We start from the raw sequence: 230686 nt of genomic DNA on the forward strand, positions 1-230686 counted from the left end.
TGGTTTGCTCCCGAACCGGAAGAAGACGGCATGACGATAGGCAGCTTCAAGCATACCACCCGGCTCGACGGCGTGACCATACAAGGCGGTAATGCCCCGCAAATCTACGCCACCGGAGGCTACCGGATCGGCCACGGAGCCGGTGTCTACCTTGCCGTAAACGCAGAGCTGCACAACAGCATCGTGCGCAGCAACGTGGCGAAAGGCAACGGCGGCGGTGTCTACATTGCCGGCGGCCGCGTCCACACCTCGCTGATTTACAACAACAGCGCCGATGCCAACGGCGGAGGCGTGTATATGGAAAACGCAGGGATCGTGTTACGCTCGGCCATCGTCAACAACGCTTCCCTCAATGGCGGGGGCGTGTACCTCGACCATACGGGCAACTACCTCGACGGGGAGCCGCATCCGGAATACCTTATCCTCACGACCTCCGTGGTGAGCAACAACACCGCCACCGGCAACGGGGCGGTCTATTGCAACAAGGNGGGAACAGCGCTTGCAGGTTGGCATACACCATTCCCATCATGGGAACGCCACTTGCACGAGTGCAAACACCATTCCGCAACGCGGAAACCATATAAACAATTAACTCATCAACATCATGGGAACATTTTTGCAAATATCAAGCTTTTCAAGACATAATCTCAACAACGCCGAGTACACCAACTTCCTGATGCGCTTCATCAAACTGCTTCCCCTGGTAGCCGAAGAAGAAGATGACCGCCCCGTCATCGAAAGCCTGCAAAACGATGACGAAAAAGAGTTAGGCGCACCGGCACTCTCCGTTCCCGCTGAGATGATTACACGGCTGAAAGAACTCATCGAAAAACTCGTCGACCTCAGCCGCGAAACACGCTCGCACGTCGAAACCGACGAACTCGCCGAAATAGACAAGCAGCGCGACAACCTGGCGGCATACATCGTCAACCGCATCGCCAAATCTGCCACCCTGCCCCTCGAAACGGAGCGCAAGGCAGGCAAGCTGCTCTACAACACCGCCAAGGTCTACCGTAATGTGGGCCGTCTGCCTGTCGCACAGGAAACGGTCACTATCAAAGGAATGCTAGCCGACCTCTCTAAACCTGAATTTGCCGAAGCTATCGCCACGCTGGGACTGCAACCCTACATGGACGAACTGAAAACACAAAATGATATGTACGAACAACTCGTCGCCCAGCGCGATGCCGCACGCTCGACGGCACGCACGCTGGAGTACAGCAAGGAGCTGCGCAAGCAGGCCGACCTGCTCTATGACGACATCACCGACCTGGCCTTCGCCAGCAACGTGCTCAAACCCAGTATCGAAAGCACAACTTTCATCAACGACCTTAACTCGCTGACCGCCACCGTGCAGGCGGCACGCAACCAACGCTCTTCCGCCCCGGTCAGCAAGACGGAGCCGGACGAGGGCAACGACAAGCCGGACAAGGACGACGACCGTCCTATCCTCTAACAAGACACACGCCACGGGCAGCGACATACATGAACATGCCACGGGCGGCAGGCTTTGACCGGCCTGCCGCTCACAAGTAAAAAGATGACAAACAACAAGATGAAGAAGAAGACAACAACATATTTGCTATTCGGATGCCTGACGCTGTCGGTATGTTCTTCCTGCATATATGATGACCTGTCGCATTGCGGGAACCTTCATACGCTCTCATACTCCATAATAGACAATACAACGACCGCACGCGACGTCATCAGGGAAGAGCTGACAGCGCCCGGTACCGAACCCATGGCACAGGAACTGGAGCGAGTGCTCCTCCCCATGTTCAGCGACCAGGCCCACCGCCTCTCGCTGGGTTTCTACCTCACCGAAGGCAGCCTCCACGCAAAAACGGGCCTCAACCCCGAGGGCAACCACCATACGCTGCAAATGCAGCTGCCGCCCGTGGCGCACGAGCATATCGCACTGGCGCACAATGCCGAGGCGTATCCCGTCGAACTGCGGGGTATTGAAGATGCCGACGANCGTTATCCTGCAATCGACCATCACCAACAACCACAACCCTTCGCCCATCGACGCCGCCAACCCGGACTCGCCGCAGACGGGCGGTCTCTACCTCAACGGATACGGCCAGACCATCAACTCGATTGTCTGGAACAACCGCTTCGGGACCGGGAACACTTCGCGCCACATCCCGATGTTTGCCAAAGACCCGACAACCTCCACAGTGCGCTTCTACAACACTGCCGTGGCAGGCATAAACAACGCGGTGTGGAACAACACGCTGCAACAGGATCTCCTTGCGCTGGCGGACGAAAACAATTCCTCCGAGGAAGGGGAAATATATCCGCAGTTTGAACCCGATGGCAAAACATTTACCAGCGACGGGCTATTGCTTACGACCTTCGGCGTGCAACCTGACTGGCGAGAAATCGATTACTTCTGGAAGCCGGCACGAGGCTCGAACCTGCGTGCGCGAGGCATGGTATTGGGCAACTTCCCCGAAGAAATCGTCGTCTCTCCCGAGCTGGATTTATGGGGCGACCCGTTCTTCCAAAAGCCTGCACTGGGGGTTTCGGAGATTCAGGCGACAAACATAACGCACACAGTGATAGGTGGCGATATCTGGCGCATCTATGTCGACGTGGAATGTACAAACCCGGAACATAACGGCATCAGTTGGGCAAACGGCTACCGTTCCATCAATGAGGCGATCGAGTATTTCGTCTCACAATCAAACAATTCCGAAGCCAAGGACAAAACCTTCGAAATCTACGTACTGGAAGGCACCATCGAACCGCGATTCAGCTTCAGCGACCTCGACCCGAAGACAGCGACCATCAATATCCTGAAGATGCCGGGCGGACAGACGCTCCATCTGAAGGGAGGTTTTATGCGCGAATCCGATGCTGAGGGCGATGCACGTCCCTACAACCCGACACTCTACCGCTCCTTCATCGACGGCAACGTGAAGGCGAACGAGCTGGCAGACGGCCTCTACCACAACATCGTAGTGGCAGACGGTGCGAATGCCGTCATCGAAGGCTTCCACGTCATCAACGGTTATGCGGAAGGCAACGCCAAAGTGAAACGCGGCGCTGGCTTGCTGATCGGTGTCGATGCAACCGTCGAAGTAAAAGACTGTATCTTCGAAAACAATACCGCCGCAGAAAATGCAGCCATCGGCCTGGTAGACAATGCCAACGGTTCTACGTTGAAGCTCACCAACTGCGTCATCAACAACAATACGAATACCGACGAAACTGCTCCTATCCTCCCGACCGAAAATGTCACCCTGCTGCATTGCACGGTCGTGAACAACATAGGAACTTCCGCCACTACCGGCACCAACTCCTTCAGTGCCGGCAACACGGGCGGCAATAGCCTGAACTTAGAAATCACCTCAGCCAACTTCGCCAACCCGACCAATGCCCCGGGTGCCACGCTCGGCTTCGATACTTATCTGGGCGGTTATTCCAACTTCCGCCCGCTGACAAGCTCGGTAGAGGCAGCCGGCGCAATCATCAATAAAGGAACCAACTTAAACAACAACCCTGCACTGGATATTGCCCAAAACGCCCGTGACTTGGGAGGTACTCCGGACTTGGGGGCGTATGAGGCGGAGTTGCCTAAGAGTGGGAATATTATATATGTACGTATGTATGATGATACCAGCCAAAAGCATCCCGACGGAACCTCCCGTGACGGTTCATCCTGGGAAAATGCTATCAACGGTAATGCGAACTACGGTACAGACGATGGGATAGACCACGATCATATAGGAACAAATGTGTACAGTAATCGTAATACATACTATATTACCGGTCTTCAGTATGCCGTCAACCAGGCTTATTTGAAGATGGTGAGAAAAGAAGGAAACGGAGATATTAACTATGAAAGAAAAACCAATGGTATATGGACATGGAGAGGTGGCCAGTATCAACAAATAAATAGTTATAATCCTTTATCATACCCTGTCCTGGATGCGAAATACACCCAAACCAGCGAACGCCCGCAAGTATGGGTAGCCGCAGGAGAATACACCAGCGCCGCAGGCTTCTTCATGCGTGACGGTGTCGATGTACTGGGAGGTTTCCCGGCAGAAGGTGCTCCCGGCAGTGAAGATAGACAGCCGCGTCTGTATGAAACGATCATCCAAACAAATGAAAACATTGATGAGAGTACTCCATTTGCAGATAAAGTGTATGATGAGAGAGAAAATACATATACCTCTTCTATATATAATTTGAACAGGAACTATGATGTAGCACACAAAACACGCCGCGTATTAACACAGCCTATGCCGTATTTTAGTGGTACAGGACATAGTAATATGGAAAACACAAATCAAGAATTAACCGGCTTTACCTTAGAAACCAAATGGGATGGTTTCATTATCCAAAACGGACGTGTACAAATCGATCATCAACGTGATGGTGGTGCAGGTGTCGCGTTACGTCAAAAAGGCGTACTCGAAAACTGTATCATCCGAAATAACATAAACAGAGCCGGTACCGGTCGTGGCGGTGGTGTCTTCTGTAATGGCGGGACATTAATCAATTGCAGAATAGAAGAAAATTCTATCCAAACCGAAGCAGGATTTATCTACGGTGGTGGACTTTATCTTCGTGGCGGTACTACATACAACTGCATCTATGCAAATAACTTGCTAGCTCACGAGAATAATAATCCATGGACTGAAAATAGTTATAATAAATGGGGATCCGGAGTATACATCGAAGTCGGAAACTTTTATAACAACACTGTTACCCAAAACAAAGGAGGGTCAGCAATCCATGTCGGAAATTACTTCAATGATGGTAACTTGTCTATCTACAATTCCATTATTTATGGGAACACTACTATCAAAGACAACTATCAAATCAGTATCGAAGCTAAGCTACGTATGTTTAACTGCTGTATTCCGGACAAAGCCATTTGTAACGGATCTTTTAATAATCATTCAACAGCAAACGATATGTATGGCACAGGAACTAATAAACCCACGAATCCTAATTCCATACAAAATTTGATGTTCTACAATATAATCACAGATGATCCAAAGTTGGAAGACAACTACAGTTTAAGAGATGGCTCTCCCTGTATCAACACAGGTAACGGCACACCGCGAGAAATTCTTGCAACAGATCGGTGGGGAGACTATATAACCCTCCCTGAATACGACATGGACTACACCGACCGTATCAAAGACTGTACGATAGACATCGGTGCTTACGAGAAAAACAATTTGGCAAACATAAAGCCTGAAGTAACGACAAGTGGAACTATTACCACTTATACCTACTACGTCACCATCCCCGGCAATGGTCTTGCCGACGGCTCGTCTCCGGAGAACGCAGCCTGCCGCATGAAGCTGCAGGAGATTCTGTATGCAGCTGGAGCGCGTGCTGCCCTAGGAGAAACAGCCATCGTCAAACTGGCAGGCTACGAAAACGCCACCAGCGGTGACACGAATACCGACAATATCTATTGGGCAAACACCCTTTACGACCCGAACGACCCGCAAAGCTATACCTTCGTTATCCCCTACGGCGTAACGGTAATGGGTGGCTATACGGAAAATTTCAAAGAAGGTGACAACCGCGATGCCGCCCGGTACATGACCGTCCTCTCACCTATCGCCATCAAAGGCGGGCAAACAGTAAACGGCTACCACGCCGTCACCTTCGGCGACTCCCCAAAGGGTACAACCGCCGAGACCGGCGCTACCATCATCGACGGCCTCTACCTGGAAGGCGGACGTGCCACTTCGCAAGCCGGTGTCGGCAACTCCAAGACCCGCGGCGGAGGAGCCATCGTGCCTGCCTACGCCCACGTGCGCAACTGCGTGGTCCGCAACAACGAAGCTATTCAGGGAGGCGGTCTTTATGTATTGCCCGGAGGCCTGGTGACGGGATGCGGCGTGATGGAAAACAAAGCCGATGAAGGTGCAGGTATCTATCTGGATAATGAGAATGCCATAGATGGGAACGGTTCGCTCATAGTTTCCTCTACCTTGGCTGCAAACACTGCCAGCCAAATAGGCGGCGGTATCTACCTGGAAGATCAGGCTGGCTGCGTAATCAACACCGTCGTTTGGGGAAACACTGCCCCGTCAGGCAAGAACGTCAGCGGCGACTTGTCTACTGCGTTTGGCAACGAGCTTCTGAGAAAGATCGTAAACGAAGCCGGTGGTCCTAATGGAGGTACAGAAATCGCCGGCGGTCTATTTTACCCCTTCAACAACTGTTACGTAGAGACCTACGAAATGCCGGGTAACTTCTTGAACTATTCGATGGAAAGCGACGAGGCCCTCTATTTCGCCAACTATTATCGCCCGAAAGCCTACTCGGTCTTAATCAATGGTGGTCCTATCACAGCCTTCCAAACAGCAGGCGAAGAGATAATTCAAGTGGCAAAATACGACATGCAGGGAATCCCACGCGCCGATGAAAGTGAAACACGCGTCGATGCCGGAGCTTATGCGTATCTGGGCGGTAATATGAAAATGCCGAATAGTGCAGACGATATTGTCCGCCGTATCTTCGTCTCTACCGGTACACGGGTTTCGTTGACAGCAGGAAGCGATGAAAGCTACTATTTAGGCCGTTCTTTCCATACCTCCCTTACGCATCTGGACGATGCACTGGCGTATATCAAGCAGGTAAGGGAGCTTGAGAGTGGAAAATACTCCGACATTCCTTTCGAAATCTGGATAAGCCAAGGTACCTACAAACCGACCTACCGCCGTACGGATGCCAACACTGAAACAATTGACCAGCGGCAGAACTCATTCGTTATCCCCGATAACGTCAAGCTGTTCGGCGGATTTACGGGAGATGAGAATTATGCGTATGGTATTGAAACAATTCCGGCAACAGGAGGTGACATTGGCGTCACACCCATCGGTAATGAGGACGTCACAGCCAAGCTTAACGCACGTGATCTCGGTGACCAGAACAGCAACAACCTGCTTGAACCCTGGGAGCTTGCCAACCAGACAATCCTCTCCGGAAAGGTGAACGTTTCTTCCACTGTAAAGAACGTGTACCATGTGCTCTACAGTTCGGCAACGGCAACAACAGCGACTGGCGTAACGCTCGACGGGTTGACCGTACAGGACGGGGAGACTTTGAATGAAATAAAGATTACAACTTCAGAGACAGGCAGCCACACCAGTAACGAAGTCGGCTTCGGAGGCGGTATCTATTCAAACAATGTGCCTTATACACTGGTTCGCTGCCGCCTGCTCAACAACAAGGCTATGCGCGGCGGAGCTATCTACGTGCGCAACGCAACACTGAAGCTATTCGGCACAATCCTCTCGGGCAACGGTACGGTCGATAATCCGATTATTACAGAAGAACTCCGTGGAGGCGCCGTCACCGTTATAGCAACCGGAGGCGGAAATCCCCAAGCCGCCCTCTACGCCGCCAACACCCTTTGGGCAAACAACGAGTCGGAAGGTTACGGTGGTGCCCTGTCTGTCTACGGCAATACAACCGTCAACCTAATCAACAACACGATTGTACGTAACAAGGCAGCAGAATATAGCGCGTTGTATAGAACAGGAACTACCGGAACTACAACCCCCATGACCATCACCAACACGGTTTTCTGGGGGAATGAAGGAGGTAGCTATTTGTTGCCGACAGATGCAGAAGTCACCTATTCGGCTGCTGAAATCTTCACGGATAATTCGGATAACAATATCCAGCTCAACACAGAAAACATGGCAGCCAACGGCCCGCGTTTCCGTGCACCTTCAGACAAGGCAGGACTTGACGGATATAGCGTAACTGCCCTTTGGAATCCGGGTGCTATTTCCGTGCTGACGGATGGTGGAGATGGGTATGAACCTTCTAATGGTAACACCCCAGAAGGTACTTATGATAAGTGGTGGGGAGCGGAAATTGCTAATGCTACAGATTATAAAGAGATCTATATCAGCGGTGTCAACCGCTATATCGGTCCACCTACCGACCATCAAAATCCGTCTCCAAATAAACCTATCGACATCGGCTTCTACGAGTATCAATACCCGCAAAACCTAGAGAACCGCGATTTTGTCTACGTTGCCACCGAAGATGCCGGACTTGGAGACGGTTCCAGCTGGGAAAATGCAACTTCTAATTTCCAAGGAGCACTCTCTGCATTAAGCAACCCGGCAAGTACTAATACAAAGGGGCTGAAAACGATTTACGTCAAAGCCGGTGAGTACACAGCCCCGCGAGTAGGAGATGGTGGAGAAGTATTCAGCTTCTCACTTAACGGAGAATCTACGTTTTTAACATCATTGACCATTCTCGGCTCCTGCACGGGTAGCGGCGATATACAGGATTTCAGCAAACCGTCAGTGATAACCGTCAATCCAAATTCGGCGGGCAAAACTCAAACCTTGTTGAATTGCACCACCAACGGTAAAAACCTGCACATCGAAGGCTTCACCCTTCTGAATGATGGAACGCAAAATGATAACAATGAGATAGGTATTAAAGCCTCCACTTCCGACGGCAGTAACCTGACGCTGAAAAACATCGCCACCCGCAACAACAACGGCACGGGTATCGACATCTCCGATGGTGGAACCGTCTTGATAGCCAACACGCTGTTTGCAGATGGAGGAACAGGGTTGAAAGCCGGTAGTAATACGACTGTGGTTAATGCTACGTTTGCTAATAATGAGACGGACATCAATGGAACTCCGAAGGTTTACAATACGGTTTCTTGGAATACGACTAATACGTTAACTCCGGTCGAAGGTGATGGCAATGTTGCTATCTCCCAAAATATTGCCAACAACGACCCGCAATCCGGTCCAAACTTCGTCGACCCGAAAAATGATGATATAGCGAAAAGGGATTACAGCATCCGCCCGAGTATGTCTTTATTAGATAAAGGTAAAGATGATAAATACACAGAAGCTGGTTTAACTAAGAACGACCGCGACCTCGCCAACAACCCCCGTTTCTCCGGAACGATTGATGTCGGTGCGTATGAGTTTGCTTCCGAACTGAGCGAAATCTTATATGTAAAACAGGGCATTGCAGCCGGTGACGGCAAATCGTGGGATAGTCCGCTGTCAGACTTGCAATCTGCCGTCAACCTGGCCGGTGTCTATAGTAGTGGTCCAGTAGAAGACGATGAGACAAAGAAAGTCGGCTACGTATTTGTCGACAGAGAAGTAAATACAACCGACTTGAAAGTGCCGTTTGCCAATGTCAAAGTGTACGGTGGCATGAATGGTGAAACAGGAAAAACTCCAACCGAGATTTTGTCTAAACGCTTGGGTACGCTGGAAAGTGACAAACGCTCGACCATCGACGGCCTAAGTATAACGGCAGATGCCGTAGTGGACGGCTTCGAAGTGACAGGCACAACAACTGTCGATGCGGGTATATTGTCTACTTCGGTTGTTACGGGAAATGTTACAGGAACCAACGGCACTCTCTACAATTCGTTAGTAATCGGTGATGTGAGCTGCCAGGCTGTCAATGTGACTGCGACCGGAAATATCAATAACACGATGTCCAGTACTAACAACCGTGCTTCTGCCGCAGAAAACAACTATATCAAAGATGAACATTGGAAATATCAGTTGAATGAAAATGATGAAACAAACATTGACAAAGGTAACAATGATAAAACCAATGAATTTATCACTAAAGTCGGTCACTCCCGCGACCTCGCCGGTAACTCACGTATCCGTCATAACGTAGACAACGGCTGCTTCGAAACCTGGCTGGTAACGGCAGACCAAACTGTCACCAACGACGACTACCCTCACGGAAAAACCGCTGTCTATGTCAATGCCGGTGTCGAACTCAAACTTGACAAGGAATATACCGAAATAAATCCCTTCTCCCCCGGCTTCCTGCTGCTCAAACACAGAGCCGGTTTACGTGGGAACGGTCAAAGTATCGACTTGAACAACTTAGCCGTCGAACGAACAGTGGGAAAAAGTCAGGTTGACCTGGCGTATGTGCCGTTCATGGTGACTAAGGTAGAGAAACCTGGCGATTTTACCATACAAGAATATGACGGAAACAAGCGGGCGCAATACGCCTTCAAATTCAAAAAAGAAGAGCACTCCGAAGCCTGGACAACAACAACAACTCCGGCAGAAGGCGTTCTTTTGGACAACACAGCTGGAACTGATCCTGTTTCTGTCCGTTTCTATGGAAACAGCTATGAAGAAGGCAACAATGTTCCCAAGGAGATCATCTTGACACAGCACAACCATACAAACTGGGGAGGTGCATCCGGCGAACGATTCACCCACAAGGAAAACATGGGTTGGAACCTGACAGGTTCCCCCTACCTCTGTGCCATGAACTTCAGTGATATGAAATACGGACGGGTTATCTACACGGTTGCTGATAAAACGTATAAGTCCCTACAAACCTGGAACGAAACCGGAGCTACTGTTTCAGGCTCCCTGCCCGCCGGTGATGCCTTCTTCACACAAACGGCAACATTGAAAACGGAGGAGTCGATTCCCGTAGAAGCACCCTCCGCCCCTGCTGACGAAAACACGCTCCGTAGCGGTAACCTCGCCATCGGCATCTCGTCCGCCCTCACCCGCAGCGCAACGGAAGAAGACGTGATCGAGCTGACTGCCGTGCCGACACCCGAGGCATCGTACGACTTCGACATCGCCACCGACGGCGTGAAGTGGATGAGCTACGCAGAGGAAGTCCCGCAGATTTACATCGCACGCGACGGCGGACGCTATTCGCTCCTCTCGGCTGTCGACGAAAAAGGTATCCTCGACCTGGGCGTACGCATCGGCCGCGAAGGAAGCTATACGATTGCCTTGCCTGATGACTGTCCGGCGGACGCATACGACAGTGTCATCCTGCAAGACCTGCATGCGGGCAAGTCGGTAGACCTGAAGAACGGCGGCTACACCTTCTCCGCCCTCCGCTCCGGCGAGGTGGAAGGTCGTTTCCGTCTGAGCTTCAACGGAACGGTCGGCGAAGTACTGTCGGAAATACAGGCCTACCGGAAGGCTCCGGGCAAAGTCGTCGTCGAAGGTCTGCCGGAAAAGGCAATCGTCAACTGGTATGAGCTGTCCGGACAACGCCTGTTCAGCCATCCGGCCACCAACTACCGCGAAGAGTACGACCTGCCCGGCTACGTAGTCATGCTGGAAGTAATCGACAAAGAGGGTAAACGCCTGGCATCCCGCAAGGTGTCTGTCCGCTAATATGCGCCTATAAGTCAGCCTTAAAGAACGCTGATGACACAGAATACGCTCGCAGATTTATGGATGGAAATCCTATCGTCTGCGAGCGTGTATGTTTTGTATCATCACATTTTGCAGGAAAGACAACCGCCAAGTCCAAAAGTTTCCCTACTTTTACACCTTACTTTTACAAACACGAATAAACAGAAGATCATGAAAATAACTATCATCGGAGCCGGAAATATCGGTGGTGCTATCGCCCGGGGACTGGCAAAAGGAAATATGTTCAAAGCATCGGATATCACCTGTACGGCACAGTCGCAAGCAACGTTGGACAAAATGAAAGCAGCCAATCCTGATTTCGTGTTGTCGCTCAACAACATCGAAGCTGTTAAAGGAGCAGACATCATCGTCATCGCGGTAAAGCCCTGGCGGGTGGAAGAGATCATCGACCAGGTAAAAGGAGTGCTCGATTACGACAAACAGATCATCGTTTCAGTGGCTGCCGGCATCACCTTCGATACACTGAATTCTTATCTCACCAAAAATACCAGTTACGAAGACTGGGTAACCCCGGCCCTTTTCCGTATCATGCCTAACACGGCTATCGAGGTACTGAGCAGTATGACTTTTGTCTCCGCCCATAACGCGACACCGGAACAGAGCGAACTGATTATCAATATATTCAATGAGCTTGGTAATGCCATGTTGGTTGAAGAGCGCCTGATGGGTGCCGGTACGGCTTTGGCTTCCAGCGGTATAGCTTTCGCCCTTCGTTATATCCGTGCCGCCATCGAAGGTGGCGTCGAATTGGGTTTCTATCCGAAGCAGGCACAGGAAATCGTTGTCCACACCGTAAAAGGAGCAACCGACCTGCTATTGGAAAACAAAAGTAACCCGGAAATGGAAATCGACAAAGTCACCACTCCCGGCGGTATAACAATCAAAGGGTTGAATGAAATGGAACTATCCGGTTTCACCTCTTCTGTCATCAGAGGATTGAAAGCCAGTAAATAAAAAGAGAATTATAAATTGATTCAGAATTTGTCAGAAATGAAATATTTCTGAAGTTGACAAGTGACAGTTGACAGTTATTATCAGATGTGAGCTATCTTTCATTACAAGGCAACGCCTTGTGCCGCAGGCTCTCTTTTGCCGTCGGTTTTTAACCGACGGATAGATTAAATGCCCCGGCTTTGCCGGATTCCTCTGTGGGTTTTAACCCCTTTAGGCATATAATGCTAGCCCCTGCTTTAAAGGGGCTTAAGCCCACAAAGGAAGAGGCTTTGCCTCCTGTCTTTTATATCCGTCGGTTAAAAACCGACGGCAAAATAGAGCCTGCGGCATGAGGCGGAGCCTCATAAAAAAGACTCACCTTTTTCTAAAATATAAATGTTTCCTAAAAACTGGGTTCATGGGTTCATAAACGGCAAACTCATTGATATACAATACACGAGCAGATGAATGCATATCTTTTTTTGCATTCACCTGCATTCACTGTATGAACCCAAATTTCGATCAGGGTTCATACTATAACATACATGTTACCAGACATATACCCAAGAAATGAATGATATGAACCTTTATTTCAAAAAACTTTTTTCTAAATAGGTATTTACTGGCAGCTACATCTGGATAAACTAACTCCGGCACCCATTAAAAATGGGTCGGCTGCGATTTTAAATGAGTGCCTATCTATTATGAAACAAGTAACTACCCATTTCGAAATCGCTACCTTACTATTCCGGAAAAGACTTAAGGCTTTTAAAAATAAAACGTATGTATTTTTCCCTGTAGGGTAGCGGCTTATTCTCTATATCCTATCGGATCATACCCTTAAGGGTAACAGGCATTCCCCTATAGTCAGAAAAGGAGGTAGCACTATATACTCAGGTATCCTGACACAATAGTCTTACTACTACTAGCACTATTGTGTTATTGCAGTAATACAGGTGTGCTGTAAATCCAGAAATAGTTATCCGCCAAGAAGAAATAAACATCGGACAAAAAAGTACCGGTGTTTTGAAATGTTAAGACCAGTCTTTTACAAACAAAAGTCCGGTCTTTTGATTTTAAAAGACCGGACTTTTATTTTATGTATCTCCTTCACTGTAATACACTATCAATAAAGCCTTTGAAGACAGTGACAGATGAGACATTCATGCGAATTTACTACAAAGGATTATTTTTTAGCATTCTTACGCCGATTCATTTCCGATTGTAACATCTTCAATTCGCGACTTGTCTGTCCTGCAACCGAAGTGTTTTCCTCTGCCCGACGGATCAGGTAAGGTAATACATCTCTTACCGGGGCGTACGGAACATATTTTGTCACATTAAAACCTTCGTGTGCCAGGTTGAATGAAATATTATCACTCATACCAAGCAACTGGGCAAAGTAAATACGCTGGTCATCACGCTTAATGCCTTTTTCGTCCATCAGTTTGGCCAGTTTATAGTTACTCTCTTCATTATGAGTTCCCATAAACATTTCAAAATGATCCAGATGATCCATAGTGAAGCGAACAGCTTCATTAAAATTCTCGTCCGTAGTCTTTTTATCTTTGCAGATAGGATCAGGATAACCCAATGCGGCAGCACGCGCACGCTCTGCTTCCATATAAGCACCACGTACGAACTTAACACCGGCTATATACCCCTTTTCTTTGGCATCATCCAATATACGCCGCAGATACGGCATACGGTCGTGACGATACATCTGCAAAGTTGCGAATACGATGGCACGCTTTTTATTGTATTTCCGCATCGCCTCGTCGGTCAGTTCGTCCAGGGCATCCTGGAAACAATAATCTTCGGCATCCACGATCAGACGTACATCATTCTCATAAGCACGCTGGCAGAAAGCCATGAAACGTTCCCTGAATTCGCGGAATGCTTTTACCTCTTCTATGGTCAACTCACTTCGTTTTTCAGAAGCTTTGGCAAGTAGCTCATCGGTCGTAATGGTAGAAGGTTTGAAAACAGCATAAGCCAGATTAGAATTACCTTTGGCAAAGTCGATCGAACGTATCGTCTCTTCGAATGTAGCCTGGATACCTTCAGGAGTCTGTTCGCCTTCAGCCGAAAAGTCGAGGGTGGAACGTACATTGAATTGTCGGAGATGGTCGATAGCCTTCGTACAGTCCTGAAGTGTTTCCCCTCCTACAAACTGTTTATATAAAGTAGGCTTCACAGCCCAGGCCAAAGGAAAATGGATCTTTAAGGCAATATTGCTGGCTACACTTGCACACTTTACCAGCCACGGGTATTTGATTGTATTAAACAGTAAATAAGCGTTTTTCAATTCTGATTGCGATTTAGATGAAAAAGCAATCTCGGTATTATCAAAGTCTAACATAGTATTTGATTTTAAGAGTTGGCAGATAACAGTTGACAGTCGACAGTTAGCAGATTAACCTGTCAACTGTCACTTGTCAACTGTCAACTAATATGTTATTTTTCCCCTAAGAACGGATAACCGTAAGAAGTAGGTGGAACCAAAGCCTCTTTGATACAACGAGGATTAGTCCAGCGGATCAGGTTCAACGGGCCACCGGCCTTGTCGTTTGTTCCGGATGCTCTTGAACCGCCGAACGGTTGCTGTGCGATAACGGCACCAGTCGGTTTATCGTTGATATAGAAGTTACCGGCTGCATATCGCAGTTTGTTGAATGCCTTATCGATAGCAAAACGATCACGTGAGAAGATCGAACCGGTCAATCCATAAGGAGATGTCTGATCGCAGATTTCCAATGTTTCTTCAAACTTGCTGTCTTCGTAAACATAGATAGTAATTACCGGGCCGAAGATTTCTTCCACCATCGATTTGAATGACGGATTTGTAGTCTGGATCACGGTCGGTTCGATATAATAACCTACCGACTTATCGCCGTTACCACCAAATATAACCTCTGCATCCGATGCCTGTTTTGCATAATTGATATATCCCATGATATTATCGAACGAAGGTTCGTCGATTACGGCATTGATAAAGTTGGTGAAATCTTGTACATCCCCCATCTTGATATCTTTCAGCATATCGCCTACCATTTCTTTCACTTCTTTCCACATAGAAGCAGGAATATAAGCACGTGAACCGGCCGAACATTTCTGTCCCTGGTATTCGAATGCACCACGAACGATGGCTGTTGCCACATCTGCTACCGGAGCCGAAGGATGAGCGAAGATAAAGTTCTTACCGCCTGTTTCACCTACGATCTTCGGATAAGATTTATAATGACCCAGGTTCTCACCCATCTGACGCCACAATGTATTGAAAGTAGAAGTAGATCCGGTGAAATGGAAACCTGCCAGATCGCGACTGGCTGTAACCACCTTGCCGATTACACTTCCCTGTCCCGGGATGAAATTGACTACACCGTCAGGAAGTCCGGCTTCCTGGAATACCTTCATCAACAGATAATTTGAATGGATAGCAGTTGTAGATGGTTTCCATACGGCCACGTTACCCATCATGGCAGGAGCCATATTCAGGTTACTGGCAATAGAGGTGAAGTTAAACGGAGTCAGAGAGAATACGAAACCTTCCAGTGCACGGTATTCCATCCGGTTCAGGATACCTGTATCCGAATAAGGCTGGTCGGCATATACCTGGCTGGCATAGAATGTACTGAAACGTAGGAAGTCGATCAACTCGCAGGGAGCATCGATCTCTGCCTGATACGGGTTCTTGCTCTGTCCCAGCATCACCGAGGCATTCAATAAATAACGATATTTTGTAGCGAAAAGTTCTGCCACCCGCAGCATGACCGAAGCGCGTTCCACCCAGGGCAATTCCGACCATTCCTTATGCGCTTTCATAGCTGCGTCGATAGCCATCTGTACCTCTTTTTCGCCGGCTTTATGATAAGTTGCCAGTACATGATGATGATCATGCGGCATAACCACCTTACCAGTGTTACCTGTACGAACTTCTTTACCACCGATGATCAATGGAATATCCCATTCTTCATTGGACAATTGTGCTAACGTGCTTTTCAATGCTGCTTTTTCACTCGATCCGGGAGCATACGATTTTACCGGTTCATTAATAGGCTTAGGAAATCTAAAAATAGCGTTATCCATGTTGTTTTTAGTTTATGAATAGTTAATCAAAGATTTTATGTGCTGTAAACGTAGTAAAATAATTTTAATTCATAGCGACTTAAGCGTTAAATTAGTTTTAATCGAGCTTCATTTCGTGTATAAATTACATCAACCATTTCACCCCTTGATTTGTTATGCTTATATAAATCATCTTTAATGTATACAACTATGGCAATTAAAAGTGTTTGGATAGAAGAGGACTGTATCGCTTGTGGTACTTGCGAAGGCATTTGCCCGGAAGTTTTTCACGTAACTGACCGTTCCCACGTAAATGAAGGAGTAAACTTTAACGACTACGAAGAAGGAATAAAAGAAGCTGCTGAAAGCTGTCCGGTCAGCGTTATTAAATATGATTGAGTGAGACGAATGTCTCATCGATTAGCGTTAGCAGAGTAAAAAGTGGAGAGGTTATTCCGGATGGAATAACCTCTTTTCCTGATAATTCGGTGGTTATATCAATAATAAAGTATATATTCACCATAAAAAGAAACCAGTATGAAAAGAGCGGTCTTATTTCCGGTATTTTGTCTCGTTGCCCTCAGTTATTGTACAACGAAGACGGACAAGCCCGTATCCGGTGATTTATCGGTACCGGACTCGACAGTTGTCGATGTTGCGGAAGAAGTGGAGGTGGTTCCCAAAGAAATTATCATTGAAAAGGAGCTACTTTACGACCAGCATACCCTGGCCGACAGCTATCCTTACAAAGATACCACCCGCGAATTCCAATGGGATAAGATACGCGAACGGCTTACCTGGCTTGAGTCGACCCACCGGGAAACGCCCACTTGGTCGATCCTGCAAAACTACAGGAACAAGAACGGCGAAGCTCCGTTAGTCAGAAATTATCACCGCGACTCTTACCGCCGGATAGCCGACTCGCTGGGAGTAGAACGTTTCCAGGGCGTACCGCTTTATTTACCGACCGACACCTCCGTCCCTGAATTATACGGCCGCGACGGTTCGCTGGTGAAACACCTGGAAGACTATACAAACTTTATAAAGGTAGCTTCCGTGCATACGGGAAAAGAATGGATGGTGCCCCGCAAATATATCGAAACTATCGCCGACACGGTTGTATTCAGAAAAGCAATCTTTGTCGATACGAAAAACCAGAATATAGCAACAATGGAACACGTCGGCGACAAATGGCTGGTCAGAAGTATGAACCCGGCAACCACCGGCTTGCACAGGCCACCTTATGCCCAGGAAACCCCTCCCGGCATTTTCGTGATCCAGGAAAAGAAATCACGGATGATCTACCTGGTAGACGGGACGACGGAGACCGGAGGCTTTGCTCCTTATGCCAGCCGCTTTACCAACGGGGGCTATATACATGGCGTACCCGTCAATGCGCCACGAAAGAATTTGATTGAATTCAGCCCGTCGCTGGGTACGACTCCCCGCTCCCACATGTGCGTCAGGAATGCAACCTCACATGCTAAATTTATTTACGATTGGGCACCTATCGAGGGAACTCTTGTTTTTGTTTTTGATTAAAAATTATAACTTTGCAGTCTGATTCACACTGACATGCACAAAATTTTCTTATATCTGTTCCTTCTGTTTATCCCGGTAAACTTCTCTTCGATGAGTCGGCCGATACCACGCACGTCCGCAACTTCAAGCTGCCGGCAGTTATATATGGAAATGGAACTGGAAGGGGTTGTCAATTATACAGCTTTCGAACAGGCCATAGCCGGATATAATAAGATCGAACAAAAAAGTAAAGAGATACTTACACTGGTCGATTTCAGCAAGCCTTCTACAGAAGAACGTTTTTATGTACTCGATATGAGACATAAAAAGTTATTGTTCTCTTCGCTCGTCTCCCATGGAAAAAATAGCGGTGGGAATTATGCCACCTCTTTCTCTAACGAGAACGGGTCTCTCAAAAGCTCATTGGGATTCTTTCTGACAGAAAATACTTATCAGGGGAAAAACGGTTATTCATTAGTACTAAACGGTCTGGAAAAAGGGATTAACGACCGTGCCAAAGAACGGGCGATCGTGATTCATGGGGCGGCTTACTCCAACCCTTCCGTTATCGCCTCATCCGGTCGCTTGGGACGCAGCTTCGGTTGTCCAGCCCTGCCGCAGTCGGTCAGCAAACCGATCATTAATACGATCAAGGGCGGTTCGCTGTTGTTTATTTATGCCAATAACCAGAATTATCTGGCCTATAGTCCTATCCTGTCCAAACAGATCGCCACTATGTAAACGGGATATAAAAAAGAGAAAAGGAAACACCAAAATCGATATTGTACTATTCATTCCCTGAATACTATTAAGGAAATCCACAAAAAAGCTTTATCTTGCAAACGGAAAAGGGAAAAAGATACTATACACTAATATAACAATTTAAATCTAATTGAGAATGAAAAGCAACGTACTGAAAGCTTTATTTCCAATACTGCTAGCCTTTATAGCCTTGCCGATATCGGCACAATCAGAGATTTTCGTTTCCCCGACAGGGAAAGCCAATGGCGACGGAAGTGTTCAAAATCCATTCAACCGTATTCAGGTTGCACTGGAAAAAGCCCGGACAGAAAAAGGAGAGATCGTTATCTACCTGCGCGAAGGTAAGTATATGCTCGACAAACCCATCGTTTTCACTCCCCAGGACGGGAACGACACCCGACAGTTATCTGTAAAAGCCTATCCCGGCGAACAGGTAGTTCTTTCAGGAGGAATACCATTATCCTTGCAATGGACACCTTATAAGAAAGGAATTATGAAAGCCAAAGTAAGTGGTAGTCCGGTCATGGATATATTGGTTGTCGACGGACAACTGCGACACATGGCACGCTATCCTAACTTCGATGAGAAAGCAGTCCGCTTCAACGGGACTTCCGCCCAGGCCACCGCACCTGAACGGGTAAAGAAATGGAAAAATCCGGCCGGAGGTTATCTGCACGCCATGCACAGGCATGACTGGGGTGATTTCCATTACCTCATCACCGGAAAAAACAAGAAAGGAGAACTGACGATGGAAGGTGGCTGGCAAAACAACCGCCAGTCGGGACTTCACCCGGACAATCGGATGGTTGAGAATATATTCGAAGAACTGGATGCTCCCGGCGAATGGTTCTATGCAGCCGACGAGCAGGTTTTATATTATTATCCGCTTGAAGGCGAGAATGTATCCGAAACCCTTTTCGAATCTCCCCAACTCAAACACCTGATCGAATTCCGGGGTACGGAAACCAACCCGGTAAAAAATATCACGGTCGACGGATTGGAACTGACACAAACCCTCCGTACATTTATGGAACCTTACGAACAGCTACTTCGTTCAGACTGGACGATTTACCGGGGAGCAGCCGTTTTCTTCGAAGGGACAGAATATTGTGCCCTGCGTAATTGCTACCTGCACAACCTGGGAGGAAATGCCGTATTCTTCTCTTATTATAACCGCCATTCGGAAATTTCCAGTTCCCACCTTACGCAGATCGGAGCGAGTGCCGTCTGCTTCGTCGGTGATCCCGCTGGTGTCCGTTCACCCAGTTTCGAATATGCTGAATTTGTCCCCTACGAACAAATCGATCATGGGAAAGGCCCCAAAAACAATAATTATCCGGCTCAATGCCTGGTATACGACAATCTGATCCATTCGATCGGACTGTTCGAAAAGCAGATCACAGGGGTCGAATTATCCATGTGCCAGGCCATTACCGTCAGCCACAACAGTATTTACGATACTCCCCGTGCCGGAATCAATGTCAGCGAAGGGACATGGGGCGGCCATATCCTGGAATTCAATGATATTTTCGACACAGTCAAAGAAACCGGCGACCACGGCTCTTTCAACTCCTGGGGACGCGACCGCTATTGGCATCCCAAATATCAGGAAATGGAATCGATCGCCGCCAAAGACCCGGCCCTGATCCTGGCGGACGCCTGCCAGACCACCGTTATGAGAAACAACCGTTTCCGTTGCGACCGGGGGTGGGACATCGACCTGGATGACGGTTCCAGCAATTACCATATATATAATAACCTCTGCCTCAACGGAGGAATCAAGCTAAGAGAAGGTTTCTACCGCATAGTTGAGAACAACATTATGATAAACAACTCCTTCCACCCGCATGTCTGGTTTAATAACAGTGGCGATGTCTTCACACGCAATATCGTCATGACCGAATATAAACCGATCGGCATACGTGAATGGGGATTGCTGGTAGACTACAACATTTTCACAGACAGCTTGTCACATGCCGCTGCACGCAAGAACGATACGGACGAACATTCCATCGTCACTCCCATACAATTCCGCAACCCGGCAAAAGGAGATTTCACCGTTCCCGACGATTCCGAAGCAATCACCAAAGGCAGTTTCCACAATTTTGCCATGGATCAGTTCGGCGTTGTCTCCCCCCGCCTGAAAGCGATCGCTCATACGCCCGAAATGCCGACACCGATCATGATCGCCGGCCACGCCGACAGCGATATTATCGACTGGTGCGGTGTCACGATCAAAAGTTTGCAGACCTTAGGCGAACGTTCGGCCACGGGAATGGACTCGGAAAGGGGTGTATATGTTATTTCCGTCAATGCATTGGGAGGCAAACTGCGGGATTATATACGTCCTAACGACGTTATTATCCAGGTAGGAAACACTCCGGTCAATAACCTGAAGGAGATGCAGGACGCACTTCAGAAGGTCGACAAATCGAAAGATATCGAATTTATAATATTCAGGACACAGAAGGAGAACAAAGTCACAATTCCGGGAAAATTACTGGACTAACCCATTAAATAATCGGATAAAGATGAAAGAGAAAGAAAATACGGACCTGATCCTGCTGAATATCGGATACGCTGTTCACCGTGCCGACTGGAATTACAAAAATGTAAACAGTCCGTTCGCACGTATCTACCTGGTCAAGGAAGGTGTAGCCAAGCTGCATCTGCAGGATCGCGACCATATCCAGCTTCTCACTCCCGAGCATCTTTATCTGATACCGCCTTTCACGTTGCACAGTTATAAGAGATGCAGACAACCCCTGTGCAGTACATCAACCAGAAGAAAATAGAAAGGGCCCAATTATTGATCATTACCGATCATCACTCGATCAAGGATATCGCCTATACGCTTTCGTTCGAAAACGTTTCTTATTTCAACCGGTTGTTCAAAAGATATACAGGAATGACACCGGTTTTATATAAAAAGAAATTATAAACACAACTATTCATCATCATACAAATGAAAGATACGCCCCATCTGTTGCCACTTTTCGGCAGAACTGGCATTCGGATCTGCCTGCTGGAATACGGACATATATTCTTCCCATTCCGCTTGTCGCGGTAAACCGGCGAGACGGTCGAATGCCGTATCCCAATCAAAATCGAGCGGAGTTTCCACGATCATAAATAACCTGTTTCCACATAAATAGATCTCCATTTCAAGGATACCGACACTTTTTATCCCTGCCCCGATCTCCGGCCAATAACATTCCCGCCCATGTCTTTTCTCATATTCTTCGATTAACTCCGGATCGTCTTTCAAATCCAGCATCTGGCAATAGCGCTTAGTTGGGAAATCATAGTGTCTGCTTTTATAACCGCTCTTCTTATTTTCCATAAATAGTATCAATTTACACCGATCATTCAACAAGAATAATCCGTATGCAAATAAAACAATAATTATACCGTCTGAGTAATATTATTTCTGCAAGGGATAAAACGATATCGACGCCCGGGATAGTAAATACGGATCAAAATAACTACCTTTACCCGCCTATAAAAAAAGAAAAAACATGAAGATAACTGCTCCCCGGGTAACAGCTCTTTTAAAAGAGGACGCCCCATTGGACGAGACACTCCTAAATGACGGAGAAGACGTGACGGAATATTCTTTCAAAAACCAACGGGTATTTGAGATCAAGACAAAAAATATAAATATGCAGTCCTGTCTGTTCACGAACTGTATGTTGATCGGTTGTGGCATAAAAAAATCGCAGTTCAGCGATATAATCTTCCGGAACTGCGATCTTTCGAATGTCAATTTCTCCGAATCCGGCTTCCATCGTGTCGAGTTTATCGATTGTAAACTGATCGGCGTGAACTTCTCGGAATCGTCATTAAATCATATTACTTTCAGTAACTGCAAAGCTGAATATATCAACCTGACCATGAGCAAACTGAAATATGTGGGCTTCAACCAATGTGACCTGAAAAGTGGTTCGTTGGAAAGTTGCCAGTTTGCCTATACGGTATTCGATGCGTGTAACCTGAAAGAAGCGGAATTTTACCGTACTTCCTTGAAAGGTACAGATTTAAGCAACTGCGACATATCCGGCATACGGATAAGTCCCATTACAGGTTGTGAGTTACGTGGAGCTGCAGTAACTTCCCTGCAAGCACTTGAACTAGCCCATTTACTGGGTGTTACAATCAAAGGATAATCATCATTTTCAAACTGGTTATCTTGCATATTCCTGATGTCTTTTTAACCATGCAACAGCGTACGAGCAGATTGCCCGTGGCTTTAATTGATTCTCTAATGCGTAGTCGAAAGCCGCTTTCACTAGGGAAGCGGCAATACCTTGCCCCTCCAGAGGTTCCGGAACTATTGTGTGAATAATATCCAGATTATTGCCGACAAGCCTGTATTGTACAAAGGCCGTTAAATCATTTATTTTCACCTCGAAGCGATATTTCTCCGGGTGATGAACTATATCATATTCCATGTATTCGTTTATTATTTATCTACAAAACAACGCTCTTTAGTATAAAACACTTTACCTCCGGATAAGTTCATCCGTTATTTCGTTTTTATCATCTTTCTTTTCCGCCTGCGCTTTAGTTCTTTTGGGATGAAAGAAATTCTTTATTTTAGTTAAAAAACCATTGACTTCTTTGGCGACATCCTGTGTCTTTTTAGAAACGCCCACCGACTCGATCAGGGGCGGACGCAATATTTGCCATAAATAATTAAATGTAGAATGATAAGGGTCGCGTTCAATAGTCAGGTGAGACTGCCTGGGTTTATGACCGCCCTTTTCCGGATGATCCGGGTTATCATGTTTCAACACCAGGTTTGCCAGGCGTGATAAAAACTTGTTATCGATCACCTCTCCATGCTTTTCTTTGAAAAGTTCTGCTTTCAGGTCTCGGTAAAGGAACAGCATATCGACGTTAGCTCCTTTGCTGGAGGCTTCCGTACTAAATGTAAAATCATCCAGTTTACCGCTTTCGATCTTGGCAAATGCCAGCGGGGTTATCAATTCATTCAAGGCTGTCAGGTCGAAATCTTTCATATGGGCATTCAGGATAAAACGATCGTTCAATGAATCGACAGGCAACAACCAGGTAGCTGTAAAATAGCCTGTTCCCATCAGCTTTCCATTTGCGTCGAGGCAGATATACTGATCCGGACGGGTTACGATATTGGTAAATCCGGAAAACTTGCCGTTCATCTCTGTAAAGAATAATTTTCCCGGTTTTATCCCTTTCCGGGCCAGCTCTTCATAAACAACAGAAAAGTTATTGACATCCAGGCTATCGACAGCTAGTTTAACCGGAGCTTTCTGCAGACCGGAGTAAATCATCGGAACAATATGACGGGGGACGATTATTTGTTGGTTCTTAAAATTCTGAAGGACGGCATCATCCACCTGTACTTTTCTTACTTTTATCACTTTCTGTGTAATCCAGGCCGGCAAGTCGATCCCCGCAAGATTCAAACGTCCCACTTTGACATCAAACCAGTCCTTATGTTCGGGTTGGAGATAGGCAAATTCCATCTTGGGATATTTGGAAAGCAGGTGGATATTTGCCAGGTCGAGCTGCGTATTATTCAGACTCACTTCGCCGATACTCAAGGTATAAAAGCCATTATCCAATGGGAAGGACAGGTCTTTCGTATTGAACCGGATTGTTTTCAGCTTAAACAGACGGTCTGCTGCATTGACATGTAATCCTTCCAATAGCAGGCTGGCCGTATCATTATTCAATACGGCATTCGATATATCCAATTTCCCCAGCGAAAGGTCAGGCGTAAAACGTCCGAGCATTTCATACACATCCTCCAACTCGCCTGCGGCAGGTTTCTTTTTCTCCTTATCCGGAGCATTTCCCGACTGATAAGAAAAAACAGGATCAGCCAATAAAATATCACCGACAGCAAAATGCAGGCTGTCCCATGTAATTTTACTGATACCTATATCTTTCAGTCCGGCTTTAAAGAAAGCCCCATCCTTATTGACTACCTCCAGATACGGTGACTTCAGATGAACGGCTCCTGTTTCCAGGCTTTGAGCAAGTTTATCCGGTAAGCGGTTCATTCCGGAAACCGAAACTAAAGGGGCCTCAAACCTTATATGCGACTTCGAAGCCTTTTCCCACAACGAATCCTGCGGGATCAACTTTACATCCTGTAAACGAAGCTGGCCTTTCTGAGTGGAGAAATCGCCTTTACTCACATACAACCGGTATTCTTTTCCCGGCAGGTAATTATCAAAGTCCTTTAGACTGAATCCAAAATTATCGCACTGGAAAAACAATCCGTTGCTCCGGTTCGTACTGTCGTCTATCAGGAAATTGGTTGCATAGAAATTGAAATCTTTCAGTTTATAAACGACAGGATCAGGAACGCTCCTATCGTTCAACGTGACAAAAACATGATTCAGACGAATCTGTTTAATAGATAAATATTGGAGTAACGGATTCAATATACCTTCAATATCCGCCCGGGTATCGACCGGCATTTTCTGTTCTTTATTTTCCTTATTATAAGAGGGTACCTTATTGTACCGGAGATTCGGACGGTCTATCTTAAACAGACCGGCACTGATCCCTTTATCATACAGTAAACCTTTTATAGCGATCGTATCGATACTGCCCGACATATAATCGTTGCGCGATCTAACGGAGATAGGTTTCAACCGGATATTCTCAATACTGAAATCGCCGGTCTCCGTGTTCAGTGCCATACGTTCCACATCCAGGCGATGGTTACGGGCCGTCATCATCCCGCTGATCCCTGTTGCTTCAAAAGCAAAACTGCGCGAATACCATAAACCATGCTTCACTTCGGAAACCGAATCTACCAGGAATTCATTCGCCTGAAAATTAAAATTATCCAATTTATAGACCTCGACAGAATCTTTCACAGTCTGCGAATAGGCCACTTTGGCATCCCGTATACCGATGGACTGAATAGCAACACTATGTAATACCGGTGATATAATATCATAAAGAGACAAGGCCTGTACCAATGAATCGGTATTCATGGGAGCAGGTGTATCGACCGTTTTGTCTTTAGGTGCCGTATTAGCCGCCAGGTTAAACACCTGGATATCCGACGATGAGATATCAAAAGAACGGGCTGTCAGATAATTCAGAGCCTCTTCCCGTGTAAACTGTATGCCGTTTACTTCAATCGTCCGGACCAATGCATCCACATAGCTATCCGGTTTCTGGTTTTTCTCTACCCACAACTTCTCCTGTGGGATCAGGTTGATTTTTTCTATATAAATGATCGAATCCAGCGTACTCAGCTTGATACTGTCTGTTTTCAACACGAAATCGTTATTGACAAGCAGTGTCTGAGGTTGGTTGGTTACAAACTCAAAATTATCGCAATAGAGCAATTTGCCGCTTCGGGAAGAATTTTCATCCAGCCTGAAATCGTATGCACGGAAACTGACATCGGTCAATGCATACAGGATCGGTGTCACCGGATTCTCAACCGTATAAGAGACACTCGCATCTTCCAGGTTCAGCGTCTGCACACTCAACACATTTATATACGGTGAAATGACTTCGTACAATGATTTGGAACTGACATTCCGGGCTTTCTTCTCCGTGCGTCCGGAGTTATACGAATCGAATATTTCTATCTCCGGATCCTTAATCTCAAAGGAGTTAAAGTGTAATTTCTTATAACTCCAACGCCATGTCAGGTTCACCCCTTTAAAATCGATCACGCCAACCTCCGCCTTCACATAAGTCTGCGGAAGACTGTCGATAGCCGCCCATTGCCGGAATACTGTAGTATCGGGCATAAGCCTGACGCCTTTTATCTTCAGTTCCCCTTTTATGAAACCGATAGACAGATCATCAAACGAAAGATTATAAAAGCCATCCGTAGCCTCTGCCGTCCGGCGGCTCAGTTCCTTCTTCAGATACCGTTCAAGCCGCTGGTTCAGATACAGGTTCAGGACAGTAAGCAACACAACCAGCAATCCGATTGCCGGGAAAATATATTTTGCTATTTTCTTTTTCCGCCCCATATCTTATTATAAACGTTATCCGGTAAAGCAAAGACTCTATAAATTAAAACAAGATAACTGTTATTATGTTTAGGGTTCTAAGGCAGCTGAATGTTTTAAATGGCAAAACACTGCCAAGGGAATGAAAGACCCGGTCTTATTTATAGAGAGATACTATATACCAGTACAAAGGCGGGATATACTTCATAGTTCAAAGTATAGGACTTGGCATCCGGCGTCCGGGTTTCGTAGGCACGGATTTGTCCGGAGTCTGCATAAGTGAAAGGTTCGATATGCAAATGTTCGATAAAGTCGACATCCTGCTGCCGGATCATTTTAAATAAGGCTTCTTTAGCACACCAATAGATAAGTAAATGATTGACTTCATTAATAGAAGAGACGGAGGCATCCTCTTCGGGAGACATAAAGCGGCTGCGTATCTTCAATATCCGCTGAGAATAATATTCGATATCTATACCGGCAGCGGGCTGTTGCTGCAATAGAACGGCGGCATAACCATTCGTATGGGAAATACTCAGATGATAAGCAGAGTCGGGCAAATAGGGTGCACCGTCTTCATGATAGCGGATGATAAGTTCCGAACCAGCCAGTTCTTTCAGGAGGACACGGCTAGCTAACCATTCCTGGCGACGTTTCTCTGTTTTTATATGTTGAAGAAAAGGTAAATAATCCGGTTGGAGATCCAACAGGGAGAGTAATTCATCCGAAGTTTCTTCAATCTTCCAGACACCCAGCAAAGGTGATGTATGTTTCAGGATGACAGGCATTATTTCTTCCAACTAAAAGATTGTATCAATTCAATAATATCCTTTCGCAAATAATCTGTCAGGGGAGCCAGAGAGTCAGCGTTCGGCACACAATCGTAATACAAAGCCCCACGAAAGAAGTTTGAAGAACTGTCTGTCAGCATAAACTGCACAGGAGAAGCAGACTCGCCGTCGAGCAAGAACAAGGAACCGTATACTTTTTCGTCCGGATTGCTGTAAGCCTGCTCCTTCACGGCATTGGCTTGTTTGGCCTGCCGGGAAACCAACGAACGGGACTCCATCTCGGCCGTCTGTAATGTTTTTTGTGTAACAGGCAGGTAACTGCAATACACTTTTACACCTAAAGAAGGATAAGACAGGTTGATCCATCCTTCCGGACTTCCCACCGGGGGGAGTTCTACGGTTACCAACTGGGAGACATTAAACCCGTAAGGTAAACTGTCGAGAGGTAAAGACTGATAACGGGCCTGTGGCGGTTCAATCCGAAAATAGCCACGTGGTTTCGGCGTATATTCCGTGCAAGAGATACACAACAGAAAAAACAGAAAAAACAGACCCGACAGAATAGACTTCATCACTCCTCTCCTTTCTCTCCTGTTGGAATACGATTAAATTTCACCTTAAGGATCCGACGGTTATCCATTTCGAGAACCTGGAAACGATACTTGCCATAATCGAGAATCTCCCGGCGACGAGGGAAATCTCCTTTTATCTCCAACAGAAGGCCGGCCAGTGTTTCCACATCTTCCGTCAACTTTCCAAATTCGGACGGGTCGGCATTGATCACACGGAAAAAGTCTGTCAACAGTATCTTGGCTTCGAAGATCAGGCTGCCGTCTGCCAGACGGATGAATTGTTTTTCATCTTCATCATATTCATCGGAAATCTCTCCGACTATTTCTTCCAGAATATCTTCCATCGTAACGATACCGGAAGTACCGCCGAACTCGTCTACCACAATCGCCATATGTATCTTGTTGGTCCGGAATTCTTCCAGCAGGTCGTCGATCTTCTTCGTCTCGGGAACAAAGTAAGCCGGACGGATCAGGCTCTGCCAACGGAATGTATCCGGTTTTTCGATATAGGGTAGCAAGTCTTTGATATAGAGAATACCTTTGATATTATCCTCCGAGTCTGCATACACCGGGATACGCGAATAACCGGACTTAATAATGAAATCGATCACATTACGAAAGTTGGTCTTTATCTCAATATCTTCCATATCCAGACGGGGAGTCATAATCTCATCGGCCGTTTTATTATAGAACTTGATGATCTCGGCCAACATTTCTTTCTCTTCAGGAATTTCAGTAGATGTCAGCTCGAGCGCTTTAGAGAGTTCATCGACAGAAAGGTCGTATTTCTTTTTAACGAGCGCCTTGTTTATAACAGAGGTAGAAGTCACCAACACCTTCGATAGCGGGCGACAGATACGTTCGATCATATTCAAAACAGAAGCCGAACGGCGAACAAAGCGAAGAGAGTTCTTCTGTGCGTAGATCTTGGGCATGATCTCGCCAAAAAGTAAAAGAAGAAAAGTTAGTATGATCGTTTCGAGCACAAAACCTAAAACAGGCACAGCCGAGAAATCGACCAGGGCATTGATACCATAGGTACAAAGCATAACGACAGCTACATTCACAAAGTTATTTGCAATCAGAATAGCTGCAAGCAAATATTCGGAACGATCCAGAAGTTTTCTGATAAGTGGATCTGAAGGAGAATTCTCTTCCCGGATGTCGTTGATGTCACCCGGGGTAAGAGAAAAGAATGCCACTTCTGATGCCGACACGAAGCCGGACACTAACAGCAGTATACAAGCGAGGCTTAATGCTATAACAGGACCTGCTGTAAGCGCCTGCATAGTAACTTGGTCAAATAAGCCCGATAAATAATAGTCTGAGTCCAAGGGGAACCGTATTAGTTAAACAATATCAGAACGGAAGATCATCCGCACTGTTTGAATCCGAAGAAATATCCGGTTGTTGTGAAACCGGTTGTTGATAAGACGTTGCCTGCGGTTGTCCTCCCTGCTGGAAACCTGTTCCGCTATTAGAAGATGTTCCGTCAGCCGGCTTCGAGCCTGTGTTATAAAATTCGATACGGTCTGCATGAATTTCCGTAACATAACGCTTCACACCACTTTGATCGTCATAACTACGGGTACGGATCTTTCCTTCCACATAGACGCCCGAACCTTTCTTCACCCATTTTTCAACAAAGGCTACCTGGTCGCGACGCACCACAATATTGTGCCATTCTGTCCTTTCGGGCACAACCGTACCATTTGCAAGTGTGTAACCTCTTTCCGAAGTTGCCAAAGGGAAGTTTGCAACAGCCGCACCGCTGTCGAAATAACGAACGTCGGGATCTTTGCCCACGTTACCGATCAAAATGACTTTATTCAATGACATAGTAATAATTCTTTTAATATCTTACAAAGAAACATAAATTCGATCATTCTGACAAGTTTCCATTTAATTTCTCCAAATAAATATGTATAAGACGGGGAACGGCATAACGCTCGATATCTTCATACGGAACAGCCAGATACGAATTCAAAGCCTCGCTGATTTTCTCTATTTCTATCCGGTAGAAAGCCGTATGCAGGACCTGATGGGACAGGACGTGTTTTATTTCCGGTATATCTACCGAGACATTCAACCGCCCGGCTCCTTCGAACAACAGTTTAAAGGCTTCCGTTTTTTGTAAACCGGTAAAGTCCACAGGTTGCTCCGTCTCAATGAGGGGAAATTCATAAAGCCCTTCCCATATATCCTTTTTACCCCGGCGCGAAAGCCAGGTCTGACCTTTATATATAATGTATAGATAATGGAAATAGCGGGGACGTGTTTTTGTTTTATTCTGCTTTACCGGAAAACTTTGTACCCGGTCGGAAGCATATGCCATGCAACGTTCTTTTAACGGGCAAACGTCGCAATCCGGATTTTGAGGCACACATTGTAAGGCGCCGAACTCCATGATTGCCTGGTTGTGAAGTCCGGCCTTTTCCGGATTCATCACGATCCCCGCCAACTCGGTAAATTGTTTTTTTCCGCTTGTCGTATCGATAGGCGTATCGACCGCATATAAACGGGATAACACCCGGAAGACATTCCCGTCGACAACCGGATAAGGTTTATTCCACACAAAAGACACAATGGCGGCAGCCGTATATTCCCCGATTCCTTTTAATGACAACACATCTTTATATTCACTCGGAAAAACACCCCCAAAGGTATCCATGATACTTTTGGCTGCCGCGTGCAGATTCCGGGCACGGCTGTAATACCCCAATCCCTGCCAATATTTCAACACCTCATCTTCTTCGGCAGAGGCCAACGAAGCCACATCCGGGAAGCGTTCGGTGAAACGGTAAAAATAATCCATCCCCTGAGCGACACGGGTTTGTTGAAGAATTATTTCTGATATCCAGATTATATAGGGATCGGACGACTCCCTCCATGGTAAAGTCCTTTTATTCATTTTGTACCAGTTTAGCAACATATTGCTAGTTTCCAGTTCATTTTTCAATTGCGACATATTTGTCCTGTTTTCGTACTTTTAAAACTCTCAACTCGTTGATTAATGCAAACATACACAGATATAATGAATTGTAAGGAATCTTTTTTATTAAAAAATGGCGGGCAATTCTTTTTCCACTTAAATAAAAAGCTATATATTTGCATTCCAAAAAATTAATAGGTCCAAATCATTAATTAATTTATAGACATGACTAAAGCAGATATTGTTAGCGAAATTGCTAAAAGTACCGGTATCGATAAGCAAACGGTATTGAGTAGCGTAGAATCTTTTATGGATATTGTAAAAAGTTCATTATCTGAAGGAGAAAACGTTTACCTGAGGGGATTCGGAAGTTTCGTTATTAAGAAGAGAGCTCAGAAAACTGCTCGTAATATTTCAAAGAATACTACGATCATCATTCCGGAGCATAACATCCCTTCATTCAAGCCGGCTAAAACCTTCCTGAACGAAGTTAAGTAATTAGTAATTATAGTTTAATTTAAAATTTAGAAACAATGCCTAGCGGAAAGAAAAGAAAAAGACATAAAATGTCTACGCACAAGCGCAAAAAGAGACTGAAAAAGAATAGACATAAAAAGAAATAAGTCTATCTAACAAGAAAACTCTAAAGAACAAACTTAATAAGTGACCTTTTAAGTTTGTTCTTTGCGTATTTAGAAAGGTCTGAATTAAAACCCACTTTCAAGTGATAAGTGAATTAGTAGTTGATGTACAACCCAAAGAGGTATCTATTGCCGTCCTGGAAGACAAAAACCTTGTGGAGCTACAAAAAGAGGCCCGCAATGTTTCGTTTGCCGTCGGCGATATCTATCTTGGCAAAGTAAAAAAACTGATGCCGGGGTTGAATGCTGCTTTCATTGATGTAGGGTATAAAAAGGACGCATTTCTTCACTATCTGGACTTAGGTCCGAACTTCAACACCCAACAGAAGTTCCTCAAACAGGCACTCAGCGATCAGAAAAAGATCCCTGCCATTTCAAAAATGCAGATACTCCCAGAAATTGAAAAAGACGGAAGTATTAGTAATGTGCTTAAAGTCGGACAAGAGGTGTTGGTACAAATTGCCAAAGAGCCGATCTCAACAAAAGGTCCGCGATTGACTTCCGAACTATCTTTTGCCGGAAGATATATCGTGTTGATACCATTTGCCGATAAGGTCTCAGTCTCCACAAAAATCAAGTCGAGTGAGGAACGTGCCCGTTTGCGGCAGTTAATCCAGAGCATCAAGCCGAAAAACTTCAGTGTTATAGTGCGTACCTCTTCAGAAGGTAAACGTGTTGCTGAACTCGACCATGAATTAAAGACATTAGTGAAACGGTGGGAAGAAAACATCGTCAAGGTTCCAAAGTTAAAAGTACCGTCGATCGTATACGAAGAAACGGCACGTACTGTGGCCTTGCTCCGTGATATATTCAACCCGTCTTTCCAGAATATTTACGTAAACGATGCGGATGTTTACCATAACATACGCGATTATGTCAGCCTGATCGCTCCCGGAAGGGAGGAGATCGTACAACGATATACCGGTGAACTGCCGATCTTCGACAATTTCAGTATCACCAAGCAAATCAAATCGTTGTTCGGACGTACGGTTACGTATAAAAGTGGAGCTTACCTGATCATCGAGCACACCGAAGCCATGCACGTGATAGACGTTAACAGCGGCAATCGTTCCAAAGGAAGCGACGCCCAGGAAAAAACAGCTATCGACGTAAACACAGCTGCCGCCGACGAAATAGCACGCCAGCTTCGTCTTCGCGATATGGGCGGTATTATTGTGGTCGACTTCATCGATATGGCTGAAGCAGCTAACCGACAGAAGCTGTTCGAACACATGTCTAAAGCGATGGTAAACGACCGGGCCAAACACAACATCCTGCCTTTAAGTAAGTTTGGTCTGATGCAGATTACCCGCCAAAGGGTTCGCCCGGCAATGGATGTAGATACAACGGAATCTTGCCCCACCTGTTTCGGCACAGGAACAATCAAACCTTCGATCTTATTCACCGACAATCTGGAGGGAAAGATCGACTGTCTGGTAAACAAACACAATGTGAAGAAATTCGCCCTGCACGTACATCCTTACGTAGCAGCATTCGTAAACAAGGGGCTTTATCCCCTTAGCATGAAATGGAAACTGAAATACTCCATGAGTATGAAAGTCATTCCTAACCAAAGTCTGGGTTTTCTGGAATACAAGTTTATTGATTCCGACAAGAATGAACTCGACATGATGGAGGAAAAGGAAATGAAATAAAAAAGAGGCCCCGAAGCGATAAACTCCGGGGCTTTTTTATTGCTTTCTTACGATCACCCTGGGAGGGTAAACATAATCATTCCAAAGACGATTTGCTTCAGCTACCGTCATTTCTCCATCATAGGTACAGATACGATAACGAAGAGAATAGTCTTTGCCAGGCATTAGCTGCCAGTCTTTATATTTTGTTGGTGCGAAATTCACAAAAACATCCCCTCGGCCATCGTTTGCTTTTTCATCCCAAATCCGAAGGGGTTCCGGCGCATTATAATTATCCGGATGCCCTAAAAGCAGAAAACCAGACTGTTTATCTCCACCACAAGTCCCGGTAACATAAATCCAACGGGCTGTCGTGCCATCTATTTCGGAACGGCTCTTACCTTCAGAAGTAAGCATTATACAGTTATCCTTTGTCCACTCCTGTGTACCACGCCACACAAAACCGCCATATCTGTAAGCTTTTATATTTATAGGTAAAGAAGTTACATCCTGCAATGTTGATTCAAAATCCCATAAAAATCGTTCCGGGATATTCCAGCTCTTTACCGTCCAAGATTCATTCATTACAATTTTCTCACCAGACGCCGAAAATATATAGTGATCCAAATTTGCAGAATAACCGACACAAACACTACCTTGAAAAGTTTTTTCCACATTCCGGGCACGCACCGTTCCTTGCTTATCTCCTAAATTCCACAAATCATATACGTTTCCTTCATATTCAACACGCGTCCAGGGATTCCATACCCCAAAATGATGATAATGATCTTTGGGTTGTATGGTTGTCAGGATATTACCGGATGGAGCATATACCGGATGAATAAAACCGCTACGTTGATAAACCGTATCCACACCCGATGGAGGATTGGTGACAGCATAATTATACTGAAGAATCTCACTCTCATTCTTTTTTAAGACTAAGGCTTTCCCTGTATCTTCTATTTTCATTACCGCAACCTCGCTGTTCCCCGTTATAGGCTCCACGACAAACTCACGCATTGTCCCGGCAGGAGTTTTCCCCGTTAGTACCCAATACAAATAAGGTTTACCGTCTTTTCCCTCCAATAACTGACAGGCAACTTCTCTCCTTTCCTCCCCGACAGTCTCATACAGGGATACTCTCGGTCTCTTATCCAATTGATCGACAGACGAAATATCGGCAGCGACAACACAATCTATCCGGTCGTATAAACCTGCCTCCACCGTAATATGAACTTTATCTGTACCCCACAACGAAGAGAAAGCTCCCAAACAACATAAAATGATAAAGACTGATTGTCTTATATGAACTCCTGGTACACGCATGATATTTAGATGTTTTCTATTTACTTTTACCCTTTGCCATCTCCAACGCATGTGTTGTCACGTAATATTTGGCAATCATGTTCGGCACCTCCCAGTCCGGTAACTTTCCATCCTGCAAATATTGAAGATAATTTTCCGTAACCTGGCCGAAATGAGCCTCATGTCCTACCCGGTATTTTTCAGGGGTCTGAACCTGCCATATATTGTCTGCAATCTTGTTTAAGGCAACACCGGGATATTTATCCGCAACAGCAGGAATAGCCGTTTCCAGTTCTTTTTCATAAGCAGCCAGGTCGATATCGGGCAATGCCTCTATATATAACTCAGGTTTATAGCCCTGCTCTTTCCCCTGACGGATCACCAGATCGGCTTTACTACCTTTCATAACCGAGAAATGGGTGTCGCCACCACCTTTCGGGAAAGTATAATTCCAGATAACAGAGACTTTGGCCGTCACATCCTTTATCTTATATACGATATCACCATTACAATATACTTTCAACGTATCGTTTACGACATCCTTTTTCAAGAAATCAGGATAAGACTCGGTACCAGTCACTTGTTTGAACTCTTCCGGACTGATTGAAGTCGTCCAACGGTTCGCATCGATTAATTCAATATCTTTTTTATAGTCGATAATCTGTCCGGGAAAAACTTCCCACTGAACAAGATCCACAAGATGAGTCGTTACATCAACAATACCTTCCCCCTGCTGAGTCACGTCAAAATACCACACCGGACGGGTCAATGGTTTATTATCCACCAGTTTAAACAAGTGATGTACACTTTCCTTGACAATAGCCGGTTCCTCCGGAGATCCTTTCAATTGTTCTCCATATACAGTCGGGATCATTGAAAGTTCACGTTGCAGTAGGGTGGTGATCTCATTTCTTTCCGTCATAATGTCATATAGCAGAATATTCTTTTGCCTGGCAATATCGAAACACTCTTCCAGCAATTTAAAATTCTGACTATTGATCGCCATAGGCTTGTCTGAAAGCACATTGATACCAGCTTCAAGCGTCTTCTTTATATACTCGGTCTTCTTGCCGTTGTTACCGGCCTGGATCATTACATTCCCTTTCTTTTCAGAGAGCATCTTTTCCAGATAATCAGAACCTGTATAAACAACTTCATTCCATCCGGTCGGGTTCTCTGCACGTGTATTGAATCCTTCAATACGTTTCAGGTGTTCATCCACATCAAAGCCACCGGGTGCGTACACATAAACATCTTTACAAACTTGTGGATAAGATACTTTCTGTACCAAGGCCGCATGAAAATGACCGGGATCGAGTGTTATGAGTTTGACTTCACCCGGAGCACCGGTAAACTCTTCAACCTGTTCTTTTTTATTAGAGGAACAAGAAGTTCCCAATAAAAGTGTAGCCATGGTAAAAACTAGATAGTTTTTCATTTTATAAACGATTTAATTGATAATAGTCTTTTCTTTACATATAAATTATGCCATATTCCTTCTTATACCACAAAGATAAAAATATATCGTTTTAACAACTGCCGTATTGTCATTATTTCTGACAGCAAAAACAATTCAGAACCGTTCATTGTTACTTTGGCATACGTTTTGTATAATAATTGGTGCAACTCGACAAGAGAAAAAGCAAAGACGAAAAATAATAACAATTAAAATATTATCGAATTATGGGAAAAATTATTGGAATCGACTTAGGAACAACCAACTCATGTGTTGCCGTACTGGAAGGTAACGAACCGGTTGTTATTGCTAACAGCGAAGGTAAAAGAACAACTCCTTCAATCGTTGCTTTTGTAGAAGGTGGCGAACGTAAGGTAGGTGATCCCGCAAAACGTCAGGCTATCACCAATCCTGAAAAAACAATATTCTCTATCAAACGTTTCATGGGTGAAACATACGATCAGGTAACAAAAGAAATCAATCGTGTACCTTATAAGGTAGTACGCGGCGACAATAACACTCCGCGTGTGGATATCGAAGGTCGTCTGTACACTCCACAGGAAATTTCAGCCATGGTTCTTCAGAAAATGAAGAAAACAGCTGAAGATTATTTAGGACAGGAAGTAACAGATGCCGTTATCACTGTTCCGGCTTACTTTAGCGATGCCCAGCGTCAGGCAACAAAAGAAGCCGGTGAAATTGCAGGTCTGAATGTTCGCCGTATCGTAAATGAACCGACTGCTGCATCATTAGCTTATGGTCTTGACAAGACAAACAAAGATATGAAGATCGCTGTCTTCGACCTTGGTGGCGGTACATTCGATATCTCAATCCTTGAATTAGGTGACGGTGTATTCGAAGTAAAATCAACAAACGGTGATACTCACCTGGGTGGTGACGACTTCGACCATGTGATCATCGACTGGTTGGCAGAAGAATTCCTGCGTGAAGAAGGTGTCGACCTGCGTAAAGACCCGATGGCATTGCAACGTCTGAAAGAAGCTGCAGAAAAAGCGAAGATTGAATTGTCTAGTACAACAAGTACAGAAATCAATCTGCCATATATTATGCCGGTTAACGGTATTCCAAAGCACCTCGTTAAAACATTGACACGTGCTAAATTCGAACAATTGGCAGACAGCCTGATTCAGGCTTGTATCGAACCTTGCCGTCAGTCATTGAAAGATGCTGGTTTAAGTACTTCCGATATCGACGAAGTGATCCTGGTAGGTGGTTCTACACGTATCCCTGCTGTACAAGCTATCGTTGAGAAATTCTTCGGCAAAGCTCCTTCCAAAGGTGTTAACCCGGACGAAGTAGTAGCTGTAGGTGCTGCTATCCAGGGTGGTGTATTGACAGGTGAAGTAAAAGACGTATTGTTGCTGGATGTTACTCCATTGTCTCTGGGTATCGAAACAATGGGTGGTGTAATGACTAAGCTGATCGAAGCTAATACAACTATCCCTACCAAAAAATCGGAAACATTTACAACAGCTGTCGACAACCAGCCGTCTGTAGAAATCCATATCCTGCAGGGTGAACGTTCTTTGGCAAAAGATAATAAGTCTATCGGCCGTTTCCACCTGGATGGAATACCTGCTGCACAACGTGGTGTGCCTCAGATCGAAGTTACTTTCGATATCGATGCCAACGGTATCCTGAATGTATCTGCAAAAGATAAAGGAACCGGTAAAGTACAAAGTATTCGTATCGAAGCCTCCAGCGGCTTGAGCGATGACGAAGTAAAACGTATGAAAGACGAAGCTGCTGCCAACGCAGAAGCCGATAAGAAAGAAAAAGAACGTATCGACAAGCTGAACCAGGCAGACAGTATGATCTTCCAGACTGAAAAGCAGTTGAAAGATCTGGGAGATAAACTTCCGGCTGACAAGAAAGCTCCTATCGAAGCTGCTTTGAACAAACTGAAAGAAGCTCACAAAGCCCAGGATGTTGCAGGTATCGATGCTGCCATGACTGAACTGAATACCGTATTCCAGGCAGCAAGCCAGGAAATGTATAATGCTCAGAATGCCCAAGGCGGTGCACAACCAGGTCCTGATTTCGGTGGCCAACAGCAAGCTAACGGCAACGCCAGTGGTAGCAAAGACGGTGGCGTAACCGATGTAGACTTCGAAGAAGTGAAGTAAAATATTATCATTAATGATAGTTAAGAATAAGCGAACCGCAGTAAATCAATCTTTACTGCGGTTTTTATGTTTTATACAACATTCAATTATCAACTATAAATCTTCATTTTTTCCAGTCCGGTTCAGGAAATAGCCGGATCGGGCTGTAACGAATATAAGTTTCGAATATCTCTTTATCGGGACCGACCATACGAGGATCACTTGAGCGTTCCATTTCATTTTGCAAAACGATTTTAAGCTCTTTTTCGATTGATCTATAATTAACATTACCAGCTAAGTTGTGTAAACAGAATGGATCGTTACCCACATTATACAATTCAAATTCAGGACGCTTACCATATGCCAAGTCGAAATAGGGACGAATAGCAGGATCCTTATAATTTTCGATCAGAAATGACTTTGATGGCGCATCATCAACATCAGTAAATGCCCATCCGGAATGATGAATGCCTTTTTCATCGATACCATACATCGGATAAACTGCGCCTGTTTCATTATTAATCGCCTGAGGTGCACCAGCAGGCCAGCGTTCCGGTTTTATATTCCAGATAAAAAGATACTCCTTGCTGCGTACGGCGCGCTGAGGATATCCGAGGTTTTCCCAACGAGCAGAAGAATGCCGTTCACGCCCCATAAATACATATTTCTTAGTTTCATCCACAATCCCATCTTTTTCCGACCGAAGAATATTCACGAAGCTTCTCCCTGAAATAGGAAGCATTCCTTCAGGCTTCACACCTGCGAGTTCAAGAATAGTTGGTGCGATATCTACAAAACCTATCGGATCGTCTACCCGACGTTTGCCTGGAAATCCTTTCGGATAACTGATTGCCAAGGGTACATGTACACCGTATTCGAAGCAGTTTGCTTTTGCACGTGGAAAAGGCATACCATTATCGGCTGTTACCATAACAATCGTATTATCTAGTTCCCCAATAGAGTCCAGGTAATTCAACATTTTATAAAGGTGAGAATCTGCCCATTCTATTTCTACGGCATAATCGAGCATATCTCCTCTTATCTCCTCTGTATCGGGGAAAAAGCCTGGTACATCAACCTGAGCCAGTTCTTTTCCATTACGTTTCCATGATCCTTTTTCGTAAGCTCGGTGGGGTTCGGTTGAGCCATACCAAAAATAGAAAGGCTGTTCCAGCTTGCGTTCTTGCATGAAATCACGGAAGTTACTAAAATAGTCGACAAGACCAATCCCCCCCGCCGTTCTTGGGTCTGACGAGTCATCTTTTGTATAGCGGTATTTATTATAAGCACATCCAGCCGCATTCTCTTTTCTCCATAATGAATCTCCTTCATTCTGGGCGTAGCGGAAAGGATCGACTCCTTTTCCAGTAAATCCGGTGTGGTAACCATTCGCTTTGAGAAGATCAACAAAAGGAACAAACTCTTTCATCCAGGATGAAGCATGCTGGCCTGCCTGTTTGTTCTGCCAATGATGCCGCCCTGTTACCAATGTACTCCGAGAAGGCGCACTACCCGGCGATCCGGCATAACAATTAGTGAAATAAATTCCCTCAGTTGCAACTCTGTCAAAACCGGGGGTATGGACAAACTTGCTTCCTGCAATCCCCGTATGTATATATGTCTGATCATCATTAATTACAAACAGTATATTAGGCGGTTTTATCATTTCTTTCTTATGCTGTTTGCAACCGCCTAAAATACCAGAACTAAAAGAGAAAAAAACTATTCCAAATAAATGTCTCATGATATTATTTATATTTCAATTCAAAAGTCAACTTCCAATCCAGATGCTTCCGGTTCAAAATCCGATTTATTAATCGAGCGTATCGGAACATTTTCACCTTTTTTCATGCGGTTCCACACATCCCGTGCAGGACTCATATAAGGATATGAGTCAAATATCTCTCCCCGACCAAACATTCTAGGATCTTGCTGTTCTGTCAATTTTTGCAGGAGTTCACTTCGCATTTGTTTTTTCAAGGTATCGTAATTGGCATCTTTCACCAGATTCTCCATACATTCCCTGTCTTCTAAGATATTATACAGTTCCTCTTCTTGTCGTTTACCGAAAGAAAGCTGCCAATAGATCTCCGTTCCAGGATTCCGCCGTGCTTTTAATACTTCTGTTTTTGTCGGACTGCCATCTACATTCATATATCCTGTTTCTGGATTTCCTGCTGGCCAGCGACTGGTTTCAAAATTTACCAGATAAAGAAAGTCCCCCTTTATAATACCCCTAATCGGATATCCCTGATCGTCTGGGCGTCCCACATCATGTCTCTCTTTCCCAATCAGAACATAATCCTTTTGCGGTTTACTGTTCTCTTTTGTCAATAGATCGAGAAAACTTTTACCCTCTACTGGCTGCATTCCCGATTTTTCTTCCGGTATCCCGGCTACATCAAGAAATGTCGGTGCCAGATCAATAAAACTCAAAAGGTCCTTTATCTCCCGCCCGGCTTTCGTTATCCCCTTTTTCCACATCATGGCAAATGGAACATGATTGGAGTATTCGTATTCCTGTCCCTTGGCGCGGGGGAACGGCATTCCATGGTCGGCAGTAACAATAACGATTGTGTTTTCCAACTCTCCCTCCTCTTCCAATGCCTGAAGAATAGCAACCAGATGTCTATCAAAATGCTCTATTTCTAACGCATAATCCAGCATATCCGTGCGTACTACCTCATTATCCGGCCAGAAAGATGGAACGGAATCAATCTGATTGATATTTTTTCCAGCTTTTAAAGAAGAAGCAAATTCGTATCCTCTATGTGGTTCCAAGGCTCCATACCAGAAACAAAAAGGTTGGCCTCCTGGCTTATTCCTGAGGAATTCTTTAAAATTAGCCGCATAATCGATATTGGATATCCCCTTTGTAGGGGGTATCAATTTGATCTGATTCCACATTTTCCCAACCATATTCCTTGGATTACCCAACGAGTCGTTGGCAAAACCGGGCCCCCACCCTTTTCCCGTTGCTCCTACTTTATAGCCATTCTCAGCCAATACCTCGGGATAAGACTTAAACTTCGCCGGGAAATTGGACCAGTGATTACAAGCTTCTTCCAATTGCCATGAATTACGTCCAGTAATAATACAGGCACGGGAGGGTGCAGATTTAGCATTACAGGTATACATGCGCTGAAACAACAGGCCTTGCTGTGATACCCTGTTGAAACCAGGTGTATTGAGCCAGGTTGTTCCGTATGTCTGCATATGGGGATAAGATACGTCGTCTGCAATACAAAACAAGATGTTAGGCCGTTGTTTTTCTCCTGCCTGCATGGAAAACAGACAACTTGTTTCGGCTGCCAGGAATAAAGAAATAAATATTTTTTTCATTTTATATCATAATTAGTCAAAAGCATCACAGAATATTTTCAAATATAATAGATATGTCCTCACCTTCTTTCGAGCGTAAAGTCACTTCATCTGTACTTTGGGATAATACACTTCCTCCAATAACTCTTATCAGTTTCTTTTCTTCATATTTTACACACACAGTTGAAGCCGACGCAACTTTAATCATCAGCAGGTTATTTTCCAGTTGTATATCGTCCAATCGTCCTGTAGATGAAATGACAGATATTTTTTCACCCTTATTACCAATAAAAAAGGCGCTTACCGTATCATCCGGTTTATTGAAATGGAAGTCCATGCTGACACTTCCATGGTCGCTTGTATAAGGATAATTTAAGATGCCGAGCAATTGTGAACGATTCAAAGCTAATTTATAATGGAATCTTACTTTTGATCCACTGAATCCGACAACTTGCCCGAAAGCATGCATGGAATCCACTTGGGTATATATCTCCGGGGATGCTCCTACATTAGCATTATAATCGATCATTGTACCGTGTATATAGGGTCTTATCCGTTTAGCCTTTGCTAATGTTTTGCCAATACCAATCCTTTCTTCAGGGGTTAGCAGGCTCAAATCTCCCCAAAAGCCATGTCCAGCAATTAACGTGTTATTTATATTATAACATTGTGCACGATATGGCGCCACATCATGCGGGTAAACCGCATAAGTAAATAATTCTTTAGGAAAAAGATATCCGTAATTATTAATAACCGTACGCATAGATTTAGTTCGGAAAGTAGAATAGTCACCATAAGCAGATGCACCGTTATTGACAAAAAAGAATATTCCCTCCTGCAAAGGCATTAATCCAATCATACATCGCTCTGGTTCTGTGAGATCCACTTCTATAACTACATCTTTATTGTATTCCCGTAACTCTTTCATAATACGGGTTACATAAAAAGGAAAAAGGTAATTATATCTTTCTATCCTTTCTTTTTTTGTATGGCTATTATCACCATGCTCGAGACCGGACAAAGAACTATTGAAAGTGTTCATTGCATCCCATTTAAAAAAACGAATACCTTGATCAATCAGTTTTTTACAATCTTCGAGAAATAATTCTGAAAAAGGTCCTACAATATCAAATACCGGCCTTCCCCATTGTGCTACAATAGGAACTCCGTCTGATCGGCGGATAATCCACTCGGGATATTGTCGGTATCTTTCAAAAAGACTGTCTATTGCCATCGGAGATAACCAAATTCCTGGTATCATATTATGATCTTTCATCCGGTTAACAAACGGAGTCAATTTATTAGGAAAGCGTTTTTGATTTGGAGTCCATACTCCAAGCGCTTCTTCCCATCCGTCGTCAAGAACAAAAAGCTCGATATTCATCAAGGCTGCATAATCAATTTCCTGGAGTATCCGTTCCTCAGTAAGGCTCCCTCTTAAATCATGTCCTTTCTTATTCAGCTCTCTTTGCATTGCCCAGGTATTGTAATAAAAATGAGATTCCCGGGATTTAGGATGCTCTGTTATTTGACTGAAAAGATAATTGTGTATCAATGGTTCAATCTTTTCATCCTTTCCGATAAAACTAAAACTATTCCATACGGTTTCATAATAAGAATCATACGGTATTTTTTCATTATCGAAATAACCTCCTCTTATTAGTTCCGTAGCTATTGTCCGGGTATTTCCGATTTGATTATAATGATGAGCTATAAACCAGAAATTTTCATCTTTTATTTCTGTCTCGTCGCCCTCTACTCCCTGACTAGCATCAATATCTCCCTTTTTCATAGAGGTAACTGCCGACAACCGAAAACTTTTTGCTTCATCTTGTGACGCATGTTCGTATGTTGACATTACTTTATGGTTTCCCGTACAAGTAACAGAGAAAGGACCTTTCAGGAAAAGTTCATCATTATCCGTCAGCGTATGATTTCTGACAGAGGGATAAAACGTATGATTCCACTGTTGGAAATTGGCTATTTGTATTTCCTGTATGGATCCTTCCATGTTATTATTGAGAGATAACCTTGGATAAATAAAATGCAATTTCCCTCCCCTTTTATTCAACTGGAAATTAGCTCCTTGGGTCGATTTCAGTTGTATCTTTTCTCTGGTAAGTGTTGAGTTCCGAAAATATTGTCGGTATAATTCTATTTTCAATCCTTTGTAAGAGCCCTTACCTTCAAAATAAAAAACATACTCCAGACCTTGATTAACCATACTTCTTTCTGTGTATTTAATAAATTTCCATACTGGCATAGATGAAGTTACAGTTTTTTCATTAATCTGAAACTCAAAGTAAGGAAGTGCATTTTCAGCAATCAATTCTTTTCGGGTTTTCTTATCGAAAACAGATTGGATGGAGATCGTATTATTTTTAAAAGATAATACCTGTTGCATCTCTGAATTTTCAAAGATAAATTCCTTCCCAACCATGTGTCCGCTGGCCTGCATATTATTATCAAAAAATAAAAATAAAATGACCAATAAAAAGAGGTTCTTAAGTTTCATTTAATTTGTTATGGTATTGGGAGGTGTATCAAAAGTCTATTTGTTTTATCCCAAGGGGAACTTTTGATACACCTCAATGATTTTTTTACTTAGGCGTAATCTGATAATCATTTTGTTTCAATTCCGGATTTACGTCAACCTGTTTCTGAGGAATCGGGGTAGTGAGATTTGTTTCATTGAGTTTAAACCCTTTACTCGTCATCACTTCTATCGCTCGACCGGTACGGATTAAATCAAACCATCTGTGACCTTCGAAAGCAAGTTCCACACGACGTTCGTGCTCTACGGACAGAAAGAATTCATTTTTATCCGAAGTTTTAATATCTACAGGAGAAGTTTCGGTTGTCTGATAACCGAAACCTCTACGGCGTACCTGATTTAAAAAATCGCATGCCTGCATTGTTTTTCCATTTTGATTCAATGCTTCGGCATACATTAAAAGGACATCGGCATAGCGAATCACCGGGAAATTGTTATTACTGTCTCCACCCTGATAAGGAACGTCGAAGTATTTCTTCACATAACGAGATTCTACCCATTTACCGTCTTTACGCGAGTCGTTATAGCCCAGTGCCATGGAAAAGTCTCGTCTCAGATCACCCTCTTCGTAAGCGTTATACATGTCCATTTCCGGAATGTTGTTTCCTCCGGTTCCTCCAACCTGAACGACATTAGTTCCTGAATTGAAAGGAGCAAAGGCGTTCGGAAAATTACTTCCTTCTCCGTATCCACCTTTCTTGAACTGAACTTCAAAAACAGCTTCTTTGCTGTTATGATTATCCGCATGGAATACACTGGCATAACCCGCATTGTTCAACGAGCCTGCTTCATTCTCTAAAAGAGCATATACTTTACTGTTTATCACTTCTGCCAATTTAGCTTCAGCTTCCGGATATTTATTCAGTGTCAGATATACTTTGCCTAATAAAGCTTTGGCAGCTCCTGAAGTAGCCCGCCCAACATTCGCGTCTTCCTTGTAAGAATCAGGTAGTGCTTCCGCTTCTTTCAGGTCAGTAATGATCTGTTCGTATACTTTTTCTTTCGGATCTCTCACATATTTATATGACTCATCGATACTGATCTCATGCAAAACCAATGGGACATCTCCATATACACGAACAAGATTAAAGTAAGTCAATGCCCGGAGAAATTTACATTCCAGTTTGTACCGGTCACTCAGCGTTTTATCTATATCTATATCATCAATACGATCTAAAACCGTATTGACACGATTAATACCGGTATAACTCATATTCCAGAAATCGGCAATATATGGATTCGTGGTACGGATATAAAATTTATCGAATTCGTCCTGGTCGACTACGGAACCGGAAAGTAAATTGTGTGTGTTGTCCGATGGAATCTCCGTAAAAACATACCAGTTGCCATATTGGCTGCCTTCTTGAAGCGTAGCGTACGCGCCATTGACAGCCATCGTAAATTGTTCCGCTGTTTGATAAAATTGTTCCGCTCCTAATTCATTTTTCGGTTTTAAATCCAGAAAATCACTACAGGATGTAAGGCTTAAGCACAAGCCCAATACGGCTATTTTATATTTTGCTTTCATATTTATTATTCTGTTTTAAGTGTTAACAATTAGAAAGTAACATTCACGCCTATCGTAAAAGTACGGTTCAACGGATACATTCCATAGTCGGTACCCGGAGCCAGTGAACTGTCCTGTTTATGGCTTGTTTCCGGGTTGAATCCACTGTAACCAGTGAATGTCGCCAGATTTTGGATAGACATGTATACCCGGGCATTCTGCATGGCACATTTTTGAGCGAGGATATTAGGCAGAGTATAACCCAGTGTCAAGTTATTGATCCGAATAAAAGAAGCATCTTCCACCCAACGGGTTGAAACAGCATTATTTTGTCCTGTAGTCAAAGCATTCGCACGTGGAGTTTTGCCATCTCCCGGATTCTCTTCAGACTGCCATCTGTTGAGCACTTCACGCATCTGGTTCATATTTCCTTCTAACTGTGTAAAAAATCGCTTTCCTAAGAACATCACATCCCGACCATGAACTCCTTGTAACGCTATACTAAGGTCAAAATTCTTATATGTTAACTGATTGGTCATCCCCCAGGAGAATTTAGGTTCGTTGTTACCGATAATGGTACGGTCGTCGGCATCAATTTTTCCATCGTTGTTTATATCTGCATATTTAGCATCACCCACATGCGAGTCAGCCAGACGGGGACTGTTATCTAGATCAGCCTGATTCATATAAACTCCTATTTGTTTGTAGCCATAGAAATTTCCCATCGGTTCACCGATCATTGTGATGTGTGTTGTTCCAGCGCCACCGTCACTTTGTATCGGGTCACCAGCCGGCCCGAGTTCTATCACCTTATTGCGATTCATAGACATATTCAGACTTGTAGTCCAACTGAAGTCTTTTTTCATTACATTGACAGAGTTAATCGTAAGTTCAATTCCCTTATTGTTTACTTTACCGATATTGCGCCAGGCTTTGGAGAAGCCGGTGATTGTTGGAATATCTACATTGAGTAACAGGTCAGTTGTTTTACGTTTATACAAATCCAACATAAACGACAAACGGTTTTCAAATACGGAAAGTTCAAATCCCAAGTCATATTGCAGAGTCTTTTCCCAAGTCAAAGCATGATTGGAAAAACTATTTTGTGCCGATCCTGTGACAACATTCCCCGTACCAGAACCAAATACATAATTTTCATTACTCATCGTTCCGATCGAGCCATAATTGTCCGACATGCTGTTATTTCCAGTTAAACCAACACTCGTCCGTATTTTCATATCGCTAATCCACGGGATATTTTTCATGAAATCTTCCTGCGAAATTCTCCATGCTACCGATCCCGACGGGAAATAACCGTAACGGTTGTCTTTTCCGAAGCGGGAAGAACCATCAGAACGGATCGAAGCCGTCAGATAGTATTTATTGTTATAGCGGTAATTCACACGGGCCAGATAAGAAATCAGTGACCATTCATTCATATCGGAAGAACCACTTTTTACTTTTGCATTATTCAAGGTACGGATAATATCATCCGGAAAATCCGAACCTTCCACTTTGCTCTGATTGTAAGTGTTCTTCTGGAAGGTAATTCCGGCTACAGCATCGATTTCATGGGATCCGAAAGATGTGAAATAGCTCAATGTATTTTCGTTCAACCAGTTAAATACCTCTTTATTTTCAGTATTACCTTTTCTGTCGGTTGAAGGAAGTGGAGCTACCGTTCCACCCTTAGGAACGTTAGATGGACGGAAAAATTTACTTCTATAATCCATCATGTCGGCACCTATCGTTGTTTTAAATTTCAGATTTTTCAAAATAGAAATTTCAGCAAAGATATTTCCGAAAAAACGGAGATTAGCCCGCTTGTTTTCAATATCTTTTGCTAAAGCTACAGCATTGGGAACACCTGTCAGTCCGTCGCCAGCCACAGCATATTCAGCTTGTGAAGACCAACTTCCATCCGGATTGTAAACAGGCATGATGGCAGAGGTTGCCAATGCCGGGATAATTACTCCGTCATTCGTCCAATGTCCTTCGTTTACCCGGTTTTGATTGATATAAGTTGGAGCCAGGTTAATTCCAGCTTTCAACCATTTGTTAAATTTACTTTCTATTTTCGCACGGGCTGAAAAACGTTCGTAATCACTTCCTACGATGATTCCTTCCTGGTTGAAATATCCGGCAGAAAACATATATTTTGTTTTCTCATCTCCACCGCTAACAGAAACCTGATAGTTCTGGATAGGTGCTGTCCTAAAAATTTCATCCTGCCAGTCTGTTCCTTTACCGATGGTTGCCATAAATTCCGGATCATCGTATATGGCCGGATATCGATACCTATTACCAGAAGGACGCATTTCTAACGGATCATTAGGAGATGCACCCGGAACACGATCTACATAATTATTGTTGAAAGCTTCTCTACTAAATGCTACGAACTCCTCAGCATTCAGCATATCCATTTTTTTAGTGACATTCTGAAAACCATAATATACATCCAAGTTTATACTCACTTTTCCTGTTTTACCGGACTTGGTGGTAACCAACACAACCCCGTTTGCCGCACGCGAACCGTAAATAGCAGCTGCAGAGGCATCCTTCAGTACCTCTATAGATTCGATATCATTCGGATTGACAGAGTTCAGGTTTTGTTCGCCTAAAGGGAAACCGTCGACTACATATAACGGGGAACTGGAAGCTGAGATTGAACCCGCTCCACGCACACGGATAGTGGCAGCTTGTCCTGGAGACCCACCTACCTGCTGAACCTGCACACCGGCTAGTTGTCCGGCCATGGCTTGTGTTGGGTGTGACACCTTTAGATCTTTCATCGAACCGGCTGATATTTGGCCTACGGAACCTGTTAAGTCCTTTTTCTTAACAACCCCATAACCAATAACTACTACTTCATCCAGAGTTTCCGAATCTTCTCTCATTATTATATTTAAATGAGTCTGATTAGCGATTTTAATTTCTTGAGTAAGATAACCGATATAGGAAATCTGCAGAACAGCGTTCTCGCGCACACCTGTTATAATGAACTTACCATCTTGATCTGTAATGCATCCGTTAGTAATGCCTTTTTCGACTATGTTCGCTCCGATAATCGGTTCACCTTTTTCATCGGTGACTATACCGGTAATTTTTTTAGCCAATTGCTGACTTATCCCACTTTGTCGGGAAAGGTCATCCCGTTTGGTAAGTGTAATATTCTTACCAACTAATTTGTATTCCACATTGGTTCCTGTAAATATTTTATTAAGGATTTCAAATACAGGCTCATTATCAGCATTCAGGGAGATATGCCGGTTTACACTGACCTCGTTTCTGTCATATACGAACAGATACTCGGTTTGTTTCTCTATTTCATAAATGATTTCCCGGAGGGAAAGGTTGTCGGCATGTATAGACACCTTTACATTTTGTGAATTGGCTTCTGCCGCAAAAAGGGTACAAACACATGCAAACAAGGCAATAATAGTGATTTTCATAATACGAAATATATGTTTAATTTCGGATATAGATTGTTTACACAAAATATAATTCATAATTTTGTATGTAATAACGTTAGTACTTCGATTAATTATTCAAGGTCGGGAGTCTAACCCTTAACCGGTAAGTGTTGGAGCACTTGCCGGTTTTTTATTTACTTTTTATGTCTGTATCATAGGCTATTAGTATTAAAAGGTTTGACAATAAAATCTATATAAGATTCAAGATTTCTAGGAACTAGATTGTTAACTTAATTAATAATGATCAGATTTTCTTCTTCATCTTTCTTATATGTAAAATGATGGGTAAGTTGCAAAACATCCAAAATATGGTATAAACCGTCTCTTGTCCGGAACTTAGCAGTAGAATGTAGTTTGTTTTGCACAATAGATTTATTATTTACCCGAATGTTCACATCAAAATATAATTCCAACTTTTTTAATACCTCCATCAAAGACTCGTCAAAATAGAGAACTCCTTCACGCCAAAGAAAATAGTCGATGTGCTGCATAGGGACAACAGATAGCTTATTATTTGTCAATACCGCCCGACTATCAGGTGTTAAAGAAAGTACCCGATTTGCAGTAAGATCGGTAATCTCGACTTTTCCTGTTAACAAAGCTGTTTCAAAATCTTTTGATTGTTTGTAAGCCCTTACATTAAAAGAAGTTCCTAACGCCTTAATATCATAGTTGGGGGTAGATACAATAAATGGTTTATCTTTATTTGCTTTTACTTCAAAAAAACCTTCCCCATTGAGACTAACTTTCCGTTTCCCATTAGCGAAACGGGTAGGAAAATTCAAAGTACTACCGGCATTCAACCAAACCAGAGAACCATCGGCTAAAATAAGTTGTGCATTTTGTCCAGCCGGAACATGTATGGTTTGCATAACAACATCTTCCTCTTCTGTATCTACGAATGGCGAACTTATCCAATAATGTAAAGCAAATCCTAAAATAAAGATTGCAGCTATTTCTATTGCTTTCTGCCAGATATTCCTTGGTTTTATCTTCTTATGGAAAAGCATTGTAATAACTTCAGGTGCCTCATGCCAGAAACTCATCTCATATAAACGGCATAGCTGCTGATAATGTTTCATATTCGCTTCATCGGCATCCAGCCATTCTGTAATCAAACGAGATTGTTCATCGGTTGTACGCCCTTCGAAATATAATTGTAGTAACTTATCATCCATATTCTCTCTCCTTTATATATAAGACGATAGCCAGGAGAAGTTCACTAGTAGGAAGTTTGCTTTTTTAATATAAAAACAAAAAATAAAATAGAGGCAAGTAATCTTTTAAGGAAACACGTAAGGCTTTCAATGCTTTTGCAATATGATAATCAACACCTTTCACGGTAATACCCAATGATTGGGCTATTTCTTTTCCGGACTTCTGTTCAAAACGACTCATTTTAAAAACGTTCCGTGTTTGTTCGGGAAGTTCTTCTAGAGTACGATTCAGGATCGTTTGTATTTCTACAGAGAAAATATCTTCCGGATTACATCCTTCAAGAGTTGATATACGAATAGCTAACTCTCGCTGTTGCCATTCTGCCATAGCTTCGAGTCCTTCTTTACGGCCAACCTGTGCTCTGAGGTAATCCTGGGATTTATGTTTGACTATTGTCAGCAACAAGACCAAAGGTTTCTCTACGGTCTCCTTCTTCATTGTTTCCCATAACTTAATAAGGGACTCTGTCGCTATATCTTCGGCGACCTGATCGTTTCGTACATACATCAAGGAGAAGCGGTAGACTTTCTTATAGTACTTTACGTATATGTCGTTAAACTGTTCGATCTGTGACATTGGATTACTAAGAGTCTGTTAAAAAATAGCTAAAATATAATTTAAAAAATGTTTCCGATCAACCCAATAGTTACTTTATTAAAAATAGCTATTAGGCTGACCGAAAACAGAGGGGCAATATATACAGAAAGTTTTGAATGTACAAACTAGAAAGCGTAAATATGATCTTCGGATGATTCGAAACAAAACAAACTTACAAAGACTTATTGATATTCAAATTCTCTTTTATATATTTACGCCATTAAACATTTATATGTATCAACCTTTTATTCGACATATTATTAAAGTCACATGGATATTACTAATAATAGCTACCATATCATGTAACAGAAGCCCTCAGGAGACCAAGCACAAAATTTTGGTTATCGAATCTTTTGAGCCTGAGTATTCCGGATATGATAAAAAAGAAGATAAAATTCACAAAGAGTTTAAGAAACACAATGTGCCTGCTGATATCCGCACATTTTACCTGGATTGCGATTCTTACCTGAATGCCGAAGAAAAAGTCAGGATGTATAATTTCCTTGATACAATATCTTTCTGGAATCCCGAACTGATCCTGGTTTACGATGACCAGGCTGCATATTCACTAATGGCATGCAAACATCCTCTAGCCACAAAAGTACCTATTGTTTTCGACGGAGTCAATTTTCCTAACTGGGCATTGTTAAAACAATATCCCAATATTACTGGCTTCTGGTATAAGCCAGAATATATGAAAACGGTTGAATTGGGAGAAACTATATTTGGCCCCATGTACTTCAATATATGGACAGATAATACATTTCTCGGAAAAAAAACAACGAGCGTTTTTTTAGATGAAGTCAAAAAAGCAGGCATTGAAAGAGTGAACAAACAATTATTTTCTATTGACAGAAATGGTGCATATACATTTACCTTGGACAGTATCACAACAATAAAAGATAAAAGCCTAATACTCAAAAAGCCTGATAAAACGATATTCAGACTACTCAATGCCCGTGAATCTACTTCCAGCGGTTTATTATGGTCACTTTCCGGATTATCCCGTTATACTATATTTATACAAAGCAAAAGAGATTTTGCCTCAAAGCGACTGGGGTTATTCGCTAACGGTCCTACTCTATCTGTGATCAATGAAGGGTTTGGATTGAAAGAAGGTATTCTCGGAGGCTATTTAACATTACCGGAAACACAAAATGCCATTTTACGAGCGGTATAAGTTACCGATCATTATTATTTGTATCCTGTCAGGCATCGCAATTCTCTTCCTTATATATTATCTGATATATCTTTACTTACGGGAAAATCGCAATAAGCAGATCGCTCAGGAAAATCTGAAAAAAGGAGAGCGTTTCCTGTCACTGGCATTAACCGGAGGTAAGGTATATGCATTCCAATTCAGAGATGATATATTTTCTTTCGATAAAGAATTCTATACCGATGCCGGAATAGAAGAAGCACCTCTCTCCACTGAAGGATTCAGGAATTGCATCCATCCTAATAACATAAAAAGTTTTAATGACGATGTTATAAACGCACGGGAAGGAAAAAAACAAAAAAACTTTTCACAAATACGCTGTAACTTTGATGGCAAAGGCTACCAATGGTGGGAATTTCGTTATACATACAACAAGCAAGAAGATATCTTTAATGGTCTTTGCCTGAACATACAGCAAAGTAAAGAAGCCGAGCAGGAACTGATCAATGCCCGTCAGAAATTACACATAGACGTCCCGGCAAAACCGATTATTATCGAAACAGATCCTCTCCGGTTGACACAAGTCATTACAAACTTCATCAACAATGCATCCAAATTCACACAAAAAGGATACATCAAAATAGGCTACACCTACGATATGGCAGAAGAGACAGTAGATATTTATGTTGAAGATACAGGTATAGGAATACCCAAAGAAAAACAACAGGCCGTATTTGAATGCTTCAATAAGCTGGATGAATTCGCACAAGGCACAGGGCTGGGGCTAGCTATCTGCCAGGTTATCATAAAGCGTTTCGGAGGAGAAATCAAGCTCCAGTCTGAAAAAGGAAAAGGCAGTCGCTTTACGATAGCGCTGCCTTTATAGATCTAATTATAAAAATCGAACAATTATTCTATCGAAAAAACATCCGCATCCTTCCATGCCGGGAATTTAGTACGTAATTCTTCCAGATCACTTTTTAACAAGGTACAAGTACGGGTTATTTCTTCCCGTTTACCGGCATCCGCCAGCTTCTTCCCTTTGGGAGAAAAGAGCATGGAATCACCCCGGTAAGTAATACCTTTTCCATCGATACCCACGCGGTTTACACCACAGACATAAGCCATATTTTCAATGGCCCGGGCAGGAAGAAGCGACTTCCAGACCTTTTTACGAGGTTCAGGCCAGTTTGCAACATAGATCAACAGGTCATATTCATTGTTTATATTACGGCTCCATACCGGGAAACGAAGGTCGTAGCAAACCTGTAAACAAATATTCCAGTCCTTATACCTTACGATCGTCCGTTTATTTCCTGCTGTGAAATGCTTATCTTCCCCAGCCATACGAAACAGATGCCGCTTGTCGTAATAAAATTCTTCCCCTTCGGGAGTGATAAAAAAAGCACGGTTGAAATAGTTTCCACCTTCCTTTACAATAAAACTACCGACAACTGCCAGGTTATACTTTTTAGCCCAACCTTTTATTGTCGGTATAGTCGGCCCGTCCATCATATCAGCCAATCTTTCCACATCCATGGAAAAACCGGTTGTAAATGTTTCCGGAAGAACGGCAATATCCGTCTTTCCACTCACACGCCGGAGCAACTCCCCATAGTAACCTAGATTCTCGTCTCTATCCTCCCAAATAATATGGGATTGGATCATACTGATACGTAAACTGTCTGCCATAATAGTAAATTAAACTTTTACGAAATTCTCCGGATGACAAGCTGTCACATCCCGATAATATTCGCGAATTGTGTGAATATCCTCTTCTGCATTCCCAGTCGGATAAAACAGTCCCTTAATTCCCGCCTCCTTCTTTGCATAATCGAAATAGGCGATCATAATAGGAACCTGTGCTTTCTCCGCTATATAATAAAAACCTTTTTTCCACTCCTCTGCTTTCTTCCGCGTTCCTTCCGGGGTAACGGCCAATTGGAAGATCTTACGTTTATTAAACACCTCAACCATCTGGTCGGTTACCGAAGTCCGTTGATGCCGGTCGACAGGTACCCCACCCAGCCACGAAAACAGCAAGTTGAATGGAAAAAAGAACCACTCCTTTTTGATAAGAAAACTGGCGTTACGCCCTGCCGCCGTATAAAATAACTTTCCGATAATAAAATCCCAGTTGCTGGTATGCGGGGCAACGCATATCACACACTTCGGCACATCTTCGCCCAGCGGTCCCATTTTCCATCCGGCCATGCGAAGAAGTGCCTTACTGATTGCTTTCTTCATTATTTACTTTTCTTTGCTTAGCGCTCCTATTTCGTCTGCAATGGCGTTTACTTCTGTTTGCAAATCGTTTCTGAGTTTACGATAATATTCTTTTACCAACGTTTTATTATCCTTTGCATCCGGAGTACCGGCACGACGGATAAATTCGTCCTGCATATCAAGTATTCTTGCCATCAGCACATCAGCCTTATCTTCTTCAATACCAGGAATGAAGAGTTTACATACCAATACTTCAGAAAATAATTCACCTACTACGTAGCTGATTTCTTTCTTTAAAATTCTTCTTTTAGCCATAATTTTCATATTAAAATATCTACAAATCTACAAAATCCTTTATTAAATAACTCATACACGGGGAAAAAAGATAAAAATAATGTATCTTTGCAGCTTCGAATTCTCTGATTATAAACAAAATCGTTTATGGATACAAAGATTACAACGCCAGATTATCTCTTTGAAAGCAGTTGGGAAGTCTGTAATAAGGTAGGAGGCATCTACACTGTTCTTTCAACAAAGGCGCATACACTGCAACAGATGTTTAACGATAAGGTGATCTTTATCGGACCTGATGTGTGGGGTAACACAAATGCCCCCGATTTTCTTGAAGATAACACGCTGTTTGCAGATTGGATACAACATGCAAAAACCATTGATAAACTAAGAATGAAGGTCGGCCGTTGGAATGTGCCGGGAACTCCTCCTGTCGTACTGGTCGACTTCAAACCTTTTTTCAGTGAGAGGGATGCGTTCTTTTATTCTATGTGGGAGAACTTCCGCGTAGATTCGATGCATGCTTACGGTGACTACGACGAGTCCTGTATTTTTGCTTATGCTGTAGGTAAAGTAATTGAAAGTTTTTACAACTTCTACAACCTTTCGGACAAGAAGGTCACAGCACTGTTCAACGAATGGATGCTTGGTATGGGAGCGCTTTACATAAAAAAGCAAATCCCTGCTATTGCCACTTTATTCACCACACATGCCACCTCCATAGGCCGTTCCATCGCAGGAAATAACAAAGCGCTGTATGCTTATATGGATGGATACAACGGCGACCAGATGGCGAAGGAGTTGAACATGGAAGCCAAACACTCGCTGGAAAAACAGGCTGCCCATCATGTGGATTGTTTTACTACCGTTAGTGACATCACAGCCTGCGAATGTAAACAATTACTGGATAAAGCTCCGGATATTGTTACCCCGAATGGCTTTGAACCGAATTTTGTTCCTGAAGGAAAAGAATATACAAAAAAACGTACGGAGGCCCGTCAAACATTGATAAATGTAGCTGAAAAGTTACTGGGCTGTTCCATCTCACCGGATGCATTACTGGTATCGACCAGTGGACGTTACGAATACCGGAATAAAGGTATCGACGTTTTTATCGAAGCAATGAACCGTGTCCGTAACTCCGGAGAATTGCAACGTGAAGTCGTGGCATTCATTATGGTTCCGGCCTGGGTTCGCGATGCTCGTGCAGACCTGAAGGAAGTCATTGAAAAGAATATCAAGACTACTTCTCCCCTACAAATGCCCTTTATTACCCATTGGATGAACCTGATGGACCAGGATAAGGTTTTAAATTATATTTCGCACGCCGGATTTACCAATCAGGCTATCGAAAAACTGAAAATAGTATTTGTACCCTGTTACCTGGATGGGCGCGACGGTATCTTCAACAAGCCATACTACGATCTGCTGATCGGTATGGATGCTACCGTTTATCCATCGTACTACGAACCCTGGGGATACACTCCACTGGAAAGTGTTGCTTTTGGCATACCGACAGTGACCACCAACCTGGCCGGATTCGGTCTTTGGGCGGAAAAAAGTGTCTCCGGCAAAAACATCAGCGACGGAGTGGCCGTTATCGACCGGACCGACTTCAATTATTTCGAGGTTGCCGATGCTATCACTGCTTCAATTCTCTCACTCGTGAAGAAAAACGAAAAAGAGGTTGAAGAAATACGTAAACGTTGTTTTGAACTTGCAAAGAAAGCAGAATGGAGCAAATTCATTGTTTATTATCAGATAGCCTTCAACGACGCATTAAAGGCTGCCGCTAAAAGAAACAGTTAAATATTGCTCATTATTAACAAGATAATCCTATCTTTGCAGCGGTTTTTACATCTTATTTAATGAAACATTTTTAAATCTCACAATAATGAAAATCAAAGCGAATAACGCAAACAGTCCGATCTGGAAGGACGTTTATTCACATTCGATGCTCCCAGAAGCACTCCAGCCCTTACACGAAATTGCTACCAATCTTTGGTGGGTATGGAATCATGACGGAGCTAAATTATTTGGAAAAATCGACAAAGACCTATGGGTTTCCACAGAAGGTAATCCGGTTCTTCTACTCCAAAGCTTATCATACAAACGTATTGAGGAGATTCAGGCAGACAAAGTTCTGATGGCTGAAATCCAGGAAGTTTATGCAAGCTTCAGAAAATATGTAGACGCTAAACCCGACGCAACAAAACCTTCTGTAGCCTATTTCAGTATGGAATATGGTCTGAGCAATATCCTGAAGATCTATTCAGGAGGTCTGGGTGTTCTAGCCGGCGACTATCTGAAAGAAGCCAGCGACAGTAATATCGACCTGACAGCTGTTGGTTTCCTGTATCGTTACGGATACTTCACCCAGTCACTGTCAATGGACGGACAGCAGATCGCAAACTACGAACCGCAAAACTTTAACACATTGCCTCTCACCCAGGTTATGCAGTCTAACGGCGAACCGATGGTATTGGAAGTTCCTTACCCAGGCAGAACCGTATATGCTCATATCTGGAAGGTAAGCGTGGGCCGTGTGCCTTTATACCTGATGGATACTGACATTCCTCAGAACAGCGAATGGGACCGCTCTATCACTCACCAGTTATATGGCGGCGACTGGGAAAACCGTATGAAACAGGAATACCTGTTAGGTATCGGTGGTATCATGATGCTCAACAAACTCGGTATCAAAAAGCAAATTTACCATTGTAACGAAGGCCATGCAGCATTGATAAATGCTCAACGTTTGGTAGACTTCATTCAGAACGACGGACTTACCTTTAACCAAGCATTAGAGGTTGTACGTGCATCTGCCCTTTATACAGTACATACGCCGGTTCCTGCCGGACACGACTATTTCGACGAAGGCCTGTTCGGTCGTTACATGGGTGAATTCCCCGGCAAGCTGGGTATCAGCTGGCAGGAATTTATCGATATGGGACGCGAAAACCCGGGTTCAAACGAAAAGTTCTCTATGAGTGTATTCGCTCTGAACACTTGCCAGGAAGCAAACGGCGTAAGCTGGTTGCACGGTAAAGTATCACAGAAGATGTTCGCTCCGGTATGGAAAGGTTATTTCCCTGATGAACTTCACGTTAGCTGGGTTACCAACGGTGTACACATGCCAACATGGGCCTCTACCGAATGGAAACGTTTCTTCCACGAACACTTTGACAAGAAGTTCTTCACCGACCAGTCAAACAAAAAATATTGGGAAGCTATTCAGAATGTCGGCGACGATGATATCTGGGATATCCGTAAGACATTAAAGAAGAAGCTGATCGAATATATCAAAGTTCAGTACAAACAGAACTGGCTGAAAAACCAGGGCGACCCATCAAAGGTAGTATCTGTTCTTGAGAAGATTAACCCGAACGCATTGTTGATCGGTTTCGGACGTCGTTTCGCGACTTACAAACGTGCTCACTTGCTGTTTACTGATCTTGACCGCTTGGCAAAGATCGTAAACAATGAAAAATATCCGATCCAGTTCGTATTTACAGGTAAAGCTCACCCAGCAGACGGTGGGGGCCAGGGATTAATCAAACATATCGTTGAAATCTCACGCCGTCCGGAATTCCTGGGTAAGATCATCTTCCTCGAAAACTATGACATGCGTCTGGCACGTCACCTGATCGCAGGTGTCGATGTTTGGTTGAACACTCCGACACGTCCGTTGGAAGCTTCCGGTACATCCGGCGAAAAAGCAGAAATGAACGGTGTATTGAACTTCTCAGTTCTTGACGGATGGTGGTATGAAGGTTATAAAGAAGGTGCTGGTTGGGCATTGACCGACAAGCGTACTTACGAAAACCAACAGTACCAGGATCAACTGGATGCTGCAACAATCTATCATATCCTGGAAACAGAGATCATCCCGACTTACTATGCTAAAAACAGTAAAGGATACTCTCCGGAATGGATCCAGTATATCAAAAATTCTATGTCACAGATCGCTCCTGACTATACCATGAAACGTATGTTGGACGATTATATTGACCGTTTCTATAATAAACTGGCTACCCGTTCGGCCCATCTGCGCGAAAACAGTTTTGCCGAAGCTAAAGCTATCGCAGCATGGAAAGAAGAAGTTGCCCAGCATTGGGATAGCTTCCAGGTAGATTCATTTACTTGTAGCCAAGACCTGGCTGTCGACAACCCTGTTGTTGGGAAGGAATATTCATTCAACCTGGTGATCGATCGTAAAGATCTTCAGGGAATGTTAGGTGCTGAAGTGGTTGTAACCAAAGAAAATTCAGAAAATCACCAACTTGAATTACTTTACACGAAACAGTTTGAGTTGAAGAAAGAAGAAGGATCTAAACTATTCTTCGAATTGAAAACAACTCCGAGTGAAGCTGGTATTCACAAGATGGGCTTCCGTATTTACCCTGTAAATAAAGAATTGCCTCATCGCATGGACTTCGCATACATTCGCTGGATCCAGTTATAAGAAATAATCCTATAACAGATATAAAAAGGATGTTCCGCTTTTGGAACATCCTTTTTTGTTTAAATCAATATCCCGGATTCTGCGTCAGGTTACCGTTCAATAATAAAATATTTTCAGGTATAGGAAAAACGGTCGTATATCCATTCCCTTCATCCGGCAATTGCGGACGACTACTATACGAACGGGTAAACAGGCCGAAACGGACCAGATCCTGCCGCCTCCAGCCTTCCCAGGCAAACTCAAGCTGGCGTTCTGCCAGTACATTATCCAGAGTAGCCCGCCTGTCAGGCATTCCCACACGTGAACGGACTTGATTCAATTCCGCATCACCGTTCTCTCCGTTACGTACTTTTGCTTCACTTTTCATCAACAAAACATCGGCATAACGAAACAAAACAATATCGTTATCCGACAGCTTACCATCCTTAGTACCCGTTTTATCGATCGCATATTTCTTCATACGGGCACCTGCCACCTTTTCAGAAGCTCTTCCCGACACATCGAGATCCACCTCCCAGGGCAAATAAACTAAGACCTCCCCATTATCCAGCCGGATGGTATCGCCATTCAGGTCAAGCATGATACCGGCAAAATAACATTTATCGAAACGCGCATCTACCGAATCCGTATCATAGCCGAAAGTACGAAGTGCCTCGATAGTTGCGGAGGAACCGTTTTCACCCGATAACCCATACGCCTTGGCATGGTTATAATGGCGGGAACGAAACAGATATTGCATCTGGTTAGTGTAAAAATTCTTATCCATCGGAATGGTAAATATGTTCTCTACCGACGTTTCATTGAACACGGAAAAGTTATTTTCATAATCAGGGGAAAGTTGATAACCTTGCGCAGTAATGGAATCGCAGTATGCCATTACTGTTTGCCAGGCATTCAAGCGTTGACCGCCCACCTCAAAGAACAGGTTCTTTCCATCCGGACGACTACCGCTCGTCCAGTTGTTATTCGTATAAACCTCCGCATTCAACGCCAATTTTGCCAACAGGAAATAAGCCACCGGACGAGTCATACGACCGTAATAGTCGCCCAAGCGATTACTCCGCTCCGTACTTAGAAGCGGTAACGACTCTTGCAATTCCTTCACGACAAATTCAAAGACTTCCGCACGGGTACTCTGCTTCACCTCCTTCATCGGGGTGGAAGAAGACAATACCAGCGGCACACGTCCGAACAGATCGACCAGATAGTAATAATACATTGCCCGGAAAGCCCTGACCTCGGCCATATAAGCCGGAATATATTTGTTGTTTGTCTGCTTGTAGAACTCATCCAAACGTTCCAGCGATTTGTTACTCAATACGATCACCTTATACAAATATTCCCAGGTCGCCTGTATCGCATCACTGTTGACACCCCACTTATGCAGGAACAGCCCTTGCCAGAAACCGCCGTCATACCAGTCGCCACCCCGGGTAGGCAGGATCGCTTCATCGGTAGTAAAAGTATTCAGGTCATAGATTCCCCGGTAAGTACCTTGCAATCCCTGACTGTCACTGAAACCTCCGACATAATTATAAAGAGTAGCTACCGTATTCAGATAAGCCGAGGTGGCATTATCATAAGCATCTTCCTCCGAAATCTGATCTCTCGGGTTCTCTTCCAGGAACTTACTGCATGACAAAAACGTACAGACACCTAATATACCGGATAGTAAAACTAACTTTTTCATCATAATAAACCATTAAAATTGAAAACTCAGACCGACAGTATAAGAACGGTAAACCGGATAATTCCGCTTATCGTCTATTCCCAAGGTATTATTTACAATATAACTGTTAATCATAGGCGTAAGGCCGGAATATCCGGTAATTGTCGCCAGATTGTTGACAGAGCACGACAAGCGCAGGTTCCGCACATATTTCTTCCATTTACCCAGCGGGACATTCCATCCGACAGTCAGGTAATCGAAGTTGATATAATCGCCTTTTTCCAGCCAGTAGTCTGTTGCCGTCTGATCCTGGATATTCTGTTCGGGTGCTCCCTTCATCACGTTGTAATCGGGAAAACTATTCATATTCATATAGGTAAGAGCTGTACCATTATAAATCTTATGGCCGAAAGCTCCATTTATCTGTAAAGAAATATCGAAGTATTTATACCGGAAACTGATATTCGACCCCAACATTGTTTTCGGAGTAGCTTGCCCGGCTATATAACGGTCTTCCCCATCCTCAATATTCACACCACCACCATTCAGGTCGGCTATTTCATATTTATAACCGCCATTTTCCATCTGTGTCAACCCGGTGCAATGAGGGAGATAAAAAACACCCAACGGTTGCCCTACCACCTGATAGACGATATGATTATATCCACCATGGAAACCCGCCCCGTTCAAGTCGGAGATACTGGTATATTGGGGAGCCGACATTTGTTCTCCCTTATAAACTCCACTCAGGGAAAGCAATTTGTTTTGCTGGAAGGTCACATTGACATTCACACTCAGTTCCAGGTCTTTTGTTTGTAAAGGAGTAACCCCGAAACCCAGTTCGACACCACTGTTACGCATAGCTCCCAGGTTTGCCAACAATTTATTATAAGCAAAAGGCGGAACGCTCACATCATACAGGTAGAGCATATCACTCGTCTTCGAATTATAATAATCAACAGTCATCAACAGCCGGTTACGAAAAAAGCCGATATCTATACCTGCATTCACCGTACGCTTCACCTCCCACTTTAAATCAGGATTAGCATTTCGTATTACCCCCATCGTCACGGTCGGAGTTCCTCCGACAGAAACAACTCCGTTAGGTTTAACCAACTGAAGGGAGTTATAAGAGTCGATAGCATCTTGGTTACCGGATAAACCGTAACCGGCACGTATCTTCAGGTTATTCAGAAACGTAAACTGCTTCATAAACGCCTCTTCACTCACCACCCAGGCAGCCGAAACGGAAGGAAAGAATCCCCATTTATTATTTTTCCCAACCTTTGACGAAGCATCCGCACGGGCATTGACCGTTGCCACATAACGCCCGGCATAAACATAATTCACACGTCCCAGGAAAGAACTCAGACGAGGATCTTCATAATACGAATTGGTACCTTCCCACAAACGTACCGCACCTGCCTGCAGATTATTATAACCGAATTTATCCGTCGAGAAATTCGTTACCGTCGTATAAAAGCCGGTCAGGATATTCTTCTGAGCCTCTGCCAGCCCAAGCGCATCCAATTGATGCTTTCCCCAACTGTTGGAGTAACTCAACATGATATTCCCCAATATATCTTCCATCTTCCTCTCCCCTTTATAGGCCTGCCCATGCGCCCATACCGTAGTAGGCAGATATTGTGAATTATCTATTACATTATAAGTATAGGAGCCGAATGCCGAAAACTTAAGATATTTATTCAGGTTGACCGTAAACTTCAAATGCGTATTAAAATGAGCATTCGAATCGTCATCCTTCACCTCCAGCCAGGCTAGCGGATTGGTGATCTGGCTGGCGTTAGTTACCCCGTTCCATCCTCCGGTCTGTTCATCCCGGTGATTGGGGTATGTCGGGTTGAACGCCGCCGCCGAATAAAACGTCTTTTGAATATCATTCAGGTAACTGTTCTTTTGCAGGGAACCGAAAACTCCCATATCGATCTTCAGCCTGTCGCTAAAAGCCTTCTGGGAAATATCCAGCTTAACGGTAAAATTCTGGAAATCGTTTGTCCGAACCACTCCGTCACGATCCATAACACCCAGGGATGCACGGTAATTGGACGTTTCCGAACCACCGCCCAAAGCGATATGGTGATTCTGTACGATCCCTGTACGAGTAATCTCATCCGGGAAGTTCGTATTATATCCCAGATCGAGTATATCGATATTGCGGTCGGCCGCCACTGTGCGGAAATCATCCCCCGACAACATCTTCATATTCTTATAGACAGCCTCAACCCCGAAACTACCGTCATAACCGATACTGAACGCACCGCCTTTTCCTTTCTTCGTCGCCACCTCGATCACCCCCGAAGCGCCACGCGAACCATACTGCGCCGTTTCGGAAGCATCTTTCAGGATAGTAAAACTTTCGATATCCGCCGGATAAATGGCACTAAGCGTATTCAGGTCGGAAGAAACCCCGTCGATAATGACCAGCGGGTCGTTACCACCTGTCAGTGAAGTAGTTCCCCTCACCCGGACGGAACTCAAAGCAGCCGCCCTGTTCGCCCCCGTGGAAATACTGACACCCGCCGCCTGTCCGCTCAGAGCATTCAGGGAACTGGACACAAAACCCTTATTCATACGTTTCTCAGAAACTTTATCGACAGAACCGGAAATAGTCCGCTGACTACCAGTAGCATACCCGACAGCAATCTCGTCATCCATTATCACACTATCGGGAACAGCCGTCCGGAACGTATCCGGCAATAACGGAGCAATCTGCGCCTGAGCCGTAAACCGACAACAAAGAAACAACAGGAAAGTGAAGGTGATTACCCCCCTTAAACAGGTATTAAATGAATTAGTCATATTACAACTGATTTAAGATTAAAAGACCCCTTATGATAAAAACGCCGGAACAGCAATGATTGTTCATTTATATACGCAATTTATGTAATCCTCTTTCTATCGTCTACACAACGTGTCATTTGTAGAAGAAGGAATAGCGATTGGCATTTAGTGATAATTAATAATAGGAGCCGATAAATTATTTACGGAAATATTTCTTTATTCGCCAATACATTGTACCTTTGTCCACGTTAAAAACAGGAAGTATTTTTATAAGTAATAACATATAAAACTTATTATTATGTCTAAAGTAACAGTTGTTGGCGCCGGTAATGTAGGTGCTACTTGCGCAAATGTTCTTGCCTTCAATGAAGTGGCAGACGAAGTTGTAATGCTTGATGTTAAGGAAGGTGTTTCCGAAGGTAAAGCAATGGATATGATGCAGACAGCTCAGCTGCTGGGTTTTGATACAACAGTTGTAGGTTGCACTAACGACTATGCTCAAACTGCAAATTCTGATGTTGTAGTTATCACTTCAGGTATTCCTCGTAAACCGGGTATGACTCGTGAAGAGTTGATCGGTGTTAACGCTGGTATCGTTAAAAGTGTAGCTCAGAACATCCTGAAATATTCTCCGAATGCAATTATCGTAGTTATCTCTAACCCGATGGATACAATGACTTATCTGTCATTGAAATCTCTGGGTCTGCCGAAAAACCGTATCATCGGTATGGGTGGTGCACTGGATAGCTCACGTTTCAAATATTTCTTGTCTCAGGCTCTGGGATGCAATGCTAACGAAGTAGAAGGTATGGTAATCGGTGGTCACGGTGATACTACAATGATTCCGTTGGCTCGTCTGGCTACTTACAAAGGCATCCCTGTCAGCAAACTGTTGAGCGCTGAAAAACTGCAGGAAGTAGTTGCTTCTACTATGGTTGGTGGTGCTACACTGACTAAACTGCTGGGTACTTCTGCATGGTATGCACCGGGTGCAGCAGGAGCTTATGTAGTTGAATCTATCATCCACAACCAGGGTAAGATGATTCCTTGTTCAGTTTACCTGGAAGGAGAATACGGTGAATCAGATCTTTGCATCGGTGTTCCTGTTATCCTTGGTAAGAACGGTATCGAAAAGATCGTTGAACTGGAACTGACTGCTGAAGAAAAAGAATTGTTCGCTAAGAGCGCTGCAGCTGTTAAGAGCACAAACGAAGCATTGAAAGAAGTTGGTGCCTTATAATCAGGTAAACGACTGAAATAAACAAAAAAAGAGAATTCCACCCGGAATCCTCTTTTTTTGTTTATAACAATTTCTATCTTTACACGCCTAAGACAAGCTAGTATTATATTATGCATGAAAAATCCATACATAGCGAAACTATAAATAAGCTTCGTGAAGGTTCTCACGAAGCTTTTGATACATTATATAATGTATACGCAGATTCCTTGTACGGATTTGCCTTATTACATACCAAGTCGGTTGTACAAGCAGAAGATATTGTCCAAGAGACTTTTCTTAAATTGTGGAACATGAGGGCTTCCCTATCTGTGGAAGGATCTTTCAAGTCCATGTTGTTCACCATTGCAAAAAATCATGTGATCGATATTTTCCGCCAACAAATAAACCGTCCTAATTTCGAAGACTACATCGCTTTCTGTGAAGATGAAAACTTGCTCGATAATACCTCCGTCGAGAAAATATATTACGATGATTTTCTGGAAAAGTTGGCGATTGCCAAACAAAAGCTTACTCCTGCCCAACGGAATATCTTCGAACTCAGCCGTGAAGAAGGAATGAGTAACGCCGAAATAGCAGCCGCCTCAGATCTGTCGGAGCAGACAGTAAAGAATCATTTATCTGCCGCACTAAAGATACTGCGCACCGAATTACGCAAATACAACTTCATCTTTGCTCTTTTTATTTAAGTTCAAACAAATATGTTTTACAACACATCAAAATAGCTGGTACTATTTTGATGCTATTACGTGTAACTATAAACGATGACAAAATATGACTGATTTATTCAATAAATTATATTCTCAATTCCTAAATGGAAATACCGATCGGGAAAGATTCAAAGACTTCAAAAAGTCTTTGAATCGACTTCCGGATACAGAACTATCCCAAAAGATGGAAAAGTTCTGGTTGGAAAATGAGAACTATCCGGCTATGGATATACAGCATAAACAGAATATCCGCAAAAAACTTCACGAGCAAATAATACCTCAACAGAAGAAAACGTTTATGTACTGGCGTCATATTGCTGCGGCCGTCGCAGTAATCGCCTTACTATCCGTAACAGCCTGGAACATATCCGTTATGCAAAAAAAGAATTCGGTTGATTCCTTCCTGGCAGAAGTTCCGGCAGGAAACAAAGTACAATTAACATTACCGGATAAAAGCTCCGTCAAATTAAATTCGGAAAGTACCCTGTCGTATACCTATCAAAACGGTAAACGCGTTGTTAAACTGGCAGGAGAAGCCTATTTCCATGTCTCAAAAGATAAGGAACATCCTTTTGTCGTACAAACGGGAGATTTAAACATAGAAGTACTGGGTACCAGCTTCAACGTTTGTCTCGACAACGACAATAATTCGATCGAAACATCCCTGATAGAAGGATCTATCCGTCTTTATGATTCGAAATATCCTTCCGAAACATTCATATTAAAACCCAACCAGAAAGCAATCTATTCCGGCAATCGGAAAATCAGCCTTTACAATACGGATAATGTAAAAGAAACGGCCTGGACACGCGATCACCTGGTTTTCGAATCAGAAAAGCTCAGCTCCGTATTCCACAAAATAGAGCGATGGTACGGTGTAAATATTGAATTGAAATGTCCGGAAATAGCCAACGACCGTATTTCCGGTTCCTTTAAAAATGAACAATTGCCTTATGTAATGGAGGCTTTGAAAATTCAATACGGATTCAATTATGAAATAACAGGAAACAATGTAGTAATCAATAAGTCTAATAAATTAAAAAATAAGTAAGCCTATGAAATGAAGTATTTATCTATCAACAGAGTATGTATTAATATTAAATATCAACTTAAATCTAATTTAAAGTAATCATGAAGCAAGTGTTTTGGAGTATTGTACTCCTATTCTTCTGTTCAACAATGTATGCGCAGGACATTTCGCAAAAAATATCAATGAATCTGCAGAATGTCACGCTAAAAGAGTTCTTTAATAAAATAGAAGCTCAATCTTCTTTATCCGTTGTTTACCGGGACATTATCCTGAGTGAAAATCCGGATATCGTAGTTTCAGTAACAGACCGTCCTTTACAGGAGGTCCTGAATCTAGTACTGGAAAAACACGGTCTTTCTTACAAAATCAGTAACAAGACAATTGTAATCGTTAAAGCTCCGGCTAAAGCTTCCGGCAAACAAGCGGAAAAAACAATTACCGGGGTTGTACTGGACGAAACAGGTATACCTGTGATTGGTGCCAATGTTGTTGTAAAAGGCACGACCAATGGTACAATAACCGATATCGACGGTAACTTCACCCTTAACACAGCCTCCGGAGAATCATTACTGATCTCTTACATCGGTTACCTTCCCGTAGAAGTAAAGGTATCGAACGCCAGCAAAATAGATGTTTTGCTGAAAGAGGATGCGCAGGGACTGGATGAAGTGGTTGTAGTCGGTTATGGTACCGTTAAGAAAAGAGACCTGACCGGAGCTGTCGCCTCTGTCAATGCCGCCAAGATCACGGCTGTTCCGACTACCACTGCTGCCGAAGCGCTGCAAGGACGTATCCCGGGCGTCGTAGTATCCAACTCAAACTGGTCGCCGGGGGCAACTCCTAGTGTAATGATCCGTGGTAAACGTTCTATTAAAGCCAGCAACGACCCATTGTATGTAATCGACGGTGTGCCCGTTACCGGCGGTATGGGAGAGATCAGCCCTTCGGATATCGAGTCGATGGAAGTATTGAAAGATGCCTCCGCAACAGCCATCTATGGTGCCCGTGGTGCTAACGGTGTTATCCTGATCAGTACCAAACAAGGCAAATCCGGCAAAACCCAAATTGACTACAACGGTTATGTGGGCGCACAAACCATCTTAAACCAGTTGGAATTATGGGATGGCGGAGAATATGCAGAATACACTCGTGAAGCTTATCGCAACACAGCAAACTCAGCGATACGATACAATTCGGATGTAGCTTCCAGAGATCAGGACATGGTTTGTCCGGGATTCACACGCGACCCGTCGATCATGGAATCCGTTATGATGGGTTGGGGCGACAATGGCGTTTATGATCCGTCACGGGTACGTACTACGCATTATATGGATAACGTAACCCGTACCGGTATGGTGACCGACCATCAGCTGAGTATCCGCGGTGGCGGCGAACGGACCAACTTCCTGGCTTCCGCTACTTACAATAAGAATAACGGTATTTTCAAAGATGAAGATTATGAACGTTACTCTATTCGTTTGAACCTGAATCATGAGATCAACAAGTATGTGAAGATCGGGGCACAGACACAATATTCACACGCTACTCAACAACGCGGTTCCGGACTTGCCAGTGGTTGGCGTTTAAGCCCCCTGGCCCAGTTGTGGGATGACAAGGGAGAACTTATCCCGTTACCAGGTTCTTACAATGTATATAATACGATGATGGACCTTGTTCCGGGAGCAGTTGACCGCCCGTTGAAAACGACCCGCTACTTGGGTAGCTATTTCCTGGATATCAAATTACCGGTCGACGGTTTGAAATTCCGTTCCAACTTAGGTATCGACTCTCGCACCGTGCAAGATTACGAGTTCAGATCGGCGAAAACAAGTAACCGGGGTATGGGTACTTCCTACGCTAAAAATGCCGTAGACAAGTATACGATGTTTACATTGGAAAATATGCTTTTCTATGATAAGACCTTTAACGATAAACACACATTGGGTGTAACCTTGTTGCAATCGATTCAGGAAGATAAAAAGGAAAATGTCAATGTCGCTATGGAAAACCTGCCGTCGGATAATCTTAAATATTACGATTTAGGATCAGGACTGGTGACCAACACGATCGGTAGCTCGATGGTTAAATGGAATATGGCATCGTTCATGGGACGTATCAATTATAACTATTTAGGACGGTATCTGTTAACTGTATCTGCCCGTTACGACGGTTCTTCCCGTTTGGCAGACGGACACAAATGGGTTCTTTTCCCTTCTGCCGCCCTGGCATGGCGTATTAACGAAGAATCTTTCATGGCCAATACATCCGGTTGGCTGGATAACCTGAAACTGAGACTCGGCTTTGGTAAGACAGGTAACTCGGCTGTAGATCCTTACCAGACAAAAGGCCGTTTGACATTGATCCGGTATCCATTTGACAACGGCGCTTCGGAAACAATCGGTTATGCACCCAATATCATGGCAAACAGTTTGCTGACATGGGAAACGACCGACCAGTGGAACCTCGGTTTGGATTTCGGAATTTTGAAAGGACGTGTCAACGGTACGATCGACCTATATATGCAGAACACACACGATCTGTTATTGGAACGCCAGTTGCCGGTTGTTTCCGGTTTCCCTAACGTGCTGTCAAACGTGGGCAAGACCCGCAATAAAGGTATAGAAGTTTCTATTAATACAATGAATATTAACACGAAAGACTTCCAGTGGAGCACGGATTTGATGCTGTCCTCAAACAAAGAAGAAATCGTCGAATTATACAACGGTAAAAATGATGATATAGGAAGTAAATGGTTCATCGGCCAGCCGGTCAATGTACATTATGATTATAAAAAGGTTGGAATCTGGCAGAACACCGAAGCCGACCTGGCTGAAATGGCAAAATTCGCAGCCAACGGTACCGACTTTGTTCCGGGAGATATCAAAATCGAGGATGTGAACGGTGACCATAAGATTACGGATGCCGATAAGCAGATACTTGGAAATCCGCGTCCGAAACTGATTGCCAGTATGGTAAACACCTTTAATTATAAGAATTTCGACCTGTCGGTCTTTTTGTATGCCAGTATGGGAGCCATGCTGTATAACGATATTTATGCAGTGGAACATTGCGGACGTAACGGTGGCGTAAAAGTAGATTATTGGACACCGAATAATCCGACGAACGCTTATCCTCGTCCCAGCATCGATGAAGAACGTCCGATCTATATTACATCCACGTATTATGAAAAGGCCGATTACCTGCGTGTAAAAACTATGACACTGGGATATACATTACCCAAAGACCTTACCAAGAAGTTCATGGTAGAAAAGCTGCGTGTATACTTTACCGCCCAGAATCCGTTTATCTTTACCAATTACACAGGTATCGATCCGGAAGCAGCCAAGGTAGACGACTCCGGCAATCCTAAAACAGACGGTAGCGGCTTCGGTACTCCGAGTGTAAGTTCCTGGGTATTCGGTATAAACATGACTTTGTAATTTTAACCTTATAAATAAAGAATGAAAATGAAATCTATATATTACTATATGCTGGCAGGCTTGACACTCTCTACGTCAGGTTGCAGCAGCTGGTTAAGCGAAGATGATGCTCCGGTAATGTCGTACGACTATTACGAAACGGAAGCCGGAGTAAATGCAGCCATTACGGCCGCATACGGCTTTCTTCGCTGGGGAGTCGGAGGTGAACGTTTTGATGTCCTGACCGAACATGGTACGGACCTGTTCACAGAAGGGGAAGACGGTAGTCACCGCGAATCATATAACAAGTATGCGACACAACTGAATCCGGATGACGGTATTTTATATGAGATGTGGGAAAACCACTATAAAGGGATCAGTGATGCCAATATCGCCATGCAAAAAATTCTGGATTCACAGGATTTGCTTGAAAATGTGAAATCGCAAAGCTATGCAGAAATGCAGTTCATCCGTGCTTACCTTTATTTCGACCTGGTACAACAGTTCGGACGCATACCGCTGGTAACAGAAGGTAGTTTCGATATCCGTACGAATTTTAAACGTGCTCCGATAGCCGACATATATAATTTAATTATAAGCGATTTACGCAACGCCGCAGAAAACCTGCCGGTAAAAGTTGCGACCAAAGGACGTGCCACCTGCTATTCTGCCGCACATTTATTGTCGAAAGTTTATCTGACCAGGGGCAGTGCTATCAACGACCAGCGCGGCCAACAAACGACAGACATGGACAGTACGTTATATTACGCTGAAAAAGTAATCAATAGCGGAGCCTTTACTCTTCAGGAAAACTTCTCTTCCCTGTGGGATATCAGTAACCAGGGAAATTCGGAAGTCGTATTTGCCGTACAGTTCACGACAGAACCGATGTTTAACGGCGATGGAAACAAACAGCATCTATTCTGGCTGTCATGGTACGAAGACCAGCCGGGCATGTTGCGTGATATTGCTAACGGCCGTCCGTATCGTCGCCATGTAGCAACGAAGAAAACGATGGACGACTTGTTCGACCGTCTGCACGATTCACGTTTTTACAAAAGTTTTAAATGGGTATATTATGCCAATAACGTAAACACGCTGCCCGTATGGGAACCGCTGTCGTATGATGGTACTGTTTATTTCAACCCGGACCCATCCAAAGGACAGATCGCCGGCAAACTGAAGTTCCAGCATGGTGATACGGCTATCTATTACACAATGGAAAAGACCGGATTCGAATCCAACAGCGATAACATGCGTAAATTCCGTGCCAACTATACTTACTCTTACTTCCCCCGTGAAATGCATTCGATCCGTTATTTCCCGTCATTGGTCAAATATTTGGACCCGAACCGTCCTTCTGTTTCGGAAGAAAAAGGTTCACGCGAATGGGTTCGCATGCGTCTGGCTGAAACATATCTATTGGCAGCCGAAGCAGCAGGCCGCAAAGGTGAGTTCGACAAAGCTGCCGAATACATCAATGTGATCCGTAAACGTGCCGCATGGGCTGAAGGAGAACAGAAAGAACAACAAATCTGGCTCTTCGAAGGAGGTGCAAACGATACTAAAAGTACCTATGAGGAACTGAAAGTTACGGCGGCAGACCTGAAAGACGATTTTATCACATTCATCCTCAACGAACGGGGACGCGAATTGCTGGGAGAAACAAATCGTTGGGAAGACCTGGTTCGTTGCGAATTATTATATGACTGGGTGAAAAAATATAACCCGGAAGCTATTCATATAAAACCATATCACAAACTTCGTCCGATCCCGCAGAAACATATCGACCGCCTGAACTCGGTCGGAGAGATCAGCGAAGAGCAAAATGAAGGTTACTATTAATCAGTTGTGGTCTTAATATAGAAGGCGAGGCAAAAAAAATGCCTCGTCTTCCACTAAATAAAAGTCAAAAGTATGATCTCTAAAAAATAAAAGATACTTTTGCATATCATAATACCATACAGTCTATTAATATTAAATCTGTTATGAACAACGAATCAATCAACAGAAGAGATTTCCTGAAAAGAATTGGAGCGATAGAGGGAGGCTTATTACTACTTTCCAGTCCCTGGTTCTCCGCTTTTGCCGATGTAGAACACACGACGGGTAACAAAGCCCGAATAGGATTCATAGGACCGGGATCACGCGGATGCTTCTTATTAGGATTCCTTGCCAAAAATCCGAAAGCGGATATCGTCGCAGTATGCGACATTTATCAACCTTCAATCGATAATGCATTGAAGATAGTACCGAAAGCAAAAGTCTATAAAGACTATAAAGCTTTATTAGAGAATAAAGAAATCGATGCAGTCATCATCGCTGTCCCTTTGTATCTGCATAAAGAGATCGCTATCGCCGCATTCGAAGCCGGCAAACATGTCTTCTGCGAAAAAGCATTGTCCATGACAGTAAAAGATTGCTGGGATATGTATATGAAGCATAAGGAAACAGGCAAGGTCTTTTTCACCGGCCAACAGCGCCTGTTCGATCCCCGCTATATAAAAACGATGGAAATGGTTCATTCCGGCATGTTCGGAGAGATCGAAGGTATCCATACATTCTGGTACAGAAACGGCGACTGGCGCCGCGAAGTTCCCTCCCCGGATATGGAACGGTTTATCAACTGGCGTCTCTATAAAGAATATTCCCGCGGCCTGATGACAGAACTGGGCTGCCACCAATTACAGATAGGAAGCTGGGCCATGCGCTCCATCCCCAACAAGGTGATGGGACACGGTGCTATTACCTACTGGAAAGACGGACGGGAAGTAGACGACAACGTCAGTTGCATTTATGTGTTCGATAACGGCGTAAAATTGACGTTCGATTCCATCATTTCCAACAAATTCTACGGACTGGAAGAACAGATCATGGGGCACTTGGGAACTGTCGAACCCGAAGCAGGAAAATACTACTTCGAGACGCCCGCTCCGGCTCCCGGATTCCTTCAACTCCTCAATCAGATGGAGAACAGTTTGTTCGATTCCGTTGCATTTGCCGGAACCAGTTGGGAACCGGAAACGGCCAAGAGCAACAGTGGCCAATTCATTCTCGGTAAACGTCCCGAAGGCGACGGAACCTCCCTCCTGCTTGATGCGTATGTGGAAGCAGTCATTACAGGTAAACAACCGGAACATATTGCCGAAGAAGGATATTATGCCAGTGCAATGACACTTCTGGGTTATCAGGCGATCGAAGAAGGGCAGATCCTCTCCTTCCCCGACGAATACAAACTGGATTATTTGAACCATAAAAGCCCGAGGTCATGAAAGATACCATCATTACAGCAAGTAGAAAGCGGAGCGAGTTGCTGGCATTCTTAGTTTGTTTTATCATTGCCAATCTCGTAAACATATATTCTATATATACATTCAAAACATCGTGGGCGGAACTCGTCACATCCATCGGATTCGTTACGATCTGCTCCGTCGTACTTTATGTCATTTGGGCCATTATCCGCCTGGTATTCTTCTCTGTCAAACGAATATCGAAACGATAAGTCAACAAAATAACGATTAAACTTACAAGTAAATTATCATGAAAAAAGGATTCATCTATTTAGCTCTGATGAGTTGCACTTTAGCTCCTATCAGTGCTTTTGCACAAGCAGACAACGTATTGACCAGCCAGGAAAAGAATGAAGGCTGGGAACTTCTCTGGGACGGAAAAACAACCAACGGCTGGCGCGGTGCCAAATTGCAGGAATTCCCTAAAAAGGGATGGACGATCATCGGCAACGAACTGGTGGTAGAGAAAGCCAAAGGAGAAGAGTCGGGCAACGGAGGTGATATCGTCACCATCAAAACATACAAAAACTTCGAACTGGTTGCCGACTTCAAGATCACGGAAGGGGCCAACAGCGGTATCAAGTATTTCGTCGACCCGGAACTGAATAAAGGAAAAGGATCGGCTATCGGTTGCGAGTTCCAGATCCTGGACGACGACAAGCACCCGGATGCCAAACTGGGAAGAAAAGGGAACCGGACAGTCGGTTCATTATACGACCTGATCCCGGCCTGCCAGGAGAAACCATTCAAGAAGAATGAGTTCAACACCGCCCGTATCGTAGTGAAAGGCAATCATATCGAACACTGGCTAAACGGCATGCTGGTAGTAGAATACAACCGTAACGACCAAATGTGGAGAGCGCTCGTAGCCGGAAGCAAATATGCCGATTGGCCAAACTTCGGAGAAGCGGAAGAAGGTCATATCCTTTTGCAGGATCATGGCGATGAAGTACACTTCAAGAATGTCAAGATCAAAGAACTGAAATAATCCGTCATTTTCACAGAATGCCTGATATATTCCGACAACTGAATGCCGATAACGGCGTACTATACACATGGTATGAGGCTATGCACACACGCATCGACCTCATACTGTGTGATCGGTCGGAAAACCATTGTCATGAGACCGCCCAACAGATCAAACAGGAAATAGCCCGGCTGGAAAAGATAGCCGACCGCTTCAACCCTGACAGCGAACTATACCTCCTTAACCGGACAGCCTGCCTCCATCCGGTTGTTGTAAGTGAAGAGCTTTTCCATATTCTATCCGATTGTTTTAATTTATACGAACGAACCTGCCAGTGCTTCGACATCACAGTCCAGTCGACAATACAGCAGGAAGACAGGGCCGGTTGCGTCATTATGGATCAGAACCAGCAAACCGTTTACTTCAGCAAGCAGGGTATCACTCTCGACTTATGCGGATATATCAAAGGATATGCATTGGATAAAATCCGGACGATACTGAAAGAACAATCTATACAAGACGCATTAATCAGCCTCGGAACCAGCTCCGTACTTGCTGTCGGTAATCATCCGGCAGGAAAAGGCTGGATGGTAAATGAGGTACTGCTTACCGATGAGGTACTGACCACCTCAGGCAATAACCGTACCGACCGGCAACACATCCGCCACCCCCGCAGCGGAGAATTTATAACAGGACTGAAAGAAATATCCGTCATTACCCCGACTGGAGCAGAAGGCGAAGCGCTATCGACCGCCCTGTTTGCCGCCACTCCGGCAGAGCAATCATGCATACTCACAAACTTTCCCCAAAAATACGTAACTACCTGCAATTGCTGTACGAACAATCATGATAAACACTAATCCCCTTTACAATCTCCATTAGCTCATTATTGACAATAACTAAAGCTCTGATTACAGGAAATATTGGACGAATTGACGGTAGACAATACTTTCCATACATAGTATCAGGATAGAGTGATATACAGATATACATTGACTCTCGGATTGGAGTTATTTATTACATATCAGTCAATTACAGTTTCCTCGTAGTTCTACAACTTGGAAACTCTAGTTTCCTGACAACTCCCCTCTCTGGAAACTCCAGTTCCCTCCGCAGGAAACTGCAATTCCCCGGGCAGGGAACGCTAATTTCCTCGGCAGGAAATTAGAGTTTCCTAACGAGGAAATTAGCGCCACCTCTGCATCGGCATTTCATTACATGCCGAAAATACAATAAGAAAAATGAGTCATTCATTTATTCAGCTGCTTTATCATCTACCATCTGCTTTAAAAGATATTCTACATTACAAACATGACGGGTGTATTCCGCCTGTATCTTTCTTGCAACAGAGCAACTGGATGCCATCTGGGCAAGAAACTGTAAATGTTTTCCCAAAGAAGTATTCATTTCCAACCGCTCCTTCTTTTGTATGTTATCTTGTACGGAATAGACTCCGCAAGCTATTTGTATCTCCAACATACCTTCATCCCAGGCATGTTGCGTATACTTGCAAAGTATTCCGAGGTTTCTCTTCAGATCTTTGCGGAGGATGCTTAATATTTCAAAATCACTGCGATTAGAAGAACATGCATTCGGACTAATCAGATGAGCTAGTTTGAGGTAAAAATCTTTCAGTTCTTCGTCGGAAAGAAAGGAGGGGTTTCCATTTGTCTTTCGCATCTCCTCACCTTGTTGAACAGTTAACAAATCTGTTTCCATAAGTATTAATATTAATAATGGATGTAAAGGCGAAGATTTTCTGAATATAAGAGCGGTTCCGCCTGTCCCGTTGCATTTCATCTCTCAAAAGACAGTAGATGCATTAACATTCTACACGGGGGTACGGAACCGCCATATAGAATGATCGCAGGCGGGCATAAAAATGCCCGCTACGAACTGAGGCGGGATTTCCCGTCTTTTGAGAGAATATGAAATGCACGACAAATATACGATAATAATTAAAGCCTGCAATAAAAAGCCTGCGTTATCCACATTATCCGCATCAAGAAATGAATCAAAAAGATTAAATAGATGTTATACTTCGCGGCTATGCAATATCTAATCAGCAAACATTCAGAAATATAACATTTCAATTATTATCAAATATGAGCTATCTCTCTTTACAAGGCAATGCCTTGTGCCGCAGGCTCTATTTTGCCGTCGGTTTTAACCGACGGATATAAAGACAGGAGGCAAAGCCTTTTCCTCTGTGGGCTTAAGCCCCTTTAAAACAGAGACTACCATTATATGTCTAAAGGGGGTTAAAACCCACAGAGGAATCCGGCAAAGCCGGAACATTTAATCTATCCGTCGGTTAAAAACCGACGGCAAAATAGAGCCTGCGGCATGAGGCGAAGCCTCATAAAAAAGACTCACCTTTTTCTATATTCGAGACTCAATTCTTTCTGTCTATTGATATACACTAACGAAATTAAGGAATATATCCTTCACCTTCTTATCTATCACGAAAGATAATTGTATCCCATATATTTATGCAAGTGATGCCACTATAGCTAATAAAACTTATAACACCGGTAGTTACTTTATAAATGGAAAGAACTTTTCATTAAATAATGTGACAGTGTCCGGTACTACCAATTTACATGTAGAGCCGACCGGAACTTTCGAAGCAACCGGAACTTTGTCCATAAACGAAAATTCAATATTTAGCATCGAATAAAATACAATTGAATATGAAAAAGAAATTATTACTATTTACCGTTGCATTAGTGTTAGCAGCAAATCTTTCGGCACAGGAAACCAGCATAGAAGTTGGCTTTCTCTCAGAAGATATATAATAATTAAGTTTCGCTTATCATTTGTATTTTCTCGAAACTCCGCTCTTATAACTATCGTAATCAAACAGGTCTATAAAAAAACGAGGATACCCGCAATGGGTATCCTCGTTCCTAATTATATAAGCTTGTTATCTTCCGATAATTCCCAGTTTCGACTCATTGATAAAATCAATAATATGCTGGATCTCATCGCTCATCGGAACCTGATCCTTAATCATCAGCAAGGCATCGAAAATACTTGTATTGCCCTGGTAGATGATACGATAAGCATGGCTGATATGCTTAATGATCTTTTCACTTACTCCCTGATGTGACAGGATAACGGAGTTAACGCCATAATAAGTAGTCGGCTCCAAAGCAGCCACGATATAAGGAGGAACATCCTTACGGAAACGACAACCGGTCTGTGTCATCGACCAGGTTCCGATACGGCTTCCCTGGCTTGCCAATACATTACCTCCGAAGATCGAATAATCTTCAAAGAAACAGTTACCGGAAATCTTACTGCCGTAACCGAATACGCAATGGTTGCCGACATGGGTATCATGCGAAACATGTACGCCTTCGTGCAGGAAACAACCATTACCGATAACCGTTTGTCCTTCCGGATTCGTAGCACGGTTGATCACAACATTTTCACGGATCACATTGTCATCGCCGATAACAACCAGCGTAGTGTCACCCTTATATTTGAAATCCTGAGGCTCTGCTGCAATCACTGCCCCGTTGAACACGCGATTGTTCTTACCTAAACGTGCACCACTCATAATGCTGGCATGAGGCATGATCTCGCAACCATCACCGATCTCTACATTCTTATCGATGTAGGCAAAAGGATGAACAGTAACATTCGCTCCCAGTTTGGCGCCGGCATCTACATAAGCTAACGGACTAATCATAATAATCTAAGTTTTAATGGTTATTACTCTCTCCCACCACCAACAGCACTGTACAGGTTGATAACAGCCTGCATACGCTGAACGTTGTCGGATACTTCTGTCAATTGTGCACTCAAAAGGCTCTGCTGAGCCGATAAGATCTCCAGATAAGTGGACTGAGCAGACTGGAACAGGGCTTTTGTATATTCTACCGCTTTTTCCAGTTGTGCGATCTGTTCTTTATCCTGAACCAGCATCTTATTGGTTGCATCATACAAATGCAGTGCATCGCTAACTTCCTTACCGGCTTCCAGAATTTTCTGCTGATAATTCATCTGGGCGATCTTCTCTTCCGCTTTCGATACTTTCAGGTTAGCCATCAGCTTGCCGTTGTTGAAGATAGGCTGTGCAAGAGAAGCCAATGCCTGGAACATGAATTGTCCCGGATTAGATACTGTGATACCCGAACCGTTTGTCCAACCGGCTGTTGCCGTAATGTTCAGTCCCGGATAGAAGGCAGCACGCGCTTTGTTTGTCGTATAATAAGCACTTGCAAGCGACATTTCTGCGATCTTCACGTCCGGACGGTTTTCCAGCAACTGCAAAGGAACACCGGCCATCAGTTCATCCGGAATATATTGATCTTCCAGTCTTCCACGCTCGATCTGCTGAGGTGCTTTTGCCAACAGTACCGACAATGAGTTTTCTACTTCACGAACCTGACGTTTCAGGTTTATCAGTGACGAGGATACCTGATGGTATACAGCTTTCATCTGTACAACAGCTGCTTCAGTGGTCATACCAGCCTCCTTCATAGCCTCCATCGCGCGTACATTTTCTTTATAGATATCGACAGTTTCAGTAGTGATTTCTACCTGACGGTCGAGCATCAGCAAAGTAAAATAAGTATTGGCAATACCGCTGATAAGCTGTGAACGTACTGCCTGCTGCGAATACTGGCTTTGCAGATAGATCGTTTTCTGATCACGGCTTGCATTCAACAGTTTGCCGAACAGATCGACTTCCCAGCTTGCAGCTGCCGGCAAAGTATATGCCTTGGCGTAGCTGGAATTTCCGATTGTCGTAGTAGATCCTTGCGGGGCAAGGTTCAGCGACGGCAGGAACGACAGACGTGCAGAAGTCAGCAATGCTTTCGCTTCTTCCACACGAAGAACGGCAGCCTGCATATCTACATTATTCGCCAGTCCTTCTTCAATCAGAGACTGCAACTTCGGATCACGGAAAATCTCCTTCCAGGATATATTCCCCATATTGGTCGTATCGGCAGCCAAGGTGTCCGCAGCCGAAACCGGATCGCGATAGATACCGTCTGTACTGATCGTATCGGGACGGTCGTATGCCTTATAGATGTGGCAACTGCTCAATAGAGCGGTTGCACACATCATATATATAATTTGTTTCTTCTTCATTGTCTTCTCACTTATTTTTTAGCGTACTGTTCTATTTCCGTATTCAAATCGCTGTTATCCAAATCTTCCCACTCGATCGGCTTAACCTTTTCCTGCAGGTACTGGAACACGACGAACAGAGCCGGAACGATCAGGATCTGGAAGATCATACCGATAAACATACCGCCGATAGCAGCAGTACCCAATGTACGGTTACCGTGAGCACCTACTCCGAAGGCAAACATCATCGGCAACAAACCGACTACCATCGCCAGGGAGGTCATCAGGATAGGACGCAGACGGGCAGCGGCTCCTAATACGGCAGCCCAGGTAATACTCATACCCATACGGCGACGGTCGAGGGCGAACTCTACAATCAAGATAGCATTCTTTGCCAACAGACCCATCAACATGATCAACGCGATCTGCATGTAAATGTTATTTGACATCGTTCCCAGTATCATCTTCAAAGCCGGAATGTTACCCAAAGCAGCCCACCCCTGTACGAACAGGAAGCTACCCATCAAACCGAACGGAATAGAAAGCAATACAGCCAACGGCAATACATAACTTTCATACTGTGCACTCAGCAACAGGTAAACGAACACGAAACAGAGTACGAAAATCAAACCGGTTGTACTACCACTGGTTTCAGCCTCTTCACGCGCCATACCTCCCAATTCGTAACCGAAACCGGCAGGAAGCGTTGTGCTGGCCACTTCTTCAAGAGCTTTCAGTGCCTGGCCGCTGGTAAATCCTTCAGCCGGGGCAACCATCAATTTCATAGAGGTATACATATTGAAACGGCTAATGATATCCGGACCGTATACTTTCTCTATCGTAATGAACTGGGAGATCGGAGCCATTTCATTACCGTTACGTACCTTGATATTCTTCAATGATTCCATGTTAGCTCTCATAGAAGGATCGGCCTGCACCATTACACGGTACATCTTACCGAAACGGTTGAAGTTGGACGCATACAAACCTCCGTAATAACCCTGCAACGTCATAAGGATATCGCTCGGGCTGATACCCACTTTCTTACAAGCTGCCGCATCGATATCGATCATATACTGTGGGAAGTTCGGGTTGAAAGTGGTCTGTGCTGACTTGATCTCCGGACGGGCCGTCAATGCAGCCATATAGTCTTTGGAAACGGAGAAGAATCTTTCCAGGCTACCACCTGTCTTATCCTGCATGTTCAACTCGATATCGCTGGATGCCGAATAACCCGGGATCATAGGCGGAGTAAAGAATAATACCTGTGCATCCTTAACCACTTTCTGGGCACGCATGAACAGACTGGCATAAACCACATCCGAACTTTGTGTCATCGAACGTTCATCCCAGTCCTTCAACTTGATGATGAATGAACCGTAAGAAGGTCCTTGTCCACCGATGAAGCTGAAACCGGTAATAGCTGTGCGTGACTTAACGGCAGGATCGGAAGCGATCAGGCTGTCTACACGCTGCATAATTTCCTGTGTACGTTCCTGTGATGTACCGGGAGGTAATGTAACGGCACCCATGATCGTACCGGTATCTTCATTCGGCACCATACCGGTCGGCGTTACCTGCATAAAGAATATCAACAGGGCAATAGAAGCAATAACAGTTCCGAATGTTAACCATTTTTTCTGGATAAAGAATAAGACACGTTTCTTATAGCTCTTCAACAATGAATCATAAGCGACATTGAAAGAAGTATGGAAACGAGTAACAATAGTCGTTTTCTTTTCACCGTGTTCATCATGAGGTTTCAGGAAGATGGCACACAAGGCCGGACTCAATGTCAACGCATTCAACGCAGACAAACCGATTGCAATAGCCATTGTCACACCAAACTGACGATAGAACACCCCGGCTGTACCACCCATAAAACTTACAGGGATAAACACGGACATCATCACCAGCGTAATAGAAACGATAGCACCACCAAGTTCGCTCATCGCATCGATAGACGCTTGTTTGGCCGACTTATACCCCTGGTCCAACTTGGCATGGACCCCTTCGACGACGACTATCGCATCATCGACCACAATCGCAATGGCAAGTACCATAGCACAAAGTGTCAGCAAGTTGATACTGAATCCGATCAACGACAACAGGAAGAAAGTACCGATCAAGGCTACCGGAATGGCAATAGCCGGAATCAAGGTAGAACGTAAATCCTGCAGGAATATATAAACTACGATAAATACCAGGATAAAAGCCTCGATCAGGGTCTTTAACACCTCATGGATAGAAGCATACAGGAAGTCGTTGGCATTCATGGAAACTTCCACCTTCATGCCCGGTGGCATTGTCAGTTCCGATTTTTCCAACAGGTCCTGAATGTTATTGATTGTTTCTGTCGCATTCGTTCCAGGCATCTGGTAGACGATACAAGCAACGGCATTGTGTCCGTTTACCTTATTAACGAAGTTATAGGTCAGACGGCCCAACTCGATGTCGGCTATATCTTTCAGACGAAGCACTTCACCATCGGCCAATGCCTTTACAACAATATTTTCAAATTCTTCCGCAGTCTGCAAACGACCTTTGTAACGGATCGTGTACTGGAAGGTCTGGTTTCCCTGTTCACCGAAAGAACCTGGAGCTGCTTCCACGTTCTGTTCTGCCAATACATTGGATACATCGTTCGGAACCAGCTTGTACTGTGCCATAACATCCGGCTTCAACCAGATACGCATAGAATAGTCGGTACCCAACACGTTCGCATCACCTACCCCCGGTACACGCTGTACTTCAGGAATCAGGTTGATCTTAGCATAGTTTTCAAGAAACTTCTGGTCGTAACGGTCTTCCGCATCATATACGGCGAAAACAACCAGCATGGAGTTCTGGCGTTTCTGGGTTGTCACACCGACCTTCGTTACTTCGGCCGGCAACAGACCTTGCGCCATGGAGACACGGTTCTGGACATTTACCGCAGCCATATCCGGGTCTGTTCCTTGTTTAAAATATATGGAGATATCGGCAGAACCATTATTAGAGGCATTGGAGGTCATGTACATCATGTTCTCCACCCCGTTGATCTGGTCTTCCAAAGGTGCGATCACACTATTCAATACAGTCTGCGCATTGGCACCTGTATAGGTAGCTCTTACCGACACGGTAGGAGGTGCAATATCCGGATACTGGGTTACAGGCAAGGTGAGCAAGCCCAATATACCCAAGATGACAATTACGATGGAGATCACCGTAGAGAGCACCGGACGGTTAATAAATCTATCTAATTTCATATTCTACTTTTTTATATACGGATGTAATCAGGTACTCCCTGATTCATTCTATACCTTTAATTAATTAAAAGCTGTTTTTAAATTTCCTTCGTTCTGATCTTTCATCGCCTGCTGGAATTTAGCATCTTGTTCAGCTTTAGTGATCGGTGTGATCTCCTGGCCGTCATGCAGACTCTGAACACCTTCGATAACGATCTTATCGCCGGCCTTCAAACCTGCGGTTACCAGGTAAGTCTGTCCGTCACTCAAAGAAGAGATCTGAATTTCCGTATTCTTGATCGTATTATCCGGTTGCAGTACATATACGAATTTTTTGTCCTGGATCTCTATCGTTGCAGACTGAGGGATCATGATGATACCATCCATAGTGTAAGGGAATACAACATTACCTGTACCACCGCTTCTCAGGATATTTTTATTGTTAGGGAATACGGCACGCATACTTACCGAACCGGTTGACTGGTCGATCACACCGCTCACAGCATCGATCTTTCCTTTTTCTTCCAGCATGGTTCCGTCTGCCAGTTGTAACTGAACAGCCGGCATCTTATCTAATTGCTCTTTCAAAGTGCCTCCGGCTTTTGTCAGTTGCAGCAATTCCTTTTCCGTCATTGAGAAATAGACATAAACATCTCCGATCTCAGATACGGTAGTCAACGGCTCCGCAACAGACGGGCTAACCAAACTTCCGATACGATACGGAAAAGTTCCGACAACTCCATTAGACGGACTCGTTACCGTACAAAAAGATAAATTCTGATTAGCGCTCACCAGAGAAGCCTCTGATTGAGCCAGAGTTGCCTCAGCCGATAAAAGCTGATTCACAGCTGTCTGGTATTCGAAAGAACTGATGATAGCTTTATCGAACAATTCTTTCTTGTTCTTCTCCGTTAATTTCAACGTATTAACATTTGCCTTAGCCATAGCAACGGCTGCTTTGGCCTGATTTACAGACGCTTTATACTGCGTCGGATCAATTTCAAACAAGGGCTGCCCTTTACGGACTGTTGCCCCTTCATCTACACACAACTTAACAATAAACCCTGACACCTGAGGACGTACCTCAATATCCTGCGTACCTCTGATAGTTGCCGGATAAGAGGTTGTCTGATTACTGGAAGACGAATTTACAGCTAAAACAGCATATTCGCTGTCGCCTAATTTCATACCACTCTGGCTGTTTCCACAGGCGGTTAATAAAGACATTCCCACTGCAAATAACGCAATTTGCCTAAATTGGGTAATAGTAGTTTTCAACATTTGTCTATTCATATTCATAATTTAATATATTTTCTGCCCACTGTCATTGTATACATCCTATTCGAAGTCTTGTTTTATCAGGCTTGATAATTGAAGGACTCATATCTAAAAAGCGTACAAATTTAAAATCTTTTTGTTGTACTTTCCCCGTTTATACATTCTTTTATACTAAAAAACAGCTTATTTATCTGTAGAGATCAAATAGATAGCTTATTTTTTGACCGTTCGAAAGTAAATTAGTCCAAATTGCTATACAAAGTCAGGACATTATTTGTTTATTCAATAATTTACCTTAAATTTACCGCTATCTTTAAACTTAATAATCTACAATCTGATGGGACCTAAATTTTCAATTTCCGAAGTGTGTAGTACTTCATGGCAACGGACCAAAGCTCAGATCTGGGTTTTAGCCGGACTGATAATAGGTATGAGCATCATTTCCTTTACATTAGGGGCATTTGCTATGCCTATACAAAAATCGGTAACGGGAACGATCATTATCAATCTGATTAGTTGTATTATTTCTTCAATTTTCGCTTTAGGATATATGAAGAACATATTCCAGGCTTTGGACGGAGAAGAGCCGCAATTCTCGGCTTACGGACAGCAGGCTCGTAAAATCATTACTTACCTTGTAGCCAATATATTCATGGGAATTATCGTCCTTCTCGGAATCTGTTTGTTCGTTATCCCGGGAATCTATCTGGCCCTCAGATTGCAATTTTATGCAGCTCTGATCGTTGAAGATGATGCAGGTATAATCGAATCGCTCCAACGCAGCTGGGAAATAACCCGTGGGCAGGGAATGTCGCTCTTTATGTTGATGCTGGCTATGATCGGTATCTGCATTTTAGGGTTTATCCTGTTAGGTATAGGTATTTTTGTGGCCATGCCACTTATATATATGATGTATGCCTATGCATTCCGTAAATTGAATGCACCTTTACAAATAACAGAAGAAATATAACATAATAGTAAAACGAAACGGCCCGCGGTTTTTTATTACTGCGAGTTATTTATTATAATAAAAAGCCCTATGGGGAAGACTTACAGAATAAAAGATATTGCAGAGTTATCCGGAGTTTCTACCGGAACAGTCGATCGTATCCTGCACAATCGTGGCAAAGTTTCTGAGGAAGCTCAGAAAAAGGTCGAAAAAGTACTAAAAGAGATAGACTATCATCCGAACCTGATAGCGCGTTCATTAGCTTTAAAGAAGAAATATCACTTCATTACACTGACTCCCTCTTTTGCTGAAGGAGAATATTGGGCCAAACTATCGGAAGGTATCGATAAAGCCGAGCAGGAGTTGTTTAGTTATAATGTCGAAATCGAACATCTGTGTTTCAACCAGTATGACAAAAGTAGTTTCGATAACCTGATACCGGTGATTGAAAAATCAGATTGCCAGGGAGTAATCATTGCAACCTTGTTTAAGGAAAGTGTCTTGCAGCTTACCCAGCAACTCGATAAACTGGAAATACCTTACGTACTGATAGATGCATTTATCGAAAATACGAATTGTATCGCCTATTATGGTACTAACTCTTATGATTCAGGATATATCGCCGGTCGCCTGTTATTCGAACAAATCCAGCCCGAAGACAATATTGCGATTTTCCGCTTTATCCGGAAAGGCGACATGCATTCAACCCAGGTCATGAAACGTGAAGAAGGTTTCCGCGATTATCTGTATGGGAACGATTTTCTGGGTAAGATATTCCCGGTACATATCCATGCAGACGAATCGAACGAGAACAAGGACATTCTCGATTCATTCTTTGCCACACATGAAGAAATACAAGCCGGCATCATCTTTAATTCGAGAGCACATGTATTAGGAGATTATTTTCAACAGCAGGATACCGACAAACGTTTCAGACTGATAGGTTATGATGTGATCGACTCTAATCTGAACTATCTGAATAGCGGGCACATCACCCACCTGATCGCCCAACGACCGGAAGTGCAGGGATTCAATTGCGTAAAAGCCTTATTCCGTCATCTGGTACTGAAGGAGAAAGTCGAACAAATCAATTACATGCCTATTGATATACTTATAAAAGAGAATATTAAGTATTACAATAATTATATTTAATGACATAAACAGTCATTTTTATCCTCTATTTTTTTTGTTTGACAAATAAATAGTATACATTTGCACCCATGTGTGTTCGCGCACAGATTGTGCATACAAATGAAAATATCACAATAAAAACATATAGAAAATGGCTAATTTATTTTGTATTAAAGACAGAGTTGTCATTATTACCGGAGGAGCCGGTATTTTAGGTAGCGGAATCGCAGGTCACCTGGCTGAAGAAGGGGCTAAAGTTGTCATCCTTGACCGTGCCGCAGAAACCGGTGAAAAAATCGTTGCAGACATCAAAGCAAAAGGCGGAGAAGCTTGCTTTTTTCTGACAGACGTCCTGAATAAAGAGCTCCTTGAACAGAATAAAAAAGATATCCTTGCTAAATATGGCCGTATCGATGCATTATTGAATGCTGCCGGAGGAAACATGGCAGGTGCAACGATCGGACCCGACAGTAATATTTTCGATTTACAGATCGATGCATTCAAAAAAGTTGTCGACCTGAATTTGTTCGGAACAGTTCTCCCCACTATGGTATTTGCGGAAGTTATGGCTCAGCAGAAAGAAGGTGCAATCGTCAACTTCTCTTCCGAATCAGCCCTGCGCCCGTTGACACGTGTGGTGGGATACGGCGCTGCCAAAGCTGCTATATCCAACCTGACAAAATATATGGCCGGTGAATTGGCAATCAAATTCGGTGAAGGTTTGCGTGTAAACGCGATTGCTCCGGGATTTTTCCTGACAGAACAGAACAGAACATTAATGACAAATCCGGACGGTTCTTATACAGACCGTGCCAAATCAGTTATCGCTCATACTCCGTTCAGACGTCTGGGTGCACCGGAGGAATTGTTTGGAACCATTCAATATTTAATAAGCGACGCATCTAAATTCGTTACAGGCACAATTGCTATCGTAGACGGTGGTTTCGATGCTTTCTCAATCTAATAACCCGATAAACACGACACATAATATGTATTTATGCGAACAAACATGGCGTTGGTATGGTCCGAATGACCCTGTCAGCCTTTGGGATATCAAACAAGCCGGCGCAACCGGTATTGTAAATGCTTTACATCATATTCCTAATGGGGAAGTATGGACGGTAGAGGAGATCATGAAACGTAAAAAACTGATCGAAGAGGTCGGATTAACCTGGTCTGTCGTGGAAAGCGTGCCAGTTCATGAGCACATTAAAACGCAAACCGGAGAGTTTCAGAAATATATCGACAACTATAAGGAAAGTCTGCGTAACCTGGGTAAATGCGGTGTGAATGTCGTAACATACAATTTCATGCCAGTGCTCGATTGGACACGTACCGATCTGGCCTATACCATGCCGGATGGCTCAAAGGCTCTTCGCTTCGAACGGGCTGCTTTCGTTGCATTCGACCTTTTCATTCTGAAACGTCCGGGAGCAGAGAACGATTATTCCGCAGAAGAAAAAGCAAAAGCAAAAGCCCGCTTCGACTCGATGAGCGAAGAAGACCGTCATCTGCTTACCCGTAACATGATTGCCGGCCTACCAGGATCGGAAGAAAGTTTTACGATCGAACAATTCCAGGAGGCATTAGACCGCTATAAAAATATCGATGCAGAAAAATTGCGTGCCAACCTGATCTACTTCTTGCAGGAAATTGCTCCGGTTGCCGATGAAGCCGGTGTAAAACTGGTTATCCACCCGGATGACCCTCCTTACTCCATTCTCGGATTGCCGCGTATCCTGAGTACGGAAGAAGATTTCAAGAAGTTAATTGAAGCGGTACCCAATAGGAGTAACGGACTGTGCTTATGCACCGGTTCATTCGGAGTACGCAGTGACAACGATCTGGCAGGAATTATGGAACGTTACGGCGACCGTATCGATTTCGTTCATTTCCGTAGCACACAACGTGATGAAGAAGGAAATTTCTACGAAGCAAACCATCTGGAAGGAGATGTGGATATGTATGGCGTAATGAAAGCCCTATTGGAGTTACAGCAAAGACGCGGCTGTTCCATTGCTATGCGTCCGGACCACGGCCATCAGATGATAGACGATCTGAAAAAGAAAACAAATCCGGGTTATTCCTGTATCGGCCGCCTGAGAGGTTTAGCAGAACTCCGAGGCCTCGAAATGGGTATAGCCAAATCATTATTTAAGAAATAAACAACGTATACATTTCATTTCTTATCGATTTATAGAAGAAAGGCGCTAAACTTCGGTTGGCGCCTTTTTGTATTATTGCCTTCGAAAATCGTCCTACAATTCTCAGAAAAGCATAAAGAAATGAAAAAGAACTATAAAGTATTCCCAATTAAGACTTTAGACTGGATAGTTTTTTCTATTTTTGTTCGTCAAAAATATTTTTTATAATGTCTAATATCCATAGTTATATATTATCATTCATTACAATACTGACACTAAGTACCTGTTCCACAGTACAAACGTTGCCCCCTACTCTTGAACCGGAAGCAGTTATAGTACCTCCATCAACAGATATTCCTCTACCTGCAGTAGAATATATATTTCTTCAACCGACACCGGAATTAGAAAAAACGGAATATGCCCGTAAAGATATAACAGAGAACTTCTCTTCCCGGGAAAAAGCAGATATAGCCGTTCCCGATCCTAAATTACTGGCAAACGAAAACTCATTGATCATAGACCTGGCATTAATATCTAAAGAAGATTACGCATTTCCTCTGCCGGGTGCAAAAGTAATATCTCCTTATGCCGGTCGTAGAAGACATCATTCGGGAGTCGATCTGAAAACATGTGCCAACGATACGATTGTTGCCGCTTTCGATGGAATCGTTCGCATGGCCAAATCGTATGCCGCTTATGGAAACGTCGTTGTTATACGCCATTATAACGGATTAGAAACAGTCTATAGCCATAACTCTAAGAACCTGGTAAAGGTAGGTGATCGTATAAAAGCGGGAGAACCCGTAGGATTGACCGGACGTACGGGAAGAGCCACTACTGAACATTTACACTTTGAAGTTCGTATTAACGGTCAGCATTTCAATCCTGAGAAAGTTTTCGATCTGGAAAACAGAAAGCTACATAACACATGCCTGGTAGCAACTAAGACAGGAAAAAACATAGCTGTAAAATCAGTGAATATACTTCCTCACCAAAGTGCAGGTGATTACCAATACTCCTATACAGGAATTACCCAGCCGGAAAACAACAAACGAATAGGTTTATAATTATATAAATAACAAAAAAGGCTCGCAAATAAAATTGCGAGCCTTTTTTGTTGTGGAGATGGAGAGATTCGAACTCTCGTCCAAACGAGGAACTAATCTGCTTTCTACATGTTTATCTTCGCCTTCGATTGTCGGGATCAAGCAAGACCGAAGCCACCCACTTAATCCTTATCCTCTTAATTTTCGCCTGAGACCCGAGGCTCATTTCAGACTATCTCCGATATTGCTGCACCACCTGATCGGAAAGCTTCGGAGCCACAGCATCCGGGTGATGTCACGTCCCCACAACTTTTGCAGGGATTAAGCTTGAATCTACTATACTTCGATTAAGCAGCGTAAGCGTAATTGTTTTCGCCAGTTAATTGTTCGTTGTCTGAGATTTAAGTGCAAGCCAACCACGCACTACATGCTTACAAACCACTTCTACCCGCTGTCTAAACCGGTCATCCCCATGATTTGTGAGTACAAAGATACAAAGAATCTCTGTATCCCCGTACTCTATTTAGTTTTTTTATTCTATCACGCCTAACTCACGGAACCAGTCTTCTGCTCTGTCCGGCCATTCATTCACTGCAGCTCCCGTATCTCTCAGGCCATAACCATGGCCTCCTTTACTATATAAATGCATCCGTGCAGGAACACCGGCCTCCTTCAATGCATAATAATAAAAGAGACTACTATTGATATACGATTTATCATCCTCTGTCTGAACGAGCATAGTCGGAGGTGTAGCTGCACCCACTTTAAGCTCCGAAGCCAGCTTGAAGTTTTCACCATCCAGGTAAGCCGGATAAACTAAAAGACAAAAATCCGGACGACAGCTGACCTTATCGGCTGCATCCACTGCCGGATAGGTACGTTTATCAAAGTTATTGCTTGCCATTGCCGAAAGATGTCCACCGGCAGAGAATCCCATTACTCCTATACGCTGCGGATCGATATTCATTTCTTCTGCATGAGCCCTGACATAACCGATTGCACGTTGAAGATCCTGTAAAGGGGCTGTATGCTTTTCCAAACCTTCCCGGCGGGGAACACGATATTTTAGCAATACTGCGGTTATACCAAGATTGTTCAACCATTCACAAACTTCATCTCCCTCCAGGTCGTAAGCCAGGATATTATATCCACCACCAGGACAAACAACCATCGCCGCACCCGTTGCAACTTCATCCGGAGCCGGATAAACGGTAATTGTGGGTTCACTTACATTGGTTATACGTAATACGGTTTCACCTCCCGTTTTCCCTCCATCGTTATCAGCTTTCTCTATCAGCTGGGTTGTCTCACCAGGTGCTCCCTTCGGGAACAACAGGATCGGATTTTCTTGTGCCATAACTGATCCAATTACACAACTCACTCCTACAAGCAGGAATATCCATTTTCTGACCATACACTATGCAGTTTAAAGAATTTATAAGAATCATATTTTTTGAGGGAAATTAGGACTATATAGTATAGTCTTTCCCAAAGTAACTAATTCGCCATTCTTCACATAATCATCTCCACGCTCTGAAAGATGGTCAACCATCGCTTTACGGAGCTCCTTCAGTTGTTTGGCATAAGACTTTTTCCCTGAACAATCCGTTAATTCCCCCGGATCTTTTTTCAAATCGAATAATTGCTCTTCACCATTATGGAAATTCCATATATATTTCAACTTTCCATCTGTCAGTGCACACCAGTAATTGTCGGCACTATAACAGGTGGCATGTTCCAGATCAATGTATTTACGCCACTCATCCGAATGTCCCTGTACCAGTTTCAACAACGAGTTTCCATCCATATCAGGAGGAACAGTTCCACCAGCCAGGTCTATAAAGGTAGGAAGAAAATCGCGAAGTTCAACCGGCTGTTCTATTTTCACTCCATTCGGAACTGCTTTTTTAACAAACGACGGCCATTTCACAACATAAGGAATATGGGCAGAACCTTCATAAGGATATGTTTTTCTCCAATGATAATGATCGCCCAGCATATCACCATGATCGGCCGTAAAACAAATAATCGCATCATCATACATTCCTTTCTCTTTCAATGCTGCAATTATCTTTCCTATCTGATCATCAATAAAAGTGATATTCGCATAATAATGTCTCCTAGAATTTACGGCATAGTCATCACCAAAATTCCCGAACGGAGCATCCGAAGCTGCTTTTTCAGGATCCAGGCGTTCTGCATACTTACCACACCAATCACCAATAACAGGTTTAGGGATATCAGCATCTTTATACATATCCAGATAACATTTCGGTGGATCGTAAGGACTATGAGGACGTGCAAAAGACACTTTCATAAATAATGGTTTATCATTATTATAATTACGGATCAGTTCACAGGCAGTCTGTCCCGTCCAGGTAGTCGGATGCAATTTCTCATCCAGTTTATAAATACCTGCCCCATGATCATTCCAACCGATACCCGTCAAATCAGGATTTTGTCCGGGAGCATTCAGTTGAAACCATTCACGATAATCGCTGACAAAATCTTTTGATTCGACTCTTCCACTTTCATCTATCAATGTAGCATGGAAACCATGAAGTGCTTTTTGAGGGAACCAGTGCATCTTTCCTATACCAAAAGTAAAGTAGCCCAGATTACGAAGCATCTGCGGCATTTCATATTTGTATTGTTCAGCCATTCGTCCATATCCCAGCATACCGTGATGCCAGGGGGATAACCCCGTTAATAAACCGGCACGTCCGGGAGTACTACTAGGAGCCGACGAATAACCGCTTACAAATAAAGTACCTTCTTCTGCCAACTTATCAATATTCGGAGAAATAACAGCCTTATTACCCATACAACCCAAAGCATCCCCACGATGCTGATCAGTCATGATAAAAATAACATGAGGTTTCTTTTTTGTTTCTTTTTGTTCCTGAGAAAATATTGCGGACCGTACAGAATGGTCGACTCCAACACCCGCACCAGCCAGAAGCGATGATTTTAGAAAAGTTCTTCTTTTCATAATATGTTTTTCTATGAATACAGATTTAGATAGCGAAGATATATATCTTATTTGATTCGTGCAAAGAGAAGTTGATTAATATTAATTCCAAGGACAATGGTTTTGACAAAACAAAAAAAGGAACCAACCTTTCGATTGATTCCTTTCTACCTTTTCAGTCTTTCGACCTGACTAAAACGGCGGCTATCTACTCTCCCACTTTTACGCAGTACCATCGACGTGGTTGGGCTTAACTTCTCTGTTCGGAATGGGAAGAGGTGGATCCCCAACGCTATAACCACCTTAATTTCTTTTTAAGATGTTTGACCTTGGACAACGCTACTCTAATAGTAACCTTTCGCTATATGGCTTTGTTGTTACACTCTACCACATCTGCTGATATATCAATCCTTCCTTCCAGAAAAAGAAAGTCTCGGGCTATTAGTACTACTCGGCTTCGACATTACTGCCCTTACACCTGTAGCCTATCAACGTCGTAGTCTACGACGACCCTCAGGGATATCTAATCTTGAGGCTGGCTTCGTACTTAGATGCTTTCAGCACTTATCCAATCCAGACTTAGCTACCCGGCGGTGCACCTGGCGGTACAACCGGTAAACCAGTGGTCTGTCCAACACGGTCCTCTCGTACTAGTGTCAGAGCCTCTCAAATATCCTACGCCCACGATAGATAGAGACCGAACTGTCTCACGACGTTCTGAACCCAGCTCGCGTGCCACTTTAATGGGCGAACAGCCCAACCCTTGGGACCTTCTCCAGCCCCAGGATGTGACGAGCCGACATCGAGGTGCCAAACCGCTCCGTCGATATGAGCTCTTGGGAGCGATCAGCCTGTTATCCCCGGAGTACCTTTTATCCTTTGAGCGATGGCCCTTCCATACGGAACCACCGGATCACTATGCTCTAGTTTCCTACCTGATCGACTTGTATGTCTCCCAGTCAAGCACCCTTATGCCATTACACTCTACGACCGGTTACCAATCGGTCTGAGGGTACCTTTAGAAGCCTCCGTTACTCTTTTGGAGGCGACCACCCCAGTCAAACTACCCACCATACAGTGTCCCCACATTTCGCGGGTTAGAACTCAAACAACCAAAGGGCCGTATTTCAACGATGACTCCACAAATACTGGCGTACCCGCTTCATAGTCTCCGGCCTATCCTACACATTAGTTGCCCAAATTCAATGTAAAGCTATAGTAAAGGTTCACGGGGTCTTTTCGTCCCATCGCGGGTAATCGGCATCTTCACCGATACTACAATTTCACCGAGCTCACGGTTGAGACAGTGTCCAGATCATTACACCATTCGTGCAGGTCGGAACTTNTTTCCACGAGTTAGAACTCAAACAACCAAAGGGCCGTATTTCAACGGTGACTCCACAAACACTGGCGTGCCCGCTTCATAGTCTCCGGCCTATCCTACACATTAGTTGCCCAAATTCAATGTAAAGCTATAGTAAAGGTTCACGGGGTCTTTTCGTCCCATCGCGGGTAATCGGCATCTTCACCGATACTACAATTTCACCGAGCTCACGGTTGAGACAGTGTCCAGATCATTACACCATTCGTGCAGGTCGGAACTTACCCGACAAGGAATTTCGCTACCTTAGGACCGTTATAGTTACGGCCGCCGTTTACTGGGGCTTCAATTCAAACCTTCTCTTGCGATGAGCTCTCCTCTTAACCTTCCAGCACCGGGCAGGTGTCAGGCTGTATACTTCATATTTCTATTTCGCACAGCCATGTGTTTTTGTTAAACAGTTGCCTGGACCTATTCTCTGCGCCCTACCTTTCAGTAGGGACCCTTTATCCCGAAGTTACAGGGTCAATTTGCCTAGTTCCTTAACCGTGAATCACTCGAGCGCCTCAGTATTCTCAACCCAACTACGTGTGTCCGTTTACGGTACGGGTACTTTATAAATATGCTTAGCGGATTTTCTAGGGAGCCTGCTTACATCCATATTACCTTGTACAAGTACTCGGTATACTGTCAGGTTCGACTCTCATGGCGGATTTGCCTACCACGATCAACGTCTACACCCTTTAACCAACTATTCCGTCAGTTGGCAGGATTGTCACTTCTCCGTCTCCACATCGCTCTATAAAGTAGTATGGGAATATTAAACCATTCTTCCATCGGAATCGCCGTTCGGCTTATCCTTAGGTCCCGACTTACCCTGATCCGATTAACGTTGATCAGGAAACCTTAGTCTTTCGGCGAGGAAGTTTCTCACTTCCTTTATCGTTACTTATACCTACATTTGCTTTTCCAGTCGCTCCAGCAAGGGTTATCCCTCACCTTCTACGCTGCTGGAATGCTCCCCTACCATGTCTTACGACATCCATAGCTTCGGTAAACAGTTTATGCCCGAGTATTATCCACGCCAAACTCCTCGACTAGTGAGCTGTTACGCACTCTTTAAATGAATGGCTGCTTCCAAGCCAACATCCTAGCTGTCTCTGCAGTCTGACTTCGTTAGTTCAACTTAACTGTTATTTGGGGACCTTAGCTGATGGTCTGGATTCTTCTCCTCTCGGACGCGGACCTTAGCACCCGCGCCCTCACTCCAGGGCAATATATAATACGCATTCGGAGTTTATCTGGACTTGATAGGCGGTGAAGCCCTCGCATCCAATCAGTCGCTCTACCTCATATTATACTAACCCTAGGCTGCACCTAAATGCATTTCGGGGAGTACGAGCTATCTCCAAGTTTGATTAGCCTTTCACCCCTACCCACAGTTCATCCGAAAGCTTTTCAACGCTTACCGGTTCGGTCCTCCAGTTAGTGTTACCTAACCTTCAACCTGACCATGGGTAGATCACTTGGTTTCGCGTCTACTCCCTCCGACTATACCGCCCTGTTCAGACTCGCTTTCGCTTCGGCTCCGTATCTGAAATACTTAACCTTGCCGGAGAAAGTAACTCGTAGGTTCATTATGCAAAAGGCACGCCGTCACAGCTTACGCTGCTCCGACCGCTTGTAGGCAGACGGGTTCAGGGTCTATTTCACTCCTCTGTTCGAGGTTCTTTTCACCTTTCCCTCACGGTACTGGTTCGCTATCGGTCTCTCGGGAGTATTTAGCCTTACGGGATGGGCCCCGCTAATTCACACAGGATTTCTCGTGCCCCGCGCTACTCAGGATACTACTAAGCTTCGTCAGTAAGTCGTATACCGGGCTATCACCGTCTATGGCCGTTCTTTCCAAAACGTTCTACTTTACTAAGTTCTTGCTACATCGTAGTCCTACAACCCCGATATTGCCTAAACAATATCGGTTTGGGCTCTTCCGCGTTCGCTCGCCACTACTTGCGGAATCATTTTTATTTTCTTCTCCTATGGGTACTTAGATGTTTCAGTTCCCCACGTTCGCTCCTCTTACGAGGTGACAGATCTTCAATCTGACGGGTTGCCCCATTCGGAAATCCGAGGATCAAAGATTATTTGCATCTACCCCCGGCTTATCGCAGCTTATCACGTCCTTCATCGCCTCCGAGAGCCAAGGCATCCACCGTCTGCCCTTGCTTACTTTCTTTTTTCCGGTCACATCTCTGTGATTCGGATTGATATATCTTCAGCTTGCTCTTGTTACTTTATTTTACGTTGTCCATCATGTCAAAGATCTTTTACTCATTGCTGAGTNAATAGAAAATACTGCCAAAAAGGAAAAACGACGGATACAGTCTACATGTTTCGATTCTGACATAAGTTTACCCTGGTGTTTTGTCAACTTATTTCAGGACAGGACATCCCTTACTTTCTTTCTTTTGACTATTATCAAACGAATAAAGTATAATCATCAAACGAAAGGAATATATATGTCATTTATTCATTTGATATATATCAAACGAATAAATCTACAGGAAGGTTACGGGATTTCAATACGTTATATATAACAAAAGTCAAGCAAAAGTGTTATTTAATAACTAGATGTCTTTATAGCTCAAATTAATCAACGCAAAAGAAAGGTTAGTATCAAGAAGTTAACTATATTTGCTGTCTGATAAAAACTTACGAAATATAGATATGAAACAATTTTTTAAAATGATGTTTGCCTCAGCATTAGGTGTATTTGTTGCTGTTGGCCTGATTTCCATCGTATTTATCTTCACAATAATCGGTATTGCAAGTAGCATAAATAGCACTCCCGATTACAGTCCGAAAAGCAATACCGTCTATAAACTAACACTTGACGGTAGTTTATCTGATAATACAGAAGAAAATCCTCTTGCCATGCTGATGGGAGAAACAGAAAAAGCTCTTTCCTTAAAAGATATATTATCAACAATTCAAACAGCCAAAGAAAATAAAAACATCAGTGGTATATATATAGAAGCAAAATCACTTAGTGCCGGCTCCGCCAGCCTTGAAGCAATCCGCAGAGCATTGACAGACTTTAAAGAAAGCGGTAAGTTCGTTATTGCTTACTCCGACAATTACAGCCAAGGATGTTATTATCTATGTTCAGTGGCTGACAAAGTGTTTCTTAATCCACAAGGGACATTAGGTCTTGTAGGTATGGCTTCACAGACTATGTTTTATAAAGAATTACTAAAAAAAGTCGGCATAGACATGATGATCTTTAAAGTTGGTACCTACAAAGGAGCCGTAGAGCCCTTCATGCTCGACAAATTAAGTGATGCTAATCGCGAACAGATACAATCATATATGAGTACTATCTGGGATAATGTTACTAGTGGCATTGCCGAATCGAGAAATATCTCCACCGAAGACATTAATAACTTTGCAAACCAAGGCTATGCCTTTGCTTCTGCAGAGAAAGCTGTTGAATGTAAATTGGTAGATGAATTAAAATATCGTCCGGAAGCAGAAGAATATGTTAAAGAACTAGCGGGACAAAGCGATAAACGTTTGCAAACGGCCGATATAACAAAAATAAAAAGTATAAAAACAATCAATCGGGAAAAAGCTGATCGTATTGCGATTTTGTATGCCGAGGGTGAAATCAAACCCGAAGTATCCTCTTCTCCTTATAATGTAGAGCAAGCAATTACCGAAAAGGTTGCTACCGAACTAATCAAGTTGAAGAACGACAACAATATTAAGGCCGTAGTCTTCCGTGTAAATTCTCCCGGAGGAAGCGCATTCGTATCAGAACAGATCTGGCGTCAGGTCGTAGAATTGAAAAAAGTAAAACCTATCGTTGTTTCCATGGGTGATGTTGCAGCTTCCGGAGGTTACTATATTTCATGTGCTGCCAGCAAAATCATAGCAGAACCTAACACACTAACCGGATCGATCGGTATCTTCGGTATCTTTCCGAATGTAACTGGCCTGTTCAACAAACTATCATTAACAACAGATATTGTCAAAACCAACACATACGCCGACCTGGGAGACATGAGCCGTCCAATGCGCGAAGATGAAAAAGTTCTTATCCAATCCTTCGTTGAAAGAGGATATGAAACTTTCCTTACTCGTTGTGCCGATGGCCGCGATATGAGCAAGGACGCTATCAATGAAATTGGCCAGGGACGCGTCTGGACCGGTGAACAAGCCAAGGAACGTGGGTTGGTCGACGAACTGGGCGGTATAAACAAAGCGATTGAAACAGCAGCTTCACTAGCCGACTTGAGCGATTATAGCCTGACTTATGTTTCAGGGACGAAAGATTTCTGGAAAGAATTCATTGAAAAACAATTAGGAGAAGTAAAAGTATCCATTGTAAAAAGTGTTTTAGGTGATGAATACGAATATTTTAAGAATCTGAGCAATATAAAAACAACAACCGGAGTTCAGGCACGACTACCTTATGATGTTAAACCCTTATAATCCGAGATGCCGACAGAAAGCAACATAAAAAAGCACTCACTGCTCTCTCCTTTCTCTTTTCTATATGGGATAGGAGTCCGTTTTCGGAATCAACTGTTTGATTGGGGGGTATTGCCAACAGAGTCATACCCTATACCTATCATTTGCATTGGAAACCTGGCTGTGGGAGGAACAGGAAAAACTCCTCATACGGAATATATTATCCGCCTGTTAAAAGACAGCCATAGAATAGCTGTACTCAGCAGGGGGTATAAACGAAAAACATCCGGTTTTATCCTGGCAAACAATCAAAATACAAGCATCGAAATCGGTGATGAGCCTTATCAAATGAAACATAAGTTTCCCGATATACTTGTCGCTGTTGATGCCAACCGCCGACGGGGTATCAGCAACTTGCTGGCACTACCGAATGATCAACGTCCGGAAATTATTCTCCTCGACGATGCCTATCAACACCGTTATGTAACTCCTTCGCTTTCGATCGTACTGACAGATTATCATCGTTTGTTCTACATCGACAAATTATTACCAGCCGGCCTGCTCCGCGAACCAGTCAACGGAATACGGCGTGCAGATATAGTTATCGTAACGAAGTGTGAAAAAGATATGAAGCCGATCGAGTACCGTATCATAGAAGAAAATATGAAATTACTGGCACATCAATCCATTCATTTCACACATATTACTTATGGCGAAATAGAGCCGGTATTTGCTTCACAAGCAAAACCTCTTACACGAAAAGCCATACGTCAGGGTGAAGAACTTCTGGTTCTATCAGGTATAGCCTCTCCCGGAAGCTTTATTAAAGAGGCTAGAAAACTTTCAGAAAAAGTTACTCCATTGATTTTTCCGGATCACCATGATTTTGGAAAATCCGACATCAGACGGATAAAAAGTGCATTCGAATCAATGAGTTCATCCAAGAAATATATCCTGACAACAGAAAAAGATGCAGCCAGGTTATCAGATAATCCATATATTCCCGAAGAATGGAAAGCTTATATGTATTATCTACCGATCACCATCGAATTCTGTCTGGAGAAAAGATTCGACGATGAAATCCGAAAACATATTACAACCTTTCAAAGAGATCATATTTTACGATAAATAAAATGAGTAAAAGAACAGAAATAGCAACATTAGGTGAATTCGGTTTAATCCGCCACCTGACAGAGAAAATAGAGTTAAAAAACGAAAGTACAGTAAAAGGTATTGGCGACGATGCAGCAGTTCTGGACTACAAGGAGAAACAAATCCTGGTAACGACTGACCTCTTACTTGAAGGCGTTCATTTCGACCTGATGTATGTCCCGTTGAAACACCTAGGATATAAATCAGCCGTAGTCAATTTCTCCGATATCTATGCCATGAACGGCAAACCGAAACAGATTACTATCTCGATCGGAATCTCTAAACGATTCTCTGTAGAAGACCTGGAAGAGTTTTATTCAGGGCTTCAGCTCGCATGTGACATTTATGGTGTCGATATCGTAGGAGGCGACACATCTTCCTCTTTAACCGGAATGTGCATCAGCATCACTTGCATTGGCGAAGGAGAAAAAGGGAAAGTTGTAACCCGTAATGGAGCTAAAGATACTGATCTGGTTTGCGTATCCGGAGACTTGGGAGCCGCATACATGGGCCTACAGTTACTAGAACGTGAAAAGAGCGTATTCAAAGGAGAAAAGGATTTCACTCCCGATTTTTCCGGAAAAGAATATCTACTGGAACGCCAACTAAAACCGGAAGCACGCAAAGACATCATTGAAATGTTGGAGAAGGCAGGTATCGTTCCCACCTCCATGATGGATATTTCCGATGGTCTTTCCTCCGAGTTATTACACATTTCAAAAGAGAGCAATGTCGGCTGCCGTATTTACGAAGACCGAATTCCCATCGACTATCAGACCGCAGCCATGGCCGAACAGTTCAGTATGAACTTGGTAACAGCGGCCCTAAATGGCGGTGAAGATTATGAATTATTATTCACGGTTCCTTTGACTGATCATGACAAAGTATCTGAAATGAAAGGAGTTAAAGTAATCGGCCACATCACAAAACCAGAATTAGGCAACTATCTGGTAGGCCGTGATGGCGGAGAAGTTGAATTAAAAGCTCAGGGCTGGAATTCACTCAGTGAATAATTTTAATCACTTTTTCCACAAAACTGTTGCATATTAAAAAAAAGTCCGTATCTTTGCACCCGTTAAACAAAACAACGGTGCCATAGCTCAGTTGGTAGAGCAAAGGACTGAAAATCCTTGTGTCCCCGGTTCGATTCCTGGTGGCACCACTGAAAATCAAGCAGTTATCTAAAAGATGACTGCTTTTTTTATGTCTTTTCGGTGGTTTTTACCTCAAAATCCTGTTATTTTTTGTGTTTTTCGTGTCAGTTTACAGATGCCATGTAAACCGAGATGTAAACCATGAGTATTACAATCAATGTCGTATGTTACAAGTCTAAAGTTCTAAAAAACAATGAATCACCTTTAATGTTACGTATCTGCAAAGATGGCAAACGGAAGTATGAAAGCATTGGAATTTCCTTTGCCCCAAAATATTGGGACTTCAAAGTGAATAAACCTACCGCCAAATGTCCTAACAGAGAGTACATTGAAAAGGTGATTACGGAGAAAACAAAAGCCTATACGGATAAAATTCTGGAATTAAAGGCTATGGAGAGGGAGTTTACTGCAACCACATTGGCGGAGAAAGTGAATAACCCTGTAAAACTAAAAACCGTCGGGGATGTCTTTCTGGATTATATGGAGAGGCTGACAGCGGAGAAACGCACAGGCTACATGCTTTCTGTCAAACAAGTTTATAACTCGCTTATAAGGTTTAACAAACATCTGAATATCTATTTTCCTGATATTGATACAGCATGGTTGCGGAAATACGAGACCTGGTTACGTTCCTGCAATATCAAAGAAAATACGATAGGCATACGTTTCAGAACATTACGAGCGATCTATAATCTGGCTATTGAGGAAAACATCGTCAAAGCAGAATATTATCCTTTCAATAAGTATAAGGTATCTAAGCTGCATGAGGAAACAGCCAAAAGAGCAATCACGAAAGAGGATATAAATAAGGTTCTCTCTTACAAGTCCAGCAACCCATTTACGAGACTACCTATCGACCTGTTTACTTTCTCCTACATCATGGGTGGTATCAACTTCGTGGATATGGCATACCTTACAAAAGAGAATATCATTGACAATCGGTTGATCTATTCCAGACGCAAAACAAGTAAATTGATAAAACTGCCATTACAGCCGAAAGCCATTGAACTGATTCAGAAATACGCTGATCCGGACAATCCCTACCTATTCCCTATCCTGTCTACCTTTCATAAAACAGAACAGCAGCAACGGAACAGGATTCATAAGGTGATTACTAAGACGAATAACCGCTTAAAAGTTATCGGCAAAGAGTTTAACTTGCCTATCGAATTGACAACATACGTTGCAAGGCACAGTTTCGCAACTTCGTTAAAAAGGTCGGGGGTGAACACCTCTTTAATCAGTGAGGCTTTAGGACATAGCTCGGAGAGAGTAACACAAATTTATTTGGATAGCTTTGGCAATGATCAAATGGATGATGCAATGAAGAATTTGCTCTAAATAAAAATAATCTCATTGGCAGCAATGCTGGTGAGATTATTTTTTTACTTTTACACGCAGAAATTGAATCACAATGACTGCGAAAACAACGCTCATACCAATAAATCTACCAGATTTCAGACGGCTTGAACCGTTAATGACTAAATATTACGGTTTTGACAGATATATGTTACATCATGAAATAGAGGCATTATATCAAGTACATAAATATAAACTTGATGATTTCGCAGAAGGTAAGGACTTATCACCATATAAAAGAGAAAGTTCCCTGATGTATGAATCTTTTGGAGCAACAGCTTTCGATATTGAGCGATATACTCCCAAAAAGAAAGATGAATACATAAGCTATCAAGATGTCATATTTGATTCTGACTCTACCTTATACATATCCGTTTCAAATGATAAGCTGGTAGATACCATACTAACACTCGCTGATGGTTATGGCTTAACCAAAGAAATTGATGATGATGTGGTAAATATACTTCTTTGGATGGCTGCTATTTATGAAAAATATACTCGCAATTCCTTTGTTCGACCTGATGATATTGAAAACAACTATGATTCTTTGGCTTATGCCAAATCAGTACGTCCAGAAATGCTGCAACTATATGAATTTCTGAAAACAAGCAAATTAACCAATTTGCAAATCAAAAGTCCAAACGGTTCTGTCACAATACCCAATTCAGAAGCATGGTTCACAACCCTGTTGGAGGACTATCTGAATATATATTTAGGTGTGAACGATCTGGAAGAAGCGCAAAACGAGCTTAAATTTACCTATGGTAAAAAGTCCGGCAGGAAATTTGATGATCCAGCTTTCAATATCATGGCAATGGGCACATTCAATATACTGCAACATTCCAGTATTGCCTCTACAAAAGCAGGAACAATCACAAATCAACAATGTGAGTTCATTCTCGAGTATTTAGAAACAATTGGCTGCTTCAAAAATGATGACAGGAAAAATGATATGAACTACATACGCTCCGCTATTTCCATAATGAAAAAGCAAAACTTTACTTCGAAATGGGATTATCTACTTAACTTCACACTCAAACGCTCACCAAACAATCCAACAGAAGGCTATTATTGGTAATTTTTTTCCAAAACATAAAACCATTTAATGACATAAACCACAACCACATAAAGAATACCCCATTAAGTCGTATTTATTGTTTATACCCCAGCTCCCGCCAAAATCAGATATTTGCAGTGTAATCAACTACGAGAGGTGCACATCTCGATCAGTTGATTACCTGAACTCCCGAACAGGAAAGAGGGAACAATAAAAACATTTACAATCATGGAAGCATTAAATATCAACACTGAAAACCAATTCGTTAGAAAATATAACAATATGGGTGCACACAATGCAGCCAAACTGATGATGCGGAAGTACGAGAACCTGACTGTTCAATTCAAGACAGGCAAAGACAATTTCCCTTATGCTTGGTTGGAATCCAAAAGCATGGCAGGCTTTAAACTAAACTTGAACCAGAAAGAACTTACCTGGCTGATGGGTTATCTGAAAGAAGGAAAAACGGAAGATTTCGGAACTGAACCGGAAAATGTGGAAGCCTACGAAAAGGATAAGGACTATGATTTGCAACTCGCAATGTTCAAGCACTTGGTCGAAGGCGGTAAAGTCCTGCAATTTGTTCCCTTGTTCCGCGAGACCAACGGATATATAACCGCTTATGCCTCTTACAAAAAAGGGAAGATCATATTTCGACTGAAAAGAACAGATGACTTGATTGAATACCTGGCAGAAAAAGAACTGATCTGATAATAACCAATTGAGTGGTAGTCTACAAAACTATCACTCCTATTCCTATAAATCATTAAAACACAAGAAAGATGAATACACAGACTATATATATTAGCAAAAAAGAAAATGGTAAAATCCAGTATCTGACAGAGGTACTACCAATGATTCCGACCAATACTATATTATATAAAACGCTTACAGGCTTGGGAGCTACCTATGGAGAGTTAAAAGCAGACCGTAATTCAATCATTATCGAACCGAACGTCCCTGTTATCGTTGGTAAATGCAGTGATCCGAAACATAAAGAAGATAACCTGTTTGGCGTGTACGAAGGTATTTATGCGGAAGATATTATCAAGTATCTGGAAAAATCTATGGATAAGCAAATAAAAATCCTGACTACTCCCGAAAGTTTTCACAAGGTGAAAGAAGCTTTTGAAGCAATGGATATGGATATATACGGTACATGTTTCCTCTTGTTCGACGAATGTCATAAGATCGTGAAAGATGCAGATTACAGATCGGATATAACTCTACCGTTTGATGATTTCTTCTTGTTCAATGAAAAGGCATTGGTATCTGCAACTCCCATTTCTTTCAGCGATCCCCGGTTCGAAAAGCTGAAATTCCAAATTGTTAAAATCGAACCTACATTTGAGTATAAACTCCCTGTTAGATTGATCCATACAAACAACGTATTGGAACAGTTGAAAAGGACACTTGACAAACTGGATGCAACTAACATTTGTTTCTTCGTCAACTCTACGGATATGATCTATTCTTTTATCAAGCAACTGGATATTGAAAGTGAATCGACTGTGTTTTGCGCAAAGAAGAGTGTGGAAAACCTAAAAAGTCAGAAATTCAAACACGCATTCGAGCAATGGAGCAAATCCAGAATGGAGAAATACAACTTCTTCACCAGCCGTTTTTACAATGCACTGGATATTGAATTGGATATAAAACCAACGGTCATTATGATTTCAGACGTATATTTTTCTGAATACTCCATGATCGATCCGAATACGGATGCGATACAGGCAATCGGAAGATTTCGTAATGGAGTAGACAGCGTATATCACATCTTCAACACAAATGCGAATTTACCCGTCCGCACGAAAGAAGAGATCAATATCTACCTGCAAGTGAGCAAAGAGGTCCATAACACAATAAAGAAGTTTTATGATTGCGCAACTTCCGGAGAAGCAAGAAACGCCTATCGTGAAGCATTGAAAGTGTTGCCATTCAATAAAATGTTGGATAAAGAAGGAAAAGAGAATTTCTTTGCTATCGACAACTATGTGGATGAAGCCCTGCTCAAATCAAGTTACAATGAGAAAGAAAAACTGATTGCAAGTTACAGGTGCAACCGATTATTCGATTTGGATGTGGAATCCGCCTATTTCCCTTTCGGAGATTTCGAGCGATTGAAAAAGGACAGCAAATATGCTTCTTTGAAGGATAAACGCAAGATGGTTGTCTGCCAGTTGGAATTACTGAAAAGTGATGATGAAACCGAGATGATCCGCGACTATAAAAATGAATTGCGACAGGCTGATCCGTTTATTTACGAGGCATACGAAGTGATCGGAAAGGAGATGATCGAATCTCTGGATTATTCCGTAAAGCGAATTAAAGAGGCTATGATTTTAAAACAATACAGGGAGAGAACCGAAGGAACAGAATTTATCCAGTTGATAAAGAACTCCTTCAAGGTAGAACAAAAATATACGATGAAATACATTAAGGAGGAATTAACCCGTATTTATACACTTACCGGAGTAAGACCTCAAAAGGCGATCACGGGGCAATCCATAAAGGAGTTTTTCCATGTGAAGGAGATTAACACGGGTAGAAAACGTAAATTTCTATTAGTCGAGGCTAAGATATGACAGTACAACATTTTTGAGAAAATAATGGTTTTATAGACCCTGTTCAAAAAATGTTGCGTGATTTTCCAGAAACATACTTCAACTTTGAAAATAAATCCTTTGGTTATTTGACTAGAGGATTTTTTCATTTATAACCATTTAAAGAAGAAATGCCAGCTTAATCCGGTGTGTTCTCTTTTAAATGGTATGATCTTCTATAAACACAAAATGGATGCCTTGATTTCTCAAAACATCCATTACACACAATTTGTAATTAAGTTGAAATATTTAATACAAAGAGATTTAAGTCATTATAATACAATCGTCTTTAGCTTTTTCATTTGATTCTGGTATATCAAAATTTAAAGCCTTTATGAAGTACATGAGACTGCTTATTTTTTCCTTTGGATAATTACGATTATTCATTTTATCAACGAAAAATTCAAAATTGGGACAGTTATTGTAAATAATTTTCATCAACTCTTTGTCATACTTTGGTGCTTTCATTTCCAGCCTCTTACAGTAAGACACAACCCTGTTGTAATAATCAACCAGAAGTTGTTCCGTTGGAGAATCCGCTTTTTGCTCTGGGAGATCTTCATAAATAAACTTATCCGTTATGACATATCCCGTTTTAGCTTTGCTTATTACCTGTAAAGAGATACCTAAGCGAGTCAATTCCTTGATTTTATTCAAACCTACATGGAGCAATTTTTGCTTTCCTATTTTGTCCAAACTATACAAAACCGTATTGCTCCCATTGATTCCCAAACATTTTAGCAAAAGTAAGAATCCTTTCATGTCACTAGAAATTTCTTCTTTCAAAAAATCATAGTTCAAACGAAACCAATTTTCACCTAGATTTGAATCTGGTATTTTGATTGAATAGGTATTTCTGTCAAAAACACCCAATTCCCCTTTTATCTTTTCTGTTTTTATATCTATCAATCCCAATTGTTTAAACTTCTTGATATAAGTAACAATCGTTCTAGTTGTGCATTCTGCCATTTCTGCTAGTGTCTTTTCTTTTATATGGGATATATACATCTTTCCGTCATTGTTAAGATCCGTATTCAGGACAATACTACAAAATACAAAAGCCTCTTTATGAGTCAATTTTAAAAGTGAATCCTTTGAGATTATGCGATAATTCATCAGGGACATGAATAAAATAAAAATAAATCGTATCTGTGAGATTGATATTTCCGCTTTTGTTAGAAAGCGTGAAATCATTCATTAAGTATTTAGTTTGTAAGTAATTAGTAAGGGAGTGAAAAAAGTAAACTACCCTATGGAAAAAATTAAACCGCCTATTTATTAGACTTGAAAATTAAATCTTCTTTATTTATTGGGATCAAAATACCCAACTTCATCAATTTTTTATATTGAGAGCTACTTAAATTCAATGATTTTTTACAAGTCAATCTATTTGGATATAGATTATTAGTTCGTATATGCAATACCATTTTTGAGATAACTATTTAGTGAGAAAGTTTGTATCTGGGATTATCTCGTGAAATTTTGGAATATCAGTATCTGATTCTATTGTAGAGATATACAAAAGTATAAAATTGGCAGATTGTAAAAAAATGAATCTTTTACAATCAGGATTATGAGTGTAAGAGATACTTACTGCTTTAAAATTTACTTCACCGGTCAACACATATATGTAATATGCGCTAGAGTGCTGTATCAATTAAATCCCCCACTACCCATCATTAGGGAAATGAATTTATTCCGAGCAGTGGAGCACACAAAAATGTTTTATATCTCTCTGGTATCACCTATGTTAATCCGTATTGAAATGATATTTGGGGAGAAAGAGATTTTTAGCCTAATCCTTTTTGATACAGTTAGCTATTTATCTGAATTTCTTCCTTTATATGGCTTGATAATTAATATGCAAGCTATACAAAAAAGAGGAAACACATTTTCACACAAATACAAATCCCAAAAACATCTTATCATGAAAGGAAAATTCAAAATCGGTATTTTATTATGGCTATTAGAACAGGTTTCATCTATTAATGTAAGAATAGTATGAAGGAACTGTTATTCATTGTACTAGCCGCATTAGGTATCTATGTAGGCTACGCATTACTTGTACCCCTTATTCTAGTGTTCATACTTTACCTACTTATTAGCAAATTAATAGGAAGAATAAGACGCAAGTGAAAATAGATGTTTAATATTTTAGTCGCAACGATTGGATAGTAGAACACTTTTCGTACATTTGTTGCAATCTCATACGCCTAAAGAGATAGGATGACATGAGAGGACATACGTTTAACGAAAGGTGTTATTGAGATTATCTTCTATTGACAAATTCTCGCAAAATTTGAAAGTAGTATGAAGGTGATAGCAATAGCACCCGCATCATTTGTATTAAACTTACCTGAGAGGGTAAATTATATACGAAACTGGTGTGGGTTGCTGTTGCTTTATCCATACTACAGGCAATGCGAGAAGCCGGTCAATAGGATAAAGCAAATACAGTTCCCACACCTTTTATTTTATAATCCAACCGGAGGGAACAGGGAGGGGAAAATTTAATTGTTATGACTAGAAAATTACTTTTTATGCTTATTGCTGTATGTACTTTGTTCAGTTGTGGAGGTGATGATCCTGTAACTGATGATCCGATTAAACCGGAACAACCAGAAAACCCACAAGATCCTGAGAAGCCAGAAAAGCCAGAAAACCAAACGAAACAGATAAAAACAATGACTGTTTTTTCTCGAAGTGGATATTTTGTAGAAAATAATCTTTCTTATGATGAAAAGAATCGGATTTCTCTGATAAAGTCACATGTTAAGTCCTCCTACTATAAAGGACAAGATGTTGTTACAGACTTTTCGTATAAAAATGGTTTGATTATGATGGAAACTAAGTACAATGGAGCTACAGATAAACTGGAAATGTTCTTGAATAGACAAGGCTTGGTTGAGAAAATTAAATATGCATGGGGAGGATGGAGTACTTCTGCTGAATCTTTTGAATATGAAAACGACTATTTGGCAAAGCAAAAAGACGTGAGTGAGGACTCTTATGTTTATAGATATATGAATGGAAATCTTACTTCTTATTCATATTTTGAAGATGGTATTTATGAAAGTGTATATCAAATAACCTATACTAATAAAGAAAATAAGCTTGGTGTCTCACCGTTGCATCTGAGGAAATATGACAAAACAATAGACATTCAATTCCCTTTTGAAGACTTGAATGACAGATATTTGTATTATGGATTTTTCTGTTTTTATGGAGGATTATTTGGTAAACCGTCTAAAAACATGGAAGAAAGTGTAACGTGGGGTGGATCACCCATTTCTTATGAGTATAAGTTTGACAAAGATGGCTATCCAATAGAAATCACCAGCAAATATTTTAACAGGGATGGTGAATATATTCCGGATAATGAAGAATCCTTTACTACAAATATCGAATATTGGGAAGATTAAATTTTCTGCATAGGAATAAGGTACGAGTTTGAACCTATCAAATGATGAGATTCAAAAATGTGTCTTATTCTTTTATATGGTATAATATTATAACTGAGATAATTAACTAATTTATTAATCAATGGATCACGTAAACTGAGATGTAAACCAGAAAAAGGATAATGAGAAAACAACAAATAAGACTACTGCTAAAACACAATAGCTCAGTTGGTTGCTTACGAAGCCGAAGGCTTTGAAAGCCTTGAGAGCAAAGGACTGAAAATCCTTGTGTCCCCGGTTCGATTCCTGGTGGCACCACAAAAAATCAAGCAGTTACATTTATTTGTAATTGCTTTTTTCATTTCAGCACCACACATCTTTAATTTAAAACTTATAAGATTGTTACAATTTCATTCTTATCTTTTCGAGTCGTAAAGCGTTCCGGTTGTTCTTTAATATACCCTAACGAGATTATAGCTACCGGATATTCTCCTGATGATAACTGGAAGTTCGTTTTAAATAAATTCAAGTCAAAGTTACAAACCCAGCAGCTACCTAGTCCTACTGCTGTTGCTGCCAGACAAATATGTTCCGTAGCAATGGCCGCATCAATATCAGCATGATTCTTATTATCCGATTTACGTACCCAAGCCTTCGTTTCATCAGTACAAACAACAATATAAGCAGGCGCATTTGCAAACCACTCTCTATCATAGCACTGACGGAGCTTCTGTTTCTGCTCTTCACTAACGACAACCATAAAATGCCATGGTTGATAATTAACTGCAGAAGGAGCCAATCGCGCACATTCAATGATATAATCTATTTTAGACTGTTCGATCTTATCTGCACTATAATTTCTTGCAGAAAAACGTTTTTTAGAAAGTTCTAAGAAATCCATATCTTACTTATTTTCTTTAATGCTTGGAACAAAGTTATACAACTTAAATTTCATCTCCCGGCTCTGCATAAATCTCATACTTAAAATAATCTTTAAAATATTTGTCATAGCATTTTAGTAATACTATTTTCGACTTTGGAGTCAACCAAATACATTGAGGATATGCATTCTCTTTTTTGTAAGTAAATATTTTATTATATTTTTCTACAAGAGTATCATCCGTAAGATCATAAATGGGAGATGAATATAAAGAACTTATATAATCGGAAAGTATTTTCTCACTTTTCAATATAAATGCCTGTTCATCCTGATTACCGTTTAACAAAAGAGACAATTCCACAGATGGAGTATCCTGATGCATATCTTGAAAGGTCACAATATCCCTATCCTTAAAAAGAACATCTACATAGCCAGTGCCATGTCCGATAGAACCTTTTATATCTTTCCAATTGTATCCTAAAAAGTCTTTATCATCTGTTATTTTTATAGGTAATGTATCACTTTTGTAAATAAGTTTATCCTCCTTGTATCCTAACAGGAAAGTTTCATATTCACCAGGAAAGAAAAAGTTATGAGACCATTTAAAACTAAAACTAGAACTAAAATCTGTTCTTTCAAAAATTTTATAACTACCATCCAAGCCCGAAACCTTCCAGACTACAGAGTCATAATGCGCACGTAAGTCCGAAAGCATAACAGTCCCTTCTGTCTGTATCTGAAACTCCATTAAATCAAATATGTTCTTCTGGTCCGTATTCACATACAGATTCAATACAGGCATATCGTTTTCATTTTCTATATTATCTTTATCGCCATTATTATCTTCATCATTATTGTCTGGAATATTATCATCTATCTCAGAACAAGAAAAGAAAAACAATGCAGTAAACACTAAATAAAGCCACTTTTTCATACTCAAAATATTATTCAGATTACAATACAGATGATAAATGTAGTAAATATATTCAACAAAGACACACAAGTCAACTATTTTGACGGAGAAGAGAATATCCAAGAGAAATGGAAAGAACTGCTATAACACCTTTTCTTTTAGAATATAGTCTATCAGGGAGTCCACTCTAAACTATTTACCAAAGGATTATCCACCCGGTATTGTATAAGCTCCCGATAGTTTTTTACCCCTCCAGTGAAAACCGCATGATAAATCTCTATACCGGGAATATTTACATTATCCGGCATATCATATTTGATCTGCAGAATCGTCCTTCGGATATCAGATGTCAAATGCCGGATAATGGCATCTGTCACCTTTTCTACCACACCATCGTATTTGGAGCCGTTACGAAGATGAATCATATCAAACTTCCATAAATTCTTCTCTTTATCTTTATACAAAGCATGCCATTCGATACATTCTTCCTCAGTATTGACCAGGTTCTTATATTGAATTTCTTCCAAAGCTAATTTTTCTGCCAGTTTACCCATTACAGCAAAGCTATCAGCAATAACCAACTCATCGGTATAGATATGCATGTCAATATCTTTGTTCTTCATTAACAGGCCAGTCTTCAGTGAACCTACAATATTAACCTTGGCACCAATACTCTCCCAAACTGAAACAATATGAGTATTCTCCAGAATATCCCAAGCTAGTTGCTGATTGTGTTTTGAAAGTTCAATTATATCCATTACAATCGATTTAGGGCTACGAAAATACAAAAACGAGCTTGATATATAGCTATAAATAGCTATTTAATACCTCAGGAGACCAAAGTAACTTTGCCAACCTAACAACAAGTATAGCATTATGATATTTAATCAAACAGAAAAACAAGAGAAAGAATATTTGCTACAAGTAATCGACATTCTAAAAGATTCGATAAATAACACGGATACATCAGTCAAAGAACATGTAGAAACATTACAAGAGTATAAAAGTTATATATGGTCAAACAAAGATATCGACCCTCACGAGATCCGCTCCATGCGTGAAAGCATTCTCAACCATTTTGCACTAGGAGAAAAAGTTATTGATAAACGCAAACGGCTAAGTAAAATACTGGATATCCCCTACTTCGGACGAATAGATTTTTCAGAACTTAATAATCAAAAGAACAACCCTTTACCCATCTATATCGGTATACATACTTTCTACGACATCCATACCAAAATGAACCTGATCTATGATTGGAGAGCCCCCGTTTCAGGTATGTTCTATGATCATGAGTTAGGAGAAGCTTCATATATGTCTCCGGCAGGTGAAATTAAAGGAGTCGTTTCCCTGAAACGGCAATACCGCATCCGGAATGGGAAAATGGAATATATGCTAGAAAGTTCCCTGACTGTTCACGATGACATTCTACAAAAGGAACTCAGTGCCACTACCAATGATAAAATGAAAAATATCGTCGCTACCATTCAACATGAACAGAACAAGATTATCCGCAATGAAGATGCACAGGCATTAATCATACAAGGAGTTGCCGGATCAGGTAAAACATCCATTGCCCTGCACCGCATCGCCTACCTGCTTTATGCTTTTAAAGGAAACATTTCTTCAAAAGAGATCCTGATCATATCTCCTAACAAAGTTTTTGCTGACTATATATCGAATGTACTTCCGGAGTTAGGCGAAGAAACTGTTCCTGAAACCAGTATGGAACAGCTCCTTTCAGGAGTACTGGATAACAAATACAACTATCAGAACTTTTTCGGACAAGTAGCAGAATTAATGGGTGAGTCAGTTCCAGGCTTTACTGAAAGAATACAATATAAATCTTCCATCTATTTTATTTCACTACTTGATAAATTCATATTATATATCGAAAACAACTATTTCAAAGCCTCAGATATTCAATTGAATAATCACATAATTATTCCCGCCGAGTTTATTGATGAGCAATTCCGTCGATTCAATCGTTATCCCATGCGTCAACGTTTTGAAACCATGACCGATTACATTCTCGAAATGATGAAAGTCCAATATGGTTTCAATATAACCACAGCTGAGCGCAACAGGTTGAAAAAAGAAATAAAGAAAATGTTTGCCGGTAATAATGATTTACAAGTTTACAAAGATTTTTTTAGCTGGATCGAAAAACCGGAGTTATTCAAGTTACGTAAAAACCGCATGCTTGAATACACCGATTTAGCACCACTTGCTTACCTACATATTGCATTGGAGGGATACAATAATCAGTCACATGTTAAACATCTTTTGATCGATGAAATGCAAGATTACTCTCCCATACAGTATAAAGTTATCCAAAAACTCTATACTTGTCGTAAAACTATACTGGGAGATGCAAACCAGTCAGTCAATCCCTATGGATCATCCACTGCAGAAATGATCAAAAAAACAGTTGTTACAGGAGAGGTGATGAAACTCTGCAAAAGTTACCGCTCAACTTACGAAATTACGACATTTGCTCAAAGTATCCGGACTAACGAAGAACTAGAACCTATAGAACGACATGGTGAACAGCCTGCCATACTAAAATTCACAAATCCAGAAACAGAGATTAAAGGTATTATCAATCTAATCTCCACTTTTGAAAGGTCAGATTACAAATCATTGGGAATCATCTGTAAAACAGAACTGCAGGCAAAAGAAATAGACAAACAACTGAAAATTTATACCGATAAAGTCCATTTCTTGTCCAATCAAAGCTCCGCTTTTGTAAAAGGTATTATCATAACATCTTCACATATGGCAAAAGGACTTGAATTTGATGAAGTAATCATTCCCCTGGTAAATAGTAAAAATTATCTTTTGGAAATCGACAAGAGCATATTATATGTAGCAGTAACAAGAGCAATGCATAAGCTTACACTGACTTATTGTGGTAAAAAGAGTACATTTATCGATTATAACGCAGAGTTATAATCGATAAATACGCTCCACAGAAACCATTCTATCCGAGGTTACAACATAGCTTTAATATTAGGAAATCCTTCCTGGTCAACTAAACCAAGGATAGCAATTGTTTGTCGACAAGGGAGTTGTTTTTCGATCATATTACCATACGATGAAGAATTAAATGCTTAATATCTTCCAGTAGGCAACGTAAAAGTCTCTTTATCTGTCAGATAACCATCTGAGGATTTCAGCCGGACAGAAAGACTAATTTCTCCGGCTTTCAATTTCGGTGAAGCATGCAAAGTGACAGTGTAACTCATCCGTTTGCCAGGTTGCAACTGACCGATCGTAACCGGATTGGACAGCTTCACATACTTACCACCTTTCTCCACTTTAATAATAGGTTCTAGATTGTAAGCAGTCTGTTTACCCTCATTCGAAAGAATAAACGAAATACGGCAAGTTTCTCCTGCATCCACGATCTGGTTATTATTCCGGTCTTCCAGATAAATATCTTCTATAACTATGTATGGAAGTTGGTATACCCTGGCATTGGTTGTATTTCTATTGCGCTGATTCTGCGAAGAAGCTGCAGTTGCCCCCAAAACGGTTCCCCCGACCGAACCTACAAACGACCCGATCGCTTCTCCACGATAGCCACCGGCCGCATGTCCGATTACACCTCCGGCAACCGTTCCGGCCAGCATTCCAACCTGTGACCCTACGATCGTTCGCGATGTCGGATCCATCGTTGCACATCCCGTGCCAAATACGGGAATCATCAGAAACAGGAACCAATTCTTCATTCTCATATTAACAAGCCATTTTATTATCCGCTAAAATACAACTATTTAACGAGTAATATCTGATCAAAAACGTATAATATTCGTCTAAACTGAAAACGCTGCTTTAGCTGCAACCGGCATCAATCCAGCGTCAGGTTAAATTCATCTTTCAGTTTTCCCAGAACCGGATTGACACTCAACAGATGTTCAAACTTTTCTGAGGATGTGTAGGCCAAATGTTTCTCATTTGTTTCAATGATACGAATACGCATCTGGATTCGTGTATTTTTAAGTTGCACACGCAAATAATTGAGCAGATCGACACATCCGTTACTCAACTCATCCTGCTGTCCCGGATTATGCACTCCAACTTCAAAGAAGTAATTTTCCTGTAAAACAGGCTTACAGTTTATCATCGTATTCTTCAGATACACCTTCTTATCAATCACTCCGCTTGCGGCATAAGCATCCCAACACCGAACCAGATCCTCTTCTGAGAAAGAGTTTACCATTTCCTGCACAGTTCGGGAATCCTGTTGGGTCATTTGATTCTTCGGTTTTTCCACCCCAATCTCTTTCAGGGAAGTTCCTAAATGGGGAGGGCGAAATGTTTTTTTAGGAGAAGAATCCGGAGGTCCTTGTGGAATATTTGTTGCTGATGAAGGCATATTGGTCGTTATCACCTGCCCGTTATTGCTGTTTATACCAGCAGGTTGTTGGGGTATATGGCTACCTGCTTGTCCGGGTTGACCCGACTGACGGATCGGCTGCCCTTGCCCCATTGGCTGAACGCCCTGAGAAACAGGTTGTCCGGGGGCTCCTGAAACGAGAGGTTCAATTACTCCTTTTTTTTTATCTTCAACAGCTTGTCCGACATTACTAAGCTGGCATAGTTGAATAAGCGTTAGTTCCAGCAACAAACGTTTATTCCGACTGGCACGATAATTCAAATCACAGGTATTAGCCAGTTCGATTGCCTTAAACAACAACTGATCCGGACAACGTTTTGCCATCTCCTTATAACGCTCACGAATGGAAGCTCCCACCTCAAATAAGATCAGCGTAGCCTCATCTTTGCACACTAACAGGTCACGAAAATGAGCAGCCAGACCGGTAATTATATTTTGTCCGTCGAACCCTTTACTTAATATTTCATTCAATATCAGTATAGATGAGCGCACATTTCCAGATAAAATAGCATCCGTCAGACGGAAATAATACTCATAATCAAGTACATTCAGATTATCGATAACAGCCTGGTAGGTTATATTTCCGTTAGTAAAGCTGACTACCTGATCGAAAATAGACAAGGCGTCACGCATTCCTCCATCGGCTTTTTGAGCAATTACATTCAGCGCTTCCGGCTCAGCAGTCACATTCTCACGGGAGGCGACATATTCCAGATGTTCTACCATATCGGCTATCGAGATACGAGAGAAATCATATATCTGGCAACGCGACAGGATAGTCGGCAGCACTTTATGTTTCTCGGTAGTAGCCAGGATAAACAAGGCATGATGAGGTGGTTCTTCTAATGTTTTCAGGAACGCATTGAAAGCGGCCGAACTCAACATGTGCACCTCATCGATGATGAATACCTTATATTTACCGATAGCAGGCGGAATACGCACCTGGTCGATCAGTGAACGAATATCATCTACCGAGTTATTCGATGCAGCATCCAGCTCATGTATATTATAGGAACGTTGTTCATTGAAAGCCTGGCACGATTCACATTCGTTGCAAGCCTCTCCGTCGGCCGTTGGATTCAGACAGTTAATCGTCTTTGCAAAGATTCGCGCACACGAAGTTTTCCCGACACCACGTGGTCCGCAAAACAGATAGGCATGAGCGAGCTTGTTACTTTGTATTGCATTTTTCAGTGTAGTGGTAAGAGACTTCTGCCCTACGACACTACGGAAAGTAGAGGGGCGGTATTTTCTTGCCGATACAATATAATTGTCCATTCTTTGCTTTTTTTTTGACAACACAAAGATATACAAAATAATTCATTTATCTTTGCGAAAACGAAGTTCCATGTCACGCATAAAAGACTTTTATAACAAGTATCTTTCCCGGATAAACGCCTACTGGCTGGTTGTCATCGGATTCTTGATCCTTACTTTCACAGTGGGCGACAGCAACTTGTACAAACGTTATACGTACGACGAAAAGATCCGTAGCCTGGAAAGAGAAATCAAACATTACCAGAAAGAGATTGAGATAAACAGTAAGAAACTGAATGACCTTCATACCGACAAAGAAGGTCTGGAACGCTTCGCACGTGAAGAGTATTTCATGAAGAAGCCGAACGAAGATGTCTATATCATCAAAAAGAAATAATGAATCAAAAAGCAAGAACAATCATTTTTATTATTGCCGGTCTACTGATACTGGCAGGTGCAATCCTGTTCCTGTCCAAGTGGTTTCTGGCTCCCTATATGTTTGCAGTAGGAGCTGCAGGCATGGCGGTCTGTTTCCTGACATTGCCAACCAAAGAGATGGAGTTTCGTGAACGCCGTCTTCATCGTTTCAACATAATCGCCTCTGTCCTGATGATCTGTGCCTCCGGACTAATGTTCAAAGATATGAAAGAATGGGTGATCTGCCTGACGATTGCCGCCGTCCTGTTACTTTACTCATCATTCGTATCCGGAAAAAAGAAATAAATCTCCAACTTTTTCTCCATAATTTCCCCACAATATTTTCCCTTGTGGGGAATTTATCCCACAACCGTGGGGATCCCCCCCCTTATGTATGGGGAATTTCAGGTAAGCACATAAAAAAAGCTGTTACAATACTGCAACAGCTTCTCTGTATCACATTTTATTTTTTACTTACTTTCCGGTTGAATAACTCTTATTTAATAAATCGATCAACTCACCTGTGATATCGTATGAGTCGCCGGCTAATAAAATATTGTCTTCAGCTGTATTACTGAAAATTACCTGATATCCTTTTTCTTTATTATATACTTTCAATTTAGAAACTACAGTGTCGCGAAGTTGTTCATTCAGCTTCTGACGTTCCATCAGCAAATCCTGTGATAATTTTGCATCCAGATCTTTTAACTCCTGTTCTTTCTTCATCAAACGTTCTTGTTCCTGCTGAGCTCTTTCACGGGTAAGGAATGCATTATTTTCCACTTTACGATAGAATTCCTGTACTTCGGTTTGCAGGTTACGTGCTTGTTGGGTAACATTAGCACGTGAATTTTCTTCTTTTTTCAAGAGCTGTTCATTCAGATCCTTGAAGTAGTTATAATTAAGTAAAAGTGAATCGACATTGACATAAGCGATAGGAAGTAAGTTTATGGAATCACCTTCTCCAGATGCAAATGTTTTTGTAACTGTTGATTCTTTCTTGTCGGAGAATTGCATAACGAACAATATCACGACAGCCACCGCGAGCACACCATTAATTACGTAGTTAATGTTCTTCATAAAGTGTAAATTAAATCCTTATTTTATTCTTCTATTTCTTTTACTCTATCATACAGATTCTTTTGCTTCGCTTGTTCACGATCTTGTGTTTTAGCACAATGTATACCTTTTTTACCCAGTGCTCTGTTACCTCCGACATGTGTATTCGGGAATCTTCCCCCCTTCTTGAATATCACTTTTACAGCTAGTAACACAACACAAATAACAAGAATTATGACCGTAAGCAATATCGTTGTAAGCATTTTCTCTATATTTGTGGACGCAAATATAAGAGTTTAAGTGATTATAAAGTATCTTTTTGGTATTTAATTCTACTTTTTTTCATACACAACTCAGAAAACGATCACATTATTAACTATATAGTAACAACTATAATATATTGTAACATTATGAAGATTACTGACTTAAAGCCTGAAATCGTTTGGAAGTTCTTCCACCAGGTAACACAAGTGCCCCGCCCTTCAAAGAAGGAAGGCAAAATGATCCAATATCTGGAATCGTTCGCAAAAGAGTATAAAATCGCTATAAAAAAAGATGCAGCCGGAAATATTCTGATGTCGAAGCCTGCAACGCCCGGAAAAGAAAAGCTCCCGATTGTCGTGCTTCAATCGCATATGGATATGGTTTGCGAGAAAAACAATGGAACAGTCCATGATTTCGACAACGATCCAATCGAAACGATTGTAGATGGCGACTGGCTACGTGCAAACGGAACCACTTTGGGGGCCGACAATGGTATCGGTGTAGCAGCCGAACTGGCTATTTTGGCTTCCGATGATATCGAACACGGTCCAATCGAATGCCTGTTCACTGTAGATGAAGAAACCGGTCTGACAGGAGCCAAAGCCCTTGAAAAAGGATTTATGACAGGCGAAATCCTGCTGAACCTGGATAGCGAAGACGAGGGTGAAATTTTTATGGGCTGCGCCGGTGGAAAAGACACACAGGCTGTGTTCCATTACGAACCGCTCGCAACCTCTCCTAACCTGCAATACTTCCGTATCGATGTAAAAGGTCTGAACGGTGGACACTCAGGCGGTGAAATCCACAAAGGTTTGGGTAATGCCAATAAGATCCTGGTTCGCTTCCTATTCCTGTTGCAACAACAGTTCGACTTTACATTATGCTCTATTGATGGTGGAAACCTGCGTAACGCCATCGCTCGCGAAGCACACGCCGTTATCGGATTGTATCCGGAAGATAAAGAAAAGGTACGTGTTATGCTGAACCATTTTGCAGCAGACATCGAAAACGAACTGAAACATGTCGATCCCAACGTACAGTTGGTTATGGAATCGGCCGATCAACCGGAAACACGTATCGACAACGAAACGACCAAAAAACTGATCTACGCGCTGCATGCTTGCCCGCACGGCGTGATCGGCATGAGCCACGATATCGAAGGCCTGGTAGAAACATCTACCAACCTGGCATCTGTCAAGATGAAAGAAGGCAATACGATCGTCGTAGGAACTAGCCAGCGTAGCTCTATCGAATCATGTAAAATAGCTGTTGCAAACCAGGTAGCCTCCACTTTCTTGCTGGCAGATGCCCAGGTCACTCATGGTGACGGTTATCCGGGATGGGCTCCAAATCCGGATTCCAAAATTCTGAAAGTAGCACAGGAGACTTACAAACGTTTGTTTAATAAAGATGCTAAGATCATGGCAATCCATGCCGGATTGGAGTGCGGACTGTTCCTCGAAAAATATCCTAACCTGGATATGATTTCTTTTGGACCGACATTAAGAGATGTTCACTCTCCGAACGAACGGATCGAAATTAAGACCGTTGGTTTATGGTGGGATCACCTTTTGGAATTATTAAAAAGCATCCCGGCAAAATAAACTTTAATATTTCACGTTATAGAAAGAGGATTAACACTTTGACCGTGTTTTTCCTCTTTTTTTATGTTAATGCCTGAAAACTTTCTTTATAAATATTTTGTTTATTGAGAAACAAGAACACAAAGGCATATATTTTAACATTCAGAGAAAATGAAAAAAATTACCGCGTCGTTGCTCATAGTATGTACCATATTACTCAACCTGTTGGCTGGATGCGACGGGCTGGACGAAAATTATTCGACCAATCCGAACCACCGGTTGAGTTTCTCGACAGATACTTTATCATTCGATACCGTATTCACGACTATTGGTTCAGCAACGAAACAATTCATGGTTTACAACAGAAACGACCAACCACTAAACATCGAGAAAGTATTACAAGCATCACCAGCCACCAGTGGATTCCGAATTAATGTAGATGGCCGTAAAGGAGACAACTTCGATAATGTTAGAGTAGCTGCAAAAGATAGTATGTACATTTTTGTAGAAGTGACAGTCAACCCCAACGGAAAAGACCAGCCGTTATTAGTCCAGGATTCGATCGTTTTCTTCTTCAACGGAATAAAACAATCTGTTCTGCTGGAAGCATGCGGACAAGATGTTCATTTGATAAAGGGAGGAAAAATACTGACAGAAGATACCAAACTGACGGCTGAACGTCCTTACCTTATATATGACAGCCTGACGATCGACGATGGTGTAACTGTCGATATTGAAGAAGGAGCGACTTTCTACATGCACGACAAAGCAAAAATAATCTCCAAAGGAACAATTATAGCCAACGGAACAATCGAAAAACCAATCACATTCCGTGGCGATCGCCTTGATTTCATTTTGAACGATCTATTACCCTACGACCGCACACCGGGACAATGGGAAGGCATTACCTTTAAACCGGAAAGTTTTGGTAATGTATTTAATAATGTAATAGTGCGCAACGGGAACAATGGTATTTTGTGTGAAGCATCCGATCCGGAAAATTCCAAACTGAAGATCAACAATTCACAGATCACCAATATGGATGGCTTTGCATTCAAAGCAATCAACTGTAATATAGAAGCTACAAACAGTGAATTTACGAATGCAACAGCAGATGTGGTGTTATTGGCAGGAGGAAAATACAATTTCACACATTGTACGATAGCCAATTACATGACTTTAAAACAGCGAACCGGCGGTACATTAACTATAAAGGATGAAGATGCGGATACAAAAGCTATCTCCTACAATCTGGAACAAGCCTATTTTGACAACTGTATAATCGATGGTAATCATTCTGCAGCTAAAGACCTGACGAACGGAGAACTGGTTATCAACCTTAAAGCCACTCCGCTGAATGGTAAATTGAACTATCAGTTTAATCACTGTGTGATCAAACTGCAGGAGATAAAAGACGACAAGTTTCCAGATGTCATCTTTATCACGGAGAAAGATACAAACAAGATGGAATACAGAATGACCGGCGGTGAAAAAAATAAATATATGTATGATTTCCGTCCCGACAAGGAGACAACGCCGGGTGTTGGTAAGGCAGACCTCTTTATAACACAGAAGTATCCTATCGACCGCAACGGCGTTAACCGTCTGACAAACGATGGACCGGATATCGGAGCTTATGAATATGTCCCCAAGGAAGAAGAAGACAAATAAAAACAATTAGATATGATCAAAACCTTAACTATCATTATTTACGTTTTATCATTCATTACGCTGCCAATCGAAGCCCAGCTAGATTTCAGAGTAATGAGTTATAACGTCGAGAATCTGTTCGATACCGAAGACAATCCGAATAAGAACGACAATGATTTTCTCCCAACCGGCAACCGCCATTGGACACGCGGACGTTATTACCATAAACTCCAGCAGATAGCTAAAGTAATCAGTGCCGTCGGAGAATGGAACACGCCCGCTTTAGTCGGACTCTGTGAAGTAGAAAATGACTCTGTATTGATCCACCTGCTCAAACGAACACCCCTCAAACTGCAACAGTATCGCTATTGTATGACACATGGCTCCGACATCAGGGGCATTAATACGGCACTCCTTTACCAGCAGGATAAGTTCAAATACATAGGACATGAAGAACAACCGGTCGTTTTCACCCGCAAACGACATAAATATACCCGCAATATCCTCCACGTCTGGGGAAAGGTCCTGACCTCAGATACTCTGGATGTATTCGTCTGTCACCTACCCTCCCGCTACGGAGGAGAAAAGGAAAGCGAAGCTGATCGTTTCGATGCCGCCCGCACCTTACGACACCTTTGCGACTCTCTGATACAGATACGCACAACACCTCAGTTACTTATTATGGGAGATTTCAACGACACACCGGAAAACGCCAGTATCACCGAGGTATTGGGGGCTATGTCTGTCTGCACAAAAGCTGAGACATCCACCCTTTATAATCTTTTTGCAAATCCACACACATTAAACTTCCCCGGAACACACAAATATCAGGGAGAATGGAGTCAACTGGACCAGATCATTGTATCGGGCAATCTTATTAATAAAGACTCACGAATGCATATCATCCCCGAAAGCATACGCATATTTGCACCCGATTTCCTCTTCACCAAAGATAAAACCTGGCATGGTAAACGTCCCGCACGCACATATTACGGTTTCAAATATGAAGGCGGCTATAGCGATCATTTACCCCTTATTACTGACTTTTTACTATCTTTGCCTACCGAAGATTGAATTAAATGAGGATATGCAAATACATCATATACTGGCAGGAATCTGCCTTTTAGCCGGAATTACATCCGCTACTGCGAACGCGCAAGAATTTCGAAAACCGTTGGACATCCCTATTCTTTTAAGTGGAAACTTTGGAGAACTGAGAAGCAACCATTTTCATTCCGGAATAGATTTTAAAACACAGGGTGTGGAAGGGAAGCCGATCCACTCCGTACAAGACGGATATGTTTCACGCATTTCTGTCAGTCCGTGGGGATATGGAAATGGGTTATACATCACTCACCCCAATGGAACAACGACCGTCTACGGACATTTACAGAAATTTTCCTCTAAAATAGCAGCTTACCTCAAGGAAAAACAATACGAACAGGAAAGCTTTAATGTAAACCTGACGCTGACTCCGGACGAATTGCCGGTAAAAGAAGGAGAAATCGTAGCCCTGAGTGGGAACACCGGAAGCTCCGGAGGGCCGCATCTTCATTTCGAAGTGCGCGACACAGAAACAGAAGAACCGATGGATCCTATCGAATACTACAAAGACCTGATAGAAGACACCCGCCCTCCGCAAATACAGGGGATTATGATTTATCCCATGCTTGGCAAAGGGGTAGTAAACGGTAGCACCCGAAAACTGGAACTCAAACCCGTGACACCCAAAAACGGCAAACCTACACTGACAGGAAAAATCGAAGCCTGGGGAGAAATCGGCCTTGCAATAAAAGGATACGATTACATGGATAACACCAGCAATATATACGGTATTAAAGATATCACACTGACAGTCGACAGTCAGGTTATCTATCGAAGTGACTTAAATCGTTTCGCTTTCGATGAAACCCGTTACCTGAACAGCTTTACCGATTTCGAAGAATGGAAAGAACACCGTTCATTCTATATAAAGAGTTTTGTCGATCCGGGCAACCGCCTTCGTTTTATCGAAAGCATCAAACGAGGAATACTGACGATCGACGAACCGCGCACTTATCACCTCACCTACCGGGTGGCAGACACTTTCGGTAATTCGACACAACTATCCATCCGGATAGAAGGAAAAGAGCAACCCATTCCGGAAATCGACACCGACAATACGGAATTGTTCCATTGGTGGAGCGATAACCGTTTCGGGGCCAAAGGTATTCGCCTGACCATCCCCAAGGGAAACCTCTACGACGACTTGTATTTCCGTTATTCTGTAAAAGAAGACAGCACCGCTCTCGGAGCTACACATACACTGCATAACAAACCGGTTGCCTTGCATAAATCGGCTAAACTTTCCTTACGCTTACAGAGCGATACGCTTGAAAATAAACAACAATACGGTATCGTACGTATACAAAACGGACGCCGGTCATGGACAGGAGGCGTTTACCGTAATGGATGGATAGATGCTGATATCAAAGAAATGGGCACCTATACACTCGGGCAAGACCTTATCCCTCCAACCGTTACACCACTCAACCCGGCTACATGGGTTAGTAAACAAGCGATCTCATTCCGACTGTCGGATAACCTGAGCGGTGTACAGACATATCGAGGTGAAATAGACGGACAATTCGTTCTTTTTGAAATGAATAACAAATCTGTCATCACTTATCAGTTCGATAAGGAGCGACTGACAAGAGGAAAACATACATTAAAACTGGTCGTAACAGATGCCTGTGGAAATCAAACATCTTATACATATCCGTTTACATGGTAAAAAAGATCTTTTCTTTTTTCTTGAAAATAAGGACGCGAGCCATTGTTTAAATCAATTAATTTGTATCTTTGTTTTCTCGATAAATTAGGAAATAACATATATAATAAATGCAAGATATTTGGGTATGGAAAACAACGAACTGCTAGAAATGGTAAGAAGCAAAGCGCAAAGCTGGCTTACTAAAAGTTATGATGCCGAAACAAAAGCGCAGGTTCAGGCTTTATTGGACAACGAAGACCCGACCGATCTGATCGAATCGTTTTACAAAGATCTTGAATTCGGAACCGGAGGTTTAAGAGGTATTATGGGTGTAGGAACCAACCGTATGAATATTTATACAGTAGGTGCTGCTACACAAGGATTGTCAAACTACCTGAAAAAAGAATTTTCAGGACTTGACCAGATCAAAGTCGTTATCGGCCATGACTGCCGTAACAACAGCCGTAAGTTTGCTGAAATCTCGGCAGATATCTTCTCTGCTAACGGTATCAAAGTATACATGTTTGAAGATCTTCGTCCGACTCCGGAAATGTCTTTTGCCATCCGTAAACTGGGATGCCAGAGTGGTATTATCCTGACAGCCTCCCACAATCCGAAAGAATACAACGGTTACAAGGCTTACTGGGACGATGGCGCACAGATGATTGCACCGCACGACCGTAACACGATTGCCGAAGTAAACAAGATCCGTAATGCCAGCGACATCAAGTTCAAAGGCAATAAGGAGCTGATCGAAATCATCGGTAAAGAAATTGACAATCTGTATATCGACGCTTTGACAACAATCTCCCTTTCACCGGAAGCTATCAAACGTCACCACGATATGAAGATCGTTTACACTCCGATCCACGGAACAGGCGTACGTATCATTCCTGATACACTGAAAGCATTCGGATTTACAAATGTTATCCATGTTCCCGAACAAGATGTTGTAAGCGGCGATTTCCCAACTGTTATCTCTCCCAACCCGGAAGAGCCGGCTGCTTTGGCAATGGCTGTTGAGAAAGCAAAAGAAACAGATGCCGACCTGGTACTGGCTTCCGACCCGGATGCTGACCGCGTAGGTGCTGCCGTTAAGAACAATGAAGGCGAATGGGTGTTGTTGAACGGTAACCAGACTGCTTTGATGTTCGTTTATTATCTGATTACCCGTTGGAAAGAACTGGGTAAGGTAAACGGCAAAGAATATATCGTAAAGACAATCGTTACAACAGAACTGATCCGTACGATCGCTGAACGCAACGGCGTTGAATTATACGATGTTTATACCGGTTTCAAATGGATTGCCGATGTAATGAAGAAAAACGAAGGCAAGAAAAACTATATCGGTGGTGGTGAAGAAAGCTACGGTTTCCTTTGCGAAGATTTCGTTCGCGATAAAGATGCAGTTTCTGCATGTGCTATCCTGGCTGAAATTGCTGCATGGGCAAAAGACCAGGGCATCACAATGTTCCAGTTGCTGCAGAACATCTACGTACAATACGGTTTCTCAAAAGAAAAAGGTATTTCTGTCGTAAAGAAAGGCAAGAGCGGTGCAGAAGAAATCGAAGCAATGATGAAGAACTTCCGCGAAAACCCATTACAGGAAATTGCAGGTTCAAAAGTATCTTTGTTCTACGATTATGCTTCCCTGAAAGGCTACAGCTATATCGACAAAGAAACAATCACTTTGGATATGCCGACAACTTCCAACGTTCTGCAATATTTCACTGAAGACAATACAAAAGTATCTATCCGTCCTTCAGGAACAGAACCGAAAATTAAATTCTACTGTGAAGTTCATTCAAAAGTAAAGAGCCTGGAAGATCTGCCGGAAGCAGAAAAAGCTGCCGAAGAAAAGATCAATCAGATCAAAGCTTCCTTAGGAATCTAACCGGATAGCTGAATTATAATTAAAACGGGACAGGAAATTGAACATTCTGTCCCGTTTCTGTTTTCTACCGGTCTGCCTAAAACAAGGCTTTCATGCATATCCGGAAAAAAGGGGATTAAAGGTTACCTTTCCCGAAACAAAGAGGCAAAAGCGAAACTGCGCTCGGAGCGACCATTACCTCTTTAGTTCCGCAAAGCAATACTTTCACCGATTTGTCATATCGTTGTTCCGTTTCCAGCAAAACCTGGCGGCAAGCGCCACAGGGAGAAATACTTTCCACCTGTTTCCCTCCCGTTGCCGCAGCAATCGCCAGGGCTACCACAGGAATATCCGGATACCGATGTCCGGCATGAAACAAAGCGACCCGTTCGGCACACAAACCGGATGGATAAGCTGCATTTTCCTGGTTACTTCCCGTCACAATCGTTCCGTCGGCCAACAATGCAGCCGCACCCACATGAAATTTAGAATAAGGTGCATAGGACTGTTCTGTCGCTTTCAACGCGGCATGAACCAAAGGCAATTCTTCATCCGGAACTTCGTTCAACGGATAAACTGTTATTTTCGTTTCCAGTCTGATTTCCTTCATACAATCAAAATATTAGATAAACAAAGATAGTAAATTTGTATCTTTGCCGGATAAATTACAAATAAATCCATCTCAGGATATGCAAATACCCCTACTCACACCCGATAAAGACCCGATGGGCACGGCAATCGCCGATTATTTCGCGAACGGAAAAGCGACAAAACTTCGTGTATTCTCTTCTATGTTCGATGAAGATGAAATACCGGTAAAACAACTGTTCCGTAGTTTTGAGGAAATGCCGGAAACAGAACAGGAGGCCCTTCGCATGAGTACGGGTAAAATACTGGATGTTGGTGCCGGTAGCGGATGCCACTCACTCGCCTTGCAGGAAATGGGTAAAGAGGTGAAAGCGATCGATATATCTCCTCTCTCCATAGAGACGATGCAAAAAAGAGGAGTGAAAGAGGTCGCATTGCAAAACTTCTTCAATGAACAGTTCACCGGTTCATTCGACACGATCCTGTTGCTGATGAACGGTTCGGGAATCATAGGCAAAATAGCCAACCTGCCGGAATTCTTCCGGACAATAAAAAGACTGCTTGCTCCGGGAGGATGCGTCTTGATGGACTCGTCCGACCTACGCTATTTATTCGAAGATGAAGACGGCAACCTCGATATTGACCCTGAAGACGATTATTATGGCGAAGTAGATTTCCGCATGCAATACAAAAACACCAAAGGCGACAGCTTCGACTGGCTATACATAGATTTTCAAACGCTCAGCCTGCACGCAGCCAATAATGGATTCAAAGCGGAGATAATAAAAGAGGGAGAACATTATGACTTCCTTGCCAAAATCAGCAGAATATAGACGAGTATTTTATAGATTATTTAGAAGAGAAATATCTCCAGCTTCATTATCTTTGCGAAAATAAATACTTTAGAGGACTCTTTTTATGAAATTAATGATACGAATTTTTTGCCTATTGTTTTTTGTTACAGTATTCGCAGATGCTGCTACCCAGCGTAAAATCCCTTCCTACGAAAAGTATATAAAAACATACAGCGACCTGGCCATACAACAGCAAAAGAAATACAAGATCCCTGCCAGTATCACCCTGGCACAGGGAATACTTGAGTCCGGAGCCGGACAAAGCGACCTGGCACGGCGCTCGAACAATCATTTCGGCATTAAATGTCATTCCGACTGGCGTGGCGGACGTGTCTATCATGACGACGACCTGCGCGGAGAGTGCTTCCGTAAATATAAACGGGTGGAAGATTCATATGAAGACCACTCCAAATTCCTGAAGCGCTCGCGCTACGAATCGCTGTTTCGCCTTAAAATCACTGACTACAAAGGTTGGGCGAGAGGCCTCCAAAAGTGTGGTTACGCAACTGACCGTGCTTACGCGAACAAATTAATCAAAGTAATTGAAGATTATGAACTTTACCGTTATGATACCGGAAAAGTCCACAACCTTACACGCAAGGAAAAGAAAAATCTCAAATTCCCGACAGTCAGATATACGATCTACAGAACTTACGGATTGCTGTATGTTTATGCTAAAGAGAACGACAGTTTCGACCAAATAGCACAGAATCTGGACTTTCCTGTAAAAGATTTGAAAAAGTTCAATGAAGTGCCGGAAGACTTTCCGCTACAGAAAGGCGATATTGTCTACCTGGAAAAGAAGAAAAAGAAGGCAGACAAGCCTAATTACGACCATGTTGTACAAATCGGAGAGTCCATGCACAGCATCTCCCAAAAATACGGAATACAAATCAAGAGCCTGTATAAGATAAATAAAAAAGACAAAGATTACGTTCCTGAAGAAGGAGATGTATTAAAACTTAGATAAGTAAGATAAAAAAATAGTATCTTTGCGGCCAAATACGTAAAAACAATGAGTGACCAACGTTACAACCTGCGCGGTGTATCCGCTTCAAAAGAAGATGTTCACAATGCAATAAAGAACATCGATAAGGGAATATTCCCTAAAGCATTTTGTAAGATCATCCCCGATATATTAGGCGGTGATCCTGAATACTGCAACATTATGCACGCTGACGGAGCCGGAACAAAATCATCCCTGGCTTACATGTACTGGAAAGAAACCGGTGACCTGTCTGTGTGGAAAGGTATTGCACAGGATGCACTGATCATGAACATCGACGACCTATTATGCGTAGGAGCTGTCGATAATATCCTTGTTTCATCCACCATCGGACGAAATAAACTGCTGATCCCGGGAGAGGTAATCTCCGCCATCATCAACGGAACAGACGAACTGTTGGCCGAACTGCGTGAAATGGGCGTCGGTTGCTATGCAACAGGAGGTGAAACAGCCGATGTCGGCGATCTGGTTCGCACAATCATTGTAGACAGCACCGTAACCTGCCGTATGAAACGTGCAGACGTTGTAGACAACAGCAAAATACAAGGTGGCGACGTCATTGTCGGCATGGCCTCCTACGGACAGGCTACCTACGAAAAAGAATATAACGGCGGAACAGGCAGCAACGGTTTGACCTCTGCTCGTCACGACGTATTTGCCAAATACCTGGCTGAAAAATATCCGGAAAGCTACGATGCAGCAGTTCCTGACGAGTTGGTTTATTCCGGCGGTCTGAAGCTGACAGAGAAAATCGAAGAACTGGGTATCGATGCCGGTAAACTGGTATTATCCCCTACCCGCACGTATGCGCCGGTAATCAAAATGTTACTGGATAAACTACGTCCACAAATCCACGGAATGGTACATTGCTCCGGCGGAGCACAGACTAAGGTTATGCACTTCGTAGAAAACAAGCGTGTTACAAAGAATAATCTGTTCCCGGTTCCTCCTCTTTTCCGTATCATACAGGAACAGAGCGGCACCGATTGGAGTGAAATGTATAAAGTGTTCAACATGGGACACCGCATGGAAATCTATCTGTCGCCCGAACATGCAGAAGAAGTGGTCAACATTGCCAAGAGCTTCAACATCGATGCACAGGTGGTCGGCTTCGTGGAAGAGGCGGATAAGAACGAATTGATTATTGAGAGCGAAAAAGGTCGCTTCATATATTAATCTGATAAATGGCTGAAAATAACTTATTAGGAAGATTAGACGGACTGGTAAGCCGTTTTGAAGAAGTCGGAACACTGATTACCGACCCGGCAGTGATTGCCGATATGAAACGGTTTGTAAAACTCAATAAAGAGTATCGCGATCTGGAGAAGATCGTGACTACCCGCAATGAATATGTAAACACGTTAAACGGGATAAAAGAAGCCCGGCAGATGCTGGATACGGAGCAAGATCCTGAAATGAAAGAAATTGCCCGCGAAGAGTTGGATTCCTGTAACGCACGTGTTCCGGAACTGGAAGAAGAAATCAAGCTGTTGCTTGTACCCAGCGATCCGGAAGACGACAAAAACGCGATCGTTGAAATACGTGGAGGAACGGGAGGCGATGAAGCCGCCCTTTTTGCCGGCGACCTGTATCGTATGTATGTAAAATACTGCGAAACAAAAGGCTGGAAAATAGCTCTCTCCAGTTGCAGCGAAGGCTCGTCGGGCGGATACAAAGAAATCATTTTCACCGTCAGCGGCGAGAAGGTGTACGGCACACTCAAATATGAGTCGGGAGTACATCGCGTTCAACGTGTACCTGCAACCGAAACCCAGGGACGTGTACATACATCTGCTGCAACCGTAGCCGTACTCCCCGAAGCAGACGAGTTTGATGTTGAAATTAACGAAGGTGAAATTAAGTGGGATACTTTCCGCTCAGGAGGTGCCGGCGGCCAGAATGTGAACAAGGTCGAATCGGGCGTACGTTTAAGATACGTCTGGAAGAATCCGAACACCGGCATAAGCGAGGAAATCCTGATCGAATGTACGGAGACACGCGACCAACCGAAAAATAAAGAACGGGCCCTTACACGCCTGCGTTCTTTCATATATGATAAAGAACATCAGAAATACCTCGACGACATTGCCAACAAACGTAAGACAATGGTTTCGTCGGGCGACCGATCCGCGAAGATTCGTACATACAACTATCCGCAAGGACGTATCACCGATCATCGTATCAACTACACGATTTACAATCTGTCTGCTTTCATGGATGGCGATATACAAACTTGCATCGACCAACTGACCGTTGCCGAAAATGCAGAACGCCTGAAAGAAGCAGAATTATAACAATTTCATTATTTGACACGAAACAAGATGAACAAGCAACAATTATTCGAGAACATCAAAAAGAAACAATCCTTCCTCTGTGTCGGATTGGATACTGATATAAAAAAGATTCCGCAGCATTTACTTTCTGAAGAAGACCCGATCTTCGCTTTCAACAAGGCAATCATCGATGCTACTGCCGATTACTGCGTAGCTTACAAACCGAACCTGGCATTCTACGAGAGTCTGGGTGTGAAAGGTATGCTTTCTTTCGAAAAGACAGTAACTTATCTGCGCGAAAACTATCCGGACCAGTTCATCATTGCCGATGCAAAACGTGGTGATATCGGTAATACATCCGAAATGTACGCCCGTTCTTTCTTCGATCATATCAAGGTAGATGCCGTAACAGTGGCTCCTTATATGGGTGAAGACAGCGTAAAACCGTTCCTGATCTACCCGGAAGCATGGGTTATCCTGTTAGCTCTTACGTCAAACAAAGGTTCACAGGATTTCCAGATGACAGAAGATGCCAACGGCGAACGTCTGTTCGAAAAAGTACTGAAGAAGTCGCAGGATTGGGCTACCGACGAACAAATGATGTATGTTGTCGGTGCTACGCAGGGAAAAATGTTCCTTGATATCCGTAAGTATGCCCCCAATCATTTTTTGCTGGTTCCGGGTGTCGGAGCACAGGGAGGCAGCCTTCACGAAGTGGCTCAATACGGTATGAACGACGAATGTGGCCTGTTAGTCAACTCTTCCCGTGCGATCATTTATGCTGATAAATCAGAGAATTTTGCTTCGTTCGCCCGCAAAGCAGCAGAAGAAGTACAGCGTGAAATGGCAGGATATCTGCATGATAAGGGAATTATTCCCTGCAAAGCATAGGCAATCCCAATTATTTTCACCATTTTTGCAAACTGCTTTATTCTTAGTGGAGCAGTCTCAATTCAAATACAATTAACAAAATAAGTAATGGAGTTATCAGCCCAACAAATAGCGGACTTTCTTGGCGGAACCGTTGAAGGCAACCCAGAAGTGAGAGTCAGCAACTTCTCAAAAATAGAAGAAGGACAACCCGGAACATTATCATTCCTGGCCAATCCTAAGTACGAACATTATATCTATAATACAGAAGCTAGCATTGTTCTGGTGAATAACGACTTTTCTCCGGCTGAACAAATTACTGCCACCTTAATTAAGGTTGAAAATGCTTATGCTGCGCTTGCCATGTTACTCAATTTGGTAGAACAGTCTAAACCGAAAAAGGCCGGGGTATCTTCGGCTGCCTTTATTGCAGCCTCCGCTACATTGGGAGAAGATTGCTATGTCGGCAATTTCGCTTATATCGGCGAGAACGTAAAGCTGGGTAAAAACTGCCAGATATTTCCTAACGTATATATAGGCGACGGTGTTACCGTTGGAGATAACTGCCTTCTTTATCCTCATACAACCATATATAACGGATGTAAAATCGGAGACAATTGTATCCTGCATGCCGGTTCTGTGATCGGTTCGGACGGTTTCGGTTTTGCTCCCGAAGGAGATAATTACAAAAAGATCCCGCAATTAGGAAACGTTGTGTTGGAAGACAATGTAGAAGTCGGAGCCAATACTACGATCGACCGTGCAGTAATGGGTTCAACCATTATCCGCCGGGGTGTAAAACTGGATAACCTGGTTCAGATCGCCCACAATGTGGAAGTAGGCGAAAATACAGTAATGGCTGCCCAGGTAGGTATCGCCGGCTCTGTAAAGATCGGCAGCCATTGTATGTTTGGCGGACAGGTGGGTCTGGCAGGACACATCCATATTGCCGACCATGTAATATTCGGTGCACAGGCTGGTGTGATCAGCGATATTAAGGAAGCAAAAACCGTATTAGGGGCTCCTGCCATCGATGCGAAAAACTTCATGCGCTCGAGTGCGATATTCAACCGTCTGCCGGATATGTACCGCACCATGGGACAGTTACAGCGCGAGATCGAACAATTAAAGAAAGAAATCAATAAATAATATACGTATGCAGAAACAAAAGACGCTAGCCAAGAGTTTCTCGATGCAAGGTAAAGGCTTGCATACCGGACTGGATATCCAGATAACATTCAATCCGGCACCGGAAAACCATGGTTACAAAATTAAACGTGTTGACCTGGAAGGACAACCTGTTATTGATGCATTGGCAGAAAACGTAGCCAGTACACAAAGAGGTACTGTTCTCTCTAAAAACGGCATTCAGATCAGCACCGTTGAACATGCAATGGCAGCTTTATATGCCTACGAAATCGATAACTGCCTGATCGAAGTGAATGCACCCGAATTCCCTATCCTCGACGGTAGTTCACGTTTCTTCGCAGAAGAAATCCAAAAAGCCGGGATTGTTGAACAGAATGCACCGAAAGACTATTACATCGTAAAACATAAGATCGAAGTAAAAGACGAAGAAACCGGTTCCTCACTGATCATTCTTCCGGACGATAAATTCAGTGTAAATGTACTGATCTCTTTCGACTCTCCCGTATTGTCGAATCAGTTCGCTACACTGAACGACCTGAGCGAATTTCCGACAGAGCTGGCCGCATCACGTACATTCGTCTTCGTTCGCGAAGTGGAAATGCTTCGCCAGAACAACCTGATCAAAGGGGGCGACCTCGACAATGCAATCGTAATCTACGACCAGAAGATGCCGCAAGATGCACTCGACAAACTGGCAGACGAATTAGGCATTCCTCATAAAGACGTACACGAACTGGGTTATATCAACAATAAGCCGCTGGTATTCGATAACGAACCGGCACGCCATAAACTGATCGACGTATTGGGTGACCTTGCACTGATTGGCAAACCTATCCGTGGACGCATCATCGCTACCCGTCCGGGTCATAAGATCAACAACCAGTTGGCACGTATGATCCGCAAAGATATTAAACTGAACGAAGTACAGGCTCCGATTTACGATCCGAATGCAGAACCGATCATGGATATTAACCGTATCCGCGAATTGCTTCCTCACCGTTACCCGTTCCTGTTGGTCGATAAGATCATCGAAATCGGCGGAGATTACATCGTCGGAATAAAAAATATTACGACAAACGAACCGTTCTTTACCGGACACTTCCCCCAGGAACCAGTGACACCGGGTGTATTGCTGGTAGAAGCAATGGCTCAGACAGGTGGTTTACTCGTTCTGAATTCAGTAGACGAACCGGAACGGTATTCTACTTATTTCATGAAGATAGACGGAGTGAAGTTCCGCCAGAAAGTGGTGCCGGGAGATACTTTGATCCTCCGTCTGGAACTGCTGGCTCCTATCCGTCGAGGTATCTCTACGATGAAAGGTTATATCTTCGTGGGCGACAAGCTGGTATGCGAAGCTGAATTTATGGCTCAGATTATAAAAAATAAATAATAGAAGAAGGCAATGAATCAATCCCCTTTAGCAGTCGTACATCCCGAAGCAAAGATCGGCCAGAATGTAACGATAGATCCTTTTGCAGTGATTGAAAAGGATGTAGTAATAGGCGACAATTGTCACATTTATTCACACGCAGTCATTCTCGACGGGGCCAGGATCGGAAACAATTGTTCCATCTTCCCGGGAGCTGTAATTGCCGGTATTCCACAAGACCTGAAGTTCAACGGAGAGCAGACAACCGCCGAAGTAGGAAACAATACTACTATCCGCGAATGTGTTACGATCAACCGTGGTACAGCATCGAAAGGCAAGACCGTAGTCGGAAGCGACTGCCTGATTATGGCATATTCCCATATTGCCCACGATTGTGTACTGAAAGATCATATCATCATCGGTAATGCTTCCCAGATAGCCGGAGAAGTGGAGATTGACGACTTTGCCATTGTCAGCGGCGGTAGCCTGGTTCACCAGTTTACCCGCATATCCAAGCATGTAATGGTTCAGGGCGGTTCACGTATCGGAAAAGATATTCCTCCTTATACGTTGATCGGTCGCGACCCGATCGTTTATTGCGGTATCAATATCGTCGGTTTACGCCGTCGCGGATTCACCAACGAACAGGTATTCCTGATCCAGGATATCTATCGTACTTTATATACTCGCGGGCTGAACAATACAGAGGCACTGAAAGCGATCGAAACGGAATATGTACCCAGCATAGAAAGAGACTTGATCTTAAACTTTATCAAGACTTCCGAACGGGGTATCGTAAGAGGTTCCATCGACGAGTAAACGATAAGAAAATAAACAATTTTGAAGGGCTGTCAACTCCTTGCGGGGTTAACGGCCCTTTTGTTTTATATAACTGAATCCACAGGCCGCTTTTTTTATATCGTTATATGTTGGTATTGATATTTTTTACTACTTTTGAACCAACAAAAAACTAAAAAGACTATGGTATTTAGATTCCTCATTCTATCAGATGAAGTAGATGACTTCAAACGCGAGATCAAGATTGACGCGGAAGCTACTTTCCTCGATCTCCACGACGCCATCCTGGACTCGGTTGGTTACACAAAAGATCAGATGTGTTCTTTCTTTATTTGTGACGACGACTGGAGCAAGAATACGGAAATAACATTGGTTGAAATGGACACCACTTCAGAAGTGGATAGCTATATAATGGGTGACACTCGTCTGGAAGAATTGCTCGAAGACGAACACCAGAAACTTATGTTCGTTTTCGACTATATGACCGAACGTGCCTTCTTTATGGAACTTCGTGAAATAGAGCCGGGCAAAGACCTCGACAAAGCAATGATCAGCAAGTCTATCGGTCTTCCTCCCGCACAAACGGTCGACTTCGACGAGTTTGATACCAAAAGTACAACAACAGATATCGGCGAAGATTTCTACGGCGATTCTGAATACGACATCGACGAACTGGATAAAGGTGGTTTCGAAGGCTTAGGCGACGGACCGATGGAAAATCCATACGACGACGAGCGTTTTTAATAAATGAATTCCCTTGTCATATTATTAGGGCCGACAGGAGTCGGAAAAACAGAACTGAGCCTGCGTGTAGCAGAGCACTTCGGTTCGCCTATTATCTCATCCGACTCCCGTCAGCTATATAAAGACCTGCCTATCGGTACTGCCGCTCCTACCCCGGAGCAAATGGCAAGAGTAAAACATTACATGGTCGGCACACTCGAGTTGACCGATTATTACAGTGCCAGTAACTTTGAAGAAGATGTTATTTCCTTATTAAATACACTTCACCAGACAACTCCGACAGTGGTTATGACCGGAGGTTCCATGATGTACATCGACGCCGTATGCAAAGGGATCGACGATATCCCTACTGTCACTCCCGAGATACGTGATGCCATCTACGCCCAGTTCGAACGTGAAGGGTTGGAACCTATCCTGGCAGAGTTAAAAGAAGCAGATCCGATTCATTACGATGAAGTAGATCGCATGAACTACAAACGGGTTATCCATGCCGTAGAGATCTGTCGGATGACGGGAAAGCCCTACTCCTCTTTCCGTACCAATATAAAAAAAGTACGTCCTTTCAATATTATTAAAGTTGGATTGACCCGCGACCGGGAAGAGTTATGCGAACGTATCAACCACCGGGTCGACCAGATGATGGATGACGGACTGCTTGAAGAGGCACGTAAAGTGTATCCTTACCGCCACCTTAACTCGCTTAACACAGTCGGCTACAAAGAACTATTCAAATATTTTGATGGGGAATGGTCTTTAGACTTCGCAGTTGAAAAGATCAGACGCAACTCACGTGTTTATGCCCGCAAGCAAATGACTTGGTTCAAACGGGATACGGAGATCGAATGGTTCCATCCGGAAAAGGAAACAGAGATTATGAATTTTATAAAAAAACAACTATAAAACCTGATATCTATACCTAACAAACTTATACTCATAACAATCCACAACCTCAATATGCCTACCTAAGATTAAAAAACAACCTTTCTAATTAAATAAACACAGAAATACCAATAGCGAAAACGGCTATAAAAAGAAACTCTTCTTCTAGCCTTAAGGCAATATAATAGATACAATAGAACTCATACTCCTATCTTCTATTGATATTTTAGTGAACAAATGATAATTCAGGGATAAGTCCTAAATGGACTATGGTTTATTTGTGACAAATATATGAAATATTTATTTAATCATGTTTTGTTATTAAAAAATATACACATACCCAAGAATGTTTTTTAACACATCCTTATCTATAACCTCGAAAAAAGCCCTCTACAGCCTTATTCTTCACCAAATATTCATTAGCTACACCAAGAAAAATATTGTCTAAGAAAAATTCAACCATAGTCCATTTAGAACTATGATTTAACACAAATCCTACATGCCAAATCTAAAAAGTAAAATCTGTTTTGGTTCATGGGATAGAAAGATTTATACATCAAATATTATTTTTAATCTAAATTTCCATGCGAAAAAAATTAAATTTAGTTAGCTTTATTCTACTGGCGGGAACACTAGCTTCCCCAGGAACAACTTTTGCAGGAACTACACCAGCAGAGCCTAGTACCAGTATTTCCCAACAAACGGGAAGAGTGACATGCGTTGTGGAAGATGCTCTAGGCCCAGTAACCGGAGCATCTGTGATTGTGAAGGGGACAACTACGGGTAATGTATCCGATACCGACGGTAAGGTTGTTTTAGAAGGTTTGAAGCGCGGAGACATCATTCAGGTTTCTTTCGTCGGTTATATCACACAAGAAATCCCCTATACCGGACAGTCTACTATCAAGATCGACCTGAAAGAAGATTCTCAAGCTTTGGAAGAAGTTGTAATCGTTGGTTACGGCGTTCAGAAAAAAGAAAGTTTAACGGGTGCTTTGCAAACCCTGAAAGAAGAGAAACTGACCGACATCACAACACCTTCAGTTGAAAACATGCTAAATGGTAAGGTATCAGGAGTGTACGTAGCCCCGGGTTCCGGACAACCGGGTTCAAGCGGTGCAGTTGTGGTACGCGGTAAAGCGACATTAAGTGGTTCGACAGCTCCACTTTGGGTAATCGACGGTGTGATCGTTGGGGACGGTGCCGGATTACTGAATCCTTCGGACATTGAAACTATGACTATCCTGAAAGATGCTGCTTCTACCGCCATCTATGGTTCGGAAGGGGCAAACGGTGTTATCCTTATTACAACCAAAGCGGCCAAGAGCGGCAAGATACAGATAAACGCTTCTGCCAAACTAGGTATCAGCACGTTGAACAACGGGAAACTGGAAATGATGAATGGAGCGGAACTATATGACTACTACGCCTCTTTCAACAATCCGGAAATGGTTGCTTTCCCTCGCTGGAACTCGGAATTGCGCAACTCCAATTTCGATTGGTGGGATCTGGCCACTCAATCCGGCTTTACACAAGATTATAACATATCACTCTCAGGAGGAAACGACCAGCTTAGTTCATACTTCTCTGTCGGATACTACGACGAAGAGGGAGCTGTAAAAGGATACGACTATTCGCGCTACACCTTCCGCTATCGTTCAAACTATAAACCATTCAAATGGTTGACTATTAAACCTTCTGTTTCAGGAGCAATGCGTACGGTAGAGGATGCACAGTATTCCGTTACATCTATGTACTCCATGTTTCCGTGGGACAGTCCTTATAAAGAAAACGGCGAATTGGTTCCCGACCGTTACCAAGGATGGGTCAACAGCCAGCAGACAAACTACCTGAACGATCTTTCGTATGGCAATCATACTGATTATAAGACTTACGAGTTCCTTGGTAACTTGGATTTCGATATTAAGATTACAGATTGGTTGACATTCCGTTCAGTAAACAGTTTCCAATACACAAATTATTATTATCAATCATATAGCGATCCGCGAAGCAATGGAGCCTCCGGCGTAAATGGTCGTATCGAAGAATACCAAAGCAATACGAGCCGCCGCTATACCAACCAGTTGTTGAACTTCAACAAAATGTTTGGCAAACACTCGGTAGATGCCGTATTGGCTTACGAGTTCAAAGACTATCAAGGAAAAGCCATCAAGGCTATAGGAACAGGGTTCGCTCCTGGATTTGAGGTGCTGGATGTAACTGCCTTACCTGAAAAAGTGGGAGGAAGCCTAACTGAATCGGCAGTTCAATCTTACTTCTTCCGTGGAAACTACTCATACGATAACCGTTATGTGGCAGAGCTATCTCTTCGTCGCGACGGAGCATCCAACTTCGGTTCAGACGCCCGTTATGGTAATTTTTATTCAGTTAGTGGTGGCTGGAATATCAGTCGTGAACATTGGTTCAATGCAAAATGGGTAGACGCACTCAAAGTTCGTGCTTCATACGGTATCATGGGTAACCGCCCGGGTGATTATTATCCGCAATATGCCCTTTATTCAATTTCAGCCAACTATGATGGCATACCGGGTACATTGATCAGCCAAGTCGGCAATCCGAACTTAACTTGGGAAGAAACAGCCACATTCGGTATCGGCGTGGACGCCAACTTGTTTAATAACCGCCTGCGCATTGTATTCGATTACTATAATAAGTACACGACAGACGTACTTTACAAGACCCCGCTATCTGGTCTTACAGGTGTAACCAGTCGTTGGCAAAATATTGGTGAAATCAGTAACAAAGGTATCGAACTTACTATAGGTGGTGACATTATCCGCACTAAAGACTGGAACTGGAGCCTCGAAGCCAACGTGGGACACAACAAGAATACAGTAGAAAAGCTGTATGGGGACGATCCTAATATGGAAGTCGTTATTGGCGGTGGTATAGGTATTGCCGGTGAAGCATCGAAAATTCTGAAGGTAGGCTATAGCAGTGACGCATTCTATGTAAAAGAATGGGCTGGCGTAAACCCGGAAAACGGAGCTCCGCAATGGTACACTACCACAGAAGACGGCAGCCGTGTCATAACAGATGATTACACAAAGGCCGACCTTGTGATCAGCAAACCATCTACACCGAAACTGTTTGGTGGATTCAACACCTCATTAAGCTGGAGAAACATTGATCTGAATGCCGTATTCGGTTTCTCTCTCGGTGGTAAGATCTATAACTATTCCCGTCAAGAATATGATGCCGACGGTACTTACACCGACCGCAACCAGATGAAATTGAAAGATGGATGGAATCGTTGGGAAAAACCTGGCGATATCGCAACACATCCTGTTCCATCTTATAATAATCAATCAAAAGCAAACAGCCCTTCCAGCCGTTATCTGGAAGATAGCGATTATCTGAAACTGCGTTCGCTTACTATTGGCTATAACCTAAGTCTGCCCAAGTATTACATCCAGAATATGCGCATCTTCTTTGCTGGTGAAAACCTGTTCACAGTCACCGGTTATTCGGGTGTAGATCCGGAAATACCAGCTAAAGCCAATGACGACGGAACAATTTCTGTTATCGGCTCTGCCGGTCCTTCAGTTTATCCGTCTACACGCAAATTCATGTTCGGTCTTAATTTAACATTCTAAACTAGCTAAGTAAATATGAAAACTAATATAAAGAAATTCTTTCTGGCAACTGTTTGCATAGGAACACTGTTGACTTCCTGCGATATCGAACGATTGCCTAATGGAAGCATGGCGGCCGAAGACATAACTTCGGACCCGAATAAAGCACTCGACGGCTTAGTGCGTGGCGCCTATGCCCAATTGAAAACATGGTCTGACCCGATGCACCGCCTCGGTGAATATGCGGGCGACAATATGATGATTCGAGGCTCATCCACGGATGCATTCTACGAATTCATCTCTTTCTCTCGTACTGCCGAGAATTATCGACTGGATGCCTTCTGGAATTCAGGCTACAAAGCCATAGCCCAGACTTCCAACATCATCAAAATGATTGAAGAAGGACAAAGCGAAGACATAGACAACAAGTTGGGCGAATGCTACTATATCAGAGGTATGATGTATTTCTACCTTACTCGTGCCTACTCCCGCCCTTATTATCAAGCGCCAAATAAAAATCTGGGGGTACCTATCGTCAACGGAACACCAGATGATCTTGAGAATTTACAATTACCAGACCGTTCAACGGTTGAAGAAAGTTATGCACAAGCTATTGCCGACTTGCGCAAAGCAGAAAGCATGCTGACTATCAACGAAGGTCCGGCCTACGCATCCATCGGAGCTGCTCAAGCCATGTTGTCGCGCGTATATTTATATATGAGCGGTACTTATTCAAATCCTAACACACAATATGCAGACTCGGCTGTTTACTATGCTACGCAAGTAATCAACTCCGGTGTTTATCAGTTGTTACCACATAACGAGTTTATGAACTACAACACCTATACACCGGAAAACAATAAAGAGTCTATCTTCGTTGTAAAACGGGTAGCTTCCGAATTCTCTGGCTTCGACCATTATTACGGCATCGGTGGTATGTATGCCAACATCGGCGGTATGGGTTGGGGCGAAATGTTCGCCAGTGCCAAATATATTGACTTGCTGAACGAAACAGGCCGCAACGACTGGCGTCCTGACCGGAAGAAGATTGTAGATGCACGTGCAAACTTCATTGAGCCACAGTATGTGGTTGATGATAACGGCAAATACACAGAAGTTTTCCGCTTTATCAAGAAAGTATACAACGCAAGTGGTGAACACACAAACTTCAACTACGTGCAAGCAACCTTAAACAAGAACGGCAACCAATACAGCTGTACGGAAGTTGTTGAAGGAGAAGAAAAAACTTATCCGATGACTGTAGTAGACGAAGCACAGCAAATCTACTCGATATCTTATTCTGACGGAGAAACCTACACAGGTGTTATCGACTATCAGATGTCATTAAACCGTGTTTATCCGGAGTTTTATATCACAAAATGTTCGCGCGAAGGTGAAGACTCACATCTTCATTCTCCAATCATCTCCCGTTTGGGCGAAATCTATCTTAACCGTGCGGAGGCATATGCTAAGCTAGGACGTTACAGTGAAGCATTAGCCGATCTGAACACTATCCGCGAGCGTTCTATCCCCGGTGCCGGTTATTCATCTCTGGATGCAAACAATGCCTCCACGTTGATTGACAAAGAGCGTCAACTTGAATTGGCTTATCAGGCCGAACGCAGCTTTGATGTATTCCGCAACGGCGATACATTGTACCGCCGTTATCCCGGTCCTCACGAAGCAACGAAAGATATACCGGCTACCGACTACCGCGTTACGTTCTATATCTCGCAGGATGCCATTAACTCCTACCCAAGTGGTAGCACGTTGACACAAAATCCGACAGACAATAGTGGAGTTATTTTAAATTAATCAACAAAAGAGAGTATGCCAATATGTGACATACTCTCTTTTGTTATTTTTATGTTTCTATTAAGTCAAACGATTAAAATCATGAATAAATTATATTACATTTTTTTCACTCTATTACTGACACTGTTCGCTTGTGATAATACGGTTATTATAGATCCTGAACCTGATCTTACGACTCGCTCATCTGTTAATTCGTTTTCTCTTTTTAAGGATATAAAGACATATACACTTTCTAATGGCGATAATTCAATTTCCGGACAAATATATTGTACAGAAGAGGCTGAATATACTTTTATCTTTGCATTTGAAGGAACAAACGGATGCCATTATCAAGCAGGTATAGGAACCAATGTTCGAATTTATCCAAATAACGGAGGTTCTTTTCGTACCATCGCTACAGTACTTAAGCCTGGTGTTCACAACTGTTTCGTAGATATAAAGTTTACCGAGTCAGACCAACAAGGTTATGGAAGATTAGCCATAACCAAAATCAATAATGTTCCTTTAAATATGGCATATGAAGGAAGTGTTGACTTAGTTGCCTCCGGAAGCAGTAACCGAACACCAGATATCGGAACAATACCGGAACATTGGAGATGTTCAACTTGTGGGCTATTGAATTCTTGGATTCCTAAATGTGCCGCCTGCGGAGCAGAAAACAAAGAATATAAAAATTAATCAGAAAGATTATCGATCGAGAAAATCACCTTTCAAAGCAAAGTGATTACATCTCAACAAATTACGCTGAAGCTCCGTGTTTTGAATAAATGATATTCTTATATGGAACTTCAGCGTAACTATTTGGATTCAACAAAAGTTTTTCAAAATAAATCCTTCATTCCTTCAGCAATATAACTAAACAACTGATAATACAAAATTTACCACTGAAGGATTTATAAACAACATGAAGGAAACGGTTCTACTTTTAGAATAATGCTTCATATTCATACCTAATATCAACATCTGTTTTTAGTTCACTCCTTCAAGCAAAAGTAAGTCAGGGACAGTAGATAATAACAGGATAGATAACGACTTCTTATTATGAAAGTTAGCATCTCTTTCTTGTTTGTCAGTCATCGAACGCTTGTTTCACAGTTATCGAATAAGCGTTTGACAACTGACAAACAAGCGTTCGATAGCTGACAAAAAGAAAAGAAGATAGGATTATTGAACTAAAAGGTCAGTATTCATGCGTTAGGATACTCAAATTAGACTAAAACTGAACCACTGATGCCAATTATTTCTTAAACACCAAATAGACAGCTGCAACCAACAACAAACAAGCCAGTGCATGATTCCATTTGAAGGATTCTCCCTTAAAAGCGATCGTGCTGAAAGCGATGAAGACCACTAAAGTAATAACCTCCTGTATCACTTTTAATTGTATCAGGTTGAACGGCCCCCCATTCTCACGGAATCCCATCCGGTTGGCGGGAACTTGAAAACAATATTCAAAGAAAGCAATCCCCCAGCTAAACAAGATAACACCGATCAACGGTAAACTCTCAAACCAACTGAACTGTTGTTTCATCTTCAGATGACCGTACCATGCCAATGTCATAAAGACATTCGATACGACTAATAACAGAATTGCATAAAATCCCTGCATAATTTATTTCTTTTTTTGAGGAAGATAATCCGGTTGTATATTTGACATACTGTTCCAGATGCTGTAACGCGCCTCCGGGTTGATAGCCTCCAACCGTGCCAGCACCTCTTTCATATCCGAACGGCTGGAGCCGGATTCGTAAGGGCAGTTCTTGATCTGTTTCCGATACCCTTTCCAGGCAGCGATACGGATCAAATCCTTTTCTTCGACCAGACACATCGGTCGGATGATCTCCATATCGAACTTATCCATCTTCAGTCGCGGAGGCATCGTCCCGATCGCCCCCTGATGCGTCATGTTCATCAGCAACGTTTCAATAATATCATCCTGGTGATGCCCTAGCGCGATCTTGTTGCAACTATGCTTCTTAGCAATATCGAACAATGCTTTCCTGCGTGTCCAGGAACAAAGGAAACAAGGCGATTTACGGGTATCCGTCGAAGCATCGAAACTCGTTTCGTGGATGAAAAACGGCAAGTTATGCTCGTCGGCACAACTCTTTAGATACTCCATATCCGAATGATAAGGGATGTTGGTCATCACAATATGGGCAACCACCACTTCGAAGCGGGGATTATATATTTTAGACCGACGTCCCAGCAGGTCGACCAAAGCAAGCGAATCCTTCCCTCCCGACAATCCGATCAGGATACGATCGCCGTTAGCTATCAGGTCATATTCGAAAATAGCCTTCTTCACCTTCTCTTCTACTTTCCTGAACAGGAGCTCTTCTGGAGTCAACTTTGCCATATTTATCTTTAAATCGGGCACAAAAATAGATATTTATCCAATGAATTGTATGCCTAACTAAAAATATTATTATCTTTGAATCAGTATAATTATATTACAACAAGAGAAAATGAGCCGGTTATCTAAGAAACTGTTTTACACAATTGGAATTACGTTACTTTGCAGCGGCCTGCAGGCTCAAAGCCTGGACCAGGCAAAAAAACTATACAACGAAGGGCAATATGCCGAAGCTAAACCCGCATTTGAGAAGCTGGTAAAACAAGCCCCCAGTAATTCATCCTACAACCATTGGTATGGCGTCTGCTGTTTTGAAACAGGCGATTTGGTCGGTGCGGAAAAACACCTGAAAGTGGCAGTGAAACGTAAAGTACAAGACGCTTACCGTTACCTGTCGGATGTCTACTTTCAGACCTATCGTTTCGACGAAGCAGCTGAAACGCTTGAAGAATACATAGAACTGCTGACTAAAAAGAAGCTGGATACACAGGCTTTCGACGACAAACTATCATTGGCTGAAAATGCACACCGCATGATGGAGAAGACGGAAGATGTCCAGATAATCGACAGCCTTGTAGTCGATAAAGAAGACTTCCTCGCCGCCTATACCCTGAGTGAAGAAAGCGGTACGTTGGCTTCGTTCAAAGATTTCTTCCAGACGAACGAGCCTGTTGCCTCAACAGTCTACATGAATCAGAAGGGTGATAAAATCTATTACGCACATGCAACCGACAACGACCATTATTGCCTCTTTACACAATCCAAGCTATTGGATAAATGGGGAGATGAAAAACAGTTGCCAATGAATATTAACAGCAATAGCGACGACAACTATCCGTTTGTCCTGTCTGACGGTGTAACGATTTATTACGCCTCAAAAGGAAACGGTTCGTTAGGCGGTTATGACCTGTTCGTTACCCGTTATAACATCAACTCTGATACTTATCTGGCTCCGGAACAACTAAGTATGCCTTTCAATTCCCCCTTCAACGACTACATGATGGTTTATGACGAGACAAAGGAATTGGGATGGTTCGTCTCCGACCGTTTTCAGCCGGAAGATAAGGTTTGTGTCTACCTGTTCATTCCGAACAACGAACACAGCCGGGTAGAAAGCGAAGATATAGAAGTAAAACGCGCCCGTGCCGCCATTACCTCCATACAGGATTCATGGAAACCAGGAAGCGATTACACCAGCCTGATCGAACTGGCACATAAAGAAATTCCTTACGGTGAAGCAAAAATCGAAAAAGACTTCGAATTCGTGATAAACAACAGTTTGGTTTATTATAAGCTAGATGAAATAAAAAGTCCCGAAGCGAAAAGCTATTACGAAAAAGTTGTTTCGCTGAACAAACAGATAAAAGAACTGAATGAAAAGCTGGCTGACCTCAGAGCATCTTATTCTTCCGGGAATAGTGCAAAAAAGGAACAGCTTAAACCGACAATTCTCGAGGCTGAAGAGCAATTGAACAATCTGCTCAGTCAACCTGACGAATTGGAAAAGAAAGCCCGTAACACGGAGATTAATTATTTAAAAAGTAACAGATAACACAACCACAACTATTATGATCTGGGAAATAACCATTATTGTCTTTTTAATGCTGGTAGCCATCGTGCTTATCCTGCTGGAAATATTTTTACTGCCGGGTATAACGATTGCCGGAATCGGAGGATTCCTTTTTGCTGCCGCAGGTGTCATTTACGCTTATTCGGTAGGAGAAATGGCAGGACACATCACTTTATTCCTGTCATTAGTGACTTTCGGTGGTGCATTTGTATGGTTATTGCGTTCCCGATCGTTTCACAGGGTAGCCCTGAAAACGGATGTTGACTCGAAGCTGACTTCCAGCCGCGACCTGGGTATCGAACCCGGCGACGAAGGAGTCACACTTTCCCGCCTTGCCCCTATCGGCAAAGCGCGTATCATGGGTGTCACAGTCGAAGCCAAGTCGATGGACGAACTGATAGACGAAAATACGCCGATTGAAGTCGTTCGTGTCGACAGTTACAACATTTTGGTAAAGAAAATAGAACAAACAGATATTCACGCTTAATTATATTTATATGGAAGAATTGAACTATTTGCCTTTTATCCTACTGGGTGCAGCGGTCTTGCTGCTGGCAATTTTCTTTTATTATGTGCCGTTCCTGCTGTGGATCTCGGCCAAAGTTTCGGGTGTAAACATTTCACTGATACAGCTGTTCCTGATGCGTATCCGTAATGTACCTCCTTATGTTATCGCCCGTGCTATGATCGAAGCGCACAAAGCTGGTCTTAAAACGTTGACTCGTGATGAACTGGAAGCGCATTATCTGGCAGGTGGACATGTTGAGAAAGTGGTTCACGCACTGGTGTCTGCTTCTAAAGCAAACATCGACCTGCCTTTCCAGATGGCTACTGCTATCGACCTGGCCGGTCGTGATGTATTCGAAGCCGTTCAGATGTCGGTTAACCCGAAAGTGATCGACACGCCTCCTGTGACTGCCGTTGCGAAAGATGGTATCCAGCTGATAGCCAAAGCCCGTGTTACCGTTCGCGCCAATATCAAGCAGTTGGTGGGTGGTGCCGGTGAAGAAACGATCCTGGCCCGTGTCGGTGAAGGTATCGTATCATCGATCGGTTCATCGGAAAGTCATAAGACCGTATTGGAAAATCCGGATTCTATCTCTAAACTGGTATTGCGTAAAGGATTGGATGCCGGTACAGCATTCGAGATCTTGTCTATCGACATCGCGGATATCGATATAGGTAAGAATATCGGTGCCTTCCTGCAGATGGACCAGGCACAGGCTGATAAAAATATCGCCCAGGCTAAGGCTGAGGAACGTCGTGCAATGGCTGTTGCCCTTGAACAGGAAATGAAAGCCAAAGCCCAGGAAGCCCGTGCGAAGGTGATCGAAGCAGAAGCAGAAGTACCAAAAGCTATGGCAGAAGCTTTCCGTTCTGGAAATCTGGGCATCATGGATTATTATAAAATGAAGAACATCGACGCGGACACTTCTATGCGCGAAGCCATAGCAAAGCCGGCCAATGCTCCTTCAAAACCGCTTAAAGACTAAAAAAGATGAGAGTTATTCCCGAATCCGAATTAATCATAAATGCAGATGGAAGCGCTTTCCATCTGCATCTTAAGCCGGAACAGCTGGCAGACAAAGTGATCCTGGTCGGTGATCCTGACAGGGTTTCAACCGTTGCTTCTTACTTCGACACACAGGAGTGCGAGGTTTCCAGCCGGGAGTTTCATACCATCACAGGAACCTATAAAGGAAAACGTCTTACCGTTGTTTCCCACGGTATCGGTACGGACAATATAGATATCGTACTGAACGAACTGGATGCACTGGCAAACATCGACTTTGCAACCCGCACGGTAAAGCCGGCATTCAAACAATTAACCCTGGTACGCGTCGGAACGTCGGGAGGTCTTCAGCCATTCGTTCCTGTGGGTACTTATGTGGCAGCGGAGAAGTCAGTCGGTTTCGACGGGGTTATTTATTTCTATGCAGATACCGAACGTGTCAGGGATACAGCCTTTGAAGCTGCATTGAAAGAACAGCTGAACTGGAAGCTGTCCGGTCTTTCCCCTTATGTCGTTTCAGCCGATCATTCGTTGATAGAACAGATCACCCGCGACGATATCATTCGTGGTGTTACAATTGCAGCCAACGGCTTTTACGGTCCGCAGGGACGTGAATTGCGTCTGCCTCTTGCCGATCCCAAGTTGAATGAAAAGATTGAAGCTTTCAATTACAACGGACGGCAAATTACCAATTTTGAAATGGAAAGTTCATCTCTGGCTGGTCTCGCCGCCCTGATGGGACACCGCGCTATGACAATCTGCTGTATCATCGCTGGCCGTGTGGATAAGAATATGAATACAAATTATAAAGGTTCACTGACAGGATTGATAGAAACGGTATTGGAACGTATTTGATTAAAAGAATATCATGGAACGGGAGAAAACAATCATTGATACGTTGGAATGGGGTAAAGAGATTTCCAACCGGGAGGAGAAAGAAAAGGTTGCCGATAAGATAGCCTCTATGGTAACAGACTATGATATTATCGGCATAGGCTCAGGATCGACTGCTTATCTGGCCCTGTTGAAGATTGCCGAACGTATCCGGAACGAGCAACTTCATATCCGGGCAATCCCGACTTCCCAAGAAATAAAAATGACCTGTGCTAAACTCGGCATACCTTTGACAAGCCTTCTGGAGCACAAACCGAACTGGACTTTCGACGGGGCAGACGAAATAGACTTCAATCACAATATGATAAAAGGACGCGGTGGAGCCATGTTCAAAGAAAAACTGCTGATCAGTTCCAGTCCGCGGACATTTATTATTGCAGACTCCTCCAAGATGGTTTCGAAATTAGGCTCCCGCTTCCCGGTACCGGTAGAGATATTTCCAGATGCGTTGATCCATGTAGATCAGGCATTACGGTCGTTAAGCCCGGTAGAAATAAAACTCCGGATGGCACAAGGCAAAGACGGTCCGGTCATCACTGAAAACGGTAATCTGATACTCGATGTCCGCTTCGACAATATCCCGGACAACCTGGAAAATGCGATCAAATCCATTACCGGCGTGATAGAAAGCGGGCTTTTCATGCATTATGAAGTTCAGATATTAAGTAGCGAGAAACTATAAGCCAGAGTGATCATCTTCCTTTATTCGCCTCGATAAACTCTTTCGGAGTGCAACCATTCTTTTTCAAAAAAGCACGGTAAAAGCTCGTGCGGTTAGAAAAGCCTGATTTGAAGACAATCTCATGAATAGTGAATTTGGATTTCAACAGTAAGTTTTCTGCCACTGCAAGTTTTCCGTCATATATAATTTCCTGTAGGCCTTTATCGGTTACCTCTTTTAATTTACGATACAGGCTACGCACGCTCATTCCTAATTCATTGGCGATAAAATCAGGAGACAGCTTCTCGTTCTGTATGTTCTTATTGATAATCGCATGTATTTTCTTTAAAAACTTCCGGTCTTCCGCATGTTGCAGTTTACCCATATCCAATTCATAAGCGCTTAACGGAGAAGCAAAGTAATCTTTCAAATCTTCCTTACGGTTCAGATGACCTCTTATCGTCGTCTTAAGATATTCACTGTCAAAAGGCTTCGTGATATAGAACTCTGCTCCCGCCTGAATCGCTTCTGTCTGTATCTTAATATCGTGTACGGCAGAGATTATGATCAAAGGGATATGGGAGGTACTTTTATCCGACTTCAACAAGGCAGCCAGCGTAATTCCGTCAATTTCTTCCATCATTATATCACATAATATGATATCAGTATGGTTATTAGACAGGATATCAATCGCCTTAGAAGAGTTGTTTATCGGCAATACATTAAAATCAGAAGACAAGAGATCACATATATACCAAAGCATTTCCGGATCATCATCGATTACAGTGACAGTAGGCCGGTCCTCGATATATTTGTATTTTATCGGAGGTAAAATAAATTCAGGAATAAGAGAGTTACTAATCGTACCCATCGCATTATCTTTTTCTGTTTTAGTAACTTGCAACGGAGGCAAATCAACCGTAAAAGTCGTTGTCTCACCGGGAATGCTCCGGGCGTTAATCTTTCCTGAGAGAAGTTTCACCATACTGGCAGTAATAGCTAACCCTAAGCCGTTCCGCTTCCATCCTTTTTGTTTTCCATAGTTATCCAGAACCGTAAATCGGTTAAAGATATGCCCGATATCCTCTTTGCTGATGCCTTTCCCTTTGTTTACTACTAAGATCCTAAGACTTCCGTTCTCCGTTGAAATGTCGACTGTTACCGGTTCTTCATTACTGTATTTTACAGCATTCGATACCAGATTAATCAGAATCGTAGTCAAAAATTTCTCATCGGAATTCCAAAAGATATCCGGTTCATACTGCCTTATCAGACTGATTTCCGAGCCTGACGTGTCGACCTTAAAGGCGTCGATCACCCGGTCTGCAATCTCTGAAACATTCAGGCTGGTTACCTCTGGCCGTTTATAGCCTGATTCCATCTGCTTAAAATCCATCAAATCACTGATCAGTAAATTCATACGTTTTGCATTCCGGTTAATGACATGAACGTATTTTATTGTCTGAGGATTTACATTCTTTTGTTCCAGGATCAGTTTACAAGGTCCTGAAATAAGCGTCAGAGGTGTACTGAATTCATGAGCGATATCCGTAAAGAAGTCAAGTTTGGACTCATATAAGCGTTCTCTCAGTTCGGCCTCAGCCTTTGCCGTATTTACTTTTTTCAGTTCCAGGATCAAAGACTCAAATTTCCTCTTATTATACTCAGCACGTATAAGTGTATAATAAAATAACAGGATAGGAAGACAAGCTATCACGGAAACCAGATAGTTCATAAAATAATCCGGTGCATTTAACAGCCGATGCGTATAGAAAACATAGACGATTATGCCTAATACAAAATAGAATGTCCACAAAAGATACTCTTTCAAAAGACCGCTGTAAAACTTATCATAATATATTTCCTTCTCTATGTAGGCATGCATCCGCCAGTTTCCATAATAGAATAATGGAATAGCAATGATCAGTTCCTTCAAGTGTTGAATCGGTATCACCTCCATATTACCCAATGAGAAGTCAATCACCCAATGTATCGATTGCTGACAAACAATAGCCAAAAGAGCCGGTAAAATCCATTTCCGTATATCAGGCATAAAGTTGAGTATCATATTTTCTACGTATCATATTTTCTGCAAATGTATATAAATATCAGACTACAAAATGTAACAGGGAGTGACATTTGTGTTACTATTTGCGCCAAGGCATATATCATAAACACTCCTGTTTTTTTTATGTCAAAGACTTAAATACATTTGCATCGTAATCAATATTCAATCATTTCATTTAACAAGCAAAAACAAGAAAAAGATGAGAACTTTAATAAGAAACTTTTTTAGCGTATTACGCCGTTTCAAGATGGCGACTACACTTAATATATTAGGGTTATCAATAGCCTTTGCCGCTTTTATGATTATCCTGATGCAATTGAATTATGACTGGAGCTTTGACAAGTCTCACAAAAACGCCGATTGCATCTACCGTGTGGAGAGAACGTCGGGTGACGGGGCAACCGTTCTTACGAACCGTCCGCTGGCCGATATCTTTTTTCAATCATCTCCACATATTAAAGCAGGTGCATTGGTTTCTCACTGGCAAAAGGAAATCTATTTTACTATCGACAAGAATGGAGAGAAGGTCAGCTATCTGGAACCGATGGTCAGGGTTTATCCCGAATACACCGACGTATTCGAGTTTGAGATGGTTGAAGGAAAAGCCAATGCTTTGTCAGAACCGGAGCATGTGTTAATACCGCAAAGCATAGCGAAGAAATTGTTCGGAAACGAATCGGCTATAAACAAGCAATTGCGCGCTAACGACATCAATTACACGATTGGCGGCGTTTACAAAGATTTTCCTTCCAACACCGTGGTGGCGAACAATATTTATTTTCCTATTCCCAAAGATGAAAATGTACATGGATGGAATAATAACAACTATGAGTTATACATAAGAGTGGATGCCCCGGAAAATAGCAAGGATCTGATAGAAAACTTTAAAAAGAATTTCGACCTATCCATACTGGACAACGATAATGCATGGATCAGCTCCGTCGGATTACGATTAACCCCTCTCAGAGAGATTCACTTTACTACAGATACGACATACGATACCACGCCTAAGGCGAGCAAGAATACCCTGGCGGTTTTATTTGCCATAGCCATCATCATTATTGCTATTGCGGCAATCAATTTCACCAACTTCACTATGGCCTTAACACCCACCCGTATCAAAAGCATAAACACGCGGAAAGTATTAGGCGCCGAAGAAAACGCTCTACGCCTGTCGTTATTGACAGAGGCTATTTCCGTTAGTTTTATTGCTTATCTGTTGTCCTTAATCTGGGTATATATTTTGTCACTTACATCCATAACCACCTTGATGGATGCCGATTTATCATTGAATACTCACCTCCCCTTATTGGGAGTTACCGCGCTGATAGCCGTTGGTACAGGTCTCCTTGCAGGGGTATATCCATCGTTTTATGTGACCTCGTTCCCTCCTGCACTCGTGTTGAAAGGTAGCTTCGGATTGTCGCCTAAAGGAAGAAAGTTACGCAATGCACTTATCAGTGTACAGTTTATCACATCGTTTGCTTTGATTATCGCTGCTTTATTCATGTATCTGCAAAACCATTATATGATGAATACTCCGTTAGGATATGAAAAAGACGAATTAATCGTTATGAATCTGAATAATACGGTGCAGAAAAGCCGTGATGCTTTTACGAACCAATTAAAAACGTTCTCAGGCATAGAAGACGTAACGTATGCAGAAGTATTGTTATCCAGTTCCGACCAATACATGGGCTGGACACGTACATATAAAAATAAGAATATTGGATTTCAATGCCTGCCAGTCGATGTGTCTTTTCTTAAAGTAATGGGTATTGACGTTTCGGAAGGACGTAACTTCCGAGAAGAAGACAAGAACACGGTAAACGGTGTTTATATATTCAATGAAAAAGCCCGCGGACAATATGAGTTGGAGATTGGTGAAAAAGTGGAGAATGGAGAGATTGTAGGGTTTATTCCCGACATCAAGTTTGCTTCTTTCCGCTCTGAAATAGCACCGATGGCTTTTTATATCTGGGGTACAGAGAATTGGGGCATAACACCTCTATATGCTTATATTAAAGTAAAAAGCGGCGCAAACCTGAAGGAATCGATGGAACATATAAAAGAGACCGCTCAATCCTTCGATCCGGCTTATCCTTTTAATATCCGTTTCTTCAACGAGGTATTGAACCTGCTTTACGAGAAAGAACAAAAGACAACGGCTTTGATAACCCTCTTCAGCATGCTGGCAATCTTTATATCCATTGTCGGCGTATTCGGTCTGGTTGTTTTCGACAGTGAATATCGCCGTAAAGAGATAGGAGTAAGAAGAGTTTTAGGTTCCAGCGCATTGCAGATAATAATCATGTTCAACAAAACGTATCTGCATATCCTTTGCCTTTGCTTTATCCTGGCGGTTCCTATTGCTTATCATGTAGTTGTCCGCTGGCTGGATAACTTTGCCTACAAAACACCGATGTACTGGTGGGTATTTCTTATCGCGTTCGTTATAGTATCGGTGATTACAATCATGACCGTAACATTCCAGAATTACTGGGTGGCAAACGAAAATCCTGTGAAAAGCTTAAAGACAGACTAATACCGGGCTCTATTTACCTTTGATTATTTTATAAAAGAGAAAGCCTCTTGTTTTTCGAACCGTTGTTCGTCAGCAAGAGGCTTCCTTTATCAGATAAAGTATAAATTACTTCATAAATCCCTGGTTTTTCAATACTTTCAACAACACTTCCGAAAAATATTCATTATTCTTCTTTGTGTAACGAACATCAGTAAAGACCTGTGCCAGCGTTTCCTTGTTATTCTCTTTTACAAACTGTTTATTGACTTCAAGCGCTTCCTTTTCACCATACAGTTCATCGATCGATTCCGGAGTATAATCGACATAGCTCTCCTGATGAACCACTGCGGCCAAAGGCAACCGTTCTACCTGTTCCGGCAGCGGTTGAGCCGGATAACCGACTGTCACAGTAACAATAGGAACAACTAAACGCGGCAGCGACAACGCTTCGATAATTTTATCGGCATTATAAGCCGTCGTTCCCAGATAACAGATTCCCAGCCCCTTTTCTTCTGCTGCATCACAGAAAGCCTGGGCAAATAACATCGCATCGATGGTCGAAGCAATGAACGTTTGCAAATTATCAAAACCGGCCTCAGCCTTACGTTGTTCAGCCCATTTCACAAAACGGTTGGCATCAGCACAGAAAGTCAACACAACCGGAGCCGTCATGATCATCGGCTGATTAAAGTGAGCCGGAGACAGTTTCTCCTTATTCGCCCGGTCACGGGTAACAACGACACTGTACAACTGCATATTTCCTGTGTTGGATGCACGAGCAGCAACTTCAAGCAGTTCATTCAACAACTCCTCGGGGATATCCTGCTCTGTATATTTACGGATAGTCCTCCGGTTCTTCATTATATCTATCATATCTATTTTTTTATAACGTATCAATCAATAACAAAGTCCCAACAACCAGATCGGAAGCTTGTTGTTCTGGCTTTTCGGCTGACCGTAAATGGCTGCAAAGGTATTTTCAGCATCCCTGATCCGTTCGTAATCCATTAAAGGATCGCCCACCATAAACGTATATTTGTCATTTACAACAAAATCATTATTGTTAAGCAACCGGATGGATGCAAAATTCGATAACTGGTCGACAAAGAAAGTTTCACCCAGGATCACACGATCATTCATCTCTTCCTCCAGGGCTGTCAACAAATTAGTATTACCCAGATAAGTCTTCTGAATCCGATTTTGTACAAACCCTTCAGCTGACTGATAATGCCGTATGCATACTGCATCCTTCAGATAATCGAAATACTTTTTCACCACTGCATCATCCAACTTCAACTTAGCAGCAATTTCAGTTAAACGCGGAACATTAGGTACCTGGTCGGATATTGACATCATCATTTCTTTGATCGCCTTCAATTCCCCATATTCGGTTGGATAGACAGCCGGCAAATCTATTTCAATCGCATCCCTTATACGATCCTGTAAACGAAATGGATAAGCATCAGGATCATCCCAATAGAACGGATAACAACCATGCTCCAGGTAATTACGGAACACAGGTGCAACAACTATCTGGTCATTCACATTCCTTGACACCTCTGCATGGTTCTCCAATAAATCATCCAATGATATAGGAGCAAGATCCAGGAGACACTCATAAGATAAATATTCGCGGAACGACATTGTGTTTAGTGTATAACAGGAAACACCTTTCAACCCTTTCACAACTTTCGATATCGGAAGTAAAGATGAAGATGCGAACACGATATGCAACCCGGGACAGCGTTCCAGTAATTTTTTCATCTCATTGATCCAGTTCGGATAACGGTGCACGCCATCCATGAAAAGGTGAGTCCCCCCAGCCTTATAGAACTGACTGGCAACATTGATCATCTTTTCCCGTTGAAAAAGGATACTATCCAGATTTAGGTACAACGCTTTATCCGAATTATCGAAAGCTAACTTGATCCGTTGTAGCAATAATGTTGTCTTCCCTACTCCCTGTGATCCAAAAACTCCAATCAGACGATCATCCCACTGTATCTGCTTATAAAGATATCGCTGAAAATTGCATCTTATCCCCTTCAGTAATTGCTGATGGTTTAATTGGTATATGTCCATAAACTAAACTATTTGTTACAAATGTAATACATTATGTCAAAAAGGAAGACCGGATATAGTAAGAAAATGTTCTTTATAAAAAACATTTTTTTTAAACATAATGTTTTCAAGGACTCGTTGAATGGATATAATCATGTACATTTGCATGATAAAACCAATAAGAGAATGGACAAATCGAAAGTTTATTTTACGAATCTTCGTACGACTCCCTCCAGTAACCTGCTGGATAAGATGGAACGGCTTGTAAAACGTGCCGGCATTGCAAATATTGATTTTAAGAACCAGTTCGTAGCCATAAAAATTCATTTCGGGGAACCGGGCAACCTGGCTTACATTCGCCCTAATTATGCCGCTCGCATGGCAACCTTGCTCCGTTCATTAGGAGCAAAACCTTTCCTTACCGATTGTAACACATTGTATTCGGGTCGACGCGCCAATGCAGTGGATCATTTGGAAAGTGCTATGGAAAACGGTTTCAACCCTATTTCTGCCAAATGTGACGTAATCATAGCAGACGGACTGAAAGGAACAGAATGCCGTGAAATAGAAATAAACGGAGAATATTGCAAAGCTCCTAAGATCGGATCGGCTATTGCCGACGCTGATATTATTATCAGTATGAATCACTTCAAGGGACATGAACAGACTGGATTTGGAGGTGCACTGAAGAACCTGGGAATGGGATGTGCCAGTGTTGCCGGTAAGTTGGAACTGCACGGAGCCTCCCAACCACGTATCGATCTGGAAAAGTGTAAAGGTTGCAATATATGTGTAAAACATTGCCGCCACGAAGCTATCCGTCTGGATGAAAACAGGAAAGCAGTAATCGATTATGACAAATGTGTCGGTTGCGGACAATGTGTGGCTCTTTGCCAATATGACGGTGCCGTACTCGGTTCATGGGATACTTCGGTAAACTTAAATTGTAAAATAGCAGAATACACACAAGCCGTATTGCAGGATAAGCCTCATTTCCATATCAGTTTCATTATGAATGTATCTCCCGAATGTGACTGTTGGAATCATAATGATGCGGCTATCGTCCCAGACCTAGGTATTGCAGCTTCATTCGATCCGGTCGCACTCGACAAGGCTTGTGCCGATATAGTCATCAAAGCCCCGATCCTTGAAACAGGTAACCGTCTTTCAGAAACGCCTCATCATGATCATTTGGAGGGTTGTGACAAATTCCACATCATGCACCCGGAAACCAACTGGCAAGCCGGACTGGAACATGCTGAAAAAGTTGGAATCGGAACTCAGGAATATGAATTAATAACCGTATAAGGATATATAATTTTATGATCAATCAGGATACTATCTGTGCCGTATCGACAGCGCCCGGAGCCGGAGGAGTTGCTGTGATTCGTGTATCCGGCACTGACGCCATCAGAATTTGTGACACTATCTTCGTTCCTAAAATCGAAGGAAAGAATCTTCAGAGCCAGAAAGCTTACACCTTACGCTACGGTAGTATCCGTCGCGGGGAAGAGTTGATCGACGATGTACTTGTCGCCCTCTTCCGCGCCCCTCATTCGTTTACAGGAGAAGACACTGCCGAGATCACTTGCCACGGCTCGGTTTATATCCAGCAACAGATCCTTCAGTTACTGATTGAAAAGGGTTGTCGTTCCGCTCTTCCTGGCGAATATACACAACGTGCTTTCCTGAACGGGAAGATGGACCTGAGCCAGGCCGAGGCTGTAGCCGACCTGATTGCTTCCACATCTGCGGGAATGCACAAACTGGCTATTAATCAGATGCGTGGAGGCTTCAGTAATGAATTGACCAAACTACGCAGCCAACTACTCGATTTCACCTCTTTGATCGAACTGGAACTCGATTTCAGCGAAGAAGATGTCGAGTTTGCCGACCGTACCAATCTAAAGCAGCTGGCAACAAACATCGAACAGTTGATACACAAACTGGCCGATTCATTCAGTGTGGGTAACGCCATTAAAAACGGTATCCCTGTTGCCATCATCGGCGAGACGAACGCCGGTAAGTCCACTTTGCTCAACCTGTTGGTCGGTGAAGAACGCGCCATCGTTTCCGACATCCACGGAACCACCCGCGATGTGATAGAGGACACGATCAACCTATCAGGCATCACCTTCCGTTTTATCGACACGGCCGGTATCCGCGAAACCAACGACACCATCGAAAGCCTGGGTATCAAACGCACTTTCCAGAAACTCCGCCAGGCTTCTATCGTTCTTTGGGTGATCGACCTGACCAGTCCGTCTGAGCAGATCGAGGAATTAGCTCAAACAATCATTCCTCAGACAGAGGGTAAAAAAGTGATTCTGGTATTCAATAAATCCGACTTACTCTCACCGGAAGAACTAGCTATCAAGCAAAAGTTGCTTGGCAAAGTTCCTGCTGACCGGTTATATATTTCAGCCAAACAGCAAGCAAATACTGAAGCATTAAAACAGCATCTGATCCAGGCAGCTGCCTTACCCGAAGTATCCCAAAACGACGTAATCATCACCAACGTCCGCCATTACGAGGCCTTAACCAAAGCCCATGAAGCTATCGGCCGTGTAATTAATGGACTGGAAATGAATATCTCTGGAGATTTCCTGAGTCAGGATATCAGGGAATGCATGCATTATCTGGGAGAAATTACAGGGCAGATCAGTAATGATGAGATATTGGGGAATATTTTTGGGAAGTTTTGCATCGGCAAGTGATGCACCGTTTTTAACTGATACTATCTAGAATCAATTATAATGAAGTCGCTGATTTTCAGCGACTTTTTATTTTGCCTTACCTCTGGCTAAGTCCAGTCAGATGCAGTTTTTCACCATATTTTTCTACCGTATTTCTACCGCGAGACAAGTGGAGCAAAATCCGCGATGTCACACTGAGGCATTTGGCGACATGGGTGAACAATGGTTTACGTGGAGAGACAAAAAGGGAAATAAAATCTTTATGGTTTAACTTAAAATATGGAGAAAAAACAAGATGGAAGTAAAAAGAATTTGCCAATGGTGTGGTAAGCCTTTTATAGCGCAGAAAACCACGACCAATTATTGCAGTCCTCAATGTTCCAAACGAGGCTACAAACATCGCATGAAAGAGCGCAGAATGGAGCTCATTCAGAGTCAAGAATTGTTAGAGGTAAAAAAGATGCTGGAAAATCAAGAGTACTTTACTTTTTCTCAAGCAGCTAAATTGATGGGTGTTTCTCGTCAGTACATCTACAAATTAGTCAAAGAGGATAAGTTGAGAGCTTCAAGAATCAGTTCACGAATGTCTTTTATTCGAAGAGCAGATATAGAACTTTTGCTTAAATCTAAACCCTATGAACGTGTGATGTCAAAAGTCGAATTTGATATTGCTGAATATTACACTGCTGAAGAAATTGCTCAAAAGTACAAGGTCGCTCCTAAATGGGTATGGACATATACCCGAGAACATAAGATTCCCAAAGTAAAAATCCGTCAGTTTAACTATTATAGTAAAAAGCATATTGATGCTGCTTTTGCCAAATATCAAGTAGATAGTGATCTTACTGAATGGTATACTCCAGAAGAGATTGAAAAGAAATACGGAATGACACGTGTAGCCATCCGTTCACAGGTTTATCGCAACAATATCCCATCAAAGAAAGAGAACGGCAAGACTCTCTATTCCAAACTACACTTTGATCTGTCCAAGTCATCAGAGCAGGAAAGTGCTGCTGAATACTACACTGTACAGGAAGCAATGAAGAAATATAACCTAACCAGAGACTCGGTTTATGGAGTTCTACAGTTCCACGAAATCAAGCGAGAGAAGAAAGGACGCTTCATCAGATTCCTGAAAGTGGACTTTGACCACGTTATGGGAGCAAAGAAATAGACTTTCTGCAACCAACTGAAAGAATTTTGATAATTATTTCATGCTGACGGTCATCTGCATATCATCATTAATCTCCTTTGCACCAGTTAACACGAGTTACTAATCAAAAATCATAAAATTATGGACTGTAAAACAATTACATTAAGAACAAGAGTTCTAAAACATGGAATGTTGGGGTTTTATCTGGATTTCTACCCCGGCTATCGAGACAAAGAGACCATGAAGGTCTATCGCCACAAGAGTTTGGACATACAGATATATGCCAACCCAAAGAACCAGAGAGAAAGAGACTTCAATGTCAAGATGACAGAAAAGGCTGAAGCTATGAGATGTATTATATATGCATCTGTAGTCAATGAGAAATACGATTTCTTTGACAAAGACAGATTCAAGGGCGATTTCCTTGAGTATTACCGCAAACAGCTGCGTAAGCACGATCCGAAATGGGGATTCGTGTATACCCATTTCAATAATTACGTGAAGGGCAAATGCACTTTCGAAGATATTACCCTTGAACTGTGCAACGGATTCCGGGAGTATCTGCTTTCCGCAAAACAGCTCAAACGCAATGGCAGAATCTCAAAGAATTCGGCTTCCGGCTACTGGTCAACATTCAGAGGATTCCTTAAACTTTTATATAGAAACAAGATGATTAAAGAAAATGTAAACGACTTTCTCGACAAGATCGAGACCGAAGATGTACTTAAAGACTCACTTTCGGTAGATGAGCTAACTATTTTAGCAGAAACTCCTTGCGACATCCCTATTCTAAAAACCGCTTCCATCTTTTCCTGCCTTACAGGTTTGAGACGCAGCGACATTCTGGCTCTCAGATGGGAACATATTGTTGACTTCTCCGCAGGTGGTAAATGTGTACACATCATCACTCAAAAGACAAAGACAGAGGACATCATTCCTATCGGTCCGGAGGCTCTGGAGCTGATTGGTTATGAACCTAACAAAAGAGGTCCGGTATTCGCAGGATTGAAGGTCAGCTGGACACAGTTCCCTATGAAGAAGTGGATTCAGTCGGCAGGTATCACAAAGAACATAACCTTCCACTCCTATCGCAGAACATTCGCTACCCTTCAAGCTGCTGCCGGAACAGATCCGAACACCATCAGGAGTATGATGGCACACCGTTCACTTACCACTACTCAACGGTATGTCCACACTGTTGATGCGAACAAATTTATAGCCAGCAGAAAGATTAGTTTGAAGCGGGCTGAATAGTCTCAAAATCTCCTATTTTACCCCTCAGAGTATGATTTTTTCAAAGAAATCATATTCTGGAGGATTTTTTCATCCTATTTTGAACGATTATCTGCAACTTATTGCACTCAATTGGATTAGAGCATCTAATTTTGAACCGCAAGAAACTTCAAAATATGATTATATATGAATAATACCAGCTCTATCCAGACACAGAAAGTCAGCTTCGCACTTTCTCTTTTCGTAGTCCTTTTTACGATTGTTAGTACCTACCTTTTTATCCGCCATAGGATTAACGTGATGGCATACAGCACCCCTGTCATCTTAGTGATTGTAGTATCAATCCTTACGTGCGGAGTTCTAAAGCGATTCTTCAATAAGTTCCTGACGGAGAATCCAATCAATTTCTCTTTTGGCCAGCAAATTATCGGGCATTCTGAAAAGCCTGTTATAGAGGAGCAAAGCAAGGAGAAGCCAATCAACATCACCATCAATCTGGAGAACAGCACTCCCCTTGCGACAACGACTAAAACCAAAGCCAATCCTCTAGATAAGTATGAATCGCAAATAGAAAAGTTCGAGAAGCAGAATACTAAACGCCGCATTGAGATAATGAATGCCATTCGAGAATATGCAGCTCTTATAATGCCGAAACATCTACGCAAAGAGGATATTGCCATATTACTGGAAAACATCAATAATCTGGCTTGTGGCAAGATGGATCAATTCAAGACTATCCGTTCAAAAGATGATAATCCATTGAAATCTCCGGATCTCAGGCATTTTGCCTGGAACATCGGTGAACGCCTGGGCATTTCCCTGCATAATCGTGCTGTATTCATAAAAGAAACTTTCAAATACGAGCTTAGAGATGCCACTATTGAATATCTGGAAAGGAATCTTCGTGATGTAGTTTGCAGCCAAATTCCTATAGACGCACCCGAAAAAGGAGATTTCCGCTTCAAAAGCATTAGGAAATCAGCTGAATAACTAACCAACTATCCTTTTATATCTAGATGGCAATAATTATTCTCCGCTGACGGATTTCTGCATAATCACATTGTATTGGTTTGCAATGAATTAATCAAATTTTATTGTGAATGAAAAATGTAACTTTTAATGACTTGCCTGAATTGGTAAGCGAACTGAATGAGAAGATTTCCAGTCTGGAATCGAAGTTGGATGTGCATCTGGCCGCATCCGGTCAAAAGAAAGAGAACACGCACGTTCCAATGAGCAGAGAGAAAGCTTGTGCCTACCTGGGAGGCATCACAAAGTCCTCTTTCTATTACAAAGTAAAGATGGGTGGTTTGCCTGTCGTCAAACAAGGCAAGCGAATCCTTGTCTATCGTGATGAACTGGATAAATGGCTGGAATCCGGGAGAAAGGGCGATGTTCCTATGAGTATTGAAGAGGAACACGCAATTATGCGTGGTTCTGTCCGCCGCCGACCTGAACCCTTAAACATTTAGGCTATGAAAGGCGTAGAAATCATAGACTCCGACAAACTGCACAAGTACATAGAAGAATCATCCATCAGCCTCACAAAGGCCTATATTAAGGCTCCAGAGGTCTTAAAAGTCGAAGATAGTGTCGTTGGTACCCTCGGCAACTTCAGCGTCTCTATCGGCAAGGCAAAGAGCAAAAAGACATTCAATGTCTCTGCAATCGTGGCCGCCGCTATTGCGAATGACCAGGTATTGCATTATAAAGCCTGTTTTCCCGAAGACAAGCGCAAGGTTTTATACATAGACACAGAGCAAGGCCAGATTCATTGCCAAAAGGTTCTAAAGCGTATAGCTATGCTGCTGAACCTTCCCGACGGTATAGATCCTCCAAACCTGACGATGTTGGCTCTGCGTAAGTATGTACCACAGGAGCGTATCAAGATTATTGAATCGTGTATAGAATGCACACCCGGATTGGGGTTGGTAATCATTGATGGAGTCCGAGACTTGCTTTATGACATCAACAACGCCATTGAAGCGACTGAGGTCTCTTCCCTACTGATGAGATGGACGTTTGACAAGAAAATCCATATTCATACCATTCTCCATCAGAACAAGGGCGATGACAACGCACGCGGACACATCGGGACCGAACTCAACAACAAGGCTGAGTCCATCATCCAGATTTCGGTAAACACTGATGACAAATCAATCAGCATTGTGGAATCGCTGCACAGCCGAGACATAGATTTCAAACCATTTGCCTTCCGAATCAATGAAGATGCACTTCCTGAACTGGTGGAAGATTTTGAGATACGGAAGAAGAAGGTCGGACGTCCGGCAAAAAAAGTGTTTGACCCGTACTCTGATATTCAGGAATCAGTACACCGCAATGCCCTCTCTATCGCATTTGAGAACGGATGCTTTGAAAACTATAAGGATTTGACCAATGGGATTACTAAAGGCTACCTGTCTCAAGGCGAAAAGATGAATTACAAGAAGGCTGTTAAAATCGTCAGGTTTTTACGAGACAAACAGATGATCATTCTTGAAGACGAAGGCTATCGCTATAACCCGAACTTCCAATATTGAAATTAAGTGAAGTATATTCCCGGTGCGTATATATGGGAATAAAGTTAACCTCTGAATCAGGCTCTGATTTTACTTTGGAAATCTGGTAAATTTCACAGAACAAGACTGGCAATATTTTGAAAAAATTGCCAGTCTTAATTCATATATGGGCTTGCCCATTGTCCGACTTTTATAAGGAGGGGGAGCCTAATACCCCACCCCTACCATTCGGGGTGTGAACGTGCCAATCTAACCTGCAAGCAGGATTGGACATCTTGTACACAAAGGGACTAAAATTCATGCTAAATTTCGCCTTGCTCCAACAGCCCTCTAACCTGTTTATCAAAATCGGAATCTATTATCTGAGTTCTATTAAAAATATCATACTCCTGCTCAGCCTTGGTTTTAGCTTGAACAGCTGAGATACGTCCTTTGTCCGGCAAGATCTGATAATCCATAAACGTCAGGAACTTATTCACGCTCTCTGCAAATTGCTCCATATTAAAAGTATTTTGACGCTCTATGAGATTCTCTATATAATCGAAGTAGGCAGACACTGTACGCTCCAACCTCTTTATATCCTTTTCCTGAAGGTAGTTTTTTGCAATCGTTACATCCGATTTCAATATGCGTCCATCAGGAGAGTTCTTCCAAGTTGTCAGCCCCATATGCTCCTTGGTATGATCAGCATTATGATATATAATTTCAGCCGCAGTCTGACCTGTAATCGCATAATGAAAGCGATTCTGGATCATTGCATAGAAATCGTGTGTTGTCGGAGAATTCTTGTCATAGTCAATGCTACACTCTGCATATATATCGGTAATCTGTTGCCATATCCTGCGCTCACTTGCACGAATGGAACGAACACGCTCAAGCAATTCACGAAAATAGTCAACTCCAAAAGCTGTCTTTCCCTGTTTTAAACGCTCATCATCAAGCACAAATCCCTTCTGTATAAACTCTTTTAGAACTTTAGTTGCCCAAATGCGAAAATGGGTTGCTTTAGCTGAATTTACACGATAGCCTACGGAGATAATGGCATCGAGATTATAGAATTGAGTATTATAAGTTTTACCATCTTCAGCAGTATGTGCAAATTTTGCACATACTGAATCTAGCTGTAATTCAGAGGCATCAAATATATTTTTTAGATGCTTAGAAACAACGGTTCTATCCACACCAAAAAGTTGAGCCATTGCCTTTTGGGTACACCAAAGAGTTTCATCCTTGATAATAACTTGAATCTTTCCGTCCTCATCAGGAAGGCTGTATAATAAGAATTGTATTTCTTGTGACATTATGGTAAAGCATAAATTAATAATCAAATATATTTTCTATCCTTTCATAATAATCATCCACTGATTCACACGAACAGTCATAAAATAAATCACTAAATTTATGTTCTCCGGGATTCATAAACAAACATAGTTTTCTAAGAATAGAGAATGTTGTCATATAAATTCGTATGTTTTCTGTTTTTGGGAAAGACTTGATTTTATCAATAACCGTATAAACATCTCTACTGCCAGATTCTGGTAAATTTGATAACACTAATATTCCATTCAAAATATTTTTGTTATTAGAAAACATCAAAATATCTCCTAATAAGCGTCTTGTGCTTTCAAGAGAATCATCACGATAATCAACTTCCACAAATGCTTCCTCACCTAACTTTGTCGATACATAAGCATCAAAGAGTAAAGCATTATTTCGATTTGTATTTGCTGCAAACTCAAAAATCTGAGATAAATATGAACTCACAACGGCTTTTAATTGGCGTTCTGTTAACTGACCAAATAAACTTGTATCAGAGTCATACTCTTCGCATCTCAAGTTCTGCATATGGCAAAAACTTATACATAATCCGCACGAAACGCATTTATCCGTTGATATAACTCTATTGGAGTTAATAACATCTATTGGTCCATTATCTCCAATTGCAGCGGTAGGACATATTGTTGTTTCGGACGGTAAATTATAAAAATCATTTTTTGTATTCGCAACATTAAGATAAGTGCATTTATGTAAAACACATTTTTCACATATGCTTGTATCTATAACCTGTACTTTCATAAAAACTAATCAATTAAAAATCCATAATTTTTGAATATATTCTCAAAGTCAACAGATTTTTGGCTTAAAATACTATTTGCTGCCATCTTAACGAGAGTACGCAAATCACATGTTAAAATTTTTACACCATATTTATCGTAAGACTGTTCGATTAAGTATCGAATTTCTGTATCATTGCTCGGATGATTGAATCCAATTACCAATGACGAATAATCTAAATCATCTTGTAAATTAGAATTATACGTAGTAATTTTATTTTCAATAGCTTGTCTTATTCCTTTAATATTATAGGCTGGTGTTTCAGTAAACGATTTAATTTCTATTGGCACAATATGTTCACCAAATTTGCAATATGCATCATATCTTCCGACTTCACCCTTACAATCTACACCTATAATCTTTAAAAGAGAATGGATAAGTGGATAAAAAACATCTTTATCAGCAGACTTGTATAGTTCACAAAAATAATCTGCAATACTATTTATATCTAAACCCTCTTCATCCGCTTTTTTGATTGACTGTATTATATGCTCCATATCCGTATCACAGTCAACAACAACCGAAAAATTATTATATAAAACAGATAATCTCAATTCTCGCAATTGCGTTTGACTATTAACAACGCTCATTCTATTTTGATCTGTATCAGGATGCTTTCGAATATATCCTCCCATAAACCATTCCGCACTTGTCTCTGGCAGCATTTGGTATGGAGAAAAAATAATGTCAGTATCATTCGGCAACGTCTCATCAATACCGCTACGATGAAGTAAAGCATTGAATGATGAAATACAGATTTCTTTTTGTACCAGTATATTGTTTTTCTTTCTAAAAGCTATTGCTGTAAGAAATTTACGAGTAGCAAAATTTGCTTTTACATTATCCACAAAACTTTTACCTTCATCAGTGCAAACGTAATAATTCTTACCATTTATTCGTTCTTGCTTATTTTTTATAACACCACATACACGTAGTATTTGATTAATACTCCTGGTTAAATTACTTATTTGCCTTAATGGTTCCCCTCTTTGTGTCTTTGGATAATGAGGATGCGTAGCTGTAAAAGAGCTACCATCCAATCTATTCCTCTTTGCATCTAAAACAAAATTATCGATATCTTTTATATCATATGTGGTAAGTAAAGGCATTTCATCAGATGCCAACTTATAATCAAGGTTAGCTAACGCATAACATATACCATAACCTAAATAACAATTAAAATCTAAACTACAATTATGCTCATATGACTCTGTAGCAGTTGTTATACACATGAACAGTTCTCTTAACAACTTGAAATTTGGACTTTCACTAAAAATTTGTTGAACAGCCAATTTACCCAGTCTTGTTATTGCATATGTCTCTGAACCATAATCCGCAGAAACTAACCCAAGAACTCTAAGGATTTGCATTCTGGCTTTAGCATTTTGTAAAGGAGAGTTTCTTGACTCATCACCTTCTGCGTGAATAATCTCAATAGCTTCTTCTCCAACTCTACTACCACTAGTAATAATCAGAGAGTTCACTCCTATTTCTGCTACGCTAGTTTTCGTGAAATATCCTTGAGAATCCGCATAACCATCTGAAATTGACATTTCATATAATAAGCGGATGTTGGATATAATACTACCTTGATTTTGCAATTTCAAATAATCAACTCCTTCCATTTGTCTATAAATTAGCTAACCGTTCTCGAGCAATTTCACACCATTTTTTTTCAATCTCAATACCAGTCCACTTAATATCATGTCCCAGTTTGTTAAGTTTTTCACAACATACTCCAAGAGTCCCAGAACCATGAAATGGATCTAAAATATGCCCTATATATCGCCCATTCTCCATAGGACAAAAAGCTTTTATAATTTCAGTAATCAATGCTTCTGGTTTTTGAGTTGGATGGAGAGTCCTTTCTTTTGCAAAAGCCTTTCCCGCTAGTGTTGGGAACTCCCACACATCCCCCCTCATGGCTCCTTTTTCAGAAGGAACCCATATTTTTTCAAGTCCATTTTTATTTTTATATTTTATTGGAGATTCTAATCGCTTGGTACTTTTATAAGGAACTCTCACTTCATCTACATTGTAAATCCATCTAGTATCATCCTTTGAAAACCATAAAAAAGGTTCGTAATGTGTAGAAGGTTCTTTCGTATTTCTTGAAAATCCATTTTCATAGTGCCATATATTCATGCGTCTATATTTAAGGCCAACCTTATACATATATACTTGAATATAACATATATAATCATGAATGCCAAACCAGACAATACTACCTTCATTTGTTAAAAGCTGACTTAATAAATCAATTCTTTTATACATTTCATCAAGAAAAACATCCAATGGCAGATTATCACTTTTATTTCCAAAATCCTTACCCACATTATAAGGTGGGTCAGTAAGGATTAAGTCATACTTAACATCTGCTTGTAATAATTGCTTTAAAACTTTATCACAATCTGAATGGATTATACCATAAATGTCTTTCATATTTATTTTTTTCTAAATATTAGGATATACTGATGATGAATATTCTCAACGTATGAGAATGGATAACCATAAGGATGAAGTGATTTATGGTTTTGTATTAGAATCTTTGTACCTTGTAAAATCAACTTTCCACCTCCTGGAATCATAGCTTTATTTAGGGCAGAAATCAAATCGGAATGAAAACTTACATAATCACCTTTATCTCTAAAATCAGATACAATTATTGCCATGTACTTATTCATCTTCAATATTCTAGCACATTGCAGCAAAATATTCTTACATAATAATTCTAAGAATTCGCTGTAATCTTCTATATTTCCTAAATCGTTATTATCATGTGAATACTGTGTATCAAGATTTTTTTCCACACGGTTCTTCTTCACTTTTTGATCTTGTTTATGAAGAATCCCCCAGTATGGAGGACTTGTAACAACAAAATCTACAGAATTCGCATCAAGCGTAGGTAGTACTACACAAGAATCATCATTTATGAAATGATGATGAGAACTAGAACCTTTTGCAACCTCTAATTCTAAACGCTTCACAGACAACTCGTGGTACTTTGTTGATAGCTCAATACTAATACATTTTCTCCCTAATATTTCACATGCTTTAGCAGTAGAGCCGACACCGCCAAATGGATCCAAAACAACCATTCCTCTCTTTGTAAAAAAACGCAATAACGATTGGATATCCTGAAAAGAAAAAGGAGCAGGATGTTGTATTTCGATTTTAGCATGAGGATGAGATGCACCTAATCCTTTTTGGTACATATAGCTTTTAGTCTCAGGAATCCACTCTTTACCTGTTAAATCATTTAATGTATTACGCTTATCAATTGTGCCATTCAACATATTATGATATTCCGGAGTTAACTTAAAAGAACTAATTTCATCTTCATTATATAATGCTTTATCTGAAATAATATACTTTTTTATCACACCACTCTCAACGCATTTTTCAAAAGTATGCCTTGAAAATTGTAAAAGTTTCATTGCCTTTGAAGCATTTATAAGTATTATATTCCCAAATATATCTGATTCCGACAGCAAATGCTTTTTCTCCGGCATTGATTTTTTATATTCTTTTATGTCTGTCATTTTATATTACTATTCAAAAGATCATGAATGTCAACTTCTAATAATTGTGCTATTCTAACTAAAGTTTTTAAATCAGGTTGACAAGTATTTGTGCACCATTTTGATACTGTACCTTGATCTTTACCTAATTGTTCAGCAAGCCATTTATTAGTCCGTTTTTTTTCTACTAATACAACTTTCAATCTATTTAAATCCTCGTTTTGCATATGCTAATACGTTTTCTTAATGCAAAGATAGTTGTTTTTATATTATACAACTCAATATTTTATGATATTTCTCTATTTATTGAATTATTTTCAATACTGCGTATCTAATTCCTGCCTATGAGTTTAATGTCTCCATTTAACGCATCCTTCAAAATTGCTTTTACAAAATCCTGTGCATCAATAGAAATGATTCGCTTATGATTCTGATTTTCATATTCAAATTTTATCTCATTGATTTTAATTAGCCCCCAACGAGATTTAACATATGCATTCTCATATTTGAAAACGATGTCAGAATCAGAATCTTCAGGAAGCATTTCTTCTATCTGATCTAATGAGGATATTGCATTTCCTTGGGTATCGATAATTGTCCTATCAAGAAGTTCTAACGGAATATGAGTCCTTATTACGCCAAGATGATTCTTTATTAATAGTCATCCAATCTAAAAACATCTTGTATTTCGAAACACTGAATCTGTCTGTTTCAGAATAATCTCTATCAACCAAAAATAAACAACGCCTAATAGAAGTATTGAAATTTAATTCTATCTCTCCAACTATTGCCTCACCAAGATTAGGGCATCTCAATTCTTTCAATGAAATTCCATACTCAGCTGCATATTCCTTTGCACCTTTCTGATACCCCACTTTAGTAACCATTATTCCAGCTACATTGGTCAAATCCGCCAACACTCCATAAAAATCCCGTACCTTCCCTATTGCAACTGTCTTGTTATAATTCTTGCATTCTATTGCAACCTTATGTTTGACACCGGCTATTTCGTACTCCCAATAAACATCGATCTGATGTTCTTGACCTGATTTGCCCATCAGTTTTACATTGTGTTGCACATTTGTGGCTTTCAAGACATCAGCATTGACTAACTCCTGATAAATTTCTTGAGTAAACTTTTCATATTCTATATTTGGATTCATTTCAAACAAATAAAAGTTAGAACCTCTTATTACACCCTTTCAATATTAATTGGCAAAGAAGCCAATTTCTTTTCAACTTCTGTAGATAGTGTTGGAACGCATATAGCCAATCGGTTTCTAGCGCGGCTAATTGCGACATAATATACTCTATGCTCATCAGATGGTGCATCCAAATTTGATTGAGTTAAGAATTTCAGATCATCCTCCTCTCTTAAAACAACCATAACATTATCAAACTCATCTCCTTTTGCTTTATGGATAGTCTTATCCTGAATGTTTGATATCTCTGGTGAAGAGATGTATAATGCTAAATTCGTATATGTTTTACTTGAATAAAAGTCTTTAGCTTTTCCCTTGCTTAATCCAGTTATATTAAATCCTAAGTCCTTTTTCAAATAGGAGATAAAGTACTCTATACTTTGGTCTTTAAACGTGTTGTAGTCGCCTAATAATCTACTTATCAATAACAGTTGCTTCCGTTCGTCTTCTTCTATCTTTTTTAAAGCTTTTAATGCATCTTTAATTACCCCTGCTAAAGCATATTCTATTGCTGTTATACAATTGGTCAATTCCTTAACACGTTTCCAATTATCATCCGGTATGGAACTGAGTAGATTTTCATCCTTGGGTATTTGTCCTAATTGCTTTCTTAATGCATTTGAGGTAATTTTGGCATATGATAATGATGTAATATTTGAACCACAATGGGTGTTAAATTTATTGTAACAATCAATTGCATCTCCTACGTATAATATAGGGGGCTCTGTATGCCTTTTATTAACAGCATGCTGTTGTAAATCAGGGCGAATGGCATTCAAAAGAGTTATAATTTCTTCACTACTCCTTCTATTTCCTTTAATCTCATACATCTGCATTCCTTCTAGAGTAAAATTTTCAAATAAACCAGGATCAGTACCGGCAAAACCGTAGATTGCTTGAGCTTTATCTCCAATCACGCCAACAACTGAATGATGCATAGAGGCTATAATCTTTATTATTTCAACTTGAATAGGAGTAGAATCCTGAAACTCATCGATAAATATATATGGATATTTTGCACTTATCATATTAGCGACAAATGGATACTTCACCATTAACTTATATGAGAAGTATAAAACATCATCATAATGCATAATTCCATGCTCCCATGCATATTTTTTGTACGCATCATAAAAAGATTGAGGAATCGTATAACGGGAAGATTTCATCGGATAAGGTGGCTTAAACTTTAAATCCGTGCCATCAAAAACCCATCGAGAAGAAAACAAGGCCTGTCTCAACGCATCATCATCCTTATATATCTGTACCTTTCTAATATTATTTTTCAATTGATAGATTGCCCCATTACTTGTCAGTAATGTATCGTCTACCACTTTCATCTTATCTGTTGCAAAATTATATTCTGGTGCTATGTAGTGGAAATAAGGTTTGATTATATTATCGTACAGAAAACTATGGATTGTGCAAACCTCAACTCTATCTGCACAATCAGGCAAACGGCCATGAATAGTTTCCACGCCAATATTGGTATATGTAATACAAGCTATTCGCTTTATCTTCCCAAGTCTGACAGATGTATTCAACACATGTTTTATGTGTTGAATAAGCCAATACGTTTTCCCAGCACCAGGGCCAGCCTTGATTTGGAAATGCTGTTCAATATTTATTGGAGTATTTGATTCAATTACTGTAGCAGCCATACCAGTGCGTCTTTGATATATTTAGGGACAATAAAATCTTTACGTTCTGTTGATTGCTTCTCTAGATTATTCTTCAAAATAACAGATAATGCTAAAGCGTTTTCTCCTTTACCAATTGAATTGAGATAGCGAGAAGCCAATAGTGCTTTCTTCTTGTCTTCATTCGTCCAAGTACATAAATTTAAAGCCTCTTTTATACGTTTGTTTTCTGAACTGTTACGTAACTTTTCCGCACAAGCAGGATAATCTTCGCTCTGGATTTCTTCTAATTCTTTTTTATTTGACAAGTCTTCCAAGAACAATAAATCAGATACTGAATTATACCACATCAAATCATACTCTAATGTTTTACCTTTAATTTCATCCTGGCTATATACTCTAATATTTGGATGTTCATGAAAAGTTTCAATCATTGTTTTTGAATGCTCTTGATATTCATTACCCTCCAATCCAAGTTCAAACGGATAACAACGTTCAAAAGAGTTTGAATCCTCTTTTCTCCACATCGGGTCTCTGTCTGTCAAGCATACAACCTTCTTTTTCATTGCTAGAGGATTTTGGACAGTGTCAAATAATTTCAAAAAGTGCGAAAAATATCTTCCGCCCACACTAATAACTGCCACATGTCCATCTTCAATGCTCTTTTCTATGTAATTTGCCATAACAGGTATCAATAATTCTTCTGCTTTGCCTTCAACAAAGCAAATTCTGTCAGCAAAAAGCATATCAGATTTTATAGCATCCAAAAATCTCTGAACATATTGTTTTGAAACGATATCTCCTTCTGAATCATCAAATAAACTACCAGGATAACCGACTGCGATTTTATCCTCCAAGTCATTATATAAACAAATTAGTTCATCCAAAGAAACGGCAGAGGTAATCTCTGTGGAGTGAGTCGTTATAAACAGCTGCCTTACTCTCTTTTTCTTAACTTGCTCTTCTTGTAAATATTTTAAAAACTTATACTGGAGTGAAAGATGTAAATGTGCTTCCGGTTCTTCTATAGCAAGGACTGAAAACTCTTTGGCATTTTGTCTATAATATCCCTCATCTGCATTAGCCTGCATTTTTGCTAATAACAAAGATATATAGATAAGATTATTATATCCTAAACCATTATGAGTTGCAGCTATATCAATGCCTGTTTCGTGTTTAATTATCAGCTGTAGTGCGGCTAAGAAATCCGGTTCTGATAGTGATCCACTAAAATCAGGTATCGCACCTCTGAAATCCGAGGCACCAGTTAGTTTGGCATAAGCAAGAATTTGCTCTTTTCCTTGCATTAATCTTTCTTGTACTTTATCAAGAGAAGGCCTTATGCTATCTGTAAAGTCTTTATGCTTAACCTTAATTTCCGCTTTTTGTTCATCCTTTGTTTTGCCTTTATTCGATTTAATTTCATAATCCAAAAAGAAATTGAGGACTTCACGCAAAAGAGGCGATTTACCCGAAAACAAATCTCTTTCAACATCACGTATTGGACCAAGAAATTCAAAATCAATCTTATCTACCGTCTCTCCGTCTAATTTTGATTGATTAGTTGGATTGCCAGCCCACATACGAGAGACATACTTTCTTAAGTACTCATCTCTAATAATATTCCAAATTTTCTCTTCATCTGTAATATCTGACACAGCATCCTTATATTCATCCTCATCCTCTTTGGGGAGAAAATAATCAAAAGTAACCTGAGCTTCATATGGGTGTTCAAGTTTAATAAGACATGGCGCAACCATAACTAAATCTTCTGAATTTGAGCCTTCACCTTCACTTTCCCTAAAGAATACTTCAATGCGAACCTTTGGTGCAGCTACTTTTAATTCATTAAGATTTGAATCACGGCAAAAATCAAATAAAGTCAGTTTTTTAGTGGTCTCTGCATTTAGCACTAAATCTAATGCACGTAATAAATTACTTTTACCTGCATTATTAGGACCGATGATAACATTTATACCTTCTTTGAAAGAAATTTCCTTATCCTTGAAATTTCTGTAACCTACAATATGGATTTTTGATATATACATATGCTAATACATTTATTTACTCACCTTTTTTTGTATCTCCATTCGTCGCTTTGCATACTTTTTTGCAGCGTCAAGAGCATCATCATACAGTTTTATTAACTCATCCTTTTGTTCATCAGATAACATTGGCGCATGCGAAATATCTTGCCTATAGCCATATTTCAAAGTACTCACAAATATCTCCAAATCTTTAGCATTTCCATCAAAAAACGCATTTCTTAACATCTCTATAGCCTTAATCAACTCTATATTATTAATCATAATTCTAATTTTACAACTTACTACTCATATTCTTTATCCAAACCTCGCATCGTTTAACAAACTCCGCATACTCCTTATCAGACATTCAACAACATATACGGTAACCTCGCATCTATCATCTCTTGAGGCACACCGCAGTTCTTTGCCATCTCTGGCCATTTAGCAGTCGTCTCACAAACCTTATCTATAATCTCTGCCGCATTCTTAATATTGTTTGCTGCCGCACAAACTAGAAGGTCTTGCCTCGTAATGTCATCAAATTTGCCATTTATAGACATCTGATGAGTATCTGTCCAAGAACCTTTCGGATTATATGCAAAACCGATATCATATGCTGGAGATAATGTCCATTTGCCCGTCTTATCCATAAGGAAAGATATGTTCTTTGTATGATCATCCTGATTTCTTATCACGACATTGAAGACCATTCTTAGGAACATCTCCTCAGCTTGCGAATATGGGAGACGCAAGCGGCGCATTACATTAAATGCCTGTTCATATGAATATGCACGGCGAAGATGAAAATCATAATGGGCCATTCCGCATAATGTCTGCATATGGATTTTTTCACCATTAGCTCTATCGAATCGTTTTGTCAAGAAATGGGCTCTGCCATTCTCTTCAATCAAAGAACAATCAGTCATTTCTATACCACATTCCTTAGCCAACAGAGAGAAAGAATATTCAAGCCTTCCAAAGTTCTCAGTTTCCTTAAATCTAGCTTCAGCCGAAACACCATCCAGTTTAATCAGATAATAATCAAACCCTTCCGGAGCTGGCACCTGCCCTGATCTTACTTCTCCGGTATCCTTGTTATATGCAATTATCGCCTTCGCTCTTTGACCACCGGCAGATGTACCAAGTCGCAGAATCTCTGCAATTGCTGCTTTCCTGTCAATGTCTAAATTGGCACCGAACACTTCCTTTTTTGATAGAGCTTCCTTCGCAACTTCCACCAATGAATCAATTTCAATCTTCATATCAGCGGAAGCAGGTCCGGTTGCAGGTTCAAACTCTAAAGCTCCCATACAACGCTGCCCTAAAAAGCATAGCGTCTCAATAGGATTGCCTACCGTCCTGCCAGTCAGAGTAAGCCATTTGTCAAACAATGCACGTCCGTATGTATCCGGAAGAGAATCTGCCAGCATACCAGGCAGACCATTGAATACTTCCCTATTGAGATTTCCAAATGAATATATACGCCCCTGCTGCACAGGCATCATCAACGGAGATGGTTCAATCCCTTTTCCAGCAAACTGTGCGTCATACTCAAAACGAGCGACCTCATAGGAACTATCCCATCTAAATGTTCCGACATTCATGCCGAACATTTTCACTTTTGCTACATCTACCATTCTGATTCTTCCTTATCTTTCTTTAAAGTTCCAACAGCCCTCTTTCTTCTGCCCTTCTTCGCAGAATTGACCATATCAAAGTATTCACTTGGACTCATCTGTTCCTCTTCACAAAGATGACTAAGTTCATCGAGCATACCGAGCGTCCTCAATATGCGAAGCAATGTATCAAATGAGCCGATTTTCCCAGCTTCTACTTTTTTCACCGAAGACAGCGATATCGAAGACGATTTTGCCAGACTATCCTGAGTGATATTCTGCTTAAGCCTAACCGCTTTGATCTTTTCTCCTATTCTTTTTTCAATTTGAGCATCAGAGAGTGAATACATATCTTCCATAATAGCTACATTTTAAACTCTTATAGTGCAAAGATACTAATTGTGGTTTAATTTTCAGCCATTGTTTCATATTATTTTATAGCACTTCTGACTGTCATTACACTTTTTCCAACGAATAAGACTCCCTTTGATACACTTTTCCATCAAAATTGGGGTTTGAAAACTACACTTTTCCGTAAAATCAACTTTGCATTTGCAGCGAAAAGAAAAATTAATGTATTGTACACTCGCAGTCATAGCATTCTAATCTCGGGCTTGCCCGATGTCCAATACAATGCATTAGGAGTAGCCTAATACCCCACCAACTAAAAGTTAGGTGGAAGTGTGCCAATAGAACAGCAAGCTGTATTGTACAATTTTTATTCTCAGAATTGTCATACACTCAACACATCATATAATATACAAAAGTGGCGGTTTTTATTTATTATATGATAGGTTATGCAATCTATTGACCACTTTTAGCTCTTTCACTTTGACTATGCAATAGTGATTTGCAGCCAAAAGAAAAAATCAAGTTAAGTATATTCCCATATATATACATATGAATAATATACTTAACTCAAACAGAGGGAAAGGAAAGAAATTAGTTTTCTTTTTTGGATGCAAAATCAAATACGTGAAAGTCTACAGCATTTAGTTGACATAACAGGCGAGATTTCCGCGTAAATTCCGTACCTTTGCAAACAGAAATATTTTGGTGAACTTCATGGCAAAATACAGGCTTTGCCGGTTCTGGAGACAGGAGGCAAAAACGGACGGAAAACAGGCGATTTTACAAGGATAAAACAATTTCTACCGATATTCTACCGTTTTAAGACATCAGTCCTCATTATCAGTCAAGTATATATGTTGCATCGGTAAGTAAATAACTCACAACACACTAGTAATAATCTTTTTATCATAAAAACAAATGATACAACTTTTACGATCTAATAAAAATCTAATTTTGACTGGCGCTCCGGGAACAGGAAAAACATATATGGCGAAACAAATTGCTTTAATGATGTTATTTAACAAAGAGTCAGAAGATGCATTAACCAATACTGAAAAAAAGATATTGCATGAGCAACTGTGCATTACTCAATTTCATCCATCATACGATTATACCGACTTCGTGGAAGGACTACGCCCCATACAAAACGAGAATTGTAATACTATCAGTTTCGAAAGAAAAGATGGAATCTTTAAAGTATTCTGTGAAAAAGCTCAAAAAAAGCTCAATACCTGTTTTGACAGTATTTACACAGAATTGAAGGAGGAAGGAGAAAAACAACTAACAATAGAGAATACTACTTTCTCTATCAAAGCGAGTAATAACGATCCCAATAAAATAAATATCCAACTAAAAGAAGATCTGCCTGTCGAAGATACCAAAATATATATACATAAAACTCCCACATGCGAAGAAATTAAAGATTCACTCAAAAATGCTTATGAACTTTTCGATAAGTATAAGATAGATAAATACCCTTTCATCTTCATTATCGACGAAATTAATCGCGGAGAAATATCTAAAATATTCGGAGAATTATTCTTCTCTATAGATCCGGAATACCGAGGAAAGAAAGGACGAGTACAAACACAATACGCTAACATAATAAAAGAGAATGATTTCTTTAAAGAAGGTTTTTACGTCCCGGAAAATGTCTATATTATAGGTACAATGAACGATATAGACCGTAGCGTTGAATGTATCGACTTTGCAATGCGCCGTCGTTTTGCCTGGAAAGAGATCAGCGCCAAAGATAGTATGTCTATGTTGTCGGTCCTCGGAGAATTTGAAGATGAGGCCAAAGATAGGTTAACCGCAATCAACAATACTATTTGGAATGAAGAAACAAATGAAGGAATAGAAGGTTTAAGCCCATCTTATCATATAGGTGCGTCTTATTTTTTGAAGCTAACAAAATGCAATTATGACTTTCATAAACTTTGGGAGAATCACCTGAGAGGCATTCTATATGAATATCTACGAGGAATGCCTGATGCCATTCAGAAAATGAATCTATTGGAAAATGCGTACAACTTCATTAATGATGACGAATGAAAACGACAGATAATAATTGCGGGAACTGTACCGTCGATGATAAAGATTTATCCGATTTACAAAAGATCGGTAATATAAAAATTGCCGACCTTCAGTCAGACAAATTCCCTAATCTTCTAATTTTTCCACAGAATTTCAATCTGTATGGAGATAACATCCATAAAGAAAAAATATTCACGCTTGATAGTAATAATAGGCTTAAAACGGGGAATATAATGGGATTTATAGGTATTAATGAAACTCAATTAACCATCAGATCCCGTTTCTCAGAAGAAGATGAGGAGGATTTTTTTTTACATTATATGTTACAAAAAGTATTCTCTATCAACTTGTTTGAACTCAAACATTCATCTAATACAGATAAAGTATTTGATTTCTTACTATATTTATTTCCCTACTACCTAAAAGCTGCATACAGCCAAGGTATATTCAAGGAATATGAGAAAAAAGAATATAATAACGCCAATATACGAGGATATATAAATATAAATAAGCATATCAGATATAATATTCCTTTCAATGGAAATATTGTATATAAAACAAGGGAATATAGTTATAACAATCACATAACACAATTAATCAGACATACAATTGAGTTTATTAAGCTTCACCCGTTAGGTAAATTCATTTTAAAAGACAATACAGAAATACAAAATATAGTATTACAAATAATCTCAGTAACACCAACATATAACAGAAATGAAAGAGTAATTGTTATCTCTCAAAATATGCGTCCGCTAAGTCATCCTTACTTTTCAAAATATAAAGAACTACAGAGCTTATGTCTGCAAATTCTCCGGTATGAAGGATTAAAATACGGAGACAACAACGATCTAATTTATGGTTTACTGTTTAACGGAGCATGGCTTTGGGAAGAATACATGAATGTGATTCTAAAAGATAATTTTAATCATTACAGCTGCCATAAAGGCAAGATATTTAATCTTTTAAAAGAAATTAAAACCAATACTCTTATACAAAAAGTTATACCTGATTTTATCAGCAAGAGCAAACCTTTTATAATCATCGATACAAAATATATTCCTTTAGACAAAGGAAATAAATATGCTGACTATGAAGAAAAAGCATTAAATATTTATTATAAAACAATCACCTATATGTATCGATGGAATTCCAAATTAGGAGTCCTGCTTTACCCATGTACCGATAGCACATTAAAAACAAACACCTATCAGATCATAGATACAAACGGACAGCTCATCAGTATGGGATTCCCTATTCCTCAAAAGATCCTAACTTATTCCGATTTCTGCAGAGCCATCAAAGAGGCAGAATATATCTTAAAACAAATATTGAACAATTATTCCTTATCCCAAAAGTCCAACAAACTCACTTATACCATTGAAGCATGTAGAGTTGAACACCCAAACGCTTACAAGCCTTGGACACCAGATGATGATGATAAACTGGAAGCACTTTGGTGTGAAGGAAAAACAACAAAAGAACTATCAGATATATTTCAAAGAAAACCGGGAGCTATACGATCCAGAATTAAAAAGCTGGAGCTAGAGATAAAATATATAAGATAAAAATATTTAAAGAAGCAATATTGAATGTCGACAGGTTATCACCTCAGGAGATTGACAATATCGAATATTATAGCCATGAAGAAATGTAAGATCACCGTTGTGAGAATAACTTGTTATCAGGGAGTGAGAATGATAGCGATTTCATCGGTTCAGTAAAGAACATGCTTTATACATTCGCATTCATTGCAAAATAGTAATCAGATGGAATCTTATATCTTGGTTTATTCTCCCAAAACTCTTTTTCTATATACATTTCCTGAATAGGGGTTGTACATATACACCCCTTTGGCTTATATGGTTCAATGGCAGGGTAAGCAGAAAGCTGGTAATGCAGGGAGTTATGCGAAGTTAGTAGTTGCGTAAAAGTCACTATTTGTTCATATTGATGCAACATTTCACTATCATATTGATTTCCATTCCTCCAACGATTTATAGTCTCTACAAAATTACTGTAAGTGCCAAACAAAGCAATCATTGCGCTACTCTTTGCGACCACATAATTCACATTTTTGTTCACAATAAATGTCAGTGTATAAGCAATACAGTCAAGGAAATGTTCATTCAGGAAATCAGTTAAAAATTTAGACGGGAGATTCGGTGCATTACAATCACCTACCATCCATATTATATCCGCATAAGCAGTTTGTCCATCTGTAACCATCCGTTTAAGTATCTTATAGCAATAGTAGTCAGCATCCATGTATTGATCTGGATCACTATTCATTATCACAGAATTCATTAATGCAACCATTGCACCTGGATAGAGTGTCGATTGGCAATATTCTTCCATCCATTCAGAATCTGAATTATCTTCAACAAAATTAGCTAAAACCTGCCAGGTAAGTACACCTAAACAAGGATGATCATCTACAATTTTGGCCAATCTCCTATAATTATCGGGAAAATATATCTCGTCAAGAGATTTTATTTTCTTCTGTTCATCATAAGCCATAACTAGAGCTTCCAGTGCCAGCAAACATTTACTTACTCCCAAATAATGGAGCGCTTTCGTAATCAGCATGAGCAAATTAGTTTTGCCTGAACTTAAATAGTCCGAAAAGGCTTCTTTGTAGGAGTCCGTTTTTATATCTAAATACTCTTCCTCTGTTATAAAACTGTCAGGAAATACCGGATCAAAATAGCATACATAATAAACAACAGACGTAATATCGAATGGCTCATCATCATTGTTTGTAGAGAAAAGATAATGCAACAAATTAAAAGTTTTATTTTCAAGATTCTCTGTTCCCTTTTTCAAAACATACTGATTGTCATTCAGCACATATTTTTTCTTTTCTTCAAGCAACGCTAGCGGATTATTTTTCAAAAGCGAATACGTATACAGATCTGTATACTTAAGCAGTTCCAACACACCCCATTTCTCCCAACACAGATTCTCGTTGTTGGCAAAGTTTTTATACTCCTGATAATCTTTGTATATCAGATTCAGATAACTTTTCGCATCACGAAATGTTGGTAGATAGTCCTTTATCGAAAGTTTACTAAAAGAATTATCTCCGCATTCGAAAGGTAATTTCATAGCCTTAGCACTATCACCCAAAAACTTATAGAGATCACTATTCCCTAAAGACAGAAGAGGTTGTGACACATTAAACATCTTACGCATAAAATGTTCCCCTCCCACTTCTTTCAGCATTTCTTTAGCCCGCTCCGGATCATAAGCAACAACAAAAATTATTCGAGGTAAATCTATCGAACAGCGTATTAATGACAATACCTCTCTAAAACCATTCGCTTCCAACCGATCCGAGTCATCGATAAATATAACTACGGGACTTTCTAAACGACAAAGTTCTTCACGTAATTTATTCTTTAAAGAACTCAAAGACAATTCTTCCTGTATAAAAAAACGTTGAATGGCAAGAAGACACAAAGAGAACCACCCCGTTACATTAGTGACTTTTATATAGTCAGTATAATTATGCCACAGTACAGACAACTGATCATTCATCCCGAATAGCTCTCCGATCTTTCGAAACAAATCCTTTCTGATATCTGTACTTTGCTCTGTCCACGGATCGAAGATTATCGGCATACAATTCCTTTCCTGAAGGGCCAACGATAAAAAGTGCAAAAACGTACTTTTCCCAGTCCCCCATGTACCCGTGACAGCCACTCCTACTGCATGCTTTAAATTCGGATTATCCAGAAGATAATCAGCCAAGACCTTCGCTGTTTCCCTTCGATGCAACAAGTCCTTAACATCGACATCATCCACAAGCAGATTACTAGAAACCGACTGCTTAGAAACTACAGCTACTTTCTTTTTACCTTCCCCCAGACATCCTCCCCAATATAAGCCGATCAAGGCACATAGCAACAAAAGGCTAAAAAAAATAATGATGATGAAAAAGTACATAGGCATACGACATTACAATACAAATATAAAAATTATATCCTCAACAAAGCAAGGGAAGTCTTTATAATCAATAGAGCTTTTTTTTCTTCAAATCACCTTTGACTAATAAACAATTACCAGCCAACCACATACACTGAAGTTTCCCACCTTCCCATCATCCGGGAACTTCAGCCTGCTCGTCTCTTCATCAAACCTGTACCGGCACCACAAAATAACAATTTCCATACGCCCGATGCTTGGGTACAAATCCCATCCCTGAAAGTTTGAAGCTCAGTTGCTTTGCCGTTATTCCCCGCAAAGCGGACGGATTGAAACGGTGCATAAAAGCAAATATCTCCGAAGCTGTCATCCAATGGCCTTTCTCGCCTGGCGAAGGCTGATGAAAACAAGCACGGAATACATCTTCCAAAGGCGACTGACAATAATACCGTTTATTACGACGCTGCAAAACAGCCTCTTCCTCCGATGTCAAAAAATCAGGTTCACCTGCCAGATGCTCCGATTTGAGTTGCGCATATAACTGTTCATACTCTATCGGTTCAGTGGAAATAGGAGAATCTACCTCTACACAAAGGAAACGACGGCTTCCTGTTGCATCGGTCAGGAACTGGCGGGAATTAGTTGTACCGATAAAGGAGGCCAAACGCGCTTCGTTCACCCACCCCAATCGTTTTCCCCGGTAGATAGGAACAGAGAGCATCTGCAACAGATTTTTCAAACTTGCTTGTTGCTTCTCTCCAATACGGTCGAACTCGTCCAGATTAATGAGTCCCGCTTTTACCAGTTTACGTTCCGGATTAGCACCAGACGTCAATGGCAGGTTATCCAGGTAGTAATTCTTCAATGTATCAGGAAGCAACTGCCGGCAAAAAGTACTTTTCCCATAGCCCTGTACCGCACTGATCAGAACAGGTGTCAATACATTGGCATGCGACCGCTCGCATCCCATCCACTGCGAAACCATTGCCCTGAGCCAACAACGCCCCCCTTTCAACCACATCTCTTCTGCAGAGATACGAAGTAGCAAAGGCGTTACCCGATCCACTCCATCCCATCCCGGCAATTCATCCATATACAGGTGAAACGGATTATACGACTGCACTTTATCGGAAAGAATCATCATCTGTACATCGCCCCGAAAAAAAGAGATGCCTTTTAGGCGAGCATCCACAATCATCCCATTAATCGCCCGTTCGTCCACAGGAAGGAAAGGTTGACCGACAGCACCTTTTCTCCGATATTCGGTCGTACCGTCCAACAGGTTGTAACGAAAGTCAAAACGTTCGTTCAGAAAACTACGCAGATCCTTCGTCATTCCCACAATCCAGCGAGACTTGGGTGAACGTGAATCCGCATGGGAAACAGACAGGAAACGTCGAACAGCCTGCTTCATCCGGTTAATCAACTTGTAAATCATATCAGTAAATTTTAGATGTTAATAAGAAGGATGTACAAATATATACGTATAGACACCCGTTTTACAAATATAGAATCGCTTGTTTTTCAACAATATGATCTAATAAAAAAGATAGCAGAAAGTATTGTTTTACTGCTATATTACTAGTATTTTTGTAAGGAGTTCTTTCTTGAATCACAATATGAGCAATAGCTACGTCACATTATGTGATGAAGCTACTTCACAACATGTGACAAAAGTTCGTCATAGTATATGATTCAAAAAACAACTCACCAGTTAAGTATTAGTAATAAAGCAGGAAAACATTAGTTTGTTTCCACCTAACCAACAGATCCCATGAGTGCACTTTATGACTTCTTCCCTACTCCCCAGCCTAAAGGTTCCAACAAAACGAGATATCATGCACGACTTATTATAAAATCACGGATAACCACCGAGATGATGATCGAACAGATAGCCGATCGGTGTAGCCTGTCGACCGGTGACCTGGCAGCTGCTTTTGTTGAATTTGCACATACACTGGAACGTGAAATACGCAAAGGGAACAGCGTACAACTAAAAGGGGTAGGCACATTCCGCGGCAGCGCCAAATCGCCGGCCGTACGTTCGCCCAAAGAAATACGAGCCGAAAATATCCACTTCGGAGGAATCGTTTTTACTCCGGACAAAGCGTTGGAAGATTCACTCAAAGGAATGCCTTTTCAAAGGGTAGCACATACCCATCGCTCTAAGACAATCAGCGAGATCGAGATCGACGGTAAGCTGGCCGATTATTTTCAGGATCATGCTTACATCACGACGATAGACATGTGTGTTCTATGCGGACTACGGAAATCGACAGCCCTGCGCAGACTACAAACACGTGTAAAAGAAGGACGCCTCACACATCCGGGATACAGCAAAGCTCCCTTTTACTATCCTGTACCTGGATATTTCCGGGTAAGCCGGCATACCGAACGGGGAACTTCAGTATAACAAGCTAAACAACAAATCTATATCTCCAAATAATGATTTATGAAGATATAGAAAAAAATATATAAACACAGTAAAAACAGATTATAATAAATAACAATCATGGCAGATAACTATCTGGAAAAGAAATACGAAGAATACCAATCCAGAAAAAAAGCCGGAATAAAAACCGGCTACGGTATAAAAAAGAAAAATACGCTCCACAAAACCAGAAGAGTTTTTGTAACGGATGGAACCGGAGAGCTCGGCAAAGTGATAGTAAAATCATTCCGCATGGCAGGTAACCGGGTCGCTTTTTGCAGCACGGATGAAGAAGCCGGCCAATTAATGGCTGAAAAGACCGGCACAACTTTCCATCATGCAAATATCAACGACAAGATCTCCCTGGATAACTGCCTGCGACATATCCTGGAGGATTGGGGTGACCTGGATATACTAATCAATACTGGCGCCTGTCAAACAAATCCGATCACGGAAACCAGCATGGAAGATTTCGAACAACTTCTTTCCGCCAATCTATTATCAGCCTTCGTCACGTCACGCCGCCTGGCCTTACATCGCCGCTCGCAAAGCGAAGCGAATCCGTACGGAAGAATTATAAATCTGTCGGAAACCAATGTCACAACCGGAGGCATCCTTTCATTAACATCCACCCTGGCCGCTTCACTCGCGGAATGGCATATAACAGTCAATTCCGTTACTGCTGCCGGGATACCGGAATTTGCAGAAGATGTAGCCCGTATGTGTCTGTTCCTCTGTCAGGAACAAAATGAATCGATTAATGGAGAAAACATAACAATTGGCGGAGGTCTATCGAAAAGAATATATTGAATTGATTATCTTTATACCCAAATAAAAGAGACCTATCATAAACTAAAAGAAAAAGAATATGAAAATTAAAACACTAATAGCATTCCTACTGATCGGCGGTTCACTCTTCTTCAGCAGTTGCGGAAGCTACCAGAGCAACAAAAATGCCATCCAGAGAATAGAAAAAGGGATGAGCAAAAGGGAAATAACCAACCTGCTCGGTAACCCGGACTACCGCCGTTTCGACCATGAATATGAACAATGGGAATTCAGAAAGACAGACATACTTGGAACCACCATTATTTTAGTTGATTTCCAGAACGACAGGGTGACAAACATGGATTCATTCAGCGGAGACGCAGACCAGACTCCGGTTCCTCCCGTTACTGTCTATCCACCGAATGATATTGAATACGACAGGCCCCGCCCTCCTTACAACAATCATGTACGGCCCGGCAGGATAATAAACGACAGAGACTTTCAGCAACTATACAATACAGTCAAATCGAAACCGTTTAAAGACGATCAGCTGGAATTGCTATCCATAGGGGTTGCCGACCGGTATTTCTCCTGTCAGCAATGCATAAGGTTGATGTCTATCTATACATTCGACGATGACAAACTGAATGTATTGGATATCGTAGCTCCCCGGATAGCCGATCCGGAAAACTATGAGGATATTGTACGTTCACTAAGCTTCCTGTCAAGCCAGGATAAAGTACGCAAAATGTTTTCTGGATCACGGAGATAAAAATGGATAAGTTTCATTTTTTCAGTCATCCAATATCCCACATACCACTACCGGAACAATTTACATTTCCGTTTCATTATACCCCTCATCCCTTGTCGGTAGTGGCAGCAGAAGAGGTGCAGGCTTATCTTTTGTCAAGAAAAGACTGGGAGAGCGACTTGCAACAAGGGAAAATGTTCGGTGTACTGATCGTACAGACTGCGACAGGAGAACTGGGTTTCCTGGCCGCATTCTCCGGTATACTGGCAGGCAAAAACCTGCACAGCTATTTCGTTCCTCCGATCTACGACCTGCAACAACCACAAGGTTTCTTCCGGATCGAAGAAGACCAGATCTCCGCAATCAACGCCCGGATCAGGCTGCTTCAGACAGATAAGGAATATACCGCCTGCAAGGAGCAACTGGCGGAAACAAGCCGTCAGGCCGAACAAAGCCTCAGCGAAGCAAAAGAGCAACTGAAAGTCGCTCAAAAAAATCGCGAAATCAAACGGCAGGCTAATCCGGATGCGGCAGAACTGGCTGCCATGGTTCGCGAAAGCCAGTTTCAGAAAGCGGAACTAAAGCGGTTAAAGCAGCAATGGAACGAACGAATTGAGACTTTACAATCCGAAGTAAAAACATTCGAAGCAACGATCGAGCAACTGAAAGCTGAACGCAAGACGCGCTCGGCCGCCTTACAACAACAGCTGTTCGAACAGTTCCGGATACTGAATGCTAAAGGAGATGTAAAAGATCTATGTGAACTATTCAATGAAACGGAACAAAAAACACCTCCTGCCGGAGCAGGAGAATGCGCTGCTCCCAAACTCCTGCAATACGCTTACCTGCACCAGTTGAAGCCACTTGCTATGGCCGAATTCTGGTGGGGTGATTCCCCGAAGATGGAAATCCGCCGTCACGGTTATTATTATCCGGCGTGTAAAGGAAAATGCGAGCCAATATTAAAACACATGTTGCAGGGATTGAATGTAGAAGCAAACCCGCTCTCTGTAAACAAGCACAAAGAGGCTGAACCGGAAATCTTACTGGAAGACGAATGGCTATTGGTAATCAATAAACCGACCGGGATGTTATCTGTCCCCGGAAAAATGGATACAGAATCTGTTTATCAGTGGCTAACCATCCGTTATCCGGATGCAACAGGCCCGATGATCGTGCACCGGTTGGATATGGCGACTTCCGGCCTGCTTCTTATAGCAAAAACAAAAGCTATCCACCAGAATTTACAGGCACAATTCAAAAACCGCACGGTAAAGAAACGGTATATCGCCTTACTGGACGGACCGGTCGCGTCCGACCAGGGAACCATCGACCTTCCGTTATGCCTGGATCCGGAGGATCGTCCCCGTCAGATTGTAAACGAAGAATACGGAAAGCCTGCTATAACAAACTACCAGGTTCTGGAACGTAACCTCCATTATACACGTATCGCTTTCTATCCCCTCACCGGCCGGACACACCAACTACGTGTACACGCCGCTCATCCAAAAGGTTTGAACGCTCCCATTATCGGTGATGAATTATATGGAAAAAAGGACGATCGGCTGTATTTGCATGCCGAATACCTGGAATTCAGGCATCCTATTACAGGAGAAGTAGTTTGCGTGGAAAAAAAGGCTGATTTTTAGTGAACAATAAAACTCTATGTATATCAAACAGACTGAAGTATGGTAAAAAAACAAACAAAATACGAATTGGCTACCGAAGCGGATTACGATGAACTGCTGCAGGTTTGGGAAGCCTCCGTTCGTAGCTCTCATCATTTCCTGACCGAAAAGGATATACAATATTATAAGCCCCTGATACGGAACGAGTATTTCCGGGCTGTCGAACTTTACCTGATAAGAGATGAACAAAACGGACATATTGCAGCGTTCATGGGACTGAGCGACGAGTTGATCGAAATGCTTTTCGTTCATCCTTCACAACAGGGCAAAGGTTATGGTAGGTTGTTTATAGAATATGCCCTCCGGGAAAAGAATATCCGGAAAGTAGATGTTAACGAGCAAAACGAGCAGGCATTAGATTTCTACCTGAGCAGAGGTTTCGAGGTGGTCTCACGGGATGCCACAGACGGCCAGGGAAAACCATATCCGATCCTTCATCTACAAATGAAACTGATCCGGATAAGAAAAGCTGATGCAGAAGACCTGGCAACACTACACCAGGTATTCGAAAAAAGTGTACGTAACACCTGCTGCAAGGATTATTCCCCGGAGCAGATCGATGCATGGATAAACCGTGCCGACTCGGCCCGTTGGCAAGAACTCTTTCATAGCGAACTGCATTTCTTCCTTGCCGAAGATACCGAAACCTTCCAGACAGCAGGTTTCACCTCCGTCGATACACAAGGCTATCTGCATAGCATGTTTGTTCATCCCCGATTCCAGAAAAAAGGGATAGCCACTTTATTATTACGAACAGCAGAGATGTTTGCCTGTCATCACCAGGCTCCGTCTTTATTTGCAGAGGTAAGCCTGACGGCACGGCCATTCTTCGAAAGACAGGGGTTTGTCGTGGAGAAACAGCAAACCGTCACGGTCAGCCATGTCGATATGACCAACTTTGCGATGCGAAAACAACTGCCTTAACCCCTATAAAACAAAAAGCCATCCCTTTAACAGGACGGCTTTTTGTTTCTATCTTGGGGTGAACGATGGGACTCGAACCCACGACCCTCGGAACCACAATCCGATGCTCTAACCAACTGAGCTACGCTCACCATTTAGTCTCGTTGAGTATTTCTCTTTAAGACGGTGCAAAGATAGATGTTTTTTCTTATTCCGCAAGCGTTTCCAAGAAAAAATATATAAATATTTTACTTATAAATCGCTTTCTTCCCGGCTAACAGTGTGTTACGCATTAAGGAAATGATTGTCATAGGTCCTACGCCACCCGGTACAGGTGTTATATAAGAGCATTTTGGTGCCACTTCATCAAACTTCACATCCCCTGTCAGCTTGTAACCGCTTTTAGTCACGCTACTCGGCATACGGGTAGTGCCGACATCGACAATAACAGCGCCTTCCTTCACCATATCAGCTTTCAGGAATTCGGGAACACCCAAAGCGACAATGATAATATCGGCACTCAAACACATCTCTTTCAGGTTGTTCGAGCGGCTGTGGCAAACTGTTACCGTACAGTTGCCCGGATAATTTTTCTGCATCATCAGCATAGCCATCGGCTTTCCGACAATATTGCTACGTCCCAACACTACGCAATGTTTGCCGCTGGTTTCTATTTCGTAACGTTTCAGCAATTCCAGAATACCTGCCGGTGTGGCAGAAACAAAACAAGGAAGACCGATCGACATACGTCCTACATTGATCGGATGGAAACCGTCAACATCTTTACGGTAATCGATCGCCTCAATAATCTTTTGCTCTGAGATATGTTTCGGAAGAGGAAGCTGTACAATAAAGCCATCCACATCCGGATCGTTATTCAGTTCGTCAACACGACGAAGCAACTCTTCTTCGGTCACGTCGTCCTCGTAACGAATCAGTGTCGATTTGAAACCGATCTCTTCACAAGTCTTTACTTTACTGGCCACGTAGGTTTCACTACCTCCATCATGACCCACCAGAATGGCAGCCAGATGAGGGATCTTACCGCCTGCCGCTTTGATCTGGGCGACTTCTTCTGCCATCTCTTTCTTCATTTGAGCAGAAACAGCTTTTCCGTCCAGTAATTGATAATGATTGTCTTCCATAATATGTTTCTTTAATGTTTATCTTTTCAACGAAGGAAATTTCTTACTTCCCGGTTTAGCAGCAGTAAGCATACGCATCATCTTACGGGTTTCGTCAAACTGTTTGATCAGCTTATTCACTTCCTGCACAGTCGTACCGCTACCTTTCGCGATACGCGTACGGCGTGTGCCGTTCAGAATTGCCGGATTAGTACGTTCGGCCGGAGTCATCGAGTAAATGATCGCTTCGATGCTCTTGAATGCATTATCATCGATATCGATATCCTTCAACGCCTTACCGACACCCGGAATCATAGATGCCAACTCTTTCAGGTTACCCATCTTCTTGATCTGTTGGATCTGGGCAATGAAGTCGTTGAAGTCAAACTGATTCTTGGCGATCTTCTTCTGCAGACGTTTAGCTTCTTCTTCATCATATTGTTCCTGAGCACGTTCAACCAACGAAACAATATCACCCATACCGAGGATACGGTCGGCCATACGTTCGGGGTGGAAGATATCGAGGGCATCCATCTTTTCACCGGTTCCGACAAACTTGATCGGCTTGTCTACCACTGTACGGATAGAAAGAGCGGCACCACCACGGGTATCACCATCCAACTTAGTCAGGACAACACCATCGAAGTCCAGGCGTTCGTTAAATTCTTTAGCTGTATTAACGGCGTCCTGTCCGGTCATGGAGTCTACAACGAACAAGATTTCGTCAGGCTGGATAGCGCTCTTGATTGCAGCGATCTCATTCATCATCTGCTCGTCGATAGCCAGACGACCGGCGGTATCGACAATTACCACGTCGTTACCTTTGGCACGAGCTTCGCGGATAGCGTTCATTGCGATCTCTACCGGATTCTTATTTTCCAGTTCCATATAAACAGGTACACCTACCTGTTCACCTACAACACGCAACTGTTCGATAGCGGCCGGACGATAAACGTCACAAGCAGCCAATAACGGCTTCTTATTCTTTTTCGTCTTCAGCAGGTTAGCCAATTTTCCGGAGAAAGTAGTTTTACCCGATCCTTGCAGACCTGACATAAGGATCACTGCAGGCGAACCTTTCAGATCGATATCGATAGCTGTACCACCCATCAGGCTGGCCAACTCGTCGTGTACGATCTTCACCATCAACTGACTGGGTTTCACGGAAGTAAGCACATTCTGTCCCAGTGCTTTTTCTTTTACCGTATCGGTAAACGATTTGGCTACTTTATAGTTAACGTCGGCATCAAGCAATGCCTTACGCACATCTTTCAGTGTTTCAGCCACATTGATCTCGGTGATCTTACCTTCACCTTTCAACAGTTTAAACGACCTGTCTAACCTTTCGCTTAAATTTTCAAACATAATTCGTATGTATATTTATTTTCTTTCTAATTTCTAATGTAATAGGGTGCAAAGGTAAGAAAAAGGATGTAATCCTCTAAATCTTTTTATTCTGCCACGCCGCTTTTTTCAAATAAATTACACTAGCCAACAACAAACCGCTATAATAAATCACCTCGGTCAGGAAACAAATCGCCACCGGAAGATGTAAACGCATCCCTGCCACATAGATAAACAGCGTATAAAAGACAAGTGTCACCACCTCCATCGCAAAAGCAGAACGGGTATTCCCAGTACCTGTCACTCCATTAAATACGATATTAGCAACGGCTGCTATCAACAAGGCACCGGAAATGACATAAAGTGAAGGGATAGACGCATGTACTAAAGAAGCATCATTCGTATAAATCGACAATATAGCCGATGGGAAAAGACAGGCGATAAAAACACTAACTGCTACGATACCTAATGATATACCGGCAATCTTGCGAATGATCGGGATAACCTGGTCTTTATGCCCGGCACCGATACTATTACTCACAAAAGAGTTGGTTGCCGTAGATAAAGAATTGACAGGTATCAGCAGGACGATATACACACTGCGGACAATATTGGCGATTGCCAGTTCCCGTTGCCCCAGATGTTCTACGGCTACGAAAAGCATAAAGTAAGTACTTAACGATATAAAATACTGTAACATCGTGAATATGGATATATCCAACACACGTCTCAACAATTTAACATCGAACGACCGGAATTGATTCAATGCATACTTCTTTATATCTACCGTCAAACGGGTATAAACCAAAAAGAAAACGATCGACACTCCCTCTGCTGCCACCGAGGCAATAGCCGCCCCTTTAATACCCATTTCGGGAAAACCTCCCTTTCCGAATATCAACAGATAGTCGAGCAACACATTGGTCAACGCCATCACAATTGCATTCAAAGTCAGCACCTTCGTCCGGGTTATACCGATAAACAAAGCGCGGAACATCACATTGACAAAAGAGAAAAAGAACCCGAACACACGCCAGTCGAGAAACTCTTCCGTTGCCTGCAGGATCGTATCGGAGGAGATCATTACCCCCATGATATCTTTGGCAAAGAAACGGGACAGGGTAAACATCACGGCCGCCAATGCCAAAAGGAAAAACACACCCTGGATCATGACCGGGCCTACATCACTGTACCTCCGTTCACCATTCCTGCGAGCCATCACGATCTGCGACCCGGTACTGAAACCAAAAGCGATCGTAAACACACAGATATAATAGAGACCTCCCATTGCCGAGGCCCCCAATTCAACTTCTCCTACCCTTCCAAGGAAAGCCGTATCGGTCACATTGATAATATTCTGCGCCAATAAGCTTAAGAAGATAGGGTAGCTTACATTCCAGATTTGCTTATTTGTATACATACTCTATAAGTTAATTCCATAAGAAAACAAAAAGTCACAAAAAAAGCCCACCGGCAAACCGGTGAGCTTCTTTATTGTTGTTTAAAAACATTCTAAATGCTGCTACCGATGCTCTATATCAGTTTATTTGTTGCTGTATCCGGAAATACAACAGCCGGTTTAAATGTTTTGGCTTCTTCAAAGTCCATCATGGCATACGACATGATAATAATGATATCACCGGGCTGCGCTTTTCGGGCAGCTGCCCCGTTCAGACAAATCACGCCTGATCCGCGTTCGCCTTTAATAATATACGTTTCAAAACGTTCACCGTTATTGTTGTTCACAATAGCTACCTTTTCATTAGGAATCAGGTTGGCGGCATCCAGCAAATCCGCATCGATAGTGATACTACCGATATAGTTCAGATTGGCTTCCGTTACCGTCACCCGGTGAATCTTTGATTTAACTACCTCTATAAACATCGTTATTGTATAATTTGATTACCAGCTATTTATATCTTATGTTATCAATCAACCGGACTTCACCACAATAAACGGTAATGCAACCTACGGCATAATCAGTAGCTGACCAGTCTTTGATCGACTCCATCGTGATTCCGTCTACGATTTCATAATATTCCACACGCATAACAGGGTCGGCATTAATCGTATTCACTACATAATCAATCACCTCCTGCACACTTTTTCCGGCTGCAAAGTTAGTACTTTCTTTTAACGTACGTGCTATTAGCGGTGCTTTTTGACGTTGTTCGTGTGTCAGACGGACATTACGGCTACTTAAGGCCAGCCCGTCTTCTTCGCGCAAAATCGGGCAGGCATTAATTTTTACAGGGATATTCAGCTGTTTCACCATCGCACGGATCACAGCGATCTGCTGGAAATCCTTCTCCCCGAAATAAGCATTATCGGGTTCTACGGCATAAAACAACTTACTTACGATCTGGGCAACCCCATTGAAGTGTCCCGGACGGCGTGCCCCCTCCATCACGGCCGAAACCGTGCCAAAGTCGAAAGTGCGTGTATCCGGCTCGGGATACATCTCCACTTCTGTCGGCGCAAATACATAATCGCAACCGGTAGGTTCTAACAAGGCGCTGTCTTTATCCAATGTCCGGGGATAGGTGGCAAGGTCATTTTTGTCGTTAAACTGAGTCGGATTCACGAAGATGCTCACTACACATACATCGTTTTCTTCCACGCAACGCTTCACCAGGCTCAGATGTCCGTTGTGTAATGCTCCCATAGTAGGAACAAAGCCTATTTGCTTGTTATGCTGCCTCTCTTCGGCAAGATAACGTTTCAATTCTTGAATGCTGTTTACTATTTTCATCAGTTAGATGCTTATTGACGGTGCAAAGCAAATAAATAATTACCGTAAATGAAAGAAATTTATTATCTTTGTGCCGTCTTTATAAAACTAGTTTACAGAATGGATGCAAAAAAAATCTTGTTTATAGCTCAAGAAATAACACCCTACCTTCCCGAATCTGAGATTGCAACAATATGCAGAAACTTGCCGCAAGGCATTCAGGAGCGTGGTCGCGAAATCAGAACTTTCATGCCTAAATTCGGAAATATCAACGAGCGACGCAATCAGTTGCACGAGGTGATCCGCCTGTCAGGTATGAATCTTATTATTGATGATACAGACCACCCTCTGATCATAAAGGTAGCATCCATTCAGGCCGCACGCATGCAGGTTTACTTCATTGATAATGAAGACTTCTTCCAGCGTAAGCACACTGTTTGCGATGAAAACGGGAATGAATACGAAGATAACGATGACCGTTCTATCTTCTATGTTCGTGGCGTATTGGAAACCGTAAAGAAACTACGGTGGATACCGGATGTAATTCATTGTCACGGATGGATATCTGCATTAACAGCATTATATATAAAAAGGATGTATGCAGACGATCCATGTCTTAAAAATGCAAAAATAGTCTATTCTATTTATAATGATGACTTTAAAACACCGTTTAGAAAAGAGTTTGCCAACAAGCTGAAAACAGACGGAGCGAAAGAGGGCGACCTGAAAGGGATAAAAGCCGATACCAGCTTTGCCGGTCTGACTAAGCTGGCTATTGATTTTGCCGACGGTGTGATACAAGGTAGTGAAACGATCAACCAGGATATTCTGGACTATATTGCAACCAAAAAGGATACTCCGTTCCTTCCTTATCAGTCGCCGGAAACTTATATGGATGCATTCAACGAATTTTACGATGTCGTATTAGATTCTAAATAAGTGAGAGAAAAATGATGAAGATCAAGCCTTTATTAATTGGCCTGGGCTTAGGAATAACAATCCTAAGTGGGTGTAGTGATGATTTGAATCTGGTTGGCTCGACTATTCAGCCCGGCGGAGACAAAATGCCCGTATATGTAGATACTTTTCAGATGCAGGCGACAACCTTGTTGATGGATTCGGTATATGCAAGAACTACTAGTGGACTACTCGGCGAATTTTATGATCCGTTGTATGGTAATGTGAAATCTGATTACATCTGTCAGTTCTACTGTCCGTCAGACTTCAAATTCCAAAAAGAACCTATCAACGGACAAATCGATTCGGTCGATTTTAAGATCATATATTATAGCGGATCATGGGTTGGAGACTCGTTGACTCCCATGCGTGCCCAGATATATCAGGTCGACAAACAACTGGAAAGAGATTTCTACACAAACTTCGATCCGGCAGAATATTGTGACTTGCAGAATTCTTTGGGTATGCAGACGTATACGGCACATGACAACTCTATTCCTGATAGTGTTAGGAACGCAGTGGACTCAAGCGGTAGCCCGACATACGTTCCTACCGTAACAATTCGAATGCCGAGAGAATTCGGACAGAAGTTTTACGATGAAACAATCAATAATCCCGGCACATTCAGTAGCCAAGAGAACTTTAACAAGTTCTTCCCTGGTCTATATGTAACAAATACGTATGGTAGCGGAAATATCTTGCAGATTAGCTATTCTTCCATTTCGATCTATTATAAATACAACCTGAAAGGAAGTCAGAATCAGGACTCAACCGCGTATGCAAGTGAAACATTCAATGTAACGAAGGAAGTATTGCAGTTGAACCGATTTAAGAATACCGATCTGACCCCGTTATTGCAACCGGATGATTCAATCGCCTATCTGAAAACTCCGGCAGGCGTATATACCCAGTTGACTATTCCGGCTAAAGATATTGCTGAAAGAATTGACGACCGTATTATCAACAATATACCGTTGACAATAAAAGCGTTACCCCAGGAAAACTGGCAATGGGCTTTAACAGCTCCGGCCAATTTATTATTACTACCAAAAGATTCTTTGGCAACTTTCTTTGTCAATAACAAAATCGAAGATAGTAAAACAGCTTTCCGTGCAGAATATTCAAGCAGTAACCGCTCATATAATTTTGATAATATATCAAATCTGATGCAGGAACATATAAAGAATAATCCGGAAAAGGATATGGTTCTACTTCTTGTCCCCGTAGATCGTGTAGTAGGTCAATCACAAAACTACTATGGTCAGACAACATATTATACTGCCGCCTTAAACAACTACTTGCTTCCTTCAGGAGTAAAATTGCTTAAGACCCAGGATGCTATGAAGATTGTGGTTACAACAACCGACTATAAGTAGATTCTTCAAACATTATAAATATAAAGAAGCGGGTAATTCCAAAGAATTATCCGCTTCTTTTGTTTTCGTTACCTCTCTGACTCAAAATATGGTCTTTGTATTTCTGGGCGATATTAAAATGCAGGTTTTAACCCCTCCCATTTTACATCCCAATTACCATCTTTCGGGAAACCGGGATTTGTTATATTACAACCTTCCCATCCGGCACACATCATAGCTGCAACAGTCAACAACCCACCATTACCCGGCAAATAGATTGGCAATCCCGAATCCTGATAATTATGTCCGTTAGGCAAATATGTATTCTTCTGAACATCCTTTAATAAAGCCTGTAAGGCCAATTCTGGTTCATTTAATCGTATTGCTGTCATAGCGATTAACGGATAATCCCACCCCCATGTACTGCTCCACTCCCAATTTTGCATCACATGCTTCAAAGTCTTACGCATTACTTCTTTATCCAAAGGTTCCGATTCTGGCAAAAAGCCATATGCAGCCAACTGAGTTGGATGACCTCCATCCTTCTCTAATACAGCTTCTGCTTCAACATATACACCATTCACTATCGGCCAGGGAGCCATTTTTTCCGCCATTCGATCCCAATCCGGATTTCGTTTCTGCCCCATCCGCTCTTTCCAATCGTTTGCTTTTTTCAACCCCCAACTCCAATAGGTCAATTCAAACGTTGAATTGATATTGTTTAAAAAAGTCGAAGCATTTCCTTCACGTGCAGAAATAAGAGGAGGCCCCAAGACATAGCATTCCCGAGAAGCATCCCAATGCGCATAGTCATACATAAATTCAGCCGTTGCTTCTATCACTTTACTATATCTTTTCAAGGTTTCCGAAGTCGATTTCTCCCGATACATTAATTCACTATAAAAAATCGGGTGAGGTTGTTGCCAAATTAACAAAGGGCCTACACTGGAAGGTGATTCTTTTCCATCCGGACCAATCATTTTAGGCCAACGAACCCCTTTATATCCCTGTGTCACAGTATATGACTTTGCCGTATCAAATATATCATCATACCAACCCAAAGTATTTGCCAAATAAGCTGTTCTGTCCCATAAAGCAAAATGTACAGAATGCCACCAATGCATTTCCAAATGGAACTTACCATACCAGCTATTGCACGTCAAGCCAGTTTCCTGGGGAGGATACTGCTGGCGCGATTGAATAGCAGTCAGATATTGGGATAAAACAATCCTGCGTTCCAACTCTTTCCATCGGTTATCTTTACTTCCGGATAGATCTATTGCACCGCCACTCATCCAATAATTTTTCCATGCCTGCTGATTCGCTTTCACAGTAGAGATGAAATCCTTTTGCTTGAATTGAGCAATATTACTCTTTGAAAAGTCGACCAACAATGTAAACTCATCTGCCCCGGAAGAGGGCACAAGACAATAATCATGTTTTGCTGTTTCTTTCAGAATCGCCTCCCCGGATGTCTGTAAACGACAATAATAAACGAAATCATCTATTTGGTGTTTAATAACCCAATAATTTTTGCCTTTCTCTATCACTTCAGACCGGTGAGAATCTTTTTTATCAAAAGTAGTCGGATCTCCCCCAAATGCAGCACTTGGATAAGGAAAACGTATTTGTACTCCTAACTTTTCAGAAACAAACAAAGAAGATTTCAATTTATAAGCTAGCCCGTCCACATCCGGATGACAAAGTGTTGTGATCTCCACCGGAGAACCAGATAACTTAAACCGGCTAGTCAACACGCCCTCCCATAAATCCAGTGACTGGAACGTATCCCCTAACTCTTTTACCGACAAATCTCCTCCATCCGTTTTTTGCAGACCTATCAATGCTAATCCCGTTTGATGGGGATTAGCACGAAGATATTCATAACCTGGAGCATTTCCAATCGGATAAGGGACCTGCTTTCCATTGACATCTAGAAGCTGAAAGACATCAGATATCTTGTAGTTCTCCGTATTTGGTAAACTATGCCACCCCCATTCCGACATAATGGATAAAGGTAATCCTCTCCTGTATAGCTCAGGAAATGTTTGCATACCTGTTATATCGGCCGTATAACAGAAACGTCCATTACCGACCGAAAGGGGAGATAACGTATCCAACTCCGTCACTACCACATTGTGACGTGTAACAAGCGCTTTTCTATCAATCCTGTTACCTCCTGTCAAACCGGAGCAATAACCAACAACCAGGAAAATGACTGTTACAATTTTCTTTACATCCATACTTATTATATTACTTAATTGACATATCCCGGATTTTGCTCCAGCACTGCAAAAACATTAGACTCTATTTCTGAAAACGGAATCGGCCACAGATTATGAAAATCGCGTATCGTTTTTCCAGACAGAGGATTATATTTCCGATCACGTTCTACGAGCTTTCCCATTCTGCACAAAGTACACATACGAAGCTCTTCAAATGACAATTCACGCAAACGCTCATCCAATAAATAATCAATATCTACTTCAGACGATTTTGCCAATTTAGCATGTGCGCGTGCGCGTATAACATTGATATCAGCAGTAGCCTTTTCTCTATCCGTCTTTGCCAGATAGGCTTCAGCTCTTAACAAATAAGTTTCTGCCAATCGGAACATGTAGGTATCCCTGTAGGATGAAGTTGTTGCACTCAACACAATATGTTCCCCGAATTTTGTCATTTTCGGATTTCCACTTCCATCTTTTTCCCACAAATCTTCGGGAACATCTCCGGTTACCTTCATAAAGAAAGGATACCACATTCGGATTGTATCCGTTTGAGAGACAAAACCATCCGCCACAAACCATTTACCAAAAGCTGGTGATTTTTCATTATCAATCTTCATATCCCGTACAATATTATAGGATGAATTTCTCAAATCCGTATCATCTGTCCAAACACCATTCGTCATGTGCCAGGTAGGTTGAGCCCATCCAATACCTCGACCTCCTTTTTCGGCTGTCAAATTAAATGCTGCTGTAGTCACATCTTTCCCGGTCGCATCTTTTACGGTTATATTTATCGCATTATAATAAGGTAATATCATTCGGGGTCTTTCATCCCCATTTTTAGATGCCGGATTCAGATGGTCATACTGAAGTGCCCACAAAGTCTCTTTATTTCCGGAAGTACTTCTATTTTGATTTCCCGTCTTGTGTAAATCAGAACAAACATCACCCGGTTCATCTTTTTTTGTTCCAAAACGTTCAGTCATCAAAGCCATTTCAGGGTAATCAATTACAGACGAAAGCGTAGTAATAGCCTCATCATACTCTCCTAAACTAATTTGAATTTCACCTAACAAATGTTGTACAGCCTGCTTTGATATTTTCCCATCTTTCACGCGATTAATGTCTGCCAGCAAAGAGGCTGATTCTGTCAAATCTTTCTTAGCTTGTTGATAAACTTCTTCGCGGGTAGCTCGTACAAAATCTCTTTTAGGAGTTGTTATCTCTTCTAATATAAGTGGAACACCTCCAAATAAATTCGCTAATATTCTATACCCGAATGCCCGAAAAAACAATGCTTCACCTTTCAGGGTATTTTTATCTGCTTCTGAAACATCCGATTTTTCAAGACGGGATATAATCAGGTTAGATTGATTTACCAACGCATATGTATGTCTCCAGAAATTCAGAACTCCGGGTTCGGTTGGGATCATTGTTGCTTCATAATTATTCAATCTTGAATTTGCATAATAATCGGCCGCACCAAAAGCTAAATCAGTTCCATACCAGAACATATACCGCTCATGGGCAGTCTGTTCATGAATTAAAAAACGGGTTTGGTTATATAATGTATTTACTGCTCCCTGAAAATCTTGAATTGTTACCAATGAATTTTCAGGCGTATAAATAGACAATGGTTTCTCTTCTAAAAAACTACTCTCGTTGCATGAAGTCATGACCACAGACATGATCGCTATCAGACATGCTTTATATATGTTTTTCATATTCATACTATTTAAAAGTCAAAATTAACACCAATAGAATAACTTCTCAACAAAGGATATCCTCCTTGAATTCCAATACCCAATTCAGGATCCATTCCATCCCATTTTGTCCATGTACATAAGTTTTTTCCACTGGCAAAAACCTTACAGTTATTTACATTTACCTTCTTCAACAGTGTTGCCGGAACCCGGTAAGATAAAGTTACATCCTGTAATCGGACAAAACTACGTTGCGTATACGGATGGAACGGAATACCCAAAGCTGGAGAAAAATATCCCAATTGCCTATACTTAGCATCTGGGTTTTCAGGTGTCCAATAGTCAAAACTATACATATTAGTTTGATAAGCCGTATCCGGTTCGGGGATAGACTCTCCAGAGTTTGCCAAATAATAATTCTTTCCTCCCTGAATAGAATTTATAAATACTTTCAATTCAAAATCCTTATAGCGAAACGAATTCTGGATACTGAAACGATAAGACGGATCGGAGTAACCCAATATCTTACGGTCTTTCGCCGTAGTAATAGAACCATCATTATCGATATCTTCGACCTTGTAAGTTCCGTACATAAACCCATTCGGAATAATACCTGCATTATAATCGTCAACCTGCCACATACCAATAACATTAAAGTCATAACATACTCCATAAGGTTTATTCATGAAGATTTTGCTGGAAATCATATCGTCTTCCTTCCCGTCACCATCAGCATCGATACCTAGAATACTCTTCACCTTATTTCTGTTCAGTGAGAAGTTGAAAGTAATATCCCAACTAAAATCTTTGGTAATAACAGGTCTTCCCGTAACAGACATTTCCGTACCCCAATTGGATAACGCACCAATATTAGTCGCAATCGAACTAATGTTGTTATTCATTTGAGGAATACTTATATTATAAAGCAAATCTTCTGTTTTCGATTTATAAAATTCCAATGAACCGAATATCCGATTATCTAACAAAGAATAATCCACCCCAACATTAAATGTCTTCGTTGTCTCCCATTTCAGATTATCATTTGCCATCGTTTTCAGGTAAGACCCCTTCTCAGCCGGTGCCCCATCGCCATACAAATAGGAATTATTAAACTCCATAGTTGCCATTGTTTGATAACGGGATATCGTTCTGTTTCCGTTTACACCATAAGAGAAACGCAATTTCAAATCATCAACCCAATTTACATTTTCTTTCAAGAAATCTTCCTCGCTGATGCGCCAGGCCGCTGCAGCCGAAGGAAAAACTGCAAATTTGTTGGATTTGCTGAAACCAGAAAAACCATCCCTTCTGACTGTCCCTGTGAAAAGATAACGATCCTTATAAGTATATCCGAGACGGAACATCGTATACAAGCTTGTTTCCTGCCAAGCAGAAGAACTGATCTGTTGCAAGGCAGCATCCGCAGCCCCTAAATTATTAAATCCCAAAACATCATTACTGAAATCTTTTCCGGTAGCTTCTGTTATTTCATATACTCTTTTTTCAGCCCCATAAACAAAGGTTGCATTCACATCATGATCGTCAAAACGATGTTTGTATGTCAGAATATTATCTACTGTCCAACTATACTCGCTATCATTCTTTTTCGAACCTACACCCGTAAGATTATTTCCCCAGGGATTAAAATTATATTTCTTAGTGTTAATCAAATTCTGGGAGAAATTCAAACGATAATTCAATCCCTTCACAAACGGAACATCTACATCCACATAAAAATTTCCCCAGAAATTATAACGCTTATCCTCATTATCTTGCTGAAGTTCCAATAAGGGATTCAGTTCCATTTTATATACATAAACCAGATCTTCCCCGTTTTCATCGGTAAGAGGACTTAACGGAGGTAACGTTCTTATTTTATCATAGGACAAATCTACCCCGGAATAATCACTGAAAGTAAAAAACGTTTATGCTCCTACTTTCAGCCAATTCGTTATTTTAGTATCCAAATTCATACGAACGTTATAACGCTTATAGGCATCCCCTTTCATCAGATTTTTCTGATCGGTATATCCCATAGAAAGAAAATAACTGCTCAATTCGCTTCTTCCCCTAACACTCAGGTTCTGCATATTTACATAAGGCAGACTGTTCGTTCCAATATCCCACCAATCCGTATTTTGTCCATTCAGGAAGCCTTCGGTTTCGCGATTATCCTGAAAATACTTCGTGACATCCCAGTCAGGATTCGGAGTCAACAAATCTTTTCCTATTCTACTTTCCGGAATTTTAACGTCTGCAATTTGTTGTAAATACCCCTCTCTGTCATTCAACTTAAAGCTTTTATTAGAAGATTCCTGAATTGAGAAGGAGCCACTATATTCAATTATCGGTTTACTCATTGCTTTAACACTTTTCGACGTAATGAGTAAAACCCCATTACTTGCCTGCGAACCATAAATAGCAGCAGAACTGGCATCTTTAAGAATGTCTATGGATTCGACATCATTCATATTCAAATCCACAAGGCTTCCTCTATAAATAATTCCGTCCAAAACAATCAAAGGACTATTACTACCTGAAATAGATGTGCGTCCACGAATAGTCATCTCCGGGTCGGAACCGGCTTTAGCGACCCCACCGACATTCATTCCGGGGACTGTTCCCTGCAAAGCAGAACCAAGACTTACATTCGGTGATTCCTTCAGCGTATTCAAATCTGCACGAACAACAGATCCAGACAGGTCTTTCCTTCTCGCTGTTCCATAACCTACAACCACAACTTCATCCAAAGCTTGTGAATCCTCTTTCAAGGATATGGCCAGATCCTTTTGGCCGGTTATTGAAAGTTCTTGCGTAATATAACCAATATATGAAATCTCCAAAACTGTACCTTTACCGGCTTCAATTTCGAATTTTCCGTCAATATCGGTTATCGTCCCGGTTGTTGTTCCCTGTATTACTATGTTAGCGCCAACAATTGGTTCTCCAGTATTATCTAAAACCAGACCTTTGACTTTATTCCGATTATCAGAATCACCTTCTCGCTGGGACAAGCCTTTTCGGATAATAATATGATCCTTTTCAATTGTATATTCAAAACCAGTGTGATTCAAAGTAATATTCAGGATTTCAGAAAGTGTACCATTCAACGATTCGAAAGTCTTTTGCTGAGTAACATCCAACCGCGTCTGATTATAATCGACCGACAAATTCGTCTGTGTTTCCACTTCTTGAAAAATCTTTTGAATACTTAATTTGTTCGATGGTAAGCTAATTCGTTGGTTTTGTGCTCCAACTACTCCTGCAATAAAAAGAAAAAGTAATAATAATGAAATTCTACTCTTTTTTGTAGTACTAAAAAAGAGTTGTATATAATTTATTTTCATATTTTTGTGTATCAGATTAGTAAATCTAGTAAATTAACTCTGTAATTGGTAAACACGGGGTGATTTGGGATACCGGAATGTGGTTTAGGAGCTCTTTCCGGTATCTTTTTTTCAGGGCATCACCTCCTTTCTCTTCGGATAAAGACGGATAGTTTGTCCCTCCTTTTTATAAGACACATTCTCCAAAATCAGAGAAAAGACATGCAACGCATCTTCTATCGTTTCATGAGACTTAAATTTCATTGTATATAAGTCTGTACAGGCGATTCCTTCATCCACTTGGAACCTGACATTATAACGTCGTTCTATTGTAGCCAATATCTCATTCAGTGTTTTATTACGAAAGCGTAATTCACCCTGTGTCCAGATCGAGAAATCAGAAGCATACACATGATTGGTCGCGAAGCTATCTACCCCCGCATAATAAACAATCTGTTCATTAGGTTTCATCAAGATTGATTTTTCAGGCATATCTTCCCGATAAACTTTTACAGAACCTTCTTCCAGTGTCGTCGTAATAAAGCCACTTCCCGGATAGGCCTCAATATCAAAGCGGGTTCCCAACACCTCCACATTTAAAGGACCTGTACGAACAATAAACGGTTTCTTTGTATTCTTTGCGACTGAAAAACAGGCTTCACCGGATAGAAAAACCGTTCGTTTGCTACCCCTGAACTTCTCAGGATAAATCAGTACAGTCCCTGAATTAATTTGCACTTGAGAGCCGTCAGACAGAACCACTGTGCGCAATTCACCATTAGGAACATAACATTCCGTCATTTCCATATTCATATAATAATTACCGGAAAGCCAAAAAGTCAGAACCCCTGTAATAAGCGGTATCGTTAAAATAGCAGCGTAGCGCAATAAACGATTCACTCTGAACCGTTGAGACAAATCTTTATCTCCCTTCTTTATTTTATGATGAACGGAAGTAAGGGAGTGGAGGGTCGTCTCATCTACTTCACTACTCGACTCATTCCAAATTTCTAGCATAGCAGTTTCCTTATCAGTGTCCTCATGACCACTGATAAACCAGCGTTTCACATCAATATGATGTCGGGGCGGTAATGTACCATCCCTAAACTTCCGGAGGATTTGATATGCGATATTCTGTTTCATTTCTGTTGGGTTCTATATATAGGACTACAAAAATGAAAAATACACGTAGTCAGATCGCTAAAAAAATAACAAAAGAAGCGATAATACTTTACGGATGTCGTTAAGGGCTGCTGAAATATGAGTTTCTACCGTTCGTACACTGATATTCAGACGGTCAGCAATCTCATGATTTTTAACACCTTCCTTTCGGCTCATGATAAATATGGCCTTCCTCTGAGTCGGCATTTGTTCGACCGTCAAATCTATTAATTCTTCCAGTTCATTTGCAAATAAAATTTCCTCCAGACTTTCTGTTGTTGGTGTATCAGATAATAAATCTATGGAAGTTTCTATCTTTAAGGTTCTCTCAAAATAACTATATACTGTATTCTTAGCTACACGATAGAGATATGCATTAAGATTATCGACATCTTTCAAAACGGTACGGTTCTGCCAGAGTTTTACAAAGATGTCCTGTGACAAATCCTCAGCTTCTTCCTCACTATCCAGAAAACCACACAAAAACCTCTTCATCTTCGGGAAATATTTGTTAAAAATAACATCGAAAGCCTTCATATCTCCCAGGCCCAGTGCTTTCAACAACAATCCGTCCTCCGTATTTGTGCCGTTTTTCATCATAAAAACTTATTTCCGTTTATGATACAAAAAAATAAATAATAATACAGGGACCCACAAAATAAAGAAATGTTATTTAGTTATTATTCAGGTATATAGATTTTAACTAATGAAGTAAAGAAAACAGGAGAAGCGGATAATCTATCAAATTACCCGCTTCTTATCATATATATCTATTACTCTTCTACCTTTTTCTTTGCTGCTTTCTTCTTAAATTTTTCAAGTTCTTTCTGAAGACCTTCTATTTCTTCTCCCTGATTCTTGATCGTAGTAAGCAAAGAGTTAAGCTCCTCATTTTCGATTGTTTCCGGGAACTGTCCATTTACACGAACGATAAAGTCTGACAATACATTCATATAGTTATTAAATGCATCATAAGGATTATCATACGGACTAAAGCCGCTTCCACCGTGCTTAGTACTCATATAGAAGAAATGATCGCTACTTTGCAGATAGTTCCAATCCTGTTTGATACGACGTTCCTCTACCAGGCGAACACGTTCACTGATACTATTGATCTTGCGGAATGCTTCCTGCTGCAGGACATTTCCTAACCAGGAACTACAATCTTTCTCTTCGTCAACCCATGACATAGGATAAGGTACAGAGATTGCATCGACCGGTTTCAACAAAGCAAACACTTCCGATGGTGTAGAGAATCCGATTCCTTTCTCCGCAGCAAAGCGAGGCAACGCTTTGAAGAAATCAAAGATGCCGGTTTCAGCCGGATTCAAAGATCCTAATACCTCATAATTCATAAACAGATTGATGATCTGTTCCGAATCCGGTGTTGCTGCGATCCATGAGATATATTTATCGGCTGTCAACGGATATTCATTCCAGTTATAGTTGTTGAAACGTAAGGACAAATCTTCGCTGAAACGGTCGTTCTTAAGCAATAGTTTCAACTGAGGCTGAACGCAGGAGCTATACATATAGTTCGGACTCTTCCATCCCAGAATATGTTTTGCACCTTCTGTCAACATGCCTTTAAAGCCCATCTTATATACTACATCCGAAATATCATCCGAGTAAATCAATTCCGTATTACGGAATACCTTCGGTTTAACTCCAAACAAATCATGTATCTTTTCCTTATGCTTCTTAACCTGATCTTCAAATTCCTCGGTATTATCACCTAAAGAAGCCAAAGAATGAGCATATGTTTCAGCCAAGAACTCAACATTGCCAGTAGCAGCCAGTTCCTTAAAACTATCAATCACTTCTGGAGAATAAATTTCCATCTGTTCCAAAGCAAGACCGGAAATAGAGAAGGCCACTTTAAATTTACCTCCACTCGTTTTGATCATTTCCAGGATAGCCTTATTAGCAGGCAGATAACAACGTTCGGCTATACGACGCATAATCTCTTCGTTCTGAAAATCATCATAGTAATAATGATCGTTACCGATATCGAAGAAACGGTATCTTTTCAGGCGGAATGGCTGATGTATCTGAAAATAAAAGCAGATCGTTTTCATAATATAGTTGTTTTAATTTTTGTCTTGTCGTTATTTATTAATCACTTGTTCATAGATACGGCGAACTTTTTGTCCGGCATATTCCCACTTAATATTATCTACCTCATTCTTTCCTTCCACTTTCAAGAATTCGTGCATAGCCGGATAGGAAATGATTGAATACATAGCATCCGCCATGGCTTCAATGTCCCAGTAATCTACTTTTACAGCATAATCCAGGATTTCTGCACAACCGGACTGTTTAGAGATAATAGAAGGAACACCACACTGCATGGCTTCCAGCGGAGATATTCCGAAAGGCTCCGAAACGGATGGCATCACATACACATCACTCGCCTTCAATACTTCGTATACCTGTTTTCCTTTCATAAACCCAGTAAAATGGAAACGATCGGAAATATTACGTTCTGCAGCCAGACGGATCATCTTATCCATCATATCACCGCTACCGGCCATCACAAAGCGTGTCTTAGGAGCTTTTGCCAATACCTTGGCGGCTGCTTCCACGAAATATTCAGGTCCTTTCTGCATCGTGATACGCCCCAAGAAGGTGATTACTTTATCTTTTACACCCTTTTTATCCGGAATTGCCAGAATCTCAGGGCTCAATGGTTCTACCGCATTATGCACAGTCGTAACTTTTGCCGGATCCTGGTGATATTTTTCAATCACCGTCTGGCGCGTCAGGTTACTAACGGTAATGATATGGTCTGCATTATCCATACCATTCTTTTCTATTGCGTAAACATCGGGGTTTACATTTCCACGACTTCTATCGTAATCGGTTGCATGCACATGAATCACCAGCGGCTTCCCACTGACGTTCTTTGCATGGATACCGGCAGGATAAGTCAGCCAGTCGTGCGCATGAATCACATCGTATTGTTCTGTACGGGCAATTACACCGGCGACGATCGAATAGTTATTGATCTCTTCCAGCAGATTATCCGGATAACGTCCGGAAAACTCCATACACCCCAGATCATTCACATTCCGATATGTAAAATCGGCATAGATATGATCACGAAACTCGTAATACTTTTGAGGATCCATAAACTTGGACAAGCGATTTTTCACATGTTCCATGTCTACATCACGCCATACTATCGGGACATTACAAACTCCTATAATTTTCAGAAAACTCTGGTCTTCATCCCCCCAGGGTTTCGGAATACAAAAGGTTATATCCATATCCGGCTGCATAGCCATACCTCTTGTCAGGCCATAACTAGCCGTTCCTAATCCTCCCAGGATATGAGGAGGAAATTCCCATCCAAACATCAATGCTTTCATCTGGTACTCTTTTTATTCGGCGTTATACTTCTTCAATAAATCCACAACCCGGAGCATAGCAGCTACATTCATTGCAAACGAAATAGCACCGCGTCCGGTAAACGGCGGATTACCATCAAACAATTCAGGTATCGTACCAATACAATGCAATGACATTTCATCCTCCATACTTATCAACATACGTTCTGCAAAAGAGACACCGCTCTTGCCGAATACGCGAAGATAGGCTTCCAGATAAGCTCCCAGTAACCACGGCCAGGCAGTACCTTGATGATAAGCCAGGTCACGTTCATACTGCGGACCAACATAGTAGGGTTTATAGCCTTCACTTTTCGGACTGAGCGAACGCAGCCCTTTAGGTGTTAGCAATTCTTTTGTTACGATATCGACAACACTGCGTTTCTGTATTCGCGTCAGTGGAGAATAAGGCAATGAAACGGCAAAGATCATATTGGGGCGTACACTCCAGTCAACGATGGAACCATTCACAGAATCAAATAGATAATTGTAACCATTTACAAAAGTATCCTTGAATGATGTATCCATTGCTTTGATCAACTTGTCATATTTTTCAATCGGTGTACCTCCCATCAGTTCCGTATAAAAACAGAGGGCGTTATACCACAATGCATTAAACTCTACAATATAACCGGAACGGGGCACAACTGGTTTACCGTTAATAGTGGAGTTCATCCAGGTAATTGCTTTATCGCGGCCATTGGCGAATACCAATCCATTATCCATCACCTTCATATCCGGATGTTTCTGACTGGATATAAACTCTAGTATCTCATTTATAAAACCGGCATAAAGTTCTTTGGTACGTTCCAGGCTTGTATCTTTAGCATACTGCTGGATGGCCCATATAGCCCATAAGAACACGTCCGGTTCATCAATCTCACGGATTACCGAATCCAGTCTATTCTCATTCATATAAGCTCTTGCAGCGGGCATAGCGGTATGCATGATCTTTTCGAAACGTACCGGATCATCGATCGACAATGTACATCCCGGAAGTGCGACAAACAGATCGCGGGCTCTTACTTTAAACCAAGGATAACCTGCCAGCAGATAGGCATCATCTTCTTTTGGACGGAAATAAAATTGCTGTGCAGAGTTTTTCAAACAGTTAAAGAAGCTGGTACGCGGTGTACGGGCATTTACCTCGTTTTCATACAAACTCTTCAAACGTGTTGTTGCCACCGGACCATCTCCGGCACTGAATATGATCGACTCACCTTTCTTGATCGGTATTTCAAAATAACCGGGAACATACAAGTCTTCTTTATAAGGATAGCCTCTTTCCTGTTCTTTTGGATATTCTATTCCGTTATACCAATAAGGTTCATATACAAATTTCACTTTTTTGTTGAACTGCATATATAGTTCGGGATATCCGTGATACATGCAAGTCTTTATACCATTCGGAACTTCTGTGTAAGACTGGTTCACATTGCCATTTGCTTGTGTCAGCGATTTCACACTACGGAAAGCAAGGAAAGGACGAAAACGGAGTGTTGTTGCCGAATGAGCATCTTCAAGCGTATACTTGATCATGATCCGGTTTTCATACAGAGAGAATACTTTCTCTTTCGAAAAAATAACACCACCAACCCGGTAGAGTGTACGTGGAACGGTGTCTGAACTATACTCGCGGATGTATTTATGTCCTTTGGGGCTGTAATTATCCCCCTGGTATTTATGTAAGCCCAGGTTAAACTCTGCACCATGCTGAATTACAGTTTCATCCAGAGATGATAGTAAAACATGATTGTCATCGTCTATCTCAGGGACTGGCATAACGAGCAATCCGTGGTATTTTCGCGTATTACAATCAACAACAGTTGTACAATGATATGCCCCGGTCCTATTGGTTCGGAGCACCTCTCGAGTCAACGATTCCTCCAGGTTTATCATTACTGTCTTGTCAAATTTAAGATAACTCATATGTATTTGGTTTTAAGTTTATGCTTATATAATGAAAATGATACGATATACTGACCAAAAGTATCACTTAAAAACTAAAAAAACAAATCAGCTTTCATATTTATTTAGAAACTGAGTTTTTTTACAACTCCGAAATGATTGATAAATAATCCCTTAGAAAATTAAGGACTTCCGTGAATGTGTTGTCAAACACATGAACAGTTGTTAAAAACTTAAAACTATCTATTAACACATCTGGAAATACAGGCAACAAAAACAGATTACCGGAGGTTATAAAATAGACGCAGGGAACTAATAGCATTATCGTTATGTATTGTCATTTCTCTGCCAACAATATTTGTTGTCGATAATTGTGGGCAAGCCTGTCGATAATTATGAACAAGCTTGCTCACAATTGTCAACAAGCCTGCTGATAACTATCGACAAGCAATTACTTTGGCAACACAGGTATTTTTTTCCATCTTTGTGCTGGCAAAGAAATCGGTTGCTTCCGACAACATTCATTATTTAATATATAACGTACAAGAAATATGACACAAACAACTCATAATCCGTTTTTCTTAAAATACAATACACCTTTTGGGACTCCGCCTTTCAGCGAAATAAAAACCGAACATTATGAACCGGCTTTCGACGAAGGGATCAAACAACTCGACAACGAAATACAGGCTATCGCAGAGAACAAACAGCCTGCCACATTCGAAAACACGATCGTAGCTTTGGAACGAAGCGGCAGATTATTGAACAAAGTCAGTTCCGCCTTCTTCAATGTTTTGAATGCAGAAGCCGACGACGAGATGATGGATATTTCACAAAGGATATCTCCGAAATTATCGGAAAGCTCCAACAATATCTTTCTGAACGAAAAACTATTTTCACGGGTAAAAAGCATTTATGAACAAAAAGACCGACTCGATCTTTCTACCGAAGATGCCAAATTATTGGAAGAGACATTCGAATCATTCTCTATCCGTGGAGCAAACCTGAATCCGGAAGACAAGGAAAAATATCGTAAACTAAGTACAGACCTGAGTATCCTCTCATTGACGTTCGACCAGAATGCGCTGAAAGATAAAAACAGGTATGAGTTACTACTAACCGACGAAAAAGATCTCGACGGTCTTCCCGAAAGTATACGTGAAGCCGCGGCTCACCGTGCAAAAGAAAAGGGGAAAGAAGGTTGGTTGTTCAACCTGACTGCTCCAAGCTACATTCCGTTCATGCGCTATGCAGCCTCCCGTTCTTTACGCGAAGCCATGTACAGGGAATATATGAGCGTCGGTAATAAAGGGGATGAATACGACAACAAGGAAATTATCCGTCAGATCGTCAACATCCGGTTGGAGATTGCCCGATTGATGGGTTACAACACCTATGCGGAATACTCACTCAAGCATACGATGGCTAAAAACCCGGCAACCGTCTACAATCTGCTAAACCAATTATTAGAAGCCTACAAACCGGTAGCGATCAACGAATACAATGCCGTACAGGGGTTTGCGATGGGAAGTGAAAAAGAAAATATCACTGTTATGCCCTGGGACTGGAGCTATTATTCAGAGAAACTAAAAGATATCCGTTTCGATGTGAACGATGAAATGACACGTCCTTATTTCAAACTGGATAATGTTAAAAAAGGAGTTTTCGGACTTGCCACGCAACTATATGGCATCACATTCAAAGAGAATAAAGAGATCCCTGTATATCATCCGGAAGTAGATGCTTACGAAGTATATGATGCCGATGGAAAATTCCTTTCCATCCTTTACACCGATTTTCATCCGCGCGACGGAAAACAATCGGGCGCCTGGATGAACAGTATAAAAGAACAGTATCACGAAGCCGATGAAACCGACAGCCGTCCGCAAATCATTATAGTAATGAATTTCACGCGCCCAACCGAAACAAAACCGTCTTTACTGACTTTCGATGAAGTAAACACGCTTCTTCACGAATTCGGGCACGCACTGCACGGAATGTTCGCCAAAGGGAAATACGCCAGCCTCTCCGGAACAAACGTATACCGCGACTTTGTAGAACTGCCCTCTCAAATCATGGAAAACTGGCTGACTGAAAAAGAATTTCTGGACCAGATAGCCGTTCACTATGAAACAGGAGAAAAAATACCACAGGAATTTGTTCGCAAATTGATAGATGCTTCCAACTTCAATACGGGTTATTACTGTTGTCGTCAGTTGAGTTTCGGAATGCTCGATATGGCCTGGCACACACAGACCGCTCCGTTCAAAGGGGATGTCATTGCATTTGAGAAACAGGCCTGGGAACAAACTGTAATCGTACCGGAAGTTCCCGGGACACTAATGAGTAGCAGTTTCGGACATATCTTCTCCGGAGGTTACTCTGCCGGATATTATGGATATAAATGGGCGGAAGTGCTGGATGCCGACGCTTTTTCGGTTTTCAAAACAAACGGAATATTCAATCAGGAAGTAGCCCGTTCATTCCGCGAAAACATCCTATCAAAGGGAGGAACAGAAGACCCAGCCGTATTGTACAAACGCTTCCGCGGACAGGAGCCTACAATAGACGCTCTGCTTATAAGAAACGGTATCAAACAGGCTGAACCGAAAGGAAATAGCATTTGATATAAAAATAGCTAAACATACCATAGTTAAATCAATTATATTTACCTTTGCTGGCTAAATAAACAAGGATAAATCAGGTAAACAATGTGCGAAAAAACAGAGAAGCAATATGAATTAGATAAACGTTACTTGCGGATGGCCGCAGTCTGGGCTGAAAATTCGTATTGTAAACGACGTCAGGTCGGAGCACTGATAGTTAAAGACCAGATGATCATTTCCGATGGATACAACGGTACACCTGCCGGTTTTGAAAATATCTGTGAAGATGAAAACAACGTAACCAAACCCTACGTATTACATGCCGAGGCGAATGCGATAACAAAGGTTGCAGCATCTTCGAACAGTAGTAAGGGAGCTACGATTTACGTAACTTCAGCCCCTTGCATAGAGTGTGCCAAGCTGATCATCCAATCAGGTATCAGACGCGTTGTATATTCTGAAAAATACCGGATGGAAGACGGATGTAATTTATTACAGCGAGCCGGCATTAATATAGAATACATTGATATAAACGAATAAATATACGTTTTTATGGACAAGAACAGAAGGCTGACCATCTGGTTGCCTGTTATTATTGCAGCAAGTATTGCTCTCGGTATCTTTATCGGGAACCATTATCTTTCTCTTACACAAAACGGCAAACGCCGGATGTTTTCCAGCGGCAATAAGATAAATGCCATACTCGATATTATCGACGAACAATATGTCGATACCGTCAATATGGGCAAGTTGGTGGAAGGAACCATCCCGAAAATATTCAGCGAATTGGACCCTCACTCCGTTTATATCTCTGCCGAAGATGCATCCATCGTGAACGAAGACCTGGAAGGTTCGTTCAGCGGTATCGGTGTGTCCTTCAATATGCAGACTGACACGATCCTTGTGATCAGTGTGATAACCGGAGGACCGGCTGAAAAAGCAGGACTTCTTCCATTCGACCGTATCATTACGATAAACGACTCGATCTATTCCGGCAATAGTACCAGCCAGGCAAAAATTATGCGTACATTACGTGGGGCAAAGAACAGTACCGTGAAGCTGGGAGTAAAACGTGGCGACACCCCCGACCTACTTTATTTCGACGTGACACGTGGCGATGTTCCGGTCAACTCTGTCGATGTATCTTACGAAGTCAGCAAAGGAGTGGGATATATAAAAGTCAGCAAATTCGGACGAACTACATATAACGAATTTATCACTGCAATCGCCAAATTGAAAGAAGCAGGATGTAATGCATTCGTCATCGACCTGCGTGGAAATACAGGTGGGTATATGGATGCTGCGATCAATATGGTCAACGAGTTTATGCCTGAAGGAAGACTGATCGTTTACACCGAAGGGAAAGCTTTCCCTCGTAACGATGTCTATACAAACGGAACCGGAACCTGTAAGGAAGCTCCGATTGTTGTTCTGACAGACGAATTCTCGGCTTCTGCCAGCGAAATCTTCTCAGGTGCCATCCAGGATAACGACCGCGGACTGATTGTCGGCCGCCGTACCTATGGTAAAGGATTAGTTCAATCGCCGATCAAGCTAAGTGACGGTTCGGAAATTCGCTTGACAATTGCCCGTTATTATACACCTTCGGGACGAAGCATCCAGAAAGATTATAAGATGGGCGACTCTGCCGATTATGATCAGGATCTCTATAACCGTTTCATCCATGGTGAATTCGACTCTGCAGACAGTATCAAAAATACACATACGGAAAAATACCATACGATGATAGGTAGAACCGTATACGGAGGCGGTGGCATTATGCCGGATATCTTCATTCCGCGTGACACCAGTGGCATCACTACTTACTTTACAAGTATTGTAAACAGTGGAACACTTTACCTGTATGCACTCGAATATTCAGATAAGAACCGTGAAAAGTTATCTTCTTTCACTACTTATCAGGATCTGTATAAATACCTGCAGTCGCAACCTCTGCTTTACGACTTCACAAACTTTGCTGCATCCAAAGGTATTAAGAAACGTCCAACCCTGATCAACATATCAGGTAAGCTGATCGAAAACCAACTGCAGGCATATATTGTGCGGAACTTCTTTGACGAAGCCGGATTCTATCCAATCTTCCTGAAAGACGACCCTACCTTATTACGTGCCATCCAGATTATAAATGAAGGAAAATCTGTTCCTACAATAGACAAAGAGAATGCAGACAAAGGAATTGCAGATAGCCAAGCAACAGCTTCGAAAAGATATAGCCTCGCTAAAGAAATCGTACGAGAAGACTATATTGCTTGACTTATCAGAAAAGATATTGAAGCGGCTGGAAGAGACTGAACTCTTCCGGCAAGCTTCTTGCACTGCTTTATACTACTCCATTCCCGGAGAAGTCCAGACGGCGGCTTTTCTTGAAAAATGGTTCGAGAAAAAGCTAATTCTTCTTCCGCTGATAGTCGGCGACGACCTACGTCTTTTGCCTTATAAAGGCAAAGATAGCCTGAGACCCGGAGTCTTCGGCATTCCGGAACCCATAGATATGGAGACAACAGTTACAGAATCGGATGTAGACCTGATCATTGTACCGGGCGTGGCTTTCGACCGTCAACTGAATCGCATGGGACGTGGAAAAGGATATTACGACCGACTATTATCGACCATACAAGCGCCTAAAATCGGCATTTGTTTCGATTTTCAAATGCAGGAATCTATTCCGGTCGAATCTTTCGACAAGAAAATGGATATGGTCATCACAGAGAAAGAGATCATTACCGGATAACAATGTCCTGAATAACTGTCGCTCCGGCATACTCATTCAAGCTCTTCACCAACCGTTCGCGACATAAAGTCAATTCGCTCCGCAGTACTGAAGAAGTAAGCGATACATATAATATACGATCGCGTACATATATATTACGCGTATATTGCATAACCATGGGACCTAATACTTCTTTCCAGGCACGCTGAACACGAATCTCCAGTATATTTTCGTAAAGTTCCGTATTATCTTCGAAGAAATCTCTCAAGACTTCACCGATTGTCTGTGCATTACGTCGTTTCATTCCGGATCCTCCATCGGTTGTACTTCCCCTTGCTCAACCCTGAACAAAGCATAATCGTGATTCATCGCTAACAAGATTTCATCCAGATATTTCCGGTTAGTATCGGTAATAAATATCTGACCGAAGCTGTCGTTGCCCACCAACTTGATAATCTCTGCCACACGTGCAGCATCCAGTTTATCGAAAATATCATCCAGAAGTAAGATCGGAGTAGTCTGTCCTTTTTGAGCTAAAAAAGCAAACTGGGCAAGCTTCAAGGCTATCAGATAAGTTTTATTCTGCCCCTGTGAACCGACGCGGCGAATCAAATGCTCGTTCAATGTCATTTCCAGTTCATCTTTATGGATACCATTGGATGTATATCCTAAAATACGATCACGTTCCCTGTTGGCTGCCAATAGCTCTGGCAAGTCTTTCTCGGCCAGTTGAGAGATATAACGCAAACCAACCACTTCCGAAGAACGGCAAATCGTTTGATAATATTCATTGAAGATCGGGATAAAGCTTTCTACCAATAACTGGCGTTTTTCGAAAACCATCCGTCCATACATACCCAATTGCATCTCGAGTACTTCATAAAGCGAGGCATCCATGCTTTGATTCTTCAGGAGCATATTCCGTTGGAGCAAGGCTTTATTGTATTGGATCAATGCATGTAAATACTGTTTATCCTGTTGCGAAATGATCAGGTCCAGAAAACGGCGGCGTTCGTCACTACCTCCCTGGATCAGATCCGAATCGGCAGGTGAAACCATCACCAAAGGCAACAAGCCGATATGCTCCGACAACTTATCGTATTCTTTCTTATTCCGTTTGAACTGTTTCCGCTGGCGACGGCGGATCGCACAGAAAATCTCCTCCCCCCTTCCTTCATAATCATATTCACCTTGAATCACGCACATATCCTGATCATTGTTTATTATCTGACTATCAGGAGTATTTACATGACTCTTGCAAAACGAAAGATAATGGATAACATCCAGCAGGTTTGTCTTTCCCATTCCGTTATTTCCAAAGAAACAATTCATTTTGGGTGAAAAGGCAACTTCCGACTGAAGAATATTTTTATAATTAAGAATAGAAAGCTTTTTGAGTATCATCTGTACCATATTAATCGTACAAAATTAAAAAATATACTTCTAAGTATAGATTATATCAGTAAAAAAAACTACTTTTGCGCTTTGAATTGCCATTGGCATAAAATCAGGATAAAATAATAAATAACTATAACACATTATGGCTACTAAGGAAAAAAACACCAACACGGAGTTAGAAGTAGAAGAAATTGTTTCGAAGTCGGAGCAGTTTATTGAAAACAATTCAAAAAAGATCATTTACGGAATTATAGCTATCGCACTCGTTGTTGGAGCTGTTTTGGGAATTAAACACGGTTACATGATTCCTCAGCAAAAGAAAGCAGCCGCTGCTATATTTAAAGGAGAACAATATTTTGCTAAAGATTCTTTCGCGTTGGCATTGAACGGTAATGGTGCAGACTATGAAGGTTTCGAAGGTATCATCGACCAATATGGAAGTACTGCTTCCGGAAACCTGGCTAAAGCTTATGCAGGTATCTGTTATTTTAAGATGGGTGACACAGAAAAGGCCCTTGACAAACTGAAATCATTCAGCGGAGACGACAACATGATTTCTCCGGCTATCATCGGTCTGATCGGCGACTGTTATGTAAACATGGGTAACATCAAAGAGGGCATCAGCTATTTCGAAAAAGCTGCTAAAAAAGCAGACAACGAAGTTATCAGTCCAGTTTACCTGAAAAAAGCCGGTATCGCTTACGAAAACCAAAAACAATATAGCGATGCTGTTAAAGCATACACTACGATTAAAGAAAAATATTTCAATTCAATGGAAGCAGCCGACATCGATAAATATATCGCCCGTGCTTCTGCTGCTAAATAATATGAATCGTACGATATAAACAATAACAAGAGGATGTCTCATCAAAAAAGGCATCCTTTTATTTTTTAAATACAAAGTTATGGCTACAGCTTATCAAAACTTATCAGACTACGACTTCAACAGCGTACCGGATGGTTCAGAAATGACCTTCGGAATTGTAGTTGCAGAGTGGAACAAGCACATCACAGAAAAATTGCTGGAAGGTGCATGCAACACACTGGAAAAACATGGTGTCAAACCGGAAAACATATACGTAAAACGTGTTCCGGGTAGCTTCGAACTGACTTTCGGTGCAAAACGTATGGCGGAAACAAAAGATGTGAATGCTGTTATCGTTTTAGGATGCGTCGTAAGAGGTGATACTCCACATTTTGATTACGTTTGTTCAGGTGTCACACAAGGTATCACCGAGCTGAATCTAATGTACGATATTCCATTCATTTTCGGATTGTTAACTACCGACAACATGCAGCAATCGGAGGATCGTGCAGGTGGTAAGTACGGAAATAAAGGGGATGAAGCCGCAGTGACTGCACTAAAAATGATACATTTTTCTGAGTAAACGCTTGCAAGTTTCAAAAATAATCGTACCTTTGCATCGCAATTGAAAATAATAGGGGCAGTTACCAGAGTGGCCAAATGGGGCTGACTGTAACTCAGCTGTCTTTCGACTTCGGTGGTTCGAATCCATCACTGCCCACTAACTTTTCAAAAGCAATTAAAATTGCGGAAGTAGCTCAGTTGATAGAGCATTAGCCTTCCAAGCTGAGGGTCGCGGGTTTGAGCCCCGTCTTCCGCTCTCAAGAAAAGGATAATCGAAAGGTTATCCTTTTTTTGTACATAAAAATCCCGACTTTCACAAGCCGGGATTTTCTTGATTTAACCAAAATAATCATGAAAAATGTACAAAAACCAGTTGATCAACCATCATCAAAACGCAAACCTTTCCATAGGCTCCACTTTCTTAGAAAAGGTAGTCCGACAAACGTCTTTATCAGACTACCTGAAAGAAGAATCACTTCTTCTTTCTTTCTTCATAGATAAGGTATGCCTATCTATTTAAGATGCGTTATGTCATCTTTTTCGCTTCATCTCTTTCTCTGACGCAAATAAAGAACAAAAAAAGACATCAGCCAAGAAAAAACAAGGCGTACAGAAGACAAAATCATTCATCTTTAAGACAAAATCGTTTTTGTCCGTTCCCGGAACAATTTACCGATCGAATCAGGCTTTCTTTAACCCGTTACGACGACGGTATTCACTCGGAGTCATATTATACACGACTTTGAAATTACGCACGAATGTCCGGGAATTATTAAAGCTGGCTTCTGAAGCTATGACTTCAATCAACTTGTTAGAAGGATCCAATAAAAGAGTGGATGCATAAATAACACGCTGTCTATTTATGTATCCATGAAAAGCTACATCATCTTTTAGCCGAAGAATTTTATTCAATGACTTCTTCTTAACATTACATTGACGAACAATGATATCTATATTTATATCTTTATCCAGAAAATGCTTTTCTGTCACCACATATCGATGAATCTTATTATATATTTCTACATATTCTGCCTTGCCAGAAGGCTTAACTACTACATTTTGTGGTATATTCCAGTTCAATATTAGTATACAAAAATAGTTATCTGAGACTTCAATTCCCCAAAAACTAAATTCTATCTTTTCATTCATACGCTCATTATGTTAATCTGAAAATTTTAAGGGCCAACTCAGTATAGCTTATGATAAACACTACATATTTATATTAGATTTAGATTCGGCGATAACAAATTCAAGCCCTAGACTAAAACAAATATAATATTTAACATCTTTATTTCCAAAGAAAATATCTAAATATCATTCTATCCCATATTTCCGTAGTCATTTTGCTTTTTATTTATAACTTTGGGGCAACATAAATATATTAATAATCTACGGAGATGAACGAACAGATAAAACAGATAGCTGAGCGTCTGGCGGGATTGCGGGACGCACTGGAGATTACTCCTGAAGAGATCGCCAAGGTCTGTAACCTGACCACAGAACAATACCTGGAACTGGAAAGCGGTACAGTCGATATTTCAGTCAGCCTTTTACATCAGATTTCACAGGCATACGGGGTGGAACTTACTACCTTGATGTTTGGTGACGAACCTAAAATGAGTTCTTATTTTATTACCCGCAAAGGAAAAGGTATCGCTGTTGAACGTACCAAGGCCTACAAATACCAATCGCTGGCCGCCGGATTTGCCGGACGTAAAGCCGACCCGTTCATGGTTACCGTTCATCCGAAACCGGAAAATGAGCCTATCTATCTGAATTCGCATCCCGGACAGGAATATAATCTGGTATTAAAGGGCCGCATGCTCCTGCAGATTAATAACAAAGATTTGATTTTGGAAGAAGGAGACAGTATCTATTTTAATTCCGAACTGCCTCATGGTATGAAAGCGTTGGACGGAGAAAAAGTCAGTTTCCTGGCTATCATTTTATAAATACAAAAAGTCATGTTAGAAAGATTCTTAGATCAGACGAGCTTTTCGTCGCAGGAAGATTTTATAAATAACTTCAAAATAAAAGTACCCGAAAATTTCAACTTCGGATATGACGTTGTAGATGCATGGGCCGCAGAAGAGCCTGACAAAAAAGCTTTGTGCTGGACAAATGACCAAGGCGAACATATTGATTTCACTTTCGCTGACCTGAAAAAATATACAGATCAGACGGCTGCTTATTTTCAATCTTTAGGCATCGGACATGGCGATATGGTCATGCTGATCTTGAAACGCCGTTACGAATTTTGGTTCTCTATCATTGCATTACACAAACTCGGAGCAGTCGTTATCCCGGCCACTCACTTGTTAACAAAAAAAGATATTATCTATCGCAATAACGCAGCCGATATAAAAATGATCGTTTGTGCCGGCGAAGATATTATCACCAAACATATTATCGATGCACTGCCGGAATCTCCGACTATTGAGAAATTAGTTTCCGTAGGTCCGGAAATACCGGAAGGTTTCGAAGATTTCCATAAAGGGATCGAGAATGCTGCACCATTCGTTCGCCCGTCTCATCCGAACAGTAATGATGATATTTCATTGATGTATTTTACATCCGGAACGACAGGTAATCCGAAAATGGTAGCACACGATTTCACTTATCCGCTGGGACATATCGTAACCGGTAGTTTCTGGCACAACCTGCATCGTGACAGCCTCCATCTGACTATCGCCGATACCGGTTGGGGAAAAGCTGTTTGGGGAAAACTATACGGACAATGGATTGCCGGAGCGACCGTATTCGTTTACGATCATGAGAAGTTCACTCCTGCCGATATGTTGCAGATGATCCAGGATTACAAGATCACCTCTTTGTGTGCACCTCCTACGATCTTCCGCTTTCTGATCCGCGAAGACATGACGAAGTACGATCTGTCTTCCCTGCAATATTGTACGATTGCCGGTGAAGCACTGAACCCTGCCGTATTTGAAGCATTCTATAAACTGACAGGCATCAAATTGATGGAAGGATTCGGTCAGACGGAAACGACACTGACAGTTGCTACATTCCCATGGATGGAACCGAAACCCGGTTCTATGGGTGTACCTAACCCACAATATGATGTAGATCTGATCCGACCGGACGGAAGTCGCGCAGAAGACGGCGAGCAGGGACAAATCGTTATTCATACGACCCAGGGCAAACCGATCGGTCTGTTCAAAGAATATTACCGCGATGCCGAACTGACTCACGAAGCCTGGCATGATGGCATGTACTATACAGGCGACGTTGCTTGGCGTGATGAAGACGGTTATCTGTGGTTTGTCGGTCGTGCTGACGATGTGATCAAAAGTTCCGGTTACCGCATCGGCCCGTTCGAAGTGGAAAGCGCATTGATGACACACCCGGCTGTTGTCGAATGTGCGATTACAGGTGTACCCGACGAAATTCGCGGACAGGTGGTAAAAGCGACGATTGTACTGGCGAAGGATTACAAGGACAAGGCAGGCGAAGCATTGATCAAAGAGTTACAGGATCATGTAAAACGTGTTACAGCTCCGTATAAATATCCCCGTGTAGTTGAATTTGTCGAAGAATTGCCTAAAACCATCAGCGGAAAGATCCGTCGTGTGGAAATCAGGGATAAAGATAAGAAATAGAAGATTACACGAAAATGACATATCAGTTTACACGGATAGCAGTAAAGATAGGAAGTAACGTACTGACAAGAAAAGACGGCTCCCTCGATGTCACGCGCATGTCGGCATTAGTCGATCAGGTTGCGGAATTGCATCGACACGGGGTAGAAGTGGTTTTGATCTCTTCCGGAGCAGTAGCCTCCGGAAGAAGCGAAGTGAAACCCGGAAAGAAGCTCGATGCCGTCTCTGCCCGCCAACTCTATTCAGCAGTAGGACAGGCCAAATTGATCAACCGTTACTTCGAGTTATTCCGCGAACATAAGATCGCTTGCGGCCAGGTTCTCACGACAAAGGAGAACTTTGGCAGCCGCACGCATTACCTCAACCAGAAACATTGCATGGAAGTAATGCTTGACAATAAAGTGATACCCATTGTAAACGAAAACGATACAATATCCGTTACAGAACTGATGTTTACCGATAATGACGAGTTGTCCGGCCTGATCGCTACTATGATGGGGATGGATGCGCTTATTATCCTGAGTAATATCGACGGTATCTACAATGGCAATCCGGCAGATCCGGCAGCAACGGTCATCCGGGAAATTGACGGCGGCAAACAGGATCTTTCAGAATATGTACAGACCAGCAAGTCCTCTTTCGGACGTGGTGGCATGCTGACCAAATGTACTATTGCACAGAAAGTGGCTGACGAAGGTATCACTGTGATCATTGCAAACGGCAAAAAGGAGAATATCCTGCCTGCGTTACTGGCCAAAGGTAGTCAGACAGTATGCACACGTTTTATACCGGCTGCCAAACCTGTCAGCAGTGTTAAGAAATGGATCGCCCACTCCGAAGGCTTTGCCAAAGGAGAGATACATATCAATCAGGGAACAGAAGAAGCCCTGACCGGCAGCAAAGCCACTAGCCTGTTACTGGTAGGTGTCACCGCTATCATCGGAGACTTCGAGAAGAATGATATTGTAAAGATCATCAATGAAACAGGCATACAGATCGGTGTCGGGTGTGCCGGATACGATAGCCGGGAAGCTATCGGTCTGATCGGCCAACGTGATTTGAAACCGCTTGTTCACTACGATTACTTATATCTGGATTAATTAATAGGTATGTTTAATCATGGGAAAAGATAGTATCAGGAAATAATATGTCAACAAATATAACAAAGCTATTAAAGCAGAGCGTTACAGCATCCCGTCAACTTATCACGTTAAGTGACGAAGCGATAAACCGTATACTGACTGATACAGCAGACGAGCTGATAAACAGGCAGGCAGAAGTTCTTACAGCCAACGAGAAAGACCTGGCCCGTATGGACCGGGCCAACCCCAAATACGACCGTCTGAAATTGACAGCCGACCGTCTGGCCGGCATTGCCGGAGACATGCGAAATGTAGCCTCGCTCCCCTCCCCGCTCGGTAAGGTTATCAGTGAAGCTACCCGTCCGAACGGCATGGTGATCCGTAAAGTATCGGTACCTTTCGGAGTGATAGGCGTTATCTACGAAGCACGTCCGAACGTCACTTTCGATGTATTCTCTTTATGTTTCAAAAGCGCAAACGCCTGTGTACTAAAAGGTGGTTCGGATGCCAACGACTCCAATCATGCACTGGTTGCTATCATCCATTCCGTGTTGGAACGCCACGGTATCAACCCGACCGTTTGTACTTTATTGCCTCCCGAACGGGAAGCGACTACGGAATTATTGAATGCTGTCGGCTTGGTAGACCTAATCATTCCCCGCGGCAGCAGTTCGCTGATCAATTTCGTACGCGACAATGCCCGCGTGCCGGTTATCGAAACAGGAGCCGGTATCTGTCATACCTATTTTGACAAGGACGGAGATAAAGAAAAGGGGCAAGCCATCGTAAATAACGCCAAAACCCGGCGGGTAAGCGTTTGCAATGCATTGGATTGTCTGATCATCCATCAGGAACGGCTCGATGATCTTCCTTTTATCTGCGATAAACTGAAAGAGAGCGATGTCATCATTTATGCAGATGAACAGGCTTTCACCGCTTTGTCGGGACAATACCCGTCAGCACTGTTGCAACCAGCCAACGAAGACAGCTTCGGTACCGAGTTCCTCGACTACAAAATGAGTATCCGTACCGTAGCATCGCTCGAAGAAGCACTGGAACATATCGCCCGTTACAGTTCTAAACATAGCGAAAGCATCGTCAGCGAGTCATCCGAAGCTATCCGCCTGTTCCAGCAACAGGTAGATGCAGCCTGCGTCTATGCCAACGTATCGACCGCTTTCACTGACGGCGCACAGTTCGGTTTCGGGGCAGAGATCGGTATCAGTACGCAGAAGTTACATGCCCGCGGACCGATGGCTTTACCGGAATTGACTACCTATAAGTATATTATCGAAGGAGACGGACAGATAAGGAAATCCTGAACCTAGAAACACCTTTCCTCAGATCAATACGACAACTTCTCCCTTACCCGGACTATTTCCTCTTCCAGCTAAGGGAGATTTACTTTTATCTTACGACTAACATCATATCTCAATTTCTATCCATATATTTGCTATCCCGAGGCACTAGTAAAGATATGGATTATTATATGCAAACATCCCACATGATATTCTACCGGTTCGTCTTGTCCGGTTTATTATTACTTATTTCTTATACGCCGGGATATAGTGAGGAATCTCGTCTGTCACAACCAGTCGACACACTCTCTTTCCACCTACCTGACGTTGTAGTGACCGCCATTGAAGGGAAAGGAGTGGGAAGTGTGTCGTTGTTGCCTTCCTCTGCCATAGAACATGTACAACCTTTCAGCGTCGCTGACCTGATGCAGCTCCTACCGGGAGGACTGACGATCAATTCTTCTTTTGGTCAACCTCAATACTTTGCAATCAGGGAAATTACACTGAACAATGGACTGAATAACCTGTACCCTCAGGATGCTGAACAGGTACAGATCGTGCTTGACGGTTCACCACTACATAGCAATACGGACATTGGAAATCCGTTCAGCGGTGCAGATACCCGTTTCCTTTCCATGAATGAAGTAGAGCAGGCAGAGGTTGTCCGTGGTATTCCCTCGGCCCGTTACGGAAATCTCACCAATGGAATGTTGTTGCTAAAAACCCGTAGTGGTAAAATGCCTCTTACTGCCGGTATACGCTACAACCCAAACATGAAGCAATACACAGCAGGAAAAGGCTTCGTCATTTCTCCTCCCGGACACACGTTGAACCTGCTGGCCGACTATACTGCACAAGGTAATTTCCACACCGGAGGGCTTCGTTTGGCTAATACCTACCACTGGCAACCGGGAGGTCATCCGCTAACAGCACGATTCGATTATTACGTAAGAATAGGTAATCTAAAAAGCTATGCCAGCGAAGAAAACCATATCCGACAAAAATTGCAAAACCACCGGTTGACCTTCAACGGAGAATGGAAACCCGGTAAACCATTACTCGAAAGTCTTTCATTCCGTGCCGACTTCTCTGCCTCTAAAACGGTGGAGGACAAATATTACGTACCGTTTGCCCAGCAAGTCTACACCCACTCGACCGTCACTGGTGAAAGCGTAGCACAGGTATTGCCTGCCCGTTACATCTGTCGCGAACTACGCGAAGGGCTACCGGTCTATACCGAAATGGAAATACATGCCATCACACAACGTCCTTTGCCTTCATCCGGAAGCCGGATAGAGCTAAGCACCGGAATCACTTGGCGCAGCGAAGGTAACCGAGGTAACGGATTACAATTCGACTTCGAACGCCCGCCGAGCGACTCCCCCCGTCCCCGTTCCTATAAAGAAATACCTTTCTTGCATAGCGGTGCGGCTTTTGCTGAAGCAGTCTTCCACGGACCTTATGCAACGGTACAGGCCGGAATACGTTACCACGGCCTCGGGTGCAAGGATTACGGCTGGCTGGGAAGTGTCGAACCCCGCCTCAACCTATCGTGGACAGCCTTTTCTTCATCCCGCTACCAACTACGACTGAAAGGGGGCGCCGGACTGATGGGATATATGCCAACCAACGAAATGCTCTATCCCTCGCCGGTTTACAACGACCGTACAAGTTTTTACTATAACGATCCAGAGGAAGGCAACTCACTCGCCATTGTCTATACCCATGTATCGGATGATAGAAAAAACACCAGTCTCCGCCCCACGATCAACCGGAAATTCGAGACCGGTTTCATTCTCGGATCTCCCCTGGTAAATCTCGACCTGACAGGTTTCTATGAGCGGAAAACAGGAGGTTTCACCTTTATGACCGATTACCGACCTTATACGTACCGGGCGTATGAATACCAAAGCGAAACAGGACTTCATCCCGAATACCGTAACGGGCAGGTATGGGTAAACGGGCAACCGGTTCCCTACCGGAACCGACACAGCTTTACAGCCGTCAGCACCCCAGTAAATGCAGAGACAACAACCAAGCATGGTGTCGAAATGACCGCCGACTTCGGTACGTTCCATCCCCTGCTTACCTCTCTGGTTATAGACGCGCAATGGCTCCGTATCAGCAACAAAACCGACCTATTGACGGCCCATACCGAATCAGGCGAGATTAACGGAGAAAGTTATGCATATGTCGGCTATTATGATAAAGGATACAACTCCAGAGGTAATAAGTTGATCACTGAGCAACTCAGCACCAATTGCCGTTTCATTACCCGCATACCCCGTATTGGGCTGGTGACGACACTTACCCTGCAAATGGTTTGGATGCAACGTTCCCGATGGTACTACAACGATGGAAACGAAACAGAAATCTGGCCCGTCTACTGGTGCGGAGCGGACGGTATCCGCCACCCGTTCACCGAAACAGAGAAAGCCGATCCCGATTTCTCTAAATTACTCATAATCGGTAATCCCAATGATTTTTTACAGGATACATACAAACCCTACGGTTTGATCAACCTCCGTGTCAGCAAAGAGTTCAGCCGCTATGTCACCCTGTCTTTCTTCTCCAACAACCTTGGGGATATGCGCCCGGTGCGCCTCGTTGCTAGCACGGGAAATTATCTGCGCCAAAATCCTTCTCCTTTCTTCGGATTGGAAATGCAAATAAAACTATAAATATAGAGATATGATAACACAACTCAAATACATAAAACTATGCCTGCTTTTCCTACTACTTACAGCAGGATGTTCGGAAGTCCCTTTCGATAGCCGGGTCATACACATCCGCCTCGTGATAACGGACAATACTCCGGAATTTCCGCTCAATAATATCCCGATCGTCATAAAAAACCAAACCATCGGCAACTCATACACGCAAGCGACCGACATTGACGGGAAAGCAGATATTAAGATCTCTCCGGGAATCTGTTCCGTCAGTTTCTCCCACCGATTGACAAAAGGCATGACTACCTATAACCTCAGTGGAGGATTGGCAAGTCTCACGGTAGAGCCTGGAAACCAGGATCTATATCTGGAACTACCAGTTTCTCAGACTACCGCCCCACAGCTGGTGATAGAAGAACTCTATTTCAGCGGTTGTATGCGAATTGACGATAAAACCCATTATACTTCCGATCAGTATCTGGCGATTGCAAATAACTCCGACCAGACCGTTTACCTCGATGGCCTCTGTATCGCTCAGGCCGCTCCTTACACGACAGCAAAACCGTCAAGCTGGATGCAATTGACTGACATGAAGGAGATTCCTCTCGCGATGATGTGCTGGCAGTTCCCCGGCAACGGTACCGACAATCCGCTCGAACCCGGTCAGCGACAAATTATCGCTACAAATGCAGTCGACCATACTTCCGGTCCGGCAGGTGTTGCCGCATCACTGAATCTCTCGCATGTAGAATGGGCCTTTTGGAACGCAGCCTTGACCTCGAGCCAAATCACCGCCGGTGTACGCCCTCTGAATCTAGTCTGGCATGGCAGTGCAAAAGTATATGCCCTGACAGTCAGTGGTCCGACCGTACTGCTCTTCCTGCCCCAAAGTGATATGACCGCCTGGGTTGCCGACAACAGTCACATAGGAACTGAGCCGGAGACTACCTCCAAGTTACAATATTTATATATCCCAGCCGAATGGGTAATCGATGTCGCCAACTTCGTCACCTCTGCGGTACAGACAGCCAACAGTCGTATCCCCCTCACGATGGACCCGTCCCCCGGCTTGGCCGGCCCTACCGGTAGCGGTTTTGCCTGGCGAAGAGAGCACCGGAAAGAGGGAAACCGTACCGTTTGGGAAACGGGAAGAGGAACCTCTCGTGACTTCAGTCGGCAACAACCAAGTATGAAAGACAATTCCGGTACAAACTAAGTAACAACTTTTTACGATGACGACCAGACAACTACATAAACTACTATTTTATTGCCTGCTTACTATAGCCTCACTATTTACGGCAAGAGGACAGGACAATTCGACCGAACAATCTGAATTATCTGAAATTACTTGCACAGGCATCAGCTACCGCAAACATTTCAACTCCTGGGAAAGCTCTCTCAACCCGGCAGGAATCCAGTATACACCCATCGACAGTTTGTTGGAAACCCGGATCATATACAGCAATCGACATCATGTACTTGCAGCTGTCGATCAACCAAACAAGACCATGCAATACGGTGGAACGGCAGAAGGTTACAAACGATTAGGCAAGTTACAACTCTGTGGAGGTATGGGTTGGCAACAAGATCGCCTGAAAGGACAAAGCTGGAACTACCTCGTATACCCCGGCAGCTTGGTTACGGCAGGCGACTCCTTGAGTGTTCCACACCACTTCGAGCAATACAGCATCTACGGAAAGGCAGCTTATGCCTTCTCCTCCCGACTCCTGGCTGGGCTGAGCGGTGCCTACACTGCAACCAAGAACAAAGATGCCTCACCGGAAGGACGATACAGCGGCAATGCATATATAACCACCTTCTCGATCGGCCTGATCTATACCGTGCAATCCATCCGTACCGGTCTTTCAGCCTCTTTTGAACACCGGACAGAATCATTCAGCTCCGGTAGTGACAACAATAAACGCCTCTACACTTTCCCGTCGGGTTATTTCATTCCTATGACAGAATTCAGTTTCGGAACCAAGGGAACATCCGGAAGTTCTACAAAGAGCACAGGTCAATATCGCAGCATAACCAATGGAGGGCAAGCTGCTTTACAAGCGGAATGGATACAAGCCAATCGGAAATGGTTCAACGAGCTGAATGCCGGATATGAATGCCGCAGTATAAGTCCTGATTATACGTCCTTCCTGTACGGTTGGAAAGAGCAGGCCATTACATTCGGTTACCACAGCAGACTGGCGATACCTCACGGACGATGGGTTCATCTCCTTACCCCTGCTCTTTCCCTGCAACGTACCCGATCCGATCGTATCCTGCAATCATCGACCCTGCTTCGTTTCGCCGCACGCCATACGGCAAAAGTATCGGTCGGTTATGAACTGGCACACGATTACACTCCGGACGGTCCTTCCCGCGCCTGGCAACTGACAGCCTCCCTGATGGATCTCCGTGACAAATATTACAGTTATCCTTACACGATCGCCCAACTTACCGGCACCATCCGGATCGAAACAGCCTTCCTCCGCCATCTCGACCTACCGCATGCAAGACATCTGATGGTACGCCCATCCGTATCCTTACAGACAGGCTACGGTACAGAAGAACACATCACCCGAGAAGAAAATAAAGCCGAAGTTGAAATGGGAACCCTCCGCAATTACGAACGTGTCAGTTCCCGTTTCGCCGCCCTCACCGCTACACGTTTACAACTAGGTATGTTAATGGAATACCGTCGCCCACTGATAGACAAAACAGACGGAGGATTACGCATACAGGCGGAGATTGAACAGATCATCCGAAATAAAACCAATTACCGGACGGATAAAACTGGTGGAGGCATTACTTTTTCGCTTATCGTCTGGATCTGACACTTCCCCTCCCGGCACAGAAGTACCACATCGTTCATAATTAGTTCCATATCGTCCGTATCTCACAGACACCTTAGGAAACTTGCTTCGGGTGTTCATACCTTTGAAGAGTGAAATTTGTATGATACATTGATAAGCACTTAATAAACTATGGACAAAAAGACGAATTCACTCTTTGTGATGCAACGCTTGTATGCACATATATTAAATGTTATGGAAAATGAAAAGCCATACCTCGACCCTGGGTTGACCTTAAGGAAACTGGTACGTCTTATCGGAACAAACCGCACGCTCCTCTCAACGACTCTGAATAGCCAATCGCAGATGAATTTCAATAAATGGCTAGCAACTTACCGGGTAAACCACCTGTTGGAAACAATTCGTTGTACCCCTGATAAAAGTATTGACGAACTATATCCAAAGTCAGGATTTACCTCCCGAACGTCCTTTTATCGCCAATTTCATCTTGTTACCGGACTGACACCTAGAGAATATCTCAAAATGCAAGAAGAAAGAACGACCCCAAATCATTTATAATTTATACTACATTGTATACATATCATTTCCTGTTGCTTTTTATATGTTTCTTTTCACCACGCACTCTTCTCCGAATATCTATATATTGTAGTCTGCTCCTCCTTACCCTACCGTCGCAGGCCAAACAGATAAGAGAAAGTAAACGTGCCGATTCCGTTATGCATCTCGTAATAGCCAATGCCACCGCTTACGGAAATGCGGTGGCATCCTATGAAACCGAAGTATATGTGAAAGGGTACACAGCGGTACAAAAAAAGAATATCCTTATCCACTTTTCCAACCTGATCTTTCCGGTCGAATCTAACCCAAAAGAGACAGTTTTCGAAATGGTGAGCAACTTCCGGTACGATGCTCCCAATAATTACCGTCATAATATCGAGGCGATGAACAGTAACCGTCCGGTCAGAACTGCCAAACAAAAGGAAGTACTGTCGTTCATCAACATGAACATTTACTCGCCTACCATTTATAATAAAGGGATCATCATGCCTGTTGCCCGGGAAGCTTTCCGTTACTACAACTTCAGCCTGGAGAATGTGGAGGATACGGCTGGCATCCGCATTTATACCATTCGTTTCACCCCGAAGCAGTGGAGTCAGAAACTGCTGGACGGACATCTCTACATCGTAGACGGAAGCTGGACAATAGACCGGGCGGAGATGAACGGACACTCCACCCTCTCGGAGTTCACCCTCCGGATGCGTTTCAACCGTGACCGTCGCTACTTCCTCCTACCGGAAGAAGCGAACCTGAAAGTCCGTTTCCACGCAGTGGGTAACAAGCTGGCAAACTACTACCATGCGACTTACCGTTACAAATCGGTCACCTGGATAGAGGAGAACAACGAACCACCTCAGCGGAAACCGCTTGACCAGACACGCTACTTCAGCCTGTCGTCCGACACGATACCTGTCATCCACGATACGGCTTACTGGCAGGCCAAACGCAATACAGGTCTTACACCCGATGAATTACAGGTCTACCACCTTACACCCCAACAGCCTGTGACCAACACCAACAACTTCACTCCTTACCTGAAAATCACCGAACGGCTGACAAATACTATGAACCTCGACTACAAAACCACTCGTGTCAAATACTCGGGCCTGCTCAACCCTTTCCAGCTGGGGTATTCGGGAAACAACGGCTTCACCTACCATCAACGATTACGTATCAGCAAGACCTTCGACCGTGACCGCCAACTGCGCTTCCGTCCCGAACTGGGTTATCTGTTCAAGCGACGACAGCTATTCTTCAAACTGGCGGGGGATTGGGAGTACCTTCCCGAGCGGCAAGGTATTCTCAGCCTGACCGCCGCCAACGACAACCCGAGTTACCCTGCCGGCGTGATACAACGGATCGGGCAACAACTACAGGACAGCTCTTTTCTGACTACCGAAAACCTACACAACAAATTCAGGCATTATTACATAGAGCTCAGGAATAATATCGAGCTGGCAAACGGGCTGAAACTGGCTGCCGGTCTCTCCTTTCACCGGAGAATACCGGCGGAGAAAAATAAGCATGCCTTTCACGACTTCACACCGGCGGTCGGTCTGACGTATACCCCCCGGCAATATTACTGGATGGATGGTTATCGGAAAGAGTATCTCTACTCTCGTTACCCGACCTTCTCCATCGAGGTGGTGCAGGCCATCCCCGGGACAGGTCGCAACGCGGGTAATTACGGACGGGTAGAAGCCGATATGCACCAAAGTATCCGTATCGGCCTGTCGCAACGATTCAACTATCACCTGAGCGGCGGGGGATACTTCAACCGGAAAGCACTCTATTTCGCGGACTTCCGGTACTTCACCCGGCATTATTTTCCCGAGTCGTGGAACGATAGCTTCGGTGGTGTATTCTATCAATTGCCAGGCATACACTACAACA

168 protein-coding genes, 5 tRNA genes, 2 rRNA genes, 1 other RNA gene and 3 pseudogenes (1 of these 179 cut by a window edge) are annotated in these 230686 nt (G+C 42.2%); 100 read left to right on the forward strand and 79 right to left on the reverse strand.

Features of this window, described 5'->3' with window-relative positions; genetic code table 11:
* Positions 1 to 604 precede the first annotated feature (604 nt).
* Together BQ7394_RS17250 and proC are read left to right on the forward strand one after the other, a co-directional pair.
* Positions 605 to 1456: a DUF6261 family protein gene (locus BQ7394_RS17250; RefSeq protein WP_075558561.1), complete on the forward strand. Its 852-nt coding sequence runs from the start codon at positions 605 to 607 to the stop codon at positions 1454 to 1456.
* A 9898-nt stretch (positions 1457 to 11354) separates the two neighbouring features.
* The gene (proC, locus tag BQ7394_RS17260; RefSeq protein ID WP_075558563.1) at positions 11355 to 12158 is read left to right on the forward strand and encodes a pyrroline-5-carboxylate reductase; all 804 of its coding nucleotides are present in this window, start codon (positions 11355 to 11357) and stop codon (positions 12156 to 12158) included.
* Positions 12159 to 13323: 1165 nt separating this feature from the next.
* Here the strand turns inward: proC and BQ7394_RS17265 are convergent.
* Both BQ7394_RS17265 and pruA read right to left on the reverse strand, forming a co-directional pair.
* Positions 13324 to 14499 carry a proline dehydrogenase family protein gene (locus BQ7394_RS17265; protein WP_075558564.1) on the reverse strand — a complete coding sequence of 392 codons (1176 nt, stop codon included), beginning with the start codon at positions 14497 to 14499 and terminating at the stop codon, positions 13324 to 13326.
* 95 nt (positions 14500 to 14594) lie between these two features.
* The gene (pruA, locus tag BQ7394_RS17270) at positions 14595 to 16226 is read right to left on the reverse strand and encodes an L-glutamate gamma-semialdehyde dehydrogenase (protein ID WP_075558565.1); all 1632 of its coding nucleotides are present in this window, start codon (positions 16224 to 16226) and stop codon (positions 14595 to 14597) included.
* Between the two features lie 189 nt (positions 16227 to 16415).
* Between pruA and BQ7394_RS17275 the strand changes: the two genes are divergently transcribed.
* From BQ7394_RS17275 to BQ7394_RS25410, 5 genes and pseudogenes are all read left to right on the forward strand, one after another.
* Positions 16416 to 16604: a ferredoxin gene (locus BQ7394_RS17275; RefSeq protein WP_075560095.1), complete on the forward strand. Its 189-nt coding sequence runs from the start codon at positions 16416 to 16418 to the stop codon at positions 16602 to 16604.
* 138 nt (positions 16605 to 16742) lie between these two features.
* Complete coding sequence (locus BQ7394_RS17280) at positions 16743 to 17747, forward strand: L,D-transpeptidase (RefSeq protein ID WP_075558566.1); 1005 nt, start codon at positions 16743 to 16745, stop codon at positions 17745 to 17747.
* Positions 17748 to 17780: 33 nt separating this feature from the next.
* Positions 17781 to 18467 carry a murein L,D-transpeptidase catalytic domain family protein gene (locus tag BQ7394_RS17285; protein ID WP_075558567.1) on the forward strand — a complete coding sequence of 229 codons (687 nt, stop codon included), beginning with the start codon at positions 17781 to 17783 and terminating at the stop codon, positions 18465 to 18467.
* A 157-nt stretch (positions 18468 to 18624) separates the two neighbouring features.
* Positions 18625 to 20997: a PDZ domain-containing protein gene (locus BQ7394_RS17290; protein ID WP_075558568.1), complete on the forward strand. Its 2373-nt coding sequence runs from the start codon at positions 18625 to 18627 to the stop codon at positions 20995 to 20997.
* A 22-nt stretch (positions 20998 to 21019) separates the two neighbouring features.
* Positions 21020 to 21429: pseudogene (locus BQ7394_RS25410) on the forward strand (AraC family transcriptional regulator).
* Positions 21430 to 21435: 6 nt separating this feature from the next.
* On the opposite strand, the gene BQ7394_RS17305 reads toward BQ7394_RS25410, so the two are convergent.
* Positions 21436 to 21831, reverse strand: a complete 396-nt coding sequence (locus BQ7394_RS17305; RefSeq protein WP_075558571.1) for an L-rhamnose mutarotase — start codon at positions 21829 to 21831, stop codon at positions 21436 to 21438.
* A 175-nt stretch (positions 21832 to 22006) separates the two neighbouring features.
* Here BQ7394_RS17305 and BQ7394_RS17310 point away from each other — a divergent pair, with 175 nt between their 5' ends.
* Positions 22007 to 22654 (forward strand): pentapeptide repeat-containing protein, encoded by a 648-nt coding sequence (locus BQ7394_RS17310; protein WP_075558572.1) that lies wholly within the window; start codon positions 22007 to 22009, stop codon positions 22652 to 22654.
* A gap of 18 nt (positions 22655 to 22672) precedes the next feature.
* Here the strand turns inward: BQ7394_RS17310 and BQ7394_RS17315 are convergent, their stop codons facing one another.
* The 7 genes from BQ7394_RS17315 to mutY all read right to left on the reverse strand — a co-directional run bounded on the left by BQ7394_RS17315 (position 22673) and on the right by mutY (position 30795).
* Entirely contained in the window at positions 22673 to 22939 is a 267-nt protein-coding gene (locus BQ7394_RS17315; RefSeq protein ID WP_075558573.1) for a GNAT family N-acetyltransferase, read from the reverse strand.
* Positions 22940 to 22990: 51 nt separating this feature from the next.
* Positions 22991 to 26485, reverse strand: a complete 3495-nt coding sequence (locus BQ7394_RS17320; protein ID WP_075558574.1) for a hypothetical protein — start codon at positions 26483 to 26485, stop codon at positions 22991 to 22993.
* 140 nt (positions 26486 to 26625) lie between these two features.
* A complete protein-coding gene (locus BQ7394_RS17325) occupies positions 26626 to 27252 on the reverse strand; it encodes a 4'-phosphopantetheinyl transferase family protein (protein WP_075558575.1) in 627 nt (208 codons plus the stop codon).
* Complete coding sequence (gene gldD, locus BQ7394_RS17330) at positions 27252 to 27827, reverse strand: gliding motility lipoprotein GldD (RefSeq protein WP_075558576.1); 576 nt, start codon at positions 27825 to 27827, stop codon at positions 27252 to 27254. Before gldD ends, BQ7394_RS17325 begins: the two co-directional genes overlap by 1 nt.
* Positions 27827 to 29161 carry a gliding motility-associated protein GldE gene (gene gldE, locus BQ7394_RS17335; RefSeq protein ID WP_075558577.1) on the reverse strand — a complete coding sequence of 445 codons (1335 nt, stop codon included), beginning with the start codon at positions 29159 to 29161 and terminating at the stop codon, positions 27827 to 27829. The genes gldD and gldE overlap by 1 nt, the downstream gene beginning before the upstream one ends.
* Positions 29162 to 29186: 25 nt before the next feature.
* The gene (locus tag BQ7394_RS17340) at positions 29187 to 29666 is read right to left on the reverse strand and encodes a single-stranded DNA-binding protein (protein ID WP_075558578.1); all 480 of its coding nucleotides are present in this window, start codon (positions 29664 to 29666) and stop codon (positions 29187 to 29189) included.
* A 43-nt stretch (positions 29667 to 29709) separates the two neighbouring features.
* Positions 29710 to 30795, reverse strand: coding sequence for an A/G-specific adenine glycosylase (gene mutY, locus BQ7394_RS17345; RefSeq protein ID WP_075558579.1), 1086 nt, complete (start codon positions 30793 to 30795; stop codon positions 29710 to 29712).
* A 189-nt stretch (positions 30796 to 30984) separates the two neighbouring features.
* Here mutY and BQ7394_RS17350 point away from each other — a divergent pair, with 189 nt between their 5' ends.
* Together BQ7394_RS17350 and BQ7394_RS17355 are read left to right on the forward strand one after the other, a co-directional pair.
* Positions 30985 to 31257, forward strand: coding sequence for an HU family DNA-binding protein (locus tag BQ7394_RS17350; protein ID WP_075558580.1), 273 nt, complete (start codon positions 30985 to 30987; stop codon positions 31255 to 31257).
* Between the two features lie 226 nt (positions 31258 to 31483).
* Positions 31484 to 33055, forward strand: coding sequence for an Rne/Rng family ribonuclease (locus BQ7394_RS17355; protein ID WP_075558581.1), 1572 nt, complete (start codon positions 31484 to 31486; stop codon positions 33053 to 33055).
* 36 nt (positions 33056 to 33091) lie between these two features.
* On the opposite strand, the gene BQ7394_RS17360 is transcribed toward BQ7394_RS17355, so the two are convergent.
* A complete protein-coding gene (locus BQ7394_RS17360) occupies positions 33092 to 34360 on the reverse strand; it encodes a DUF6807 domain-containing protein (RefSeq protein ID WP_161951805.1) in 1269 nt (422 codons plus the stop codon).
* A 16-nt stretch (positions 34361 to 34376) separates the two neighbouring features.
* Positions 34377 to 35777, reverse strand: coding sequence for a putative oxidoreductase C-terminal domain-containing protein (locus BQ7394_RS17365; protein WP_075558582.1), 1401 nt, complete (start codon positions 35775 to 35777; stop codon positions 34377 to 34379).
* A 245-nt stretch (positions 35778 to 36022) separates the two neighbouring features.
* On the opposite strand from BQ7394_RS17365, the gene dnaK reads away from it, so the two are divergent.
* Positions 36023 to 37942: a molecular chaperone DnaK gene (gene dnaK / locus BQ7394_RS17370; RefSeq protein WP_075558583.1), complete on the forward strand. Its 1920-nt coding sequence runs from the start codon at positions 36023 to 36025 to the stop codon at positions 37940 to 37942.
* Between the two features lie 103 nt (positions 37943 to 38045).
* Here dnaK and BQ7394_RS17375 read toward each other — a convergent pair whose 3' ends face one another.
* From BQ7394_RS17375 to BQ7394_RS17405, 7 genes are all read right to left on the reverse strand, one after another.
* Positions 38046 to 39665, reverse strand: a complete 1620-nt coding sequence (locus BQ7394_RS17375) for a sulfatase family protein (RefSeq protein WP_075558584.1) — start codon at positions 39663 to 39665, stop codon at positions 38046 to 38048.
* 20 nt (positions 39666 to 39685) lie between these two features.
* Positions 39686 to 41263, reverse strand: a complete 1578-nt coding sequence (locus BQ7394_RS17380; protein ID WP_075558585.1) for a sulfatase family protein — start codon at positions 41261 to 41263, stop codon at positions 39686 to 39688.
* 25 nt (positions 41264 to 41288) lie between these two features.
* A complete protein-coding gene (locus BQ7394_RS17385) occupies positions 41289 to 43757 on the reverse strand; it encodes an alpha-galactosidase (RefSeq protein WP_075558586.1) in 2469 nt (822 codons plus the stop codon).
* An 85-nt stretch (positions 43758 to 43842) separates the two neighbouring features.
* Positions 43843 to 45324: a RagB/SusD family nutrient uptake outer membrane protein gene (locus BQ7394_RS17390; RefSeq protein ID WP_075558587.1), complete on the reverse strand. Its 1482-nt coding sequence runs from the start codon at positions 45322 to 45324 to the stop codon at positions 43843 to 43845.
* Positions 45325 to 45353: 29 nt separating this feature from the next.
* A complete protein-coding gene (locus tag BQ7394_RS17395; RefSeq protein ID WP_075558588.1) occupies positions 45354 to 48755 on the reverse strand; it encodes a TonB-dependent receptor in 3402 nt (1133 codons plus the stop codon).
* 251 nt (positions 48756 to 49006) lie between these two features.
* Positions 49007 to 49954 carry a FecR family protein gene (locus tag BQ7394_RS17400; protein WP_075558589.1) on the reverse strand — a complete coding sequence of 316 codons (948 nt, stop codon included), beginning with the start codon at positions 49952 to 49954 and terminating at the stop codon, positions 49007 to 49009.
* Positions 49955 to 50018: 64 nt separating this feature from the next.
* Entirely contained in the window at positions 50019 to 50570 is a 552-nt protein-coding gene (locus tag BQ7394_RS17405) for an RNA polymerase sigma-70 factor (protein WP_075558590.1), read from the reverse strand.
* 172 nt (positions 50571 to 50742) lie between these two features.
* Here BQ7394_RS17405 and BQ7394_RS17410 point away from each other — a divergent pair, with 172 nt between their 5' ends.
* Positions 50743 to 51771 (forward strand): hypothetical protein, encoded by a 1029-nt coding sequence (locus tag BQ7394_RS17410; RefSeq protein ID WP_139317726.1) that lies wholly within the window; start codon positions 50743 to 50745, stop codon positions 51769 to 51771.
* Between the two features lie 496 nt (positions 51772 to 52267).
* Positions 52268 to 52636, forward strand: a pseudogene (locus tag BQ7394_RS26675) (sensor histidine kinase); the annotation flags it as partial.
* A 23-nt stretch (positions 52637 to 52659) separates the two neighbouring features.
* On the opposite strand, the gene BQ7394_RS17420 reads toward BQ7394_RS26675, so the two are convergent.
* The 3 genes from BQ7394_RS17420 to BQ7394_RS17430 are packed head-to-tail and all read right to left on the reverse strand — an operon-like array spanning position 52660 to position 54291.
* Entirely contained in the window at positions 52660 to 53442 is a 783-nt protein-coding gene (locus BQ7394_RS17420; RefSeq protein WP_075558593.1) for an amidohydrolase, read from the reverse strand.
* Positions 53443 to 53451: 9 nt separating this feature from the next.
* On the reverse strand, positions 53452 to 53997 hold the full coding sequence (locus tag BQ7394_RS17425) for a lysophospholipid acyltransferase family protein (protein ID WP_075558594.1): 546 nt from the start codon (positions 53995 to 53997) through the stop codon (positions 53452 to 53454).
* Between the two features lie 3 nt (positions 53998 to 54000).
* Positions 54001 to 54291 carry a hypothetical protein gene (locus tag BQ7394_RS17430; RefSeq protein WP_075560097.1) on the reverse strand — a complete coding sequence of 97 codons (291 nt, stop codon included), beginning with the start codon at positions 54289 to 54291 and terminating at the stop codon, positions 54001 to 54003.
* A gap of 126 nt (positions 54292 to 54417) precedes the next feature.
* Here BQ7394_RS17430 and BQ7394_RS17435 point away from each other — a divergent pair, with 126 nt between their 5' ends.
* Together BQ7394_RS17435 and glgP are read left to right on the forward strand one after the other, a co-directional pair.
* Entirely contained in the window at positions 54418 to 56076 is a 1659-nt protein-coding gene (locus BQ7394_RS17435) for a glycosyltransferase (protein WP_075558595.1), read from the forward strand.
* A gap of 85 nt (positions 56077 to 56161) precedes the next feature.
* Positions 56162 to 58732 (forward strand): alpha-glucan family phosphorylase, encoded by a 2571-nt coding sequence (glgP, locus tag BQ7394_RS17440; RefSeq protein ID WP_075558596.1) that lies wholly within the window; start codon positions 56162 to 56164, stop codon positions 58730 to 58732.
* 64 nt (positions 58733 to 58796) lie between these two features.
* Here glgP and BQ7394_RS17445 read toward each other — a convergent pair whose 3' ends face one another.
* Together BQ7394_RS17445 and BQ7394_RS17450 are read right to left on the reverse strand one after the other, a co-directional pair.
* Positions 58797 to 60422 (reverse strand): RagB/SusD family nutrient uptake outer membrane protein, encoded by a 1626-nt coding sequence (locus tag BQ7394_RS17445; protein WP_075560098.1) that lies wholly within the window; start codon positions 60420 to 60422, stop codon positions 58797 to 58799.
* Between the two features lie 12 nt (positions 60423 to 60434).
* A complete protein-coding gene (locus BQ7394_RS17450) occupies positions 60435 to 63221 on the reverse strand; it encodes a SusC/RagA family TonB-linked outer membrane protein (RefSeq protein ID WP_075558597.1) in 2787 nt (928 codons plus the stop codon).
* A gap of 280 nt (positions 63222 to 63501) precedes the next feature.
* Between BQ7394_RS17450 and mdh the strand changes: the two genes are divergently transcribed.
* From mdh to BQ7394_RS17495, 9 genes and pseudogenes are all read left to right on the forward strand, one after another.
* The gene (mdh, locus tag BQ7394_RS17455) at positions 63502 to 64443 is read left to right on the forward strand and encodes a malate dehydrogenase (RefSeq protein ID WP_075558598.1); all 942 of its coding nucleotides are present in this window, start codon (positions 63502 to 63504) and stop codon (positions 64441 to 64443) included.
* Between the two features lie 110 nt (positions 64444 to 64553).
* Entirely contained in the window at positions 64554 to 65129 is a 576-nt protein-coding gene (locus BQ7394_RS17460; protein WP_075558599.1) for an RNA polymerase sigma factor, read from the forward strand.
* 85 nt (positions 65130 to 65214) lie between these two features.
* Positions 65215 to 66201, forward strand: coding sequence for a FecR family protein (locus BQ7394_RS17465; protein ID WP_075558600.1), 987 nt, complete (start codon positions 65215 to 65217; stop codon positions 66199 to 66201).
* 80 nt (positions 66202 to 66281) lie between these two features.
* Positions 66282 to 69620 (forward strand): TonB-dependent receptor, encoded by a 3339-nt coding sequence (locus tag BQ7394_RS17470; protein ID WP_075558601.1) that lies wholly within the window; start codon positions 66282 to 66284, stop codon positions 69618 to 69620.
* Positions 69621 to 69641: 21 nt separating this feature from the next.
* Positions 69642 to 71444 (forward strand): RagB/SusD family nutrient uptake outer membrane protein, encoded by a 1803-nt coding sequence (locus BQ7394_RS17475; protein WP_082211996.1) that lies wholly within the window; start codon positions 69642 to 69644, stop codon positions 71442 to 71444.
* A 143-nt stretch (positions 71445 to 71587) separates the two neighbouring features.
* Positions 71588 to 72871: a Gfo/Idh/MocA family protein gene (locus tag BQ7394_RS17480; protein ID WP_075558602.1), complete on the forward strand. Its 1284-nt coding sequence runs from the start codon at positions 71588 to 71590 to the stop codon at positions 72869 to 72871.
* Positions 72868 to 73101 (forward strand): hypothetical protein, encoded by a 234-nt coding sequence (locus BQ7394_RS17485; protein ID WP_075558603.1) that lies wholly within the window; start codon positions 72868 to 72870, stop codon positions 73099 to 73101. Before BQ7394_RS17480 ends, BQ7394_RS17485 begins: the two co-directional genes overlap by 4 nt.
* 131 nt (positions 73102 to 73232) lie before the next feature.
* Positions 73233 to 73877: pseudogene (locus BQ7394_RS17490) on the forward strand (3-keto-disaccharide hydrolase); the annotation flags it as partial.
* 17 nt (positions 73878 to 73894) lie between these two features.
* The gene (locus tag BQ7394_RS17495) at positions 73895 to 74716 is read left to right on the forward strand and encodes an FAD:protein FMN transferase (RefSeq protein ID WP_075558605.1); all 822 of its coding nucleotides are present in this window, start codon (positions 73895 to 73897) and stop codon (positions 74714 to 74716) included.
* 394 nt (positions 74717 to 75110) lie between these two features.
* Here the strand turns inward: BQ7394_RS17495 and BQ7394_RS17500 are convergent, their stop codons facing one another.
* From BQ7394_RS17500 to BQ7394_RS17520, 5 genes are all read right to left on the reverse strand, one after another.
* Positions 75111 to 75575 (reverse strand): hypothetical protein, encoded by a 465-nt coding sequence (locus BQ7394_RS17500; RefSeq protein ID WP_075558606.1) that lies wholly within the window; start codon positions 75573 to 75575, stop codon positions 75111 to 75113.
* Between the two features lie 1207 nt (positions 75576 to 76782).
* Positions 76783 to 77553: an acyl-ACP--UDP-N-acetylglucosamine O-acyltransferase gene (lpxA, locus tag BQ7394_RS17505; RefSeq protein ID WP_075558607.1), complete on the reverse strand. Its 771-nt coding sequence runs from the start codon at positions 77551 to 77553 to the stop codon at positions 76783 to 76785.
* A 23-nt stretch (positions 77554 to 77576) separates the two neighbouring features.
* Positions 77577 to 78962: a TolC family protein gene (locus tag BQ7394_RS17510; protein WP_075558608.1), complete on the reverse strand. Its 1386-nt coding sequence runs from the start codon at positions 78960 to 78962 to the stop codon at positions 77577 to 77579.
* A gap of 11 nt (positions 78963 to 78973) precedes the next feature.
* Entirely contained in the window at positions 78974 to 82189 is a 3216-nt protein-coding gene (locus BQ7394_RS17515; RefSeq protein WP_075558609.1) for an efflux RND transporter permease subunit, read from the reverse strand.
* A gap of 60 nt (positions 82190 to 82249) precedes the next feature.
* Positions 82250 to 83461 carry an efflux RND transporter periplasmic adaptor subunit gene (locus BQ7394_RS17520; protein WP_075560100.1) on the reverse strand — a complete coding sequence of 404 codons (1212 nt, stop codon included), beginning with the start codon at positions 83459 to 83461 and terminating at the stop codon, positions 82250 to 82252.
* Positions 83462 to 83783: 322 nt separating this feature from the next.
* Here BQ7394_RS17520 and BQ7394_RS17525 point away from each other — a divergent pair, with 322 nt between their 5' ends.
* From BQ7394_RS17525 to BQ7394_RS17545, 5 genes are all read left to right on the forward strand, one after another.
* Positions 83784 to 84416: a DUF7847 domain-containing protein gene (locus BQ7394_RS17525; protein WP_075558610.1), complete on the forward strand. Its 633-nt coding sequence runs from the start codon at positions 83784 to 83786 to the stop codon at positions 84414 to 84416.
* Between the two features lie 69 nt (positions 84417 to 84485).
* Positions 84486 to 85547: a LacI family DNA-binding transcriptional regulator gene (locus tag BQ7394_RS17530; protein ID WP_075558611.1), complete on the forward strand. Its 1062-nt coding sequence runs from the start codon at positions 84486 to 84488 to the stop codon at positions 85545 to 85547.
* A 130-nt stretch (positions 85548 to 85677) separates the two neighbouring features.
* The gene (locus BQ7394_RS17535; RefSeq protein WP_075558612.1) at positions 85678 to 86490 is read left to right on the forward strand and encodes an SDR family oxidoreductase; all 813 of its coding nucleotides are present in this window, start codon (positions 85678 to 85680) and stop codon (positions 86488 to 86490) included.
* Between the two features lie 25 nt (positions 86491 to 86515).
* Positions 86516 to 87691 (forward strand): mannonate dehydratase, encoded by a 1176-nt coding sequence (gene uxuA / locus BQ7394_RS17540; RefSeq protein ID WP_075558613.1) that lies wholly within the window; start codon positions 86516 to 86518, stop codon positions 87689 to 87691.
* Between the two features lie 206 nt (positions 87692 to 87897).
* Entirely contained in the window at positions 87898 to 88737 is an 840-nt protein-coding gene (locus tag BQ7394_RS17545; protein WP_075558614.1) for a M23 family metallopeptidase, read from the forward strand.
* 50 nt (positions 88738 to 88787) lie between these two features.
* Here the strand turns inward: BQ7394_RS17545 and ssrA are convergent.
* The 5 genes from ssrA to BQ7394_RS17570 all read right to left on the reverse strand — a co-directional run bounded on the left by ssrA (position 88788) and on the right by BQ7394_RS17570 (position 95244).
* Positions 88788 to 89188, reverse strand: a transfer-messenger RNA (tmRNA) gene (gene ssrA / locus BQ7394_RS17550).
* Between the two features lie 60 nt (positions 89189 to 89248).
* Positions 89249 to 90130 (reverse strand): alpha/beta hydrolase, encoded by an 882-nt coding sequence (locus tag BQ7394_RS17555; RefSeq protein ID WP_075558615.1) that lies wholly within the window; start codon positions 90128 to 90130, stop codon positions 89249 to 89251.
* Positions 90131 to 90160: 30 nt separating this feature from the next.
* The gene (locus tag BQ7394_RS17560; protein ID WP_075558616.1) at positions 90161 to 91708 is read right to left on the reverse strand and encodes an arylsulfatase; all 1548 of its coding nucleotides are present in this window, start codon (positions 91706 to 91708) and stop codon (positions 90161 to 90163) included.
* Between the two features lie 174 nt (positions 91709 to 91882).
* Positions 91883 to 91993 (reverse strand): 5S ribosomal RNA (gene rrf, locus BQ7394_RS17565).
* A 116-nt stretch (positions 91994 to 92109) separates the two neighbouring features.
* Positions 92110 to 95244, reverse strand: a 23S ribosomal RNA gene (locus BQ7394_RS17570).
* 491 nt (positions 95245 to 95735) lie between these two features.
* Here BQ7394_RS17570 and sppA point away from each other — a divergent pair.
* The 8 genes from sppA to BQ7394_RS17610 all read left to right on the forward strand — a co-directional run bounded on the left by sppA (position 95736) and on the right by BQ7394_RS17610 (position 104788).
* Entirely contained in the window at positions 95736 to 97502 is a 1767-nt protein-coding gene (gene sppA / locus BQ7394_RS17575; protein ID WP_075558617.1) for a signal peptide peptidase SppA, read from the forward strand.
* Between the two features lie 6 nt (positions 97503 to 97508).
* Positions 97509 to 98609 carry a tetraacyldisaccharide 4'-kinase gene (gene lpxK, locus BQ7394_RS17580; RefSeq protein ID WP_075558618.1) on the forward strand — a complete coding sequence of 367 codons (1101 nt, stop codon included), beginning with the start codon at positions 97509 to 97511 and terminating at the stop codon, positions 98607 to 98609.
* A gap of 5 nt (positions 98610 to 98614) precedes the next feature.
* Entirely contained in the window at positions 98615 to 99646 is a 1032-nt protein-coding gene (thiL, locus tag BQ7394_RS17585; RefSeq protein WP_075558619.1) for a thiamine-phosphate kinase, read from the forward strand.
* 76 nt (positions 99647 to 99722) lie between these two features.
* A tRNA-Phe gene (locus BQ7394_RS17590) sits at positions 99723 to 99795 on the forward strand.
* A gap of 133 nt (positions 99796 to 99928) precedes the next feature.
* Positions 99929 to 101128: a site-specific integrase gene (locus BQ7394_RS17595; RefSeq protein WP_075558620.1), complete on the forward strand. Its 1200-nt coding sequence runs from the start codon at positions 99929 to 99931 to the stop codon at positions 101126 to 101128.
* A 73-nt stretch (positions 101129 to 101201) separates the two neighbouring features.
* Complete coding sequence (locus BQ7394_RS17600; protein WP_075558621.1) at positions 101202 to 102224, forward strand: hypothetical protein; 1023 nt, start codon at positions 101202 to 101204, stop codon at positions 102222 to 102224.
* Between the two features lie 207 nt (positions 102225 to 102431).
* Positions 102432 to 102914, forward strand: coding sequence for a hypothetical protein (locus BQ7394_RS17605; protein ID WP_075558622.1), 483 nt, complete (start codon positions 102432 to 102434; stop codon positions 102912 to 102914).
* Between the two features lie 71 nt (positions 102915 to 102985).
* Positions 102986 to 104788: a DEAD/DEAH box helicase family protein gene (locus BQ7394_RS17610; protein ID WP_075558623.1), complete on the forward strand. Its 1803-nt coding sequence runs from the start codon at positions 102986 to 102988 to the stop codon at positions 104786 to 104788.
* 282 nt (positions 104789 to 105070) lie between these two features.
* Here BQ7394_RS17610 and BQ7394_RS17615 read toward each other — a convergent pair whose 3' ends face one another.
* Entirely contained in the window at positions 105071 to 105922 is an 852-nt protein-coding gene (locus tag BQ7394_RS17615) for a hypothetical protein (protein WP_139317727.1), read from the reverse strand.
* Between the two features lie 457 nt (positions 105923 to 106379).
* On the opposite strand from BQ7394_RS17615, the gene BQ7394_RS17620 reads away from it, so the two are divergent.
* From BQ7394_RS17620 to BQ7394_RS17635, 3 genes are all read left to right on the forward strand, one after another.
* Positions 106380 to 106811, forward strand: a complete 432-nt coding sequence (locus tag BQ7394_RS17620; RefSeq protein ID WP_075558625.1) for a hypothetical protein — start codon at positions 106380 to 106382, stop codon at positions 106809 to 106811.
* Positions 106812 to 107325: 514 nt separating this feature from the next.
* A complete protein-coding gene (locus BQ7394_RS17630) occupies positions 107326 to 108228 on the forward strand; it encodes a DUF4595 domain-containing protein (protein ID WP_075558626.1) in 903 nt (300 codons plus the stop codon).
* A 198-nt stretch (positions 108229 to 108426) separates the two neighbouring features.
* Positions 108427 to 108525, forward strand: a tRNA-Phe gene (locus tag BQ7394_RS17635).
* Between the two features lie 73 nt (positions 108526 to 108598).
* On the opposite strand, the gene BQ7394_RS17640 is transcribed toward BQ7394_RS17635, so the two are convergent.
* The 3 genes from BQ7394_RS17640 to BQ7394_RS17650 form a co-directional block, all read right to left on the reverse strand.
* Positions 108599 to 109108 carry a nitroreductase family protein gene (locus tag BQ7394_RS17640; RefSeq protein ID WP_075558627.1) on the reverse strand — a complete coding sequence of 170 codons (510 nt, stop codon included), beginning with the start codon at positions 109106 to 109108 and terminating at the stop codon, positions 108599 to 108601.
* A gap of 43 nt (positions 109109 to 109151) precedes the next feature.
* Positions 109152 to 110021, reverse strand: coding sequence for a hypothetical protein (locus tag BQ7394_RS17645; protein ID WP_082212000.1), 870 nt, complete (start codon positions 110019 to 110021; stop codon positions 109152 to 109154).
* 152 nt (positions 110022 to 110173) lie between these two features.
* Complete coding sequence (locus BQ7394_RS17650) at positions 110174 to 110758, reverse strand: hypothetical protein (RefSeq protein WP_075558628.1); 585 nt, start codon at positions 110756 to 110758, stop codon at positions 110174 to 110176.
* Positions 110759 to 110876: 118 nt separating this feature from the next.
* On the opposite strand from BQ7394_RS17650, the gene BQ7394_RS17655 reads away from it, so the two are divergent.
* Positions 110877 to 112955, forward strand: a complete 2079-nt coding sequence (locus tag BQ7394_RS17655; protein ID WP_075558629.1) for a HelD family protein — start codon at positions 110877 to 110879, stop codon at positions 112953 to 112955.
* Positions 112956 to 113113: 158 nt separating this feature from the next.
* Here BQ7394_RS17655 and BQ7394_RS17660 read toward each other — a convergent pair whose 3' ends face one another.
* Positions 113114 to 113740: a glycine zipper 2TM domain-containing protein gene (locus BQ7394_RS17660; protein ID WP_075558630.1), complete on the reverse strand. Its 627-nt coding sequence runs from the start codon at positions 113738 to 113740 to the stop codon at positions 113114 to 113116.
* A 113-nt stretch (positions 113741 to 113853) separates the two neighbouring features.
* Entirely contained in the window at positions 113854 to 115680 is a 1827-nt protein-coding gene (locus BQ7394_RS17665; RefSeq protein ID WP_075558631.1) for a DNA polymerase III subunit gamma/tau, read from the reverse strand.
* A gap of 70 nt (positions 115681 to 115750) precedes the next feature.
* Between BQ7394_RS17665 and BQ7394_RS17670 the strand changes: the two genes are divergently transcribed.
* Together BQ7394_RS17670 and BQ7394_RS17675 are read left to right on the forward strand one after the other, a co-directional pair.
* Positions 115751 to 116056, forward strand: coding sequence for an FtsB family cell division protein (locus BQ7394_RS17670; RefSeq protein ID WP_075558632.1), 306 nt, complete (start codon positions 115751 to 115753; stop codon positions 116054 to 116056).
* Positions 116056 to 116382, forward strand: a complete 327-nt coding sequence (locus BQ7394_RS17675) for a hypothetical protein (RefSeq protein WP_075558633.1) — start codon at positions 116056 to 116058, stop codon at positions 116380 to 116382. Before BQ7394_RS17670 ends, BQ7394_RS17675 begins: the two co-directional genes overlap by 1 nt.
* Before the next feature lie 168 nt (positions 116383 to 116550).
* Here the strand turns inward: BQ7394_RS17675 and BQ7394_RS17680 are convergent, their stop codons facing one another.
* Positions 116551 to 117156, reverse strand: a complete 606-nt coding sequence (locus BQ7394_RS17680) for an OmpH/Skp family outer membrane protein (protein WP_075558634.1) — start codon at positions 117154 to 117156, stop codon at positions 116551 to 116553.
* Between the two features lie 389 nt (positions 117157 to 117545).
* Here BQ7394_RS17680 and BQ7394_RS17690 point away from each other — a divergent pair, with 389 nt between their 5' ends.
* The 5 genes from BQ7394_RS17690 (at position 117546) to BQ7394_RS17710 (ending at position 125278) form a co-directional block, all read left to right on the forward strand.
* The gene (locus BQ7394_RS17690; RefSeq protein ID WP_075558636.1) at positions 117546 to 119003 is read left to right on the forward strand and encodes an aminoacyl-histidine dipeptidase; all 1458 of its coding nucleotides are present in this window, start codon (positions 117546 to 117548) and stop codon (positions 119001 to 119003) included.
* Positions 119004 to 119153: 150 nt separating this feature from the next.
* The gene (locus tag BQ7394_RS17695) at positions 119154 to 120653 is read left to right on the forward strand and encodes a hypothetical protein (protein WP_075558637.1); all 1500 of its coding nucleotides are present in this window, start codon (positions 119154 to 119156) and stop codon (positions 120651 to 120653) included.
* Between the two features lie 12 nt (positions 120654 to 120665).
* The gene (locus BQ7394_RS17700; protein WP_075558638.1) at positions 120666 to 121706 is read left to right on the forward strand and encodes an endonuclease/exonuclease/phosphatase family protein; all 1041 of its coding nucleotides are present in this window, start codon (positions 120666 to 120668) and stop codon (positions 121704 to 121706) included.
* Positions 121707 to 121719: 13 nt separating this feature from the next.
* Entirely contained in the window at positions 121720 to 123405 is a 1686-nt protein-coding gene (locus tag BQ7394_RS17705) for a M23 family metallopeptidase (protein ID WP_075558639.1), read from the forward strand.
* A 124-nt stretch (positions 123406 to 123529) separates the two neighbouring features.
* Positions 123530 to 125278 carry a phospho-sugar mutase gene (locus BQ7394_RS17710; protein ID WP_075558640.1) on the forward strand — a complete coding sequence of 583 codons (1749 nt, stop codon included), beginning with the start codon at positions 123530 to 123532 and terminating at the stop codon, positions 125276 to 125278.
* A 115-nt stretch (positions 125279 to 125393) separates the two neighbouring features.
* Here the strand turns inward: BQ7394_RS17710 and BQ7394_RS17715 are convergent, their stop codons facing one another.
* On the reverse strand, positions 125394 to 125867 hold the full coding sequence (locus tag BQ7394_RS17715) for a cytidine deaminase (RefSeq protein ID WP_075558641.1): 474 nt from the start codon (positions 125865 to 125867) through the stop codon (positions 125394 to 125396).
* A gap of 79 nt (positions 125868 to 125946) precedes the next feature.
* Here BQ7394_RS17715 and BQ7394_RS17720 point away from each other — a divergent pair, with 79 nt between their 5' ends.
* From BQ7394_RS17720 to BQ7394_RS17780, 13 genes are all read left to right on the forward strand, one after another.
* Entirely contained in the window at positions 125947 to 126678 is a 732-nt protein-coding gene (locus BQ7394_RS17720; RefSeq protein WP_075560102.1) for a class I SAM-dependent methyltransferase, read from the forward strand.
* Between the two features lie 85 nt (positions 126679 to 126763).
* Positions 126764 to 127669, forward strand: coding sequence for a glucosaminidase domain-containing protein (locus BQ7394_RS17725; protein ID WP_075558642.1), 906 nt, complete (start codon positions 126764 to 126766; stop codon positions 127667 to 127669).
* A gap of 45 nt (positions 127670 to 127714) precedes the next feature.
* Positions 127715 to 128881 carry an AIR synthase related protein gene (locus BQ7394_RS17730; protein WP_075558643.1) on the forward strand — a complete coding sequence of 389 codons (1167 nt, stop codon included), beginning with the start codon at positions 127715 to 127717 and terminating at the stop codon, positions 128879 to 128881.
* A gap of 8 nt (positions 128882 to 128889) precedes the next feature.
* On the forward strand, positions 128890 to 129999 hold the full coding sequence (gene prfA / locus BQ7394_RS17735; protein WP_075558644.1) for a peptide chain release factor 1: 1110 nt from the start codon (positions 128890 to 128892) through the stop codon (positions 129997 to 129999).
* Positions 130000 to 130026: 27 nt separating this feature from the next.
* Positions 130027 to 130869: an orotidine-5'-phosphate decarboxylase gene (gene pyrF, locus BQ7394_RS17740; protein WP_075558645.1), complete on the forward strand. Its 843-nt coding sequence runs from the start codon at positions 130027 to 130029 to the stop codon at positions 130867 to 130869.
* Positions 130870 to 130956: 87 nt separating this feature from the next.
* Positions 130957 to 131997 (forward strand): UDP-3-O-(3-hydroxymyristoyl)glucosamine N-acyltransferase, encoded by a 1041-nt coding sequence (gene lpxD, locus BQ7394_RS17745; RefSeq protein WP_075558646.1) that lies wholly within the window; start codon positions 130957 to 130959, stop codon positions 131995 to 131997.
* 7 nt (positions 131998 to 132004) lie between these two features.
* Positions 132005 to 133390, forward strand: a complete 1386-nt coding sequence (locus BQ7394_RS17750) for a bifunctional UDP-3-O-[3-hydroxymyristoyl] N-acetylglucosamine deacetylase/3-hydroxyacyl-ACP dehydratase (RefSeq protein WP_075558647.1) — start codon at positions 132005 to 132007, stop codon at positions 133388 to 133390.
* Positions 133391 to 133402: 12 nt separating this feature from the next.
* Positions 133403 to 134188, forward strand: coding sequence for an acyl-ACP--UDP-N-acetylglucosamine O-acyltransferase (gene lpxA, locus BQ7394_RS17755; RefSeq protein WP_075558648.1), 786 nt, complete (start codon positions 133403 to 133405; stop codon positions 134186 to 134188).
* Between the two features lie 162 nt (positions 134189 to 134350).
* Complete coding sequence (locus BQ7394_RS17760) at positions 134351 to 134911, forward strand: IS1096 element passenger TnpR family protein (RefSeq protein ID WP_075558649.1); 561 nt, start codon at positions 134351 to 134353, stop codon at positions 134909 to 134911.
* A gap of 3 nt (positions 134912 to 134914) precedes the next feature.
* Entirely contained in the window at positions 134915 to 135811 is an 897-nt protein-coding gene (gene miaA / locus BQ7394_RS17765; RefSeq protein WP_075558650.1) for a tRNA (adenosine(37)-N6)-dimethylallyltransferase MiaA, read from the forward strand.
* 563 nt (positions 135812 to 136374) lie between these two features.
* Positions 136375 to 139407 (forward strand): SusC/RagA family TonB-linked outer membrane protein, encoded by a 3033-nt coding sequence (locus BQ7394_RS17770; protein ID WP_075558651.1) that lies wholly within the window; start codon positions 136375 to 136377, stop codon positions 139405 to 139407.
* Between the two features lie 15 nt (positions 139408 to 139422).
* On the forward strand, positions 139423 to 141201 hold the full coding sequence (locus BQ7394_RS17775) for a RagB/SusD family nutrient uptake outer membrane protein (RefSeq protein ID WP_075558652.1): 1779 nt from the start codon (positions 139423 to 139425) through the stop codon (positions 141199 to 141201).
* Positions 141202 to 141282: 81 nt separating this feature from the next.
* Positions 141283 to 141879, forward strand: a complete 597-nt coding sequence (locus BQ7394_RS17780; RefSeq protein ID WP_075558653.1) for a zinc finger Ran-binding domain-containing protein — start codon at positions 141283 to 141285, stop codon at positions 141877 to 141879.
* A gap of 559 nt (positions 141880 to 142438) precedes the next feature.
* Here BQ7394_RS17780 and BQ7394_RS17785 read toward each other — a convergent pair.
* Positions 142439 to 142810, reverse strand: coding sequence for a DMT family protein (locus BQ7394_RS17785; RefSeq protein ID WP_028727018.1), 372 nt, complete (start codon positions 142808 to 142810; stop codon positions 142439 to 142441).
* Positions 142811 to 142813: 3 nt separating this feature from the next.
* Positions 142814 to 143560 (reverse strand): PP-loop family protein, encoded by a 747-nt coding sequence (locus BQ7394_RS17790; RefSeq protein ID WP_075558654.1) that lies wholly within the window; start codon positions 143558 to 143560, stop codon positions 142814 to 142816.
* Between the two features lie 109 nt (positions 143561 to 143669).
* On the opposite strand from BQ7394_RS17790, the gene BQ7394_RS17795 reads away from it, so the two are divergent.
* Genes BQ7394_RS17795 through rpiA form a run of 5 tightly spaced genes read left to right on the forward strand, consistent with a single transcriptional unit; the run spans position 143670 to position 148216 of the window.
* Positions 143670 to 145109: a tetratricopeptide repeat protein gene (locus tag BQ7394_RS17795; protein ID WP_075558655.1), complete on the forward strand. Its 1440-nt coding sequence runs from the start codon at positions 143670 to 143672 to the stop codon at positions 145107 to 145109.
* A gap of 16 nt (positions 145110 to 145125) precedes the next feature.
* Entirely contained in the window at positions 145126 to 145614 is a 489-nt protein-coding gene (locus BQ7394_RS17800; RefSeq protein WP_075558656.1) for an NfeD family protein, read from the forward strand.
* A gap of 10 nt (positions 145615 to 145624) precedes the next feature.
* Positions 145625 to 146620, forward strand: coding sequence for a flotillin-like protein FloA (gene floA, locus BQ7394_RS17805; RefSeq protein WP_028727014.1), 996 nt, complete (start codon positions 145625 to 145627; stop codon positions 146618 to 146620).
* Positions 146621 to 146625: 5 nt separating this feature from the next.
* The gene (locus BQ7394_RS17810) at positions 146626 to 147495 is read left to right on the forward strand and encodes a nucleoside phosphorylase (RefSeq protein WP_075558657.1); all 870 of its coding nucleotides are present in this window, start codon (positions 146626 to 146628) and stop codon (positions 147493 to 147495) included.
* A 13-nt stretch (positions 147496 to 147508) separates the two neighbouring features.
* On the forward strand, positions 147509 to 148216 hold the full coding sequence (rpiA, locus tag BQ7394_RS17815) for a ribose 5-phosphate isomerase A (protein WP_075558658.1): 708 nt from the start codon (positions 147509 to 147511) through the stop codon (positions 148214 to 148216).
* Between the two features lie 10 nt (positions 148217 to 148226).
* On the opposite strand, the gene BQ7394_RS17820 is transcribed toward rpiA, so the two are convergent.
* Complete coding sequence (locus BQ7394_RS17820; RefSeq protein ID WP_082212003.1) at positions 148227 to 150263, reverse strand: hybrid sensor histidine kinase/response regulator transcription factor; 2037 nt, start codon at positions 150261 to 150263, stop codon at positions 148227 to 148229.
* Between the two features lie 199 nt (positions 150264 to 150462).
* Between BQ7394_RS17820 and BQ7394_RS17825 the strand changes: the two genes are divergently transcribed.
* Positions 150463 to 152808: an ABC transporter permease gene (locus BQ7394_RS17825; protein WP_075558660.1), complete on the forward strand. Its 2346-nt coding sequence runs from the start codon at positions 150463 to 150465 to the stop codon at positions 152806 to 152808.
* Positions 152809 to 152913: 105 nt separating this feature from the next.
* On the opposite strand, the gene BQ7394_RS17830 is transcribed toward BQ7394_RS17825, so the two are convergent.
* Positions 152914 to 153660 carry a nitroreductase family protein gene (locus tag BQ7394_RS17830; RefSeq protein WP_075560103.1) on the reverse strand — a complete coding sequence of 249 codons (747 nt, stop codon included), beginning with the start codon at positions 153658 to 153660 and terminating at the stop codon, positions 152914 to 152916.
* Between the two features lie 24 nt (positions 153661 to 153684).
* Positions 153685 to 154869: an AAA family ATPase gene (locus tag BQ7394_RS17835; RefSeq protein ID WP_075558661.1), complete on the reverse strand. Its 1185-nt coding sequence runs from the start codon at positions 154867 to 154869 to the stop codon at positions 153685 to 153687.
* A gap of 165 nt (positions 154870 to 155034) precedes the next feature.
* On the opposite strand from BQ7394_RS17835, the gene BQ7394_RS17840 reads away from it, so the two are divergent.
* The 7 genes from BQ7394_RS17840 to BQ7394_RS17870 all read left to right on the forward strand — a co-directional run bounded on the left by BQ7394_RS17840 (position 155035) and on the right by BQ7394_RS17870 (position 162470).
* Positions 155035 to 156156: a DUF362 domain-containing protein gene (locus BQ7394_RS17840; protein WP_075560104.1), complete on the forward strand. Its 1122-nt coding sequence runs from the start codon at positions 155035 to 155037 to the stop codon at positions 156154 to 156156.
* Positions 156157 to 156173: 17 nt separating this feature from the next.
* The gene (mnmE, locus tag BQ7394_RS17845) at positions 156174 to 157565 is read left to right on the forward strand and encodes a tRNA uridine-5-carboxymethylaminomethyl(34) synthesis GTPase MnmE (protein ID WP_210436549.1); all 1392 of its coding nucleotides are present in this window, start codon (positions 156174 to 156176) and stop codon (positions 157563 to 157565) included.
* Positions 157566 to 157839: 274 nt separating this feature from the next.
* On the forward strand, positions 157840 to 158718 hold the full coding sequence (locus BQ7394_RS17850; RefSeq protein ID WP_075558663.1) for a helix-turn-helix domain-containing protein: 879 nt from the start codon (positions 157840 to 157842) through the stop codon (positions 158716 to 158718).
* Positions 158719 to 158835: 117 nt separating this feature from the next.
* Positions 158836 to 159951, forward strand: coding sequence for a tyrosine-type recombinase/integrase (locus BQ7394_RS17855; RefSeq protein WP_075558664.1), 1116 nt, complete (start codon positions 158836 to 158838; stop codon positions 159949 to 159951).
* 165 nt (positions 159952 to 160116) lie between these two features.
* Positions 160117 to 160920 (forward strand): hypothetical protein, encoded by an 804-nt coding sequence (locus tag BQ7394_RS17860; protein ID WP_075558665.1) that lies wholly within the window; start codon positions 160117 to 160119, stop codon positions 160918 to 160920.
* A gap of 110 nt (positions 160921 to 161030) precedes the next feature.
* On the forward strand, positions 161031 to 161402 hold the full coding sequence (locus BQ7394_RS17865; protein WP_075558666.1) for a helix-turn-helix domain-containing protein: 372 nt from the start codon (positions 161031 to 161033) through the stop codon (positions 161400 to 161402).
* A 3-nt stretch (positions 161403 to 161405) separates the two neighbouring features.
* Positions 161406 to 162470 (forward strand): AAA family ATPase, encoded by a 1065-nt coding sequence (locus BQ7394_RS17870; protein WP_075558667.1) that lies wholly within the window; start codon positions 161406 to 161408, stop codon positions 162468 to 162470.
* Between the two features lie 281 nt (positions 162471 to 162751).
* Here BQ7394_RS17870 and BQ7394_RS17875 read toward each other — a convergent pair whose 3' ends face one another.
* The 12 genes from BQ7394_RS17875 to BQ7394_RS17930 all read right to left on the reverse strand — a co-directional run bounded on the left by BQ7394_RS17875 (position 162752) and on the right by BQ7394_RS17930 (position 174929).
* Positions 162752 to 163750 (reverse strand): virulence RhuM family protein, encoded by a 999-nt coding sequence (locus BQ7394_RS17875; protein ID WP_075558668.1) that lies wholly within the window; start codon positions 163748 to 163750, stop codon positions 162752 to 162754.
* 16 nt (positions 163751 to 163766) lie between these two features.
* Positions 163767 to 164525, reverse strand: coding sequence for a 4Fe-4S dicluster domain-containing protein (locus tag BQ7394_RS17880; protein WP_075558669.1), 759 nt, complete (start codon positions 164523 to 164525; stop codon positions 163767 to 163769).
* Between the two features lie 5 nt (positions 164526 to 164530).
* Positions 164531 to 166189 (reverse strand): hypothetical protein, encoded by a 1659-nt coding sequence (locus BQ7394_RS17885; RefSeq protein ID WP_075558670.1) that lies wholly within the window; start codon positions 166187 to 166189, stop codon positions 164531 to 164533.
* A 4-nt stretch (positions 166190 to 166193) separates the two neighbouring features.
* Positions 166194 to 167006: a DNA-methyltransferase gene (locus tag BQ7394_RS17890; protein WP_075558671.1), complete on the reverse strand. Its 813-nt coding sequence runs from the start codon at positions 167004 to 167006 to the stop codon at positions 166194 to 166196.
* A gap of 2 nt (positions 167007 to 167008) precedes the next feature.
* Positions 167009 to 168106 (reverse strand): DNA methyltransferase, encoded by a 1098-nt coding sequence (locus BQ7394_RS17895; RefSeq protein WP_082212006.1) that lies wholly within the window; start codon positions 168104 to 168106, stop codon positions 167009 to 167011.
* Positions 168103 to 168312, reverse strand: a complete 210-nt coding sequence (locus tag BQ7394_RS17900) for a helix-turn-helix transcriptional regulator (protein ID WP_075558672.1) — start codon at positions 168310 to 168312, stop codon at positions 168103 to 168105. Before BQ7394_RS17900 ends, BQ7394_RS17895 begins: the two co-directional genes overlap by 4 nt.
* 375 nt (positions 168313 to 168687) lie before the next feature.
* A complete protein-coding gene (locus BQ7394_RS17905) occupies positions 168688 to 169248 on the reverse strand; it encodes a restriction endonuclease (RefSeq protein WP_235848770.1) in 561 nt (186 codons plus the stop codon).
* 29 nt (positions 169249 to 169277) lie between these two features.
* Positions 169278 to 170948 (reverse strand): UvrD-helicase domain-containing protein, encoded by a 1671-nt coding sequence (locus tag BQ7394_RS17910; protein ID WP_075558673.1) that lies wholly within the window; start codon positions 170946 to 170948, stop codon positions 169278 to 169280.
* Positions 170933 to 172975 carry an ATP-dependent nuclease gene (locus BQ7394_RS17915; protein WP_075558674.1) on the reverse strand — a complete coding sequence of 681 codons (2043 nt, stop codon included), beginning with the start codon at positions 172973 to 172975 and terminating at the stop codon, positions 170933 to 170935. The genes BQ7394_RS17910 and BQ7394_RS17915 overlap by 16 nt, the downstream gene beginning before the upstream one ends.
* Before the next feature lie 12 nt (positions 172976 to 172987).
* Positions 172988 to 173236: a hypothetical protein gene (locus tag BQ7394_RS17920; RefSeq protein ID WP_075558675.1), complete on the reverse strand. Its 249-nt coding sequence runs from the start codon at positions 173234 to 173236 to the stop codon at positions 172988 to 172990.
* A gap of 77 nt (positions 173237 to 173313) precedes the next feature.
* Positions 173314 to 174591, reverse strand: a complete 1278-nt coding sequence (locus tag BQ7394_RS17925; protein WP_075558676.1) for a type II toxin-antitoxin system HipA family toxin — start codon at positions 174589 to 174591, stop codon at positions 173314 to 173316.
* Positions 174585 to 174929 carry a helix-turn-helix domain-containing protein gene (locus tag BQ7394_RS17930; RefSeq protein WP_075558677.1) on the reverse strand — a complete coding sequence of 115 codons (345 nt, stop codon included), beginning with the start codon at positions 174927 to 174929 and terminating at the stop codon, positions 174585 to 174587. Before BQ7394_RS17930 ends, BQ7394_RS17925 begins: the two co-directional genes overlap by 7 nt.
* Before the next feature lie 910 nt (positions 174930 to 175839).
* Between BQ7394_RS17930 and BQ7394_RS17935 the strand changes: the two genes are divergently transcribed.
* Entirely contained in the window at positions 175840 to 176976 is a 1137-nt protein-coding gene (locus tag BQ7394_RS17935) for an McrB family protein (RefSeq protein WP_075558678.1), read from the forward strand.
* On the forward strand, positions 176973 to 178526 hold the full coding sequence (locus BQ7394_RS17940) for an McrC family protein (RefSeq protein ID WP_075558679.1): 1554 nt from the start codon (positions 176973 to 176975) through the stop codon (positions 178524 to 178526). Before BQ7394_RS17935 ends, BQ7394_RS17940 begins: the two co-directional genes overlap by 4 nt.
* A gap of 166 nt (positions 178527 to 178692) precedes the next feature.
* Here BQ7394_RS17940 and BQ7394_RS17945 read toward each other — a convergent pair whose 3' ends face one another.
* Together BQ7394_RS17945 and BQ7394_RS17950 are read right to left on the reverse strand one after the other, a co-directional pair.
* Entirely contained in the window at positions 178693 to 180906 is a 2214-nt protein-coding gene (locus BQ7394_RS17945; RefSeq protein ID WP_075558680.1) for a KAP family P-loop NTPase fold protein, read from the reverse strand.
* 187 nt (positions 180907 to 181093) lie between these two features.
* Positions 181094 to 182323, reverse strand: a complete 1230-nt coding sequence (locus BQ7394_RS17950) for a VapE domain-containing protein (protein WP_075558681.1) — start codon at positions 182321 to 182323, stop codon at positions 181094 to 181096.
* Between the two features lie 336 nt (positions 182324 to 182659).
* Between BQ7394_RS17950 and BQ7394_RS17955 the strand changes: the two genes are divergently transcribed.
* From BQ7394_RS17955 to BQ7394_RS17975, 5 genes are all read left to right on the forward strand, one after another.
* Positions 182660 to 183298, forward strand: coding sequence for an HU family DNA-binding protein (locus tag BQ7394_RS17955; RefSeq protein WP_075558682.1), 639 nt, complete (start codon positions 182660 to 182662; stop codon positions 183296 to 183298).
* A 99-nt stretch (positions 183299 to 183397) separates the two neighbouring features.
* A complete protein-coding gene (locus BQ7394_RS17960) occupies positions 183398 to 184126 on the forward strand; it encodes an SDR family NAD(P)-dependent oxidoreductase (protein ID WP_075558683.1) in 729 nt (242 codons plus the stop codon).
* A gap of 58 nt (positions 184127 to 184184) precedes the next feature.
* Positions 184185 to 184856 (forward strand): DUF4476 domain-containing protein, encoded by a 672-nt coding sequence (locus BQ7394_RS17965; RefSeq protein ID WP_075558684.1) that lies wholly within the window; start codon positions 184185 to 184187, stop codon positions 184854 to 184856.
* A gap of 2 nt (positions 184857 to 184858) precedes the next feature.
* Entirely contained in the window at positions 184859 to 186484 is a 1626-nt protein-coding gene (locus BQ7394_RS17970; protein ID WP_075558685.1) for an RluA family pseudouridine synthase, read from the forward strand.
* Positions 186485 to 186523: 39 nt separating this feature from the next.
* Positions 186524 to 187447 (forward strand): GNAT family N-acetyltransferase, encoded by a 924-nt coding sequence (locus BQ7394_RS17975; RefSeq protein ID WP_075558686.1) that lies wholly within the window; start codon positions 186524 to 186526, stop codon positions 187445 to 187447.
* A 54-nt stretch (positions 187448 to 187501) separates the two neighbouring features.
* On the opposite strand, the gene BQ7394_RS17980 is transcribed toward BQ7394_RS17975, so the two are convergent.
* The 6 genes from BQ7394_RS17980 to panC form a co-directional block, all read right to left on the reverse strand.
* A tRNA-His gene (locus BQ7394_RS17980) sits at positions 187502 to 187578 on the reverse strand.
* A gap of 96 nt (positions 187579 to 187674) precedes the next feature.
* Positions 187675 to 188571: a bifunctional methylenetetrahydrofolate dehydrogenase/methenyltetrahydrofolate cyclohydrolase FolD gene (gene folD / locus BQ7394_RS17985; protein ID WP_046151351.1), complete on the reverse strand. Its 897-nt coding sequence runs from the start codon at positions 188569 to 188571 to the stop codon at positions 187675 to 187677.
* Between the two features lie 18 nt (positions 188572 to 188589).
* Entirely contained in the window at positions 188590 to 189915 is a 1326-nt protein-coding gene (ffh, locus tag BQ7394_RS17990) for a signal recognition particle protein (protein WP_075558687.1), read from the reverse strand.
* A 76-nt stretch (positions 189916 to 189991) separates the two neighbouring features.
* Complete coding sequence (locus BQ7394_RS17995) at positions 189992 to 191314, reverse strand: MATE family efflux transporter (protein WP_075558688.1); 1323 nt, start codon at positions 191312 to 191314, stop codon at positions 189992 to 189994.
* A 113-nt stretch (positions 191315 to 191427) separates the two neighbouring features.
* Complete coding sequence (gene panD, locus BQ7394_RS18000; protein ID WP_075558689.1) at positions 191428 to 191778, reverse strand: aspartate 1-decarboxylase; 351 nt, start codon at positions 191776 to 191778, stop codon at positions 191428 to 191430.
* A 25-nt stretch (positions 191779 to 191803) separates the two neighbouring features.
* Positions 191804 to 192646, reverse strand: coding sequence for a pantoate--beta-alanine ligase (gene panC, locus BQ7394_RS18005; protein WP_075558690.1), 843 nt, complete (start codon positions 192644 to 192646; stop codon positions 191804 to 191806).
* A 99-nt stretch (positions 192647 to 192745) separates the two neighbouring features.
* On the opposite strand from panC, the gene BQ7394_RS18010 reads away from it, so the two are divergent.
* Together BQ7394_RS18010 and BQ7394_RS18015 are read left to right on the forward strand one after the other, a co-directional pair.
* Positions 192746 to 193564 carry a glycogen/starch synthase gene (locus BQ7394_RS18010; RefSeq protein WP_075560106.1) on the forward strand — a complete coding sequence of 273 codons (819 nt, stop codon included), beginning with the start codon at positions 192746 to 192748 and terminating at the stop codon, positions 193562 to 193564.
* A 14-nt stretch (positions 193565 to 193578) separates the two neighbouring features.
* Entirely contained in the window at positions 193579 to 194958 is a 1380-nt protein-coding gene (locus BQ7394_RS18015) for a DUF4270 domain-containing protein (RefSeq protein ID WP_075560107.1), read from the forward strand.
* 113 nt (positions 194959 to 195071) lie between these two features.
* On the opposite strand, the gene BQ7394_RS18020 is transcribed toward BQ7394_RS18015, so the two are convergent.
* The 9 genes from BQ7394_RS18020 to BQ7394_RS18055 form a co-directional block, all read right to left on the reverse strand.
* On the reverse strand, positions 195072 to 197180 hold the full coding sequence (locus BQ7394_RS18020; protein WP_082212011.1) for a hypothetical protein: 2109 nt from the start codon (positions 197178 to 197180) through the stop codon (positions 195072 to 195074).
* A gap of 14 nt (positions 197181 to 197194) precedes the next feature.
* Complete coding sequence (locus BQ7394_RS18025) at positions 197195 to 198889, reverse strand: RagB/SusD family nutrient uptake outer membrane protein (protein ID WP_075560109.1); 1695 nt, start codon at positions 198887 to 198889, stop codon at positions 197195 to 197197.
* An 11-nt stretch (positions 198890 to 198900) separates the two neighbouring features.
* Positions 198901 to 200757: a SusC/RagA family TonB-linked outer membrane protein gene (locus BQ7394_RS26305; protein ID WP_262497547.1), complete on the reverse strand. Its 1857-nt coding sequence runs from the start codon at positions 200755 to 200757 to the stop codon at positions 198901 to 198903.
* Positions 200758 to 200793: 36 nt separating this feature from the next.
* Positions 200794 to 202215, reverse strand: a complete 1422-nt coding sequence (locus tag BQ7394_RS26310; protein WP_235848772.1) for a carboxypeptidase-like regulatory domain-containing protein — start codon at positions 202213 to 202215, stop codon at positions 200794 to 200796.
* A gap of 111 nt (positions 202216 to 202326) precedes the next feature.
* A complete protein-coding gene (locus tag BQ7394_RS18035) occupies positions 202327 to 203337 on the reverse strand; it encodes a FecR family protein (RefSeq protein WP_075558691.1) in 1011 nt (336 codons plus the stop codon).
* 57 nt (positions 203338 to 203394) lie between these two features.
* Positions 203395 to 203955: an RNA polymerase sigma-70 factor gene (locus tag BQ7394_RS18040; protein WP_235848773.1), complete on the reverse strand. Its 561-nt coding sequence runs from the start codon at positions 203953 to 203955 to the stop codon at positions 203395 to 203397.
* 173 nt (positions 203956 to 204128) lie between these two features.
* Positions 204129 to 205433, reverse strand: a complete 1305-nt coding sequence (locus BQ7394_RS18045) for a glycoside hydrolase family 57 protein (RefSeq protein WP_075558692.1) — start codon at positions 205431 to 205433, stop codon at positions 204129 to 204131.
* Between the two features lie 30 nt (positions 205434 to 205463).
* Positions 205464 to 206726: a glycosyltransferase gene (locus BQ7394_RS18050; protein WP_075558693.1), complete on the reverse strand. Its 1263-nt coding sequence runs from the start codon at positions 206724 to 206726 to the stop codon at positions 205464 to 205466.
* A 12-nt stretch (positions 206727 to 206738) separates the two neighbouring features.
* Positions 206739 to 208673: a glycogen debranching enzyme N-terminal domain-containing protein gene (locus BQ7394_RS18055; protein ID WP_075558694.1), complete on the reverse strand. Its 1935-nt coding sequence runs from the start codon at positions 208671 to 208673 to the stop codon at positions 206739 to 206741.
* A 530-nt stretch (positions 208674 to 209203) separates the two neighbouring features.
* Between BQ7394_RS18055 and BQ7394_RS18060 the strand changes: the two genes are divergently transcribed.
* The 4 genes from BQ7394_RS18060 to BQ7394_RS18075 all read left to right on the forward strand — a co-directional run bounded on the left by BQ7394_RS18060 (position 209204) and on the right by BQ7394_RS18075 (position 214010).
* Positions 209204 to 211279 (forward strand): M3 family metallopeptidase, encoded by a 2076-nt coding sequence (locus BQ7394_RS18060; RefSeq protein WP_075558695.1) that lies wholly within the window; start codon positions 209204 to 209206, stop codon positions 211277 to 211279.
* Positions 211280 to 211363: 84 nt separating this feature from the next.
* A complete protein-coding gene (locus tag BQ7394_RS18065; RefSeq protein WP_075558696.1) occupies positions 211364 to 211798 on the forward strand; it encodes a dCMP deaminase family protein in 435 nt (144 codons plus the stop codon).
* Between the two features lie 12 nt (positions 211799 to 211810).
* Positions 211811 to 213532 carry a S41 family peptidase gene (locus tag BQ7394_RS18070; RefSeq protein WP_075558697.1) on the forward strand — a complete coding sequence of 574 codons (1722 nt, stop codon included), beginning with the start codon at positions 211811 to 211813 and terminating at the stop codon, positions 213530 to 213532.
* Complete coding sequence (locus BQ7394_RS18075; RefSeq protein WP_235848841.1) at positions 213525 to 214010, forward strand: 5-formyltetrahydrofolate cyclo-ligase; 486 nt, start codon at positions 213525 to 213527, stop codon at positions 214008 to 214010. The genes BQ7394_RS18070 and BQ7394_RS18075 overlap by 8 nt, the downstream gene beginning before the upstream one ends.
* Here the strand turns inward: BQ7394_RS18075 and BQ7394_RS18080 are convergent.
* Positions 214000 to 214293 (reverse strand): DciA family protein, encoded by a 294-nt coding sequence (locus tag BQ7394_RS18080; protein ID WP_075558699.1) that lies wholly within the window; start codon positions 214291 to 214293, stop codon positions 214000 to 214002. The two genes, BQ7394_RS18075 and BQ7394_RS18080, sit on opposite strands and share 11 nt — an antisense overlap.
* Positions 214290 to 215393 carry a DNA replication/repair protein RecF gene (gene recF / locus BQ7394_RS18085; protein WP_075560111.1) on the reverse strand — a complete coding sequence of 368 codons (1104 nt, stop codon included), beginning with the start codon at positions 215391 to 215393 and terminating at the stop codon, positions 214290 to 214292. Before recF ends, BQ7394_RS18080 begins: the two co-directional genes overlap by 4 nt.
* Positions 215394 to 215529: 136 nt before the next feature.
* On the opposite strand from recF, the gene BQ7394_RS18090 reads away from it, so the two are divergent.
* The 4 genes from BQ7394_RS18090 to BQ7394_RS18105 all read left to right on the forward strand — a co-directional run bounded on the left by BQ7394_RS18090 (position 215530) and on the right by BQ7394_RS18105 (position 217012).
* Positions 215530 to 216213, forward strand: coding sequence for a tetratricopeptide repeat protein (locus tag BQ7394_RS18090; protein ID WP_075558700.1), 684 nt, complete (start codon positions 215530 to 215532; stop codon positions 216211 to 216213).
* 79 nt (positions 216214 to 216292) lie between these two features.
* The gene (gene ribH / locus BQ7394_RS18095; RefSeq protein WP_028726985.1) at positions 216293 to 216775 is read left to right on the forward strand and encodes a 6,7-dimethyl-8-ribityllumazine synthase; all 483 of its coding nucleotides are present in this window, start codon (positions 216293 to 216295) and stop codon (positions 216773 to 216775) included.
* A gap of 55 nt (positions 216776 to 216830) precedes the next feature.
* Positions 216831 to 216913, forward strand: a tRNA-Tyr gene (locus tag BQ7394_RS18100).
* Positions 216914 to 216939: 26 nt separating this feature from the next.
* Positions 216940 to 217012 (forward strand) — tRNA-Gly (locus tag BQ7394_RS18105).
* A 425-nt stretch (positions 217013 to 217437) separates the two neighbouring features.
* Here the strand turns inward: BQ7394_RS18105 and BQ7394_RS18110 are convergent.
* Positions 217438 to 217905, reverse strand: coding sequence for a helix-turn-helix domain-containing protein (locus BQ7394_RS18110; protein ID WP_075558701.1), 468 nt, complete (start codon positions 217903 to 217905; stop codon positions 217438 to 217440).
* 248 nt (positions 217906 to 218153) lie between these two features.
* Between BQ7394_RS18110 and BQ7394_RS18115 the strand changes: the two genes are divergently transcribed.
* The 9 genes from BQ7394_RS18115 to BQ7394_RS18155 all read left to right on the forward strand — a co-directional run.
* Positions 218154 to 218708 (forward strand): helix-turn-helix domain-containing protein, encoded by a 555-nt coding sequence (locus BQ7394_RS18115; protein WP_075558702.1) that lies wholly within the window; start codon positions 218154 to 218156, stop codon positions 218706 to 218708.
* Between the two features lie 12 nt (positions 218709 to 218720).
* Positions 218721 to 220376 carry an AMP-binding protein gene (locus BQ7394_RS18120; protein WP_075558703.1) on the forward strand — a complete coding sequence of 552 codons (1656 nt, stop codon included), beginning with the start codon at positions 218721 to 218723 and terminating at the stop codon, positions 220374 to 220376.
* Between the two features lie 14 nt (positions 220377 to 220390).
* Positions 220391 to 221476 carry a glutamate 5-kinase gene (gene proB / locus BQ7394_RS18125; RefSeq protein ID WP_075558704.1) on the forward strand — a complete coding sequence of 362 codons (1086 nt, stop codon included), beginning with the start codon at positions 220391 to 220393 and terminating at the stop codon, positions 221474 to 221476.
* 47 nt (positions 221477 to 221523) lie between these two features.
* On the forward strand, positions 221524 to 222780 hold the full coding sequence (locus BQ7394_RS18130) for a glutamate-5-semialdehyde dehydrogenase (RefSeq protein ID WP_075558705.1): 1257 nt from the start codon (positions 221524 to 221526) through the stop codon (positions 222778 to 222780).
* A gap of 155 nt (positions 222781 to 222935) precedes the next feature.
* Positions 222936 to 225437: a TonB-dependent receptor domain-containing protein gene (locus tag BQ7394_RS18135; RefSeq protein ID WP_075558706.1), complete on the forward strand. Its 2502-nt coding sequence runs from the start codon at positions 222936 to 222938 to the stop codon at positions 225435 to 225437.
* 10 nt (positions 225438 to 225447) lie between these two features.
* Positions 225448 to 226641 carry a DUF4876 domain-containing protein gene (locus BQ7394_RS18140; RefSeq protein ID WP_075558707.1) on the forward strand — a complete coding sequence of 398 codons (1194 nt, stop codon included), beginning with the start codon at positions 225448 to 225450 and terminating at the stop codon, positions 226639 to 226641.
* Positions 226642 to 226657: 16 nt separating this feature from the next.
* Positions 226658 to 228256: a DUF6850 family outer membrane beta-barrel protein gene (locus BQ7394_RS18145; protein ID WP_075558708.1), complete on the forward strand. Its 1599-nt coding sequence runs from the start codon at positions 226658 to 226660 to the stop codon at positions 228254 to 228256.
* 213 nt (positions 228257 to 228469) lie between these two features.
* Positions 228470 to 228793: a helix-turn-helix domain-containing protein gene (locus tag BQ7394_RS18150; protein ID WP_235848774.1), complete on the forward strand. Its 324-nt coding sequence runs from the start codon at positions 228470 to 228472 to the stop codon at positions 228791 to 228793.
* A 158-nt stretch (positions 228794 to 228951) separates the two neighbouring features.
* Positions 228952 to 230686 carry the 5' portion of a DUF5686 family protein gene (locus BQ7394_RS18155; protein ID WP_087880611.1) on the forward strand. 260 nt of this gene lie beyond the right edge of the window, so 1735 of the gene's 1995 nt are visible here — the first part of the coding sequence; it begins with the start codon at positions 228952 to 228954; its stop codon lies off the right edge, out of view.

It is taken from the genome of Parabacteroides timonensis, from assembly GCF_900128505.1.
In the GTDB taxonomy this organism is placed as follows: domain Bacteria; phylum Bacteroidota; class Bacteroidia; order Bacteroidales; family Tannerellaceae; genus Parabacteroides; species Parabacteroides timonensis.

What these genes read in the sequence shown, in the direction of transcription:
- BQ7394_RS17250 (WP_075558561.1), top strand. Translation starts at nt 605, where the DNA reads ATGGGAACATTTTTGCAAATATCAAGCTTTTCAAGACATAATCTCAAC.
- proC (WP_075558563.1), top strand. Translation starts at nt 11,355, where the DNA reads ATGAAAATAACTATCATCGGAGCCGGAAATATCGGTGGTGCTATCGCC.
- BQ7394_RS17265 (WP_075558564.1), bottom strand. Translation starts at nt 14,499, where the DNA reads ATGTTAGACTTTGATAATACCGAGATTGCTTTTTCATCTAAATCGCAA.
- pruA (WP_075558565.1), bottom strand. Translation starts at nt 16,226, where the DNA reads ATGGATAACGCTATTTTTAGATTTCCTAAGCCTATTAATGAACCGGTA.
- BQ7394_RS17275 (WP_075560095.1), top strand. Translation starts at nt 16,416, where the DNA reads ATGGCAATTAAAAGTGTTTGGATAGAAGAGGACTGTATCGCTTGTGGT.
- BQ7394_RS17280 (WP_075558566.1), top strand. Translation starts at nt 16,743, where the DNA reads ATGAAAAGAGCGGTCTTATTTCCGGTATTTTGTCTCGTTGCCCTCAGT.
- BQ7394_RS17285 (WP_075558567.1), top strand. Translation starts at nt 17,781, where the DNA reads ATGCACAAAATTTTCTTATATCTGTTCCTTCTGTTTATCCCGGTAAAC.
- BQ7394_RS17290 (WP_075558568.1), top strand. Translation starts at nt 18,625, where the DNA reads ATGAAAAGCAACGTACTGAAAGCTTTATTTCCAATACTGCTAGCCTTT.
- BQ7394_RS17305 (WP_075558571.1), bottom strand. Translation starts at nt 21,831, where the DNA reads ATGGAAAATAAGAAGAGCGGTTATAAAAGCAGACACTATGATTTCCCA.
- BQ7394_RS17310 (WP_075558572.1), top strand. Translation starts at nt 22,007, where the DNA reads ATGAAGATAACTGCTCCCCGGGTAACAGCTCTTTTAAAAGAGGACGCC.
- BQ7394_RS17315 (WP_075558573.1), bottom strand. Translation starts at nt 22,939, where the DNA reads ATGGAATATGATATAGTTCATCACCCGGAGAAATATCGCTTCGAGGTG.
- BQ7394_RS17320 (WP_075558574.1), bottom strand. Translation starts at nt 26,485, where the DNA reads ATGGGGCGGAAAAAGAAAATAGCAAAATATATTTTCCCGGCAATCGGA.
- BQ7394_RS17325 (WP_075558575.1), bottom strand. Translation starts at nt 27,252, where the DNA reads ATGCCTGTCATCCTGAAACATACATCACCTTTGCTGGGTGTCTGGAAG.
- gldD (WP_075558576.1), bottom strand. Translation starts at nt 27,827, where the DNA reads ATGAAGTCTATTCTGTCGGGTCTGTTTTTTCTGTTTTTTCTGTTGTGT.
- BQ7394_RS17340 (WP_075558578.1), bottom strand. Translation starts at nt 29,666, where the DNA reads ATGTCATTGAATAAAGTCATTTTGATCGGTAACGTGGGCAAAGATCCC.
- mutY (WP_075558579.1), bottom strand. Translation starts at nt 30,795, where the DNA reads ATGTCGCAATTGAAAAATGAACTGGAAACTAGCAATATGTTGCTAAAC.
- BQ7394_RS17350 (WP_075558580.1), top strand. Translation starts at nt 30,985, where the DNA reads ATGACTAAAGCAGATATTGTTAGCGAAATTGCTAAAAGTACCGGTATC.
- BQ7394_RS17360 (WP_161951805.1), bottom strand. Translation starts at nt 34,360, where the DNA reads ATGCGTGTACCAGGAGTTCATATAAGACAATCAGTCTTTATCATTTTA.
- BQ7394_RS17365 (WP_075558582.1), bottom strand. Translation starts at nt 35,777, where the DNA reads ATGAAAAACTATCTAGTTTTTACCATGGCTACACTTTTATTGGGAACT.
- dnaK (WP_075558583.1), top strand. Translation starts at nt 36,023, where the DNA reads ATGGGAAAAATTATTGGAATCGACTTAGGAACAACCAACTCATGTGTT.
- BQ7394_RS17375 (WP_075558584.1), bottom strand. Translation starts at nt 39,665, where the DNA reads ATGAGACATTTATTTGGAATAGTTTTTTTCTCTTTTAGTTCTGGTATT.
- BQ7394_RS17380 (WP_075558585.1), bottom strand. Translation starts at nt 41,263, where the DNA reads ATGAAAAAAATATTTATTTCTTTATTCCTGGCAGCCGAAACAAGTTGT.
- BQ7394_RS17385 (WP_075558586.1), bottom strand. Translation starts at nt 43,757, where the DNA reads ATGAAACTTAAGAACCTCTTTTTATTGGTCATTTTATTTTTATTTTTT.
- BQ7394_RS17390 (WP_075558587.1), bottom strand. Translation starts at nt 45,324, where the DNA reads ATGAAAGCAAAATATAAAATAGCCGTATTGGGCTTGTGCTTAAGCCTT.
- BQ7394_RS17395 (WP_075558588.1), bottom strand. Translation starts at nt 48,755, where the DNA reads ATGAAAATCACTATTATTGCCTTGTTTGCATGTGTTTGTACCCTTTTT.
- BQ7394_RS17400 (WP_075558589.1), bottom strand. Translation starts at nt 49,954, where the DNA reads ATGGATGATAAGTTACTACAATTATATTTCGAAGGGCGTACAACCGAT.
- BQ7394_RS17405 (WP_075558590.1), bottom strand. Translation starts at nt 50,570, where the DNA reads ATGTCACAGATCGAACAGTTTAACGACATATACGTAAAGTACTATAAG.
- BQ7394_RS17410 (WP_139317726.1), top strand. Translation starts at nt 50,743, where the DNA reads ATGATTCGAAACAAAACAAACTTACAAAGACTTATTGATATTCAAATT.
- BQ7394_RS17420 (WP_075558593.1), bottom strand. Translation starts at nt 53,442, where the DNA reads ATGGCAGACAGTTTACGTATCAGTATGATCCAATCCCATATTATTTGG.
- BQ7394_RS17425 (WP_075558594.1), bottom strand. Translation starts at nt 53,997, where the DNA reads ATGAAGAAAGCAATCAGTAAGGCACTTCTTCGCATGGCCGGATGGAAA.
- BQ7394_RS17430 (WP_075560097.1), bottom strand. Translation starts at nt 54,291, where the DNA reads ATGGCTAAAAGAAGAATTTTAAAGAAAGAAATCAGCTACGTAGTAGGT.
- BQ7394_RS17435 (WP_075558595.1), top strand. Translation starts at nt 54,418, where the DNA reads ATGGATACAAAGATTACAACGCCAGATTATCTCTTTGAAAGCAGTTGG.
- glgP (WP_075558596.1), top strand. Translation starts at nt 56,162, where the DNA reads ATGAAAATCAAAGCGAATAACGCAAACAGTCCGATCTGGAAGGACGTT.
- BQ7394_RS17445 (WP_075560098.1), bottom strand. Translation starts at nt 60,422, where the DNA reads ATGAAAAAGTTAGTTTTACTATCCGGTATATTAGGTGTCTGTACGTTT.
- BQ7394_RS17450 (WP_075558597.1), bottom strand. Translation starts at nt 63,221, where the DNA reads ATGACTAATTCATTTAATACCTGTTTAAGGGGGGTAATCACCTTCACT.
- mdh (WP_075558598.1), top strand. Translation starts at nt 63,502, where the DNA reads ATGTCTAAAGTAACAGTTGTTGGCGCCGGTAATGTAGGTGCTACTTGC.
- BQ7394_RS17460 (WP_075558599.1), top strand. Translation starts at nt 64,554, where the DNA reads ATGCATGAAAAATCCATACATAGCGAAACTATAAATAAGCTTCGTGAA.
- BQ7394_RS17465 (WP_075558600.1), top strand. Translation starts at nt 65,215, where the DNA reads ATGACTGATTTATTCAATAAATTATATTCTCAATTCCTAAATGGAAAT.
- BQ7394_RS17470 (WP_075558601.1), top strand. Translation starts at nt 66,282, where the DNA reads ATGAAGCAAGTGTTTTGGAGTATTGTACTCCTATTCTTCTGTTCAACA.
- BQ7394_RS17475 (WP_082211996.1), top strand. Translation starts at nt 69,642, where the DNA reads ATGAAAATGAAATCTATATATTACTATATGCTGGCAGGCTTGACACTC.
- BQ7394_RS17480 (WP_075558602.1), top strand. Translation starts at nt 71,588, where the DNA reads ATGAACAACGAATCAATCAACAGAAGAGATTTCCTGAAAAGAATTGGA.
- BQ7394_RS17485 (WP_075558603.1), top strand. Translation starts at nt 72,868, where the DNA reads ATGAAAGATACCATCATTACAGCAAGTAGAAAGCGGAGCGAGTTGCTG.
- BQ7394_RS17495 (WP_075558605.1), top strand. Translation starts at nt 73,895, where the DNA reads ATGCCTGATATATTCCGACAACTGAATGCCGATAACGGCGTACTATAC.
- BQ7394_RS17500 (WP_075558606.1), bottom strand. Translation starts at nt 75,575, where the DNA reads ATGGAAACAGATTTGTTAACTGTTCAACAAGGTGAGGAGATGCGAAAG.
- lpxA (WP_075558607.1), bottom strand. Translation starts at nt 77,553, where the DNA reads ATGATTAGTCCGTTAGCTTATGTAGATGCCGGCGCCAAACTGGGAGCG.
- BQ7394_RS17510 (WP_075558608.1), bottom strand. Translation starts at nt 78,962, where the DNA reads ATGAAGAAGAAACAAATTATATATATGATGTGTGCAACCGCTCTATTG.
- BQ7394_RS17515 (WP_075558609.1), bottom strand. Translation starts at nt 82,189, where the DNA reads ATGAAATTAGATAGATTTATTAACCGTCCGGTGCTCTCTACGGTGATC.
- BQ7394_RS17520 (WP_075560100.1), bottom strand. Translation starts at nt 83,461, where the DNA reads ATGAATAGACAAATGTTGAAAACTACTATTACCCAATTTAGGCAAATT.
- BQ7394_RS17525 (WP_075558610.1), top strand. Translation starts at nt 83,784, where the DNA reads ATGGGACCTAAATTTTCAATTTCCGAAGTGTGTAGTACTTCATGGCAA.
- BQ7394_RS17530 (WP_075558611.1), top strand. Translation starts at nt 84,486, where the DNA reads ATGGGGAAGACTTACAGAATAAAAGATATTGCAGAGTTATCCGGAGTT.
- BQ7394_RS17535 (WP_075558612.1), top strand. Translation starts at nt 85,678, where the DNA reads ATGGCTAATTTATTTTGTATTAAAGACAGAGTTGTCATTATTACCGGA.
- uxuA (WP_075558613.1), top strand. Translation starts at nt 86,516, where the DNA reads ATGTATTTATGCGAACAAACATGGCGTTGGTATGGTCCGAATGACCCT.
- BQ7394_RS17545 (WP_075558614.1), top strand. Translation starts at nt 87,898, where the DNA reads ATGTCTAATATCCATAGTTATATATTATCATTCATTACAATACTGACA.
- BQ7394_RS17555 (WP_075558615.1), bottom strand. Translation starts at nt 90,130, where the DNA reads ATGGTCAGAAAATGGATATTCCTGCTTGTAGGAGTGAGTTGTGTAATT.
- BQ7394_RS17560 (WP_075558616.1), bottom strand. Translation starts at nt 91,708, where the DNA reads ATGAAAAGAAGAACTTTTCTAAAATCATCGCTTCTGGCTGGTGCGGGT.
- sppA (WP_075558617.1), top strand. Translation starts at nt 95,736, where the DNA reads ATGAAACAATTTTTTAAAATGATGTTTGCCTCAGCATTAGGTGTATTT.
- lpxK (WP_075558618.1), top strand. Translation starts at nt 97,509, where the DNA reads ATGCCGACAGAAAGCAACATAAAAAAGCACTCACTGCTCTCTCCTTTC.
- thiL (WP_075558619.1), top strand. Translation starts at nt 98,615, where the DNA reads ATGAGTAAAAGAACAGAAATAGCAACATTAGGTGAATTCGGTTTAATC.
- BQ7394_RS17595 (WP_075558620.1), top strand. Translation starts at nt 99,929, where the DNA reads ATGAGTATTACAATCAATGTCGTATGTTACAAGTCTAAAGTTCTAAAA.
- BQ7394_RS17600 (WP_075558621.1), top strand. Translation starts at nt 101,202, where the DNA reads ATGACTGCGAAAACAACGCTCATACCAATAAATCTACCAGATTTCAGA.
- BQ7394_RS17605 (WP_075558622.1), top strand. Translation starts at nt 102,432, where the DNA reads ATGGAAGCATTAAATATCAACACTGAAAACCAATTCGTTAGAAAATAT.
- BQ7394_RS17610 (WP_075558623.1), top strand. Translation starts at nt 102,986, where the DNA reads ATGAATACACAGACTATATATATTAGCAAAAAAGAAAATGGTAAAATC.
- BQ7394_RS17615 (WP_139317727.1), bottom strand. Translation starts at nt 105,922, where the DNA reads ATGAATTATCGCATAATCTCAAAGGATTCACTTTTAAAATTGACTCAT.
- BQ7394_RS17620 (WP_075558625.1), top strand. Translation starts at nt 106,380, where the DNA reads ATGAGTGTAAGAGATACTTACTGCTTTAAAATTTACTTCACCGGTCAA.
- BQ7394_RS17630 (WP_075558626.1), top strand. Translation starts at nt 107,326, where the DNA reads ATGACTAGAAAATTACTTTTTATGCTTATTGCTGTATGTACTTTGTTC.
- BQ7394_RS17640 (WP_075558627.1), bottom strand. Translation starts at nt 109,108, where the DNA reads ATGGATTTCTTAGAACTTTCTAAAAAACGTTTTTCTGCAAGAAATTAT.
- BQ7394_RS17645 (WP_082212000.1), bottom strand. Translation starts at nt 110,021, where the DNA reads ATGAAAAAGTGGCTTTATTTAGTGTTTACTGCATTGTTTTTCTTTTCT.
- BQ7394_RS17650 (WP_075558628.1), bottom strand. Translation starts at nt 110,758, where the DNA reads ATGGATATAATTGAACTTTCAAAACACAATCAGCAACTAGCTTGGGAT.
- BQ7394_RS17655 (WP_075558629.1), top strand. Translation starts at nt 110,877, where the DNA reads ATGATATTTAATCAAACAGAAAAACAAGAGAAAGAATATTTGCTACAA.
- BQ7394_RS17660 (WP_075558630.1), bottom strand. Translation starts at nt 113,740, where the DNA reads ATGAGAATGAAGAATTGGTTCCTGTTTCTGATGATTCCCGTATTTGGC.
- BQ7394_RS17665 (WP_075558631.1), bottom strand. Translation starts at nt 115,680, where the DNA reads ATGGACAATTATATTGTATCGGCAAGAAAATACCGCCCCTCTACTTTC.
- BQ7394_RS17670 (WP_075558632.1), top strand. Translation starts at nt 115,751, where the DNA reads ATGTCACGCATAAAAGACTTTTATAACAAGTATCTTTCCCGGATAAAC.
- BQ7394_RS17675 (WP_075558633.1), top strand. Translation starts at nt 116,056, where the DNA reads ATGAATCAAAAAGCAAGAACAATCATTTTTATTATTGCCGGTCTACTG.
- BQ7394_RS17680 (WP_075558634.1), bottom strand. Translation starts at nt 117,156, where the DNA reads ATGAAGAACATTAACTACGTAATTAATGGTGTGCTCGCGGTGGCTGTC.
- BQ7394_RS17690 (WP_075558636.1), top strand. Translation starts at nt 117,546, where the DNA reads ATGAAGATTACTGACTTAAAGCCTGAAATCGTTTGGAAGTTCTTCCAC.
- BQ7394_RS17695 (WP_075558637.1), top strand. Translation starts at nt 119,154, where the DNA reads ATGAAAAAAATTACCGCGTCGTTGCTCATAGTATGTACCATATTACTC.
- BQ7394_RS17700 (WP_075558638.1), top strand. Translation starts at nt 120,666, where the DNA reads ATGATCAAAACCTTAACTATCATTATTTACGTTTTATCATTCATTACG.
- BQ7394_RS17705 (WP_075558639.1), top strand. Translation starts at nt 121,720, where the DNA reads ATGCAAATACATCATATACTGGCAGGAATCTGCCTTTTAGCCGGAATT.
- BQ7394_RS17710 (WP_075558640.1), top strand. Translation starts at nt 123,530, where the DNA reads ATGGAAAACAACGAACTGCTAGAAATGGTAAGAAGCAAAGCGCAAAGC.
- BQ7394_RS17715 (WP_075558641.1), bottom strand. Translation starts at nt 125,867, where the DNA reads ATGAAGGAAATCAGACTGGAAACGAAAATAACAGTTTATCCGTTGAAC.
- BQ7394_RS17720 (WP_075560102.1), top strand. Translation starts at nt 125,947, where the DNA reads ATGCAAATACCCCTACTCACACCCGATAAAGACCCGATGGGCACGGCA.
- BQ7394_RS17725 (WP_075558642.1), top strand. Translation starts at nt 126,764, where the DNA reads ATGAAATTAATGATACGAATTTTTTGCCTATTGTTTTTTGTTACAGTA.
- BQ7394_RS17730 (WP_075558643.1), top strand. Translation starts at nt 127,715, where the DNA reads ATGAGTGACCAACGTTACAACCTGCGCGGTGTATCCGCTTCAAAAGAA.
- prfA (WP_075558644.1), top strand. Translation starts at nt 128,890, where the DNA reads ATGGCTGAAAATAACTTATTAGGAAGATTAGACGGACTGGTAAGCCGT.
- pyrF (WP_075558645.1), top strand. Translation starts at nt 130,027, where the DNA reads ATGAACAAGCAACAATTATTCGAGAACATCAAAAAGAAACAATCCTTC.
- lpxD (WP_075558646.1), top strand. Translation starts at nt 130,957, where the DNA reads ATGGAGTTATCAGCCCAACAAATAGCGGACTTTCTTGGCGGAACCGTT.
- BQ7394_RS17750 (WP_075558647.1), top strand. Translation starts at nt 132,005, where the DNA reads ATGCAGAAACAAAAGACGCTAGCCAAGAGTTTCTCGATGCAAGGTAAA.
- lpxA (WP_075558648.1), top strand. Translation starts at nt 133,403, where the DNA reads ATGAATCAATCCCCTTTAGCAGTCGTACATCCCGAAGCAAAGATCGGC.
- BQ7394_RS17760 (WP_075558649.1), top strand. Translation starts at nt 134,351, where the DNA reads ATGGTATTTAGATTCCTCATTCTATCAGATGAAGTAGATGACTTCAAA.
- miaA (WP_075558650.1), top strand. Translation starts at nt 134,915, where the DNA reads ATGAATTCCCTTGTCATATTATTAGGGCCGACAGGAGTCGGAAAAACA.
- BQ7394_RS17770 (WP_075558651.1), top strand. Translation starts at nt 136,375, where the DNA reads ATGCGAAAAAAATTAAATTTAGTTAGCTTTATTCTACTGGCGGGAACA.
- BQ7394_RS17775 (WP_075558652.1), top strand. Translation starts at nt 139,423, where the DNA reads ATGAAAACTAATATAAAGAAATTCTTTCTGGCAACTGTTTGCATAGGA.
- BQ7394_RS17780 (WP_075558653.1), top strand. Translation starts at nt 141,283, where the DNA reads ATGAATAAATTATATTACATTTTTTTCACTCTATTACTGACACTGTTC.
- BQ7394_RS17785 (WP_028727018.1), bottom strand. Translation starts at nt 142,810, where the DNA reads ATGCAGGGATTTTATGCAATTCTGTTATTAGTCGTATCGAATGTCTTT.
- BQ7394_RS17790 (WP_075558654.1), bottom strand. Translation starts at nt 143,560, where the DNA reads ATGGCAAAGTTGACTCCAGAAGAGCTCCTGTTCAGGAAAGTAGAAGAG.
- BQ7394_RS17795 (WP_075558655.1), top strand. Translation starts at nt 143,670, where the DNA reads ATGAGCCGGTTATCTAAGAAACTGTTTTACACAATTGGAATTACGTTA.
- BQ7394_RS17800 (WP_075558656.1), top strand. Translation starts at nt 145,126, where the DNA reads ATGATCTGGGAAATAACCATTATTGTCTTTTTAATGCTGGTAGCCATC.
- floA (WP_028727014.1), top strand. Translation starts at nt 145,625, where the DNA reads ATGGAAGAATTGAACTATTTGCCTTTTATCCTACTGGGTGCAGCGGTC.
- BQ7394_RS17810 (WP_075558657.1), top strand. Translation starts at nt 146,626, where the DNA reads ATGAGAGTTATTCCCGAATCCGAATTAATCATAAATGCAGATGGAAGC.
- rpiA (WP_075558658.1), top strand. Translation starts at nt 147,509, where the DNA reads ATGGAACGGGAGAAAACAATCATTGATACGTTGGAATGGGGTAAAGAG.
- BQ7394_RS17820 (WP_082212003.1), bottom strand. Translation starts at nt 150,263, where the DNA reads ATGATACTCAACTTTATGCCTGATATACGGAAATGGATTTTACCGGCT.
- BQ7394_RS17825 (WP_075558660.1), top strand. Translation starts at nt 150,463, where the DNA reads ATGAGAACTTTAATAAGAAACTTTTTTAGCGTATTACGCCGTTTCAAG.
- BQ7394_RS17830 (WP_075560103.1), bottom strand. Translation starts at nt 153,660, where the DNA reads ATGATAGATATAATGAAGAACCGGAGGACTATCCGTAAATATACAGAG.
- BQ7394_RS17835 (WP_075558661.1), bottom strand. Translation starts at nt 154,869, where the DNA reads ATGGACATATACCAATTAAACCATCAGCAATTACTGAAGGGGATAAGA.
- BQ7394_RS17840 (WP_075560104.1), top strand. Translation starts at nt 155,035, where the DNA reads ATGGACAAATCGAAAGTTTATTTTACGAATCTTCGTACGACTCCCTCC.
- BQ7394_RS17850 (WP_075558663.1), top strand. Translation starts at nt 157,840, where the DNA reads ATGGAAGTAAAAAGAATTTGCCAATGGTGTGGTAAGCCTTTTATAGCG.
- BQ7394_RS17860 (WP_075558665.1), top strand. Translation starts at nt 160,117, where the DNA reads ATGAATAATACCAGCTCTATCCAGACACAGAAAGTCAGCTTCGCACTT.
- BQ7394_RS17865 (WP_075558666.1), top strand. Translation starts at nt 161,031, where the DNA reads ATGAAAAATGTAACTTTTAATGACTTGCCTGAATTGGTAAGCGAACTG.
- BQ7394_RS17870 (WP_075558667.1), top strand. Translation starts at nt 161,406, where the DNA reads ATGAAAGGCGTAGAAATCATAGACTCCGACAAACTGCACAAGTACATA.
- BQ7394_RS17875 (WP_075558668.1), bottom strand. Translation starts at nt 163,750, where the DNA reads ATGTCACAAGAAATACAATTCTTATTATACAGCCTTCCTGATGAGGAC.
- BQ7394_RS17880 (WP_075558669.1), bottom strand. Translation starts at nt 164,525, where the DNA reads ATGAAAGTACAGGTTATAGATACAAGCATATGTGAAAAATGTGTTTTA.
- BQ7394_RS17885 (WP_075558670.1), bottom strand. Translation starts at nt 166,189, where the DNA reads ATGGAAGGAGTTGATTATTTGAAATTGCAAAATCAAGGTAGTATTATA.
- BQ7394_RS17890 (WP_075558671.1), bottom strand. Translation starts at nt 167,006, where the DNA reads ATGAAAGACATTTATGGTATAATCCATTCAGATTGTGATAAAGTTTTA.
- BQ7394_RS17895 (WP_082212006.1), bottom strand. Translation starts at nt 168,106, where the DNA reads ATGACAGACATAAAAGAATATAAAAAATCAATGCCGGAGAAAAAGCAT.
- BQ7394_RS17900 (WP_075558672.1), bottom strand. Translation starts at nt 168,312, where the DNA reads ATGCAAAACGAGGATTTAAATAGATTGAAAGTTGTATTAGTAGAAAAA.
- BQ7394_RS17905 (WP_235848770.1), bottom strand. Translation starts at nt 169,248, where the DNA reads ATGAATCCAAATATAGAATATGAAAAGTTTACTCAAGAAATTTATCAG.
- BQ7394_RS17910 (WP_075558673.1), bottom strand. Translation starts at nt 170,948, where the DNA reads ATGGCTGCTACAGTAATTGAATCAAATACTCCAATAAATATTGAACAG.
- BQ7394_RS17915 (WP_075558674.1), bottom strand. Translation starts at nt 172,975, where the DNA reads ATGTATATATCAAAAATCCATATTGTAGGTTACAGAAATTTCAAGGAT.
- BQ7394_RS17920 (WP_075558675.1), bottom strand. Translation starts at nt 173,236, where the DNA reads ATGATTAATAATATAGAGTTGATTAAGGCTATAGAGATGTTAAGAAAT.
- BQ7394_RS17925 (WP_075558676.1), bottom strand. Translation starts at nt 174,591, where the DNA reads ATGGTAGATGTAGCAAAAGTGAAAATGTTCGGCATGAATGTCGGAACA.
- BQ7394_RS17930 (WP_075558677.1), bottom strand. Translation starts at nt 174,929, where the DNA reads ATGGAAGATATGTATTCACTCTCTGATGCTCAAATTGAAAAAAGAATA.
- BQ7394_RS17935 (WP_075558678.1), top strand. Translation starts at nt 175,840, where the DNA reads ATGATACAACTTTTACGATCTAATAAAAATCTAATTTTGACTGGCGCT.
- BQ7394_RS17940 (WP_075558679.1), top strand. Translation starts at nt 176,973, where the DNA reads ATGAAAACGACAGATAATAATTGCGGGAACTGTACCGTCGATGATAAA.
- BQ7394_RS17945 (WP_075558680.1), bottom strand. Translation starts at nt 180,906, where the DNA reads ATGTACTTTTTCATCATCATTATTTTTTTTAGCCTTTTGTTGCTATGT.
- BQ7394_RS17950 (WP_075558681.1), bottom strand. Translation starts at nt 182,323, where the DNA reads ATGATTTACAAGTTGATTAACCGGATGAAGCAGGCTGTTCGACGTTTC.
- BQ7394_RS17955 (WP_075558682.1), top strand. Translation starts at nt 182,660, where the DNA reads ATGAGTGCACTTTATGACTTCTTCCCTACTCCCCAGCCTAAAGGTTCC.
- BQ7394_RS17960 (WP_075558683.1), top strand. Translation starts at nt 183,398, where the DNA reads ATGGCAGATAACTATCTGGAAAAGAAATACGAAGAATACCAATCCAGA.
- BQ7394_RS17965 (WP_075558684.1), top strand. Translation starts at nt 184,185, where the DNA reads ATGAAAATTAAAACACTAATAGCATTCCTACTGATCGGCGGTTCACTC.
- BQ7394_RS17970 (WP_075558685.1), top strand. Translation starts at nt 184,859, where the DNA reads ATGGATAAGTTTCATTTTTTCAGTCATCCAATATCCCACATACCACTA.
- BQ7394_RS17975 (WP_075558686.1), top strand. Translation starts at nt 186,524, where the DNA reads ATGGTAAAAAAACAAACAAAATACGAATTGGCTACCGAAGCGGATTAC.
- folD (WP_046151351.1), bottom strand. Translation starts at nt 188,571, where the DNA reads ATGGAAGACAATCATTATCAATTACTGGACGGAAAAGCTGTTTCTGCT.
- ffh (WP_075558687.1), bottom strand. Translation starts at nt 189,915, where the DNA reads ATGTTTGAAAATTTAAGCGAAAGGTTAGACAGGTCGTTTAAACTGTTG.
- BQ7394_RS17995 (WP_075558688.1), bottom strand. Translation starts at nt 191,314, where the DNA reads ATGTATACAAATAAGCAAATCTGGAATGTAAGCTACCCTATCTTCTTA.
- panD (WP_075558689.1), bottom strand. Translation starts at nt 191,778, where the DNA reads ATGTTTATAGAGGTAGTTAAATCAAAGATTCACCGGGTGACGGTAACG.
- panC (WP_075558690.1), bottom strand. Translation starts at nt 192,646, where the DNA reads ATGAAAATAGTAAACAGCATTCAAGAATTGAAACGTTATCTTGCCGAA.
- BQ7394_RS18010 (WP_075560106.1), top strand. Translation starts at nt 192,746, where the DNA reads ATGGATGCAAAAAAAATCTTGTTTATAGCTCAAGAAATAACACCCTAC.
- BQ7394_RS18015 (WP_075560107.1), top strand. Translation starts at nt 193,579, where the DNA reads ATGAAGATCAAGCCTTTATTAATTGGCCTGGGCTTAGGAATAACAATC.
- BQ7394_RS18020 (WP_082212011.1), bottom strand. Translation starts at nt 197,180, where the DNA reads ATGGATGTAAAGAAAATTGTAACAGTCATTTTCCTGGTTGTTGGTTAT.
- BQ7394_RS18025 (WP_075560109.1), bottom strand. Translation starts at nt 198,889, where the DNA reads ATGAAAAACATATATAAAGCATGTCTGATAGCGATCATGTCTGTGGTC.
- BQ7394_RS26310 (WP_235848772.1), bottom strand. Translation starts at nt 202,215, where the DNA reads ATGAAAATAAATTATATACAACTCTTTTTTAGTACTACAAAAAAGAGT.
- BQ7394_RS18035 (WP_075558691.1), bottom strand. Translation starts at nt 203,337, where the DNA reads ATGAAACAGAATATCGCATATCAAATCCTCCGGAAGTTTAGGGATGGT.
- BQ7394_RS18040 (WP_235848773.1), bottom strand. Translation starts at nt 203,955, where the DNA reads ATGATGAAAAACGGCACAAATACGGAGGACGGATTGTTGTTGAAAGCA.
- BQ7394_RS18045 (WP_075558692.1), bottom strand. Translation starts at nt 205,433, where the DNA reads ATGAAAACGATCTGCTTTTATTTTCAGATACATCAGCCATTCCGCCTG.
- BQ7394_RS18050 (WP_075558693.1), bottom strand. Translation starts at nt 206,726, where the DNA reads ATGAAAGCATTGATGTTTGGATGGGAATTTCCTCCTCATATCCTGGGA.
- BQ7394_RS18055 (WP_075558694.1), bottom strand. Translation starts at nt 208,673, where the DNA reads ATGAGTTATCTTAAATTTGACAAGACAGTAATGATAAACCTGGAGGAA.
- BQ7394_RS18060 (WP_075558695.1), top strand. Translation starts at nt 209,204, where the DNA reads ATGACACAAACAACTCATAATCCGTTTTTCTTAAAATACAATACACCT.
- BQ7394_RS18065 (WP_075558696.1), top strand. Translation starts at nt 211,364, where the DNA reads ATGTGCGAAAAAACAGAGAAGCAATATGAATTAGATAAACGTTACTTG.
- BQ7394_RS18070 (WP_075558697.1), top strand. Translation starts at nt 211,811, where the DNA reads ATGGACAAGAACAGAAGGCTGACCATCTGGTTGCCTGTTATTATTGCA.
- BQ7394_RS18080 (WP_075558699.1), bottom strand. Translation starts at nt 214,293, where the DNA reads ATGAAACGACGTAATGCACAGACAATCGGTGAAGTCTTGAGAGATTTC.
- recF (WP_075560111.1), bottom strand. Translation starts at nt 215,393, where the DNA reads ATGATACTCAAAAAGCTTTCTATTCTTAATTATAAAAATATTCTTCAG.
- BQ7394_RS18090 (WP_075558700.1), top strand. Translation starts at nt 215,530, where the DNA reads ATGGCTACTAAGGAAAAAAACACCAACACGGAGTTAGAAGTAGAAGAA.
- ribH (WP_028726985.1), top strand. Translation starts at nt 216,293, where the DNA reads ATGGCTACAGCTTATCAAAACTTATCAGACTACGACTTCAACAGCGTA.
- BQ7394_RS18110 (WP_075558701.1), bottom strand. Translation starts at nt 217,905, where the DNA reads ATGAATGAAAAGATAGAATTTAGTTTTTGGGGAATTGAAGTCTCAGAT.
- BQ7394_RS18115 (WP_075558702.1), top strand. Translation starts at nt 218,154, where the DNA reads ATGAACGAACAGATAAAACAGATAGCTGAGCGTCTGGCGGGATTGCGG.
- BQ7394_RS18120 (WP_075558703.1), top strand. Translation starts at nt 218,721, where the DNA reads ATGTTAGAAAGATTCTTAGATCAGACGAGCTTTTCGTCGCAGGAAGAT.
- proB (WP_075558704.1), top strand. Translation starts at nt 220,391, where the DNA reads ATGACATATCAGTTTACACGGATAGCAGTAAAGATAGGAAGTAACGTA.
- BQ7394_RS18130 (WP_075558705.1), top strand. Translation starts at nt 221,524, where the DNA reads ATGTCAACAAATATAACAAAGCTATTAAAGCAGAGCGTTACAGCATCC.
- BQ7394_RS18135 (WP_075558706.1), top strand. Translation starts at nt 222,936, where the DNA reads ATGGATTATTATATGCAAACATCCCACATGATATTCTACCGGTTCGTC.
- BQ7394_RS18140 (WP_075558707.1), top strand. Translation starts at nt 225,448, where the DNA reads ATGATAACACAACTCAAATACATAAAACTATGCCTGCTTTTCCTACTA.
- BQ7394_RS18145 (WP_075558708.1), top strand. Translation starts at nt 226,658, where the DNA reads ATGACGACCAGACAACTACATAAACTACTATTTTATTGCCTGCTTACT.
- BQ7394_RS18150 (WP_235848774.1), top strand. Translation starts at nt 228,470, where the DNA reads ATGGAAAATGAAAAGCCATACCTCGACCCTGGGTTGACCTTAAGGAAA.